The organism is Salinivibrio kushneri (assembly GCF_005280275.1).
GTDB lineage: Bacteria > Pseudomonadota > Gammaproteobacteria > Enterobacterales > Vibrionaceae > Salinivibrio > Salinivibrio kushneri.
In genome coordinates, this window is the sequence record NZ_CP040021.1 from 1460961 (window position 1) to 1691646 (window position 230686).

Below are 230686 nucleotides of genomic sequence, written 5' to 3' on the forward strand. Positions count from 1 at the left end.
CCTTTGTTGTCTCTCGCGGACGCGATACAATACGCGTTTGTTCGTTTCCGGGAAGTATGCATGTCAGATCCGAAAAGCAAAGCGCTCAAAAAAATTGCTAAATGCCTGGAGCTTAGCAATTCCGCCAATGTGAATGAGGCAGCGCAGGCGATCAAAATGGCCGAGCGGCTGATGCGTAAGCATGGTCTCGATCAGGACGACATTGACTTCATCAGCATGGGTAAAACGCGCTCAGAAAAACTGTTACCTGCTTCGATTAGCCAATCGATCTTAAAAATTATTCGCGGTATTAATAGCCGGTTTGGGGTGGAGTGTGTGCTCGTCAATCACAAGGGGTTAAAACAGGCTGAGTTTATCGGTGATGCAGACCGCGCTATCTTTGCCGCTTTTGCTTTCGATGTGGTCTATCGTGATATGAATGAGCATATCGGCCAGTTTCGCAATAGCTTTGCAGGCACCGGCACCAGTACGCAAGAGGTAACGCGACGCGTACAGTCATTTACCACGGGCTGGCTTGAGGGCGCGCTCGATAAGCTCCCACAGCTTGACGCACGTGATAGCGACGACAAAATCAAAAACTATATTGATAAAGAGTTCGCCAATATTGACCGCGAGACCTTTAAGCAACAATTGAAAGAAGCCATGGCGGCGATGACAGATGATTACGAGCGGGGGATGAAAAAGGGCCGCGAAATCTCAGTCAGCCGCCCTGTGAATGGGCAAGGCCCACAAAAGCGCCTGACGGGGACCCGAAAGTCATAACCTTGATGAATCACAGGCCGGCTTATGTCCGGCCTTTGTCAGCACTTTCCCATCAATAAGACACCTGTGTTAAACACGTCAAATCATGGTCAAATCGCTTCTCGCCTATTGTGTTACACGCCTCTCAGGTCTAGCCTAGGATCCACGTCACGTTATCCATGTTCAGCCTGCTCTACTCACTGGCAGTTGCAACCCCATGGTCTAAGGTGACTGAATAACAAGCATTCACAATGCGTAAAATAAGATACTTCATATCCTTGAATAGGAGAGTGGCATGAAAAAAGTCGTGACAGGTCTCGGCCTCTTACTCGCCGTCGCACCAGCAGCTTATGCACAGCAAGACAGCGGTCTATACATGGGTGGCCGCATTGGCCCTTCGTTTTTAGAAGATAGCTGTGTGACTGACACCGATTGCGGAGATTCAGAGCTCGGCGCGGGTATTATTACCGGCTATGATTTCAACAATTGGTTTGCGCTCGAGGGAACCTATGATTATTTAGGCCGCTTTGATACCGCATTTGACCAATCAGGTACCACTGTTGGCGCCTCGGGCGATCTGACTGCGTTGACACTTGCGCCCAAGTTTTCTTATCACTTCAAACCTGATACGGCCCTTTACGGTAAGCTTGGTGCCGCCATGTGGGACTTTAATAGCAACGCCGGCGATCGTGACGATGTATCACTGATGGGAGCACTCGGTATCGATCACCAAGCGACGGAAAAACTCAACGTTCGCCTGGAATATCAGCACATCAACGATATGGATGATGGCTACTTCTCAAGCGTCGATAACAACTTCGTGACTGTCGGCATGACGTATCACTTCGGACGCACTGACAACCAGCCAATGCCAGAGCCGATGGTTGAAGAGCCAGTCATGGCAGAGCCTGAGCCCGTTCAAGAACCAGAGCCGGTTGCCGAACCGCAATCGATTGTGCTCTCTGAGGCCGGCGAAACTGAAATGTTTGGTTTTGATAAAGCCAGTCTCTCTGAGCAAGCGATCGCCTCCTTGCAACCCTTGGTCGACCGCTTGCTGAAGTATGACGAAGCGACGGCAACGATCGTGGGTCATACCGACAGCCAAGGGCCAGCCGCTTATAACCAAACACTCTCTGAAGAGCGTGCACAAGTCGTTGCGGATGTCTTCTTAGACGCGGGCATTGCGGCTGAGCGCTTAACCGTGATGGGCAAAGGCGAATCCGCCCCGACGGCCAGTAACGATACTGCCGATGGTCGCGCGAAAAACCGCCGCGTAGAAGTTACCTCGCCAGAGTTTGTTTATGTGGAAATGAATTAATCACATCGACGATCGCATCATGTAAACACGCAAAAGGCCACCGCATTGTCGGTGGCCTTTTCTTGTCATGAACAATCAATGAATGATTAGCCGCGCGCCGCAAAACCCGTCAAGTGCATCTGCATCAAACGATCAATGTCGATTCTATCTTGATCGCTGACTCCCGCCACCCGTGGGTATCTGGGCTCGGCGCGATCATTATGATAAGCACCTTTCCATCCCTGAGTGGTGGTTAAAAACGCGCGAGCAAAGTCGGTCGAATAGCGCAAACACCCTGCCATAACCGTATCGACATAGGATTGGGCAATCGGCTTGTCTGCATCTGGGGGACGCCGTGTATCGGCAACATACACGTACACGGGGCCATCAAGCGTCACGTCTTCGGGCAGCGCGATGTTTGATTCAGCTAACTGTAAACGCTGATAGCCTGCCTCACGCCGATCAAAGTCGGGCAGTGACTCGGGGTCGATATTGACCAATACTCCGTTGCATTCACCCTCCCCTTCAAGCACTACCAGCGGTGAGATAAGCGCCTCACTCACATTGCTCCAATGGCGGCTTAGTCCACTGACAGTCACCGGACACGCCCACCCTGAATCGCCTGTCAGCGCCCGTGAGGCTGGATTCATCAAACTCCCGTACCCAAATAGATACATGACGTTGCAAACTCCTTTATTGCATTTACTGGCAGAACCAGAGGCGCTGCCTTGCTTTTCTCTCTGAAATTGCCAGAATATCCGGCAACGTTGTAAACAAGGAAAGTGATTATGGAACAACTAGATAAGCTGGAAGCTCACTTCAAACGTCTATCGCATTTTCAGCACCTTGCCGCAATCTGCGGTTGGGATCAAGCCACCATGATGCCAGATGGCGGCAATCACGCCCGGGCCGACGCCATGGCAGAACTCGCCCTCTACTGTCATCAACAAATGACCCAGCCAGAGCTGGGTGACTGGTTCGCGGACGTGGATGAAAAATCCCGCCACCTAAGCGCCACGCAAAAAGCAAGCGTGGCAGAGATGAAGCGCCAATGGCAGCAGGCCAGCGTACTTCCCGACACCTTGGTCAAAGCCAAATCTTTAGCGGGCGCTAAATGCGAGCATGCTTGGCGTCAGCAACGCCAAGATAATGACTGGGACGGGTTTGCCAAAAATTTAAAAGAAGTGGTCGCCCTAGCGCGTGAAGAAGCCCATATCCGCGCTGACCAGAAGCTGTGTGCCCCTTATGATGCGCTCCTTGATTTGTACGAGCCCGGGATGACGGCCGAGCGTATTGATGAAGTGTTTGGTGCCCTCAAACAATGGCTACCAGAGACCATCCAAGCCGTGGTCGACAAGCAAGCACAACAGCCGGTGATCACGCCTAAAGGCCCTTTCCCACAAGCGCAACAAAAAGCCTTGGGTGAACACGTGATGAAGCAGCTTGGGTTTAGCTTTGAGTATGGTCGACTCGATATCAGCACGCATCCATTTTGTGGTGGTGTGCCCACCGATGTGCGCATCACCACCCGCTATGATGAGCAAGATTTCACCTCGGCATTAATGGGCGTGATCCACGAAACCGGCCATGCGCGCTATGAACAAGGGTTACCTCAAGACTTAGCAGGCTTGCCGGTGGGCCAAGCGCGCTCGATGGGCGTACATGAAAGCCAAAGCCTATTTTTTGAAATGCAGCTCGCCCGCAGCGCCCCCTTCGCGACTTTAATCTGCCAACAAGCCAAACAGGCCTTTAACCGCCAGGATGATCCCGCGTTTCAGGTCGAAAACCTCCACCGCGTGCTCACTGAGGTATCACCTGGCTATATCCGTGTCGATGCCGACGAGGTCACCTATCCTGCCCATATCATGCTGCGCTACGACATTGAACGCGATCTGATCAGCGGCAAAATGGAGGTGGATCATATTCCTGAGCGTTGGGACACCGCGATGCAGCAATACCTTGGCCTGAGCACCGCCGGCAACTACAAAAACGGCTGTATGCAAGACATTCACTGGACCGATGGCAGCTTTGGTTACTTCCCCACCTACACCTTGGGTGCCCTGTATGCCGCGCAATTGATGCAAGCGATGCGCCAGCAACTGGATGTCGACGGTATAATCGCCAGCGGCAACCTCTCGCCTATTTTTGACTGGTTGTCCCAACATATCTGGCAACGCGCCAGCACCACTTCAACCGACAACCTACTTAAAGACGCCACCGGCGAAACCCTCAACCCCGCCCACTTCCGCGAGTATATTCAAGGGCGGTATTTGTAAACTCACAGCATCTCCATGGCTAGCCCAGCTGGTCATGGAGCCTCTTATTAATGACGGGAGGCACTATGCCCAACTATGAATCCCTTAAAGCGCGGCAGCGCCAAGAGCGCGAGCATTATCCTGAAAATTTGTCTATTCGTGTACACAGAGCTCTCAGCTGGCTAAAGCAAGCCGAGCAAACGGATGATACAGACAGCCAGTTTATTTTCTTATGGATTGCATTTAACGCCGCTTATGCGCAAGAGTTTGCGCAAAAACGACAGTTTACCGAGAAAAACCTCTATCAAAGCTTTCTAGAAAAACTGATTTACCTCGATAAAGAAGCGCGTTTAACTCATTTGGTGTGGCAAGAGTTCTCAGGCCCGATCCGGGTGATTCTCGATAATGATTATATCCTGCAAGCCTATTGGGAATATCAAGCCGGTCATATCACTGAAGACAGTTGGCAAGCTTCACGCAAAAGCGCCAAAGCCCGCGCGCACAAAGCCTTGGCAAACAGTGATACCGCAACCGTATTAGCCGCTGTTTTTAGCCGTTTGTATACGTTACGTAATCAACTACTCCACGGCGGCGCCACCCACGGCAGCCAAGCCAACCGCGCCCAGCTAAAAGACTGCGTATGCATGATGCAAAAAATCGTACCTTTAACCATTGAATTGATGATGGACGGCAACACCGCCACCTGGGGCGACCCTGTGTATCCGTTGGTGTGAGTGTGGACACTGACTGGTTGCAATACGTTGCTCCAGTTTAGCAAGGTATATACGCTAAGATATGTACCTTGCATCAGCGTTAAACACGGGGCTAGGTGCAAAATGCATTTGCAAATGCCTCGAACTAGGACCATCAGTGCGCTTAATGAAACGTCTTTTTAGTTAGTACATAATGAGCGTAATCTTGTCCGACCGACATTTAGGACATACAAACTTCTTTAAGCGCATCTTGATTAAAAATGCTTGTCTATCGGATAGAATATAACCACACTCTTTACACGCTATATTTGATTTTCCAGGTGGTTTTATTGGCATATCTTTCCCGACTTTTAATATTAAAAACTCTCATGAATAACTATTTTCATTAGACAATTTCTCATAAGAATTGGTTATATTTAACCTTATAGTTCACAAAAAAACGACTGATGGCTTGATTACTTTATTGGTGTTGGTGTTTACATAACCTCTGAGCAATACGTGTTGAATAGGACCGCTGGTATTCTTACTCGTATTGTGTTTGATGTGCTGTTGAGTATCGAATTCTATACCTTTAGTTACTTCCTGAAACGCGAACATCGGATAAGCCAAAATAAAGCGTTCGAATAGAGCATCAAACATCTTAATAACCCTATCTATATCGGCATTATCACCGTTAACCACTTCGTTTTTTATATAATCCCAAAGATTAGAAATATTCTTTTCTTGGATACCACAAGCTACTAGCCCCTGCATGCTGGTATCCTTAAAAATGCCTCGTAACGACCCCTGAGTTTTTTCGCTTAACTCGTGATACAGCTGGCTGAGTAATATATCGCTTTCAAAGGTATGCTTATACTTATCTAACGCTGCGTTCACTTCACTCACTTGTTCTTGCTTGCTTTTTAGCTCACCTTTCTTGTCACCCAACGCCTCGATCAGTTTTTTGTTATCTTCTTTAAAAGCATTAATATCCTCCTCTGTATTTTTCTTTTTTTGCGCTAGATCTTCATAAGCTTTAACCAGATCGGAAAGCTCCTTTCTTAACACTTCAACCTTCTCTTTTTGTTCAGTCAGTGCCAGCTCTAGCTCTTCATTCCTCTCCTTGATAAGATCATACTCTTCAACTCTAACGGTGTTTTCTCTTTCGCTCAACTGCTTAGCATTTATCTGCTTAGCGCTCTCAACAATAGCAATAATTTTGTTTTTTACCGTTTCATTTTCCAGTGCAGATAATAAATCATTTTCGGAAATAGCCATTATTGTTGCCTTTTGTAGCTGCGCGTTTTTTTAAGATAAAATGACTGAATACTGATTTCATCGGAAGAAGAGCTATCGGAATCAGACAGGTTATCATCAACTATCGGCGCTTCGTTATAGGGCCGCTCTTGACTCACGCGCCGATAATCCACTTTATCGATCGAATTTGGGAAGCACAAAGCTTCACGGTTCCGTAAGCAAAATTCATCGATCACACCCCGGACATCTTCTAAGTCATTATTAAAGCGATCAGCGATGGTCACATCAGGGTCGATACTGAATTCTGGATCATCCCTAATCATGACAATCGCGATTTTTTCTCCCTCGACATACTCAATTTTTTTCTTAAAGGTGTGCCAAAAATCAGCCTTCGAAAGATACTCTTCTCCCTCAAACCGAATAATTTCTCTCTGGCCCCAAATTAGTCGATAGGCTTGCGCTTGGTCACCTTTTACAGAAACGATATAATCTGTCATTTAAGACTTTAACCTCATCACTTTTTCTTCTATTTGTTCCACCGATAGATCGGGCTCAACCCTTTGGTAGGCTGCAACCAATGCATCCGCGTGTTTTCCACTTTCACTAACACTTAACTCATCCTTGATGTAAAGACCATAGTCACCCGTTTCTAACTGCTTTTCTTTATATACTTTTATGGTTTCGATAATTTCTTTTGATTCGACACCCTGTTGCGCAACTACCGCCAGAAAATCAGGCGTAACAACAGTATCTAGCTTTTCATTAATGCCTTTTAATGTAATCGATGCACCAATCGACGAGCGAGCCAATAGATCTTTCTCGTCCAAATTATCAAACTTTTCCCGATCAATGGTCACGTCATCTTGAAGATAGTTAATGTATTCATTAATGGTATCAAAGTCATCTGGCTTCATATCAGCCATCATGGCTTTTTCGCCAAGCTCTGCCATATCGGAGTTAGGGTTAATAATACCTAGACTAATACCAATCGCCTTGATCGTATCACCGACTTTTGCTGCCAGTTCCACTCCCATTTCAGCGATCTTCGTAGCGGTCGTACTTACCGCATCTGTAATTTTACTCGCCACACTACTGATTACGTTGCATGCGCTAGACGCTATGCTAGATAACGCTGAACCCAAGCTACTGAAAAAACCCATAACGCCTCCTAAACTTTAACTTTTAGATCTTTTCTAAAAGTATCATGATGTCGCAATGTAATGCGCACATCATGATCGATATATAAACTGTGTAAAAAATCATTTAGCAATGATTGTCTTTCCTGTTCATCCGCGTTATCACCCGTATTGTAACAGTTTTCATTAATAAAATGACACATAAACTCCCATCCAAAACGGTCGATATAATATACTAAATCATCCTTTTTCTTGTCTTGACCTACGGCCTGGTACCACGCCATTGCCACCTTACCATGTAAAAAATCAATAATATCGTCCTCGTTGGGTGGTACATTGAGAAATTCTAGGCCAGGAATTAATCCTGAACGATAGTTATTGATATAAAAGTTAAGTGCTAACTTTCTAATTTCATCTTCATCAATCTCTTCTTCATTAGTAGTACTGATATACTCTTTTATTTGTACTTGCAGTGGTTTACTCATCCCAGAGCTCGATAGTAACACCCGCCCCGGTTCTAAGTTAGATAAGAAATCTTTTTGTTCATCCGTAAGCGCCATAGTGTTCCCTACGGCCTCTTTATCGTCTTTAGCAAATAGCTTATGGATAATTTTTGTGTTGGTATTTTTAAGTACTTCGGGAGTGAGTTTATTAGGAATCTGATCGACAATAATCAAAGATTCGCCGTACTTTCTCACTTCAGCTAACATATCCGCAAAGGTTTCAACACCCTGCTTTTTATTCTGACTATCACCAACTTCAAACTTAGACAACAAACGGTGCGCTTCTTCAATTAAGGTGATATGGCGAAATTTTTTCCCTTGTTTTTGATAGGCTCGATGATTAGCTCTAATCGCTTCATTTAGATTCGATAAAACGAAGCCCATGATCAATGATTTTTCACTCGGATTGCGTATTTCTTCCAACTCAATAATGACATTTCTTTTTGCCAGATCATTAAAGTTAATCGAGCGTGGGGTATCGAGCATGATGCCTTTCGCCCCAATCAATAAGCCTTGTAATCTGGCTTTAATGGATCCAATATAATCTTGCTTAAGTCGGTCATCAAAACCTTGGCTAGCGACCACTTCTTCGGTCTTCAAGACCAAGTCACTTAAAGTAGGAAACGCATAGACGCCATCAGAAAAAGGATCATCATAAAATCGGTTCGTTGAGGTAGCAATATCCCAACCTTTATCTTCATAGCACTGATAAATTGCCGCTTCAATTAATTGAGGGATCGCTGCTTCCATATCGAATGAGGATTCAATACTGGCTTTTATCATATCAACACGAGAGGTGATATTCTCATGTGGGAAGAACTCAAATGGATTGAGTTTAAATGGAGCGATATTATTATTCCCTAAGGTGAAAATAAGAATATCGTCATTGTTCTTAGCAAGCACCCTGTATTCAGTTTTTGCCGGTTCAATCACCAAAAAAGGCATATCCGCAGAGTCCAGTAATCGCTGACAGGTGGTGGTTTTTCCGCTACCTGTTACCCCCGCGATAAAGATATGTTTATCTAACTCATTTTTATCTAAATGAACATCAACACCTTGAATTAAGCCACTTTTAACCAAATTACCAAGATAAAGCTGGTTAGGTTCCCTAATCGCTTTCGCTATATTCAAACCAAACTCAACTTCTTCTTTTAGGGTTAACCCAACGACTTCCTTTTGTGGTAGACCTGCCACCACACTTAACTCATTAGTTGAAAGCCAATTGCAATCGTAACTGTTTAATGGGTTTTTAGCATGTAACAGATTTAACTGCCTATAAGTTTCGGGGTTTTCTCTGTTATTATTTCTCTTTAATATCGGCAGTTGTAAGTTTCTAAAAGCATAAACCTCTTTTTTGTTTGTCACACGCGTTACTGTGAGCGGTGACTTATTTGCTTCTTCGCCAGAAAATATCGACCGAGCCGTGTTCCCTAATTTAATCGCACTGGCCTTGTTTTTGGCCAGCATATAGATATTCGACAGATAAAGCCCTTTGTTTTTGCCAACTTGCACGCGATGCAATAGCACATCATCAATGTAATTAAGCCATTCTTGAATGGCTTTATCGGTAAACTCTCGAGACTCACTCGATGAGGTCCCTTTTTGTTCTGATGTATTACTACCTATGTTTTTAGCCACAGATGTCGAAGTCGTCGTGCCTTTATTTTTAGCTTCTGAACCACTTTTGTATTTATCATGATCGTTTGTGGTATAGCTATTGGAGGACTGCTTTTCTCCGCCTGTTGTTGATGTGCCTTCTGTTATAGAGTGAGTCTTTCCTGTGTTTTGAGTAATGGTGATTCCATCATTTTTCCCGGTTGATGTTGTCTCCGAACTTCCCTCAGTTTCACCGGTTGTCCTTGCCTCGTTTTTTCCATCTTGAACTGTTTTTTTCGCTAGGGGTAACAGCTTGTTATAAATGGTATAAAGCTCTGACTCAATCGTATTAATCTCTAATAATGACAAGGGATCAGCTAATACTGCAAAGCAGAACTCATCCCCAGACATGATGTCAACGAGTCGGTCTACACCTTGGAACTCCTCATTATCCTCATGCACACTGGGGACCCCTTGCAGTCGATACATATGAGGAAAATCTTCCAATGCTTCTTTCACTGCTGTTCGTTGATTTTTATCTAGTTTTTCTACAACACTGCCTCTAAAATTACCTTCGATGGAGGGCTTGAGTATTTTTTCACCAATATCATCAACATCTAAGACAGTATCATCTTGATACTGTTTGTTTTTAGCAATACCAAAATAAAAATAAACACTGTCTTTGGTACCCAGCAATAGATAGGTAAAAACAATACCTTGAACCGTTAATGCATTTAATACATTTTCGAACGCTTCTTTTCGTGGTGAGTCTTCATCAAATGTCACTTCTTTGATGTGATAGAGCGAAAACTCATGCTCAAGAATATGAATGGGTTTTTCAAGCCCAAACTGTTTTTGTGTAATACCTGCATGCTCTTCAAGCAGCTCAATTAGTGACTTTTTCATTGTTGATCCTATCGTAAATTCATGACCGCATTTTCAGCTTGTGTCGTGTCCATGTCGGGATTGGCGATCTGGTGTGCTCTTACTAACACATCACTGTGTTGATGCGCTTCTTGTAGACTTAATTTATCCGCCAAGTATTTCTCAAGATGAGCAGGCTCTAATTCAGTTTGCGCATAAGCCGTCATGATTGCGAGTGTCAATTTTGGTTCTACATCTAGTCTACTTACGGTATTCAACAATGGCAGTGATATGTTTGACATCTTCATGTCCATATTTTCTGCAATGGCTTTAATGGCAATCGTTGTTCCAACAACATCGCGAACGGCAGTATCAACTGACGATGTATTCAACCCATGCTCTTCAACCTGAACATCATGTTTAAGATAGTCAATATAATCATTGATTTTATCGAAATCTTCAGGCTTTTTATCTGCGGCCAGTGCTTTTTCACCCAGGTTACTGACACTATCACCGGGGTTAAATACCCCAGTGACGACGTTGATTGCCTCGACAGTATTCATTACTTTCGGTAAATTTTCTCCCACGGTTTTAATCACCATAGGTCCGTATTTAGCAACCATAGGCCCGACCGTTGCCGCGACTTTTGCTATGGCACTCACAATTGGTGAGATAAGCGTAGGTAATAAAGCAATCATCGTCGTTCTCCTTAAAGTTCGATACGATTGATTTCATTGAGGTATATGTCATTGTGAATATCGTCTTCGTTCGCAATGACGTACTCGATGGCAGTGGGAGAGACAACGCGAATGAACACCAAAGCGTCATCATCCGTCGTGTCTAGCTTTATCACTTTCTTTTTGATACTCGTGTCGGAAATTGCCACTTGCCCAGTGCTGGTGCTGGGTTGGTCAGTATAAAAAATCTCGAACGTTTGGTAATCCGCGTAGGTAAAGTCAATCCACTCATTAAAGCTGACGTCGCGTTCGATAAGCGGCTTAAATTTTTTCTTTCTATTCTCGCCAAGATAATATTTAAAGCGAATATCATCGTCATTCACATTGTGATCAATTACTTTAATTCGGCCACCTTCACGTGATTCGATCAACCCAAAAGCCACCCCAGTTTTACCGGTTGGCTTCTCAAGATCCTGGCTATCAACGCCCAGTGGCTGAAAAAGCTCAAACCGGCTTTCACCTTCAACTAGCCCCATTTCTTGATGTTGCAACGCAATATGTTTATCAAAAAGTGCCCTTACGAAGCTCGACTGACTCGCATTACCGGCCAGGAATATCTTCACATTAGAAATATCCGATAGCATATGTTGGCGATTACTAAATGCTAGCCGCAGTGCATCGAAAAAGTTTTCGACACCACGCTCGATACGGTTTGATAAAATGACGTTTAATTCTTGTTCATCGATTTGTAATCCAAAAGCAGAGTGCTGTACACCATTGACATCTGTGAGTGTCACTTGCAATTCACCTGATGCATCAAACGAAAAGTCGTCATGCTCTTCCCAGTAGGGCCGCAAGGCAATGCACAGCTGTTTGGTATTTGTACGTGCCTCTTGCGAACGGCTTAACAGTTGCTCACTACCCGCAAATGCATCTCGTTCTGGATGTTTCTCAAATTGAATCCCCTGCTCTAATAAGCTATTTTTGTTTTTCTTAAACACTTCAAAGGCAAGAAGCTCGAGTAAATTCTCACCGCCTAAAAACTTATCACCGCCGGCGCCAAAGTGCTCAATCACATAGTCAAAGCGACGCCGGTCCTTCTTATCTGTTGGCTCACGATAAATGCCAAAGTCAAAATCTGTTGTACCGCCACCAAAATCGAACACGCTATAAAAAATACGTTCATCGCCTTCTGGCTCGATATGGTAAGCTTGTAATGCTGTCAGTGCATAAGCCGCTGGCTCGCTGGCACCTTTCTTCACCGATATAGTATCGATTGTCTCTTTACCCAGCTCGGCCGGCAGCGATTTTTTAAGTCCATTTCTAAAGCTATGGATAATTTTGTCGCGAATGGCCACTTCATAGGTGACAGGGAAAGACAAAATGTAGTCCATAAAAATACCGTTATTCAGGTTATTGATATATAACCCTAAGTAATAGGCATAAATTTCAATGGGATTAAAATCTCCATCCTCAAGAGATAGGAAAGGCGGAAGATCGATGATCTTGCCATGCTGGCCGACAACCTTTAAGTTTCGGTTTTTATCCCCAGCCCATTGCTTTAACGCATCAAGAAAGGTATTAAACTTGCTAGATTCACTGCCTTGTAATGAATTTTGCGCTGTGTGAGAAATCGTCAGATCACACCAACGCGTATCGGGCTTGTTCTCTTTTTGATGGTAAGCGGTTAAAAATGCGTTGAGATTAACAAACTCCATAATGGTTGGGTTTTCATAGTGATGCGCTGCAATATCTTTGCTGAGATCCCCGGTACCAATCCGCATCGGATGAATGTTAACGTTATCTTTTTGATACGCCACAACTGTGCTTTTAGTACCAAAGTCAATCGCTACAACCCCTTCATTAATGCTGCTTTTAGGATCACGCGCGACCAGTTTTTTAGCTAATGGCACTGCCTCCATTTCACTGGTATCGAGCTCATCTTGCCATAAACTCCAATGCCCTAAATCAGTATCTTCGATGATTTTTTGATGATAAGGGCTAAGATCAGCACGTTGTTTATCCTCATTTAGCAGTTTTTTAATGATTATATTTTTTTTCATTATTTTTAGTAAGCCATCGCCACCCTCTCTATTAACATATATATTAATTAGACTTTTATAATACTCATCATCAATAAGGGCGTTAGGCGTAAAACCACAAAGTAAAGCCTGAATAAAAATTTTCCTGCCGGCTTTCCCGTCTGAAAATCGAGAAAAATCTACGGGTAAGGAAAGCAAGGATTTTTTATATTTTTTTGTATTTGATGAGACAGCGTGAGCGTACAATTCTGAATAACGAGAAGGTTTAGTTGAAGCTGAAAATGATATGCTAGAAGCTAGTTTAGCTTTATCAGAACGGCATGGTAAATCTGAGATATTCTCTAAAAAGTTATTTAGTTTTTTGGGCCGGACTGTTGAAGACAAAAGGCTCTGCAGGTTACTTTTTTCAGGGATATTCCACCAATTTATCGGGTCATTGATTTTTTTATTCAGTTTCTGCTCAAGATGATCTTGATCATCTGAACTATCTACCAAATCCTTACATAACCAAAAAACCTTTCTTTTTTTATCAAAATAAATATTGTCTTGGAAGCAAAGCCATCTTACACTTCCTGAATCATAGGTATCATTCGGCATTAAAGATTCATAACATTTATTTAGTGCATAGCCAATTTCACTGTCATCATTTCGAGAGCGAATAAACGAATCGATGTGATAATTGAGCTTTTTTTCTAACTTTTCATTTAACTCTGATCCTAACCCAATCTGCTCAATGATCTCTTTTGACAGCTTCCATTCCGATACTAGTTTTGTATTCATCATTTCCTCGATTCTGTTAATACTGAGAAATGTCTTCTCCAATAAAATTCAATGCAAGGCTTATCCTTCACAGACAGCGATCGCGTCTTTCATCTCGACGCCCCACACCAACTCCCCAAATCCATCAAGCCAGTGGGTAAGTTGTTGTGAGCGGATGACCGTGGCGGTGACTTGATAATGATCGTCCTGCTCGGTCATGGTTTGATCGGAAGACAGTGGCGTTTCTTGTAAATAGTGGCCGGCGCTTTTTTTAATGTTAAAGGTCAGTGAGCAGCGCTCGCCTTCTCCAAAACCAAACCGGCCGTCGTCATCGTATTTTTTTAGATCAAAATCTGATGGCGGCGTAAATGGGAATTTAGACACATTGGCACGGTTAATGCGGTGAACCGCTATGCTGCGTTCGTTGTCGTAGCCCTCGAACCGGCATACTAAATATAAGCGTGGGCCTTGTTGCGCTAGGCCGAGTGGGTAAACCCGTTGGCCAGTTTTTTGTTGCTGTTTGGCGTTGTAGTAATCGAGGATCAGCGGATAGTCGTTGTAGAGCGCGTCAGTAACATTTTTGAAAACCTCATCACTCATCTTGGGGGGGAGCAACGGCTGGGTCTCGCTGACCACACGCACTTTCTTGGTCCAGGCGCGCGCTTTTTCGGCATCACCCGTCGGGTTTAATTCATAGCGCGCCGCCGCAAACATAGCACTGAGTGATTCGGTCACATTAGCCGGCAGCAAGTTAGTGAGGTAGTTTTCAGCCAGCGACAACAATAACGCCTCTTGCGTGGATAACTTGCCGTTGCTCAGCTCTGGGGCATAGCGCGATAACCGATAGCCATAAGGCTTGCTCGTATCATCACACTCGGCAAACCCTTCCTCGCAAAGCATCTCTAAGTTACGTTGAATAGTACGGATATTGCGGTCTATCCCATCGCTGGCAACGGCTTTTTGTAGATCGCCTGCGGTTTGTTTGATCCGGTGTGAAAGGTGGCGCAATAACAAGAATGCGAGCCTTAGCGAGTCACTTTTAGGCGGACGGGTTGTCATAAATGTTTCGATGTCTAATGATTGTTTCACTATTATTTACCTGCCTACTTTCACAAACAAGCCGCGATCGCGGTTCCATTTCATAACCGAGCCTACCATCACAAAAAGGCAAAATGCGTCGCATATAAAACAATCAGTTAAACCGATTTAATCAGACACATTCTGTCGCACCGTACCGATAAAGTGGCCTCATACTTGGTTAGGGTGCGTAAAGGAATATAGTCATGAACGATGTGCTAGAACAAGTCAAAACGCTGATAAACGATGACACCAAAACCATTAAACAACTGCGTTATCAGGTGGGTCAGTGTGAGCAATTGATTGCCGCATTAGAAACGGAAAACCAACGCTTGGTCGATCAGTTGGGGCATTTGGTACAAAAGCTCAATGCCGATGACATGACAGGCCTTGCCAATCGGTATCATCTCGAAACCAGCTTCAATACACTGCTAAGTCAACCTCAATGCCACCAGTTGGCACTGGTGTTTATCGATATGAATAAGTTGAAGACGGTGAATGATCAATACGGCCACCTGGTGGGCGACCAGGCGATTTGTCACCTGGCTACACTGCTCGCCAACAATACGCACGAGGGGATCGCGGCGCGCTTTGGCGGGGATGAATTTGCGGTGTTATTGCCCAACACCACACACGCGGCTGCCACTGATTGGGCCCAGTCACTGGTAATGCAACTGGCTCATTCACCAATCCTGATTGATCAACGCCCGCATTATTTAAGCTTTAGTTTCGGTGTGAGCGACATGCGCGCGGATAATTCCCCTCAGTTAACCAGCAGCAAAACCGCGTTGGATCAGTTAATTCGTCAAGCCGATACACGTATGCTCAGTCGCAAGGCCTAACACCATATACGTACCTAAGTAAAAGCCATGACATCACAAGGTGGTAACCATCAGCACCTTGTGATTCTTCACCATTAATCTGTTAATTCCATCACATTTCTGTACAATGCGCGCTCAGTCATATTTATCTTTACACCCTCCTCGCTGGGCCGTGGATTTATCCCTGGTGATAAACGACACGGACCTTGGTTGAGACAGTCGCTAGGAACCTCTTTTGATTTCAATCGCCAATATCACCATGCAGTTTGGTGCCGAGCCGCTATTCGAAAACATCTCTGCCAAATTTGGTAACGGTAACCGCTACGGGTTAATCGGTGCTAATGGTTGTGGCAAATCGACCTTGATGAAGATTATGAGCGGCGCCCTCAACCCGACTGCAGGCAATGTGTCCATCACCCCAGGACAAACCTTGGGCGAGCTTAGCCAAGACCAATTTGCCTATGAGCAGTATTCAGTGATTGATACGGTGATGATGGGTGACCGCAAACTGTGGGAAATCAAACAAGAGCGTGAGCGCATTTATTCTCTGCCGGAAATGAGCGAAGAGGACGGCATGGCCGTGGCAGAGCTAGAAAGCCAGTTCGCCGAAATGGACGGTTACACCGCCGAAAGCCGTGCCGGCGATATTCTGCTACAAGCGGGCATTGCCGAGGAACTCCACTTTGGCTTGATGTCGCAAGTCGCGCCGGGCTGGAAATTACGAGTGCTACTTGCTCAAGCCCTGTTCGCCAATCCTGACATTTTGCTGCTGGACGAGCCAACCAACAACTTGGATATTCATACCATCAATTGGTTGGCCGGTGAGCTGCAACAGCGCCAGTGCACCATGATTATTATTTCCCACGATCGCCACTTCTTGAACGCCACCTGCACCCATATGGCGGATATTGATTTTGGTGAGCTTCGTGTTTATCCCGGTAACTATGATGATTTCGTCGCTGCATCTAGCTTGGCACGTGAACAATTGCTCGCCAGCAACGCTAAAAAAGAAGCTGAACTTAGTGAGCTGCAAGACTTTGTGAACCGTTTTGGTGCCAACGCCTCTAAGGCCAAACAAGCCAGCTCACGCGCCAAACGCATGGAAAAGATCCAGCTTGATGAAGTCAAAGCCTCCAGTCGCGTGCACCCTTACATCCAATTCACTGAAAGCAAAAAGCTCCATCGCCAAGCGGTTGAATTGCGTGAGGTGGGCCATGCATTTGACGATACGCCCCTATTCCGCGGTGGCCATTTCTTACTCGAAGCCGGCTCGCGCCTCGCGATTATTGGCGAAAATGGTGTCGGTAAATCGACGTTACTGCGCTGTTTGGTCGGTGAACTTGCGCAAAGCGAAGGCACAATCAAATGGTCAGAAAACGCATCCATTGGTTACTGTGCGCAAGATAACAGTGCCGAGTTTGATAACGATCTCACCGTGTTTGAGTGGATGTCGCAATGGCGCACCGCTAAGCATGATGATTTGATGGTTCGTGGCATTTTGGGTCGCTTGTTGTTCTCAGCCGATGATGTGAACAAAAAAGCCAAAAGCTGCTCAGGGGGCGAGAAAAACCGCCTGATGTTCGGCAAGCTGATGATGCAAGATATCAATGTGATTGTGATGGATGAACCCACCAACCACATGGATATGGAAGCCATCGAGTCACTCAACAAAGGCTTGGAGCAATTCCCCGGTACTTTGATTTTTGTCAGCCACGACCGTGAGTTTGTTTCCTCACTGGCGACCGACATTATTGAGATAAAAGATCAGCAATTGATCCACTTTAACGGCAGCTACGATGAGTACCTCGCCCACTTAGAAAAAGTGCGGGCCGTAGCTTAATCACCTCGATTATCGATCACCAATAACGATTCACTCGCCCCAGCCACATTCCATGCCGCCGGGGCGAGTTTTTGTTACTGGTCTGTCACTAGCAGTACGCTGCCCTCAAGCTGCGTCGGCCCGTAAGCAAAGATCTCAGCGTTACGCACGTCAAACATCAAAATCGTATTATCCGCTTGCACATGGCTATTGCTCCACACGTAAGCGCGCACATCACCACTGCCATAGCCTTCTTCTGACGTAGAGTATGGGAATCCGGCGGCAAATGCCTTTGGATTAAGCGCGGGTTTCATACAGGCATGTTCAGCCAAGGACGCTAGCTCTTTGATATTGGGCATGCGCCACTGCGTGTGACCGGCAAATTGATGCAGTGGGTGCGCCTGGCTTTGATTGATCGCTTGCACTTCATTGAGTGCGGCTTGCCAATACATTCCTGTGCCCTCGCCACGACACGCCTGCTGTTCGGCTTGCCAGGTTTTACCCAGAGGGCAACGCATCCAAGTTAATCCGGTAAAGGTGTCCGTTACCGTGCCATTATCCTCAAAGCTGTAACGGACATTCGGTGCCGTTTTGGTTAAATCAATCGAGCATTCTTGGCCCGCCCATGCGGTTGCAGATGCGAAGATACTGGCGGCAATGATCAGCTTGTTCATTATTTTTCTCCTTGGGCGACAAGACGAATAGGCAGTTGCCATGAGGTGTAATCAGAATCGACCTGATCGCTATAGATCTCTAGCGATACCGTCGTGCCACGATCACTGCCTCGTGTTTGCGGCAGCTGGATATAGCGCGCGCCCGGTGTTGTAAATGCGGAATATTCGGTTAAGAAAGAGGTGGAAGACCACAGCAAGCCAGCATCATATTCACTGGCGGAGGATTGATGAGGGAAATACCCGGTATCGAGCCCATAAACACGTCCATCGCTGTCGGTTTGTGTCTCACCAAAATCGATAAGACTGTACAGCTCAATAAAGGTGGGCAAGCGCCATTGATCAATCCCACAGATCTGTTGCTGATTTAGGTACGCTTGGTATTGGGCCGTGGTGCAAATACCCTCAGCGTCTTTGCAGCCTGTCGCCTCAATGTCTTTGTCAAACGGTTCGAACTGCCCGGGCACTTGATAGGCAAAAAGGCGATCAACATATCGGGGGGATTGAGGATCCGTGTGTTTGCTCTCCCATACCAGTCCGCTGCGATTATCTTGCACACAATCCCACGTGGTAGCGCTATCGGGCAAAGGCTGACCCTTGCCATCCAGTTTGGTGAAGCTAAACCCACCTTCCGTTGCATCAAACCCATAGTCAGCATCTTGACCGGGGTAATCGACAGGCGCGGTGGTAACATTCCCGCTGTCGGAATAATAGCTAACAATGCCGGTATCGTTCACAGGGCGCATTTGAGTCCGTTCATCCAACTCAACCAAAATCGCGTTCAGCTCAGCCTCGCTCGGGACACCTTTTAGCAAGACATCCGAATAACGCGCCAGTTCACCGCTTAGTAGCCCCAGCATGCGATTCGCCCGCGTGGGCGTCATACCCGATATTAGCGACAAAACGTTATTTTCAAGCTGTACAAAGCGGTTATCCGCCCCGTTGGTAAGCAAGTCCGCTTGCGTCGTGACGCCCATCGCCTCCAATTGCTCACGTAAATTCGCAACCGCATCTTGATAGGCATCCCCTGCCGCCATGTTGCTAGCGACCAATGTGCTGATCACATTGATCTCATTGCCGGTAGTCTTACGCACGCCGGGGGCAACAAGGAATGCATTCGCTTGGCGAGGCGCGTCAGCCTGCGCATCCATACGTTGCGACGATAACGTGGTCACGCCGGTGTCGATTTGCGCGACAATCGGTGAGGACAAGATCGCTTTATCGGCGCTGGTGAGGGTAAATGCCCCCTGCTCCGCTTGTGTGGTGGGTTCGTTGGCGTTACAGGCAAAGTCACCATTTAAATCAGCACACACGGTTTCATTACCGGTGGCATTGGTGGCGCTAATGGTACCAGAGACGCTGTAGGTCGGCGCGATCGAGTCGCTTGCACTCGTTTCTGATCCAGAACCATTACAGCCTGCCAGTAGCAATGCACTGGCGAGTAGAGAGTAGTTAAATTTCATCATATCTGTCTTTTTAATAAGGGTGTTAAGGTGATTGAATAACGCGCTATCAGGACTCGCCCTTTCGTGCTCGCCAGCCGCCCCAAAGCAAGCCCACCAGAAGCAGTGGCCATGACAACGCGCCGCCTCCCGAGCTAGCGGTGTCGAGCGCATCCTTGGTGCTAAGGTCGGTATCTTGGCAATCGAATCCCGTCACGCGTCCCACTTGCCATGCCACCAGCTCACCACTGCTGCCCTGGGCATAGTCCGTCACTTCAAGACGCCAACTCCCCGCTAGGGGGTCGCCATCAAAGGCTTGCAAAAGATCGTCGTGCTGGCTGGTCCAATATCGCACCAAGTCATCGCTCTGATGGGCGGTATTGGCATGTAACGTGACCCGTGAGCCTGCGGGGGAGACAAGAACAACGCGTAAATCTGATGGGCTGGCATGGTTGATATGGACATACACGCCAAGATCGGCACGAATGGCATTCGCGTCATCATTAATAATGAAGTTAAAACTCTTGAAACCATTGTTTTGAGCGCCATTACTGGCCACCGATGCATCTGGCAAGGTCGCATTCAGGGTTTGGCGCGATTGGGTGAGTTGAGGCAAGCCTTTAATCACCGTCAAACTGTCTTGCCATTGATGGGTTTGCAGCGTGTCATTAAATTGATAGTCAATTTGCGCCTCAAGAGTTAGTGGCTGACCGCATTGCGCCGCAGGCGGTAGAGAGATAGAAAACGACTGAGCCTGATCGAGTGATTGATTAATGGACGTGGGCGCTCCACCCTCCACTTGAATATCACCACGCACTGAGGCTGTGCGCCCTTGTGGTGTTAAGCGTGTGTGGATCGCCGCCGTATCGGCAACATAACGCTGGCTCGTTTCAAAGCGAAACGGTGCTTTGAGCAAACCGTGTTTTTCAAAGTTCGCTTTCAACAAGGCTGCATAGTCGCGTGATGGATAATAGGTTTTAGCCACATAGAGCATGCTTTCTGCCAGATCGTGCATTTTCATGCCCCGGCCTAGCCCAAACATCGACTCCAGCACCAAGGTATCTATCTCTTTAAAAGCGGGTTCACCATACAGCGCGACGGCTTGCTTGAGGGTTTGGAACAAAGGCGTCGACCAAAGCTCATCCCCTAATTCACCACCGACGTTTTCATGCGCACGGTATTCACTGCTCTCAAAATAGCGCGCTTTTTGATTCCACAAACTGCGCGTGCCTTGCTTAAAACCGAAATAACCATCCCAGTTAAAGACGGTATCAATCTCGAAGTCATCACCTTGTTGATACAAGGTGCGATAGCTGGCAGAGCCCGCCCAATAATCAGCAAATCCCTCACCCAAAGCGCCCGTATGGCCGTACGCCCAGTCGGGCAAAATATGGTAGTGAATCCCATGGGCCAACTCATGAACCACCACATCGGCATCGAGCGTATCAGGCGAGCCAGATACCCCAAACATCAGGGCGTTAGGACCCGCATAGTAAGACGAGTTGTTCGAGCTGAAGGCGCGCGCATCAAAGCGTACTGGGCCGTCAAATAATGAGTACCCTAACGAAGACACATATTGCAGTGACTTATCCAAATGATAAAACGCCATCATTTGTGCAAAATCTTGACTGTCAAAAGGCAACGCTGTGAGCGAAGCATGGCTCGCAAACTGTGTGACACCATCCGGATTTAAAAACGAGACACTGTCACTTTTCTGCCATTGTCCAGACTCAGGGTTTTTGTCTTCAAAGGCGATAGCATCAACGGCTTGGACTCTGGGATTATTCAGGTAGAGCGTACCGCCCACATCCAATAAAGAGACATCACGCATAACAAAGCGTGGCGCGTGGGGATAATCCGCCAGCGTTGTCCAGAGCGTTTCGGGGGCGGGCTGTTTATCCATACTACGCAGATCCGGATCAACCACATTGACGGTGCGCGTCACTAATTCTCCGTCTGATAGCGCTGGCGGCGCATCCGCGATCAGGCGACGCGGGATCTCAATCGCCGCCTCTTTCACTGCCTCACCCTGTCGGATCATGGTGTCGGTTAGACTTTTATACACCCGAGTCACCAAACCGTGTTTGTCGGTATGTAGCACCAACGTACGCTGCGGCTGATACTCGCCACCGCGATAAATATCAAAGTTGTATTGACGACCAAGCAAACTGCTGGTTTGGTAGCGTAACGACAACTCCCCCACTGACGGATAGTGCTCGCGCAAATACTGCTGTGCTTGAGTGGCATCACTTGCTTGATAATTGCCCGCAGGGTAATCCCATTCCCCTGCCATGACATTGGCACTGGCAAGTACCAACGCCACAAGACTGATCGCTGATTTCATGGTTCTTCCTTAAAACGCATAACGTGCATTGAGGGTGAAGTAACGACCGGGCTCGGTCGAAAAACGGGTTTGTGACTCAGAAATACCGGCAACGTCTTGATAACGAATGTATTCGCGGTCTAACACGTTATAGACATTGAGATTGATAGAAGCATGAGACGAGAACTGATAGCCCAAACCAAGGTCAACGCTCGCCCAGCCAGACGTCTGAGCACACTCAGTGCGGGTGCCTAACTCGGTGTAACACATGGGCGTGCGGGTCATCTGATCTGCCCAGTTCAAACGGGTATAACCGTTAAACGATTGGTTATCGAAGTGAAGCGACAGACTGCCTTCGAGGGGGGCTAAATTGCGAACGTACTCGTCATTGTCGTCTTTGCCGGAGATCCAGCCGATCTGACTTTTCGCTTGCCATTGATCGGTCAATGCATAGGCCGCTGATGCCTCAACGCCATACGTTTTTACACCATCAAGGTTTTCATAGCGTTTCTCAAACAGGCCGGTTTCCGCATTAAAACCCTGATCGGCAATATCAATAAACTGGCTAAACCGGTTGTAATATGCCGCGGTATATAAGCGGAGCTTGCCGTCATCATATTTGGCCCCGAGCTCAAAACTATCGCTGGTTTCCGCGTCAAGCGACGGATTGGGCAGCACCACAAATGGCGTCACCGGCACAGAGGCGTGATTAGAGTAGCCATAGCTTTTGTCGTATTCAGGCGCTCGATAACCATGCTTATAACTGAGGTAGGTATTGAACGCGGGCGTCCAGTGATAAGCCACCGAAGCACTGGGCGATAACGCTGCACTGTTATTGTCCGCCACACTCGCCATGCCAATGGCTTGGGGATCGTCTGCGCTTAATCGGTACGCATCAGCACGTAGACCCAGCATTACACGCCACTGCCCGATACTCATTGCATCTTGCGCATAAACACCTAACGCATAACTCCGTGCTGGCGCGAACGGTTGCGTATCACTCACCGTTTCGCCGTTCCAATCGAGAGTCGTTTTCGTCACAGGGCGTTCATGGTAAGCCGTTTCTAACACACCACCGTAAACCAGCGTATGCACCACGTCTCCGCTGATTTGCTCAGCGTTGGCATCTACCGACCAACCGATTGACTGATCTTGAAAACGGCGATCATCCAGCACCCGACGTTGCTCATTGATCCCCATGTTCCAGCGAGTCATCAAGCGGTTCGTGTTCTGGGTAAAATCGGTATTTCGGTAATAGAGCTTGGTATTGAGAGTTTCTAACCAAGGCTGCTGGGCGTGATATTCACTGCCAAGCCAAAATTGCGTGGTTTCGATTTGTTCGGCTTGATCAAACGTTTTGATATCCCACTTACCTTCAGGTTGAATCGATGCTGTTCCTTCTCGTCGCAATGCCTCTTCACGGTAGAGCTTGGCTCGGGCACTTAGCTTCCAGCGATCGGAAACATAATGATCCAGACGCAACGACGCACTGCCACCATCCAAAGTGCGGTTATACAAATCTTGCTGGTAATTACGGGTTTCTTCCCCTTCCCAATAGCTCACATCGAGCAATGCACTGGTATCACCATGACGGAGCGCGAGACGGCTGCCGACTCGGCCTTTATCACTGAGCTCGCTATAGGTAACTTGCGCGTCGGCGTACCAATCCTTGTTGCGGAGGAGATCGTCCGCGGACAGCGATGTCACGATCACGGCACCGCCCAATGCGCCTGATCCATGACTGGTTGAGCTAGCGCCCTTCACCACTTGGATTTGCTTGGCGCTTGCGATATCAAAGGAATTACGCCCTGCTTTATCATTCAAATCAGCGGCACCGAACCCATCCGCGACGGGGACGCCATCTTCCACAATCAAGATACGGTTACCGGACATGCCGCGAATAGTGATGTTTTGAGGGCGACCCGCTCCGCCTGTCACACTGACACCCGGTTCGTTTGTGAGTGCATCATAGAGCTCGGTGGCGCCTTTTTTTTGGATATCTTCGCCACGATAAATGGCTACCGAGCCCGCTGTATCTGACGGCAATTCAGCAAATTTATTGGCCGTAACGACCACCGTCTCGACGTGGCGATTGGTCGCGTCACCAGAGGTGTTCTCCTCGGTGTTGGCAGAATTGGCGTGCACGATGCCAGTAGCCAGTGCCGTCAGCACTGCCACAGAGACAGAAGACAATTTCATTTAATACTCCGGTTAGTTCACACGCTTCAGTTGGTGTAAGAGAAAGGCATAGTCGGTCGCTTGTTGCGTCAGCCCATGACGCGCATCGGCTTGGTGGCCACGGGAAAAATCCGTCAACAACAAATAAGGGCCCGATCGAGTACTCGTTTCGGCTAAATGCGAAAGGTATTGCGCCCCTTCCCAAAACGGCACACGCTGGTCGTCCCAGCCGACGCGCACCAGCATAGGGGGATAAGGTTTTGGCTGGATGTTGCGCAAAGGATCATAACCTTGCATGACCTCGCGCTGATCGCTTTTCGCGGGGTTGCCCCATTCTTGGTATTGCTGTGCCGTTAACGGCAATTCTGGGTCAGACATACTGCCAAGCACATCGACAAACGGAACATTAAGACTAGCGGCTGCAAACGCGGCGGGCGCTTGGTTAAGTGCCGCGGCAACCAAGGTACCGCCAGCGCTGGATCCCACAGCCGCGACTGCGCGCTGTCCATCTTGATAACGGCCCATCGCTTTGGCGACATCAATAAAATCTTGGATGCCATGCTTTTTATTCATTCCGCTGCCGGCTTGGTGCCATGTTGCACCGTAATAGCCGCCGCCACGCACATGTGCAATTGCATAGATGACGCCTCGGTCCATTAGCGAGACGGTTTGCGACATAAAATACGGCTTCATGGTAAAGCCATACGCGCCATAGCCATACAGCACGACTGGCGATGACGGGGTCAGCGCATCTTTACGATACGCCAACGTGACAGGAATACGATGCGGTCCGACGTACAGGCGTTCAGAGTGATAACGAGATGCATCAAAGTCGGGGTAATAATCGGCACTGACTTCACGACGCGTGCCGGATTTAAGATCCAGCGCTTCCCATCGTGGTGGCTGTACGAGCGACATGCTGCGAATAAACAACTGATTGCTGGCATAGTCCCCTCCGCGCGCAAACCAAGCGACCTGCCCTTGTGCCGCCAAAAGCTGCTTAACCACGCGCTCACCGTCCGCATTGAGTAAGACAAACCACTGCTCACCCTCGTGCTGTTGGGTGAGGACAATGCCATCTTCGAAAAGGTAAAACGTGTTTAATTCAGCGCCCGACTCGGCAGCATAAACCACGTGCCAATCATTCGGCGTCCCAACGGCAGCGCGATAAAGCTGTTTAGCTCCTTGGTGGTTGCTCAGCATCCATAACGTATCATCCGTCTTATCGAGGTAGTATTCGACATCCGGTTGACGCGCTTTGAGCGGTGCAGACAGGCTGCCATTATTCAGACGGAGCAGACGTTGTTCGGTCGACGATTCATTGTTGACTTGCACAATGGCCGTATCTGTATGGCTAGCACGGTATACCGACAACAACCAAGCTGGATCGACTTCTTCATACACCAAGCTATCGCCACCGGTGGTACCTATTTCATGGCGGAACAACTGGTAGGGACGCGCGGTTTTCGCCTCTTTGCCGACATAGTAGAGCTGCTGATTATCCGGCGACCAGATGACAGACGCGTCTGCCTCGGTGGCAATAATATCGGTTTGCCCAGACTGGCGGTTGATCAGCACGATGCGGTAGTCTTCCTCACCGTGAATATCCTCGGCAATGGCGAGCCATTGTCCATTGGGACTTAACGACCAACTCCCCAGATGATAATACGCATGCTCAGCGGCTCGCGCCTCAATGTTGAGCAACGTCGATGCTTTTTCGCGAACTGCTTCTTGTTCGCTGACGGCTTTGCGCATACGCAGCACGCGCTCACCATTAACCCGTGTTTGCAAAAATTCACGACCATCCCGCGCTAACCAAGGTTTGGAACCGGTTTGCGGTGTGCGCTGCCACTCATTCAAAAGCTCATCGCGAAGCGATTGACTCGCCATCAGCGACTGCTGCGCATGCTGATTTTGGCGCTCCAGATATGCCCGAATTTTATCCTGTTGTTGCGTCACATCTTGCAGCCAAGAAAATGACGACAACGTATCCGTTTCATCATCGCTATGGCTCAATGGCGACACAAACAAAAGTCCGACTAACAGCGCATTCAATAACTTCATGTTATACAAACATTAAATTGGGGGTAAGTTCAGGGCGCGCATCATAGATGCAAATACGATTGAGATCAATTATCATTTGTAATGTTTTTTGAGGGAGATCTCATTCAGTCATATTGACTGCAATAAAGCGTTGTTATTCAAGCTATAACGAGATAAAAGGCGCTCATGAAGCGAAAACGACCTATCACCCCACACGCGCCAACTCAGACACTTGGATTGCTGACAGTCGTCGCGTTAGTGTGCGTGGGTGTCCATTATTCGTCGCTCGCGGAGACGTGGATGTGGCAGCGAAGTGCGCTGATATCCGGTCAATGGTGGCGATTCGTTACAGGCAACCTGGTTCATCAAAACCTATTTCATTTGTTGGTCAATATGGCGGGATTAGGCGTATTCGGCCTTGTTTTTTATCGCCATATCAGCGCCGGCACGCTGGTGTCGCTGATCTTGTGGCTTGCGTGTGTGGTTGGTCTGGTAATGTGGTGGGGCCCCTACCAGCAATATATGGGGCTGTCTGGGGTGTTATACGGGTTGTTTATGTTTGGGGGGTTAAGCACGATTCACACCCCTAGCGGAAAATGCATCGCTTTAGTCACGGGTATAAAATGTGTGGCTGATGCCTTGTTGGGTCAAGCTCTGCCCATGCGTGCCGCATTGGGTATCGACATTGCTCACCTCGCTCATGGTGGGGGTATCCTCGGGGCGCTGGTCTTTTTTTTGCCATCAAACAGCGGGGCTAACGTCGTTTCTTAACGTTTAAAAAGCCAAACTTTCACTATCTTGATGCTTGGTGGCTTTCATTCAACGCCATTTGCCGCTATACCTAGAGCACGGTGCATTTTTCTGTTTAACGGATAATCGATGATGAAATACGTAGCGACTTTGCTCACGCTCTCAAGCCTTGTGTTCGCAACACCAAGCTACGCTCTGTTCGGCCAAGGTGATAAAACCACTGATGTGATGACGCAAATGGCGACCCAATTCGCGGATGAGCAAGCCAGTCAATCTCCCCTTGTCCAATCCATTACCGAGCAAGTGGATGTGAGTTCAACACAAGCCGCCGGTGGTGCCAGCGCATTATTAGCGATGGCAGCCAATAACCTCACCGGTAACAACCAACAAGAGCTTACGAGTCTCCGCCCTGATTTAGGCTCGCTGTCTTCGTTACTCGGTGATAGTGGTGCTAGTAACAACATCAGCTCACTCAATAGCCTGTACAGCGTGGCAGAAAAGCTAGGGATTAATGCGGCAACCTTGCAGCAATTTGTTCCGGTTATTCTTAAGTACCTCGGGCAAGAGGGCGCTAGCCAGGAATTACTCGGCTCACTCACCCAGCTTTGGCCTTAACCTTCTAACCTTGTAATCACACGCGGCTATCAAAGCCGCGTATTTATTTGCCCTATCCTCAAGCAAAAAATAGCGAGACGCGTTATCATGTTCGCCTTGTTGTTCAACGCCGTGTGATTATGCCTGCCTTATCTTTCTCTGCGATCCCCATCGGGATCCGCTATATGCTGCTCTCTGCATTCGGGTTCGCGCTAATGTCGGCCTGTGTAAAATATGTGAGCCTCAAGGGTATCCCAGTGTTTGAGATCGTGGCATCGCGGGCCTTGGTCTCACTCATCATCAGCTACACCGATGTCAGGCGCAAAGGTCTATCGCCTTTGGGCAACAACAAACCGCTACTTTTATTGCGCGGCGTATTGGGAACCATGGCATTAATGTGTGTGTACTATGCAGTTACGACGCTGCCGCTCGCCGAAGCCACAGTGCTGCAATACACCCACCCGGTATTTACCGCTATCCTTGGGCTCGTGCTGCTTAAAGAGCGCTTACAAGGGGCAACGTTAGTGTGTATCGCCCTCTGTTTAACTGGGCTCTATATCATGGTTCAACCTAACCTTAATGCCTCTATTGACGATGCCCTCCCCACCTTTAGCGTGGTGGTTGCGTTAATGGGCGCCTTAGGCAGCTCGATTGCCTATGTGATTGTCCGCAAGCTCAGTCGCACCGAAGACAGCTCAGTAATTATTTTGTACTTTCCCATGGTTGCCCTGCCCGTCGCGACCGTGCTGATGTGGCCGTCTTTTGTACTGCCCAGCCTGTCACTGACCTTGCTGTTGGTGTTAGTGGGCGTCTTTACCCAAGTTGGCCAATACGGCTTAACTAAAGCGATGCAAACCCAACAAGCGGGACAAGCCTCCGCCTACGCGTATATTCAAATCGTGTTCTCGACATTAATTGGGGTATGGATATTTAACGAAGTCCCGTCTATCTGGACCTATACCGGTGGCGGGTTAATTGTCGCTGGCGCTGTGTTCAATGCCATGGGGCATCGTCTCTTTAGAGGACGCGCGAGTGCTTAGTCTCGAGCCTGCTTTTAAACTGGATGGCGGTGGAAGGTCACGCTGAAAGCACATGCACTGGCCTAGCGTGAATTGCTGCTTGCCTATCCCTGGCAAGCAGCTCAACGGGCGGCTATTCTGTGCGAATATGTCGAATAGCGCCACTAAGCGAGTCAACATTCTCTTTCAAATTAGAGACAATCGGACCTAATTGCTCAATTGCCTCGTTCATATCACTCGACAAGTGCTTTATACTCGACAAGTGCTTTATATTCGATAAGTTGCCAGAAATCTCGTCACTGACAGATAACTGCTCTTCGGTCGCGGAGGCAATCGAGGTATTGAGGCGATGTATTTCCACCGCCGACTCTTTGATTGTCCCCAGGGCATCATTCGCTGTGGTCATATTATCCCGTGTGGATGAGATCTTTTCTGCATTAACGCGGATGGTTTGTGTCGACTGCTCGGCTTTCCCTTGTAAACCACCAATCATTTCCTCTATCTCGCCAGCCGACTTTTGCGTGCGCTGTGCAAGTGACCTAACTTCATCCGCTACCACAGCAAAGCCGCGGCCTTGGTCACCTGCACGTGCTGCCTCAATAGCCGCATTAAGGGCCAACAAGTTTGTTTGCTCAGCGATGTCTTTAATCACGTCCAACACATTACCAACATTGGTCGATTCATCAGCCAATTCTTGAATGACTTCCGAGGTTTTCTTGAACTCCGTTTCCAAGCTACCGAATTCTAGCATTGTCTTGTCAAACACCTCTTTACTCGAACCAGTTTCTTGCTCGGTATTGCCCGCATATTTTTCCGCCATCGACGTGTTTTCCGCAACCGTTGATAATGCAGACGTCATTTCTTCCATCGCGGTCGCAGCCATTTCCAATTCCTGATTTTGCTGGCTCGATACTTTGGCGTTTTTATCCGTGATGTTCACTAAGCTCTCTGTGATCTGAGAAATCATATGGTTGACGGCGTTGATTTTTTCAATAGTCGACGAATAGCTACTGATTACTTTATTTACCGTGCTACCAATCGTGCCGATTTCATTATTTTTGCTATCATCAACACGCAACGTTAGATCTGAGTTATCATCAACGCTTTTGAGGGTAGATGCCATTCTATCAATGGGGTTAACAACATTACGTTTGGTGATTACATAACCCAGCACAGCAATCACAACCACAACGGCTAACGAAATATTGCCAATGAGAACGGTTTTCTTCACGCTAGCCGCCGCCTGATTAAATTGCGCATTGGTTCGTTTTTCCAATGCCACAAAAAAACGCTCGATAGGCTTCATGATCTTTGCTTTTTCTTGGTGATATTGTGGGCTATGTAACAAGTCGATCGCCATTTGCCGATCTGGCTCGCCACGGACGGTATAGTTACCGCTACTGTCCGGATAAAGCCCTTTGACCGCATTCATGGCTTTCACTTCCATATTCACCAATCCATCAGAGTTAGCCTGGGCTTTTTTAAGAAAATCAAACTCTTTCTCCGTAAAGCCAAGTTCCCGCATACGCTGGTTTAACGCGATTGTCTCTCCATCAGGTTTTGGCTTTTGCCCATAATCTAATACTAAATCCCAATAAATAGTGTGATAATTTTCGGGGCGAGGTTTCTCTCCATTACGGATAGCGAGAATATCCATGTACATTTTTTCGTACTTTTCATCCCCCGTCACCACATACGTTCTTCCTAAGCGGGTCAAGTCATCAGAGCTTTGCCTTAATTCATCAGCCGTTTGATACGATTCATATCGCACCTGAGCCATCTCATCGACTTTATTCATTAGGCCGTTGAGTTGAATAATCGTTATAAAACTAACGACAATCCCTGCCCCAATTATAAAAAACACTAACTTCATGGTGTTATTGATATTCATACCCAACTCCTGCCAGTCAACAACAGACAACATCGACCAAAAATCGCTATCTTCTTATCGTAGAATAGATTCTTGCCACCGGTTAAAAAGAACTAGACAGGAGTAGTCTCCCCGTCGATTAGTTTTTGATTGATCGATAGAAAATATTCAACGATTAAAGTCAGGGCATAAAGCTTAATCACCTAGAGGTATTTCAAATTAGTCATTTCTATGAAAAACCCAGACAGGCATCAACAGTAAGAGAAATAGAGGTAAGGAGGAAAGCTCAAAGCAGCGGAACACCTGCAAAGCTTTTTCTAAGCTGCCTATGCGGCAGTGAACACCGCACACCAGAGCCGGCACAAACGCCAAACTTTCTAAGCTGCCTATGCGGCAGTGAACTTGATGCCGCGCCCCTGCGAATCTCTCACTGTTTTCTAAGCTGCCTGTGCGGCAGTGAACCTTTAACTGCTCGGTCGATTGCTGACTTGGTTTTTCTAAGCTGCCTGTGCGGCAGTGAACCATTGAGCACCGACTGAGCAGCGAACAAGTCATTTCTAAGCTGCCTATGCGGCAGTGAACTATAGAATAACCTAACAATCATCTGTTACAACAGGCCGTTAGGATAAAAATCGCCTTTTACCCTTGTTAAAAATCGCTTTCCGTAACGCTCTGTATTTATTGCTTATTTTTGAATAGCTAAAAAATAAGGGTAAGAAGATGCCGGCTTAGTTCTCCGTTGGGTTACGAATCGATGGTGAAGTCCTTGTGCAGGGCTTTCCAATGATTACGTAGCATCGCTTTGTGCTCCGTTAACATCGGTAATTGCACAAGTTGATTTGGCCAGATATCTCTCGCCAAGTTGATCGTATCCAACAGATGCGGTTTGATCATTTGCCACGGCACACCTACATCTTGCGACCAACATTCGAAGTGGCTCAAACTAATATCAGACCACCGCTTGCTTTTCGCCATTTTCAACGCAATGTTGTCATATTCAATATAAGGCTGCGTAAAGACCACATCATAAAGCGGTGCTAAACGCGGCAACATACGGTCGGGGTAACAGATCGTCCAGTTTTTTAAGTGCGCATCACCATTCCCGAGCAAGATATTAATCAGTAGCCTGCGTGCCATTTGCTGTATGTCTTCTCGCCCATTAGCACTCTCACAATATAACACTTTACCCAACTGCTCATAATTCACTTTTTGATATTTATCTGAAGGATATAAGCCAAACACCTGAGCAAAATCCTCCGCATGTATTCGGCCATCCGACCCGCGATCAAAGCGTTGTATGCCATACGCAAAGGGCTCGTTTGGTAGCTGAATATTGGGTAAGCCCTCTAACTCAGCCACATTGATCAAACGTATTTCAGGAACCACGGCGCCGGCCTGCGCAGCGAGCGTCATACAGGTGAGCTCGTTGAGAGGCACGCCTTTATGCACGGTTGAGGGTGTTTTTATGATCCATGAGTCTTCATTGGCGTCGTGATCAATATGGTATCGACCATCACGGTGCGATGAAGAAAATTTCATCTGTACGCCGGCTAATGAAAATTTGCTATCAGCATGCTTAACATCAATCTGCTGCGGTGCAGTTGAGAGCCTTTGCGCCAATGCCCAACGCGGTAACTCGCCCGCTTTAATCGGCGTCGCCACAATGGCACCGGGCAGGTTTTTGCCCATGTATGCCAGTATCGCGAACTCATTGTTTGTATGACACTGTAACGCCTGTGAGACGACGTCTCTCAATGCGCCTTCTGGGAGCAAGTTGGAGAGCACTGGCGGCAGTTTATCCGTGCGAATTTGTGGTATGTGTAAGTATTGCGGATCGCGACGTTGCCTTAACGAAAAGGTTAAACGCTCATGCTGAGAGGAGGCGATAAACGCCGGATTGAACGTGAGAATATTCTTCCCGCCCGCGCAGTGCGTAACAACAGCTACATCAACGCCATGCAGTTGAATGTTCAGCCCCTCAACGTCTTCACTGGTTTTGGTCATCGCTATGCTCCGTCCCTAACCAAAAGTCGAGATCGTCGTTATCATCATCTTTATAACGATCAAGGTTTACTGGCTCATCAACCATCTGAGACGTTTTGGGCTCGAGCGTTAATGTGAGGTCGAGCCCTTCGAGCACGCGCAGTAAAGTCGATAACCGAACATCACTCCCCGCTTCTACTCGCTGATACTGCTGTTGTTTCATGCCAATACGCATGTACATGTCAGACTGCTCTAGCCCGAGTGATTTGCGACGCGCTTGCAATGCGCGCGCTATATCTTTTAGTGACACCATTACACCCTCAAACAACTTTAATGTTGTATCAAAGCTTATATACAACATATTAGTTGTCATTTAAGGAATTACAACATATTCATTGTTTAATAAGTCACAATATCAAGACTAGCATGGTGCATTGACATCAGTTGGTATAAGTGCCAACTCGATCGCGCAAGCTGGGTATGATTGACACCGTGCGCAGTGCAACTGGCGCAGTGCAACTGGCAGATTACGCCAAGAATATAGCCTAAGCACATTGCAATGTGCGACATTTTGTCGCATAGTGACTTGTGAAGATTTATAAACGAGGTAAGTGAATCATGCCAACCAGCGTACGGTTAGATGATGAGTTTGTGTCAGATGTAAAAGTGCATGCAGAAGCTGAAATGCGCTCTGTGCCCAAGCAAATTGAGTACTGGGCAAAAATCGGAAAAATTATGACTGAGAACCCTGATTTACCCTACAGCTTTGTGCAAGAGGCGCTGATTGCACCTGAAGAAGTTAAGCTTGGTAAGGTAAAACGTTATGAGCGACGGACCCCACGACAATCAGATTGATGTCTTCGTCTCTCGTGTTTTTGAAAAGCAGATGAACAAGTTGTCCGAGGCGCAATGTGAAGTGGTCGAGGACGAGATAGACAGAATCATTGAAGATCCCACGCTTGGCACCCAGAAAAAAGGCGATCTGTCTTATCTTTGGGTGCACAAGTTCAAGCTCGATAGGCAAGAGGTGTTACTTGGCTACGCGTGGGTTGAAAACAAACTCGAGCTCTACCTGCTTAATATTAGCTCGCACGAGAATTTCTACGCGACGATGAAAAAGCGTAGAAAAGCGGATTTAAAAATCATTGGTGCACCGCCGAATCGACTCTAGCGACGGTAAATGAACACGTAACCCAACGAGATCTCGTTCTCTTCATAAGCTGCCTGTGCGTAGGTCGGACAAGCGCTAACTCGATCGTACAAGCTTGGTGTGATTTGCACTGCGCCATCCGACATTGAGGCCAACTATTAACCCCTGATCGTGACAGGCGCCCGTTGGCAATGTGCATCTATCCAACACCGTGCTGGGGCTTGTGTCTCGGTCGCCAATGGCACCACCGACGTTAAAGTTCGCGTAGGTCGGCATAAGCGCCAACTCGATCGTGCAAACTTGGTATTACTTTCGCCGCGCGCCATCCGACATCGGAGCCAACTATTAACCCCTGATCGTGACAGGCGCCCGTTGGCAATGTCCCCCTATCCAACATCGTGCTGGGGCTTGTGTCACCTACGCTGCCTGTGCGGCAGTGAATTTGTCGATCCGTGGTTTATGAAAACGTACGACTTTCTAAGCTGCCTGTGCGGCAGTGAACCACCGCTTCGGGCGCGAAAAAATGGCACGAACTTTCTAAGCTGCCTGTGCGGCAGTGAACGGGCACGGTTTACGGCCTGGCCCGTCCGGTATTTTCTAAGCTGCCTGTGCGGCAGTGAACCCACAACCCAGGACGCCCATGATTACCTGTGTTTTCTAAGCTGCCTGTGCGGCAGTGAACCTAGTAACAGGCCCCACCTACCAGCAAATCGATTTCTAAGCTGCCTGTGCGGCAGTGAACACACTGAAACACAGTTTACCCACAGACATGTTTCTAAGCTGCCTGTGCGGCAGTGAACCTATGTCACGGTAGACAGCGACGCCGAGGTCAATTTCTAAGCTGCCTGTGCGGCAGTGAACATAGAATAGCGTAATAATCGTCAGTAACAACAGGCCGTTAGGATAGATATCATCTTTTACCCTTGCTAAAAATGGCTTTCCGTAACTATCTGTATTTATTGTTTATTTTTAAATATCCCAAAAACAAGGGTAACAGGATTGATGGGTTAGAAGGAACACGCTGATCGGTTTTTCCGACTCTACGCGTACTATTGGCCACCAGCACAAGGAGACCGACATGGCATTGAACGAACAACCGGGAGAGATTGACCGAATTATAGAAATGGCGTGGGAAGATAGAACCCCGTTTGAGGCGATTGAAGCACTCTATGGGCTATGCCAAGACGATGTGATTGCGTTAATGCGACGTGAATTAAAACCGCGGAGCTTCAAAGTATGGCGCGAACGGACTCGCGGGCGCAAAACTAAACACACCGCCCTGCGTTCGAGGCACGTGATGCGTAGCCATTGTAAGACACAGTACAAACTTAAATCAGCCAAAAAGTGACAACAGTGACAGCATCACCGGATCAGAATATGGATGAATACAGTCTCTACGCGGTGTTAAACCAAAGTGACAGCTAATTTGTCACTTTCTCGTAACACTCACCAGAGTTATCACCGAAAGCGACAACATGTAAAATAAAACTATTTTTCATGAACTTATAAAGCTAAACACCGACTAATCCAAGCGGTTATCCACAGTTTCTGTTGATAGTAAACGCGTAACCCCTAACTTATTTTTTAGTTCATTATCAATACTTTAAAAGCAATAAACGGTTTTTTATAGAAAATTCTTGACGGCTGGGCGGATAAAGGTGCAATCCAAACGGTTAATCGAGCCAACGGCGTGCTACTTCCATCAATAACTTATCTTTGTAAGGGTGAGCCAGTAATGTTACCCCGTAAGGTGTGTTTTGATGCTCAAACAACGGGATAGTGAGCTGGGGTAAACCACAAACCTCCGCTAGCGCCATCAGTCGGCGCTGCGATAAATTAAACGCATCACTGTCTGACGCATCCGCATCACGAGGTAAAATGGCGCCCGGTGTGGATGGAAGCAGCAACACCTTATCACTTGGCCACATAGCACAAACGGTATCTCTCAACTGCTTGCGGGTTTTCTTCGCCTGATAATGCGCTTTGTAGTCGACCGCTTGTAAGCGATCTAAATACTGTTGCGTTGAGGTGGGTAAATCAAGCTTGGCCTGTTGCAACCACGTACCATACATCAGCAAAAATTCTTGGCTAGCGATCGACACCTGCGCATTTTCAAGCCGCGACAGCACAAGTTTGTTCATGGCTAGGGTCGACTCTTGCGGTAAGCTTAAACGCTCAAGATGCTGATAAACCTGCGCCATCGCTTCGTCACTGTAAAACAAGGCAAACACCGCTTCGGCGATGACTACGCCCTGGATATTCGTCACCGCAGAGGAAGGCTTGGCGACCAGCTCTTGAAACTGACTGAGCGGGCCAAGTGCCGCGCTGCACACACCCACATTATCAAAGGTTTCTGCGACAGAGATGATCCCCTGGGTATCGATCAGGTTTGGCGTGGGACGATAACCAAACAGGCCGCAGTGTGCTGCAGGGATCCGCACGCCGCCAAATGCATCATTACCCATGCCCAAATCAGCCAATTTTTTTGCCACCGCCACCGCAATACCTGCGTTTACTCCTCCCACTCGGTACTGACGAAAGTGGGGATTGCGAAGCTCCGCGTAAAAGGGATTAAAACCGGTAATACTAACGCCTAAGGGGTCCATTTGCAGTTGCCCTATCAGGCTGGCCCCTTGCGCCATCATGGTTTTAACCACCGCAGCGTCTTGGCTGGCGGCGGTGCGTCCCTCAGACCATGAGGGGATCCCGATACCAGCGACATGTTCCTCAACAGACACCGAGTGAGAGACTGCCAGTTTATAACGCCGAAACACCCCACTAAGGCTGTCTTGCCGTGGTGGATCGAATTGGTGCGCAAACATCGCTTGATCGAGCATAGTTACAGGCCTCATCAGTCACGCTTATTACTTATTGGTCAGTGTAATACATGGGCATGAAATCAGGCGCTATTTCACGGTTTATCGTACTGATATCTCGAACATGCCAGCTTGCGACCTGTAATCTTACTATCGACTCTCTTGCGACACGAGGCGATGTGAGATGTCTTGCTTCGTCACGTGACTATTTTATAAGTTTACCGCGGTTAAGCCGGGTACTTGTCGGCACGATTGTTCAAATGCGCTGAGTTTGGGCGCCAAGTCAGCACTGACAAAGGTATGCTCGAGTATTTCGACCTTACGTGCGAGCTGCCAACTATCCACCGATGCGCCCTGTCCGTAAGGAATGGCATAAACATGAAAGTGCTGACGCTGTGCCAAGTAATCCAAGTTAGGTGGCACACGAAGCGGCTGATAGCCCTGATTGAGGTAGATATAAAATTCACCCATACAATTCGCAACCACATACGATCCTTGCTCGCTGCGCAATGCTAAGTAAGGTCGTGCGGTCTCAGCATATTGATTGATATGCCACTGATTCGCGTCAGGGTTAAGCTGAATCATTGGGGCAACAGGTCTCACTGGCGCAGGCGTCGCCTGAGGCTGAGGCACATTATTCACTTGCGTGGGCTGAGGCTCTGAGGGCGCTGGATCGATAATACGTACACGTTGAGCCGTCTGATCCTGATCTTGACCCAAAACGCGATCAACCCATTGCTGCCATTGATGCAAAGGGCTAATTAGCAGTGCTATCATTGCCCAAGACGCAAGCACCCAGCGCCACGATAAGCCAGGTTTCGCTGGCTTTAATGTGACAGGGGTGGCTTTGCGGGTAAGATCGGTTTCCAGTTGCTCTGCGCGCGTTAGCGCTTCTTTTAACTCGCGGTTCACCAGCAGCAAATCTTTTTTGCGTTGGTCCTGCTCGCGCTGTAAAGCATGATGTTGAGATTCCAACGACTGGTGCTGTCGCTCGAGTTTTTGATATTGCTCACGCCATTGGCGGTTATCAAACTCAAGCTTGGCCATTTTGGCCGCCAAGTGGGCGGGGATTTGGGTATCGGCTTGGCGAGACTTCAGTGTTCGGTTTTCTTGTTGCAACGCCGACACTTCTTTTTGCAGTTGCGCGATCTGGCTGCGCAATGCCGCTTGGCTGGCGTCACTTTGTGATTGACCGAGCGCACTCCCCTCGCCCTTGCCTGACTTCACCGCTTGATAGGCCTCACTGACCAGCTGCATTAGCCCCGTACTCCCTCCTTTGTCTGGATGTACGCGGCTAGAAAGTCGCTTATAGCGTTGTTTTATTTGCTCGGCATTATCGCCAGCATTCACGCCTAAAAGTTCGTTCCACGTGGTCATGTGACTGCTCGTTATCCTAGTATACGCCTGCCTAGATTAGCCAATTTATCGGCCAATGTGGGAAAAAATTAACCCCCTTTTGTCTCATTTAGCGTTAAAAAACTCGGAGAAAGCGAGAGTTGTCGCCTCGGTTGTTAGAAAAAAACACTAGAAATTGGCATTTTTTACTCTTAAGAAAAAATTATTCCCCGTTCACTCATTTTTGCATTGCATTCAAATTTTTGTGATCTATCATACTTTCCGTCATAACGACGTTCCGATGAAGACAGCAGGAGAGAGGTGGCAAGCGCCATCCGCCGAAGAAGTAAATCTTTCAGGCACTTAATTGTATGGACTGCTGTTGGAGGAGACTCTGGAGAGACCCGTTAGTTCGGGCGCCGAAGGAGCAAGCTTGTACTCAAGTGAAACTCTCAGGCAAAAGGACAGAGGAGATACCCACCCCAATATGTAGCACTTTTGTTAATATTAGTGTGGTCTATCTCCTCCTTTGATGTTTAAAGGGGGAATTAATGCCATTTTTTTCGCAACTACCGGATATACAAACACTTCTAGGCACCATTGACGACTGGATATGGGGGCCACCGCTTCTTTTGCTACTCACCGGTACAGGGCTCTTTTTTACAGTACGGTTGGGGTTACTCCAACTCCGTCGCCTGCCGTTTGCGCTCAAGCAAATCTTTAAGTCCTCGAACGCCAAAACCCAGGGGGATGTGTCAGGGTTTGCGGCACTGTGTACAGCCTTATCCGCGACCATAGGGACGGGGAATATTATCGGCGTGGCTACAGCCATCTCTCTTGGCGGCCCTGGTGCGCTGTTTTGGATGTGGCTCGCCGCCTTTTTAGGGATGGCGACCAAGTATGCAGAGTGCTTGTTGGCGGTCAAATACCGCGAGACTGACCACAAAGGCAATATGCTCGGTGGGCCGATGATGTACCTGTCTAAAGGGGCCGGTAAACCTATTCTCGCCAAGCTCTTTGCTTTATTTGGACTGGGCGTGGCATGTTTTGGCATTGGCACCTTCCCACAAGTCAACGCCATTAGCAGCGCAGCGACCCATTTATTCAACATTCCTACTGTCGCCGTTGCTGGACTTTTGACCGTGCTTGTCGCCTTAGTGACATTAGGCGGAGTTAAATCCATTTCTGCCGTCGCCGCCAAGATTGTGCCCGTAATGGCAGTACTCTATGTAAGCGCATGCTTATGGGTACTCGTGGCAAACGCCGCGCAACTGCCACAAGCCGTCAGTTTGGTGTTTGAGTCTGCTTTCAACGGTATGGCCGCGACCGGTGGCTTTGCGGGTGCCGGCATGATGCTGGCGATTCAATCGGGTATTGCACGTGGGGTATTCTCTAACGAATCTGGCCTCGGGAGTGCGCCCATTGCCGCGGCCGCAGCAAAAACCGACTCCTGTGTCGAGCAAGGTTTGGTATCAATGACCGGCACCTTTATCGATACACTGGTGATTTGCACCATGACCGGGCTCACCTTGATCCTGACGCAATCTTGGTCGGGTGAGTTAGCGGGGGCCGCCATGACTTCACATGCCTTTGCGGTAGGGATGGAAAGCGCTGTTGGTCCGATGCTGGTGAATATTGGTCTATTGTTTTTTGCCTTTACCACCATTTTAGGTTGGCACTATTACGGTGAACGCTGTGTTGCGTACCTGTTTGGCAAAAAAGCGATTTATATCTACAAGCTATTCTTTATTGGCTTAATTGCATCTGGTGCCTTTATTCAATTAAACACCATTTGGATACTGGCCGATATCGTCAATGGCTTAATGGCTATTCCTAACTTGATTGGCTTATTGCTGCTGCGCAAGGTAGTGATAGAGGAAACTCAAGCCTACTTTGCTTCCTATGACAACCGCGCAGCCTCAAACGCTGTGCCTAACCAAGGCAACAATGCGGTGGTTGATACACAGTAAGCAAGTCATGTATTGGCGAATGCTCGTCTGATAAAAAGCCGAAGCATCGATGCTTCGGCTTTTCTTGTCTGCTCATTGTTCGCGTTCACGCATTGTATCGCGTTTACACACAAGCGATTAAGCGTATTGGCGCTGCGATTCTTCAATGCCAAGCTTACCCAAAATAGCACGTGGGTTAGTAAAATTACTTACCCTCACATCATGCTCCACTTTGTCACCGACGGCGACAAACTCATAGTTAAGAGACTGTGTGGCTTGTTTATCCCACACCCCATCACCAAAATAAATGCGACGCTCAAAATGGACACCGTAATCTTGTTTGGCACGGAAAGCAGCCAATGCCATTACCTCGCTGCGACTCATCGCATCTGAGCAAGAAGAAAAAACAATACCGTCAATATTAAAACCAGCGGCTTTAAGCTTCATCCGTGCGGTTTCTTCCCAACCGCCTGTTGCTATCGCCAAGGCAACCGTGGGCATATGACGCATCTCATCAATAAATGCCACTGCGCCTGGCAACGGCTTTAATCCTTGCTGAGCAATGGCGTCGGCCAGTTTATGGGTGAATACGCGCTTTATTTCTCGAAACAACATGATTTTTTCGCGCTGAAGCTCATGGCTATCAATCAGCTCTTCAATGATCCCCGCATCGGTGACATTGGTATAGCCTCCCCAATCATCCGGCACCGTTAAGCCGGTGACGTCATAAACCGCTTCGCTAAAACACTCGTGGTCCATTTGGCAGCTGTCGACCAGCGTGCCATCCACGTCTAACATAAATAAATTTTTCACGCGCATTTCCTCAAACCCCGTTGCGTCCCACAAGCGACCGACTTGTGATTTGATCTGGCGCTTTGCCGTTCTTTGTTCTGGGTACCTAGCCAACACAACGGGCATTATAACATTATTTTTACATTTTGAACGACTATCGGCCGCCATCATACGCTCATACTCACGTCGCGCAACTCACCACGCCACGCGTATCGACATCAACAAAAATTTTGAACAAGTTTAACGAATCTGTACGCTGGTGTTCGTTGTGAAAATCTCTAGACTACATCGAGTCAACAAAACAACATCATGTGCAATACGCCCATTAACTTTAAGGAGAGACGCATGAAAGCGCTGGTATTGAAATCAAGTATTCTTGGCCCCTACTCAAGCTCAAACGCGGTGATTAATAGTGTGGTGGATGAGCTATCTCCTGACACGCTGATTGAGCGCGATCTTGCTTCTACCCCATTGCCAGTTCTCACTGGTGACAATGTGGGCGGTTTACGCGGGGCAGACGGGCTTACTGACGCCCAGCAACAAGTACAGCAAGCCTCCGATCAGTTGATTGAAGAAATTCAGCAAAGCGATACCTTGGTGATTGCGGCACCTATGTACAACTTTACGATCCCCGTGCAACTCAAAGCCTGGATCGATCTCGTTGCCCGTGCCGGCGTGACCTTCCGTTACACCGAAAATGGCCCCGAAGGTTTATTGCAAGGCAAGCGCGCGATTGTTGTAACAACCCGTGGTGGCATGCATAAGGGCGGCGCGACGGATCATGTCACTGGCTATATGCAAACCGTACTTGGCTTTATCGGCATCACCGACGTCGAGTTTGTTTACGCCGAGGGACTGGCGATGGGCGAAGACACTGCAAGCCAAGCCATTGATGAGGCCAAGCAAACGCTTAAGCGCCTTGCCTCATAACGGAAAGCGGTGCGGTAAACCGATTTCGCAACGAGCAACACTCTGCTCGCCTATGAGAGTCTGCCGACTGGCAGGCTTTCTTTGTTTCTGGATGCGTCACGACTCCAATCACCCCAACCAAGCCAAGATTGGTGTTAAACGGTGCCAATGTTACCATGAGCCTTTATCGCAGGGTCTCAACCTGCCCCCTTTTGATTGATCAAGTTGGATTCGATTGTGACAGACGCCGACCAGCCAAGCTTTTTTTTCTACGACTTTGAAACATTCGGCACCCATCCAGGTAAAGACAGACCTTGCCAATTTGCTGGCGTGCGTACCGACAGTGACTTTAATGTCATCGGTGAACCCTTAGTCCTGTACTGCCAACCACCCAATGACTACTTACCGGCACCGGAAGCCTGTTTGGTCACCGGGATTACGCCACAGCTGGCATTGAAAAAAGGCTTACCCGAGCCGGAATTCATCGCACAAATCCATGCTGCTTTCTCGCAACCGAATACCTGTATCGTTGGGTATAACAACGTCCGTTTCGATGATGAAGTGACGCGCTACACGCTGTACCGCAACTTTTTTGACCCATACGGCTGGAGCTGGCAAAACGGTAATTCTCGCTGGGATTTGCTCGATGTGATGCGCGCCTGCTACGCACTGCGCCCCGACGGCATTGAATGGCCCTACGATGACAACGGTAAGCCCAGCTTTAAACTCGAAAACTTATCCGTCGCCAACGGTATTGAACATAGCGACGCGCACGATGCCATGGCCGATGTACACGCGACCATAGAGCTGGCGAAAAAGATCAAGGCGGCACAGCCACGGCTATTTGATTATTTGTTAAAACATCGGAATAAAAACAAAATCAAGCATCTGATTGATGTGGTCAATATGACACCATTGGTTCATGTTTCCGGTATGTTCGGCACAGAGCGCGGCAACACCAGCTGGATCGTGCCCGTCGCCTGGCATCCTGATAACCCCAACGCTGTGATTACTGTCGATCTGGCCCGTGATCCAGCCCCTTTGTTTGAATTGGATGCCGATGCGCTTCGCGAACGTTTGTATACGCCCCATCACGCACTCGCTGACAATGAGTTACCCGCACCACTCAAGCTGGTGCATATCAATAAATGTCCCGTTCTCGCCGATGCGAAAACCTTACGCCCCGACGATGCCACCCGGCTCGGTGTGGATCGCGAAGGCTGCTTACAACACCTAAAAACATTGAAAGCCGCGCCAGAATTGCGTGAAAAACTGGTTAATGTGTTTGCCGATGCCAAGCCTTTCGACGATCAGGACGTGGATACGGCCCTGTATGCGGGCTTTTTCTCGAAAAGCGATCGCAGTGCGATGGATATCATCCGTGCACGCGATCCAGAGAATCTTGCCGCCCTGGATCTCAGCGTTGACGACTGGCGTATCAAGCCACTGTTATTCCGGTATCGCGCGCGCAATTACCCGTGGACGCTGACCGAAGCCGAGCAGAAAAAGTGGTTTATGCATCGACGTGATTACTTTGAAACACACCTTCCTGCCTATATGGATAATCTGCAGCACCTCGCTGAACAGCACCAAGCGGAGGAAGATAAGGTGCGCATTTTAAAAGCGGTTTACCACTATGTGGAATCACTGGTTGGCTAACACGGGGACGGTTACGATAGACGCATCACCGATACACCGACTGGTCAATACGGCGACCCAACCTCATTCCGACGTTCGTCTACCCACCAGATGGCGAGCGTGGACTCGCTGGGTCGCCTTCTATTAATAACTTTATGTTTTTTAAGTGATTAACTAGCAATGCTGACATGCTGCCTGCTTTGCCCTACCAAAAAAAAGATAGCTTGACTAGTTGCAGTTCTGTGATTTGAGTCCACACTTTTAAAAAGGATGTTGTTTGGAGTGTGGCAATGATGACAACAAAAGTAGATACGCGCTGTTACCGCTTTCCTGAGGTTGATTTCGAGCCAGAAAGCCGTACGTTATATTGGATCGATGACACGATGACGGTCCTCTCTTACGAAGAATCTCGTTTGCTCGAGATGCTCTGCTACTATGCCGGAGAAGTACTCTCTAGCCGCACATTGTTCAAACAAGTGGCCTTACCTGATAGCTCGTTTGCTCAGCACCAAAGTGTGGTGACGTCATTAATGGCCAAATCCTACCGCAACGGCAAAAAATGCCTTCCGTTTGAGGTGGTCGGTGAGTTTGGTTTTCGTGTGTCACTGCCACAGCAAACACTGTCTAAGCGTCCAGGACGCGCTGCAAACACTGCATCGCAGACGCCCCCAGCGTCTTTAACGCATTCAGCCACCATTGAGGCGTCGTCGTTTAGTATTGCTAAACCACTCACGATCCTAGTCACGGCAGCGGCAGTCATTATTGGCATGACAGCGTTACTGACCCAAGCTTAGCGTTGATGCCCGTGCTATGCCGCGGGCATGTTGTGTCAGAGCGTCATGGTTGCTTTGGCCATTGGTCTTGATATCTGGGAGAGAGATGATGCCACGCCACTACTTATCGCTTCTGTTGTTTATCACGATGCTCATTCTCTCCGCACCGACTCGGGCGACTATTGAACAAACCTATGTGGCACACCTTGGCGCACTGCCTGGCTTGATCAATTTGGATGGTAGCGGCGCGTTTGTCGATTTTGTCCGCTATCTCGACGCGCAAGACCCAAGCACCAAGATCAATATCGAGGTTTTTCCGATCCATAGAGCGATTAATCATGTGGCCCAAGGTCAGGCTGATTTTGGTTTACCCGCCGTGCGCCCAACGCGGGAGGTATCCACCCTGCCATTCGACTTTAGCGAGGTATCATTTGGTCAGGTCACTCATGTCCTTTACACCAATAAAGCGGTCCCCCTCACAGTTAAAGAACTCTGGGCGAACCCCTCGCGCTATACCGTTGAGGCCGTCCCCTACTATATGCCTTTTAAGGTGCAACGCTCGCACAGTATTAAACAATCTTTGTTGCGTTTGGCGGCGGGAAGAATTGATGGCTTCATTTGGGCGCAAGAGGAAGCAGACATGGTACTCAAAGAGCTAGGTTTGACCACGATAAAACGCGCGCACTTTGCCGACTTGGAAGACGTCTTTTTTATCCCGAAAGGCGAAGCAGGTCGAGAAATCGATGCGTATCTCACACGCTTGATTACCCGCTTACGCGAGGAGGGGGATCTCGCGCGTGAGTATCGTAAGGTGCACCTCCCCTATGTAGATTGGCAGCCATAAATGCATTAACCGCCTTTCGGCTCACAAACGTTTCTGCCTACTCACGCCGTCATAATGGCCACTTTCATCGTCATAGAAACATTGATGTCACTCTAACTTTCAGCAACAAATATCTCTTTGCAAACCATACGTGACATTAATCACACAACTATCAGAAAGGCTTCTCTACACTATCCGCCCGTTAATGATAAAGAAGAGATGCTATGCGAACCGCACTTACTGACGCACTGACACAATTACCCGACGCCCTACAAAGCGTCGTCTCTGATTGGATAAATGACGCAAACTTTGGTGCTAGCTTCACACCAGAGCAGGTGGCGCAGATGGAATCCGCCAGTGGCCTTAGCGGCGCCGCACTGCGTCTTGCTTTATTGCCTTTGGCGGCGGCCTACGCTGTTACCCCCATTTCGCAGTTTAATGTGGGTGCGATTGTCCGTGATGAAAGCGGCACCCTGTATTTAGGCGCAAACATTGAATTCACCGGGGTGCAGCTAGGGCAAACAGTGCATGCCGAGCAATGCGCTATCAGCCATGCTTGGACAAAAGGGGCGAAACGCCTCACCGATATTACGATCAATTACAGCCCATGCGGCCACTGTCGACAGTTCATGAATGAACTCAATGGCGCTGAGTCCTTAAGCATCCAGCTGCCACAATGCGACGCGAAAGATCTGCACACTTATCTACCTGAGCCGTTTGGTCCTGCCGATTTGGGCATTGAATCTCGCTTATTGACCGACGAGTCCAATCAATTATCAACGGATGATATTGATATCCCCTTGCTAAAAGCGGCCGCTGACGCCGCTAACCGCAGTCACGCGCCCTACTCAGGTAACTATAGCGGGGCAGCGGTTGAAACCAGTGATGGCGAGTTTTTCTCTGGCATGTATGCCGAAAACGCGGCGTTTAACCCAAGCCTTCCGCCTCTTCAGGTCGCATTAATTGCGGTTAATATGGCGGGCTATCATTGGACAGACATTCGCTCTGTTGCGCTGGCCGAGATGGCTAGTAGTACAGTCAGTCACCTTGCCGATACCCAGGCAACACTGGATGCCATTGACCCGGATATTCCCTTAGTCTATTCAACCCGCTAGCGCTCTCCTGATTGATCCGGCCTTCAGGGATTTCAGGTCGCCCTGAGGCCGGATTTGCGCTACTATCCGTGCGTCTTTTCTCTGATAGTCACGGCAATGAAACAGATTCATCACCCACTCCAAGGCGCGACCTGGATGCTGACCGCAGGCTTGTGTTTTGCCCTTGTTAACAGCCTGTCTCAGTACGTTAGTTTTAAAATGGGCTTACCCTCTACCACGGTTGCCTTCATTCAATACGCTATCGCCCTGGTGGCGATGATCCCTTGGTTGAAACAACTGGGGGTCCGTCAAGCACTGAAAACTCAGCACCTTAGTCAGCATTGCCTGCGGGTGTTTATCTCTGTGATTGGTATTCAACTGTGGCTCTGGGCGCTGGCCTATCCAGTGCCCATTTGGCAAGGGATTGCGCTATTAATGACCTCACCGCTATTCGCCACGGTCGGCTCGGGGCTATTTTTGCGTGAGCGGGTCGGGATCGCACGCGGCCTTGCGACGCTCGCTGGATTTTGTGGTGCCATGATTATCCTCGAGCCTTGGTCAAGTGCGTTCACTTGGGCAACCTTGTTGCCCGTGGGGGCGGCGTTTTTCTGGGCAACTTACTCGCTGATGGTGAAACGTTTATCCGCTTACGACCCACCCACCACCATGGTGGTATACCTACTCTTGTTGATTACGCCCTTTAATTTGCTACTCGCCGTACCTGATTGGACGCTCCCCCAAACATCCACTGCTTGGTGGATGTTATTTGGCGCTGGCATACTGACTGCCCTCGCCCAGTGGGCCATTGCGAAGGCATATGCCGTTTCCGATGCCTCTTTTGTCCAGCCTTTTGATCACGCTAAACTCCCTCTTAACGTCCTCTTTGGTTGGCTGGTGTTTAGTTGGGTCCCTCCCGGCCGACTATGGTTAGGGGCGGGTATTATTATTGCAGCGGTCTTTTTTATTACTCACTGGGAATCACGCCAATACACACAGGCCAAAAACAAGCTCGCGTAACCGGTTTTCCCGCTTCTACGTTCACTTGCCCACTAAGAAAGCGCTGTCAAAGAAAAGGGGCCGTTATGGCCCCTTGACACGCTCTCATTCAAATCAGCCACTACGAAGCCGCCGCTTTGATTAACCACGCTTGTTCACCACGCTCGCCGTCTGGTTCCGTATGGGTTTCAAGCAACCGAAAGTCTAACCCTTGGAACGCCTCTTCTACCACTGACGCATCAATGGAAAATGGCGGCGTGTCATCCGCTTGCGGATAAAATAAGGTAATCAGTAGCAAACGCCCCCCAGGTGCCAGCAAGGTTCGAATATGGCTGACATACTGCGCGCGCATCGCAGGCGGCATGGCCACCAAGGCCGCGCGATCATAAATCAATGGCATAGGACTCAGGCGCGCGGTAAAGAAATCGCCATTGATCAGCTCCAGTTCATCAAAACAATAATGGGTATGCCCTGACGGTGCGCGATAAACCTGCGGGGTATATAAGTTTTCCGAGAAAAAGGCACGAACGGCGATCTCACTAAGCTCGACGCCAATCACATGCTGGTGTTTTTCCGCAAGCCAGTTGAGATCGATCGACTTTCCGCAAAGGGGCACCAAAACCGTTTCGTCACTTTGTGGTGCTAGTGACGGCCAATGGCGGATAAGCATCGGGTGTACCGTATCTCGGTGAAAGCCTATTTGATTTTCAGCCCAGCGCTGATGCCAGAACTCTTGTTCCATGCGCTCTCCAACGTGATGAAAACCGTGATTTTAGCAAGTTATTTCCCCAAACTCATTCATCGTATTAACCCGATGCCTCGCGATCTAATTCCGATCCTGATCACAAACTAACCACTGAGTGACTTGCGAGTGACGCCACAAAACATTACTGTTTAAACATACAGTAATGATGATATATACAGGTGTTTTATGTACGTGACGTCCAATGTGTCAAATCAAACGAAAGCTCAGTCTTCTGCGCGTGTCACGCCATCGTCTTGCTATCATGCTGCTTTTACCGTCACCACACAGGTAAACGCACACTGGCAGGCGGTCTTACGCGCGATTGCACTACAAGCACGCCAGCCCAAGTGGGTCACGATCATTAATCCACCTCGCGCTTTAAATGCGGCACAGCTTAGCCTCTGGGGCATCAATACCAATCAGGTGCGAGTGGTCCATCGCCAAGCGGGGTACGATGATGAAGCGCTTATTGACGCAGCGTTAGCCGCTGACACCTCATGTGCCATTATTGCCTTTACCGCAACAGACAAGCCGTTCAATTATTGTGAGCAAAACAAACAAGGGATCGCGCGCGTCGATCCCGCCTTCATCCAGCGTCACTAATTCACGCAGTATCAATAAACTGGGCTTACGGGTGGTTAGGATTGAGGGTTAAGACTTGAGGATAGCGTTAGGCGAACCCATTCACGGTTCTCGTTGCTGTACTCTATTTGCGCATCGGTTTGCTGGCTAATGGTTTCCATTTGCCGATATTCAAGGGCATAAGGCATTAAAATGGTTAGCTCTTCAATGCCTTGTTGACGTGCAATGCGTGCGAGCTGTACCAAGTTGGCTGTATCAGTGTTACGCACCGACATTACGCGAGTGGCTTGCTGGTAAAGCTGCTCTTGTGCAGAAAGCGGTGGGTTGCCATCACTGGTTTGGTGTTCAAGCACAGTCGTAAAGATGGGCAATAAACTGCGAAAAATATCGGTAAACGTCCAATTGGGTTGCTGACTCTCACACAAAAAGTGGGTGTAGTCGAAAACGACTTCTGTGGGCGCTTTCAGCTGGGTTGACAGCACATCCATGGCTTACCTCCAGACAGAAAATGAAATAGACACTCCCACTATAGGCAGTTTTAAACGTATGTCTGGAAGATCGTACAGTATTTTGCGCTTGATCATGCTTTAGATAAGGGAATACGCAATAAAGACATACTTCATTAACACCATAAAAACAACTGGTTGATAATAGAAATTTTTATTTACCCTTACATCACAATGCAGGAAAAAAATCAGACAAGCATATTAGCGAGTCGGGTGAACATCCGCTTACGCATTAAATACCGTCATCAAACACGTAAGCGGGTGCGCAAAGGGATCAGCAAGCTTTGTAAATCACCTTGTTAGCGGCGACTTGAACACGCTCAACGGCGCCTTCTTCGGTCAGCTTTTTCAATGCACCTGTCGCCCACGATGCCGCTTTGGTGTCTTCTTGACCTGCCGCAAGGCCAATCCCTTTTGGATTAATTCCTTCGGGGTTTGCTTGAACAATCTCGAGCACTTGCTGTTGCTTCGGCGTCAATGAAGAGGCTGCGCTCGCCACCGGTGCCTTGGTAGATGGTTTTGCGGCGGGTTTCGCAGCGGCAACCGGTTTTGATTTAACCGGACGCTGACGTGCTGGCGATGATGCCTTAACACGTTTGTTGAGTTTAAGTTGTACCTTACGCTTGTGAGAGATTTTCATTCAATCATCCTACTCCGACGCACTGCGTTCAGGCTTGCTGAATGCAGCGGGTGAAAAACAAAGCGCGTGTTATACCAAATTTCCCGCCACTTTTGTAGGTAACCGCCCCCTAATAGGCGCAAAGATCGTGATATTCAGCGATAAATGTTTACCAATCCAGTGATTCTTAGGCAAACTAATCAGACACTATGGGCGTATTATCAACCGATAGTTTATGAAAAATGCGGAGCGGTTCCGTCCCCCTGCGTAGAATGGATGACCATGGATGCTTTAAAAACGATCAAAATCTATCCTCCTCAATTTGAAGCGGCGCGCTGGAGCATGTTGGCCGCCATGGCGGTGGCGTTTCTTTTGATCTGCTTTTTCCTCGTCCAGCCCACGCTCTCTCTTGGCCAGGGCATATTGGGCTTGGCGGCGATGATGGCTATTTTTTATGCCGTCAACCAGTTGCTTCAACGTGCTCAGCTCTCTTTTTCCTTATCATTTATGCATTTACAGCACCACAGTTTTCGCGGTGGCTGGGTGCTTAAGTGGCGAAACATTGAAGCCATTGGCATTCCGCATCTCCATCAGCAAGGGTTAGGTGAGCCACTTCCATGGGTTGGGATTAAGATTAAGCGTTACGATGCGCTTTTAGACAGCATCAGCTTGCGCATGGTGACCCATATTATTATGACGCAACGCGCGTTGCTGATCACGGCGTATCGACGTGGAGACCATAAACCCAGCAAACCGCTGGAAGACATGATGTTTGATGACACGCCCTATCGGGGAGGTAACGGCGTGCTCTACAAAGGCTTGATGGCCATGCTGGCAAACCGTATGCGCTATACCAGAGAATTGCTGGGGTACGATTTGTTTGTCAGTGAAGACTTGCTTGACAGGCCGCTCGAAGACTTTGTTGGCGTCACTCGGCGCTACTTGGCCGCTGCCAGCGGTGATGACTAACAGCCCCAGTTCTTAGCCTGGGGCGCCAGCGAGGCCAGCTGCTTTCGACGATATGCTAGAACGCCCCGGTCAAAAAGGGATTCGTTTTCCGCTCATGTCCCAAGGTCGATGTCGGGCCATGGCCAGGGATAAAGGTCACATCATCCCCAACCGGCAGCAGGGTGTTTTTAATGGCGTTGATCAAGGTCGCATGATCCCCTTTAGGAAAATCAGTCCGCCCGATCCCCCCGTTAAACAGTACATCCCCGACCCAAGCGGTGCGCCCTTCTAAATCGACAAACACAATGTGGCCTGGGGTATGTCCTGGGGCAAACAACACTGAGAGTGTGCTATCGCCGACCGATACGGTGTCACCTTGTTGTAGCCACTGATCAGGGTCAAACGGCTCAGCGTGCGCGAAACCAAACATTTGGGCTTGTGCCGGCAACGCTTGTAACCAGAAAGCGTCTTCTTTGTGCGGTCCCACCACGGGGACATTCAACGCCCTAGCAAGCTCGACAGTGCCACCAACATGATCTAAATGGCCATGGGTTAAAAGGATTTTCGTCACTGTCACGTCTAGTGAATGAATGACCTGGCGAATTTTAGCTATATCCCCACCGGGATCCACGACAGCCGCCTGTTGCGTTTGGTCGCACCAAATAATGGAGCAATTTTGCTGAAATGCCGTGACTGGCACAATGTCATAATGCAACGCCATGGGGGTAACCTTCTCTTTGTCTGTTCAGTGGCGTAATAACACGCAATCCGTGACACGCCCTCAGGTTTTGAATCGTCAATACGCGCCTCACTATGCCACGCTGTCATCAGTTTGCAACTATGCTGCCAAGGAGGTGTCACTTTTACTATCTAGGCTAACGCCAGGATATCTGGATAAATCAGATACGCATTTTTGCATGCAGGGTTGCTTATGTTAGATGTTGATAAAGTTCTATCGTCTCATTATCCCCAACTAGAACAGCGAGACTGGCTGAAACGTCCCGTCAGTAGAACCCTTAAACGGTTACTTCATGAACAGGAGTTTCAATCCTTTGCCGAGCGGTATCCTCATCTGCAAGGGTTTGAGTTTGTTGAGCAAGTGCTCGACTACTTTAACTTTAGCTATCGGGTGAGCGATCGTGAGAAAGAGCGAATCCCCGAATCAGGGCGGGTAGTGATTATCGCCAACCACCCTATCGGCTCGTTGGATGGATTAGCGCTGTTAAAACTGGTGCGTTCTGTCCGACCGGACGTCAAAGTGATTGCCAACGATTTATTGATGCAAGTAAAACCACTCCACGGTTGCTTATTGCCCGTCAACAATATGGGAGGGTATACCCCGAAACAAAACCTACAAAATATCACTCAGTGGCTGGAAAATGACGGGGCAGTCATCATTTTTCCGGCCGGTGAAGTGTCCCGGGTGGCACCAACCGGGATCCGTGATGGTGCCTGGCATCCTGGCTTTTTACGCATGGCGACCAAATCAAAGGCACCGATTCTCCCGATTCATGTCCATGGCCGCAATTCCGCCCGTTTTTATGGCGCATCCATGGTATACAAGCCACTCTCGACCCTGCTATTGGTTGAAGAGATGTTTCGCCAAGAGAACAATACCATTGCTTTTACCGTCGGCGAATTGATCCCCCACCACAGTTACAGTGCCACCGCCTCCCTCCCCGTCAAAACACGGATTAAGCTATTCCATAAGCACTTGTATCGTATTGCCAAACGCAAACCTGGCTTGTTTCCCACAGAGACAGCAATCGCCGCTCCCGAGCCTCGTTTAGCGCTTAAACAAGCACTCAATGCCGGCCAGCAACTCGGACAAACACCTGATGGCAAACTGATTTATTTACTCGACTATCAAGCCGACTCCCCAGTCATGCGCGAGATTGGACGATTGCGTGAAGTCGCGTTTCGTGCGGTGGGAGAAGGCACAGGTCAGCGACGTGATCTTGATAAATATGATCAGCATTACTGGCATTTGGTCCTTTGGGATCCTGCCGAGCTCGATATTGTGGGTGCCTACCGCTTGTGTGACACCCAAGCGACGCTTAACACCCAAGGGCTGGATGGGATCTATAGCGCAAGCTTATTCGACTTTGAGCAAGGCATGCAGCCGTTTCTTGCGCAGGGGTTGGAGCTGGGACGTAGTTTTGTGCAACCCAAATATTGGGGAAAACGGAGTTTGGACTATTTATGGCTTGGTATTGGTGCGCTGCTCGCCCAGAAACCTCAGTATCGTTATTTATTTGGTCCAGTCACCATCAGCAACGCCATGCCACAGGCGGCTAAAGAGTTACTGATTTTCTTTTACCGTACCTACTTTACAGGCGAGAGCGAGTACGCACGCTCTAAACGCCCCTTTGAACTGGCAGACAGTAAAGAAAGTGAGCTTCTGGGTCACTTCTGCGGGAACGATTACGCCAAAGACCTTAAACAACTTAAAATGCTACTCGATCACTTGGGCGTTGGGATCCCCACCTTGTATAAACAATACAGTGAGTTATGCGAGCCCGGAGGGGTCCAATTCTTGGACTTTGGTGTGGATCCTGACTTTGCCGATTGTATTGATGGCCTTGTGTTGGTCGACCTTAAACGCTTAAAACCCAAACGCTATCAACGCTACATTGCCCCTCACTTCAGCCACCAGCCTAACGCTGATACTTCTCATTGAGATAACGACAATGGCGTGGCTCGCTGACACCGACATGAAGAGGGAGCCACGGTTGTACGCGGCTTCCTGATGACTATTGCGCTTGCATCTCCACGGAATGACGCTGCTGGGTTAAATAACTGGGCTTTTGTGTGGTGATCGTCCGTTTTGCGGGGACATCGTAAGCGTACACGTCATCGCGAAAGGTCACCTCCCCGTCATCCGTGACCCAAGCCGTCTGATAAATAGTCTGCACCGCCAAACGTCTTTTGAGTGGTACCCACTTGGTCTGGGTTTTATCAATATAGTGCTGATAATCGGTCAGCTGCTTACCCGATAAATCCAGTAATAAGTCCGCCAGTTGCTCCGCTTGCTCGACACGGATACAGCCGGAACTAAATGCACGCCGTGATCGGCTGAATAAACTTTGCGCTGGCGTATCATGCAGGTAAATCGCGTTACGATTGGGCGTGTTAAACTTGTATTTTCCGAGGGCGTTGCCACGACCTGGTGCCTGCTGAAGTCGGTAGGGAAATCCGTCGACTGACACTTTTTGCCAATCAATCGAGCTAGGATCTATTTGGGTATCACTTTGCCAGTTGGGCAGAATGCGGTACTGATGCTGAGAGAGGTAGTCGTGCCCATCAACCAGCTTGGGTAGAATATCTTTTTGCACGATGCTCCGGGGCACATTCCAGCTCGGATTGAGTACCACAGAGTCGAGTCGTGACGAGAACAGGGGCGTACGTCTCGATTGGCGACCGACCACCACCTTGCTTTCGAACACATTCTGATCGTTAGCCCACAGACGCATACGATAATCAGGGATATTAACCACAATGCGATCCGGTTGTTGCGCTGACCACAAGCGTAACCGCTCTGCGTTGAGAGCAAGCAGCCGGATCCGCGCCGACGCATCTAAATTAAGCCATTTCAAGGTTGATGGGCCAATGATGCCATCCACACTCAGCCCATGTTGTGACTGAAATCGTTTGACAGCATCGAGTAAATCGCCGCCATATCGCACCGTTTTACCATCCAGTGCCTCCAACCGCTGACTGTCCCCCCAATAACCCTGCATACTTAGGTTATCGACGAGATTGAGCGCCAGAGATATCGTGACTGCTTGGTCAGGGTAAATTAATCCATCGCTGTTCACGCTGGGCCACATTGAGCGGGCTTGCCGTTGTAAACGAACAATCTGCTTAATAAGCGCGGTATATTGTGGATGCTGTGGCCGAAGCTTACGCAGAAAAGCAGGCAAAGACGGCCCCAAACCGGCTTTAAAAACCGCCTTTCGCTGAGACACGGAGGGCGCAGGCAATGGCGAGTGATGCAGCGAGCCAAAAAACCAGCGCATACCTTTATCGGGCACCGCGTTCAGGTAACTCATCAAGGCATACGCCGTGTCAGTAGCGAAAATATCATACGCGGTATCGCTACCCTGTTGGCGGAGTTGGCGAAGTTGCCAGGCACGCCACTCAAATTCAGGACTGAAGCTGGCCAATGAAATCACATTAACTTGCGTTGCCAGCTCATCCCGCGCCGCATCCTGGGTCCAAAGCAGAGAAAACCCATTATCGAGATAGTCTTGCGTCAGCGCTGAGGGATAGGCTAAGACAGTGGCATCGGGGGCGGCCGACTCCAACCAGTCGCGCGCATACTGATAGGCGCGTTGACGATGATCGTCAGCCGACAGAGTTTGCTCAACCGACGTCGCCTGATCGGAGGCCGAGTGCGCCGAGGTGGATGGTGCCGCTAGCAGTCGCATGCCACCGGCCTCGATCGCCTCATTTGCCATACCGGGGTTTACCCAAAAACAACATCCTATCAGAAGGTTAGCCAACCAGGCATCGTGCCTTCTCACCATACGCCCCTCCTCATCCATGCTTTAATTATGGCAAATTTTGCCCCCGTCTCGACAAAATCATCGTCTGATTTTTTCTCTCTCCCCCAACCCGCAATAAAACAAAAAGCGGCAGCCTGTTCAGACTACCGCTTTTCACGCTACCACGCGTTCATTACACCAGCGTTATCCAATGATTATCCCATCGCACTGGCGTCATCTGATAATCGGGATGGTGTGCGCTATCAAGTGTCACCATTTTGCCGCCCCCCGAACTCAAGTTGATCACATCACCGTCACGACTGGCACCAGAGGCATCCACCAATGGATGCAAACCTATCATATTTTGGCTGTCTAATGACCAGATACCATAGCAATTGCCTCTGGGTGAGGTTGCCACCACCCAGCCATTGAGTGTCGCGATACTCGCTACATAGTTGTTAAATCGAGCCCATTGTTCAGGGGTGGCATTAAGCATTTTCATCGGCTCCCCTCGTCGATGGATCGCAACCAAGGGGGCATTATCCGAGCCATGATATTGCTGCCCCGTCACCACATAGCCATCCTCAGACACCATCAAATGACGAATACTCAGCTTTTTATTGGCTAATTCAGCACGCTCAACCACCTCCCCCGACTCGATGTCGATGTACACCAACGCCGGTGACATTGAATCGATATTGAGCACGGTGCGGCCATCGGTATGCATGCCACCGACCCCGACCACTAGCGTATTGGCATCCGCCAGTGCAATCTCATGAGGGCCAATCCCAAAGCCACTGATCTCACGTACTTTTTCCACCTGGCCACGGGCGCTTAGCCGATAAACGCCAATTACGCCCTCACTGGTTTGACGTTTGCCTTCAGTGGTATATAACCATTGACCCTCATCAGAAATCGCGCCATGCCCATAAAAGTAGCGGTCTGAACTGGCTGTTACCTGTGACAGCGTCACGCCACGTTGATAGTCAAACACCTGCATAAAATCACCGGGTCGACGCGCAAATGCCACACCCAGTGTCCCGACCGCTCGACGTTGAGCGGCGACACCATGACCGCGCGCGGGCAACGGAAGACGGAATACGGGCTGTCCGGTACGATCCGCGCCGACAACCGCGAACGTTCCATCACTGCTTAGCGCGCAGCCGAGTAACTCGCAACGGTCGGCAGTAGGATTGCCGCGACAACCACTCAACGCATTGACCACTGTAGGCAACGCCGCTCCCATCAGTGCCGCTTTTAATAAGCGGCGTCGCTTTAAACTAGTCTCCATCTGATGCATTAAACCCAACGATAATCCCTAAATCTTGCGCGACCTGACCGCCAAGCACCAATTTGAGATATTCAAGATTATTGTAAACTGTCAGCATGTCTCTATATCCCGCCACACTATTTAGCCTGTCAAATAAGGGCTCACCATCTTGCGGCACGCTGTTATACGCTAATTGCCAATGCTCACTGACACGATCCGCAACCTCCTCATAGCCTCGCTCACGGAGCGCTTGCTCAATGCCACCCTCAGCGTGATATTGAGTCTGCATCGCTTTGATGCTTTGGCGTAACAGTGTGAGAGAGTGTCGTGAGCGCCACGCTTCCCCTTGGTAAGGATTAGGAAAGCCCGGTTTACCCAGAGGGCCGGAGAGTTTTTTCAGCACATAATCCAGCTGATGGGTCAGCGCACCGAGCTTTTCTGACACCGCCATCGAAGGCGGCATGCCACGCCAAGGGTTGTGCTGCCAAGCCGTATTGAGCGCAGATGCCGTTTGTTGCAAGCGAGCACTGACCGCCATCGCCACTTCACAGTGTTTCGGTTGGCTCAAATCAGCTTGCTGGTCATAGAGCAACCACTCCATCGCACCGACGCCTTGCACGGCCACACTTTGCTCGGCCAATGCCTCCGCGGTCCACTGTGTATCACTGGCCAGCAAGGCGTTAATTTTTCGCCCTGTGGTATTCTTTTTGTCCGGATAAAACTGAATACGCCAACTTTGCGCCAAGGCGTCCTCAGACCCTTTTTCTACCCCTTGTAATGGCATCCAATTGGCCATCACCGTCTTCCACGCTTGGCGCGCATCATCAATGGGCGTGCCCTGAGTACAGACCGATTGCGTGGTCTTAGCCAGATCCGTGGTCGCAGAAAGAAACTGCTCACTTCGCTGCTTTTGTAGTTGCCAAAGGCCGTGGTTAGGCCCGGTCTCGGTTTGAGATAAACACCCACCGAGTAATACCGTGGCGCTCAGAGAGAACGCGGCGATAGGATTGAGTCGAAAACGCATGCGACAAGACTCCAGCATATTGTTGTTATAAGGAACGTAAAAACGCGATTAAGGCGTCACGCTCCGCTTTCGGCATCGCCAGCACCCGCTGTTTCGCACTGGCGGCTTCGCCATCATGCCATAAAATGGCTTCCATGAGGGTACGCGCGCGACCATCGTGCAGATAGGTGGCATCCGCATTCACTTCTTTGGTGTACCCAATCCCCCACAAAGGTGGTGTGCGCCACTCTCTACCGTTGGCGATAAACTCTCCTCGATGATCCGCTAGCCCCGCTCCCATGTCATGCAACAACAAATCCGTATAGGGGTGAATACGCTGCTCGCTCAGTGCGCTAAGTTCGGGGCGTTTTGCGGTAGTAAATGACGCCACATGGCAGGCATTGCAGCCCGTTTGCACGAAGATATCTTGCCCCTGTTTCACGGCAGGATCCTGCATATTGCGACGCGCTGGAACCGCCAAATGACGGGCGTAAAATTCGACAAACCCGAGGATATTATCGCTGACTTCTGGATCGCCACCATTAGGCATCTCGTCGCACACAGACTGTGACGGCATACAATTGTGGTGCGGAAACATGGAAGTGGTTAATCCCACATCGCCATTGAAGGCCGCGGCGTTTTGTTGGTTAACCGTGGGTAGTCCCGCCTTCCAACCAAACCGGCCAAGCGCAGTGCGTTGCTTGTCGATATCCCACACTTGATTGGGACGACCTGAGATCCCATCACCATTGGCATCTTCAGGATCAGCCAATGCGTAAATGTCTTCCGCTGGAATAGATTCCAACAACCCCAATCCAATCATTGGGGGCGCAATCCGCGCCGACATCTGAACATTCTCTGCCATCGGCCCATAGTTAAGCTCGGTGACGGTTAAATGTGGCTGACGCAGAGTGACGGTCTCACCATCGGCAAAAGTCACAGGAACGTCTGAATAGGTTAAGGCAACTTTTCCTTCTGGCTTGGCACCTGGCAGGGCAAAATCTTGTAATTGTCCCCCGTAATTTGGCTCGGGAATATTGCCATATTGGATCAATTTCTGCCGTTCTGCTTCGGTCATTGCCGGCACACTCAATCGCACCAACATCGACACGGCATTAGTATCACCAGGAGAAGGCGGATGCCCACGGCCATCTTTAATATGACAATTCTGACAGCCATTGGTATTGAATAAAGGGCCAAGCCCATCACGCGCATCGGTTGAAGCCGGCGAGCTGACCCAAGGATTACGAAAAAAACTGTTCCCGACACTGAAGTCGATGCGCTCGCTCATGGGTAAGTTAGCGGCAGGCTGGGAAAAAGCGTTGGCCCCTTCTTTAATCACCGTGGTACTGCCACCCGAGGTGCGTTCGAAAGCAACCGCTGACGCGCTCACCAAGGCACTGACGCCGATTGCACCAAGGTAAACAATGACTTTGGACTTCATGTTGTATCCTGACAAAGCAAAAAGCCCCGCGGCACGGGGCTTGACATCATTAGCGGACAATTAGAATTGATGATCCGCGGTATCTGGGTTGAGATTATCAATGCCGATGATCTGAGCGGCTTTCTCAATGTGTTTGGTTTGGTCAACCAGTGCGGTGATGGATGCATTGACGAGTTGGTTACCCTCATTGTTGCCCGCCGCGATTAATTGATCAAAATGCACATTGTCTTTTTCCGCTGACACAACAAGTGTTTTTACTTGCTCACGCGCTTGCTCAAAGCTTGTCTTGATCGCGTTGGCCGCGTCAGTATCTTTGTCTTTGACTAAGTCAAGCACGGATGGCCCTGTCAGTTTGCTACCGTCAACACGCTGATAAGCGCCCATCATGACGTTGTAAATACCCTGCTCATTGTAAAAGTGCGAGTTGTGGGTATTATCAGAGAAACAATCGTGTTCGTCTTCGGTCGAGTTGGCTTCCAATGCGACTTTCATGCGCTCACCCGCCAATTCACCCAACGAGAGAGACCCCATACCAAACAGCATCTTACGTAAGCCGTTCTCGCTAGAATCCGCTAACAGACTCGCGCGGTAGTTGTCTTTATTACCGTCCGCCCACTGGTCGCGCATCCAGGCTAAATCATCCACCAAGAGATCGGCGGCCGCTTTCAAGTACTCGCGGCGACGGTCGCAGTGGCCGTTCGTGCAATCTTCCCCGTAAGCAAAGTCTGAGTATGGGCGCTCGCCAGCCCCTGGATGAGTGCCATTTAAGTCTTGCCCCCAAAGCAAAAACTCAATCGCATGATAACCGGAAGCCACGTTCGCTTCTGACCCGCCTACCTCATTGAGACTGGCCAACAGTTTTGGCGTAATGTCAGCGACATCGAGATCCGTCGCACCAATTTGAATGCTTTGGTTAGCAATAATGTTTGCTGTCGCACCGGCGTTACCCAGCTCGGCTTGATAACCGTCCGCCACATAATCAATCAAACCTTCATCCAGTGGCCATGCGTTCAGCTGCCCTTCCCAGTCATCAACAATCGCATTGCCAAAACGGAACACTTCTGACTGCTGATAAGGCACTCGTGCGTCTAACCATGCTTTTTTTGCTGCCTGAAAGGTTTTTTGAGAGGGGCTGGCAGTAAAAGCCTCAATGGCTTCATCAAGCGCGACCGCCGTCGTGTGGGAGTCTGCGAATACCGCATGCGCGATATCGGCGTAATGTTCAACAACGTCTTCTTGCGTCGCCGCATTAACGCCCAGAGGCGCGGCAAATAAGGAAAGCGCAATAAGGTTACGCTTAAAAGGGGTCATTTCCATAGTGCTTTGTCCTTCGCTTTAGTATGAACAGTTATGAGAACTATTATCGTTTGTATGCGAGAGATTCTAAGCATTATGTTACTAAATGCAACAAGGAATTGAGGCTATTATCAAAGCTGTGATCTCCACACTACAAGCAGGGTTTAGTGCAACTTGTTGCAATGCTGATCCGACCTCTTGACCACTTAAACTAATGACTATGTAGCACTTTTTGCGTCCGCTCACTGAAACAGTTAAAAATAACAATAAATTAGATTTAATTTACACGCTAAGGGTTATAATAGACTGAAAGCACATTGATTATTTGATAGTGAAAAAACCATAAAAAATCGATTTTTCTCTCGATGCCTTTGCACTCCAACCGCGGGTATTGTAAGTTTCGTTGGCGATTTTTTCTGGTGGAGGTGAATAAATGGAAAAACACGAAGAAGTACTGGTTGCGCTGCGGCAAATCATCCGCGCAATAGACTTGCATTCACGAAAACTTAACAAAGTCTCTGGGATCACGGGCCCACAGCTGGTGTTGATGCGTGCGATCAAAGAGTTGGGTCAAGTGACTATTCGTAAGCTCTCTACTCACACCAACATGAGCCAGGCAACGGCAACGACGATTCTTGATCGTCTTGAGAAGCGCGGATTAATTTTGCGTGTTCGTAGTGAGCTTGATAAACGTAAAGTGCATGCCCACTTGACCGAGCAAGGGGAAGCGGCGTTAGAACAAGCACCCAAACCCCTACAAGAAAACTTTATTTCACGCTTTCAAAGTTTAGATGAGTGGGAGCAATCGTTATTACTGTCTTCGGTACAGCGTATCTCTTCGATGATGAACGCCGATGATATTGATGCGGCACCGATGTTAGAAGTGTCTGCCCTCACCTCACATAATTCGCAACTCCAAGCAAAAAAATAATGGTCTCCGGCGGGTAAACAGGATGTCTCCACCGGTCTCACCTGCCTACTACGGCGTAATAAAAGAAAGTGGCGTATTAAAAGCAAGGGACGTTCGCTTTTTGTCGCCATCAGTCATGCGCTGGCTCTGCATGCTACTTTCATTCGCACCGTTTAGCGTTTTCCACTCATTCGTCAGACATATCACCTAGTGACCCTTTCCGTCACTGAACAATCAACAAAAAGACGGCTAATAGCCGCCTTATTAATTGAGAGTCAGTCGGTTACACGCTGTTATTTAAGGGACATTGTGGCCTTTTGACGCCACCCATATCCGATACCATTGCTCACGCGTAAGGTTGAGGTCATAAGCCGCTTTGGCAGCTTTAACGCGCTCAATATTCCCCGAGCCAATAATCGGCAAAGGTTGAGACGGATGACGCATCACCCAGGCATAAATCACCTGATCGATCGTCGCACCACCTAGCTCTTCGCCAATAGCATGCAAGGTATCACGTACCCGTACAGCCTGCTCAGACTCACCGTTAAACATCTCGCCGCCTGCAAGGCAAGACCACGCCATCGGTTTAATACGCAACCGCTGTAACTGATCCAGCGTACCGTCATGCACCACATCAAACCGTAGCGGGTTGATTTCTACTTGGTTGGTCACCAAGGATTCATCCCAACGAGACTGAAGCAGGTCGAACTGTGAAGGCGTGAAGTTAGAGACACCAAAGTGCGCCACCTTGCCGTGGTGGCGCAACGTCGTGAAGGCTTCAGCCACTTCATCTGCATCCATTAACGCATCAGGACGGTGGAGCAGTAACACATCCAGTTTTTCTACGCCCAAGCGTGACAAGGAATTATCCACCGACGCCAAAATATGCCGGTAACTGGTATCGTAATGGTTAATTTTACGGTTTGGGGCCGCCTCACTGACCAAATTGATATCGCATTTCGACACCACTTGGATATCGTCTCTGACGCTGGGGTCAAGGTTCAGCGCTTGGCCAAACAGTGTCTCACAGCGATAATCGCCGTAAATATCCGCATGGTCGACCGTGGTAATACCTAAGTCGATGTGCGCCTTAAGAAAGCTTAAGCGCTGCTGCGGCGTCATTTGCCAATCATCCAGCCGCCAGTAACCTTGCACCATGGGCGAGAAAAACGGACCGACTGGAGAAATAGATGTCGCTTTAAACTCTGACAAAACGGATCCTTTATGCCGAGAACTAGAAACCTCATGCTAATCCGATCTTCCGCCACCCTCAATGCCTTATCGAGCATTTTGTTAGCCTAACAGTGCGTGCGTTTGTTTTCGCGCAAAAGACAGCAACATTTGGGCATTAAATGCACGACAAGTGTTTCATTTATCACCAACACTTGGCGAATGCGTTGAACTTCGTTATCTTATATCGCGCAAAAAAAGCGAAAAGGAAGCGAAAATGCTTATTCGACGCATGGAATTGCGTGATTGTGACGCGATCAATACGATTTATAATTATTACATTACACACACTGCCATTACGTTTGACTTGTGCCCATGGCCATTAGCTGAACGTGAACAATGGTTCGCTCAGTTTGATCCGTCCTCCTGCTATCAAGCCTGGGTGGCAGAGCAAGACCAACAAATCCTTGGCTTTGCTTACAATACGCCTTTCAATCCCAAGCAGGCTTTCCACATCGCCTCAGAAATCACCATTTATGCGGCCCCCGATGCCGGTGGCCGTGGGGTTGGCTCGGCATTAATGCAAACCTTGCTCGACGGAATGCGCGATAAGGCCCTACGCCGCGCCTATTCTCTCGTCACGCTACCTAACCCAGCGTCATTAGCATTGCATCGTCGCTTTGGCTTCCAACAAGTTGGACAGCTAAATGATGTCGGTGAAAAGTTTGGCCAATACCACAGTGTGGCCATGCTAGAGTGCGACCTGACGGTTTGAGCATGTTATTTCCCTATCGAATAAGCCCCCACCTCCACTTTACGCCAGTAAGGTGCCTTGATTTGATGCCGTCATAACGACGTTTCAGGAGTTTAGTAGTATGAAAGTTCGCACCAAGGTTTCTGCGGCGATCATCTCCGCCTGTGTTATTTGTATTGTCGCCACCGCCGCGGTGTTGGCAAACCGAACCACCACACTGTTTGGCGATGAAATGCGAGAGCAGGCCATTAGCCAGCTCAAAGCCGTACGCGAAGCCAAGCACTCTGAATTAACCAGTTATTTTTCATTTATCGGCCAACAATTAACCTCAATGGCCGACTCCACCATGACCGAAAACGCGGTAACGTCTTTTAGCCAAGCTTATCGACGCTACAGCCGTGAAGTCCGCACTGATAGAGCGGCCCGGCGCGCGCTGCAAGACTACTACACCGACACCTTCGGCGATGTTTACAAAGCGCGCAACGATACCAACGCCAATGCACGCTCCAATCTCGCTGCGCTCGCCCCTGCCACGCGGACACTGCAGCAATTTTATATCAGCGGCAGCCCCCATCCTTTGGGCGAGAAAGACAAGTTGGTGACCACCAATGATGGCTCCACGTATGACAAGGTGCACACTCAATATCACCCTAACTATCATCGCTTTGCCGAAACGTTTGGCTACCAAGATATCGTGTTAGCCGACGCCAATGGCCGTATTGTCTACTCGGTGGCCAAAGAGATTGACTTTGGAACCAGCTTATTTGCGGGCCCCTACGCTACTAGCGGCATGGGTGATGCCTTTTTAGAGGCGATTGATGCAAAAGCCGGCGCCATCAGTTTTGTGGATTATCGCCCTTACTTTCCCAGCTACGATGAACCGGCCTCATTTATCGCCACCCCTATCGTCGAGAACGGCGAAACGCAGGGTGTACTCATCTTTAAATTGCCGATTCAGCGTTTAAGTGGCGTGATCAGCAGTCAAGGCCAATGGCAGTCAGCAGGCTTTGGACAAAGCGGCGAAATGTTTATGGTCGGGCCTGATAACGTCCTTCGCACCGAAGCGCGCGCTTTACAAGAGGATAAATCTGAGTATCTACACTTGCTGCGCACCAATGGCGTCAAACCCGATTTGGTTCGCCGCATTGATTTCACCGATACCGCCGCGGGTCAAATGCCCATGGCATCCCAAAGCATTGCTCAAGCGCTGGCGGGAAAAACGGGCACTGGCAAAGAGCAGAGTTATCGCAACCAAACCGTCTATACCGCTTACTCACCGATTGATGTCTTCGGCAAACGCTGGGCGCTGGTCAATCAAATCAGTCAACAGGAAGCGCTATCACAAGTGGCGACCATGCAGGGTACCATTCTCAAAGCGACGGTGATTACCTCATTGGTGTTAGTGGTTGTCGCGATCGTGATTGCCTATATTCTCGGTGGCAATATTGCCAAACCCATGATTGCGGTCACTACACGTATTAAATCCATTGCAGAAGATAAAGACTTAACCCAACGTTTACCCGATAGCGGTAAAGACGAAATGGCGCTGCTTGGTCGCTCGCTCAATGATATGTTCGCGAGCTTCCAACAAGTGATCCAAGAGGCGCACCAAGCATCTGGGCTACTCGGCCAAGCCTCCAGCGACATCAATCAAGATGTGGTAACCATGCGCGATCGCGTGACCGATCAGGTCAAGCATACCCATCAAGTTGCCTCAGCAGCGACAGAAATGGCTACCTCCGTCACAGATGTTGCCCAGTATGCAGATCAAGCCTCCACCGCGTCTGATGACATCACCCAAGCCGTCAACAAAGGCTCACGAATTGGTGACGACCTGGTTGCGCAAATCCGTACCTTGTCATCGAGTATGGACGCTGCAACAGCGACCATGGGGCGTTTATCGCAACAGAGCGAAGAAATCGGCACCGTACTGGATGTAATTCAAGCCATTGCCGAGCAAACCAACTTATTGGCACTGAATGCGGCGATTGAAGCGGCGCGCGCGGGCGAGCAAGGCCGAGGATTCAGCGTGGTTGCCGAAGAGGTACGCACCCTCGCCTCACGTACCCAAGACTCGACCGAAAGTATCCGCGATAAAATTGCCGCATTACGTCAAGAGACGCAGTCAGCGGTGGCAGATATGGATACCACCAGCCAAACCGTTGAAACCTGTGTGGACTATTGTCAGCAAAATAACGCTGCGCTAGTTGATATTGCCAACATGGTCACCGAAATCAATCAGATGACCTCACACATTGCCAATGCCACCCAGCAGCAAACACAAGTAACGACAGAAATCAGCGAAAGCATCACAGACATTGCACAATCAGCTGAAACTGTCTCGCAGCGTACACATGACACCGCCGAAACCGTCACTGGCTTAAGCCAACGATCATCACGCTTGGCTGACACTATCGGTCATTTTAAAACCGACTAAAACGCAAAGGGGTCAGCCTTAAGGCCGACCCCTTCGTTTTCACCTTGACTGACGATTACTCCATCACCGGCTCACGCTCTAGCTCCCGACGCTTCTCTTCACCAAAGCCGCGTAAGCCCACGACATGGACGTGTTCGCGATCGTTGAAGATTTTACGCACCAGTTTATACGTCGTCCCTTGCTCTGGGCTGATGTTTTCCGGTGCCGCAATCAACAGCTGCATATCCAAGCGATGACACAATTCAAACAAGGTCGAGATCGATTTAGCATCCAAACGCGCGGCCTCATCCAGGAAGAGTAAGCGACAAGGGATCACATCTTTGCCTCGCAGTCGGCGTGATTCTTCTTCCCAGCTTTGGATCACCATCAGCAAGATTGCCTGCCCAGTACCAATCGCTTCGCCAGTCGACAACGCGCCGGATTCCGCTTTCAACCAGCCGTCGGTGCCGCGATTCACCTCAATGTCTAATTCGAGGAAGTTTCGATAATCTAACAACTCTTCCCCTAAGGTCTGTGGCGCACGTTGCCCCATTTCAATATGCGGGTTTAAGCGCTGGAACAGTTTAGCCATCGCTTCCGAAAACGTCAGGTTTGGATTACCGAATAAATCTTGGTGCTGGTCAGCATGTTCAGCCAAGCCCATCAGCAACTGAGCATGGGTTTCACGGATAGACACATTCAGGCGCACGCCTTGCACTTGACCAAAGCCTACGTTCTGTAGCCCTTGGTTAAGCATGCGGATCCGGTTTTGTTCGCGCTGAATCGTCTTGCGAATAATATTAGCTACCGACTCGGAGCTGATCGCCAAGCGTTGTTCACGCTGCGTAAGCTCTTCAGTAAGACGGGCCAGTTCGACTTCCATTTCCTCAATCGCTTCGACCGGATCATCGGTGCGAATGATATCGTGACGGATACGTTCGCGCAGATGCTGATACACAGCCACGTAGAACAAGACTTTACGCTCTGGTCGTCCAACATCTTCAGACGCCCGCAAGGCATCGCGCAAGGTTTCGTTGTCAGCAACCGCAAGGCGCAATGCCCCTAACGATTTATCTGATAACGAACGTAACTCGTCAGCAGACATATACGCCATTTCTCGACGATGCAGTTGTTTTTCTACCCCATTGTCGCGCGCGATGCGCAGGACGCTACACCAGCCCGCTTTGGCGTTGACCACAAACTGACGTAGCTCTTTGTACTGCTTAAGCAGTTTACGCAGCTCTTTGGTCAGTGATTTGGTCTCCATCTCCAGCGATGTGATACCGCGAGAAAGCTCGCTATGGCGCTGCCGTGCCTGATGCATTTGCTCGTACAAAGCATCACGACGACTTTGCGCACGCATCAGGGCGTCTTCATCCGCTTGCACACCTAACTCACTAAGCTCACGCTTAAACTCGTTCAATGTCTCTTGCTTAGATTGATGGGCGCTTTTGAGCGATGCGAGCACCTGATGATATTGGCTATTCTGCGACTGAATTTGCTTGAGCGATTCACGCTCACGTTGGCGCACCTGCTCGGCGTCTTTGAGTTTGGCTTTAAGCTGTTCGTTAAGCTCACTGCTTTGCGTCAGCATGTCTGACGCATCTTGATAGGCAAAATGCGGACGACGCTCCGCTAAATCGGCAACAGCAAACACTTGCTGCTTAATCGCCTGTAAGGTGTCATCCGCCTCTTGGTAGGCCTGTTCTAGTTTATCAAATTGCTCAGGGTCACTGTCGAGTGTTGCCAGGCTACTTTCCAATGCGGCCAAGGTTTCACCATGTTGTTGGATAAAGCCTTGTGCTTCTTTGGCGGCCTCTACGCGCTCAACCGCTGCTTGCACGCGCGCGTCGAGATTCTCCTCTGTGAGCGCGTCGGCACAGTAGCGAAGCTTATCGAGAATTTGTAGCGCTTGCTGACAACGCGCCACCGCCGCCTCGTGTTGTGCCAATACCTGCTTGGCTTCGGTTATTGCCCGCTGAGTCTGCGCACGTTTCTCGCGGCAAGCGGCGATCGCCTGTTCAGGATCGGGCTCAAACGCCACCGTGAGATGCTCAGCAATAAACTGGCTAAATGCGTGTGACAAGCGTTGCCACTTTTGTACATCAAAAGAGGCTTTGGCATGATCTTCCACCAAGGCCTCTCGTTGTTCACGTAGCTGCTCAAGGCGGTGCTCACGGGCAGCTCGACCAAACAAAGGCGTAGTCGGGAAGCGCGAATAGCGCATTTGCCGATCGTTTAGGTGTACACACACGGCACCCGACAGCTCTTGAGCATCAAACACGCTATCATCAAACGCGTCGGCATCCCCCTCAATGATGTATAGATCATCGGGGCAAGCGTCCAAATCAGTGAGTTTGTCTTTAACGCCTTTAAGATCAGGCACCACGATGGCATGCCGCGCCGGGCCATAGAGTGCGCTGAAATAAGGGGCGTCATCGAGCGTGATATCATCATAAATTTCAGAGAGTAAAGTTCCACCCAGGGTGTCGGCGAGGCCTTGCAATTGCGCATCGTCGCTGCCACCTGGCTGCGCTAATTGCTCAATCGCTTGTTCAATCTCTGTTTTTTGTTTACTCAACTGATCTTGGTGCTGCGTGCGCGTGCGTACCGTCTCATGCGTGGCATGCATCGCCTCCATCACCGCTTGACTGTCCACCAAAGTTTTTTCAGTTTGGCTTTCCAGTTTGGTCAAGGCGTCATTGGCCGCAAACCAAGTCGGTGCTTTTAGCTCAAGATCTTGGATTTGCGCGTCAACCACATCCTGTGTCCGCGCAAGCTCACGCAGTTGCTCAGCTTGGGTGTCTTTTTCCTCTTGTAGCGCGTCGCGTCGTGCTTGCTGCAGCGCTGCGGCTTGCTCGACCGCGTCACTGTCAGCCAGCGACTCGCCTGTTAGGTCCTGATATTCCGACACGAACTGGCTCGCTTGCTGATATTGCTCAGCCCGTTGGCTCAGTTCACGCTGCTCATACTGGCGCTGCGTTAGACTGTCGGCTAGATAGCGACGCTCTCTGCCCAGCTCAACCCAGCGTTTGGCGGCCTTGCCAGCCTCAGCACGGGGCACAGAGGGATCAAGACGGTGCAAAAGATGCAAGCCCTGTTCAAACTGATTGGCCGTCGCTGACGCCAAATCGCGTTTATGCTTGAGTGACAGTACGCGATCGGTTTGTTCAGACTCTTGTGCTTTTAACGCGTGTAATCGTGTCGTGGCCTCGTCGGCACTGAGGGTCTCATCGCCAGTGAGGCGACGCGCGGTTTCCAAGGCATTGACGGCTTGTTGGTACTGCAGAGAACGCGTTTGTTGCGTGTTGAGCGCTTGTTGGTAGTCAGCAAGCTGAGTCTTGAGACTATCCACTTCCTCTTCACTTTGTGCCGCACGCAATTCAGCTTCAGCAAGCTGCTCTGTGGCCTCTTCCACCACCATGATTTGCTCTTCCAGCTTTTCAGAAAGATCGAGTAAATCTTCCTCGTAACGCTGAATCTTTTCTTGTTGGCGCATCGCCGATTGCACCAACTGCAGATGATCAGCCGCCGCTTGGTGATCTTGTTCGAGGTGATCTTGTCCCGCCTCTAACTCGGCTAATTCTGCGCGCATGGTTTCCGCATGCTGCTGCTTTTGCTGCAACGCCTGCTGGGCAGCGTTCAGCTCCGCCCGCAACGATAGCGCTTGCTCAAGCTTACTACGACGCTCATTGGCATGGCGCATATAGTCTGAGGCCACGTAATGGGTCGCTTCGGTGATCAAATGCTTAAACAAGTCACGATCGCGCTGCGTCAGCTTGATCGCCTCTAGCGTCATACGGTTTTCTTTCAGCGCCACTTCCATATCTTGGAAGGCTTTTTTCACGCCGCCATTTTGTGGCAACAAATACTCGCGCAACGACTTAGTGATCGCGCTGGAAATACCGCCGTAGAGTGACGCCTCAATTAATCGATAAAACTTGCCTCTGTCTTGCTGGGTGCGCAGCTTTTTCGGTAGCACGCCAAATTCAAACATTTGCGCGTGATAGTCGGTGACCGAGTTAAAGGCTTTAAAGTGCGCGGTTTCATACTCGCCTGCCGCCTCTTTTACCTCGTTAAGCTGGCGTACACGCGCTTGACCGTTATTTAAGGTCTCGACCAACACATCGGTCGGCGCCACAGAAGAAGGCAAGCCTTGTAAAACGAACGGCTTGATATCCACCTTCTTATCACGCCCCGCCACTTGTTGAAGACGCACCCCAAACAACACCCGCTGTTGGCGTGAATTCACCACATCCAAGGCGGCATAGCAGGCACCTGGCTGCAATTTACCGTGCAAGCCCTTATCACGAGACGCACTTGAGCTGCCTGCCTCTGTGGTGTTACGGAAGTGCAACAGGGTTTGGTCAGGGATCAATGAGGTGATAAACGCTGCCATAGTGGTCGACTTACCCGCGCCATTCCCGCCTGATAAGGTGGTGACAAGGGAGTCAATATCAAAGGTTCGGGCAAAAAAGCCGTTCCAGTTCACCATGGTGAGTGAGTGATACTTACCGCGCTGACTCATACTGTCGGCTCCTCCGTTGTCTCTGTATCGGCATTGTCTGCGTCTTCATCCGAGTGATCATCGAGCAAGCTTGATTGAATATGCGCTTGGCTATGCACCACGGCTTCCCCGTCACGAATCAGACGCAACTGGGCTTCTTGTGGATCGTCCCCGGCTCGTACATCGGCGCCAAAGCGGAAAGTCGCTTCACTGACGCGGAATTTACTGCCTTCACCGATAGGTAAAATCATCCCAAGACGACGCAAACGTCGCAGCGAGGTTTTCACTTTGTCGAAAAGCTTTTCACGGTCAAGATCTGAGCCGGTGGCACGATGCGTGACCAACTTCATCAGTTTTTTCTCATCCGCCAACGCCAGCAGCTCATCAAACAGCTCTTGGGTGGTAAAGATCCCTTCTTGTGCCAAGCGCTCTGGGCTTAAGTAAAGAAAACACAGGACTTTGCCAACCAGCATATCCAGTTCAGACAACACGCTGCGCCTAATTAAACTGGTTGAACGCGGGCGAAGATAGAAAAAGCCCTCTGGCGCGCGCACCAATTCAGCGTTATAACGCTGGTAGAAAATATTCAGCGCTTGCTCGTATTCCATCAGCAAGGCGTGGTTATCCAGATCGTCGCTGGCAATATGGCGGCCAGCACGCAATGCACTGTCCAACGCCGGGAACAAAGGGTTAGCAATGGCTTTGGCCAGCCCTTCTGGCATTGGCTGTTCAGTATTTATCGATGACATTCGCTTGTACCTTAGCTCCGAAGTCGTTAATCGCCTGCCAATCAGGCTGAATCGCGTTAAGATCAGATTGGGAGTAGCCCATGCGGACCGCTTGGTTGATCACTAAGCGCGCGAGATCAAAATGACGAGCTTGTGGATGCTCGGCTAAGTAATCTTTCAGAACACGACCCAAGTCGATCGCTTGTCCGGTTTCTCGATGGCGGTTGAGCATCTGTGACACTGCCTGTGAAAGGCCATCGTCAACCACACTTAATTGTTCAAACGCCACCTCTTCTGGCATCTCGCCCGTGACTTCATCGTCACGTAACACCAACGCTTCATCGCGCGTATCACGCAGTCGCTCCGCATCGGCGTAAGTCAAAAACCAAGGGCTATCAAAATAGTCGGAGACCGACTGGCGCAAACGCTGACTGAATGCACGGTTTTTATCCATATCAATCGCGGTACGAATAAATTTATGCACATGGCGGTCGTAACCTATCCATAAATCGATGGCTTGCTGCCCCCAGTTCACGATACGGTCCAGCTTCATTTGCAAGCTGTATACCATGCTATCGACGAAATCGAGGTCATCGCGGCCGCGAACCACTTCTTGGATCTCCAGCAGCTGGCTTTGAAGCTCATCCCCCGCCGCCTGCAGTGTTTCTTGCAACTCTTGCAAGGTGCTCGAGGTTTCGTTGAGCAAGTATTCGCAGTTAGCGATTGCGGCTTGCCAGTCCTGGGTGAGGAGCGCGGCAATGTCTTCTTTGACCTGTTGCTGCTGCTCATCCATTACCCGCTGGTTAAGATCGATGCGGTCAAAAATCTCGGCGACCGAGTACTTCAACACGCCATAAACGTTATGGCGCCAAAAAGTGGCATCCCCATCTTCTTCCGCCGCTCGGCGCGCCTTGGCAATTTCATCGGCCACCATGGATAGCTGTACTGAAAGCTTTAAGGTCGAATACTCACGATGACGGGCGTAATAATCGGCAATACCGAGCGCCAATGGCGTGAGGCGGTAAATGCTGTCGCCATCAGTCATTTCACTGGTAAACCGACTTAGCAGTCTCGCTTGTACCATTTCGTTGATGGCATTGTTGGCGCGGAAGGCAACATTACCAAGACTGCCTCCTTCATCATTGGTAAACTGCTCGCTTACCAACCGAAAGACGTCCACGAGTTCGTGTTCACTCAACTCATCTTCTAATCGTTCCTGGCTCATCACCGCCATTGCCAGCAAGAATGCCAAGCGCTCCGGCGGCAGGTTTAACCCCAAGCCACTTTGTTTTACCCAACTGACCAACTCAGGTACTGTCTGAGCGTCGTCTGCCCAATGCTGGGAAGACTGAGCCTGATCACTCATCCGTTGTCCTTGTTTTCATCTTGATTGCTTGGGGCATGATGTTGGCCCCAGACATGAATATATCGCCCAAGAGACACAAACGGCTCTTGGCGGCAAAGCTGTTGCTCTAATGCAATAACTTGCTCAAAGGTAAAATCACCAATGTTGGTATCACGCATATAATCGTGAAAGGTGCGTACGCCTGTTTTACCTTTGAGGGTAATGTCACTGTCTTGCATCCATTGATAGACACTCTCGGGGTGCAAACCTTTGGGTGGCTGAAGTTTAAACCGCTTGCGATGCGGCATGCCTTCCTCAACATGGGTGAGATTACCGCACACAAGATTCTTGAAGAGCAACCCGGTTTGGTTATAGAACATCACTGACGCCACCCCACCCGGTCGCAAGTGCTTGAGCAAGTCTTTCAACACATGCTCCGGTTCAGCAGTCCACTCCAATACCGCATGGAATAAAATCACATCCGGTGGCTCGCTCAAATATTCGCCAATCGTCTGCGCCGAAGAATGAATCAGCTGATACTGCGCAAGTAAGCCCTGTTGTTCAATCTCCTGACGGGCTAAGTCGAGCATTTGCGAAGAAAGATCACATAAAGTGACCCTGTGACCACGCGCCGCCAAGTGCCGAGACATAGGGGCAACCCCACCACCAGCATCTAAAATATGCAGGGTCTGCTCAGGCGGGAAACAGTGCAGTATCTGCTCTATGTCCTGCCAAACCACCGCTTGGCGGATTTCGCCTTTGCCCGATCCATAAATGTTTTTAACAAATTTGTGGGCAATGTCGTCGAAATTTTTATCCTCAGTCACAATGGCATTCGTTATCATTGAGTGGTAGAAAGGCATATTCTGTCACAAGCCTTACGTTAATAAAGGTTTATGGCACTATTTGTGCCTCGTTTGACTATATTTCGGGCGACATTGCATGTTTGAATTAAAAAAACTTATCTCAACCTTGATAATGCCCTTGCCCGCGCTGCTGTTGTTGGGTCTTTTCGGGCTATGCCTGCTTTGGTTCTCTCAGCGTAAAAGGCTGGCATCTTTTGTTATCTTCGTTGCGTTTGCTGGGATTTTTCTCACTTCGTTTCAACCGGTCGCCTCGGGGCTCCTTCGTCCACTTGAGCGTCAATACACCGCGTTTCTCCCTACGGAAAAACCGGTAGACTTTGTAATGGTACTGGGCAACAGTCATGTGGTCGATGACGCTATCCCCCCAACCTCTGAGCTTTCTCGTGCGGCGTTAATGCGTCTGGCAGAAGGCATCCGTATTCACCGAATGTACCCCACTTCCAAGCTGATTTTGTCAGGCTATGACCATGGTTATGAAGTCAGCCATGCGCGTATGTTGGCACGAGTCGCAATGGCATTGGGGGTCAATAAAAACAGTATCCTGTTGCTTGAAACCGCCAAGGATACATGGGAGGAAGCCTACCAAGCCGCGTCGGTGGTTGGGAGTAGTAATCTAGTTCTTGTCACATCCGCGGCACACATGGATCGTGCCGTCTATGAGTTTCAAAGCGCTGGCCTCGATCCCATCCCCGCACCGACTAACTTCATGGCGCAAAAGCAAATTAAGCAGCCATGGATAAAATACGGTCCACGTGCGCAATACCTCGAGCAGTTCGAACGCTATTGGCACGAGCGATTGGGACAAGCATGGCAACGGCTCCGTGACTTTATCGCTCAGCCGACCAATTAAACTCGCCAACGCGTATCACCCACCAAAAAAGCCGCGATTAATTCGCGGCTTTGTTATTTTCATTCGCAGCAGGCGTAAAACTGCGCCTATGCGTTGCTATCGGCGGCTAAATAGGCGCGCACTGCCTCTAAGTCAGCTTGGGTATCAACGCCATGCGGCGGCGTCTGTGTGGCAACGGCTACATGGATCTTCTCGCCATGCCATAGCACACGCAGTTGCTCCAATGACTCAATCTTCTCCAACGGGCTCGGTGTCCAGTGGATGTAACGGCTGATAAATCCTGCACGATAGCCATAAATACCAATGTGCCGCAGCAATGCTTGCGGGATCTCAGGTGATTCAGCCTCGAAGTGGGTGCGATCCCACGGAATCGTGGCGCGGCTAAAATACAGGGCAAACCCTTTTTGATCCGTCACGACTTTGACCACATTGGGATTGAACACTTGCTCTTGGTCATCAATCGCAACCGCCAAGGTGGCCATCGGTGCCTGATCATTCTGACTGAGGTTCTCCGCCACTTGACCGATTACCGCAGCGGGGATCAAGGGTTCATCGCCTTGCACATTAACGATAATATCATCATCAGCAAAGCCATAGCGTTCAACAACCTCGGCCAAGCGCTCAGTGCCAGACTCATGGTCGTCACGTGTTAAACACACTTCTCCCCCAAAGGCTCTGACCGCCGCCTCAATACGCTGGTCGTCGGTGGCAACAATCACCTGAGTGGCACCCGCCGCTTGGGCGCGCTCATAAACGTGTTGGATCATTGGCTTACCGGCGATATCAGCCAACGGTTTACCCGGCAAGCGGCTCGAGCCAAACCGCGCTGGGATCACCACATAAAACGGGCTCATCCCTGGACCTCTTCCAATGACATATCACGAGCTTCTGATTCAAGCAGCACGGGGATACCATCAATAATGGGATAAGCGACACGATCAAACTTACAAACTAACTCATTGTTATCGCGTTGATAATAGAGTTTGCCCTGGCATGATGGGCAGGCCACAATTTCAAGCAGACGGTGATCCATAGCGTTCCTTTATTTTTTATTCGCGTTTGTTTGCAAACGTTCTATCTTGGCGAGTACGGCCTGAGCTGCCTCGTCAGGCAGCCGCGCCTCTACCGGTAAATACCACCAGTTATCTTGGGCGATCCCTTGGTATTTTACCGCATCTTTTTCTGTCATCAGTAAATGTTGCCCCTTCTTGCTCAAGCTGTCCAGCTCGTCGGCGTTGAGGGTTTGATGATCGTTAATCCCTTGGCTATAAACAGGTGTCACGCCCATTTGCTGCAAGGTGTTAAAAAAGCGGGGTGGATGGCCAATCCCAGCAACTGCCACCACTTGCGGTAGCATTGAGGCTTGACAGCGTTGTCCCGTACGTAGGTTAACCGCCAAGCCAGGGACCAGATGCATCCCCCATTCTTGGCCTTGTGGCGTGCCGCCATTAGTGACCAACATATCGACACTCTCAAGCCTATCGAGTGATTCGCGCAAGGGTCCCAGGGGCAGATAGTGACCGTTACCAAACCGACGCTGACCATCGATGATCACGATCTCTATGTCTCTTTCAAGCTGGTAGTGCTGTAAACCATCATCTGTGATCACGATATCGACACCTTCTTGCAGGATACGTTTAACCGCTTCGCTGCGGTTGGGGTCAACACAAACCGGCACCTGAGTGCGGCGCGCAATTAATACTGGCTCGTCTCCCGCCGTACGCGGTGGCGTGGTTTGGCTGAGTAATAGTGGATACTGCTCAGATTTGCCGCCATACCCGCGTGACACTACCCCTGGTCGGTAGCCATGCGCTTTTAGTTGTTCCACCAACCAAATCACAAACGGGGTTTTGCCATTGCCGCCAATCATGATGTTCCCCACCACGATTACCGGCACTGGTGACGAATAGCGCCGTGTTTTGCCGCGTAAATATTGACGACGGCGATGGCGTGCCACGAGGCCAAATAAGGCGCTAAGCGGCCTTAATAATATCGACCATAGTGGGCGTTGATGACCAAACCACAGTTGCTCTAGCATACTCAGTCACCAAACTGAATACGGTGAAGTTGTGCATAAGCACCGTCACGCTCAAGGAGTGCTTGATGACTGCCTCGTTCGACGATCTCACCTTCATCCACAACCAGTATCTGATCGGCATCTTCAATGGTCGACAGTCGGTGTGCTATCACCAACACAGTACGATCTTTTTGCAGCTCATCCAATGCCGCCTGAATCGCACGTTCAGACTCGGTATCCAGTGCCGACGTTGCTTCATCCAGGATCAAAACGGGCGCATTACGTAGCAAGGCACGCGCAATAGCCAAGCGTTGGCGCTGTCCGCCAGACAAGCTCACCCCGTTTTCACCAATCATGGTGTCATAACCGTGGTCAAGCTCTCGAATAAAGTCATCCGCGTAGGCAAGTTTCGCGGCGTGCTCGACTTGTTCCCGGCTGTATTTGTCTTCTGCGGCATACGCGATGTTATTCGCCACTGTGTCATTAAACAGGTGAACATTTTGCGACACCACTGCGACATGCTGACGCAAATTACCCAGGGTATAGTCCTCAATCGGGACGCCATCGAGCGTAATCGCACCACTGTCTAGTTCATAAAAACGGGTTAACAAGTTGGCAATGGTACTTTTTCCTGACCCTGAGCGCCCCACCAGGGCTAGGGTCTGACCCGCTGGCAGCTCGAAGCTGACATGATTTAGCGCGGGTGCGTCGCGTGTCGGATAGGTGAAGACCACATCCTCGACCTTAATGTCGCCACTCACTTGCTCCACCGCGTGTGTCCCGGTGTCTTTTTCCGTTTCCAGCTCCATCAGGTTAAATAAACTGTGGCAGGCCGCCATCCCGCGTTGGAACTGAGAGGTCACGTTGGTCAAGGATTTAAGTGGGCGCATCAGACCAAACATGGCACCAAATACTACTGCAAAGGTACCTGCGGTCAGCTCAGAGCGGATCGCCTCGGTGTTGGCCAAAATCAGTACCACTACCAATGCCATGGAGGCAATCAACTGGATCACCGGGTTGGCAATCGCTTGTGCGGACACCAGCTTCATGGTCTGCTGACGCATACGATTACTGACTTTCTCAAAACGCGTCTTTTCAACGTCTTGGCCACCGTAACTTAACACTACTTTGTGCCCTTTAAGCATTTGCTCGGCGGAGCTAGTCACCGACCCCATGGCATCTTGCATATTGGAAGAAATGCGACGGAAGCGCTTAGAGACGATGCGGATAGAAATCGCCACCACTGGCGCAATCACCAGAAGAATGGCGGAGAGCTGCCAGCTTGACCAAAACATCAACGCCATCAAACCGATAATGGATGCCCCTTCGCGCACCAAACTGACCAAGGCGCTACTGGTCGCTGACGCGACTTGTTCTGAGTCATAGGTAATCCGAGAAAGCAGAGCCCCGGACGACTCTTGGTCAAAAAAGCTGACGGGCATTTTCATAAAGTGATTGAACATCCGGCGGCGCATGGTCATCACCACATGACCCGACACCCAAGATAAGCAATAAGCGGACACAAAGCTCGACAAGCCACGTATCACCATGAGTGCGACCAAATAGACAGGCATCCATTTGAGGAAATCGCCTTTGACATCGTCATAAGTAAAGCCTTGGTCAAGCAGAGGCTTTAGCATTGAGAGCATCAGGGTGTCACTGGCGGCATTAATCACCAAGGCGATAATGGCAACAATCAGCCCTACTTTATAGTTGGCAATGTAGGGCCACAGCTGCTTAAACGTCTGCCAGGTCGTTTTATCTTGATATTCGCTCATTAAAATCGTTTAGATGTGTTAAACAGACGGGCATTCTACTCTTTTACAAGTCCGCGTCCAAATATACTGGCCGACGTTTAAACATCTGACGATACCAATAATCGCTGCGGTCCTGCCGCCAACGTGTTAACTGCCAACCCGAGTCGACACCCTGCCAACGCACTTGGCCATTTGCCGCCGTATCAAGCCAAGTGATACCGGCGTTTTGATAGGCCAATTTCACCTCTGGTGACGGAAGCTGCCATGGGTTGAGAAGCCCAGTTGACGCGACTGCCCAAACCGGATCAACGGTGCGAATAAACGCTGAGGAAGACGAAGACGCACTACCATGGTGGGGCACCAAAATGATGTCACTATTAAGCGCCCGTTTATCGGTCAGAGACGCCAACAAATCAGCCTCTCCACTGGCTTCTATATCGCCTGTGAGCAGCAGGCTACGTCCATCGCCAGACACTCGGATTACACAGGAATCATCATTATCAGCACGCGCCTTTTGTGCTGGGGGCCAGAGTACCGAAAAGGTGAGTCCTTGCCAGCGCCAACGCTCGCCGGCCACACAGGCTTGATACCCAGCACGACGCTCACTGGCACGGCGCCACTGCGGTGAATAGGTATCAGACATAAACGTCGCCCCACCATCATGATCACTGTCGCCATGACTGAGAATGAGGCCATCTAACTGCCTGATTTGACGATGGGTCAGAATCGGCGCGATAACCGCTTGCGCAATGCCTCCCACCTGCCAGCGGTTGCCCGTGTCATAGAGCACCGCGCGGTGATTCTTACTGATCAATACCGCCAACCCATGCCCGACGTCCAACACATCAATTTGCCAGTTGACCGGTTTAGGGTCTCGCCAAGCTACCACGGCTGCGACCAGGACCAGCATCACCGCCTTTAAACGATGCCAGCGCCACCCGTAGAGTCCCCAAGCGAGCACCATCGCCGATATTGCCCAGCCTGCCGATGTGACTGGGGCGGGTAACCAGGTATCAGCCGCCAGATCGGCGAGTGCCATCACTGGTTGCAGGCTGGCATTTGCCCCACCCCATACCCAATCCGCAACCCAGGAAAGCGATAGACTCTCACTCAGCAGGCCAACAAAGACCAGTGGAACGGTCACCATACCCACCCAAGGCACCGCCACGAGGTTAATGGGCGTGGCAGCGGCGCTGATCCCGGCAAATAACCCTAATTGCAAAGGAAGCATTCCTACCAATAGAATCAATTGTATGCCGATAAGCTGCTTGATAGGACGAAGCCAAGGCCGTGTTTGTATTCGACCATCAGAGGGGGCATGGGTCAGCGAGTAATGCGCCATGCATAAGGCCCCTACAGCAGCAAACGAGAGCCAAAAACTCATTGAGAAACCGGCAAAAGGGTCGCGGAGCAATACCAATAATAAGGTTAACTGCAGCAAATTGAGCGGGGAAATCCGCGCTCCCAAGCGTTTACTGATTGAGACCAGCATCAAGGCAATGAGCGCGCGTTGAGTGGGCAGTGCAAACCCGGCCAATGCCGCATAGAGCGAGGCCACCCCCATCGCCACGTACAAAGGCAGCCATAAAAACAGGCGTCGTTCCGGGAGAAAGACGCGCGCCCAACGGCCGATTTGCCACCCTATCCCGTAGGCCAAACCAATATGCAATCCTGAAATAGCCATCAAATGGGCTAAACCACTGTGCGTCAGGGTGTCCCAGTGCGCTGGAGTTAACCATTCCCGCTCGCCAAGGCTCAATGCTAATAAATGCGGCCCAAAGGCAAGCGGCGACAAAGCTGGGCTGAGTGTATCAAGTAACTGCTGACGCCAACTCACCTGCTCGGTTAGCCGCGTTGCTTCTTTGAGTCGGGCCTTGGCATGCACTCGCCGTGCAACGTAGTATTTTTCCGCATCAAATCCCGCCTCGTTTAACCGTCCGTAAGGGGGCTTAAACGTCACCACCAATTGCCAACGTTCACCTTGCTTGGGATAAGGGGGAGATTGCCAATAAACGCGCACTCTGGCTGAGCGAAAAGGCGGCAATCTTGTCTGATTAATTTTATCAACGTCAAAAATAATCGCTTGCGCCCCCGTTTTTGCGCTGAAAAGGGTGCCCACTGTCCCACTGATTGTAGTATCCTCTTGGTGTGAAATGACGTGGATCACGTCGGCTTGATACAAGTTTGCGGACAATACAGCCCAAGTGAGCCCTAGCGCGCTTCCAGCAAGCCACCACCAACGTCTTTTCCACCCAACAACGAAGACGATAACTGTCATGATGCAGACCCAAATTGGCGGTAACATTGGCCACCAAGGTAGCGACAGCACAGCCAGTGCGGCAGTCAATGTAAAGGTCAGCGTCATTGCGTAATTTCCAGGTAATGTAAACAGGTATGCCTAAGAAGTTTTTCCAACGCTATATGCCCAAGCGCGAAACATTGCGCGACAATAAGGCACTCAAGGTGTTTGGTAGCCTGTTGCATGACCCCAACTTATGGTGCCTTAACCGCCGGTCGGCTTCCGGTGCCTTTGCCGTCGGCCTGTTTATGGCATTTGTCCCCTTGCCCAGCCAAATGATCATGGCCGCCGGGCTCGCGATCTTATTTGGGGTTAACCTGCCGCTCGCCGTTGCGCTAGTATGGGTAAGCAACCCCATCACCATGCCTGTGCTTTTTTATCTCGCTTATAAGCTCGGCACCTGGATGATGAATAGTCCGCCGTACCCGTTCCACTTTGAACTATCGTGGCATTACTTGGCGGAGCAAATGAGCCACATCGGCCCCCCGTTTTTATTAGGCTGCGCCACCAGCGGACTGGTGATGGCTGTCATCGGCTATTTCGCTGTACGTGGCATATGGCGCTATTCTGTGGTCAGAAGCTGGGAAAAACGTAAATTACGTTTGCCCAAGAAAATAAAAGAAGTGTTGCCTAACCCAAACAAGCCCTCTTAAATCGTCCTGATTTAATCTACGCGAGGCATCAAACGCGACCAACCGTCGTCAGGCAAAAGTGCGATGCAATCGTCAGCCCCGCGTCTGCACATGGTATTCCCTTTAGGGGTCAGCAAAGCAGATCAAAAAGAGCCCGTTGTCGGGCTCTTGGTGTTAATACAATAAAGCGTATCAGTGATCACAGCATGCCAAGCGGCATAGCCACTATTTGGCACTCAACACCGCGGCAGGCTCGAGCTGACAAGCTCTTCGGGCGGGATACCAAGCGGCAAGCAAACTAAGCAGTATGGCAGTGATACTCACAAGTGCCACGTCCGCAGCATGCAGTTCACTGGGCAAGAAATTAATAAAGTATACATCCCCTGATAAAAAGCGATGCCCGAGCCACTGTTCGACCTGAGACAATATCGCCGTAAGATGAGTGGCGAGAGTGACGCCCAAGATACTGCCCAACACACTGCCTAAGGCACCAGAAAAGAGCCCATACCAAATAAAGATGCGACGAATCAGCCGATCTTCTGCCCCCATGGTACGCAAAATCGCGATGTCCGCGGCTCTATCTTTTACCGACATCATCAAAGTTGACACCACGTTGAAGCAGGCCACGCCAATCACCAGCACCATGACCAAATACATGATGGTTCTCACCAATTGGATATCTCGATATAAATAACCGAACTCACTGGTCCAGTCTTTTAGATACACATAGGTGGTTAGCGTTTGGCCGACTTCATGTACAATCTGACGAGCCTGCAACACCGGAGACACCTTTAGAGACACACCGGTCACTGACTGTCCCATTTGCATAATAGATTGCGCGTCCTGAAGTCGCATCAGGGCCAATGAATGGTCAATTTGGCCACCAAGGCGTAATAGGCCTGCCACTTGCATTCTCACTCGCTTTGGGGCGCGCAATGCAAGTTGGCTGTCCGTCGCAGGGACCATGACCGTCAACCAATCCCCTTGACTAACGCCCAGCTTCGCCGCCACACCTTGTCCCAACACAATCTGCGACTGCCCGACTGGCAAGCTCTCCCAGCCACCTTCAATATAATCACCAATGCGACTCACGGTTTGTTCATCACTCGGATCAACCGCGCGAATTTTCGCAGGCTGTAACGCCGAGCCATGCTCCATCAACACCGTCAGCTCAACATAGGGAGCCGCAGCCTCGACATTGGGATGCTGCTCAGTCTGACGTTTGACCTGTTGCCAGTTATCGATAGGGCCATTGACACCAAACACTTGTGCATGCGGCACCACAGACAGCACACGTTGATTCAGTTCGCGCTCAAAGCCATTCATCGCAGACAGACCCACAATGATCACCATCACCCCCACCGCAATCCCGATCACTGACGATAAGGAAATAAAAGAGACCAAGCGATTGCGTTGTCTGGCGCGACTAAAACGACGACCGATGGCCAACGATAAAGGCTTCATGCTCCCTCCTGCCCCAGCAACTGGCCGTCTTGCATGGTCAGTTGACGATCCAATTTTGCTGCCAGCTCACCGTCATGGGTTACCACTAAAAAGGCCGTGCCATGCTGCGCGTTGAGCTGGCGCATCAAATCGTAGATTTCCAGCGCGGTGGTATGATCAAGGTTCCCCGTAGGCTCATCGGCTAACACTAATTTAGGTTCATTGACTAACGCACGCGCAATGGCCACACGCTGGCGCTCGCCACCTGAGAGTTCCGATGGACGGTGACTGAGTCGGTGCCCGACCCCGACCGCATTGAGCATAGCCGTTGCTCGTTCAGACGCGGCGCTGTGGCGCATTTTGTTAATCAACAGCGGCATCATCACATTTTCCAGCGCGGTGAAATCGGCGAGTAAGTGGTGAAACTGATACACAAACCCCAATGTCTGATTGCGCCGTTTCGCTTGCTGCGTGGCCGTCATCGCATTGACCGCCTCACCCTCAATCCACACGTCACCTTCCGAAGGCAAGTCTAGGGTTCCCAGGGTATGCAGTAAGGTGCTTTTCCCCGAGCCTGAGGAGCCCACTATCGCCACCAGCTCTCCCGGAGCGATGGTCAAGGAAACATCATTTAATACGCAGGTCGGCTGTCCGCCCTCTTGATAGGTTTTACTGACGCGGTGACAGGACAACAAAGATTTACTCATAACGCAGTGCCTCAGCAGGGTGAACAGATGCCGCTTTAAATGCAGGAAATAGCGTGGCTAGCACACTTAGCACGACCGCTAAGCCTAATACCATCGCCACATGAAAAGGATTAATAACCACAGGTAACGCTAGGCCGTTACCCAGTAGACTCACGCCAAAAATAGACATGATTTCATTGATGTATGCCGATAGGAGCACACCGAGCACGCCGCCTACCGCCGCGCCCAGCACACCACTCAAGCTGCCTTGAGCAACGAAGACAGCCACAATGTCTTTATCTTGCATCCCAAGGGTTTTTAGAATCGCGACCTCAGATTGCTTCTCCATGACCACCATGATCAGCGCGGAAATAATGTTAAAGGCGGCGACAATCACAATCAGGCTGAGCATCAAGCTCATCATGTTCTTTTCCATTTTTACCGCTTGAAACAGCTCGCCACGCCAAACGCGCCAATCCGTCCAGGTATCGGGATCTGCATGTGTCTTTAATTGGGTAATGGCAAATGGATCATCTAAAAACAGGCGTAAGTCGTTGGCTTGAGACGGCGGCTCCCCACTGAGTCTCGCCACATCCTCAATGTTAGCCAGCATTAACTGCCCATCGACATCCGTGCCGGTATGAAAGATCCCCGCCACTGTAAAGAGACGCTGTGCGGGGATCCGACCTATCGGTGTAAAGCGGCTGGCACTGGTTACCATCACGCGCACGGCATCCCCGACGCGGAGTTGTAACTCAGAGGCCATGCTACGCCCAATGATCACTTGATAGCGCCCGGCGGCCAGTGCCGATAATTCACCTTGCAATAAGTGGGCAGCCAAGGGCTCATGCGCACTGGGGTCGATACCCTCTAACAAGCCGGCGCTTAAGCCTTTACGGCTTTGAATCACGGCATCCGTGGTTTGTATCGGCGCCGTATCAATCACATGAGGCCAACGCTCAATCACGGTTTGATCTGGATTTGCTTGCCCGTTAGCAATAATCGCATGAGGCAACACGCCAAGGATTCGGCCTTTCAGCTGAGCTTCAAAGCCATTCATCACCGACGAGACGGTGATTAACGCCATCACGCCAATAGCAATGCCTGCCGTCGACATCGACGAGACAAATCGGCCAAAACGGTCGGCTGAACGGCCGCGTAAATATCGCAAGCCAATAAACACCGACAAGGGTTGAAACATAGCGCACCTAGCTTATTGTTTTGATTCGTTGCAAGCATACCTGTCCCACACTAGGACGCCAAGCCAACCTTGCGTTAAAGCCAGGATTCACAGCATAAACACCGTCTCCTTTACCAAGAAAAAGCCACTAACCTTTACCTCTTGCCAAGGGTGCGTGATAATCATTAATACAACTGCAACCTAAGGCACAGTGATGAGCCAAGACGAATATTTTTCTGTGCGAGCGGCGATTCGCATTAATGTTGAGCCTCTTGCCGACAATCAAGTCCAGCCGGATGCGCAGGCTTTTACCGCCGAAATCCCGGCACCTTTTCGCCTAGCAAGTCAATGCGGCCAGCTCGATAGCGACGTAGAAAAAGATTTAAAGGCTATCGATCCAGAAGATGCCTCTGCGTTATTCCGGGTGCTGCAGGCTCAGAACGAAAAAATGACACTGATGATGGGCTATATGCTCAGTCACGAAGATCAGCCCAATCATCGCTTTGTGACACACGCCTTTGGGGCGAGCAGTTTTTCTTATCATAGTCATTCACCGCTTAAAAAAGGCGTGCATGCGCGCGTGAAGTTATTTCTCGATTATCCGCCGACGGCCATCTATTGCTACGGCGTCGTCACCGGGTGCGAGCCTGATGCCGACAGTGAGCAAGAAAATCCTGACTATGTGATCCAAATCCAGTACACGCGTTTATTGGAAGAAGACCGCGACACGCTCATTCGTGCGGCGCTGCATCATCAGCAGAAACTACTAAAAAAACGTGCACGAAACCGCAAACAATCAAGCAGTTAAAATCATGACCCAACAACCGCTCTATGCTTTTACGCTGCCCTCAGGGCCAGGCGATGTTAAACATCTCGGTAATCTATCAGGGGCTGCATTACCGCTAGCCATTGCCACGCTCACGCAGCAACACGCCGGCCCGGTGTTTCTTTTGGTGCCCGACAACCAAACCGCCGTGCGTTTGCAGCCCGCCATTCGCCAATTTACTCAAGGCCATTGCGACCTCTTTCCTGACTGGGAAACCCTGCCCTACGACAGTTTCTCCCCCCATCAGGATATTATTTCCGCGCGTTTGTCGTGCTTGTATCAGCTCCCTCATCAACAAGACGGGGTACTCATTGCGCCAGCGAGCACCGCATTACAGCGCGTGACACCGCGACATTTTCTCCATCAACATGCCTTAATGGTGAAAAAAGGCGATATCTTATCGCTAGAAAAACTGCGCGATCAGCTCACCGATGCGGGCTACCGTCATGTTGATCAAGTGATGGAGCATGGCGAGTTTGCCAGCCGAGGTTCGATCCTCGACCTGTTCCCAATGGGCAGTGACGAACCTTATCGTATTGATTTTTTCGACGATGAAGTCGACACCATTCGTCAATTTGACCCGGAAAACCAACGCTCAACCGGAGAGCTGGAACACATCCAGCTGTTGCCGGCGCATGAATTCCCCACCGATGACGCCGCGGTGGAGTACTTTCGTGGCCGGTTTCGCGAGCATTTTGAAGCGCGCCGAGAGCCAGAATCCATTTACCAGCAGGTAAGTAAAAAAACCTGGCCGGCCGGGATTGAATACTGGCTGCCGCTGTTTTTTGAACAAACAGAAACCTTGTTTGATTATTTGCCTGACAATACATTGGTGTTATCGGTCGGCGATATGGAAAGCGCTATTGATCATTTCCAAGCCGATGTGGCAAACCGTTATGATCAGCGTCGCGTCGATCCGCTTCGACCGCTGCTCCCCCCCGATGCGCTCTGGTTAAGCAAAGAGTCCCTGTTTACTACGCTTAAGCACTACCCACGCTTAAAGCTAGAAAGTGACACTGTCACTGAAAAAACAGGACGAGAAAACCTCGATATTACGTCGCTACCAACGTTGACGGTCAATCATCAAGCCAAAGAGCCCCTTGCGGCGCTGCGCCAGTTCAGCGAGCAATTTGACGGCGACATCATTTTCTCAGTTGAGTCTGAAGGGCGACGCGAAGCGCTACTCGATCTCCTCGCCCAAGCCAAAATCCGCCCGATGGTAGCTAATGGCCTGCCCGAAGCCTTGTCGCAACCCGGTCGATTTGGCCTAATCATTGGGCCCGTTGACCAAGGCTTTATTGACAACAGCCGCCAGTTTGCGCTGATTTGTGAAAGCGATATGTTTGGCGAGCGCGCGGTACAGCAACGCCGCCGCGACAAACGAAAGCAGAGTGTCAGTACAGATGCGGTGATCAGAAGCTTGGCCGAACTAAAACCTGGCCAACCCGTTGTACATCTCGAGCATGGTATTGGACGCTACCAAGGCTTACAAACCCTGGAAGCTGGCGGGCTCAAAACCGAATATATGACGCTGGAATACCAACAGGGCGCTAAGTTATATGTGCCGGTGGGCGCACTACACTTGATTAGCCGCTACTCTGGTGGCGCGGAAGAAAGCGCGCCTGTGCATAAACTTGGCGGCGAGGCGTGGGAAAAAGCACGCCGCCGCGCCGCAGAAAAGGTGCGCGATGTCGCCGCCGAGCTGCTTGATGTTTATGCCAAGCGAGAAACCAAACCTGGCTTTGCCTTTAGCCATGACAAAGACGCCTATCGCGCCTTCCGGGCGACTTTCCCGTTTGAAGAAACCAGTGATCAATCACAAGCTATCAACGCGGTGCTGTCGGATATGTGTCGTCCCATTGCCATGGATCGCTTGGTGTGTGGCGATGTTGGCTTTGGTAAAACCGAAGTGGCCATGCGTGCCGCCTTCTTGGCGGTTAATAACAGCAAGCAAGTTGCCGTATTAGTCCCCACCACCCTGCTGGCGCAACAGCATTTCGAGAATTTCCGTGACCGCTTCGCTAACCTTCCTGTCCGTGTGGAGGTGTTGTCACGCTTTAAGTCAGCAAAAGAGCAAAAAGCGATTTTGGCCGATTGTGAAGCGGGTAAAGTGGACATTCTCATCGGCACCCATAAGTTACTGCAATCGGATGTGAAGCTGCGCGACCTCGGTTTATTGATTGTTGATGAGGAGCACCGCTTTGGGGTTCGCCAGAAAGAGAAAATTAAGGCGATGCGCGCCAATGTGGATATTCTCACCTTAACCGCCACGCCGATCCCCAGAACACTGAATATGGCGATGAGCGGCATGCGCGATCTTTCGATTATCGCCACCCCACCGTCGCGCCGCCTCGCGGTGAAAACCTTTGTCCGTGAACGCGAAGACAGCCTGATTAAAGAGTCACTTCTGCGTGAAATCATGCGCGGTGGCCAAGTGTACTTTTTACACAATGACATCGAAACCATAGAAAAAACGGCCAATGAAATCAGTGAAATGATCCCAGAAGCTCGCGTGACCGTGGCCCATGGCCAAATGCGCGAACGTGAGCTAGAAAAGATCATGAGCGATTTCTACCATCAACGATACAACGTGCTGGTATGTACCACCATTATCGAAACCGGTATCGATATTCCCTCAGCCAACACCATTATTATTGATCGCGCCGACCACTTTGGTCTTGCGCAACTCCACCAGCTGCGCGGTCGAGTGGGTCGTTCGCACCATCAAGCCTATGCGTATCTGTTGACCCCCCATCCTAAACGGATGACCAAAGATGCGGCAAAACGGCTGGACGCCATTGCCTCGCTCGAAGATCTCGGTGCCGGCTTTACCCTTGCGACTCAAGACTTGGAGATACGCGGCGCCGGCGAGCTACTCGGTGACGAGCAAAGTGGTCAAATCCAATCGGTTGGTTTCACCCTATACATGGACATGCTTGAGCAGGCCGTCGAGGCATTGAAAGAAGGAAAAGAGCCGAGCTTAGATGTATTGCTGAATGAACAAACCGACATTGAGCTACGCCTGCCTGCGCTGTTACCAGATGACTACATTCCCGATATCAATATGCGTTTATCGATGTATAAACGCATTGCCAGCGCCAAGTCCAATGATGATATCAATGAGCTGCAAGTTGAGCTAATAGACCGCTTTGGCCTGCTGCCTGACGCTACCAAGAATCTGCTTCATATCCAGCAATTAAAAATACGTGCTGCCGCATTAGGGGTGAAAAAGATCGAAGCCAGTGATCGTGGCGGCATGGTCGAGTTTCACGAGGACGCGCAAATTGATCCCGGATTCTTGGTCGGGCTGTTACAATCGCGGCCAGACAAGTATAAATTTGACGGGCCAACCAAAATTAAGTTTATCGAAAGTCTCACCGATCGACGGGAGCGGATGAACTTTATTGATGAGCTGTTGACTCAATTTGCAAGTCACCAACTGGTCGCATAATGGCTTGCCAAAGAAAACGGAGTAACCTGTGAAAAATCATTCATGTCACCCACCAGGCTGGCTAGCACGCTATACCAAGCAGAGCCTTTGGGCGTTGCTACTGATCTCACTTAGCCAACCGGTTTTAGCTAAGCGACTTTATGATGTGGAATTGATTGTGTTTAAACGCAATCAAAACCCGGCCAGTGTCGAAGAAAGCTGGCCCACTCAAGCGGATGCCACGTCGGTCAGCCGTGCTATTCCCGTCACTAACAATAGCGCGCTACAAAATGCGGGACTCACCCCGCTGCCACCCAGCCAATGGCAGCTGACCAATGCTTACAACAAACTCTCTAACCATGCGGGCTTTACGCCCATGGTGCATGTTGCATGGCGTCAAGATGACAGTGGCCGAGCTGCTCTGCCTTTGCTGCGTGTCAGTGCCGGAAAAGACTACCGCGACCGTTTTAACCCAGACGGCACGCCGGTGACAGCGCAACCCACCTCGTCAAGCAACACGGCGTCAGATAGCGAACAAGCGTGGGACGAGCAGGCACTGGAAACGACGCCTCCTCGCCAACCCCTCTATGAGCTAGATGGCACACTGCGCGTCTACGTCCAGCATTACTTGTTCGTCGAAGCCAACATGGTGCTACGAGAGCCAAGCGAGCGGCGCGCACTGGTTGAGGACGTGATCAATATGCCACTGCAAACCACAGATGCGCAGCAAGGTGCCTCATCACAGACAGATAACGTGCAAGTTGCAGGCCTAGAAAAGGTCGAGAAGCAGTACCACATTGAGCGCTTTTTGCAGCCTTACGCGTTCACGCACAAACGACGGATGCGCAGTGGCGAAACCCACTATTTGGATAATCCCATGATGGGCATGATTATTCAGGTGCGTAAAGTTCAGGATCAATAAGTCCCCGACTACTGGTGCGACCGATAAGCGTTAAAACAAGAAAGCCGGTGTGACCACACCGGCTTTTTACTACACCATCGAAGGCACGCAATCAGCATGCCGATCCTACCCTTACGCCCCACTTATGATGGCGTTTTACTCTGTGAACGAGATGAGTTGGGCTTACCGCCACTTGGTTTGTGGGTATGGCGACGGTTTTTTCCCACCGGTTTGTGACCACGTGCATTGTCACCAGAGCGTTGACCATCCTGACGCGGTTTGTTCTTTTTCGGTTTCTTGGGCTTAATTGGGCGCGTATCAAGCTTAGACTCTGGCACTGGGTTCGCCACCGGAAAGTCCGCCAAGCTATGGCGCGGGAGGACCTTTTTAATCAAGCGCTCAATGGCAAACAAATCTTTGGCTTCATCCGCACAAACTAAAGAGACCGCATTACCCACCGCCCCCGCACGACCGGTACGACCAATACGGTGAACATAATCTTCCGCCACATGAGGTAAATCGAAGTTCACCACTTGTGGCAGTTGGGCAATATCAATACCCCGCGCCGCGATATCGGTTGCTACCAACACTCGCACGTCACCGGTTTTGAATTGTTCAAGTGCTTTGGTGCGCGCGCCTTGGCTCTTGTTACCATGAATGGCGGCGGCACTGACGCCGTACTCATCCAAATAACGTGACAAGCGGTTGGCACCGTGCTTGGTTTTGCTAAACACCAACACCTGTTGCCAGTTATTGTCAGCAATCAAAGAAAGCAGCATCGCGGGCTTTTTCTTTTTATCAACCGGATAAATGCACTGCTCCACCCCTGTCGCGGTTTGGTTCGCAGGGCTCACCGAGATCTCAACCGGATTATTCACCAGCTCTTTCGCTAGCTGGCGGATGTCAGCCGAGAAGGTGGCAGAGAACAGCAAGTTTTGACGCTTGGCTGGCAACAATCCCAAGATCTTGCGGATATCACGAATAAACCCCATGTCTAGCATGCGATCAGCTTCATCCAATACCAGCACTTCCAGCTGAGAAAAACGCACCGCATTTTGCTGATACAAATCCAATAAACGCCCCGGCGTCGCCACCAGCACATCAGCCCCTTTGCGAAGCTTCATCATTTGCGGGTTTATCTTCACCCCGCCAAATACCACCATAGAGCTCAGCGATGTATGCTGGCTGTACTGCTCAACATTTTTATGTACTTGGGCGGCAAGCTCACGCGTTGGAGTCAGAATCAGGGTGCGCACGTGGTTAGGACGCGCGCGTTTACCTGCTTGTAAACGCTCTAAAATCGGCAAAGTAAAGCCTGCGGTTTTGCCCGTGCCGGTTTGCGCGGCCGCCATCACGTCTTGCCCTTCAATCACCGCTGGAATCGCTTTTTCCTGAATCGGTGAGGGTGTGGTATAGCCTTGCTCTTGTACGGCTTTTAATAGGGGTGCAGATAGTCCTAAAGAGGAGAAACTCATCAATTGATCTCAATAAATAAAAAATGTCGTCACAGGCCGCATGGCCCGTCACTTAGGGTCATGAATATCAATATCGTGGTGTGAGAAAAACTCGGCGTCAGGAGGGTTGCTCTAGAAGTGATATCAATAATCTTGATTGCGACGCTATTGTGACGCCTTTCATGTCAGGCGGCAACCACTATTGGTCGCTCATAGTAATAAAAAGACCGAGGCATCCTCGGTCTTATTATTTAAGTTCGCGGTGCCTGATTCAGGCGCAACGTTTAGTGCAACTTTAGACTTGGACGCAACACGCGGTTAATCCGCCCAACCAGCATCATCAAACCGGTTTTGACATAACCGTGCAAGGCAATTTGGTGCATCCGGTATAGGGAGATATAAACCATGCGAGCAATCCGGCCCTCAATCATCATCGAGCCTTTAGTCAGGTTGCCCATCAAGCTACCCACGGTAGAAAAGCGGCTGAGTGAGACTAAAGAACCGTGATCTTTAAACACATATGGTTTGAGTTCACGCCCATTCAACTTCGCCACAATGTTACTAAAACAGCGACTGGCCATCTGATGCGCAGATTGTGCACGCGGCGGTACTTTGCTGCCGTCTTCTTGCGTGCACGCCGCGCAGTCACCGATCACAAAGATGTTCTCGTCACGGGTGGTCTGCAGAGTGTTGTTTACTTCGAGCTGATTGATACGGTTGGTTTCTAAACCGGCAATATCTTTCAAAAAGTCAGGGGCTTTAATGCCTGCCGCCCACACCATAATATCAGCATGGATTCGCTCGCCTTCTTTGGTTTCCAACCCTTCCTCATCGGCCTTGGTGACAAAGGTATTGGTTTTTACCTTCACACCCAGCTTCAATAACTCCTGGTGTGCGGCACTGGAAATACGTGGCGGCAGCGCAGGCAAGATCCGCTCACCGGCTTCAACCAAGGTCACGTTCAGTTTTGAGTTCTCTAAGTCACGGAAACCATAATTACGCAACTCTTTAATCGCATTGTGTAGTTCGGCAGACAGCTCCACCCCTGTCGCGCCCGCACCGACAATGGCAATATCCACACTGCCGTCACCGTGTTTCGCGTGTAGGCGCATAAACTCGTTATTCATCTCACGACGGAAACGATGCGCCTGCTTGGGGTTGTCGAGGAAAATACAATTATCCCGTACCCCTGGCGTGTTGAAATCGTTCGACGTTGAGCCAATCGCCATCACTAGGATGTCGTATTCCAGCTCACGCTCAGGCATCAACAGCTCATTGTTTTCATCATACATGGGCGCGAGCGTGATCACTTTCTGGTCACGGTCAATGTCCCATAGCGTGCCCATTTGGAAATCAAAGCCATGGTTTTTAGCGTGGGCACGATAGCTCAGTGCATCGACACCCTCGTCCATTGAACCGGTTGCCACTTCATGCAGCAATGGCTTCCACAAATGGCTACTGTTTTTATCCACCAAGGTGATCTCTGCACGACGTTTGCGGCCTAACGTGCGGCCCAGCTTGGTTGCAAGCTCAAGCCCGCCTGCACCGCCACCGACAACGATAATTTTGGTCACTTCTACATCCTTACCTAACTAAAAAAATACACGCTAGCCGCCCACCGGCGACTGGCTAAAACTGGCACTCATTGGCATTTTGTCAGTAACTAACAACATCTATTGCGTATTTTGCGTTCTTTTTTGTTGTGTTGTTCGTCAACGCGCGTCTCTATTTTGCCGTAAAACGACAATTACTTCGAGCCTTGTCTGCGCTTAATCAATGGATAACATGTAGGAAAATTACACCAAATGCTCGCAACACTAGGGTTACGAGCATGGCATTAGGCCGATTGTTTAAACTGGGCAATGGCTTGTAGGTGGGCGGAGAGATTTTTAAATTTGTGGCTTTGTTTTTCATCCCAGCGTACGGGATAAAACGGAGAGAGCAAATGGTAGCTACGTTGGCTATCTAACACTTCATCTTCTCGCGACAAGATAACTAATGCACGCTGCTGATTACGTTGGCGAAAGTCAGTCACGCATTTAGTGGCGATGTCTTCATACTCTTCTGGGCGGTCGATTTTGCCCTGCATATTTTCATAAGGATGGAGGTTGGGGTTAATGATCACCTGCTTGATACCACACAGAAAGCCAATGCGCTCAGACCAATAAGCCCCCAAGCCGACACCGCAGATCAAAGGGTCTGGATCGCTACTGGCGTCAATTTGAGTCTGAACCTGTTTCAACAGATGTTGCATATCGTGCTTGGGGTGCATGGTGCTGTAGTTGATGGTGCGCACATCATCATCGACAAATTGAAGCTGCAGCACTTTTTCATGGTTGCCGGGGCTGGTGGCATCGAAACCGTGAAGATATATGATCATGTAAATCCATCCTTGGTTGTCGCAAAGCTGTGACCCTTATCAATAGCATAGCCCTCCGGACAGAAAAATGAGCAAGATCACCCTAAAAATAATCAGGGTATTGACCCGCCACGATGTCGGCACCTCGTCGCGATAATAAGACAACGCGACCCGCTCCAGCAGACATTGCGAGAGGCAAGGATCAACGGCTCATGTCGCGAAGACGCGTTTGCCACTCATTGAGGCTCTCGACTAAGCGGTTGCGTTGCGCGTCATCTAAACTGCGATCCAGGCGCAACAGCCAATCAAGCCGCCGCGAACGATATATCGCCATTTCGGTTTCGGTCTCTGGTCCGGCTCGCCACGCCACCACATCGTCTACCCATTGCGACAACGCCGCTTCGGTATCAATCGATTGTCTGTTATTGATAATGTTGAACAGACGGCTGACTAACTGCTCGCGTACATGACGGAATGTCGGCATCGCCGCTTGTTGGTATTGCGCCATTTCGGCGAACAGCGGCTGCTGATCGCGGTCGGTATCACCCACCCACTCTTCGGTATCTTCCTCTAAGTCATCCCGCTGATAGGCAAACTGTTCATCTTCCGAACGCTTGGCACGACGCTGGGTGGCTTGTTCAATTTCCTCTTCCATCCACTGCGTCAGTGCTTGCGCTTGCTCATCGTCAAAGCTATCCAGTAAACGTGCGGTGGCGGGTATAAACGCCTTTAGCGTTGTACGAATTCTCTCTTTCACCGCCTCTTGATGGTCGCGCAACTGCGCCATCGTCTGCCGCTCGGTACTTTGTGTGGCGATCAGTCCTAAGCGCTCGGCAATCGCCGGTAATTCGTGAGTGCGGTGCCATTGTTGAATCTTATCGAGATCGGCTTTGACTTGGCGGGACTGCTCGGGGCGCAAATTAACAATATCGTCAATGTAGTAATGAATCCAAAACGGCAAGGTGTTATAGGCCAGCTCTGTGGTACAGCCCACCAGCAAGAGCAAACAGCCAGCTAACCACCCTGTTCGACAACCTTGTTTGACCATCCCTTCCTCCGTGTTCAATTAGCCTCGCCTTTGCGCCGCCAGCTGTTCAAAAAGCTGATTAGCCGCCTCTTTATAGGCCGGTAGCCGATACAACTTAGCACCTACCTCATACCAGCATAGCGCCAAATAGTCGGCAAACGGCAACCAAGCCAACACGCGCCTGCGCACCGCCTCCGTCGCTTTTATCTGTTGCTGCGCACAGTAGGTTTCAATCACCGCATCAGGCTGTAGGGCATTGGCACGACAAAAAAGCGCAATATCAAGGTGCGCATCGGCCGTACGTGCATATTCCCAATCGAGCACGACAGCGCCACGATGGGGCGTCATCACAACGTTGTAAGCGCCCAGATCCATGTGACATACCACCGGAATATCGCCCTCCGTGGCAGGTCGCTGCGCGATTGCCCAGGCTTTAATATCTGCTAGACGATGCACGTTCGCGGCTGATAGCTGCTGCTCGTAATGCTGGCACTGTGCATCCACCGATGCGGTTTCAAGCTCAACCGGTAACTGGTGTATACGAACCAACAGGTCAATTAAGATCGCTGTTGGATCATCGTCGCGCTGATCAAGTGGTTGACCGCTCACCCAGGGCACCAGCAAGCCTTCTGCTAACGACGCAATCGGCTGAGGTGCCAATCCATGATTGGCGGCCAAAGATTGTGCGCTAGCTTCACGCGCCCGATCGATGTCAAACGCTCTGACGGCTTGGCTATTAGGACGCCATACACTCTGTCCACCCTGTGAATCAGTGATGCGCCAACAACGATTGGTCAAACCGGCGGCCAGTGGCTCAGCATGGATTATCTCTGTCGGCTTGGCGTAAAAGCGGCTCAGGGCCGTGTTAATTGGCGCGTCAAACGCCGGTAACTCATCACTCACTGACAAACGTCTCAACCCCTTGCCACGCAATCACACCTGAGTGTAAGTCCATCAGTTGCAAGCGCAGATGATAGGGGCTCCCAGCCGTTATTTTGCCACTTAGCTGGTACTCAGCCCCCAGCATTCGACCATATTGAACAATGGTAGAGGGATCCACCAATGCTTGATTTTGCGCCAGCCCAAGGGATTGACGCACCGCTTGCACTCTCGTCTCAGGCACTGGCGTAATGCGACCAGCACTCACTAACCCGGCTTTAAGTTGCTCGGAGTACGTCTGTGTCGGAAAGTAGGTGTTACTCAGGTTTTGAATGGGCTGCACCAGGGTGACGGGTGACGATTGCAACGGCTGGCTGTCAAGTAGTCCACTTACCGCCGCGTGCATTGCCTGATCCAAGCTCGGATGAGGCCGACGAGAGGGGGTGGTTGTCGATGGGCTCTGCGCACCCGGTTGATAAACCGGTTGTGTGCGTGGCGCACAGCCAACCACGCTCAGTAAAAAAAACGTCACGACCAGTGTGGTGAACAGTGAATGGTGTCGCAGTGAATACTGTCGCAGCGAACGCTGTCGCAGCGAACGCTGTCGCAGTGAAGACTGTCGCAGCGAAGGCTGGCGCCCCGCCGACGGCATGGGTAAACAAGCAAAGCGGACAAGTGCCATTGTTATTTCCTCAACAATAAGTAAGAGCCTGGCTGATGATCTCGGCGTAAGGAGGCACGCTAGTGAACAATCACCATGCGGTACTGGGTCGCGCTCGCGGTCGGCACCCGAGTATTGATACGTTTAGAGGCCTTCGCAGGCAACGAAATACGCTGCCACTCAGACGGCGAGGCCTCCACTTGCAGCCCTTGTTTGTCGTACCAATAAAAGCGGTAACGCATCCACTGGGAATGCTGGCTACGGTTGATCAGCGTTAAACAGGTTTGTTGTATGGTCTTCGCACCGGCACACGCCCGCCGTTTAACGTCGAGTACCTGCGCCAGTGTATTATCCGAATAAACCACAGATTGTCCTGGCGTGATAGAAAGCGATGGCTGGCCGGTGGCACATCCAGCCAACAGGCTAAGGGTTGCCAGCAAACACAGCCATTTACCCATATATCACCCTCTTAACGCTTATCGCGACTAGCCGACCACCATCGGCCCCAACGCCCGGCCACCAACTAGATGCATATGAATGTGGTAAACCTCTTGCCCACCATGCTGGTTGCAATTCATGATCAAGCGGTAACCGTCTTCGGCAATCCCTTCGTCAGCGGCTAATTTTTTCGCCACCGTAATCATACGTCCCAGCGCAAGCTCATCATCGGTATCCACATCGTTAGTGGTCGGAATCAACTTATTGGGCACCACCAAGATATGCACAGGGGCACGCGGGTTGATATCGCGAAAGGCGGTCACGAGTTCATCCTGATACAAAACATCCGCGGGGATTTCTTTACGAATGATTTTGCTAAAAATTGTTTCTTCCGCCATGGTTCACTCCCTTTTATTGTTGTTTACCGCGCCAAGTATGCGGCAGCCCTACTTGAAGGGCAATATGCTGACAATGCTAATGTACAATAATTGCGTCAACATCCGGTTAAGACTTGATTAATCTCCCTAAACAATCAGGGGCTGAATCAAGTAATCGATTGCGTTACTATAACGCCAATGCCTTGACATGTAAGGATCACAGCATGACCACCCTATTATTTAAGAATGTCTCCGTTGTCAACGAAGGACAGATTGTTGAAACGGATGTCCTGGTTGAAAATGGCCGAATTAGTCAAATCGCCCAAGATATCAGTACCCCCGCCGCGGCCGATTGCCGCGTAATCGATGCCACCGGCAAGCATCTCATCCCAGGAATGATTGACGACCAAGTGCACTTTCGTGAGCCAGGCTTCCCGAAAAAAGGCACCATCGCCACCGAATCCAAAGCCGCGGTCGCGGGGGGCATTACCACCTACATGGAAATGCCCAACGTCAACCCGCCCACCACGACGCTAGAGGCACTGGAAGAAAAATACCAACGCGCCGCGCAATCCAGCCATGCTAACTACGCGTTTTATCTGGGCGCGACCAACGACAACATTGACGAAATTCGTCGTTTAGACCCAAATAGCGCCTGCGGGGTAAAAGTGTTTATGGGCGCCTCCACCGGCAATATGCTGGTCAATGACCCAGAGACACTCAACGCCATTTTTGCTGACTGTCCCACGCTCATCGCCACCCATTGCGAAGACACCCCCATGATCAGCGAGCTCGAGAGCATCTATCGCGAAAAATATGGTGAAGACGTGCCGATTGACGCCCATTCCCATATTCGCTCTAAAGAAGCGTGCCTTAAATCATCCCAGCTGGCAGTCAATCTCGCTAAAAAGCACGGCACACGCCTGCATGTGCTGCACTTAACCACGGAAGATGAGCTGTATCAGTTTGAGCCAGCCAAAACGCTCGAAGCTCTGCAGCAAAAGCAGATCACTGCGGAAGCCTGTGTCCATCACCTGTTTTTCAACCGGGATGATTACGCGACCAAAGGCACTTTGATCAAATGTAACCCAGCGATCAAAGAAGCTCACCATCAGCAAGCGCTGATTCAAGCGGTCAAAGACGGGGTAATTGATGTGATTGCCACCGATCATGCGCCTCACACCTATGAAGAAAAACAAAACAGCTATTTCAACGCGCCGGCTGGCCTGCCACTTGTGCAACACGCGTTGCAGGTGGCCTTAGAGTTTTATCATCGTGGTATCTTCGATTTGCCTTTGGTGGTGCAAAAAGTCGCACACGCCCCTGCAGTTCGCTATCAGGTGAAAGATCGTGGCTTTATCCGTGAAGGCTATTGGGCCGATTTGGTGCTGGTGGATCTCAACCAAACCCAGACGGCTGGTCAAGATAACCTCTTCTACCAGTGCCAATGGTCACCGTTTGACGGCCACACTTTCGGCTCTAGCATTGATATGACCATCGTCAATGGCCAAATCGCCTTTGAGCACGGTCAACACAGCGACGAACGCTATTCAACGCGCCTTGAGTTCGACCGTCAGTAAGTCATTGAACATGCGCGTCTAGCAGGCATGCGCGTGACCGTGTGTCGCGCGCATCTTGTCTCCCCTTCCCTTTGCAAGCCACATACGTTAACCGCACTGCTCGGCTCACTCAGCGTCTTCAGCGAGAATCAGCCATAGCCCCCCCCCATGAAAAGACAGATATTTCACTGTCTAATGCGTCAACAAGGGTGTTTTTGTCTGACAGCTCAAACTCTGGCATCACAAACCTTGCACGCAATAACGATTTGCTTTTATATCCGAATCGTATATTGTGTGGGTGATATATGGATATTCACGCTGCTTGGTTTCAACACTGGATGATGTTGAAAAGCTGTGTTCGCAAGGAGAGGTAACCTTAAGCGTCTTTCGGTTATCGCGACACTCGTATCCTACCTCTTCCACTGGCGCAAGCTGTTCATCATGCCCGTTTTGGCCTTTGATGAAACGCCCCAGCTGGCTGATATCCGCATCAGGGCGTGCATTGTGGCTGCGGCCAACAATGACCAACCCAACACGAATGACGGGCGTTTGCGTATCAATCGCAGGCGACCATCCAAATCATCGAGTCTCTACCGCGCCAACGATACTGAGCGCATTCAGCGTCGAAGGCTGTCGGTGAACTCGTGACGTCGAATAATCAACCAGTGAGGTGATGATGTCTTCATCTGCTTCTAAGCCACTTCTCAGTGTCGAAAACCTGAGTGTGTCATTTACCACCAACGACGGCATGGTCGATGCCGTTAAAAATGTTAGCTTTGACATCATGCCCGGTGAAACCGTGGCAATCGTTGGTGAATCAGGGTCGGGAAAATCGGTTTCTAGTAGCGCCGTGATGGGGCTGCTCCCCAATAACGCACTGGTAAAACCGGCCTCTAAAGTGACCTTTAACGACACCAATGTGTTGACGCTGTCCACCAAGCAAATTCAGAAGATGCGCGGCGATCGTGTTGCCATGATCTTCCAAGAGCCGATGACCTCGCTTAACCCGTACATGCGCGTTGGTGAGCAGTTGACCGAAGCGATTCAATGTCACCATCGCACCACAGGTGAGAAGGCAAAACAGCGCATCATCGACTTGTTAAACCTGGTTCACTTGCCTAATCCAACCAGCGCGTTAGAAAAGTATCCGCACGAGTTTTCTGGCGGTCAGCTTCAGCGCATCATGATTGCCATGGCACTGGTTAACGAACCGGATTTGTTGATTGCCGACGAGCCAACCACCGCCCTTGACGTCACGGTACAAGCGGAAGTGCTTAATCTGATTGGCGAGCTTCAGCAAAAAATGGGCATGGCCATCATGTTTATTTCGCATGATCTCGGCGTGGTTAAACACCTGGCCGATCGTGTGGTAGTCATGTGTAAAGGCGAAGTGGTCGAGACCAACGACACCCAAGCCCTGTTCGAAAATCCACAAAAAGATTACACCAAGATGCTGATCGACGCGGTGCCACGTGGCCGTAAAGAAGCCCCGCAGGACGATGCAGAAAACTTACTGACCGTGGATAACGTCACCATCAAGTACTTCTTGGGGGCAGACTTCTTTGGTGGCAACAAACGCTATTTCGAGGCGGTCAGCGATATCAGCTTATCACTGCGCCGCGGCGAAACCTTGGGTATTGTCGGTGAGTCTGGCTCAGGTAAATCAACCCTAGGCCGCGCCATTATGCGCCTGTTGCCCGTCGCTGAAGGTCGCGTTTGCTTTAAAGGCCAAGATATTCACGGGATCAAAAACAGCGAGAACAAAGGACTCTGCCGCGACATGCAGATGGTTTTCCAAGACCCATTTGGCTCTTTGTCGCCACGCATGACAGTCGGTGAAATCGTTGCCGAAGGCTTGCGCACGCATTTCCCCGAGTTGAGCAAAAAAGAGCGTCTCGAGCGGGTGAAAGATGCACTGTATGAGGTACGTCTAGATACCTCAGCGATCAACCGTTATCCGCACGAGTTCTCCGGCGGTCAGCGTCAGCGTATCGCGATAGCACGTGCGTTGATTTTGAACCCTGCGTTTATCTTGCTGGATGAGCCCACCTCGGCACTGGACCGCTCCGTACAGCTGACGGTCATCGACTTGCTGAAAGATATTCAAAAACGCCATAACATCGGTTATCTGTTTATCAGCCACGATTTGAGTGTGGTTCGTGCCCTCTCCGATCGCGTGATGGTGATGCAAAAAGGGAAAGTCATGGAAGCCGGTACCCCAGAGGAAATCTTCCATCACCCACAAAACGAGTACACGCGTAACCTGATTGCTGCCTCGTTCGACCTGGCAGAAGAGGAAGTGGCCTAGCCCACGCTGTAACGTCTTTACGCGTTACTCCATCTGATAGACAAAAAATGCGCCAAATTGGCGCATTTTTTTATGGTTTCTATCCACTTAAACGCTGCCCGACGCAACGCCCTCTCGCTAACGCAAGCAGACGTTGGACCGAACAAACCAAGTTAGTGGATTAATCATCCATTTCGGCGATCTTCACCTTCCAGGTGTCTGGGCCAATCTGATGCGCATTTTGTCCTTGTGAGTCGACGGCCACCGTGACTGGCATGTCTTCGACGTCAAATTCGTAGATGGCTTCCATTCCCAAATCTTCAAACGCCACCACGCGTGCATGCTTGATCGCTTTCGAGACCAAATAGGCTGCGCCGCCAACCGCCATCAAGTACACGGCTTTGTGGTTCTTGATTGACTCAACCGCCGCCGAGCCACGCTCAGCTTTACCAATCATGCCCATCAAGCCGGTTTCGGCGAGCATCATGTCAGTGAACTTATCCATACGGGTCGACGTGGTAGGGCCTGCTGGGCCAACCACTTCATCACCCACCGCATCAACGGGGCCCACGTAATAGATAAAGCGACCATTAAAATCAACGCCCTCAGGAAGGCCTTCGCCATTGCGTAGCATTTCTTGCAAGCGTTTGTGTGCAGCGTCGCGTCCGGTCAGAATTTTGCCTGATAACAGCACGGTTTCACCGGTTTGCCAGCTTTGCACGTCTTCTTTGGTGACCGTGTCGAGGTTGACACGACGTACATTATCCCCCACTTCCCAAGTCACTTGCGGCCAGTCGTCCAATTTGGGTGGCGCCAATTCTGCTGGCCCGGTGCCATCAAGTGTAAAATGCACATGGCGGGTGGCGGCACAGTTCGGAATCAAGCACACAGGTTTAGACGCAGCGTGCGTTGGGGCGGTTTTCACTTTTACATCCACCACCGTGGTTAAACCGCCTAGCCCTTGGGCACCGATGCCCAGCTTGTTCACACGATTGAAAATATCGAGGCGCAGCGCTTCATCGGCATTGCTTGGACCACGCTCGATAAGCGCTTGAATATCAATGTGCTCCATCAGTGACTCTTTGGCTAACACCGCGGCTTTTTCTGCCGTGCCGCCAATGCCGATACCCAGCATGCCCGGTGGACACCAACCCGCGCCCATTGCAGGCAAGGTTTTTTCTACCCACTCGGCAACATCATCCGATGGGTTAAGCATCACCATTTTGGTTTTGTTTTCAGAACCACCGCCCTTCGCGGCAATTTGAATATCCACGGTGTCGCCTGGCACCATATCAATGTGCACCACTGCCGGGCTGTTATCACGAGTGTTTTGGCGTTTACCTGCCGGATCAGCCACCACAGAGGCACGCAACGGGTTGTCAGGATTGGTGTACGCACGTCGCACCCCTTCATCCACCATTTGCTGCACCGTCATATCGTGGCGGTCCCACTGCACCGCCATCCCCACTTTGACAAAACAGGTCACAATGCCCGTGTCCTGGCAGATCGGGCGCTTGCCCTCGGCCGACATTCGCGAGTTAATCAAAATTTGCGCGATAGCATCTTTCGCCGCTTGGCTTTGCTCCTTGTCGTAGGCTTTTTCAAGGGCTTGAACAAAATCAAGAGGATGGTAGTAAGAGATATATTGCAGGGCATCTGCAACGCTTTCGATCACGTCTTGCTGTTTAATAGTGGTCATCATTGCCTCTGGTGTCATTTGCAGGACCCAAAGCGGGTATCCAGTGTTGGGGAGGCCTTCCCCTCGTTATTATCGTTTGGCTAGGCAGTTTTACTGCTCTGTGATAGAGAAGTCGATGGTTGACAGCAACCTCGCTTCGTCTTTTATTGTTGCTTGTGCCGGAAAAGGCCTAGCTATGATACGCTTAGCGCTATCTGCGCGCCACACGGCGTCTCAACCGTGATCACAAAAAGAAGAATGCAACCACAGAACGCCATGAAGCTCACTACCACGCCAATCGACTACGCCCCGGATCTTGCGTTGACCCTGTTTGATAAGGTCGTTCATCAGCCCTGGGCGATGTTGCTCCACTCGGCCACACGGACGCATCCAGATAGTCGCTTCGATATCCTGGTCGCCGATCCCATCGCCACGGTGACCGCGCGCCACAATCAAGTGACCACGCGCTACCCCGATGGGCACACCACCACTGACGATCACGACCCCTTTCACTGGGTCGCGCAATTACAAGCACAGCTATTACCAGCGGTTTCTGAAATCGCCCCCTGGCCCTTTACCGGCGGCGCCCTCGGGTATTTTGGTTATGACTTAGGGCGCTGTGTTGAAACCCTACCCACGCGGGCTAAAGACGAGCTCAATGTCCCCGACATGGCGGTTGGTCTCTACGACTGGGCAGTGGTGATTGATCATCACCAGCATCAAGCGGTGGTGATTGCACCGGACAGCGATCAGCGCTGGCAATGGCTCACTCATCAGGCTGCACCGTCCCGCCCATCGTTTGCACTCACCGAACGCTGGCGCGCGAACATGACCGAGACGCAATACCAGCAAAAATTTGCCCAAGTGCAAGCGTATTTACATGCCGGTGATTGCTACCAAATCAACTTGGCTCAACGCTTTTCCGCCTCCTATCAAGGTGACGAGTGGCAAGCCTATCGGAAATTAGCGACCCGTAATGGTGCGCCCTTCTCTGGCTTTATCCGCTTAGCGGACAGTGCCATATTATCCGTGTCACCGGAGCGGTTTCTTTCCGTACATAATCAACAGATTGAAACCAAGCCTATCAAGGGTACGCGCCCTCGCTATACCGACCCGCAACAAGATGCCGACAGCGCTCAAGCACTGAAATCGGCGGAAAAAGATCGTGCTGAAAATTTGATGATTGTCGATTTGCTCAGGAACGATATTGGCCGAGTTGCCTCGCCAGGCTCGGTTTCTGTGCCTAAACTCTTTGATATAGAGAGCTTTCCCGCCGTCCACCATATGGTGAGCACGGTAACAGGTAGGCTCCCTGATGAAAAAACAGGCCTCGATCTGCTTCGCGCGGCGTTTCCCGGTGGCTCAATTACCGGTGCTCCCAAAGTACGCGCCATGGAAATTATTGAAGAGCTTGAGCCACACCGTCGCCATATTTATTGCGGCAGTTTTGCCTACCTCAGTCGCTGTGGCCGGATGGATTCGAGTATTACCATTCGTACCCTGGTCGGCCACCAAGGCCAACTGCATGTGTGGGCCGGTGGCGGTTTGGTCGCTGATAGCGAGGCAGACGCGGAGTATCAAGAAACGCTCGACAAAGTCAGCCGCATCCTCCCCGTGCTGGCAGACGATGATAGCTTGGCTGCCCCTTTAACTGATTTAACGGAGTCACGATGACGCTAATCGCCGAGGAACATGATTATTTCACGCCAATCCGCTGTACGTTGGGCGCGAAAGCAGCTTCTTGGTCTGCATCCCTGACGCATCCTCAATCCATTTGTGACGAGCCAGGCCGCCCCTTATCGCCTGCGGATGTAACCCGGGCTTTTTCGTTAACCCCGCTAGCGCGCCACGACAGCCGCATTTTGAATCGCGTTCGCCTCTCCCCCAGAATTTTGGGTGGCGCTGACTTTCAACCCGCGGCGGTGCTAATCGGCCTGGTGCCGCGCGAAAACGGGATCCAACTGGTATTAACCCAGCGCGCGAGTCACTTAAAACATCATCCTGGCCAAGTCAGTTTCCCAGGCGGCAAGCGGGAGCCTTCTGACAGAGATAACACCGCCACCGCCACACGGGAAATGTGGGAAGAAACCGGGATTCGTGTTGCCCCTGAGGCGATTATTGGCCACTTATGCCCACTTCCCACCGTTACTGGCTATTACATTCACCCTGTCCTGGCGTGGGTCGATCCCGAGTACCAGCCTTGTCTGGATGACAACGAAGTCGCCGCCTGCTTTGAAGTACCGTTGGATACTCTTTGTCGTCCGGGGCATATTCGCGAGCAGTCTTTCCTACTGTATGGCCAGTGGCACCCTGTGTGTGCGTTTTATCACCAAGACCGGCTGATTTGGGGCGCCACTGCGCAATTGCTTCGTGCGTTAATCAGCCAACTAACATTGTTTTCCCCCTCGGGTCACCACTCGTCAACCTGCCCATAACCACTCAAAGGGTATGGCTTTAGACGCACATTGATGCATATTTATCCAACAAATATCTATACATCTATGCCTGCATAGTAGAGCAATCGACCTTTCGTTATTGATAGTCATCACATTTTGGTGCAATAGTCTGCGCACCACTTTTCATATAGCGATCTAGCTCTTGGTTTTCTCTGTGGAAATCGCCAGAATTCGCCTTCCCTGATTTCTGTTCCCGACAATGTGAGTAGTATTGTTATGCAAACCACCTCGACGACTGGTACCCGCGCAACGTCGCGCCCGCGCTGGACCAAACAAGATACAACCTGGGCGCTTTCCCTTTTTGGCACCGCGGTTGGCGCGGGTATTCTTTTCCTTCCTATCAACGCAGGCATGAGTGGATTCTGGCCATTAGTGGTCATGACCCTGCTTGTCGGCCCAATGACCTTCTTTGCCCACCGCGGCCTCTCTCGTTTTGTTTTATCTTCTAAAAATGCGGGCAGCGACATTACCGAAGTGGTTGAAGAACACTTTGGTGTTGGCGCGGGTAAATTGATCACCTTGCTGTACTTCTTTGCCATTTATCCGATTGTGCTGATTTATGGCGTGGGGATCACCAACACCGTTGACTCCTTCTTGGTCAACCAGCTTGGCATGGCGTCACCGCCACGTGCGATCCTCTCGCTAGCACTGATCCTCGGCATGATGTCGGTGATGCTACTGGGCGAGAAAATGATGCTGCGCGTCACCCAGTTTTTGGTCTACCCGCTGGTTGGGATCTTGGTCTTTATGTCCATCTACCTGATCCCAGAGTGGAACACAGCGGCGCTATCGCAAGTGCCGTCCGCGGGTGACTTTACTATTACCCTTTGGATCTCGATTCCAGTGCTGGTTTTCGCCTTTAACCACAGCCCGGCGATTTCGTCTTTTTCCTTGGCACAGCGCCGTGATCACGGCGACGACGCGGAATACAAGTCTGGCCAGATCCTGATGCGCTCAGCGGCCATGTTGGTCGGTTTCGTGATGCTGTTTGTGTTCTCTTGCGTGCTGTCACTGACGCCAGCGGATTTAGAAGCGGCGAAAGCGGAAAACATTGCGATTCTTTCTTACTTGGCCAACAAACATGAAAGCCCGTTCATTTCCTTCTTGGGTCCATTGGTGGCCTTTGTTGCCATTGTGTCCTCGTTCTTTGGTCACTACCTGGGCGCACGTGAAGGCCTGAACGGGATTGCCACCAAAGCGCTACGCAGCATGGGTAAGCCGGTTGATCGCAAAAAAATCAACGTGTTTACCGTGGTATTCATGATCCTAACCATTTGGCTCGTCGCCACCCTCAATCCAAGCATTTTGGGGATGATTGAATCACTTGGCGGCCCAATCATTGCCTCCATCCTGTTTATTATGCCAATGTATGCCGTGAAAAACGTGCCAGCAATGCAGAAATATTCAGGTACAATCAGTAACGCTTTTGTTCTGATTATGGGGCTGGTAGCCATTTCAGCGATTACGTACAGCATGATCTCTTAATCTCCAACGATTCTGAATCAGCCGTCTTGCTTAATCGGACACAGCGCGCGCAGCAGGCGCTATAGGACTGCTGCATTGGGCGCTATGCCCTCCGCATCCATCGATGTTTGCGGCTAACAAGGAGCAGTGAAGGCTGCTCCTTTTCATTATGGCGAGCCTGTGCTTGCCATCACAGTCAATACCATGGACGGATGGCGTAAACACTAAATCCATTGCCCTTAGGGCATTGACTGAGGTAGACACATGATCAGTGTTTTTGACATTTTTAAGATTGGCGTTGGCCCATCCAGTTCTCATACGGTTGGCCCAATGAAAGCGGGCAAGTGCTTTGTTGATGAGCTAACCGCCAGTCAGCGTTTAACCGACATCGATCGGGTCACGGTTGACGTATACGGCTCATTGTCACTCACCGGTAAAGGCCACCACACCGACATCGCTACCATTATGGGCTTAGCGGGCAACACCCCTGAAACCGTTGATATCGATTCGATCCCCCGCTTTATTAAACGGGTTGAAGAGACAGAGCAATTGCCACTGGGTGAGCAGCAACACGCGGTGGCCTTTCCACGCGACGGAGGGATGAACTTTCATACCTCTAACCTCTCACTGCACGAGAACGGCATGCGCATTCATGCTTGGCAAGGCGATGAGTGTGTACTGAGTAAAACCTATTACTCGATTGGCGGTGGCTTTATTGTTGAAGAAGCCGAGTTTGGTCAGCCTGCCATGCAAGCGGTGCAAGTCCCTTACGACTTCAATAGCGCTGACGGCTTACTGGCACTCACCCAGGAAACTGGCTTTTCCATCAGTGGCTTGGTGATGGCCAACATGCGTAGCATGCACAGCCAAGAAGAAATCGACACCTATTTCGCCAATATTTGGCAAACCATGCAGGCGTGTATGGACCGCGGGATGGAAAACGAAGGCGTGTTACCTGGCCCGCTGCGCGTACCGCGCCGTGCGGCCGCCTTACGTCACCAGTTAAAAACCAGCGAAAAATACAACATTGACCCCATGACAGTGGTCGATTGGGTGAACATGTTTGCCTTTGCCGTTAACGAAGAAAACGCCGCCGGTGGCCGCGTGGTCACTGCCCCGACCAACGGCGCATGTGGCATTATTCCTGCGGTGCTAGCTTACTACGATAAGTTTATCGAGCCGGTTGATAAGCCAACCTACACCCGCTTTTTTGCCGCCTCTGGCGCAATTGGTGGTTTATACAAACAAAACGCCTCCATCTCTGGGGCAGAAGTGGGTTGCCAAGGTGAAGTCGGCGTTGCCTGCTCCATGGCCGCAGCCGGCCTCGCTGAACTGATGGGCGGTAGCCCGCACCAAGTGTGCATGGCGGCTGAAATCGCCATGGAACACAACTTAGGCCTCACTTGCGACCCGGTTGCCGGGCAAGTACAAGTGCCTTGCATTGAGCGTAACGGCATTGCCGCGGTGAAATCCATTAATGCTTCACGCATGGCACTTCAACGTTCGTCCGAGCCGCGTGTATCACTAGATAAAGTGATTGAAACCATGATGGAAACTGGCAAAGACATGAACGCCAAATACCGCGAAACCTCACAAGGCGGATTGGCCGTTAAAGTGATGTGTTAACTCTTCACTATCACGCTTAATCACGTATAAAAAAGCTCGGCCATGTGAGTGGCCGAGCTTTTTTGATCTAAACAATCTATCAAGCGTTTACGCGGTTTGCGGTGCTAGCGTTGCTTTTTGCTCGCCAACGGGCAACACGGTACGGCCATATTCTTCGTTAAGCACCTGCGCCATCGCGAAGTAAATCGCACTCAAGCCACACACAATGCCCTCAAAGCCTGCAATGGTGCCAATCAGCGCATTGCCAGTAAAATCGCGTGCCGCCAGCAAGAAGAAAAGTACGGTCAAGCTAGCAAAGACAAACTGCTTCGCCAGGCAGTAACGACGTGAACCGATGTACATAAAGCCGGTAAACACACCCCACATCACCAAGTACCAACCCATAAAGCCGGCTGGGCTCGGTTGAGCAATGCCCATTTCTGGCATGACAATTAGCCCTACCAGCGTCAGCCAAAACAGGCCATAAGAGGTAAATGCCGTGGTACCAAAGGTATTGCCCTTTTTGAATTCCATGATGCCGACAATCACTTGTGCCAAGCCACCATAAAAAATGCCCATCGCCAAAATCATGCTATCAATGGGGAAAAAACCCGCATTATGAATGTTCAATAATACCGTGGTCATGCCGAAACCCATCAACCCCAAAGGGGCAGGATTTGCCAGTTTGTTTTCCATCAGAGCCCTACTTCGTATAAAAACAATTTAATATTAAAAATGAGCGCGGATAACGTCAGATAAAAGTGATTATCACGCGCAAAAACGCGGCAATATTACGGTTTACAGGGCAGATGTAAATAGATTTTAGGGCTTAGCGGCAGGATTAGACAATAAATCCAACAAATCGGATAGCAAACTGGACAAAACGAGGTGATAAATAATAAAAAAGCAGCAAAACGCTGCTTTTTTATCCATCACGTTTAGACACTCTCTTAACGGGTGCTAAACCCTTTGCTGTGCAGAAAGTCCTTCATAAACGGACGCGCTTCTTTTTCTAGCGTGGCGGAGATCTGCTCGCTCCAGCTCATGTCTTTATTGCCACCCGTACGGGTTTGATAATACTCGCGCACTTGGTTGTCATAGTCGCTTAGCGCCGCCTCATCAATGGCTTGATAGCTGTTTTCGTGCACCAAAAGCTGTGCGGGTAATTTAGGCTTGGTTTCGGGGTCTTGCGCCGGCACACCCAAGCACATACCAAACAAAGGCATCACGTGATTCGGCATCGCCAACAACTCGGCCACCTTTTCCGGCTGGTTGCGCAAGCCGCCGATATATACGCCGCCAAAGCCCATCGACTCCGCGGCCACCATGGCATTTTGCGCCATGATGGCACCATCAATCGCACCGATCAGCGTCTGTTCGGTAAAGCCTAACTTGGCGTTAGGGTTAATTTGCTCATGACGATGAAAGTCCGCACACCACACCAAAAACTCAGCACAGTCGGCCACATACGCTTGGTTGCCCGCGTATTCCGCCAGCAAACGTCGTTTTTCTTTATCCGTGACACGGATAATGCTGGTGCACTGTAAAAAGCTTGAGCTGGATACCGAGCGCGCCGCATCGATAATCTGGGTTAATTGCTCGGGAGAAATAGCGTCTTGGGTGAATTTACGAATAGAGCGGTGAGAAAGAAGTGTCTCAATCGTTGGATTCATTGTGCTTCCTTATTTGACGTTGAGCCGTTAAAGAGGGATTGAGAGGTTGTACACCTTTCTACACATGGAAGCAATCACCCTGCTCTGGCGCTTTACTCCCCACCAACCCCAAAAACTCGCCACCGCACGCGTTGGCACATCTTGGCGCTTATCATCGGTTTTTCCTATTGGTGCGAGAGGGAAATTCATCTTTTCTAACGTTCGCCCATCAGGCATAGTAATGGCATTAACGCTAAAGGAGATGACTATGTTCGTCGTGATTTTTGGCCGCCCTGGCTGCCCATTCTGTGTTCGCGCTAAAGACCTCGCGGAAGAGCTAAAAACAAGCCGTGAAGATTTCAACTACCGCTATGTCGATATCCACGCAGAAGGTATTAGCAAAGCTGACCTAGAAAAAACCGTCGGCAAGCCGGTTGAAACCGTGCCACAAATCTTTGTTGACCAAGCGCACGTTGGCGGCTTTACCGAATTTGAAGCCTACGCCAAAGAAAACCTCGGCCTGTATCAAGAATAAGGCGCCGATAACCTTGCTAAAAAAGCCAGCTTCTCGCTGGCTTTTTTAATACTCAAGGATATCAACGCATTTACACGTCTGAACGCTCCTTCACGTCTTTTAAACTTTGAAGATTTTCGTTGATTTTAAAGATCACAATCATCAACTCACACCAAATCCTTGCCCCTACTGCACCGGCAACAATAGTAAACAGGCCAACAGCAACGTTTTCCAACCGCATCCCGCCGTAGCTACCAAACATAGTGCCCAGCCCAGAGAACAACGCAATCAGCAACAACAGCCAATACAGTCCGGTGACCAGTTTTGGCGTCAACATCGAATTAAAAAAGAAGATAGATTTCACACTTTGTTCCTTAAAAAATGAGAAAAAGGGATTCGAATCAGCCACTATTCATAATGGCTCCAGAGCCTGAGCACTTTCACCACTTGTTCATCCTCGAGGATTTGATAGACCAAGCGATGTTGAATATTAATACGGCGTGAATAGGCACCAGTGAGATCACCGACAAGCTTTTCAAATGGAGGAGGTTTACGGTAGGGATCGTCTTCAATCAGTGCTAACAGTTCTTGCGCTTTTGGTTTGAGGCCACTGGAAGCCAGCTTTTTTGCGTCTTTCTGGGCTTGTTTGGTGTAAACCAACTTCCATGTCACCAGTCCAACTCCTCATCGCATTCATCCGTCGGCGTGGCGATGCCTTCGCGAATTGACTCACGCATCCCTGGTACAGAAAGCAAATAGAGTGTTTCCTGAATCGCTGACCAGTCTTCTTCTGAAATTAGCACCGCTTTGTTACGTTTGCCCGCAATAACAATGGGCTGATGTGATTCGGCGGTTTCATCAATGAGCCGATACAATTTGCTACGCGCTTCAGTGGCAGTGATCCCCGTCATAGCGCCTCTCCGGTGATTACATTTTAAACAATTGTACGGCATCGAGTACGTACGTCAAGACGAACGTACTCGTTAATATCCGCTCACTCAAGCCGCCGAGTTGGCCGCTACCTGTGCAAATGCGGTTTCCAACACCGCTTTGGGCGGTTGCAATAAAAACACCTCATGAACCAACTGGGTTAATGCCTCGACGCTATCGATGCTTTTATCGGTGACAAGTTGCCCCTCCACATCCCAGATCAAAAACTGCTGATTACGGATCAAATAGCGGTGTGACGCGGTGATCAAAGACACCACGAGATTATTGACGAAAATGGCTTCGGGGTGTTGATGAGAATAGAAGTGCGCCACTTCAAAATCGGCTTCTACCACGTCGTAGAGCTCAACCTCGTACAGCGTTAATGGTGGTTGGCCGGGCTCGTGTAATACCACGGTCACCACATCGCCATTACGCGTGATTTGATAGGTATCGTGCCCGATGGTGCAGGTGCGCTGGTTGATATTGAGTAACCCGCGCGGTGTTTTGTCGCCAAAACCAACGTCCACTAGATAGGTTTCGCCATCGAGCTCAAGCACATTCATGCGGTGGGTGCGTGGATTGGTGGGCTTACCATTGAGCATCACCCGCGCTAGCACACTGCGCACTTCAAACCCCAAATGTTTCAGGGCAAGGTAGGCAATCTTATTATGCTCAAAGCAATAGCCGCCTTGCTGGTTCACCACCAACCGCTCAAACAAGGCATCCTTCTGTAAAGAAAGCGGCTGCCCTGCCATGGCATTCAGGCTAGAAAACGCATACCGCGCCAAGTGCTTTTCAATAAGCTCAGTGACCAGTGCCGCGCCCTTCGCCTCACTCAATCCGAGGCGATGTAAATACTCTTCAATCATGGGTGCTGATGTCATCGTCGGCTCCTTATGTGAATGGCACCAGGTTAATCCCTCAAGTTAGGTTGAGGTAAAGCGTTAACTCGTTCCCACGCTCCTGCGTGGGAATGTATATGGATTTTGAATCATAGGCAGAGTTCGCCACAAAATCACCGAACTACACTTGACCTCTGTTCTAACACTATCGGACAGCGTCAGTACCTTTAGCAAGCAAGCCACTGTAATGCCCTAGGAAGAATAATATAACACTGGTTATGGTGCTGTTTGTGTTTGAATAATAGCAAGAGCTAGATATGCATTCCCACGCAGGAGCGTGGGAACGAGAAAAATATAGTGGATATTACGCTCTCTTTTCACCCGCTTTATATGCTGGCATACTGACCTCTTAAGGTCGTCATGCATGTCCAGTAAAACGGATGAAGTCCAATGTCACTTTAGAGTTATCTCTTATCTAGTGTTCTCATTGGCCACCATCTTACATGATCAATAATGAATCAAAATTCCTAGGATTATTCACCATGTTAGATAAAAAACTGTTTCTTAGCCCGACTTTTTTTATTGGGGCTTTAATTGCTTTTGGAGCTACACAAGGTATCAAGTCATTTATAAATATTGATTCTGGCAATGCTAATCAGTTCATGCTTGAACTAACGCTATGCTGGATGTTATTCACAATAGGAGCGGCCGGCTGCACAGCATGTGTAGCAAAGCGTAACAAACTAAACACTTTGTCATTTGAGCTTATGGATACTAACCTAGCAGCATACCTTGGTAGTGTTAGCTCTATTCTGGCTACAACTGTAGGGTTGATAGTTAGTGCAACAATTAGTCAAGAGTGGGAAGCTGTAAAAGTTGGCACTCTAATTTTTTCTCATATATTTTTACTTTTCGCTATCCAACCTGTGATATGGACGAAAATCACAAAAAGATTTATCCATCAACGTACTACTGCAATGTTTAATCAACCTAAAATGATGCTCGCTCACTTTACATTTTTTTCTGGTTTGATATGTTTGGGATCACTTGGTTTCCACGAGATTATTCTCGCCAGATAACGTCGCACTCTCACGATAATTTTTCCAGCAGTAGCGCTTTGTTAGCCATTTTCTGCCAGCCATGCTTCAAATGTCTCGGTTGATTGATTGTTCAGAATTTTGGAAAACGCTTCCCTATTGCCGTTATATAGACAGTGCCTAATAATCGTATAAGGGTTCAATTTATCATTTGGATACTCATTTTCGAAAAATTTCTTATATCGTTTTACTAGCGTGATATTCTCTCGCATATAGAAATTGAATTTTCCTCGAGTTATATCCGGTTTCAGAGACACTATTTCTTCGGTGAACCCGTCCACCTTATGGGGCTCGAAATCAAACTCTTTAAAAAAGTGCTGTGCGATCTTCAAAAAGCTGAACGCGTTTAAAGGGGAGGTTGTAAACCTTGGCGCTTCTTCACCCGATTCAACTTGATCGGTTTCCTGAGTGATTTGTTCTTGAGTGACGTCTTCCGCCCTTATACTTTCTTCTGTGGCATTTCGGATTTCTCTGAACTCCCTATCCGCCACTTCAAATAGCGCTGCTAAAGAGTTAATTCGTCTCTTAAGGTGATTAGGTATAGATTTTTTGTATTTAATCTTGTGATCAAGAACGCTCCATGAGTCCTGTATTATGGTTCGTATTTGAACCTCAAACTGAAAACCTGTGAACTTCGAATATTCAGGAAGCTCTCTTCTTTGCTCATTTAATTTTAAGTCCAAATGGAGACCTTTATAGCCGAAAGAGTTTTCGGTATTTTCAATTTTTGAAATCTTGTCAGTTATCTCAATAACATCAAAATGCTCGCACAGAAGGTCTCTAATTATGACTATATCATCCTCATAGAGGCAAACGATCCGCAAGCCTACTAGGTCGGTGATGTGATCTATAATCTGATACTCTTCGCCTTCTGATTCAAGATATGTTCGATATTTTCTGCTGAATTTTTTTACACATTCGTCCCGATCTTTTACCCGGCCTTCTACTTTTGGCAAAGCAATATCGCTGGAGCTTCTGATTAGGGAGTTCAATAGAGTGATAAATGAACTCTTTGCTCCATCCAGTAGCCCACTATTTTCGTTGTAATAATCTCGGAAAATTGTCTTTTCCTTCTCAAAATCCAAAGATGGCATGTATTCTCCCTGGAGGATGGCTAACGTCCAACTAAGTTGTGAGCACGCTACCATATTACCTAAGCACTGCGCAGTAACCACTAAAAATTTTAAACCAAAAGAGCCGAGAATTGCGAATCAGCTTGATTTTTTTATACATTGGTTCTCGGGATATCAGGCAGTTCTGCACCGAGGTTTACTACTAGACTTCCAGACATTTTCTCATATTCTAAAAAAGTTGGATTCGGATAAATATCCCCAGAATAGAGCTCTTCTTGATACAGATAGAGCAACATAGTGAACAAACCACAAAGAGCGTTTTTTACATTTTCCTGATTGGCTTTTTTTGCATGGGTAGAGCGATTATGCTTTACATTATTATAATCAACCCACCATTGAGAGTTTCTATTATCATTCCACCTTAACCAAGGTTTAATCGTTAGATCATATCGTGGGATCAAACACTCAACCGCATACAAGTTGGGATATGCTTCTCTAAGCTCATTTCTATAATTATCCATATTTCTAGCTGAACTTGAGTTATTGATTTTTTTTACAAACAAGCTTAGCGATGACATCTGTTTCAGAGCATATAGCCAAATATAGCTTTGTATAGGCAATAGAATAAGTTAGAGCATTTTCATCACTCAACTCTACGTATTCAACTGTTTCCACGAAGTCTTTCTCCAATGAAAGAAAATGTTGCCAATGTGGCAATTTCATACGCACTCCTCAAAATGTATAACAGAAAGCTAACCGGCGCGAGGAACGAGCGTCCGTTTGAGCGGTTTGTTGGAAGCTCTCAATAAAACACTGAGCCAAGATTGACGATTCCGCGTACTTGCCCAAGAAGGTCTTCGTCCTCGTACTCTCGGCAAAGCTTGAGAAGCCTGTCGTACCCATATTTATTTGGGACTAGGATAGTTGTTTGTTCTAACTCGAATTCAAACCCGCCGGGAACCCGCCATTCTCGTTCGTGCGTCCAGTCGACGAAGTTATCGTCGTCGGATAGATCAAAGCGGACGATGCGCCACCACTCGTCTTCGCGAAGGATGGTCTTGGCCTTGTCTGTGTCCTCATAGACGACCGGCCGACCCCCGACTGCATAGACATAGGGTTTCGGGAACATAAGCCCGACTCCGTGATACCGGACTTTGGCTCCCTCAACAGCTGATCGATATTGCTCCTCGGCGTGGATATTCTGAGACAACGAGTAAACTGGGACGTCTTGGAAGCAGGTTGCGGGGATACCACCACAGACAAATCCGTTGTCAGTTGTAGAGCCCGCTATCCTCCGCTCCTTCAATATGCTAACGAGCACATCAACTGGCCCTACCTTCTTCCCGTCTGATTCGCTCCCTCTTGTCAGGTGCACCAACTGGGAGGAAAGATCGGATCGTCCCGCTATCCTCTTGTTCCATATGTCTCGAGTATATCCCATGCGTACGCTACTCCTTCCAACATTGTTTTAGCGCGCACACTCACTGCCCCAAAACCGTTACACGCGCCTTTTTCTTACTGACTGTTATTAAAATACTTACAGCTCTTTATTTTTGTCTCATTATCGAGAAAGTGGGCAAAAAAGACTATTTTTAAGGGCACACCCACGCTACCGCCCATCGATTGTCCGCATCCGGTAAGCGATCTGCCTCTTTGTTTACTTTTTAGCCTACCAAATGTCTAAATACCTTTTCATGCGCTAGTGTCCAAAATGTTAGCTATCGCTTATTCTGTGATATTCGCTCCAAAAAATTACTTTGCGGTGGGGTTACAGGAGTCGCGTTTGGCGGGTGTAGGCTGGGAAAATAGCAGGCGTAAAAGTGTCGCCTTGGCGGTGTTTGGGGAGGCAGACAGCCGCCGTGGCTGGGTGTTGGCGAGGCTGGCAGCTGGCGTCTAGAAACTCGGCGGTGGTGAATTCTTTGGTTTAATTTGACCAAACGCGGTCAACTGGTCTTTTTTTACGCAAAATTAATCTTTATTTCACTAAATTTGTACAACAAAGTGTGATTAAGGTTGGTATAATTTTCACCACATTAACCCCCTGCACGCTCTGTCGGACATTTGTGCTGTGAATATAGACGTCAATAACCTCCTGCTCCAAAACGATATTTTACTCCTTTTTGTGGTTCTCGCCCTCGGCCTCGCAGTCGGAAAGATCAAAATTGGTAGTGTGCAACTCGGCGGATCCATCGGCGTGTTGTTCACCGCGATCATTTTTGGCAACGCGGGGTTCACCTTCTCGCCTGATACCCTCAGTATCGGCTTTATGCTGTTTATCTATTGCGTGGGCATTGAGGCGGGGCCTAACTTTTTTGGCGTCTTTTTCCGTGACGGAAAATCATACCTATTGCTTGCCTTGGCGGTGTTACTCAGCGCCATTGGCTTAACCCTGTTCTTTCAAAACCATTTGGGGCTAGATATCAGTATTGCCACCGGCATGATGGCTGGGGCACTCACCGCCACTCCGGTATTGGTGGGCGCGAAAGATGCGCTTAACTCCGGCTTAACCGGTGCAGAAGGCGAACAGTTGGGGATGATGATTGATAACCTGAGCGTCGGCTATGCCATGGCCTACCTCACCGGCCTGGTGAGCTTGATTGTGCTGGCGAAATTGATGCCGAAGTTGCAGCGCCATAACCTTGAGCACTCCGCCCAACAGATTGCGATTGAGCGCGGCTTGGGCAGTGAATCACAGCGTAAAGTCTATTTACCCATTATTCGTGCGTATCGGGTCGGGCCTGAATTGATCGATTGGATTGATGGCCGCAACCTGCGTGAGTTGGGTATTTATCGCCAAACCGGCTGTTATATCGAGCGCATTCGCCGTAACGGCATTTTGGCTAACCCCGATGGGGACGCCATTTTGCAGCAAGGCGACGAGATTGCCTTAGTGGGCTATCCCGACAGCCACGCGCGGCTGGACCCCAGCTTCCGTAACGGTAAAGAAGTGTTTGACCGCGACCTGCTCGACTTACGCATTGTCGAAGAAGAAATCGTAGTAAAAAATGACTGCGTGGCGCAGAAAAAGCTGTCGGATTTAAACCTGTCGGAATACGGCTGCTTTTTAAACCGTGTGGTGCGCGCTCAGGTTGAGATGCCGATGGATCAAGGGATTATCCTTAACAAAGGCGATGTGCTGCAAATCAGTGGTGAGAAAAGCCGGGTAAAAGGCTTGGCCGACCGCATCGGCTTTATCTCGATTCATAGCCAGATGTCGGATTTGCTCGCCTTTTGCTGCTTCTTTATTTTGGGGCTGGGCTTAGGGATGATCACCCTCACTTTCGGTCAAGTGACCTTCGGCCTAGGTAATGCCGCTGGCTTGCTGTTGGCGGGGATCAGCCTCGGCTTTTTACGTGCCAACCACCCCACTTTCGGCTATGTGCCCCAAGGGGCGCTGAATATGGTGAAAGATCTCGGCCTGATGACCTTTATGGCTGGCATTGGACTGAGTGCCGGTAGTCGGCTGTTTGATTACATCGCGGACATGGGCTTTTCGGTGATCCTGGCCAGCATTGTGATCAGTGTTATCCCAGTGATTGTCGCCTATTTGATTGGCGCGTATGTGCTGAAGATGAACCGCGCGCTCTTGTTTGGCGCGATCATCGGGGCAAGAACCTGTGCGCCGGCGATGGATATGATCAACGAGCATGCTCGCAGCACCATTCCTGCCTTGGGCTATGCGGGCACTTATGCGATTGCCAACGTTATTTTGACCTTGGCCGGCACCTTGATGATTATTTTGGTGTAACGTCACGCTGGAGACGGTCGCTGAGTCAGCCAAAATTCAGTTTATTAAACCTATAATAAAGGCGTCCACCTCGGGCGCTTTTTTGTTTTACAGGGGCTTTTATGCAGGTTCTTATTATTGAAGATGACTCGATTTTAAGTCATCACCTGAACACCGAACTCAGTGAACTCGGCCACCATGTTCGCTGTGCCAGCACTGCCAGCGAAGGGCTTTATTACGCTGACCAATACCCCAATGATATTGCCATTGTTGACCTTGGTTTGCCCGATCAAGATGGTATTAGCCTAATTCGTGATATTCGCGCCAAAGGGCTGCGCCTGCCGATTTTGGTGCTCACGGCGCGCGCCAATTGGCAAGATAAAGTCACGGGCTTAGATGCCGGTGCCGATGACTACCTGGTAAAGCCGTTTCAAAAGCCGGAACTAGTCGCACGACTAAACGCATTAGTACGCCGCAGTGCGGGTTTTGTGAAGCCCACCATTACCGCTGGCGATATCGAGTTAGATTTGTTGGCGAAGTCAGTTACTGTCAATGGCCAAGCGCTAGAGCTGACCGCCTTTGAATATGATTTGTTTGAGTACCTTATTCGTCACAGTCGCGAAGTGATCTCCAAGCAACGCTTGCTCGATGTGCTGTATCATGACCAAGATGGCGACCCTAACACCATTGAGGTGATGATCAGTCGTCTGCGTAAAAAGCTGATCCAAACCGGACACGACAACCCCATCTCGACTGTGCGTGGCCAAGGCTACCTGTTCGAGATCCAAGCTGAGTAAACCATGAAACTAGGCCAATTTACCCTTTGCCAATGTCGCCCTCGACTGCGCACCCGCGTGCTCGCTACCTCGATTGGCATTATTCTGCTTTTCTCGATTGCGCTCGCGGCCTTGATTAATAAGCTGTATCAGCAAAATTCAATGGCGGCTTACTCGCGCGATCTGGCCTCACAAATTCCGATGGTGATGGCGCAGCTCAGTAAAGACGGGCTGATCCGCGCTGACCAGCTGACCGCTTGGATCCAATCGCTTGACCCGTCCAGCAGCGATTATATGTCGGTGCTATGTACGCCCGATAATCACACGCTGTGGACCTCGCGCGATGTGCAAGCGTTTAATATCGACGATATCTGCACGCTGATCCCTAACGAAGCGAAAAAGCCGCAGTATCTTTCCATTGCTGGCTTTAACGTGGTGGCGCAGCGACTTTCATCAGAAAAACAACCCGGTGAAAGCGAAAACCGGCTGTTTGTGCTGCGCAACGTCGACAAACAAAAACAGCAGTTAGCCGATCTAGAAGCGGAGACGTGGTTTTACATCAGCTTACTGTTTGTCTCGGCGTCGGCACTCGTGGTTGCTGCGTGTCATTGGAGCTTTTCCCCACTGCGACGCTTAGCGAGAGAGCTGATCGCGATTACTGAATCACGCCAGCAAACACTGGATAACGATTACCCTGACGAGCTGCAAGATGTCACCCAAGCGCTTAACCGGATGATCACCCAGCGGGAAAAGCAAAAATCCCGTTATCGCCACGCCATGGACGATTTGGCGCACAGCTTAAAAACCCGTTTATCCGCCACCAATGCCCTACTCGATGATAATCATCTGTCGCGCGAGCAGTTGAATAAACGGATTTTGGAGCAGGTCAGCCAGATGGATGACATGGTGCAATATCAGCTCAAACGCGCATTGGTGGGGCAATGTGGACTGAAACGCGAAGATAGCCCACTGACCGCACCGATTGATAGCCTGACGGGCATGTTAGATAAGGCCTATCGCGATAAACCGGTGAAAGTGGTGCGAGCGTTTGATGAAAGCGCCTCTTTACCGGTGCACCGCAGTGATTTGATGGAGTTACTCGGTAACTTGCTGGAAAACGCCTATCGGTTTTGCCTTGAAACCGTGCAAATCCGGCTCGACGATCACGGCGATGTGTGGCAACTGGCGATTGAAGACGATGGCCCCGGGGTACCAGCGCAATATCGGGAAAGCATATTCCAACGTGGCGTACGTGCCGATCAGCTCAACCCTGGCACCGGCATTGGGTTAGCAGTGTGCGATGAAATCATTGCCAGTTACGATGGCAACATCCACGCCAGCGACTCTACGCTGCAAGGCGCGGCCTTTGTTCTGACCATTCCCAAGCGCTAGGCTAGCCGCGCTAAGCTAGCCGCGCTAATCCTAAAGCGCGAAGTCCAGCGATTCGCTTAAGCGCGACGTCAAACAGGCATTTTCTCTTGTTCTGCCACCAGCAGCAAACAAAAACGCAGCCCAATCGTGGCTGCGTTTTTATTGATAGGTCACGGACGCGAATGCGTTTGCTCAGTGCTCGGTTTATTCATCGTCCGGGTCGGCGAGCAAGTCGTCTTTGGCCGCCATCATATATTGATACATCGACCAATAGGTTAAGCCGGTTGCGGCATAGAGCGCGACATAGCCTAACCATTCAATCCACGGCGCGCCATGCCAAAGCAGCATGGTCAGGGCGAACATTTGTGAGCCGGTTTTAAATTTCCCCACCCAAGAGACCGCGACGCTGGCACGTTTGCCGATTTCAGCCATCCACTCGCGCAGAGCTGAAATAATCACCTCACGCGCAATCATGGTTGCCGCGGGAATGGTAATCCAAATAGAGGCGTAGTGCTCGACAATCAGCACCATGGCAATCGCCACCATCACTTTGTCGGCGACGGGATCTAAAAACGCGCCAAAACGGGTCGATTGCTTTAAGCGACGCGCTAAATAACCATCTAACCAATCGGTGGCACCGGCAATCACAAAAATGAGTGCCGCCGCAAATGGTGCCCAGGCATAAGGCAAATAGTAGGCAATAACAAAGACCGGAATAAGCGCAATGCGCAAAAAGGTCAAAATGGTAGGTATATTTAGACGCATGCTCAGCTTTTTATTTTAGGATTAACTGGGTTATGGTGCCCCATTGCCACTAACCTTGCAATGAGGAATGAATTTTCTCTGCCAATGTGGCGCTGATCCCGGGCACCTTGGCGATTTCTTCAACACTGGCGTTTTTCAGCTCTTGAATACCGCCCAAGTATTTCAGTAAGGCCTGGCGACGTTTGGGACCCACGCCATCAATTTGAGTGAGCACACTTTGCTTGCGCGCTTTACCCCGTGCCGCGCGGTGTCCGGCAATCGCATGGTCGTGGCTCTCATCACGAATATGTTGGATAAGGTGCAACGCCGGCGAGTCTGCAGGCAGCGAAAACTCTTCGCCCGAGACCTTAATCAAGGTTTCAAGCCCCGGTTTACGGCTAGTGCCTTTAGCTACACCTAAAATAAGCGGGTTAACCGGCCAGTCGGCGATCAGCGGCTCGAGCACCTCCCAAGCACGGCTGAGCTGGCCTTTACCCCCATCAATCACAATGATATCGGGGATTTTTTCTGGCTCGACTTGCTTGCTATAACGGCGCGTCAGTACCTGCGCCATCGCGGCATAATCATCGCCACCAGTGATCCCCTCAATGTTGTAACGGCGATACTCTTTTTTCAGCGGCCCGTCTTGGTTGAACACCACGCAAGAGGCGACCGTTTTCTCGCCCATGGTGTGGCTGATATCAAAGCACTCCATGCGCTTAACCGGCTCTAAGCCTAAGGTTTCTTGCAGCGCTTGATAGCGATTCTGGATGGTCATCCGATGATTGATTTTGCTGGTCAGGGCGGTGCGCGCATTGGTGTTGGCCAGCTTCAAAAAGCGGGCTCTGGCCCCGCGCGGACGGCTTTGTAGGCGCACATTGCGACCGGCGATTTCACTCAAGGTATTCGACAGCCAGCCCAGATCATCGCCGATATCGTCAGAAATCAAAATATGGCTGGGAATGGTGCGCCCTTCCGCTTGCGCCAAGTAAAACTGGCTGACAAAGCTTGAAACCACTTCACCAGGGTCGGTTTCTGCCGGCATCTTAGGAAAGTGGCTACGACTGCCCAGCACGTTACCCTGACGCAAAAAGAGCACATGAATGCACGCTACCCCGTTTTCTAGTGCAAAGCCGATAACGTCGATGTCATCGTCACTGTCTTGCGAAACAAATTGCTGCTCTTGCACGCGGCGCAACGCTTGGATTTGGTCGCGATACTCCGCCGCCTTCTCAAATTGCAGCTCTTGGCTGGCGGTTTCCATCTTGGTCACCAAGCTGTCGATCACTTCGCGGTCTTTGCCTTGTAAAAACATACGGGCAAAATTGACTTGCTCGGCGTAGTCGTCATCACTAATCAGCCCTGGTACACAAGGGCCGGAGCAGCGACCAATTTGATACATTAAGCAAGGACGGCTGCGGTTGGCATACACCGAGTCTTCACACTGGCGAACCGGAAATATTTTCTGCAATAGGTGCAGGCTTTTGCGCACTGCATTGGCGTCGGGAAAGGGACCAAAGTATTCGCCCTTTTTCTTTTTCGCGCCGCGGTGGATCGCCAGCCGTGGATGCTCGTGAGCACTGAGGTAGATGTAAGGGTAAGACTTATCGTCTCGCAGCAATACATTGTATTTGGGGCGGTGCTGCTTGATCAGGTTGTGCTCGAGGATCAGCGCTTCGGTTTCGGTGTGGGTCACCGTCACCTCTACATCGGCGATGTTCCGCACCAAGGCTTTGGTTTTCTCACTGGAAACCTGCACCCGAAAGTAGCTGGCGAGGCGTTTACTGAGATCTTTAGCCTTACCCACATAGATAATTTCACCCGCGGCGTTCATCATGCGATAAACGCCAGGCTGGTGAGGGACGGTTTTTAGAAAGCTTTTCGCGTCGAAGGTGTTCGGCACTGCGCGGTCTCGTCCTGGATTACTTCGCGTTACAGGGTTTCGGTGTCGAGCATGCCGTGCCTGATAGCAAGGTGGGTCAATTCCACATCGCCATTAATGCCCAACTTGCTGAATAAGCGATAACGGTAACTGTTCACCGTTTTCGGGCTCAGGCTAAGTTGCTCGGAAATGTCGGTAACCTTTTGCCCTTTGGTGATCATTAGCATGATCTGCAATTCACGCTCTGACAGTTCTTTGAAAGGATTATCTGAAGAGGCAGAGAACTGACTGAGTGCCATTTGCTGGGCAATGTCCGGTGAAATATAACGCTGGCCACTATTGACCATGCGGATCGCGTTCACCACTTCATCGGCACCGGCGCCTTTGGTCAAATAACCCGCAGCGCCCGCTTGCATTACCTTAGTCGGGAACGGGTTTTCTGTATGGATCGTGAGCACGATAATCTTGGCGTCCGGCGAGTAACGAAGCAACTTGCGTGTCGCCTCTAACCCACCGATACCTGGCATATTCATGTCCATTAGGACAATATCGGCGTGATTTTGCCGGCACCACTTGAGTGCAGCTTCACCGCTGTCGGCTTCCCCTACCACTTTTATGCCACGAACGTCTTCTAAAAGACGTCGAATCCCTGTGCGAACCAGCTCGTGATCATCTACAAGGAACACATTGATCAAACTTGTATCTCCACTTGGTTTGGTTCGCCAACATGCTGCACCAAGGCAACGGTTGGACTTCTCTTACGCATATTACTTGAGTTTTACCACGGATGAAAAGCCAACAACAGAGCGGATGTGGGCAAATGCAAATATTCATACACTAAGCCGCCAAAAAACAGTCAACCTGCCTGAATTATCACCAATTTGGTGGCGTTAGAGGCAAGTTGACTGCCATAAACCGCGTAAGAACCGCTTTACGTGTCAGTAATTTTTAACACTTGGCGGTACAAACCTCTCACGTTATCAAAGGCCCAAACACAAGTACTTCATTTCTAAATATTCATCGAGTCCCCAATGTGATCCCTCACGGCCAAGGCCCGATTGCTTCACCCCACCAAAGGGCGCGACCGCGGTCGAAATCAGGCCGGTGTTAATCCCCACCATGCCGTATTCCAACGCTTCAGCTACCCGATGCACGCGGCTAATGTCTTTGGCATAAAAGTAAGACGCGAGACCAAATTCGGTATCATTGGCCATGGCGATGGCATCCGCCTCTTCTTCAAAAGAAAATAGCGGGGCCACGGGGCCGAAGGTCTCTTCTTTAGCTATCTGCATCGCTGGGGTCGCGTATTTAATCACCGCCGGTTGGGTGTAGTTTTCTCCCAGCTCTGGGCACGCGCCACCCAGCTCAATCGTAGCGCCTTTTTGCTTGGCATCATCCAGATGGGCATTCACTTTTTCTATTGCCCCTTTGTTAATGAGTGGGCCAATGTCTACACCATCGTCGGTGCCTTTACCCACCTGCAATTGACTCACCGCCTGGATAAACTTTTCTGCAAAGGCTTCATACACGCCCGCTTGCACGTAAATGCGGTTAACACAGACACAGGTTTGCCCAGCATTACGAAACTTCGCCGCGATGGCACCTTCAACCGCGGCATCAATATCGGCATCATCAAACACAATGAAAGGCGCATTGCCGCCTAGCTCTAGCGATAGCTTTTTAATGGTTGGGGCACATTTTTCCATCAGCTGTGCGCCGATTTCGGTGGAGCCGGTAAACGAGAGCTTACGGACGCGTCTGTCGGCGCATAAGGTATCGCCGATGGGGCCCGACGCCCCAGTCACCACACTGATCACCCCAGCTGGCACCCCAGCTCGTAACGCTAACTCCCCTAACGCCAGCGCCGACAATGGCGTATCGCTTGCAGGCTTCACTACCATGGTACACCCTGCCGCCAGGGCGGCTGCCGCTTTACGGGTGATCATCGCCGCCGGAAAGTTCCACGGGGTAATCGCCGCAGTCACACCAATCGGCTGCTTGATCACTGAAATACGCTTGTCCGCTTGCTCCGCGGGAATGGTCGCGCCATACACGCGCTTCGCTTCTTCAGCAAACCACTGTAAAAACGACGCCGCATATTGGATCTCTCCCGACGCTTCTTTCAATGGCTTGCCTTGCTCAGCCGTCATGATCGCGGCGAGGTCGTCTTTATGCTCGAGCATCAGCTCGTACCAGCGATATAGCACGTCAGCCCGCGCTTTGGCGGTTAAATCTCGCCACTCGGGTAACGCCGCATCCGCCGCATCAATGGCGCGGCTGGTTTCCTCCGCCCCCATATTGGGTACCGTCGCCAAGTGCTCTCCGTTCGCAGGATTGGTCACTGCGCGGGTTTGTTGGCTATCGGCATCAACCCATTTGCCGTTAATTAAGGCCTGAGATTTGAGTAACGTCTGATCGTGAAGCTGCATAATGGCTCCTTTTTGTGTTCAAAAGCCTGGAGAATTGGCTGGGATCGAGATAGCACCTTGCCAGCTCACCGTTGGCACGGCAAGATAATCAAAGAGATTCAATCAGCATAAATCCGTCAACGTCCGTTGTCTGCTCAAATAGGCAACAGAAGAAGCGGAAATAACAAAAGGCTTACCCTCAGGTGCAAACACAGCTGGCCTCTCAAACCGATAAAGGATGCTCTATGCGTATTTTTAGCCAGTTCGACAGCGGGAATATTCGCGTTGTTAACGATGACGACATCAACAACATTCAACTTGCCATTCATAACGACAACCAGTCTGAATTTTATCAGTGGTTTCACTTTCGCTTAGAGGCGCAAGTCAATCAGGCTCACACATTGCATATTCAGCAACTGGCAGGCTCGGCCTACCCTGAAGGCTGGCAAGATTATCAAGCCGTCGCCTCATACGACCGTGATACCTGGTTCCGTGTCCCCACCGAATTTGACGGCGACACCCTAACCATTAAAGTCACGCCGCAACATGGTTCGATGTATTTCGCCTACTTCGCGCCGTATAGCTATGAGCGCCACCTGGATTTAATTCACCAAGCGCAGACCTATCCGCAATGTCAGCTAGAAACCCTCGGCCAGACCTTGGACGGGCGCGATATTAGCCTGCTGAAAATCCGCTCAGAGCTCAGTGAGTCTGCGCAACCGAAAACACCGATTTGGCTGATTGCCCGCCAACACCCAGGCGAAACCATGGCGGAATGGTTTATCGAGGGGTTGCTCGACCGATTGCTTGACGACACCGACACCACCGCCCGTGCGCTGTTGGCAAAGGCAGACGTTTACGTGGTGCCGAATATGAACCCCGACGGCAGTGTGCGCGGCCACTTGCGCACCAATGCGGTGGGTGCCAACTTAAACCGCGAGTGGCAAGCCCCCACGCTTGAGCGCAGCCCCGAGGTGTATCATGTTCGTGCGCGTATGGAGCAAACAGGGGTGAAAATGTGCCTCGATATCCACGGAGATGAGGCGATTCCGTATAACTTTGTTGCCGGTTGCGAGGGGATCCCTTCTTACGATGCGCGCATGGCGGATTTAGAGGACAGATTTAAGCGTGCCTTACTCACCGTGACGCCAGAGTTCCAAGACGAGCACGGCTATGACAAAGACGCCCCCGGTAAAGCCAATCTAACCGTGGGCTCGAACTGGATTGGTGAGCGTTTCAACTGCTTGTCGTACACGGTTGAAATGCCGTTTAAAGATCACAATGACCAACCGGATCCAGACTTTGGCTGGTCACCTGCGCGCAGCCAAGCCTTCGGTCGCGATATGCTCAGTGCCATCCTCAAGGTGGTGGACGCACTCTAGCGCGAAATGCATCAATAGCCTGCAATGAAAGCCGGTGCCTTGTCATCGGCTTTTTCTATTTGAGTGATTGATAAATTCAACTGGGGCGAACCGAATTATCCACTTATATTAGGCACAAATAATTCAACAAGGAAACACCATGACAATCTTGACCTCACGCTGCCCTCACTGCCAATCCATGAACCGCATTCCAAGCGAGCGGGTGAATGACGCACCCAAATGCGGCAAGTGTCAGTCTGATGTGCTGGACGGTAAGCCGATTGAAGGTACCAATGATAATTTTAATGCGCTGCTAAATAGCGATGTGCCTGTCGTGGTCGATTTTTGGGCCCCGTGGTGTGGCCCATGCCAAAGCTTCGCGCCTGCTTTTGCGGCAGTGGCCGAGCAAGAAGAAGGCCGCGCACGCTTTGTCAAAATCGATACCGAAGCCCAGCAAGCATTGGCCGCGCAGTATCGTATTCGCAGTATTCCGACCTTGATGGTGTTTAAAAACGGCGAGCGCGTTGACGTACTCAACGGTGCCCTGCCCCAAAATGCCTTTAGCGACTGGTTGAGCCAGCACCTTAGCTAATCGCTAGCCACCCTTGCATGATGATCACGCGGCGCTACACTTTTAGCGCCGCGCCTTGTTTTACCGCGCGGATCGCCACATTGGTATTGATGTCTTTGACCATCGCCAGGGTCTGTAACTGGCGCATAAAGGCTTCATAGTGCGGTAAATCGCGCGTCACCACTTCCAGTAAATAGTCATAAGTCCCTGAGATCACGTGGCCGTTGATCACTTCATCCATGTCTACCAGCGCGTGCTCAAAGGTGACAATCGCCTCTTCTCGGTGATTGCTCAAGCTCACATTGACAAAAAAGGTCATGTTAAGCCCTATCCGCTGGCGGTCGAGCGTAACCTGGTAGGACGCTATCACCCCATCGGCTTCCAACTTCTTAATCCGCCTTGCACAAGGCGAAAACGACAACCCAACGGCATCAGCGATTTCCGCCGTGGTGCGGCGCGCATCGTCTTGTAACAGCGCCAGAATGGCTTTGTCTTTACTGTCCAAATCGCTTCCTTAGTGATTTTTAACAACAAAAAGATAATTAAAGATGATAAACGCCAACATGATGGCAAATCACCCTTTAATTTGCCACCAATCCCTCCTTTGACGCTGCCACACTAACCACATCCATTAACAAGGAAGTGATCAACCATGCCTGCCACCTCTCAACGTTTACTAGGCCTCGCCGCCATGCTTGTCACCGTGACCATTTGGGCGAGCCTGTTTATATCATTACGTCAGGCCAGCCAGTCAGTGTTAACCAGTGGCGATATTGCCCTACTGCGCTTTTTGCCTGCCGCCCTCCTATTTGGTTGGTTGAGCCGTCATCGGGTACGCCATATTGTCTCCGTGCCCAAACGTTATCTGTTTGCGATTGCCTTTGGCGCAGGCTTACCGTTTTATCTGCTCGCCGCCACAGGTATGCAGTTTGCCCCTGTCGCCGATGGCGCCTCGTTAATTCCCGGGATCTTGCCACTGTTTGTCTCTGCGATTGCTTGGGGCGTTTATGGCGAGTCGCTGTCGGTGGGACGGCGGTTAGGCATCGGGCTGATCGTGATCGGCATAGGTGCGTTTTTATGGCATTCGCTGTTCTTCTCACCGTGGAGCGTCACGCAAGGCCATTTTATTTTGCTCGCAGCCAGTATCAGCTGGGCATGGTTTACCATTGGCGTACGTGTGACAGGATTGAATGCCGCAGAAGCCGGCGCGGTATTAGCGATTTCGGCTGTCTTGCTGCTGCCGGTGGGCGCAATCAGTGGCCTTATCTCGTTTAACCTGCTCCAAGCACCTCTTGGCGAGCTGGGCTATCATGTGCTGGCGCAAGGCTTGGGCGTGGGGATCATCGCCAACTACAGCTATGCTTTTGCCATTCGCCGTTTAGGTGCAGAAATGAGTGCCGCAATAGGCGCATTCACGCCTGTGGTGGCCGCGCTGATCGCCATCCCCGTGTTCTCGGAAACCGTCAGTACACTTACCGTCGTGGCGATGGCGTTGATTGTATTCGGTGCGGTGCTCGCCAGTGAGGGAATAAAGTGGCGACGCACGCAAACAAAAAGCGGCCCGCAGGCCGCTTAATCTGTGATTTTACGTCAAGGCTATCTAGTTAGAGATAGTCGCCACGACGCAAAGCATCGATACGTTTTTCTAGCGGTGGGTGAGTCATAAACAACTCACTCAGCGTTTTCTTACCGTTAATACCAAATGCCATCATTGAGCCTTCCAGCTTCGGCTCATGGCTGACTTTCAAACGCTCCAGCGCGGCAATCATTTTCTGTTTGCCCACCAGCTGCGCCGAGCCTGCATCGGCGTGGAATTCGCGGTGACGACTAAACCACATGGTGAGAATACTCGCCAGAATACCAAACACGATCTCTAGCACGGAGGAGATCAGGAAGTACATCATCCAGTTGCCGCCACCTTCGCCTTCTTCGTCACTGTTCATACCACTGACCGCACCGGCGATGACACGAGCAATAAAGATCACGAAGGTGTTCACCACCCCTTGCATCAAGGTCATGGTGACCATGTCGCCATTAGCAATGTGGCTGATTTCGTGCGCCAGCACGGCTTCGGCTTCATCACGAGTCATGTTTTGTAGTAACCCGCTTGAGACCGCGACTACAGAATCATTGCGTTTTGCCCCAGTGGCAAAGGCGTTGATGTCGGGTGAGTTGTATACCGCCACGGTTGGCATACCAATGCCAGCACGTTGAGCTTGCTGACTGACCGTATTCATTAGCCAGTGCTCGGTTTCGTTGCGTGGGTGCTCAATCACTTGCGCCCCCACCGAGCGTAATGCCATGGATTTTGACATTAGCAACGATATCAACGAGCCGCCAAAACCAAATACCGCTGCCAGTACCAGCAATCCAGATAAGCTGCCTGGTTGCATGCCTGTCACGGCATAAATGATATTCAGCACAATGCTAAATACGACCAGTACCGCAAGGTTGGTAGCAAGAAATAATCCTAAGCGTTTCATGGTGTGTCTCCGTCGCTTAAACCCAGTGTTTAGCGCTTATTTGTTGTAATGATAAAAATAGTATGGGCATTAATGATAAAAACAATCCTTTGATGCAATTTGTTACGAATAAATCCCAGTCGTCGCTTATGGCGCCCGCCCCATCCACTCTCTGCGCCGACCAGTTAGTGTGGCACGTTATTTCGATCTGATCTAAACAAATTGTGATACCGCGCAACCTTGTATTTTTAACAATCTATTCAAACACTTAATAATTAACGAGGCAGAAAAGCCCAACAAAAAAGACAAAAACCTACCAATATAGACTTTGGTCGAGTTGTCATCGCGGTTTACTCAGGCTAATTTATGCGCAGCTGTTTAAAACTATGACGCTGATGCACTGCTTAAACCAATAAAGTAATGGGCAGTCAGCGGTCATATCAAGCATTAAGTGTACAACCACCGCGTGTGGACAACCTAACCTTAACAACGCAACGCGTTATCAATGGAGTGAGACCATGGCAGAGCAAGAAAACTACCGAGTCGCTATCGACATCTTAACCTGTCATCTCGGCATGAGCTTCGATGAGGCCTGCTCAGAGCTTGGGTTAGCGTCGGATGACGCGTCAGCTGCACACCAGATGGCCGAGGTTCAGCAAAGCCTAATGGGTGTGCAAGACGACCAAAAGTAATTGTCTACCCGAACTGCCTACCTAAATAGACAAAAGCCAGCACAGCGCTGGCTTTTTTGATCGCTAGATTTCCGCAACAACTTTACAACGGCGTAATATCTAAGTGGATCGCGCATTGTGCTGGCGAGGCATCGGCAGCAAACGGCAAGTGCCCGAGACAAGGCGCATCTAAATGCGCGTCAAGATAGCGCATCATTTCGTCACTGTGCTGCGCCTTGGGATCAACGGCGTTTGCCACCCATCCAGCTAACGTAAGCCCGCGTGCACGTATGGCCTCTGCGGTGAGTAAAGCATGGTTTAAGCAGCCAAGTTTAATCCCCACTACCATGATCACTGGCAGTTGGTGGGCAACCACCCAATCGGCCAGCGTTTCAGTCTCACTCAGTGGCACTTGCCAGCCTCCAGCCCCTTCTACCAATACCGGGCCAGCCTGCTGTTTTAAATGCGCGAGCCCATCGCTCAACATCTGGGTATCGATGGGCTTGTTGGCTAACACGGCCGCCCAGTGCGGCGAACACGGCGTTTCTAACAACACTGGGTTGATCGCGGCATACGGCAATGCAATCGCACTGGCGCGCTGTAAAGTGACAGCGTCACTATTTAGTTGGTAATCAGGCGCTAAATCGGCACCAGCGGCAACAGGCTTATAACCCACCGCTTGATGGCCCTTTGCGATAAAAGCGTGCAACAGCGCCGCCGTGGTATAGGTTTTTCCCACTTCGGTGTCGGTGCCGGTAATAAAGTAACTGTCATGCATGATGGTGAATCACTATGTAGCCAATTTGATAGGTCGCCGGTAAGGTGTTGGCGGCGAGAGCAAAACGCTGATACGCCTTTTCTACCGCGCTAAACTGCGCTCTTGTCGCCAGCCCTTGCGGCCCCGCCCCTTGCGGGCGATAGGTGGCGCCAATGCCTTTTAAACTTTTCATCACCGCATGGGCATTGGCAAAGGTCAGCTGTTCGCTTTCTTGCAACACGGTTGCGTGCATCAGTCCGGCGCGTTGGGTCGCCTGCTGTAATCCAGATAACGTGATAAAGCGGTTCACCCGTGACGTGCCGCATGCTTGTTGCCACGCGCTATCGAGTTCACACAAGGATCCGTTGAGCAGTGTTGAAACAAGGATTTGCCCGCCGGGTTTAACGACCCGACTCAGCTCCGCCAATGGCACATGCAAATCGTCGCACCATTGCAGTGCTAACGAGCTAAACGCCAGATCGACACTGTTATCAGCCAGCGGCAAATGCTCCGCATCAGCTTGTACGCCTAGCATGGCATCGCCGCAGCGCGCTTTTGCCGTTGCAAGCATAGGAGCGCTGAGATCCAGTCCAACCACTGTCTTAGCGTGAGTCATCCACTGCTGGGTGAAATAGCCGGTGCCACAGCCGACATCTAAGACGGTACTGAGATGGATAGCCTTTTGCTCTGACTCAGCCAATGCCATTAACCGATGGCCGACACGGCGCTGCAGCGTCGCACTGTCGTCATAATGGGGTGCGGCTCGGCCAAACGCTCTGGCAATCGCTTGTTTATCGGCGACGGTCATGGCGTCACCTCGCACGCTTTGTCACATGCTAATACCGGCTTCAGCGCCTCAATCAGTGCGGTGATATCTGTTTTTTGATGCTGTGCCGACAAGCTGATCCGCAGACGTGCAGTGTTGGCAGGTACAGTCGGTGGCCGAATCGCTCCTACTCGAATGTGCGCCTTCATCAAGGCGTGATTCACCTGCTGTAACGCTGCCAAATCACCGATAATCAGCGGCTTGATAGGGCTAGGCGTCGCGAGCAATTGCGGCAAGGATTGAGTATTTATAGCGTGCGGTTCGCAAGCAGACGTCGTCTCTAACCAGTCGTGGAGGCCTTGCGCTAGCTGTTCGGCATGGGCGCTGAGTGTTTCTCGCCGCCAGTGCTCTGTTCGTGCCAGCCTAATCGTATCTTCAATGAGTGCCGCTTGCGCGGGTGGCATAGCCGTCGAGTACACATAATGGCGAGCGAACTGGCGTAAATAGTCAATGATGGTGGGAGAAGCCAACACTGCCGCGCCGGCGACGCCCAAGGCTTTTCCAAACGTCACGATTAAAATATCCGGCCGCGCGCCACGACTGATACTGCCCTCGCCTTCTTGCCCTAACACACCAATCCCATGCGCGTCATCCAGAGCCCAGAGCGCCCCCGATTGGTTAGCAATCGTGGCAAGACTTTCGGTTGGCGACACATCGCCATCCATGCTAAATACCCCTTCCGAGACAATCAGCGATGCGGAAGGCTGGGTTTGCTTCGCGAGCAATTGGCGAAGGTGTGCCATGTCGTTATGACGAAACCGCCGCTGCGTGGCAGGGCTCAATACGCCGGCCTCAATCAAGGAGGCGTGGTTGAGTTTGTCTTGAAACAAGGCATCGTCTTTACCTAACAGTGTAAACAGCAACGCCTGATTGGCAGCAAAACCACTGTTAAACAGTATCGCTTGCGGGTAACCGAGCCAGTCACACAGCTGATCACAAAGGGATTGATGCGCGGCGGTAAAACCAGATACCACCGGTGAAGCCGTTGCGCCCACGCCCCAGCGTTCGAGGTGCTGCTGCGCCTTTTTGACCAATCGCGGATCTTGCGCGAGGCCTAAGTAATCATTACCGGCAAAGTTGCGCCATGACTCGGCGACGGCATTGTCACCACTTTGTCGCCACAGGCCTTGTTGCTGGCGTACGGTCAGCTCGTCCTGATAACGACGGGTCAGCGCTGATCTTGTATCAGTCATCGTGCTTAGACACTGGCATCGTAGAACAAATCGCCCTCTTGCGGGCGCGATGCCACTCGCTCAGCCACTTGCTCAAGTAAGTCGTGCTCAGTGACTTGATCGGGCTTTTGGCTGACCGCTTCGCGATTAATACCCAGCTTTTTAAATAGCTGCATGTCCGCGTCTTCGTCAGGGTTTGGTGTGGTCAACAGCTTGCAGCCATAGAATATCGAGTTCGCGCCCGCCATAAAGCACAAGGTTTGCATTTGCTCGTTCATGTCTTCGCGTCCGGCAGACAGCCGCACTGCCGATTTGGGCATCATGATCCGCGCCACCGCGATAATGCGGACAAAATCGAACGGGTCGACGTCATCAACGTTCTCAAGCGGTGTGCCTTTCACTTTAACCAGCATATTGATCGGCACGCTTTCTGGGTGAGCAGGCATATTGGCCAGTTCAACCAGCAAACCCGCGCGATCGCGAGCACTTTCGCCCAGGCCAATAATGCCGCCAGAACACACCTTCATTCCCGCGTCTCGCACATTAGATAAGGTATCGAGGCGTTCTTGATATGTCCGCGTGGTAATAATGTTGCCGTAAAACTCGGGCGAGGTATCGAGATTGTGGTTGTAGTAATCCAAACCCGCCTCCGACAAGGTTTTGGCTTGCTCGGCATCCAACATGCCCAATGTCATGCAGGTTTCCAACCCTAATCCTTTGACGCCTTGGATCATACCGAGCAAATACGGCATATCGCGTTGCTTGGGGTTTTTCCACGCCGCCCCCATGCAAAAGCGCGTCGCGCCTGAGGCTTTGGCTTTTTCTGCCGCTTCGAGCACGCGTTCCACTTCCATTAAGCGCTCTTTCTCAACATCGGTGCGATACCGCGCACTTTGCGGACAATACTTGCAGTCTTCTGGACACGCGCCAGTTTTGATCGATAACAGCGTGCTGACTTGCACTTGATTGGCAGGATGATATTCACGATGCACTTGCTGCGCGTCAAACAGCAAATCCATGAAGGGTTTATCGAACAATGCTTGCACTTCCTGTGCGGTCCAGTTGTGTCTTATTTCCACGCGGTTTTCCCCGTTGTTGTCGTTTTAATGCTTGGCTAGTCTACCCACAGACGTTAACCTGTCAACACAACAAAATCACACTGGTTTACATCTGATTTATTTATGAGCACAAACACCCATTTTGACCGTGAACATATCTGGCACCCCTACACCTCAACGCTCGACCCTTTGCCTTGCTTACCTGTCTCACACGCAAGCGGCGCCGAGCTACATCTTGAAGATGGCACCGTTCTGATTGATGGCATGTCATCATGGTGGGCAGCCATTCACGGCTACAACCACCCTGCTTTAAACGCCGCAGCGCATCAGCAAATCGATAACATGTCGCATGTGATGTTTGGCGGTCTCACCCACCAGCCCGCGGTATCGCTTTGCGAGCGCTTGGTCGCGCATTCACCTGCGCCGCTCACGCAAGTGTTTTTGGCCGATTCAGGATCGGTATCAGTCGAAGTGGCGCTTAAAATGGCGATGCAATATTGGCAGGGACGCGGCGAGTCGCGCGCACAGTTTTTGACCTTGCGTCATGGCTATCATGGCGACACGTTCGCCGCCATGTCGGTGACGGATCCTGATAATTCGATGCACAAACTCTACAAAGGGTTTCTGCCCCAGCATTATTTTGTGCCGTCGCCACAAAGCCGCTTTGACGGTGAGTGGAACCCTAACGACATACAGCCTATGCGCGACGCACTCGCCGCCCATCACGGCCAACTGGCCGCGGTGATCTTAGAGCCCATCGTGCAAGGGGCAGGTGGAATGCGCTTTTATCATCCCGAATACCTGCGTCAAGTGCGCGCTCTGTGCGATGAATTTGACGTACTGTTAATAGTGGATGAAATCGCGACTGGCTTTGGCCGAACAGGGAAACTATTTGCCTGCGACCACGCGGGGATCAGCCCTGATATACTCTGCGTCGGTAAAGCACTGACCGGTGGCTACATGACCTTGGCCGCCACGCTAACCACCCGTCATGTGGCCGATACCGTCTGCAGCGGTGATGCAGGCTGTTTTATGCACGGTCCCACCTTTATGGGCAATCCACTCGCGTGTGCCGTGGCCTGCGCCAGCATTGATACCTTGCTAGAAAGTGACTGGCCGCAGACGGTTGCGCACATCGAGCAACAGCTGAAAACTGGCTTAGCGCCTGCTCGCGCATTGGAATCTGTGGCGGACGTGCGTGTGCTTGGCGCAATTGGCGTGATAGAACTGACCGATCCGGTGAATCTGGCCGATATCCAGCCCTTGATGACCGCCCAAGGCATTTGGGTTCGCCCGTTCGGCAAACTGGTATATGTGATGCCACCTTATTGCATCCGCGACGACCAACTCCACCAACTCACCCAAGGCATGATCACCGCAATTAAGCAGTTTTTTGGTGAGTAGAGAGCCGATAACGCACACACCGCCCCGTTGAAGATGGGGCGGTTTTTTTCTTTCTGGGAAAGCGAGCGGTGCGGCTTTGTGCGTTACTCGTAGAGGTATCTTTCTTCAGTTTTGTCGGATGAGTAAGCGACCAATTCCCACTCAAAACCGGCTTTATCATAGAAGTACATCCGCTTGCGGTGGGTTTCGTGCGCCATTGAGCCATTGGGTTGATAACCTTGTTCAAGCAGGCGTTCGCGGATGGTATCGATGTCATCAATGATCAGACCAATATGATTCACGCCTTGAGATTTATAGGTACTGCGTGGCTGTATGCTGGGCTCTGAACTTGGGTTGGGCTCTTGCAGTGCAAAGTAGCAGTGCTCATTGCCCACATGCACCCAACGATATCCTTTTGGCGATTGGGCATCTTGGCGAATTTTAAAATCGGGGACAGCCACCGCCAAAAACGCTAACGCCGCATCCATGTCTACCACAGTCATATTTACGTGTTCGATTGTTGTCATCATTCATTCCCTTTATCCGTGCTATCGAAAACTGAGCTTGGAAAGCTAACATCGAGAGCAAGGATAAAACCTCAATATAACTTGAGGTCAACGAACAAAAACAAAATCAGTAGTCTGGGGAAACACTTAAATCATGCTGCGGTATAGGTGTAGATCCAGTCGTCGTAACAAACACCGCCAATTGCAAAGGCATCGGGGTCAATACGACTGAGTTGAAACCATACCTTTTCTAGCACACGCGCAGAGGCAAGATTGCCAGCGGTCACCGTCGCATTGATGATTCGCGCACCAACACGATGGATGGCAAAATCGGTGACGGCCTGCAAAGACTCAGTCCCATAACCACGCCCGTGATAAGGCGGCAACAGTAAATAGCCGACTTCAGCAACATCCTGCTCAAGCAAAAAGCCGGTGACGCCGATTGGCGTTTGCGTCGCCGTCTCTACGATTACCAAACACAACCAATGCTTAGCGTCAGGAGACCAGGGCGTAAGCCGTTGCTCAAATCGGGTTTCAATCTCATCCAGTGGCATAGGATCAAAACATTGCGCAATCACGGCATTGTCTGTGTGTAGGCGGTGGAACAACGGCCAGTCCGCTTTGATCATTGGCCGCATGCTCAGGCGTGGGGTTGTCAACGGAAACAGGCCCGCTTCCAGTGTTGTATTTGTCATGATGCCTCACTCGGGGTACTGGCCACGTTGACTTTCGGTGCCGCAAAACCGCGGAAGATATTGTGTACGGAAAGCAGCGCGCACACACCCACTACCACACCAAGGTGCCATGCTTCGCTAACGCCCAAGCTCAATAGCGCCATGCTCATCAACGCAGAAATAATCATCTGTCCGCCACCGGAGAGCGCAGCGACGGTACCGGCTTGGTTAGAGTAAGGCTGCATCACCTGCGACTGGGCGCACGGCAACGCAATCCCGTTGCCAAATACCATAAAGAACTGCCCGATCATCAGCAATAAAGGGTCCATCGGAGTCAGCCATAACCAAACCGCAGAGGTGAGCTGCATCATCGGTGCCATCAGTAGCATGCGCTTAGTACCCAAACGCGGGCGAATGCGCGACACTAGCGTACTACCTAGCAATAAGCCACACGTGGGAATAAGCGCCCACAGCGCATATTGATCCGAGGTCATCCCGATGCGCTCTTGCATTAAAAACGGCATCAGCGACACCGTGGTGATCACCAAGGTAAAGTTCAGCCAGCTAATACTGGCGAAATAGAGAAAGTATGGTGTTTTTAGCAGTGCGCCATAGCGGCCAAGTATCACCTTCACATTGGGCAAGGGTGAACGGGCGTGCATGCTCTCTTTGAACAGAAAAAACAGCACGCACCACACCAAGCTGGTGTACACCATCAGCAAAATAAAGATCGCCAGCCAGCCTAGATTATGGTTAACGAACCCGCCAATAACGGGCGCCACGATGGGCGTGAACGACGCCACCATAATCAAATACGACATCGCTTGCGGCAGTTGATCCCCCGAATACGAGTCACGCGTAAAGGCGCGTGAGAGCACGGCACAGCAGCCGGTTCCCATTCCTTGAATACAGCGGCCAATGACCAACCCCGTGAAACTGGCGCTAAAGCTCACCATCACGGTTAAGCCAATCAAAGAGAGTAATACACCGGCTAACAATACACGGCGACGACCAAGCGCATCTGAGATAGGCCCATAAATAAACTGTGATGGCCCGAACCCGAGTAGATAGGCAGAGATCAGTAGCTGGACATTGTCCATACTGAGGTTGAAATCACGAGCTATCCAGGGCAAAGACGGGAATACTAAGCCCATGCTGAATTGCCCAATACTGACGGTCAGGCATGCCAGCAATACGGGCGACCAATTAAATGGGCGACTAGCCGATTGCATCCAGTTTCCTATGCGTTTTAGTGATGTGGGGAGGTAGACGTCGCGATCCTAGCACATCGTGGATCACCGATAGATCACTATGGTAACAGTAATAACTGTATGAGTGGTAAACAAATAGTGACGTTTGGCTATCGGCCAGCATTGCACTGACCGATTATATGGGGTGACGGTGATTTAGAATGCTGGCTCTATGGTGCCATTGAAGGTGTCTTGCAAAAATTGACGTGTTTTGTCGGACTGGAATAACGCGAGTAATCGCTGATACGTCGGGTTATCTTGGTCATCTTTGCGCGCGGCCACTACCATCACCGCGAGAGGCGCATTTTTGGATTCCAAGAAAATGCCCTGCTCGCTCGGATCAAGCCCGGATGACATCACATAGTTCATAGTGATCGCCGCGGCATCGACATCTTGTAAGCTGCGCGGTAGTTGTGCGGCCTCGACTTCAACAAATTCGAGCTGTTTAGGGTTGGATTGAACGTCCTGAAGCGTGGCTTTAAAGCCAACATTGTCAGCCAACGTAATCAACCCTGCGTCTTCCAGCAATAACAGCGCGCGACCGGCATTAGTCGGATCATTGGGGATCGCAATTTGTGCGCCATTTGCTAACGCCTCAATATCGTCGACTTTGTCAGAATAAATCCCCATTCGCATTAAAATTGAACGACCAATCGATACCAACTCGCTATCGTGGTTTTGGTTGAAATTGTCGAGAAACGGCTGATGCTGATAACTATTTAAATCCAAGCTGCCATCCGCTAAGCCTGCATTAGGCGAGATATAGTCGGAGAACTCCACGACCTCAACATCAATTCCCTCCTCTTTCGCTTGCTTAGCCACCGACTCAACCACTTGCGCGTGGGGACCTACCGTCGCGCCAATTTTAATCGTTTCATTCTCCTCAGCGCATCCTGAGAGCAATACCGCGACGAGCAGTGACGCGAGACTGACACCAAGTTGTTTTATCTTCATTCCCTTTACCTTTTTTGACCGGCCATTTAGACGTCCAGAATGCCACAGCAGCAATCAATGTCAATATGATTAGCGCCATCCAAAGCCTATCTTGATCGCATGCGCCCCACGACGCGTAGTGGGGAGCATGTTGAATCAATAGAAGGAGGCATAAGTATGACTAAGCTGTTTCCTTTGCCCCTGTTTTTGCTACCGGGTGGCAGGGCAAAACTGCGCATTTTTGAACCCCGTTATTTACGCCTCGTCCGAGAGTGCTCTGCAAACCAAGAGGGGTTCGTGCTGGCAATGATGCAGGGAAAACGCCTGTACAAATACGGCACACTGGTCGACATTGTCGATTTTGAAACACTCTCTGACGGTTTATTGGGGATTACGATCGCCGGCCGTCAACGTGTGGAAATTCTATCGACCGATCAAGAAGCCGATAAGTTGTGGGTGGGTGACATACGGGCTCTCAATGATTGGCCTCATGACGAGTATTTGGATGATGACCAAGCCGACGATAAAGCGCATATTGCTGCCGGGCTAAAACATGTCTTTGCGGCCCATCCTGAGCACGCAGAGCAATATGAGGCGGCCCCTTTCGACGACTTAACTTGGAGCTGTCAGCGTTGGCTGGAGATATTGCCGCTTTCTAATGCGCAAAAACAATGGTTTATAGCGCAAGAATCGGCAGAAGAAGCGAAACAATTCATCAGTCAGCTGCTCGAAGAGGAAGTCGAGTGATCCAATCACTGCTACTCACGTACTGGTAGCCAAATGGACGGCTACGACAGATAGGACTCAACTATGACTGCGCCACAAACCATGTATACTGAGACCACCATTTCCAGACGGGACACGCGTGCCAACATGACTGACGTGACGAAGGAAGAGTTGTCTGCATTATTATTAAAAGTCTCGGAGAAGCGCGACCGCGCCGCTTTTGAACGTCTTTTCCGGTTTTTTGGTCCCAAGATCCGCTCGTACGGTGCCAAGCACCTTCGTGCTGACGGCCAGGCGATGGAATTGGTACAAGAAACCATGTTAGTGGTGTGGCGCAAAGCCCACTTGTATAACTCGGACAAAGGCGCAGCGACCACGTGGGTGTTCACCATTATGCGTAATATTAGCTTTGATATGTTGCGTAAGGTGCAATCGAACCGGGAAGACAATTTCAGTGATGATATTTGGCCCGTGCTCGAATCCGGCCAGCAGGACAATGAATCGGATGCGGGTGCGCAATATATGATGGATCAAGAGTTGCTGTCGTTCATTGATGAGTTACCCGACGTGCAACAACAAGTGGTAAGAGGCGTTTATCTGAAACAGCTTACCCATCAAGAGTTGTCAGAACAGTTGAACGTGCCGCTGGGCACCGTAAAATCCCGATTGCGTTTAGGTCTGGAAAAGCTCCGCAATCACCTGGAGGTAAAACAATGATTAAATATCACCCATCGACCGATTTACTTGATGCGTTTGCAGCTGGCAAACTGCCCACCTCGATGGCGATTGCGTTGTCAGCGCATGTTGAGCTTTGCCAGGAATGCCAAGCATATGTCGCCGCTGCAGAAGCTTCGCTTGCACAGACCGTGTTCGACGAGGAAGAAACGGCCGCTACTGATTGGGATTATGCGGCTGAAGACGAAATGCTTGCTGCCATTTTCGAAGATACGGCCGCCAATGATGGTGCCGTCGATGCACAAGCACCCGTCCGTTCAACACAAATAAGTGTCAGTGACAAAACCTACACACTGCCACGCGCGCTACAACGCTTTAGTGATTCCAACTGGTCATCATTTGGCAAAGTGCAGCGCGCCCGGTTGAACCTTGATGAAGGGGCAACACGTGCCAGTTTCCTTCATATTGATGAAGGCGGCTCGGTGCCAGCGCACACCCACAAAGGTTATGAATTAACACTGCTGCTTGACGGTACCTTCGAAGATGAAAGCGGTGAATACGTGCCGGGCGATTTTATCTTGCTCGATAGTCGTCATCACCATACGCCATTCACCCAACAAGGCTGCCTATGCTACACGGTTGCGAATGCGCCGCTCTATTTCACTAAAGGCGTAAGCAAACTACTCAATACCGTGGGACATGCGATTTACTAAAAATTTCTGTGTTAGTTGTTATCCTTCTGGCGGCTGCGAAGCCGCCTTTTTTTATGCTAAAGAGGCAAGAGAATGCATGCATTTACTCGGCGAAGCTCCCCGTTATCATCATTAATCTCGCAGCGATAACAGAATAATTACACCTGGTAAACCTTTACTTAATGACAACTCTCCGCCTCAACCCTACATAACTAGTGCAAAGTAGTAATTTTCCCTTTACATCAGGTGAATCAAACTGGTTTAATTCGTCACTTCTAACGATTCATTAACAGCCATTGATAATAAACACAGTGAAGTGAGAGTCACATGAGTCAAACACAACTCGCCAGTGTCAGCCGAGGCAACTCGTTGGTACTTCAAATCCTTGTCGGTATTCTTGCCGGCGGTGTCCTTGCATACCTGTCTCCTGAGTGGGCAGCGAATGCAGGGCTGTTCGGACAACTCTTTGTCAGCGCGTTGAAAGCCGTCGCCCCCATTTTGGTCTTCGTTTTAGTGGCAGCTTCCATTGCTAACCAAAAGCAAGGACAGCGCGCCAACATGCGTCCCATTATTGGTCTATATCTTGTCGGTACGCTGGCTGCCTCACTGACGGCAGTCACCATGAGTTTCTTATTCCCAACAACCTTGGAATTTGCCACCACAGATGCCAGCATCACCCCACCAGAAGGGATTGGCCAGGTATTAAGCACCTTGCTTTTCAATATCGTGGACAATCCAGTCAGTGCATTGATGAACGGTAACTACATCGGGATCCTCGCTTGGGCGATCGGTTTGGGGATTGCTTTGCACCACGCATCAAATGAAACCAAGCGCGTATTTTCCGACGTGTCAGAAGGCGTGTCGATGATCGTGCGCTTTGTGATCCGTTTTGCGCCTTTGGGTATCTTCGGTTTGGTCGCCAGCACACTGGCTAAAAGTGGCTTTGATGCCCTAGCAGGTTATATGCACCTTCTCGGTGTGCTATTGGGTAGCATGTTCACCATCGCATTGGTGGTTAACCCAGCGATTGTGTACTTCAAAACAGGTCAAAACCCCTACCCACTGGTTTTAAAATGCCTACGTGAAAGTGGCATAACCGCCTTCTTTACCCGTAGTTCAGCCGCTAACATCCCGGTGAATATGCAACTGTGCCGCCGTCTTGAGTTGGATGAAGACACCTACTCGGTTTCGATTCCACTGGGTGCAACCATTAACATGGGCGGTGCGGCGATCACCATTACCGTATTGACGTTGGCAGCAGTTCACACTTTGGGTATTGAGGTGGATATCGCCACCGCGGTGCTACTGAGTATTGTCGCGGCAGTATCAGCCTGTGGTGCATCTGGTGTGGCCGGCGGCTCATTGCTGTTGATCCCACTGGCCTGTAACTTGTTCGGGATCCCACAAGAGATTGCTATGCAGGTGGTAGGGATTGGCTTTACCATTGGCGTCTTGCAAGATTCCGCGGAAACCGGCCTCAATAGCTCAACCGATGTGGTATTTACCGCAGCCGCTTGCATGGCTGAAGAAAGAAAAAATAGTTAACATCGCTATTTAAAGAAATACTTTCACAAAAGCAGGTGCGAATCACCTGCTTTTTTTATCTCTGATAGACAGGACAAAGCCATCATTCAGGTTAGTTTTTCAGCGTTACCACGCGTCATAGCACTGAAACGACGACGCCTATCCTTCCAGCACTTTCATCAGCAAATTGCCATCGTACATGGCTTGTTTGACCATCGCTGCGCCAGGCATGGTGGCTTGGGTATAAAAATAGCTCTCTTCCAACACCAGGTGCTTACTATATAATGGGATGGTTTGGGTCTTTAAACACTCCATAATCGCGGGATAAAGCACGCTCTTGGCACGATTAAACTCTCCGCCAAAGAGTATTTTTTCTGGATTGAATAAATTCACTACAATCGCGATAGCCGTACCCAGGTGATGCCCCAACTCAGTGATCACCTGATGCGCGAGCCCATCGCCTGCCACCGCCGCGTCGCAAATGCCGTCTATGGTTAATGGTTGACCCTGTAACTGGCTCGCGTGCCCCTCATCCAGTAGCGTCTGTACCTGTTCATACACGGCAGAGAGACTGGCGACCGTCTCAAGGCAACCATAATTACCGCAAAAACAGCGTTTGCCGAAAGGCTTAATCTGGATGTGGCCCAACTCGCCCACATTGCCAATACGCCCTTGAAGGACTTTACCCTCGAGTATGATGCCGGCACCGACCCCATTATGAACAGCCACCAACACTGCACTATCGGATTCTTTCGCGTTGCCAAATAACTTCTCTGCCAACGCCCACGAGCGCGTATCGTTACCGACAAATACTGGCAGCCCCGTCTCACGGTGTAACACCGGCCCCAGCGGCATATGATCAACCTCAAAGTATGGCATCTGGATCACTGTGCCTTGCGCGCTGTTCACCAATCCAGGGAGCGATACCGCAATACTGGTCACGCGATCGACCGTCTCTTGGTGGCGTGAGAAAAAGGCTTTTACGTATTCAACCACCGTGGAAAGCAAGGCATCCTGCGCCATGACATCAATTTCATGGCGTTCTTGAATAAGGATTTCACTACTCAGTGAGTGCAGTGCCATGGTGAGATAACCACGCCCTAGTCGCATGGATAAGAATTGCCAGCCCTCATTGTCCAGCACCAAGCCGACAGCGGGCCGACCACGCATGCTGGTACCCTGTATTTGTGTTTCTTTGACCAAGTGCGCGTCCATCAACTCTCGAACAATTTTGGTAATACTGGCGGGTGCTAATTGACTGCGTTTCGACAGTTCGATCCGAGAAATCGGGGCAAAACGGTCGATTAAATTATAAATCGTCCCCGCATTTTTACGCTTGATGTGATCAATATGTCCCGGCTGCCCAATAATCATGCCTTGTCCTATAACTGCTTGGCTATGGTGATACCCCTGATACCACCTGTCTTCGTGAATTTTTTTACTTCGCGAACTAATTGTGAAGCAGTAAGCCACTAGCCCGTGATGTGGGTCACTTTAGATCGCTGAAATCGCGCACAAACTCACAAAACCCGCTTAAACAGTAACGCTGTTCAACGGCTAATCACGCGTGAAAAAACAAGATCTCAGCCGTATTCATTGGCATAATGTGGCGCTTTACATCGACCGCTACCAACCATATGTACCGAGTTAACGAAATATTTGAAACCATTCAGGGCGAAGGCACGTTTACAGGGGTTCCCTCTGTGTTTGTCCGATTACAAGGCTGCCCTGTTGGTTGTGCCTGGTGCGATACCAAACAAACTTGGGAAACCGATGAAAAAGATCGGAAAGACAAGATTTTCATCATTGATAAGTCTGAAGACTCTCCCGCTTGGTGCTGGCTCAGCGCTGATGCGATTACCGCCGATATTCTAAGCCGCTATCACGCGCGTCATATTGTGATTACCGGTGGTGAGCCTTGCCTTTACGATTTAAAACCGTTAACCCATGCGCTAGAAGCCGCTGGCTGCCAATGCCAAATAGAAACGAGTGGTACTTATCCGATTGAAGCGTCGGCTAATACCTGGGTCACTGTGTCTCCGAAAATCAATATGCGAGGGAAGTTGCCAGTGCTCAAAGAGGCAATGGCGCGGGCAAATGAAGTGAAACACCCGGTCGGAACAGAGAAAGATATTGATCAGCTTGATGCGCTACTCACCACCTGCCCGCCGCCTGATACGGCGACCATTGCGTTACAGCCCGTGAGTCAAAAAGCGCGCGCGACCCAGCTGTGCATTGATACCTGCATTCAGCGAGGCTGGCGGCTATCGATACAAACACATAAGTATCTGGCGATTGCCTGAGCATCGATGGTAAACACCCCTCTCATCCTGACCGCACCGGACGCGCTATACGGCGTTCTAGCGCGACCAAGGTGCCGCACGCTAGCCAAGTATCACACTTGATATGGAGAGCAACGGCCTAGGTCGCCGCCGCTCAGATCCGTGACTCGTGCAACGCCACGCGCCTTAGTCACCGTAATAGGTACAGCCGGCTGTGCAGGTCTCTTTGACCATGACTTTACTGAGTAACGGTAAATCTGGCTTAACCTGTTGCCAAATCCACTGTGCGAGTACTTCGCTGGTCGGATTCTCCAGCCCTTCAATCTCATTGAGATAATAATGGTCAAGGCGGTTATAGATAGGCTTAAACGCCGCTTTGATTTCCGCGAAATCAATTACCCAGCCTGTGTGAGGATCCACCTCACCTTCTACGTACAAACGCACGATAAAAGAGTGTCCATGTAGACGACCACACTTGTGTCCCTCAGGGACATTAGGAAGGTGGTGTGCCGCTTCAAAGGTGAACTCTTTAAACAACTCGGTGGTCATTTTATCTCTTCCAACAACAATAAGAGGCCGCATGCTACTCAAATTAGCCGGATGACTCAATCGCTTCCTCGCCAGCTAAGCGCAGCTAACATTCCAATCTGGCATTCAGTCGACAATGCGGACTCGTGTCTCAATAACAGGACGATTTACGTCGATGAAATCACACATTTTATATGGGGACTCCCCCACTCGCGCACTCTGGGTTTAACATAGTGGCTACAGGCTATAACTGATAAATCTATAACTTAATAACAAATGGTTGACTCATGCGCATGACCCTTGCGAGCAAAATTCTTCTTGCTCTTTTTCTTGTTTTCGCTCTGGTGCTCGTCACGTCTTTGGCCTACCAATCTCATCAGCAAAAGGCACTGATGACATCGATTGTTAGTCAGCAAACGCTCGATAAAGCCTCTAACTATTTTGATAGCCTTAACATGTTGATGTTGACGGGCACCATTAGCCAACGAAATACCTTACGCGAAAAAATGCTTTCTCATGAAGGCATTGAAGAGGCGCGAGTGATCCGTTCCGACGCGATTACTCGCTTTTTCGGCCCTGGCAATCCCGAGCAGTCACCACAGGATGCGATTGATCAGCGCGCACTAGACGGTGAAACCATTGTTGAAACCGTCGACAGCAACGGTGAAAAAGGACTCGTGGTTGCTCTGCCAATGAAAGCCAGTAGCGATTATCGCGGGACTAACTGTCTGCAGTGCCACGTCGCCGAAGAAGGGACGGTGCTTGGGGTGATTCGCCTGGAATACGATCTCGAGCCGCTTTACGGCACCATAGATAAAGAAATGCTCATTACTGCCGGGATCATGGGCAGTATTGCCGTGTTGGGTTTTCTGATCTCATTAACTGTGATCCGCCGTTGGGTGGTGTCTCCGTTGAAGCGGGTCTCTGCGTTTATGAAACGTACCAGCCATGATAAAAACCTCGCGGAGCGTCTCAATGATACCCGAGGCGATGAAATTGGCGAGCTATGTGATAGCTGTGATCAGTTGCTTGATAACTTCTCTGCCAGCTTGCAACAAGTTCAGCGCACCTCCGAGACACTGTCAGCCGAGGCCATGAACTTGATTCGCGTCTCTAGCCATACCGACCAATTAGCGGATAGCCAGCGTCATGAAACCAATGATATGTCATCGGCGATCGATAATGTTCAACAGCATCAACATGATATTCAAAACCGCACCCAAGAGGCGGCGCAACTGAGTGAGTCAGCCGCCACCAGCGCCAATCAAGGCAGTGACCTTGCCAATGTTGCCGCCAATGATATTCGCAAATTAGTCGAAGATATTAGCCAGGTACGCAGCCAAATTTTGGATGTGAACCAGCAAAGCCAGCAAGTGACCACCATTTTGGGCGTGATTCGTGAAATTGCCGAACAAACCAACTTGCTCGCGTTAAATGCCGCTATCGAAGCGGCACGTGCTGGCGAACAAGGCCGAGGTTTTGCGGTCGTCGCCGAAGAAGTGCGTAACCTTGCTAGCCGCAGTCATGATGCCACTGGAGAAATCCAGACTATTATCGAGAACCTGTGTGCAGGTAGCGAAGCCTCGGCACAAGCGGTGGAAGCGACCAGTGACAGTGCGAATCAGCGCGGAGAAACCGTCATGGCGCTCTCTGAGGCGCTAGGCAACATCGCCGATCAAGTCACTACGGTGAATAACAACGCGGACGACATTAGCCAGCAAAGCGAGCACCAAGCGCAAATGACCGATGCCCTCCTCTCTCAAGTGGGTCGAATCCAAAGCCACGCGAATGACACCGCCAGCAATGCGAATGAAGTCAAAGCGATTAGCGCGAATCTTGAGCAACTGGTTGAGCAGTTAGAAGGATTAATTGGCCAATTTAAGCTCTCAGACTCGCCTAAGTCTTGAAGCTATACAGGATACAGGTAAACTTGCTAGCCTAACTTGCAAAATCAATGATGCGGTCATCACTGAATGGCCGTATTACCCTAAACGGAGATAGAAGCGAATTATGACATACGCGCCTGTAGTAGACGTCCTGCGCGGCAAGGCGGCAGTCGACACTGAAGTGACTGTGCGTGGATGGGTCCGGTCACGCCGAGATTCCAAAGCCGGTATTTCTTTCCTTGCCATTTACGATGGTTCTTGTTTTGACCCTATTCAGGCCGTGGTCCCTAATGAGCTGGATAATTATCAGCAAGACGTTCTTCGCTTGACCGCTGGTTGCTCGGTCGAAGTCACGGGTAACGTGGTCGAGTCGCCAGGAAAAGGCCAAGCCTATGAGCTGCAAGCCACAGCCGTGAAAGTCGTCGGTTGGGTAGACGACCCTGATACCTATCCGATGGCGAAAACACGTCATTCTATCGAATACTTGCGTGAAGTGGCCCATTTGCGCCCACGCTCAAACGTGATTGGTGCGGTGGCGCGCGTTCGCCACACCTTGTCACAAGCGATCCATCGCTTTTTCCATGAGCAAGGCTACTACTGGATGTCTGCGCCATTGATCACCGCCTCAGACTGTGAAGGTGCTGGCGAGATGTTCCGCGTCTCTAGCTTGGACTTGGCGAATGTGCCCAAAACCGAACAAGGCGACGTCGACTTTGACCAAGACTTTTTCGGCAAAGAAGCCTTCTTGACTGTATCCGGCCAGCTAAACGCCGAAACCTATGCCTGTGCGTTGAGCAAAGTCTACACCTTCGGCCCAACCTTCCGTGCTGAAAACTCAAACACCAGCCGTCACTTGGCGGAGTTTTGGATGGTCGAGCCGGAAGTGGCGTTTGCCGATCTGGATGATTCAGCGGCCCTCGCAGAAGCCATGCTCAAGTACGTGTTCAAAGCGGTGCTTGAAGAGCGCCAAGACGACATGAAATTCTTTGAGCAACGCATCAACAAAGACGTACTCACACGTCTAGAAAAGTTCGTTAATGCAGATTTTGCCCAGGTGGATTACACCGATGCGGTCACCATCTTGCAAAACAGCGGCCAAACTTTTGAGTTCCCAGTAGAATGGGGAATCGATTTAGCCTCTGAGCACGAGCGCTATCTTGCAGAAGAGCACTTTAATGCCCCGGTGGTCGTTAAAAACTACCCGAAAGATATTAAAGCCTTCTACATGCGCATGAACGATGACGGCAAAACCGTTGCCGCGATGGACGTGCTAGCACCAGGCATTGGCGAAATTATCGGTGGTTCTCAGCGTGAAGAGCGTCTTGATGTGCTTGACCAACGCCTAGAAGAAATGGGTCTTGAGAAAGAAGATTTCTGGTGGTACCGCGATCTTCGTCGCTACGGCACTGTCCCTCATTCAGGCTTTGGCTTGGGCTTTGAGCGTCTCGTTTCCTACGTGACAGGAATGAGCAATATTCGCGATGTGATCCCGTTCCCTCGCTCACCACGCAATGCCAACTTCTAAATAAACTCGCGATTCAAAAGGCTGCATATTGCAGCCTTTTTCTTGTGTTTTGACTACGTAAGTCGCGCTTTTACAGCATAAACCGATACCGAACGCACAACTGGCCGCTTGTCCTCCGGTTTCTATTGTTCTCGACAAGTGTTATAAAAAAGCCAGTTTGACTTTCATTCATCATAACCATGGACGACACCAATGTTTGAGAAAATCTCTGCCGCTCCCGCTGATCCTATTCTAGGACTGACTGAAGAATATAAAGCTGACCCACGTGAAGACAAAATCAATCTCGGGGTGGGCGTCTACAAAAACGAGCACGGTGAGACACCGGTACTCCCTTCTGTTAAAAAAGCCGAAGCACTACTTCTCGACAGAGAAAACACCAAGTCTTACTTAAGCATTCCCGGCACGGCCGAATATGGCCTCGCGGTGCAACAACTGCTGTTTGGTGAGCAAGCTGACGTGATCAACGACAAACGCGCACATACCGCACACTCTCCAGGTGGCACCGGCGCCCTTCGTTTGGCTGGTGAGTTTATTAAACGTCACCTTGGCGAAGTGACGGTATGGATAAGCAACCCAACCTGGGCCAACCACAAAGGCGTGTTTACGGCCGCTGGCCTCCCTCTTGCTGAGTACAGCTATTATGACGCGGCCAAGAATGATAAAGATTTCGAGGCAATGGTCGCTGATCTTGAAAAGGCAAACGCAGGTGATGTTGTGCTGCTCCACGGTTGCTGCCATAACCCGACTGGCATCGATCCTACCGAGCAAGAGTGGCAAGCCCTCGCTGAGCTATGTCAGCGTAAAGGCCTATTGCCGATGTTCGACTTTGCCTATCAAGGTTTCGCCACTGGTGTCGAAGAAGATGCCGCCGGCTTACGCATTTTTACCAAGGTGTGTCCCGAGCTGCTTATCGCCAGTTCGTTCTCGAAAAACTTTGGCTTGTACAACGAACGAGTGGGTGCATTCACGCTCGTTGGCCGTAACCAAGAAGAAGCCACCAAGGCCTTTAGTCAGGTGAAAACCATCGCTCGCGTTATCTACTCTAATCCACCTGCTCATGGTGCCGCCGTCGTCACCACCATCTTGAATGACGCGACGCTCAAAGCGCAGTGGTTGCAAGAGCTGGCGGACATGCGCGATCGCATCAAAACCATGCGTACCGAGTTTGTCAAAACATTGAAAGCGCAAGGCGTGTCGCGTGACTTTAGCTTTATCGAGCAGCAAAACGGCATGTTCTCGTTCTCTGGGCTCAATAAAGACCAAGTCAATGCATTAAAAGCTGATCATGGCGTGTATATCGTCGGCTCAGGCCGTTTAAATGTGGCAGGCATGACGCACACTAACATGGTGCCACTTTGCACTGCCATCGCAAAGGTTTTAGACTAGGCACCGCTGTCTTAAAACTGAAACAAAGGGCCGCAAGGCCCTTTTTTTATGGGCTCCGCCCAGAAAGAAACAATTTATTAACACAATTATTAATAAAAATCTCCAGCCACTACACTAATACCAATAAGGCTTTTAATTGACTGTGACCAAAAAAGATAAAGACTATGAGCAATAATGAAGTTGTATTTGGTGACGATGAGCGCCTCGTCTCGACCACTGATAAGCGCGGGGTGATTACCTACTGTAATCCTGAGTTTATTCGCATCGCTGGCTACGATGAAGAAGAACTCACAGGTGCGCCTCACAATATTATTCGTCACGCCGATATGCCCAAAGCGGCATTTGCAGATATGTGGCGCGCCTTAAAAGCCAACCAACCTTGGCGCGGCATAGTTAAAAACCGTTGTAAAAACGGCGATTACTATTGGGTAGACGCCTATGTCACTCCCATTTATGAGCACGGCCAAGTCACTGGCTATCAGTCCGTCAGGGTGAAGCCTGATCCGGCCGTCAAACATCGCGCCGCACAAGCTTACCAAGCTCTGTGCCGGGCAGAGAAAAATGGTAAATCGATGAAGCAGTTATCGGTTGCCGATATTCCTGCGGCGTTGAAGTACACATTCATGGGGTTGGGATTGGTCGCCGCCCCTGTGTCGCTTATTTTCGATAGCGCCATATCGGGCTGGGATATTGCAGGTGCCATTGCGATGCCTTTAGTGCTCGGTACCCTCTTTCGTGATGAGCTGTTCACCTTGCCTACTCTCGCGCGTGGCATACAGGACAATTACGACAGTATCAGCCGTTATATCTACTCGGGGACCGGGCTTAGCTCTGTGGTTGATTATAAAGTGAAAATGCTCAACGCCCGCATTCGCACCATTCTTGGGCGCATGCTCGATGCTTCACTGTCACTGAATCAATTTTCAGATGAGTTGAGCGCATTATCAACACGCGTGTCCGATGCCATCAATAAACAAAGCCATCAGATTTCCTCGATTGCCGGTAACATTGATCATGCCTCTGAATCGGCGAACAAGGTATCTGATAACGCCCAGCAAAGTGTTGAGCGACTGCAATCAGTCCAGCAGCAAAGCAAAGAAACCGAGGCCTTGTTACAACAAACGGGCGAGCAGCTAAAAACGCTCTCTCAACAATCGGAAAATTCGCTCACCGCGACGCAACAGCTGTCTGCCACCGCCGAGCGTGTGACCGAGTCAATGAGTGAGATCAGTGGCATTGCCGAGCAGACGAATTTGCTGGCGCTGAATGCGGCGATTGAAGCGGCACGCGCCGGAGAACAGGGCCGAGGCTTTGCGGTTGTTGCCGATGAAGTGCGGGCGCTTTCCAGTCGGACGCAAACGGCCACAGAGCAAATTCAGTCATCGATTCAAGAAATGCACGACACCATTTCGCATTGGCAAACCCAAATTCACGAAAGCCACGAACAAACGCAAGCGTGTGTTGATACCACGGATCACAGCATTGCGAGCCTACACTCGGTCAGAAATGCCATCGCAGATGTGGTGGGCCGTACGAATGAAACGCATCACTCTGCCCAAGCGCAATTAGAGAGCTTCACAGCCATTAGCCAAGAGATCCATGATATCGAATCGGTTTCTCAGCAAAACCTCAACGAGGTTAACGACGTTTCCGAGGCAAGTAGCCAGCTGCGAGATAAAGTGCGCCAGTTCCACGATATTGCTCGGCAATTCGAGTAAACTACCAGCGTCTCCACGTTAGCTGTACTAAAAAAGCCCCAACCTGTTTCCAGATCGGGGCTTTTCATCTCTATGCTGGCCGTTATTGAATGCCGTGCAAAAACTCCGCCCGTGTTGCGGCGTTCTTTTTGAACAACCCACCCAGTGCGGTGGTGGTTGTCTCACTGTTGGCATCCATCACACCGCGAGATTTGACGCAATAATGTGTCGCTTCGATACGTACCGCGACGTCCTCGGTTTCTAGTAATGTTTGCAATGCCACCAGTACCTGACGGGTCAGTCGCTCTTGCACTTGTGGCCGTTGGGAGAAGAAACGTACGATCCGGTTGATCTTCGACAGGCCGAGTACCTTATTATTGGGGAGATACGCCACCGTCGCTCGGCCATCAATGGTGACCAAATGGTGCTCACAAGTGCTGGTGACCGAGATGTCTTTGACGCGCACCATCTCGTCGCAACCCATCTTGTTATCAATCATGGTGACTTTGGGAAATTGCGAATAATCCAAGCCTGAGAAAATCTCATCAACATACATCTTGGCAATGCGAGCCGGTGTCTCGGCCAAGCTATCATCGGTGAGGTCTAAATCGATCGACTGCAGGATTTCACGCATGTGAAACTCAATTTTTTCTTTTCGTTCTTCAGAAGACATCGCGGATTTAGCCGTCATTGGGGTTTCAATACCGCGAGCAATCAACGCTTCCTGAACTTTTTTTGCAGCATCGCTCAATGCCATGATGGATTCCTTTTTGGGTCTGCCTAGCCGTTCTTTTACTTACACACTGTGGCCAGTGTCGGATCAGTGCTGTCACTAAATAGAAGCATAACGTTAATATCTAAAAAATACACCTCGTGGATGCTGTGGTTTTACTGTCTGGCGTCTAAGTGGACAAGTGCGCGAGCGAAATTGTCAAGGAAAGTGAACACATTCGCTAAAAAGTCATATCATTACCTGTCGCGGATCACCTCTCGATGGTGTCGCTTTTTTTCTTATCCCATTCTCTCAGTGAAACTCAATTGTCATTTTTTCTTGATAATCTACCCCTACAACTTGCCTCAGTCTTGGATCGCAGGCGAGCCATAATCAGACAGACAAAAATGTGGCTGTCATGCGCCAGCGATAAAACGAGATTTCAATAATAATAAGACACGCGATGGTATATCTTGCCCCCTCTACCGGGGGCTTTTTTTATCGCCTAGCAAAAAAGACACTGGCTTGACATAAACTCACACTTTTATTGGCATACTTGTTACTAACTTGGCTACGCTTGAATTGAAACCCACTGTTAGTGACTAAGGAGTCATTATGAAAAAACACGTGTTGATGGCAGTCATGCTCGCTGCCGGGGTGACCGCTTGTAGTAACGGTCAGTATGCCGGAGGCGATAATGGCAGCGTGACAAGCTCTGGTGTTGCACAGCAATGGCAACTGACCATGGTCGATCAACAAGCTATCAGTGCGGAAGGAACCCCAACGCTTACCATTAATAAGGATATGGGCGTAAGCGGCTTTAGTGGCTGCAATCGCTATTTTGGTAACGCTGAACTGAAGAGTCATCGCTTTAAAGTGGCGCCAATGGCAAGTACCAAAATGGCTTGCTCATCGAGTGCGATGGAGCTCGAACAAACCATGAGTCAGGTGCTAAGCCAATGGAGTGAGGCAACCATGCGAGGTAACAGTCTCATGCTTAGCAACGAGGCCCATACCTTAATGTTCACCGCAGTTAACACACAAAAACCAGACGACGATCCCTTGCTCAAAAGCCCGGCCGTTAGCGACCGTTTCAATAAGGGTGAAGAGTACTAACGCCGAATCAGTGTATAAAAACTTAACAGACGTAAGAGCGGTGCATGTGTACCGCTCTGATTTTTATGGATCAATACTTTTTTTATCCTGAACGGGCGCGCTGATTTCCATCCAGTGCCACCCAGTATCATTATCCGCTTTTGCACGGGTCAAGCCAATTTCCCCATACGCATGTAATCGCGAAGCCGTCATCTCTTTTTGATCGCTCACCGTTACCCCGCCAACAAACACCCTGACACGATCTTCCGGCTCTCCTTCAAACGCCACCTGTAATCGGTTAACGGCCGCGACACATTCTTCCGCCAACCGCTCTGCGCCCTCCGTCCGCGGTAAAATGGCCACAAACTGGCTACCGGTAAACCGGCACACCAGATCACCAGGCCGCTTTAGCATCTCATCCAGTACTTGTGCAATTTGTCGAATCAATTGATCTCCGGCCATTCGGCCATATTGTTTGTTGTAATTAGAAAGATGCTGAACCTCTACCACCATCAGGCTCAGCGACGTATCATCGCGAAGCGCACGTTGTATTTCACGCTCTAGCTCTTGCTCAAACTGGGTACGGTTGTATAGTCCGGTGAGGCCATCACACTTAGTCATTGATTCGAGTCGACTATTGGCTTCTTTCAATGCGTGCGTTTTTTGATCAACTTGTACCTGAACACTGTAGGCGCGAGACTGCAGGCGATAAAGCAGGTAGCAAATGAGCAAAAATATGCCACTGCCAATGAGAAACGTCCAAAGCGGCACCCAACTTTGTCTTTCCTGCATATACCTAACGGTCGGGTAGCCAATCAGCTCCCATTCGCGTCCCGCAAAGAAGATAGGATTCGCGGGCTGTTGCGCGAGTGAATCTTTCATCTGTGCTAATTCTACTCGCTGCGTATGAAGCACTTGGCGATGATTCGGATCGGTGGAATCAATCAAGGTATAATTAATCCCGTCATTAATGACCGTATCTATCGCCAAGTTGACCAAGGTATTGACATCAATCACCGCCACCAGAAAGCCGCGCAAATCTCGCGTGTCTTCCCCACCTAACTGTTCTGGATCCAATAAAATCGGCATGATCAATAAAAAGCCGCGCACATTGCCGTAGGCGCGCTCAATAGTGGTCGCTGGCGTGGCGACAGGAACGCCGGTATTAAAACTGGTTTTGAGCGCCTGACGAGTCACCGGCGTGGAGCCAAGATCGAAACCGATCACCGCGGCCTCATTATTCTCACCGGAGGTGAACCTGAGCGGGAAGTACATATCACGCCGTTGCGCGGGTATCAGTTGGTTGTTTTCATCCAACTCGACAATATTAAACTGTGAAGACGTGGCACCTCTTTCTTCCATTCCTTGAACGTAATGGCGGCGCTGGTGGTGCATCACAATGTCCACCCACTCTATCGATTTAAAGCTGGGGTGGCGTGTCAGTACACCGGACGTGAGCGGTTGAAAATTACGCGCATCTAATCGATGCCCCGCGTCAAAATGATTCTTGACGGCATAGAGCAATTCAAGGCCAAGATTCACCTCTCGCGCTAACGCCATTGCGGCGTTGTTCACGTCTTTATGCAGCTCTTTGCGAATCGCCTCTTGCTCTTTTTGATACAGCAAGTGAGCGGTTAAGGCTGCAAACCCCACGCCAATCAGTGCGGTTAATACAATTACGCTCCATGCTCGTCGCGGCATCAGGGTCGTCCTTATAGCGTGTATTCCACGTGATAAAACAGAGAGTTCACTGACTCTCTCCCTCAATAAGCGTAGTGGGCAGAACAATAAACGATCAAATTTTTAACAAAACAACGGGGTCTGTCTACGAAGGGATGAAAGAAGAGTTAGAGTGCGACTCACCGTCTATGCAGTGAGCCGCAGGTTAGACGCTATTTAAGCCTTAATTGATTGGTAAGCGGGTCGTACTCACAACCAATATCATTAAACTTATTTTGCAATTGATCGTGGTCGAGATCTAAATGCGCCATCAGTGCTTCTAAGCTATCACACTCAAGACGCAGTCTTTCGTTGACAATGCCATAGAAGATAGCACCATCTAATCGGCTGATGTTGTGGATATCCATACCCTCTCCTTGCACTGAAGACCGCACCTTGAGTATAGATCCGAGGCGAAAAAGTGCCTAATTAAGCCATGACGAGTCGCGTCAGACTGATATTCGCCAATAGCATAAATCCAAAGCCCACGCTCACGCGCCAAAACACAGGCGATGTTTGCTTCAGTAGGTGCCAAATCTGTGCCGCCACCCCAAGCAAACCTAGGCCGGCACCCGCCATAATGGCGTTGATGTCAGTTGTTGCCGATGGGCTGAGTGCAGACAACAGCGCGGCCAATACCATCACCCCCATAAAGGCCACTACACTGATTAGAGGGAGCAAACGATCAAAAGCTTGCAGTCGCGAGCGCGCACGCACTAACAAACTGTGGCCAAGGCTCGACCCGAGAATCACCAGTTGCAAGGCTCCCATCATTAACATTCCGCCACCGTGCGCGGCGAGTATGACAATCCATGCAACAAAACCCAATAAATTTGCGACATGAAGCAAAGGAATGGGACCGGAGTGACGCGTTTTACCTGTTTTTGATCGAAACGCAAAAATCCCTAACAACAAAAAGGGTAAACTGGCGAACAACGTAAATGGAACTAATATCAACCACGCAAAAACAGGCACCCAGAAAGCGTGATGGAACCGACCCCGTTGGCCTGGGCATATTTCCCCTTTTAATAACGCCAGCGAGAGCACCAGCTGTGCCCCTAGAACTGCCGAGGCAACCGCAGGAGCGAGTAACGTATACATAATGAAGAGCACCTTACGTATCTCAATAAAAAATGGTCAATTATTCGTTTTATTGCATTAAAAAGTTGGCTAGATCACATTGAATGCAAGAAACACAGTCAAAATAAACAACAAACTGGCATGTTTACACGCTTATACCAACCTTTATGACAGAAAAAAATAACATGACCGCGCAGCATGATAGTACCAAAGCGGCGGACGCAACTGGAACCTTTGCACAGGCGGGAATCACAATGGGTGCAATGATGAGTGAAACCTTAGGCCATATTGTCTACAAGCTGCAAATATCATTCCTTGAACTGTGGAGTGCTAAAAAGCACGCAAACAGCTTTAATAATACACGCAGCACTTATCTGCGCAGCCGGTTGTGCGTGTTGTGTTACGTATGGGCCGCCCTGACCATTGCGTGGTCACCCGCTGATTTTTTATTTCTCGCTGACAAAATGGCCGCGGCGCAGCTCTCGCTGCAACGCCTTTTGTTAGCGGGTATGCTGATTACCATTGGTTACGCGGTCAATCGCGCTAATAATCTCAAATCAGCAAAACTTGGCTTGATCGCCATGGTACTCGCTACCAACGCCTTTTATTTTTCTGCCAGCCACACTTTAGGCTTTCCCACTGACAACGCGGCATTCTCTTACAGCTACACCTTGCTGCCCATTATTCAGATTGTCATGCTGACCATCTTCCCGCTCACAATGCGGGAAAGCCTACTCTTGATGTCGATTACCCTGATTTGCCACTTATGGGTTGATTCGTTCAGTGCCACCATGACCAGTCCAGATAATATTGCTTCGTATTGGCTACAAACCGTTATTGCCTTCATGGTGGTATGGTCACAGCTTTCTCAACTCCACATGATTTTGCGCCTATACCGGCAAGCGACGCTCGACCCGTTAACAGGCATTTATAATCGCCGGATGCTATTACAGCTGGCTATGCGCGCGCTGGCCGTGAGTGAAGAAAGGCACTCGCCATTCTCCGTCTTACTGCTCGATTTAGATAAGTTCAAGCGGATTAATGACAAGTGGGGGCACTACGCGGGCGATGTGGTATTGCAATCATTTACCCGCACCGTACAGGAGCGTTTGAGAAAGGCCGATATTTTCGGTCGATTCGGTGGCGAGGAATTTATTGTCTTCCTACCTAAATGTAATGGTGAGGTCACCGCGCAAATCGCCGAACGTTTGCTGGGGGAAATTCGAGAAATGGATGTCTATATTGATGAAAGCCATACCCCGTTGAAAGTCACCGCGTCTATAGGCCTCTCCACGCTGCAACCGGGCGACACGCTTTCATCCTTGATAGAGCGCGCCGACAGTGCTCTCTACCAAGCAAAAGCCGAAGGGAGAGACTGTATACGTACCTATCAGCCAGGCAAACAAACGGGGTTTGACGCCAGAAACTCTGTCAGCCGTGACAATATCGACATGCCGACCGAGACATCGCTGTAGCGAAGCAATCGGTCGCAAAGGAGCTAATATTGGCTGCCAAGAGGCAACGCAGTTATCGCAATCCGCTCTCTGAGAACGGCGTCGGTTGACGCCCTGTTCGCTGCATCGAGTTAAAGCTCAGGGTGCCACAACGTGCGCGTGGCGCTGGCTTTCTCGACGACGGCGCATAACACGGGAAAGGCCAAATACCAGTCCCAATAAAACCGTGATAAGCACTAAGGCCGCAATCACCACACCTGGCCACGCATAGTGTTGCCAAGCCGCGATGAGATAAAACCCACCAAGGCTGCCACCAACATAATAATGCACTAAATACAAAGCCGTTGCCGTTGCTTTACCCTGCGCGGCTTGGCGACTGACCCACCCATAAGCGAGTGAGTGAGTAAAGAACGCGCCACCACTCACAATCAATAGCCCCACCACCATCCAAAGCACCTGACTGCTCAAGGTCACTAACACCCCCAGCATAGCGACACAAGTACCAAAAGCCATGCCTTTGATGGCGCCGAAGTGCAGCACCCAACGCCCACTCAAACGCGATGTCACTGTACCGGCGAGGTAACAAACAAACACTGAAGACACGAGACTGACGGGTAACTGGTAAGGCGCAGCCACTAAACGAAACGCTATCACCGAAAACAAATTCACGAATAACGCAAAGTTCACCCCACCTATCAGCATCGCCAGCCACAACTTGGGTGTGCGAAGATGCGTGAGCACCCCGCGAGAATGGACAAGTAAAGAGGTATTACCAGGCGAAAAATAACGCTGACGCGGTAAAAGTTTACTCACGATGGCCACGCCTACCAAGGAGAAAACGGTCATCGCCATCACCGCGCCATGCCATCCCCACCAATCTGTCATCATCCCACCGAACACTCGACCCGAGATCCCGCCTAGAGAGTTCGCACTGATATAGCTGCCCACGGCAATCGCGAGCGCCTCCGGTGAGAACTCTTCCGCCATATACGCCACGGCGACCGCGGCAAACCCACCCAGGGCAATACCAACCAACGCGCGTAAACCGACGATGATCCAAAAAGAAGAACTGGTGGCGATAATAAGGCCAATCACAGGAAGCATCCAAAGGCTCACCAGCATCACGGGGCGCCGACCGACTCGCTCCGACAGCACGGCCCAAGGCACCAGTGAAAAAGAAAGGCCCAACGTGGTAGCCGCAAGTAGCCAATTCGCCCGTGTTTCGCTGATCCCATCAGTCGCGGCAAAGACAGGTAGCATAGGTTGAAACAGATAAAGATTACAAAAAATCAAAAAGGAGCCGAATGCGAGTGCAAACGCGGTCAATCGATAACGTGGTGAGCCAAGCTCTATCATGAAAACCTCACCGTCAGGCTAAGATGTGATCATGCTAACAACGGCCCTATGATTAATAAAATATATTAAATATATCTTCTCTATATATTTTATTTATGATTATGGACATCAAACAGCTCCGCCACGTGATTGCTATCGCTGAGACTAAAAGCTTTACTCTCGCCGCCCAGCGTCTGCATATCGCGCAACCTGCGCTCAGCATTGCGATCAAAAAGCTTGAGAATCAACTGGGTATGCCGATTTTTATTCGCAATGAAAAGCACATTCAACTGACGCAAGAAGGGCAAGTATTACTCCAGCACGCCTATCGCGTCGTACAACAAATGCAAGATGCGGCCACAGCCATGGATGAGCTGAAAGGATTGCAAAAAGGCGAGGTGCGTATCGGTGTGCCGGGTATGCTGGGATCGTATTTTTTTCCTGAGTTGCTGATGGGATTTCGCCGTCGTTATCCCACGCTAAAGCTCACGGTGGTAGAGGCTGGCACTCACTCTCTGCGGCAAATGCTGCTCGACGGTGAGTTGGATCTCGCCGTGATCAATGATAGAGAGGTGCCCGATTCGTTAGACACCACGCATTTGATCTCCTCGCAGATGGTTGCTGTTGTCGCGACCGATCATCCGCTCGCCACGCATTCTACCCTCGACTATCACACCTTTTTCGCCCATGAGCTAATTATGTTCCGTCCTGGGTACTTCCACCGTGATTATCTCGATCAAGTCTGCGATACCCATGCGATGACCCCCAAACTGTCATTAGAAACCAATTTGCTGGCGATGATTTTGAATATCGTCCGTCATGGATTTGCGATCAGCGCACTGCTCGATATGGTCACTGAACACGAAAGCGGGATTGTCGGGATACCGTTCACACAGCCGATCAAGCTCGATATTTCCATTGCTTGGCGTAAAGAGGGTTACTTATCCCTCGCCGATCGTGCCTTTATTGATTATGTGCAACAACACAACCCGTCCGCCCAGCCTTCTATGACATCCTGAGTCATCTCCCCAGATTTATCCCTATACTCGGTGCAGGATTGTCGCTAAAATCGCTGGCTAATTTATCGCCCGCCCTGGCGCACGATGCGCGTATCGATGGAGCGCACATCCTCATTGCAATGGGCTGACCAAGAGACCATAACGTGACACCGACTGCTATATACGATTACACCCCTTACTGGGCGGCTTGCTTTGGCCCTGCGCCTTTTTTGCCCACCAGCCGTGAAGAGATGGATATCCTAGGTTGGGATAGCTGCGATATCATCATCGTGACCGGTGATGCCTATGTCGATCATCCTAGCTTTGGCATGGCGGTAATTGGCCGCACATTGGAAGCACAAGGGTTTCGTGTTGGCATCATCTCGCAGCCTAACTGGCACAATAAAGATGATTTTATGGCATTAGGCGAACCAAACCTGTTCTTTGGTGTAACCGCCGGCAACATGGACTCGATGATCAACCGTTACACCGCAGACCGAAAGCTGCGCCATGATGATGCCTACACGCCTAATAACGAGGGCGGGAAACGCCCTGATCGCGCGGTTTTAGTCTATTCTCAGCGCTGCCGAGAGGCCTATAAGCAGACGCCGATTGTGCTAGGCGGCATAGAAGCCAGCTTGCGCCGTTTAGCACACTACGACTATTGGTCAGACAAAGTCCGTCGCTCAGTGTTATGTGACGCCAAAGCTGACATATTGCTATTTGGCAACGCCGAGCGCGCCTTAATAGAAGTGGCGCATCGTTTATCTCGCGGTGACACCTTAGCCGCTATGACTCGCATCGCTGGCACCGCCGTGATGATGAAAACACTGCCCGAAGGTATGGCAGAAGTCGATTCCACCCGCATTGATAAACCGGGAAAGAGCATGACTATGCCTAACCCCTACGCAACAGAAACCCAGTGCGAGACCAGCAAAAAAGCAGAGCCAGACGCGGCGAAACCCATTACTATCCGTCCGTCTCGACACGATGCCAAAAACACCTTTGTTCGCCTGCCCTCGTTTGAAAAACTCAAAAACGATCGCATTTTGTACGCGCATGCTAGCCGAGTGATGCACTTAGAAGCTAACCCCTATTCTGCGCGCGCCTTGGTGCAGCAACATGGCGATCAACTGCTTTGGATTAATCCACCACCGGTGCCCCTCACCACCGAAGAAATGGACTATGTGTTTGGGTTGCCCTATGCACGTGTGCCTCACCCAAAGTACGGCAACGCCAAGATCCCCGCCTACGATATGATTAAAACCTCGGTGAACATTATGCGTGGCTGTTTTGGCGGCTGTTCATTTTGTTCGATTACCGAGCACGAAGGACGGATCATTCAAAACCGCTCACAAGCGTCGATCATTGAAGAGCTCAATGATATCCGCGATAAAGTGCCTGGTTTTACTGGCACCATTTCAGACTTGGGTGGCCCAACCGCTAACATGTATCGACTCGGCTGCGCCGATCCCAAGGCGGAGCGTAACTGTCGTCGCCCCTCGTGTGTATTTCCAAAGATTTGCGACAAGCTCAATACCGATCACCGTCATACCATTGATCTCTACCGCAAAGCACGTCAGGTGGAGGGCATCAAAAAAGTCTTGATTGCCTCGGGAGTGCGGTATGACCTGGCGATTGAGTCGCCAGAATATGTCAAAGAATTGGTGACTCACCATGTCGGTGGTTATTTGAAAATCGCCCCTGAGCATACCGAAAAGAACACGCTGGACTTGATGATGAAGCCCGGCATGGGCGCGTATGATCGCTTCAAAGCACTGTTTGAAAAATACAGTAAAGAAGCGGGTAAAAAGCAGTATTTGATCCCCTACTTTATTGCCGCGCACCCAGGATGTACGGATGAAGATATGGTGCATTTGGCATGCTGGCTAAAAGAGAATGAGTTTGAGTGCGACCAAGTGCAAAACTTTTACCCATCACCTATGTGTAATGCCACCGCCATGTATCACTCGGAAACCAATCCACTGAAGCGGGTGCGTTACAAAAAACGCGAAGCACTGACAGTGGCAAAAGGCGAGCGCCAGCGACGCTTACACAAGGCACTACTGCGTTACCACGATCCCGCCAACTGGCCACTGATCCGTGAAGCCTTGGTACGTATGGGTAAACAGCATTTGATTGGTAACGGACCAAAGTGCCTGATCCCGAGAGAAGATGCCCCCGAAAAAACAGGCCGGCAGCGTCGCTCAGGCCGCCATGGCACCCAACGTTTTGCCACTAAACATCCCAAGCAACCCGATATACGTCGGCCAAATCACAAAGGGCCAGGTAATAAGCAGCGTGGAAAACGCGCATAAGCACCGTCTTTAAAAGAATGAAATAAAAACGCCCGTCGTGATACACCTCATTACGGGCTTCTCACTACGAGCGTTTCATTCCGAACGTTGCGTGTTTTTAGTATCGTCGGCGTCACGCTATCCGGCTAATGAAACGTGAGTCAACTCGCCAACACTAACGAAAAAGCTCTACACCAATCACAACCAACGCCAGCACACCAGCGATGGCGCCGACCACCCACGCAATTTTCTTTTGCGTCCCCTCGTCCAAGTACTGGGCCGCCGTAATCCCGAGTAAAACCAGCAAGATGATAACAACCGTTTTAAGCATTTGTTTTACCTTAGCTTTCAGCTCTTTATTTTACTGTATGACAAAGCCACCCAGATGCAAGCTTTATAGTGATACGTTATCGACACGCGCACGATCAATTCGCGTACATGCTAGCCGCAACAAGATTTGCAAAGGGTGTTGCAACTGCGTCTCACTGAACCGCTTTACTTGGCTGCGGCACGAGTAACCGGTTGCGAGCACTCTCTCGCTAGGCAGGTTTGCCAACTGTGGCGACCAACTTAAATCATAGATCGCGGCTGACGTTTCGCGCTTGTCTGCTTCATGGCCATAAGTGCCCGCCATACCACAGCAACCGACAGAAATCGGTTTAAGCTCTGCCCCAAAATGGGCAAATAAAGCCACCCATTGTTGCTCAGCATGAGGTAACTGTGTTTTCTCGGTGCAGTGGCCAAACAGATACCAAGGGTCGGCATCACTGCTCGTCACAACCGGCATACTAGGCACAACACTGGTCAGCCACTCATGACTCAGCATCACATTAAAGTTACCCCGGTGCTTACCTAACGCTTCTTGATACTCATCGCGATAACAAAGCACCAGCGCTGGGTCGACGCCCACCATGGGAATATTTAACGCCGCCAGCTGATTCAAAAAGCCAGCGGTGTTACGCGCCGTCTGGGCGAAGCGGCGAAGAAACCCTTTTACATGCTGCGCTTTCCCATTAGGTTTGAACGGCACCAACATGGGCACCTTACCCAACTGCCGCGCCAGTTTGATCAAATCGTGAATCAGAGGCGCTTCATAAAAGCTGGTAAATGGGTCTTGTACGATCAATACATAGTTTTCACGCTCTTGCGCAGATAACGCCTGTAACCAGGATAAATCAAACTTCAGCGCATGATCGCCCGCCAGTGACTGAGCCAGCGTCGGTACCGACAACGCCGGTGTGTCTGTGTAGCCAATCAACTTCGCAGTGAGCCCTTGGGCCCATTGAGGCTGAGTCGCCGCATTCACCAATTTTGGGGCTTTAGCCATCAGTGGTAGCAAGGTTTCAATGTTCGCCACTAAGTGGTCTTTCATCGGGCGCGGATAGCGGCTGTAATAGAGCTGCATAAAACGCGATCGAAAACTCGGCACATCCACTTTGATCGGGCACTGACTGGCACAAGCTTTACACGCCAAGCAACCGCTCATGGCTTCCATGACCTCATGGCTAAAATCATCCGCTTCTTTACGGCGGGTAAAATAGCGCCCGAATTTGGCCATCACTTCACGGACTGAGGGTGACTGAGTCATCAATGCCTGCTCAACCGCCAACGGGTCGACACCCTGCTCAGACAGTAAACGCAACCATTCTCGCACAATTCCAGCGCGGCCTTTTGGCGAATGACGACGGTCATAACTGACCTTCATAGAAGGACACATGGGTGAGGCGGTGTCATAGTTAAAGCACAGCCCGTTGCCATTACACTCCATTGCCCCTTTAAAGCTATCACGCACTTCTACCGGAATTTGGCGGTCATAAAAGCCACGCTTAGTGTCATCAACCTTCACCAGTGAATCCTGGCTGTTAATCGGTGTGCAGATTTTTCCTGGATTCATCCGGTTTTGCGGATCAAATGCCGCTTTAATATGGCGAAGCTGCGCAAACAAGGTCTCACCAAAAAACTCGGGGCCGTATTCCGAACGATACCCTTTGCCATGCTCACCCCACATCAAGCCACCATACTTGGCGACCAAGGCGACCACTTGGTCAGAGAGGGTTTTCATCACCCGTTCTTGGTCAGGATCACACAAATCCAGAGCTGGACGCACATGTAGTACCCCCGCATCAACATGACCGAACATGCCATAGTGCAAATGGTGGCTGTCGAGCAATGCGCGGAACTCACTGATAAAATCAGCCAGGTTTTCGGGCGGCACACAGGTATCTTCGGCAAAGGCGACAGGTTTGGCTTTGCCTTTCGTGGCGCCAAGCAGCCCGACCGCTTTTTTACGCATCGCATAGATTTTGTTGATTGATGCGAGATCCCGACAAATCTGATAACCAATCACACCTTGTTGCTTTTGTGCTATCAGGCTATCCAATTGCTGGCACAATGCCGAAATCTGTTGTTCGATCTCACCAGCCTCGTTCCCGGCAAACTCCACCATATTAATGCCGTGCATGGTTTTGCCGGGCACGTCTTGCAGCAGATCACTCACCGTATGCCAAACAATGTCGTTTCTTGCGAGATCAAGCACCTTGGCATCAATGGTTTCAACCGATAGCGCGTTCGCCTCAACCATCGTCGGCGCATTACGCAGTGCCGAATCAAAACTGTCGTATTTAATATTTACCAAGGTACGCACGGTCGGGATCGGCGTGATGTTGAGCCTAGCTTCGGCAATAAACGCTAAAGAGCCTTCAGCGCCACATAGCACACGGCCAATGTCGAAGGCAGTGAGTGTGTCATCATAAACATGTTTAAGGTCATAGCCGGTTAAAAAGCGATTCAACGGCGGGAAGGTGTCGGTAATCAGATCACGATGCTCACGACAGACTGAGGACACCGTTTGCAGCGCCCGGCCACTAAGATCATCGCGCGACATCGCTTGCTGAAGCTGATCCGCATTGAGAGGCTGTGTATCGAGAACGCTACCATCCACGAGCACCGCTTTTAAACCCAGCACATGATCGGAGGTCTTGCCGTAACGTAGCGAGCCTTGGCCCGAGGCATCGGTGTTGATCATCCCGCCAATGGTGGCGCGATTACTGGTTGATAAGTCAGGTGAGAAAAAGTATCCATACGGGCGCAATACATCATTGAGCTGATCTTTAATAACGCCTGCTTGAACGCGCACCCAGCCTTGCTCAGGGTTCACTTCCAGCACCTGGTTCATATGACGAGACACGTCCACCACCACATGCTTGGTCAACGACTGACCGTTGGTGCCGGTACCGCCCCCACGAGGAGAAAACTTAATCTCACTAAATGCTGGGGCTTGGACGCTCTGACCAATAAGCTGAAGATCATCAACCGAGGCGGGGAAGAGGACGGCTTGCGGTAAGGCTTGATAAACACTGTTATCAGTGGCCACCGCAAGGCGGCTCGCATAGGTCGATTCAATATCGCCTTGAAAACCTGCTGTTTGTAAAGCAGTGATTAAATCAACGACGGCGGACGACAGGCCCGCCTCTGGATGGATTGCCGGTATCATTGCTGTTCCTGTGCGCTATCTCACCATGCCTGGTGCAATTTTTGTTGTGCTGTCACTTTACCTTAACTCTTGGCACAGCCAAAGCGATCACCTAGCAAATCCTTGTCACCACTCGCGCCAACCCAACCGCTTACCCGACCATTTAGCAAGCTCTGGGCTGGCAATCAGTACCCAAGGGCCCAAACTCCATGCCGCCATTGACACGACAATAAGCACAATCCAGCTTAACCCTGTCAGCTGTGCCACTCCCCAAGCTGCGCCAACAATGGCGGCGATACCGAAAAAGATCCACGCCAGCGTTAACAGTTTGCCATTGAGCCGGCTGGCCGGTTTATGACTAGGAAAGAGCTTATGCCAAACCTGACCGGTATAAACACCCGCCGCCAACGCTGACAGATAAACCATATTGGGGATCTTTAATGCCAGTGCCAGCAACGCCATGATGAGACACGCTAAGAACCAGATTCTGCCGGTGGTCAGCACGGGTCGTTCATTCCCCACCGTTACCGCATCCAGCTTGACAGTCGCCCAGGCGACACTGCTCCCGACCAGGGCCCCGATCACCACATCACTGGCAAAATGCACCCCGAGATACATGCGGTTCAGTCCCATAAGCACTATCACCACCAGTGTCATCGCCAGCGCACCAAAAGCAGGCGGGTGTGTGACTCGGCGCTTTAGATACCAAGCGGTCATCACAGCGGCCGCGAGTAAAGTGTGGCCACTCGGTACCGTAAAGCCGCTTGCTTGGCCTATTTGCAAGTCAGGCCATAGGTAAAACGGCCGTGGCATGGCAAAGCCACTTTTTAGGGTGGTAGACACAGCCGCTGCGCTGATCAGCAAAAAAAGCAGCGACAGTGCCGATTTATGGCCGCGAAAAACAAGAAACAAAGGCACCAGTGCAATATAAAAGGCGATCTCTCCTAACGTATTGACCAGTTTGAATACGGCGGTGACGGTTGCATTCCCCGCGTCACCCAGTTGTTGTACGGTGTCTTGTACGCCTGAGACCAATCCATATTGACTGACATAAAACACAGGTGCCAAGGCACTAAAGTCGGCCAAGGCACTGACATCACTGCTCGGGGTTTTCGCCGCTAGCGACCACAAGTGATCGCGACGATCATTAAACCGATAGCGATAGTCTTGCGCATGGGCGCGCGGTACCAGCCGTGCTTGCTCAATTTCAGAGGCAAAATGGGGGGCGCGCCACGCCGGCAAAAGCCCCACCCCCTCAGCGGTGGAGACAACAGGCAACGGCGCCTGGCTTTGGCAGGCAAACAAGACGCCGCGCGCATCCTGATGATACACATCACCGACCGTTACCCGAATCGCTGTTTCTTCGAACACTTCACGGGCGAGCGCTCTGCTCGGTGATTCGGCCAAGTTAACCCGGCCACCAGGCAAACCATACCGTCCAGTTACTGTGTCTTTGACTAGCAAGAGCCGTCCAGCAGGATCCGAGATAATGCAAGCGACCCCAGCGATCCCTTGCTCGTTAGAGAACGTCGTTTCATTGTCAGCCAAGGCATCGCTCGACACTAACCCGCTAAAGACTGACAATAGTACAGCGATAATCCGTTTCATGCGGCGGCTCCTGAATGCACGTGTCCTGATGAAAGAAAAGGAAAAGAATGACACAGCCCGATCCTCTTAGCCCCTATTATTACCATCATAACTTTCAAAACTTGATGGATTTAGTCTGCGAACGTGACTGGGATCTGCTCACAAGCAACGAGCGCCATTGGCTAACGACCTTTCAACAGCTTAGCTTCAAAGCACAGTGCCTGCTGGTGCGTTTACTGATGCGCCGTCACGACTGGTTTTTAGCCGATTCGCTACATTACCATGAGCTGGGTGAGACACCGCCGTTACTCGACACCCTGGCTGAGCATCAGTTTATTCGTTTTACCTATACAGCCCCGTCAGAGGTGTTATTTAAATTACTCACTAAAGCACAACTGATTGAAGCCTTTCCAGATACAGAACTCCCTAAGAGTGCGTCTAAAAGCCAGTGGCAGCAGGCGATAGAAGCGACCTATGGCAACACACTCGACAGCCCTTATACGTTGGTGGTTTGTCACCAGCCAGACATCTTACCGGTATTAAACCTGCTGTACTTTGGCAATTCGCGCCAGGATTTAAGCCAGTTCGTGGTGGCGGAGCTGGGTATCCAACACTTTGAGCCCTATCCCATTCGGCAAGCCGATCGCTTATTTAACGACCGAAGTCAGATTGATGATTGGCTTCACTTATCCGGGTTAAACGAAACCGCATGGCAAGCACGCAAAAACAAGCAACCTAAAGACGTCTTGGCGTTAGCACCCTGGTTGCCAGCCCCTTTTGACTGGGCACCGCTCGAGCGCAAGCGGCAGCGCTTGGTGAATAGTATTGCCCGCGAATTTGAGCGCCAAGATGATTTATCGAGCGCCTTGTCGCTGTATCAAACCACCACTCAGCCACCCAGCCAAGAGCGACGTGCACGTATCTTGATAAAGCAAGGTGACATTAAAGCGGCTGCAACCATCATCGCCACCATGCTCCAAGCCCCACACGATGAGGAAGAGCTTGACGTCGCTTATCGCTTGGCGAAACAAAAACCGGTTCGCGCACTCGGCAGCTTGGTTCCCTCAGCGCGTGCTAAACCGGCTACATTACCCACAGAGACGTTAGCTTTACCGCTGAATCAGCGCGTCGAAAATGAGGTTGCTGATTATTATCGTCAGCAAGGCTGGCAGGTATGGTTTAGCGAAAACAGCTTGCTTAACGCACTGTTTGGGCTGTTTTTTTGGGATGTTTTGTTTTTGCCGGTCCGTGGCGCCTTTCTTAACCCTTTTCAACGTGGGCCGCGCGATCTCCACAGCGACGACTTTGTCGCTAAACGGCAGACACTGATTGATCAGCGCCTCGCCGAGATTAATCGAGCACGCGATTGGGTAGCGCAACACTATCAGCAAAAGCACGGCATCACTAACGAGTGGGTAAATTGGTCGGTGATAGAGTGGCCGCTGCTTGAGGCTGCGTTAGTCATGCTTACAGACACACAGCTTCGCGCCTGTTTTCAACGCATCTTGTTCGACCGCCGCCATAACCGCCGCGGCCATCCAGACTTGTTCATGTGCCGAGGTACGTCATACCAATGGGTGGAGGTGAAGGGGCCAGGCGATACACTGCAGCCCCACCAAACACGCTGGCTACAGTTTTTTCAACAGTATGCGATCCCAGCGAAGGTGGCGTATATCACGCCGGATGAGTGATGCACCCAGGGGCACCCTACATGGGATAGGCCTATCACTGGCTCTCATCCTCTGACGCGACATGCCTCAAGCCCCTGAAGTGACCTTGTCATTCACTCGCTTCAGCATTGGGGTTAAAAATGTAATGAGAGCCATCGTAAACCAGCCGTTTGATCAACGCCTCGCAGTGTTTGAGACCGCTGCGGTCAAACGACACGCCATAGCGCTGCATGCCCCATTTTTGTTGCCGGTTCTCTATTTGCCCACTTAAGATAAAACACTCGTCACTGTCTGGTGCTTGGATTTGAATCGCCATTTGGTGGTGTTTTTCAAACACGGGCGCAATAGCATCAAAACTAAACCCACAGCCACCTGCAGAAATATCGGTAAGGTTGACGGGCAAACGACGATGATCGAGCGGGATTTCCCCTTTGACGTTTAACTCATAACGATTGTCTTTGCGCTGTTGTATCAGCTTGGCTTGTTGCGGTAACTCGACCATGACCAAATTGATTGGCGTTTTGAGCACGGTTGAGATCTTAGACGCAAACCGCACTTTGGCCCCCTCACCCTCGTCAGAGACGGCATCGACTGCCAGGCGATATCCCTCAATAAAAAATTGATTAACTTGATTAAGGTTTTCCGTCGGTAACGAAAAGAACAAGCGCTTTTCACCATCAAAACCGATAAAGGTACATTCACACCGGTACGTTTGTCCCACTGGTGTCTTGATTTGCACTTGCGTCGTGGTGCCATGCTTCATAAATGCCACAGCACGTAACCCCATGACGGTCTCTTCTCTCACCGTTTTGTATTTTTTGGCCTTAAGTTCAGGCAAAGACTGCATCATCGTTCGCTTTTATTGTTATGGATAACTACGGGCACTGGTGTCTTAACTCAGTGCCCAAGGCGCGTTTACATCAACATAAACATCACAAATTGCACCAGCGGTACAGCAGTACCATTAGAGGTGACGACTTGGTTTCCCTCGATTTTGGCAGTTAGCACGGTATTTTTATCGGTTTGTGTGACAAAGCCCGCTTTGGTCAGATCTTGTATTTTTGCTTGCCATGGTGACTGTGTCAGCACCCCGTTGGGTACCGAGATATCCAGATCACCACTGACCTGATTGACCAGTTGTTGGAGATTGAATACGCCAGTTGGATCACTCTCTTTCACATCGACGTGCATGTCGACACTGATATCCCCTTCTGGCACGGTTAAGTTGGCAGGCGACAAGTCAATCGATAACCCCGACTGCAACAATTGCACCAAAGCTTGATCAAAAGCCTCCATACTCACTGGCGCACCACCTTCTTGCCACTGCGACGAGAGTAACGCGATTTGGGACATGGCACTGTAATCAAGATGATTGGCATCGAGTGCCACCACCAAGTTCTGCCACTGCGTGTTGTTCGGTAACGCCATCGTCCCTACTGTCAATTGGTTGGTATTGTTTAGCTGACGGGTTGACGTTGACTCAGACGCAACCAACTGATTCCCTATCTCAAGCTCTACGTTATCCAACTTTAAGGATTGACCACTGACATCACTGAAGTGTGCTTGCTCGAGCGATAAAGATTGTTCACCAATCCACAGACCATCTTGCAAATAGCCACTTCCTGACCCCGACACGCTATCCACTTTGAGTTGCTGCCCACTATCGTCATTGAAGGCCAGTGCGGGTAAAGAAAAGGTGGCTTTAACATGCCCTTTGCGGTCAATCTCGCCTTGTAGACTTAGCTCGCTCGCGGTCAGATTGCTGCTCGCCTCTGATAACGAGAAAGGCGCGACGGTAAGGTGATAATCGGATGCCCCTGTCATCAAGGTATCCAGCTCTAAACGAATTGGGGTTGGGTTACCGGGCCACGCTTTTTGCGTGATCGCTTGTAGCTCAGGCGTCATCACTAACGTGTTGCTTGACGACACGCCAAATACACCGTGCGAGATCTCTGAGGCGATTTCGTAGCTAACGGGTAAGCCCGACTGCGCAAGCATCGCTTTGGTTTCACCCTGAAATGCGACGCGCGTGACCGCCTGCGAGGTTAAATACCCGCGCTCATACGTCTGCTGCTCGAGGGTAAATTCTGGGGTTGAACGCTGGTCGACTTCTCGCTCATACATCGAGTGTGCAATCTGGCCAGTCGCAAACGGCCAACACGCCACAATCGCTAGGCCACCAGCGATGGCACCATACTTTCCTAAAAACATGTTTTCTTTGCCTCAAGCATGCGAAAAGCCATAGTGTAACTAAAATTAGGCGCTGAAGATAACGCCCTGTAATAGCGCAGCATAATATACCGAGGGTATCGTCATGAATGTCGACCATTTCGCATCATTGTGATGGATAAATGCATACAATAAACGCATCGTCGTGGTAAATCAGCAGAGTCTATGAATCCTTTCGTTATATTGTGCATTGACCAAGACCCTTTCGTGGTAGAGCAGTTGTCTCACGACCTCGCGCCGTTTCGTGATGTGTTTGATCTTTGCAGTGCAGAGACCCCAGACGACGCCTATACCATGCTCGACGACTTTGAGGCTAACGAGCAACAGGTGGCATTACTGATCTGCCATAACCTTGCTGGCGATCACCAAGGCATCGATTTATTGGTCAATGTCGACAATCACGCGGCTAGCCAAGGCGCACGAACTGTTTTGCTCAGTGAAGCACCGCAATACGATATTATTTTGCAGGCGGTGAATGAGGGCCGACTCAATTATTGTATGCACAAGCCTTGGCGAGCCGAGGAGATGCAGCGTGTCGCCGAAAAAGAACTGACTACCTACGTGTTGCGCTATTGCCAACATGATTTACTGCGCTACGCTGAAGTGTTAGACCACCGCACCTTGTTAGATGCCCAAGTTGAGCGCGAGATAAGCCAGTTTCAAGCGCAATTGTTAGCGCCAGGCGAGACCGACAAAGCGGCCATTGCTGATCGCGTGATCGCCGGTTTATATGCGTTTTTTGAAGGCAACGATGAGAGTCGCGCGTGCCGCACCTACAGTGCCAACCATGTGTTGACCAAAGAAAATCAAGACAATGCATTTTTGTGGTTTATCACCGATGGCGACGTTGGGCTGTATAAAACGGATGACGAAGGGCAAGAGCATCATGTCTCCACCCTGTCTTCCGGCAGCTTGATTGGCAGTATGTCGTTTGTGACCGGAGACGTTTCTTTCTCCACGGGTCGCACTCTCACTCGGACGCAGGTGATCAAAATCGATCATGCATTATTTAGTAAAATAATGACCAGTCGCTCTGAGCTGCTGCCCTTGTTTATTCAATACCTGTTGCTGCACTTTAACCAACGCTTAAAGCGCAGTATCGATACCGAAATCCAGCTGCAGCAAACGCTCGCCTCACTGGACGAGGCCAACCGCCAGTTATTAGAAAAAGAAAAGATGGCACTACTGGGGCAACTCGTGGCGGGCGTCGCTCACGAACTCAATAACCCAGTGTCAGCGATTTTACGCAACAGTGATGCACTCGCAGACGCTCTAGAGGAAGTGGCAAAAACGCCGTTGGCCTCAGCCAGCCGCGAGCAAGCCCTGTCGCTTTTACAAACAAACCGCGAGAGTACCCCTTTATCAACGGCGACGGCGCGAACCTATACCCGCACCTTAAGCGACGTCACCGGGGATAAACGTATCGCGCGCGATTTAGTCAACATCGGACTATATCAACCTGAAGATATCCAAGCCTGGCAACAACATCTGGGTAAGGACTTTAGTCGCGAACTCACTACCTGGAAGCAATACGCCCGCTGTGGGCGGTTATTACGCTCTAATCATGTGTGCGCGGCGCGTATTGCCGATCTCGTCAAAAGCTTACGCACCTACGCCCGTCAAGACAGTGAACAGCGCCAACGCACCCGTATTATTGAAAACATTGACGATACCCTCACCTTATTTGAGCATCGACTCAAGCCTCACCAATTGGAAAAGCGCTATGACTGGGTGCCCGATATTATAGCTCAGCCTTCTGCCTTGGCGCAGGTGTGGACAAACCTCATTGCCAATGCCTTAGATGCGATGCAAACACCAGGCACCCTGACCGTGACAGTAAAAACACTCAATGACCAAGCCTCTGGCACGATAGAAGTATCGATCAGTGATACCGGCACCGGTATGACGCCTGAGCAGCAAGAAAAAATGTTTGCGTTAAATTACACCACCAAACGCGAAGGCCACTTTGGTTTAGGCATTGGCCTGACCATGTGTCAAACCATTATCCATGAGCAAGGCGGGGATATTCAGGTTCGCTCCCAGCCAGGTATCGGTACCACAATGGCCGTCACCTTACCCATTGAACTTCCCGCCTCTGTCAGTAAGGAGCCCCAACGATGAGCCAATATTTAGTCCTATGTGTCGATGATGAGCGTGACGTGCTCGATAGCGTGGTCGATGACTTGCAAGGGTTTACCGACCACTTTGAGATAGAAGCGGCAGAATCAGTCGCAGAAGCACGAGAAGTCATTGCGGACATGGCCGCAGAAGGCACCAAGCTGGCACTGATTCTGTGTGATCATATTATGCCCGGCGAGCTAGGCGTAGAGTTTTTGATTGAGTTAGCCCATCAGCCAGAGACCGCATCGACGCGCAAAGTGTTACTGACCGGCCAGGCAGGGTTGGAAGACACAGTCTCTGCGGTTAATCACGCCAGTTTGCACTATTACCTCGCTAAACCTTGGCAAAAAGAGACCTTGGTCAGTGTGGTGACCGACCAGCTCACCAGCTATGTGATCGCGCATGAAGCCAATTTATTGCCATGGACCAGCGTACTGGACACGCCTCGGATTGTAGAGGCCATCAATCGCAATAAATGGGATATGGGCGCAGAGTAGTCGCCAAGCTAGCTCGTACCACCCGGTAGGTCAAAAATCGGTAAAAAAGCCTGACTCACGGGCGGATGTGCTTGTTTCTGCGCGCAATCGTCTTATAGAATGATTTGAACACCAATAACAAGTGGAATTGATAATGCGTAAATCTCTTTTAGCCAGCGCGATTGTCGCTTTGGCTTCGTTCAGCGCCGTGGCCAATGAAGAAGACGCCAACCTCACCACCATGAGTAACTTCAGTTACGACTATCTGGAAGGACGCATCGGTGTTAGCCCACTCACCTATGGTGCAGGATTTAGCATGTCGATCCATCCCAACGCGCACGTACGCGTCGAAGCGGATACCGAATTTGATTCCGATTGGGACACAGCGGCTGGGATTGGCTTTCATGCGCCCATTAACAACTGGGCAGACTTAACCGGTGAGCTACTCGCGCGTGGCGTGAACAAAGATAACTTTGACAGCGATGTCGGCTTGGAAGTTAACCTAGGCATACGCCAGTGGCTTGGGCCACAAGTTGAAGTAGGCGGTGAAATTGGCCTGCTTACCGTTGATGACGAAGAAGATACCTTTGGCTCTGCCTACGGGCGCTTCCATGCCACTGAACTCTTCTCACTGGGGGCAGCCTACCGGGTTAACGAGTGGTACGGTGACCAATTTATGTTTACCACACGCTTTAAATACTGATAACGCCACTCGGTAGTGCATTGCCTTCAAGCAATAGCGCATTGCCGCCAGACAGTGACAGTCAGATCAAAAAAAACCCGCATCGCTGCGGGTTTTTTATTGCTATCGTTGTCCGCTCGCGATTAACGGATCAATAACATGGGTACTGTCGACTCGACCAGCAATTTAGTGGTATTGCTCCCCACAAAGAACTGACGTAATTTTGAGTGACCGTAGGCTCCCATCACGATTAATCCAACTTGATTGGACGCTTGGTAATCTAAAATCGCACGATGAACGTCGCCGGTTAGCTGAGCCTCAACCACATCGACGCCCGCCGTTTTCAAGCGCTCGGCTGCGCGTTTAAACGCTGCCAGCTTTTCTTGCGAATCTTCTACCATCACCAAGTGACAAGTCATTCCTGCCAACAGCGGTGTGCTCAATGCTTTTTCCACTAGCTTTTCGCTGATATCGCTGCCATCGAACGCTAATAAGTAGCTTTCAGGTGTTGAAAACTCGCCGTTAGCCACCAAGGTATGCGCTTTAATCGAGCGCACCACGCTTTCAAGCTGTGAGCCGATTGCCTTGGTATCGTTTTGGTGCAACTCACCGGATTTACCCAAGACTAACACTCGCGTCTGTGGCTCGATATCAAGCAGGGTTTCCACCAAGTTGCCATGGCGCTGCAATTTGCGCACGTCTTCCAGCCCTTTGGCTTTAGCGTCTTCTTCCAACTCAGACAGCAAGGCTTTGCCGTGCTTCATTTCCAGCTTGGCACGCTGCTCATCCAGCTCCACCAGCTCTTGTAGCAGTTGTTCACGGCTGCCCACTCCCAAGTTGCCTGATAGTTCAGGCTCCGCTTGGTGTGAGGATTTATCCAGCACATGCAAAAGTGTCAAAGGCACAGACAAGCGCTTGGCGGCCCAAACGCTTAAATCTGCGACTTGCTTTGAATAATGCGGGCCATCTACGCACGCGGTAATTTGTTCCATGGTCGGTCTCCTTAGTGGCCACCCATCATTTTTTCTACTTCTTCGGGCTTATCGTGCACGCCGAACTTATCGACGATGGTCGCAGTCGCATCATTCATGCCGACGATATTCACCTCGGTACCCTCACGGCGGAATTTAATAACCACCTTATCAAGGACAGACACGGAGGTAATATCCCAAAAGTGCGCTGCCGAGAGATCGATGGTGACACGCTCCAACGCTTCTTTGAAGTCAAACGACGACAAAAATTGATCTGACGAGGCAAAAAAGACTTGACCCACAACACGATAGGTACGTGCATCGCCGTTGTCCTCCGGCTCGCTTTTCACCACCATAAAGCGACCAATCTTATTGGCAAAGAACAAGGCCGCGAGTAACACCCCAACTAGCACGCCGATCGCAAGGTTGTGGGTGAGCACCACGACCACCACGGTCGAGACCATGACGATATTGGTTGATAGCGGGTGTGACTTCAGGTTAACGATCGACTCCCAAGAGAAGGTACCGATAGACACCATGATCATTACCGCCACCAGTGCGGCCATCGGGATTTGGCTGATCCAATCGCTTAAGAACACCACCATAATCAGCAGTAGCACACCGGCGAACAAGGTAGAAAGACGACCACGTCCACCGGATTTAATGTTAATGACCGACTGACCAATCATCGCACAACCGGCCATACCGCCTAAGAAACCGGTGGCGATATTGGCAACACCTTGACCTTTACACTCACGGTTTTTCTCACTGTCTGTGTCGGTCAGATCGTCGACGATAGTGGCGGTCATCATCGACTCCAGCAAGCCCACCACGGCCAGTGCCGCTGAGTATGGGAAGATAATCGCCAAGGTTTCAACGTTTAGCGGCACATCCGGCCATAGGAATACCGGTAAGGTATCAGGCAAATCACCCATGTCACCCACGGTACGCAAGTCCAGGTTATACGCCATGGCAATACCGGTCAGAATGAGAATGCACATCAACGGAGAAGGAAGGACTTTGCCAATACGCGGAACGTAAGGGAAAAGATAGATAATCGCTAAGCCTGCGGCCGTCATCGGATACACATGCCACATGATTTCGGTCTCGCGGATGATTTCCGGACCAATAAGCTCTGGTAACTGCGCCATAAAGATCAGGATCGCGAGCGCGTTGACAAACCCGGTTACCACTGAGCGAGAAACAAAACGCATCAGGTTTCCGAGTTTTAAATAACCGGCCGCAATTTGAAGTATCCCGGTTAGCACAGTCGCCGCCAATAGGTACTCAAGCCCATGCTCTTTTACCAAGGTCACCATCAACAGCGCCATCGCACCGGTTGCGGCGGAAATCATGCCCGGGCGTCCGCCCACAAAGGCAATAATCACGGCGATACTAAAGGAGGCGTAAAGGCCGACTTTCGGATCCACACCGGCAATAATCGAGAAGGCAATCGCTTCTGGGATCAAAGCCAATGCCACAACGATACCCGCAAGCATATCGCCGCGTACATTGGAGAACCAATCACGCTGAATTCTATCTATCATGAACGTCTCTACAAAATTGGGTTAAAAAAGGTGTCGCGCGCATTTCAGGCCTGATTTCACCTGAAAATCAAAACGCGTGATCCTAGTCACTTATTGACCAAGCGTCAACTCCCCTTTTTTAGCCCTATAAAGACTTATTTTATACAAATCATATAGTTAATCTATGATTGTGATATTTTTGACGCAGATTTATTTCATTCTTTTCGCCAGCCCTCTTTTTCGCTTACTTTGGCCATCAGGCAAAGATCGCTTTCGCACACGACGTTCAGCGCTGCCGTTTATAGTCGTGGATAAACAGGCACTAGCAATACGGTAAAGGAGAGAATCAACCCAATCAGGGCATAAATCAGTTGGTTAAGCGTCCAACCGATATCGATAACCATACCGAACACCCAAGGTGCCAAGGCGGTGGACAGGATCATCATCCCCGTCACCAGAGAACGAATGGCACCAATATGCGAGACCCCGTACATTTCTGCCCATAAGGTATTAATCACCGGATTGGTTGCGCCAATCGCTAAACCGAAAAGGCACATGAAAAGCGGTGCGGCAAGGGTGTGATTAACATTGGCAATCACCATTAGGCCGAGAACAAGTGGAATGGGGATTAAGATAAGCACATTTCGCGACCGGTATTTATCAATCAGGCTGCCGGAGATAACAGAACTCAACCAATGTACGGCCCCGTAAAAGACGAAACTGCCCGCTAATACACCTGGCGTCCACTGTTTGGCTGCCAGAATAAAGTCCTGTTGGATAAATACGCCGGTCACCAAAAACGGCGTCACCAAGGCAATGGGTATGATCATCCAAAAGCGCCAGTCGCGAATCACTTGTCGTCGGCTGGCATCACTGGCTTGGTTTTGATGGTCTGCTTCGATGCGCGTCCGTTTAAGATCGGCTTTTCGGACCAGAAATAGCACCAGTGGTAAAAACACCACTAACAGGGTGGCTCCAATGAATAACCAGCTTTCTCGCCAGCCTAAAAACGCGATCAAGCCAATGACGATTGAGGGTAAAACTACCTCGCCAATGGCGACCCCACTGCCGACTAAGCTAATGGCTTTGCCTTTGTCTTGCTGGGCACGCTTAATCACAGTGGCCTGTGCGATGTGAGGCAAAAAGCCTTGTCCGCAAAACCGCAATAGAAAGAACCCCACCAACAGCCCTATCACACTGTCAACGGAGTACATCAGCGCACACGCGATCATCAGTAACATGGCGAAAAAGATCAGGAGTTTGTCGACCCGTATACGATCCACCACACCACCAAAGCTAATCACCAACACACTACTGGTCATAGTGGCAATGGCGTAGATCCCGCCGTAGGTGGCATCACTTAATAGCAGCGCCTCTTTAAGACTGCTGCCATACCAGCTGATGAAAAACGATTGGCCAATGTTGCCAAAAAAGATCGACAGAAAGCCAAAAGCAATTAACGGCCATTGGTTTTTTATCAAAATCGCATAAGATCGCGCGAACATATATTCCCATTAATAACTGATATAACCTGGTGGTGGCTCAACGAGTCGTTCTTCTCGAAGGCGCTAATACTCATGCCTGTTTCTCCTCACAGGCCACACAACGTTGTGCGCAAGGATCAATTTCAAGGCGCTTCGGGTTGATCGGTTCGTCACAATCAAGACAAAACCCATAATCCTCATCTTCAATGCGCTTAATGGCTGCTCTAACCTGTAATAAGCGTTCTTTTCGACGCCTCTTTTGTTCAAGCGCCATTTGTTGGCCCTGCATCGCATCCATTCGCGACAAGCGGCCGACACTTTGTTGGTCTAGTGTAACCGTACTATCCGCCCCATTTTGTTCTCCTACCTCTAGTTCAGCCAACAGCTCGGCTTCTAGCGCGGATAACTGAGCATGAAAGTTATTAAGATCCATACTTGAATTCCTTAGCTATCAGTATTTGCCTTAACCAGAGGCTTACTATGACATTTTCCTCTATAGAGAGGAAATCATGCGGCTCGATACTCTCTGATAGTGATTAATAGGCAAATCCTAACTGAGTTGACGATGCTTTTTAGCGCAGGTTGGTGAGGAAGCAGGCATTCATTGGAATTTTCACACCTGCCTAACACACAAATCGGCTGAGATGCGCTAGGCTTTGCGCCCTCTCAATATCACAGACAATAACAACAATATGAATCCAGTCATGTCAGCGCCAACCAAGATGGCGTTACGCTTCCCCAAAGGGCGATTCGCCATGTTAAGTGTGTACAGCTTTACCGGCGCCGCCATTGTGGCTTCTACCATTTTTTCCCTACTGCTTTTTTTATCCCTTGACGATAACCCGCTGATGCAGTGGTTGTTCGGGGCACTGGCAGTGATTTTTGAAGCGGGTAAGTTTTATGCATGGTACGAGTTTGGTGAGCGCCGGGCGCACGGCAACTATGTGGGTGCCTTATCAGCCCTGGCTTTTTATCTCATTTTGGCCTTAATCTCGATTGGCGGCAGTATTGGCGGCATCAATAGTGCCACCAATGCCGCGCAAAGTGAGCAGCGCCAAGCCCAAGCGCAGATTGACGCTTATAACCGGCAAATCAACGCCATCGAGCAACAAATCACGTTGAACAATCAAGCCGCCGAGCGTTATATCGAATTGGATAGAATTGCGACGGGTGTGGCGCGATTACAAAAAGAAAACAACCAATTACGCAAAGAGCAACAGCAGCTCGCGTTAGAGCGCGATAGCTTACCCGCGGTGGCACAGGGATCCATCTTGGGGTTGATTAGCAATCTTGCGAACACCTTGGGCGTCAGTGCCGATCAGGCCCAATCTTGGCTGGTGATTTTTCTCTCTGTGTTGCTCGATGTATTCGCCGCTTTCTTTGTCGGCGTGATTGGTGAAGAGCAGCGTTTCCGCCATTGGTATCGTCACCCACATGCCACACCCCCTACGCCTCTGAACACCAAGGAGTCTTCTCGTGTTAATGAGATAGACACGGAATCCACAACGCCTTCAGAGGTTCCTAACGAGGATGTAGATTCGCCTTATGCCGATATCAAAGCCGCGTTAGCCGCCAAAACGTTACGTTGTAGCAAGAAAGCCGTGATGGCGGAGTATGCACTGAGCCAAGAGGCCGTCGATACCCTATTTACCCACTTACAACAACAGGGATTGGTCGCCAAAAAGCCGAACCACCATTATCACTGGGTGGGTTAAGCCAACAGCATCAATAGACCGCTGAGTATCATGGCGGGAAGCCCACTTAAAAACAGCCACAGTCCGAGCTTGTCATCGGGCTGTGACGATGAATCGAGCACCATCGCGTGCTGTTGAGCCGTGAGCGCCCGCTGGGTCACTGAATCACGGCACCAATAGCGGCTTTTGTAACGACTGTACGTCACAAGCCCCGCAGCCGACCAAACGAGCCCCCCGACGTAAAATGCACCATCCCCAAACGTCGTCAATGTGACCCATCCCACCTGCCATGCGCCAACCACAGCGGCACTGGCTATTGCCGTTGACACTAACCAAACATAGAGAAAATGCACGCTTGGCGATGTTGATCCCTTCAGGCGATGCGGTGCTTTCATCGTGTTTCCTTTCTGTGTCTTAGTGAGCCACTCTGGCTGTTGATAATCCCATCTCTTTGCGGCATGGCGGTGATGTGATACAAACATCTTGTAAGTTTGTTAATCAGTACGTTACCTGACCTTTTAGCACCTTACCGATAAAAACAATTTATAACTAAGCAAATACAACAAAAAGGTGATCTATGCATAAGGCTGCACAAGAGGTGCATGCGCCTGAGGCATCACTATGGCGCGCATTGGGCGATGTTAGTCCGCTGTGCCTCGCCGTCCTGCCTTGGGGGATACTCTGCGGTTCATTAGGGCTGCAAATGGGATTCAGTGCGCTGCAAACACAAGCCATGTCATTACTGGTTTTTGCAGGGGCGGTGCAGTTGTCTGGCACCATGATGGTGGGCAGTGCGGCGGGCTTACCAGCGGTGCTCGGTTCCACACTGGTGATTAGCGCACGGCACCTTCTCTATGGTGCCCACTTTCGTCAGTACATTACGCCGTTGCCGCTTAAATGGCGTCTCGGCCTCGGCTTTTTACTGACCGATGAAATGTATGCGCTTTCAACCGCACACACCAGCAAACATGGTAGATTTTCTAAACACTACGCCCTGTATACGGGCGCCGCGTTTTATATCGGTTGGAACCTTGCCACCTTGGCGGGGATTCTAGCGGGCTCTCAGCTGAAAGCTTTGGAAGCCATCGGGCTCGACTTTGCCATTGCGGCCACCTTTATCGCCCTGACCGTACCCAGTATAAAAACCCGTCCCGTGCTACTTTGTGCCTTGGCAAGCGGTATCAGTATGCTGCTGTTCACCTATTACCACATCCCTAACGCATTAATCATTGCAACTGGCGTAGGTATGGTCGCAGGGCTAATGGCTGAGTCGCTAACGACACGGAGGGCATCAACATGAGTTACTGGTTAATCATCGTCGCCATGGCGCTGATCACCTTCTCAGTGCGTTATCTGCTACTGGCGCGTAGCATCCCTGTGCGCATTGGTCCGCGGTTGCAACGACTCCTTACCTACTCGGCCCCGGCGGTTCTAACCGCGTTATGGGTACCGATTGTCTTCTTTCCCGAGGATAAGCTGGCTATTTCGACCACCAATCCTTATTTACTGGGTGCTTTAGTCGCGATCGGTTTAGCCTGTACCCGCCTGTCGACCTTATTAGTGGTCGGACTATCGATTGGCTTTTTTGTTGCTCTTCAGCTGTGGGTTCTGGGATAAATAGCGATAATAAACCAACCAGTGCGATGCCACCATAGCAAGAGGCAGGGTCATCAGCCTGCCTCTTGGGTTTATTCGCCTCTCGGCTCAGAGGCTAATGAATTTATAATTGATTGAGTAACCGTTGGTTATGCTGTGTTCTGCGCCCGTTGTTGCACGCGCGAGACATGGACTAGGCCCATCAATTTGATACTCGGCTTCAGTAACAATTGCGCGCTACCCACAATAAACAACCATGTTCCGCTTTCTATTAACGCATCATTGAGAAAAAAGAAGCTCCCGATCAAAAACCAAATCGCAATTAGCAAATCGTTAAATGCCCCCAACGCTTCATAGCGACGCTGGATCACCAAATGCTTATTACCAATATCAATATCCAGTTCTGGGCCATTGCGCTGTATCATCTTGCCTCCTCTGGACCTTGGTATTAACAATCAGGCGTTAAATGGTTTGTGGCATTAACAATCAAGGTGTTGCCGTTTAATGCCTAGCATGGTTATCACCATGTTGACAACAAACATGACTGCACTCAATCCTAAAAACAACCAGGCTAGCGGGATGAATGCGAACGGTTCGTTTGGACTGCCGTTGGCAGCAATGTGTGGCGTGGAAAGGTTGAAGGCGAGCAGGCAACCCGTGCCGATGAGGAAGAGGATAAACGAGGTACGAAAGTGTCGCAGTAGGGTTAACATAAAACCTTTTTCTGTTGCTTCAGTATCCTTTAGGACTGAGTACCACAGCAAAAGTTCCATTCCTCTCACATTTTTTTTCAAAAAAACCGCTACCTTGCATGATGCGTGGGTAGCGGCTGATTCATTTAGCGTCTTGGTCGACGGTGCATCAAAGCTTGTACGTCGATACCTTGTCGCTCAGCTGTGTTGCCTGACTACGCAGATTATCCGCCTCTTGCGAGGTATCGTTAGCACTGCTTACCAGGTGCTCAGACACATCTTTGATAGAGGTGATGTTTTGTGTGATTTCACTTGTCACATGGGTTTGCTCTTCTGCCGCGGTCGCGATCTGCGTCGCCATATCACTGATCTGATTGACCGCTGCATCAATCTCACTCAGAGCTGCCGTTGCTTTATCCACATCAGACACAGAATCGCCCGCCAACACTGAGCTGCTTTCCATGGTCGATACCGCGCTTGCCGTCGTGGTTTGCAACGTCTCAATCGTGGATTTAATTTCTTCGGTCGAAGCATGGGTACGCTGCGACAGAATACGCACCTCGTCAGCGACGACGGCAAAGCCTCGCCCTTGCTCACCCGCACGCGCTGCCTCAATGGCCGCGTTGAGTGCAAGCAAGTTGGTTTGCTCCGCAATCCCTTGAATGGTCGACAGTACCGTCGAAATCTCCTGCGAGTGTTTATCTAGTTCGGCAACAATAGTGCTGGCTTGTTTCAACTCATCTGACAACCGAGTGATCGATGTTTTGGTATTTTCAACCACCGCACGCCCATTATCAGTACTCGCGGTCGATTCTTGCGCCGTATTCGCGGTGTGTTCAGCATGCGAGGCGATCTCTTGTGTCGCAGAGGCCAACTCGGTGACGGCGGTGGCCACCATGGTCACTTCTTGCTGCTGCTGATTAATGTCATCCACGTTGCGGCGTGCCCGTTCCGTACTGCTGTCCGACTGCGACGTGAGTTGGTCGGCTTGCTCGCGAATATGGCTAATCAACTGATGCATACTCCCCACAAAGGTGTTGAAGTTTTTCGCCAGTTGCCCCACTTCATCTTCACTTTCAACGTCAATGCGTTGAGTCAGATCACCGCTACCATGGGCAATTTGCTCGAGGGCATTAGAGACATTGGTCAACGGTCTAAATAGAATATTCACCAGCAGATTGAACAGCAGCGTACAGGCAATAACCACTGCAATTGTCACCGCAATTTGCCCCCAGACTGCATCAAACAGTGGCGCGACTAAGGAGTCATAGTTAATCACGGTGACAGTGATTAACCCGGTCTCTTTGATGGGTTTGGCATATACCACACTTTCTTCCCCACCCACGTCGGCCATCACACTTTCACCGGAATTCATGGCGGACTTCACCGTACTAAAAGACAAGCCTAGCTGGTTAATTGGCTCCTTGAGTAAGTCGGTGTTCGCGTGGGTAAAAATATTGCCTTCGCTGTTGGCGATAAACATATAGCCATTACCCGGCAAGATCACCTTCTCGAGACCTTCGATAATGTCACCAATTTCAACATCCGCCCCGAGTACCAAGGTGTCGCCGTTGAACTGGAGCGCTTTACCTAACGACACCACATTGGCGCCGGTTGCCGCTGCAACCGTCGGATTATCCATAAACACACTCGACGGGTCCGCTTTGGCGTTGATATACCAACCCCACTTACGCGGATCGTCATTACCCGGCGGTAGTACAACGCCATTCGCGTTATCCTGGCTGCCATCTGGGTAGGCGAGGAAGACGTTGTCAAAGCCACCCGCATCGCGCACTTGCTTAAGGTGGGTGACCATATTGTTCTCATCGGCCTCGCTGGTCAGTGAGGTCATCGCACGCTCTTTTGAAGCAACCCAGTCAGACACATATTGATTGTATGATGCCGTGGTACTTTCCAGCCGCTGTGCCACTTCGGTGTCCAACCGGGCAAGTGATGCACGAAACGATAACGCTTCAACGAGCAAACCACCGATAATGATGGCCATACTCGCCGACAGCGCGAGCTTGTGTTTGAGGGAGAGTTTTTTAAACATAACTGCCTTGTTTGTGTGTCATAGTGTTTTAATAATGATTTTAGTAAAACAGCGTTATTTGCCACCCGCAAAATAAGCGCCATACAACTGATAGGTATATCACAACAATTGTGTAAGAGAATTACTCAAGCTGTTGTCAACAGGCGATAAAATAACCAAGGTTATGCAACGCCTCTGGCGTTAAGCCTCTAGGCAACGGCTTGTCAATGCCAAGGCTAGCAGCCCAGTTAGCTCAGATACTGCGCCAGATCAGAGAACGGTAACAAACCCAAGGAAAGTCACTTAACTATCAATCACTCCCTCCTCGCAACTTTGAAAGTCCTAAACTACGCTTTAACTAACTGAGATAAACGCGAATAGGGGCGAAGTGAATGGACTTGTTTGCAGATCAACGTGACGGCGCATCTCCCAAGTCTCATGAGACCAATTCAGCATCTGGTGCAGCGCCATGGCGTATACTGCTGATTGATGACGATGATCTGATGCATGAAGTCACACGGCTTGCGCTAACGGGGTTCACGTTTCAAGGACGTCCTCTAGAAATTCTATCGGCTCTGTCTGGGCAGGAAGCTAGAGAGATTCTCGAAAAAGAAGCTGATATTGCGCTCGCATTGGTTGATGTAGTCATGGAAACCGAACATGCGGGCTTAGACTTAGTTCGCTACATACGCGACGAGAAAAATGACCACGTGATCCGCTTGGTATTGCGCACCGGACAAGCCGGCCAAGCACCAGAAGATCGGGTGATCCGCGAATACGACATTGATGATTACAAAGAAAAAACGGAGCTGACAACCCAGAAGCTCAAAACCCTGCTTTATTCGATGCTCCGCTCTTATCGTGACTTGTGCATGATTGAGGAGCAAAAACAGGGGCTCAAACGGGTGATTGAGGCCTCTGCAAACGTTCAGAACACCACCAATTTGCAACACTATGCCACCGCGGTGTTGGAGCAATTAACCTCTCTCCTTCACATTCATGACTCCGCGTTTTATTGCGTGGTACAACCGCGACCCGGTGCTGAAGAGTCACGTGCGCTGACGTTGGCGGCGACGGGAGAATACGTCGACTGTTACAGTGAATGTGCGTTTGAGAAGTTACCTAAAATCGTCTCAGAGCGATGCCAGCAAGCACTCGATGAACAACAAAGCATTCAGTTTGAGAATGGCTTTGTCCTTTTTCATCGCGACGATGAAGATGTCGAGTTTTTATTGTACGTCAATCATGCCACAACGCTCTCTGAGCTGGACCAACAGCTGCTTAAGATCTATATGCAGAATATAGGCCTGACATTCGAAAACTTAAGCCTTATGGTCGATTTGCGTGAGACCTCGAAAGAATTGGTCTACAACCTAGCCAATGCAGTCGAAGCGCGCAGTAAAGAAACCGGTGCCCATGTGCAACGGGTGTCTTTGTTCTGTGAAAAGTTAGGGCAACTCTATGGTCTGGACGAGCACAAAACCATGCTGCTCAAACACGGCTCCCCACTTCATGATGTCGGTAAAGTCGCTATCCCAGACGCGATTTTACACAAGCCGGGAAAACTCGATGCGGATGAATGGGAAACGATGAAAAAGCATGTCGAATACGGCGTCGAAATTCTCAGCCACTCCAAACGGCGCTTGATCGTCGAAGCCAAAGAGATTGCTGCCACCCACCACGAGAAATGGGATGGAACGGGTTACCCCAATCACCTCGAAGGCGAATCCATCCCAATTAGTGGCCGAATTTCAGCACTGGCCGATGTATTCGATGCCCTTGGCTCAAAGCGGTCGTACAAGGAAGCATGGACGGATGATGATATTCGCCAAGAGCTGATCGCCCAGCGCGGCAAGCATTTTGAGCCCAAACTGGTCGATTTACTCCTTGAGCATTGGGACGACTTTGTCGCTATTCGTGCTGAATACCCAGATTAGCCATGGCCCTTAACGGGCCTTTTTATGACCACACTTTTTATTTCAGAGGCGTTTCGCGACGCGACGTCAGTTATTCGTCTGCCTACGCCATCACGGTGTACAACCATGGTGACATTTCATCCATGCTATAAATCACGCGCCCTAGTCACCACTCCTTACGGTGAGGGCCGTTTTTTCTTCTACACTTACCGTATCCGTCCCGACTTACGCGCTTAACACGTATGAGCCGAAACCAAAAGTTTGATGACAGCATTCGTAATCCGTTCTTCAGTTTAGTGGGAAGACGCATTTTGCTGATCATGATTTTGCTCAGTGGCTTTTTCACCATTTTTACCACCTTGCTGCAAACTTATTGGGACTACGATGAGGCTTTTGACCGAGTGGATAGCCGACACTATGAAATTGAGCACGTTCATGCCGAATTACTCGCCAGCTCGCTTTGGATTTATGACTTAACCAGTGTTCAAGAGCGCATTGATGGGTTAATCAACCTACCACACATTGATTATCTGGCGCTGCGGTCGGAAAACTATCTTTTCGAGGCGGGGTCACCATTAGATGTGAGTAAAGTGATCAACGAGTATCCGCTGCAGTATGACGACCCAGATACAGGAAACACCCAGCGGATTGGCACCATCTATGTCGAGTCCAACACCAATGCCATCTATAACGATCTGTTGCAACGCTTTTTTATCACACTGCTATTGAACGCGATAAAAACACTTATGGTGTGTTACCTCATTTTATTGGTGTTCCACCATACTGTCAGTCAACGCGTGTTTAAAGTGGCGCAGTTTTTACGTCAGTACAATCCACTTGACCCTAAAGAAGAGACGCTGACCCTCCCCCGTAAGCGCTATATCATGGAAAAAGAAGACGAACTCGACTGGCTGGCGGCCGAAACCAATAAAATCACCCAAAATATGTCAACGCTCTACCGCAATATTATGCTCGAGCGCGAGCGCTTAGCAGACTTTACCCATGTTTCTTCAGATTGGCTGTGGGAAACCGACGCCGACCTCAAGTTGACCTTTTGCTCTGAGCCGATGCGATTGGCGTTTGATCTTAATCCCAAACAATATCCGCACCTTGACAAGTTACTTTCTACTGTCGGTTGTCATCAATTTATAGCCAATCTTCACCGACAACAGGACTTTTCGATGTGTGAGGAGATCGTACCCGTTGAGGGTGAAAGCCGTTATTTTGTCTTTCAAGCGCTTGCCCATCACGGTATTGATGGCTTTCGCGGGTTTAGAGGCACGGGCATCGATATCACCGCGCTCAAAACGGCCCAGTTTGAACTGGAAACATTGAACCATAACTTGGAAGAAACCGTTGATGAGCGAACCCGTGAACTTCAAGAGAGTATGGAACACTTAAAAGCGGCGCAAGAACAACTGGTCGAGTCGGAAAAGCTTGCGGCACTCGGGAGCTTAGTGGCAGGGGTGGCGCATGAAGTCAACACACCTTTAGGCATTGCGGTCACCGCCTCGTCAGTGATTAAAGATATCACCCACACGCTCAACCAGGCCTTTGAGGAACAAACGTTAACCAGCACACAGTTTGCTTCTTTGATCAAACAAGTGAACGACAGCGTAGTCATGCTGGAACATAACCTCAAGCGTGCGACCCATCTTATTCGTGACTTTAAACAAACCGCCGTCGATCAAGTGTCAGAAACGCTCACCGAATTTGATGTCAAACAAACACTAGACGCACTGGTTGCGAGCTTACATCCAGAAACCCGTAAAATTCCGGTGGCTCCCGAGGTCAGCGGAGAGCGTGGCATACTCATGTATAGCTTACCCGGCGTCGTTACCCAAGTGATCTCTAACCTCGTCATGAATAGCATCAACCATGCCTTTGACGAGACGGATAACCCGACAATCACGATCGAATTTGAAAGGCAAGAAGACCACCTCTACCTTTGCTATCAAGACAATGGCTGCGGTATCGAGCCATCCCTTCACCACCGAATTTTTGAACCCTTTTATACCAGTAAACGGGGACGTGGTGGCTCAGGGCTCGGCCTCAATTTGGTCTTTAATCTCGTCAAGCAAAAGCTAGGCGGCGAACTGCAATTTGAATCAGCGCCCGGGCAAGGCGTCAAGTTTATGTTTTTGATCCCATTAAGTTTATCCAGCGAAGCAACACAGTACGCCAGTGAGAGTAAAGATTAAGGTAATGGATATCGAATGGAAAAACTAGAAAGGTTTGAACAGGGGCTCAAGCACCCGCTTTTCAGTATTGTTGGCCGCCGAATCATTCTGCTGATGGTCTTACTCAGCAGTTTTTTTACCATATTGACCACGCTACTGCAGCTATCATGGGATTATGAGGAAGCTTTTGACCATGTTGACCGCCGCCATGCGGAAATTCAAAATGTCCATGCCGACTTAATCGCATCGTCTTTGTGGGTGTTCGACCTTGTTAGCGCACAAAATCGACTCAATGGCCTCGTCAATCTCCCCTATATCGATTACCTCTCGATTGAATTTGACGGTGTCGTGCTCGATGCGGGTAAGCCACTCACCACCACCAGCGTGGACAGTCAAGCGGAACTCAGTTATTTCCATCCCGACACTGATCGCCGGATTCATCTCGGCACCCTACGCGTAAAATCTGACGCGCAAAAAATCTATGATCTCTTACTGCAACAGTTTGTTGTCACCCTCCTACTCAACGGGGTCAAAACCCTGATTGTTTGCTCGCTGATTTTATGGGTTTTCCATCAAAGCGTCAGCCAACGCGTGTTTGCGATTGCCAAACACTTGTCTCATTTTGACCCTGTGGAGCCCATCCACGAGCCATTGCAGTTGACACATCGAAAGTTGATTATGGAAAAAAGCGATGAACTCGACTGGCTGGCGGACGAAACCAATAAAATCACTTTACGCATGACCAACCTCTATAAGAATATCGCGTTAGAACAGGCGCGATTGTCGGATTTCACTAACGCCGCTTCAGATTGGTTGTGGGAAACCGATGCCACGCAGCGACTGACATTTTGCTCTGAAGCGATGCAAGTCGCGCTCGCGATCTCGGTCGAAAACCACCCTAAGGTAAAGTCAGTTCCCGTACTGAGCCACTGCACATCACTGATACACTGTTTGGACACATGCGATGATTTCACCATGTGCGAAGAAAAAATCACCTTGGGAAAACACACCTACTATTTTGTGTTCCAAGGGATAGCTCATTTCACCGGTCAAGGCTTCACGGGTTTTCGCGGCACCGCGATTGATATCACTGAGCTTAAAACGACCCAGTTGGAACTCGAACAACTGAATCAGAGTTTAGAAGCGACCGTTGACGCACGAACCCAGGATCTCGCGCAGAGTATGGAGAACCTTAAAGCTGCGCAAACTCAACTGGTAGAATCCGAAAAACTCGCCGCGCTGGGGAGCTTAGTCGCCGGCGTCGCGCACGAAGTAAACACCCCCCTGGGGATCGCGGTGACGGCTAATTCAGTGATCAAAGACGCGGTTTCCACACTAAACAGCGCATTCGAGCAAAAAACCTTGACCAGTGAGCAGTATTCGGCCGTGATGAAGCAGGTCACGGATGGCACGAATATGCTGGAAACCAACCTCAATCGTGCGGCACGATTAGTGCGTGATTTCAAGCAAACAGCGGTCGACCAAGTGTCTGAAAGTCGAAGTCAGTTCCGTCCCGTGCAAACGCTTGAAGCATTAATGGGGAGCTTGCGCCCCGAAACGAAAAAAGTGCCGGTGGCACCGATTATCGAAGGTGACCCTCATCTTGCCATGAGTAGCCTGCCTGGGGTGCTGACCCAAGTTATCTCCAACTTAGTGATGAACAGTGTCCGCCATGCCTTTGAAGGTATTCCCGAGCCGGACATAAAGATTCATATCGCCGATAAAGGCGAGACCGTAGAAATCCGCTATACCGATAATGGCGTCGGGGTTGCGCCCGAACTTCACCAACGTATTTTTGAGCCCTTCTATACCAGTTCACGCGGTAAAGGCGGTTCAGGGCTCGGCCTTAATCTCGTGTTCAATCTGGTACACCAAAAACTGCAGGGAAAACTTCATTTCGATTCTAATATCAATCAAGGGGTTACCGTGGTGCTCAGCCTGCCTAAGTTTTTGACAGAAACATCCGCGCCGCAAACTGAAAGTTCTACCGGGTAGTCCCTGTCTACTCATAAAGGCGCACAACAAAGGATATAACGATGCAATGGTTAACAAAGTGGTTTCGTTCCGATGTGGATAGTGTTCAAACACAGCGCTTGTTTCAAAGCCTATTAACACTGGCGTGGACCGTTGAGGCAAAAGACCCCTACACAGGCGGCCACCTTTGGCGGGTATCTCAGTTTGCATCAGCGGTCGCAAAAGCAGAACGGTGGTCGAAAGAAGAGCAGGCCATCGCGACCCTAGGTGGCTTTTTGCACGACTTAGGCAAAATCAGTGTGCCTGATGCCATCTTAAAGAAAACAGATAAGCTGACCGATGACGAATTTGCCATCATCCAGAGTCACCCCAATGAGGGGATGTATATCTTGGAAGGCCATCCATTAGGGCCCATTGTGCGCAACGCCGTCGGGTTACACCACGAACGGGTCGATGGCCGAGGATACCCCAACAAATTATCCGGTGATGCCATTCCTGCAGAGGCCAAGCTTATCGCGATTTGTGATGCCTTTGATGCCATGACCAGCCACCGTCCGTATCGACAAGCCATGCCCAAACAAAAAGCGATTGACATTGTCGAAGAGAATCTTGGCAGCCAGTTTGATACATCAGTCGGGCAACGGTTTGTCAACCTCGCCAAAGCGGGCGAATTTGACGCCATCATTGCGCATACCGATGAAGGGATCCCCCTGCATCACTGCCCGACATGCGGCCCGACGATCACTCGTTATCGTGATGATGCGCCAGGGCAACTTCTTCATTGCCCACTTTGCTTACAGCAAGCAAAACTGGTCATCACAGACAACACATACGACTTAGAACCCACTGGTGTCCAGATTCCCGCCTCACAACAACGACGAAGACCTGATACAGGCCTGATTAAACGCGTTATCCAACAGACAATTTCCACCCTCCCCACGCAGGCACTGCTTGAACGTGCTGAGGGTGGACGTTAAATGAAACAACTCTTTAGGACGTTAATTCAACCCAGCGTAGCGCTCAATGCACTCAAAATCGCATTGGTAGTCGGCACTGTACTCAATGTGATTAATCAGGGGGAGGCTATTTGGGGCGAGGCAGACTTACGTATAGGTCACGCACTACTCAACTATCTAGTGCCTTATTGCGTTGCCAGCTATAGTGCGGCTAAACACCAGCTAGATAAACAAAAATAATAAAGAGCCAGCACGAGACTGGCTCTTGTCGTTAACGCGTACACGGGGAATTAGGCCAGCGCCACGTCCTCTTCCGGTACCGGCGCATGGTCTGGAAGGTAGCGGTAGTATTCCGCATCTTTCGCCGGCGAAAGGGTATGCCCCATGATCATATCAGCCGCTTTCTCTGCCACCATAATGGTCGGTGCGTACAAGTTGCCATTGGTGATTGCAGGGAACACGGAGGCATCCACCACACGCAAGTTATTCACGCCATGGACGTTCAGCGATTCATCCACCACGGCCATCTCGTCACTCGCCAAGCCCATTTTACAGGTACAGCTTGGGTGGTAAGCACTTTCCCCTTCTCGAGCCACAAAATCGAGGATTTCCTGATCCGTCTGTGCCTCGCTGCCCGGCGAAAGCTCTTTACCCCGCAGATGATCAAAGGCCGGCTGGGCAATGATATCGCGAGAGACACGGATCGCTTCAACCCACTCTTTACGCTCTTGTGGCGTAGAGAGATAGTTAAAGAAGATTTCTGGCTTCTCATCTGGGTTGGTGCTACGAATTTTCACGTGGCCACGCACATCGGTATTCATAGGCCCCACATGCAATTGGAAACCATGTCCTTTGTTCGGTGCCGAGCCATCATAACGGATCGCCAGTGGCAAAAAGTGGAACTGCAGGTTCGGATACGCCACCTCATCATTACCACGTACAAAACCACCCGCTTCAAAATGATTGGTGGCGGCGGCCCCTTTACGACGGAACAGCCAATCAAAACCAATTTTCGGTTGATTGTGGAACTTAAGCGCGGGATACATGCTAACCGGCTCTTTACATTCATACTGCACGTAAAGCTCCAGGTGATCTTGCAAGTTTTCCCCCACCCCAGGCAGGTGATGAACAGGCTTGATCCCTAAATTTTTCAACATGGTTTCGTCACCTACACCAGAAAGTTGCAGTAGTTTGGGCGAGTTAATCGCGCCACCACAGCTGATGACTTCTGCGCCATAGGCGGTTTTCTTCCGTCCCCACTTGCGGTATTCCACACCAATCGCCGTTTTGCCCTCAAACAAAACCTTATCAGTGGTCGCGCCGGTGATCACTGTCAGGTTCTTACGGTTCATCACTGGGTGTAAGTACGCCCGCGCCGCACTATGACGACGACCTTGGTAGATATTTTGGTCGAAAATACCAAAGCCTTCTTGCTGATAACCATTCACGTCATCGGTCAATGGATAACCCGCTTGTTGCGTCGCGTCAAAGAACGCACTAAATAGAGGGTTATCACATTGTGCAGTTTCAATTGCCAGCGGCCCATTGTTGCCATGATAGTCATCTTGGCCTTTTAATCGCGTTTCACACTTGCGGAAATACGGCAGGCAATGGGCATAATCCCATTTTTTTAACCCGTGCTCGTTGGCCCATTTTTCATAGTCCAACGCGTTGCCGCGGATATAAATCATGCCGTTGATGCTACTGCTGCCCCCAAGCACTTTACCACGCGGTTGCGCGATACGGCGGTTATGCATATTCGGCTCAGGCTCGGATTCATACAACCAGTTATAGGTGCTGTCTGTGAGCAAATAAGTTAATGCGGCAGGCATGTGGATCCGAAAGTCCAGCCGATAATCTGGTCGTCCTGCCTCGAGTAGCAATACCTTGTTATCTGGGTTAGCACTTAAACGGTTCGCCAGAACACAGCCTGCCGAGCCCGCGCCGACAATGATATAGTCGTAATTTTGTTGCTGTCCCATAAAACCTCCAAATTTTGTCCTTCCCGTGTGCAGGGCGTCAGCCCGGAACAGTCGCAACACAGGTAATGGGTATGATTGTGTAGAGGTTTCCTTTTTGAAATTTTTATAATTAGCTTGATGCTTGTGCATCAATGCATTGTTGTAGCAACCGGTAGTGGTGGCTAATCGTTGCTTGCGCCTTAAACGGCTCGGCAGCGATAATGTGGTTAACGGTCTGTTGCCAGTTTTCCACGGTTTGGCGACGATAATCCGCCACCTGATAAAGGGCGTAATCGTGCGAACTAAACCCTTGCTGGATAGCATGCATCACCCATTCAAAAATCGGGTTGCCTGACATTGCAGCAATCAATAGGTTGAGTGCGCGATCCAGCTCGCCCAAGCGATCCAAATCCGGATTCTCTTCAGCGGCAAGAGCCGCAAGCTCTGTGACATATTCACCAAGCTGTTTTTTCTGCGACTCGGAACCACGACTAATGGCAAGTAACACCAGGCTTTGATCGACCGTTTCACGAAACTCTGCGACCTTATCCGCTTGTACATGGCTTTGTTTTAAAAACAGCGCCAATGATTCACTGATGTTATGCACATCAACCTGACGGACGACCGCCCCACCTTTTTGCCCCTTACGGATTTCAATTAAGCCTTTTTGCTTGAGTGATTGAATGGCCTCGCGCACCACGCCACGCCCTGTTCCAAACTGTTGCTGAAGCTCTCGCTCACTGGGCAGTTTGTCGCCAGGTTTTACCGCCTCGGACAGAATCGCCGATTCGATTTGCAATGCCACATCTTCACTCGCTCGGCCCATTTGCACCGGATGAAAAAGGCTACTGGTGGATGTCGTCATGGTTACCTCTCCGCATTTGGTAGTACCAAACTAGCAATTTTTGCATTATGAAGTCAAATTTCGTCTTTAACCCTTCTTTTGGTACGACCATTATATACCATCGGTAAGACTAATATCTGATTGATATGATTGCTAAAAATAAAAATCCCACCCTGCATGCGCTAGAGCGGGATTATTTATTGCAAGCTTCAGGCGGGTTGGCTTTGGTAAACCAGCCTAACTGAGTAGGTGATAACGTCCCAATCCAAAGGGAGCCTGTTACTTCGTCTATCTATCGCTTACTCGACTTTAAAATGTCCAATAACCTTAGTTAAAGCATTCGCTCGCTCCGTCAATTGTGCGGCACTCTGTTCACTGCTTTGCGTATGCGCTGAGATATCATTCGCTAACTGTGCAACATCATTAACCCTTTGGCTGATCTCGTTTGTCACTTGCTTTTGTTGATTTGTCGCCGTGGCGATTTGAGTGTTCATGTCATTAATTTCTCGCACCATTTTGTTAATAACTTCAAGTTTTTCGTTATTTTTCACGCCACCTTGAACACTTTGAGCCACAGAACCATTGGCTTGCTCGATCCCTTGCGAAGCCGTGACCGTTCCTTTTTGCAATGTATCTACTTTGGCTTTGATGTCTTCTGTGGAACCATGCGTTCTAGTTGCGAGCGCGCGCACTTCATCCGCAACAACGGCAAACCCTCGGCCTTGCTCACCCGCTCTAGCGGCCTCTATAGCAGCATTAAGTGCCAATAAATTCGTTTGTTCGGAAATGGTCAAAATCACGTCGAGAACCGTTTCAATCGCCTGACTCTCGTGGGCTAATTGCTGCATCGCTTCAGTGCTTGCTTCCATTCGTTCTTGCAGTTGATGCATCGTATCAATCAAACTTTGGCCCACTTGACTCCCCTCTTCAGTGAGCCCTGAGATCGTGTCCGATGATGAAGAAGCCTGTTCAGCGTACTTTGCGACCTCACCAACTGATGTCGACATTTGCGTTGCAGCAGTCGCGACTTGAGCGGCTCGTTCAGCTTGTTCATCAACTTGATCGCGAATATTATTAATATCTCTATCAATGGTTGAACTGGTTTGATGAAGCGTTGTTGCCACTTGATTCGCTTGTTGAATCACCGACTTAAAACCGCTAAACATATCATTCAATCGATAACTGAGCTGAGTCAGCTCGTAAGATCCCCGCCCATGTACGCGAAAGCTTAGGTTTTTTGTTGTGGCAATGGTTTGTATTTGTTCCGTTAGGCTCACGATGGGGCGTCCAATACTGTTACCTAACCAGTAAGCAATGAGTGATACGATGAGTGCCAGGATAAGCGCAGTCACCAAGGTGATATTGATGATATCCCGCTGAAGCGCTGATATAGCAGATAACGCTTCATTTTTACCCATTTGGCTGACAATCGCCCACTGCTTTCCGAAAACATCTAACGGCCCATAAGCAGCAATCACAGCACGTCCCGCGTAGCTTTTTCCATTCATCACACCTGTTTGACCATTCAGGGCTGAATTAATGCTAGCGTCACTGATAGGCTGAACGCCCGCAGCGACACCTTGATATCGTATTTTATCTCTTATCGGTTGAGTGAGTTGTGGTAGTACCTGGGAAAAATAACCTGTCGGGTTCTCGTCTAGTAACCGAGGTTCACTACGCAAAATAGCATCCGGCCCCACTAAGAATACTTCACCCGTGCGCCCTAAGCCTGATGAAGCCCATTGACGATCATTACTCAAAATATCTGTCAAGCGCTGTATCGATAACCTAAAAATTAGCACGCCAATTGGCTCACTGTTTTTATAGACAGGCGCACTCACAAAAGCTGTGGGCCGATCAAAGGCGGGTTCATACGCTGAAAAATCAACAAAACTGATGGTGCCAGCAGGCGACTGCTTTGCCATGTCGTAGGCACGGGCCACGCCACCTGCAACGGCGTTATCGTCGAGATGCGTAGCAAAGTCTATATCTTTATTGACAGTGTAGACAATATCGCCAGCGTTATTAATTAATACTATATCTTCATAACGAAAAGTCGTTTTATAGTCACGAAAGCTTGGGTGGAATACGGCATGGATCTCACTATAGATGGACCCATCAGGCGCTTTATCGAAAGCTTGTTTCTTATCAATGGGGTATTGGTTGTTGACGAGATATCGGAGTTGCAATTGCTTGGCAACAGGGCGCAATCGAGAATATACACGCTTGGACAAGTCCGTTCCATTAACCTCACGATAACGCTGTTTAAAGGCGTTATCATAGTAGGACGCAAGCCCTTTCTCACCATCAGCCGATAGCGCCTCATTGGATATTTGTTGATAGGCCATATCAAATTGTGCAAGCGCATCACTGGTCATCGTGGAGGTGGATAATGTTTTGATTTGATCTTGAATCGATGAGAAGTAACGAGATACCTCAGATTGCTTAGCTGCCTTTAACGACAATAGTTGCGCATTGACTTTTTCGTCTAACGCTTGGGTCGATAAATCAATGGCGCGGTAAGATAAGATAGCGGCGATGGTTAATACGCAAGCCACTGCGGCGACTACAATCGCAATCGTGATTTTATTCCGAATTTTCATCATAATGAATGAGCTCTCTAATCAATCCCTGATGGAGATAAAATTCTATCGCTAAGCGTCGCTTGTAGATGTTGACGAATCATACATAGACGTTGTCTCGTGCTATCTTCTGGCTGCGAACAAATCATTGCAATATCGCAAAAGGGAAGCTGAAATAAATAAGCGAGGGCTATAACCTCTCGATCATGGGCGCGAAGCCGTGAGATAGACTGGCGTAATGTCTCGTCCCCATCAGGTGAATAGGCGTTTTGGCAATACTGCAGCAGTGAACGGCGCAACGCTATGATAAGACTCACTGTGTCACGACCATCCTTTTGAGAACCGAGTTTAATTAGGTGTTTTTCAACATCCTCACACGCGTAGCCAAGCCATCGACCATAACGATAGAGTGCAGAAATAGTATGTGTTGTTAGCATAGGCGACCGAATCTGGTTAACACTGACTACAATTGTAGACACTGTTAATGATTAAGCTATACTAAGGTTATAGATAATAGAGAGAAAAGGGGGAAGCCCCCTTAGTGCTAGTCTCTGTTAATAGCAATAAAGCGTGTCGCTTCCACTTGGGTGTTTTTGGCATTTACCGTGTAAGTGATCGAGCTACTCGCATTATTGGCGGTTGGAATGAATACGCGCCCGCTCTCTGATGTTAAAAGTGATTCATTTAACGATGAACTTTTCACGGCAGCACCGCTTACTGGCTCACCATTGTACTCAACTTCAACCCAAGCACCTTGCTGTGCTGGTGTCACATCAACATTCAAACTTGCCAGTGCAGGTGTGGCGGTGATCGTCAGGACTGCGGCTAGTGTCATTGCTTTCATCATATTGTCTCCCTAGAGATTGTTTCGTTTCAGCGCAAATCGACTCAATCTCATTCACGCTTGATTGCTACATTAGGTCAACAGTGTGATGTAAGCCACATAATATATCGAAAGTCATGGTCGAATTATTCGATGAAAGTTTTTCTGCTTTATCCGGTCGACTCATGGGGTTATATATGTTGCCGCGAAACTGTATAACGCATATCGCCAGATAAGCGCTACCGTAAAACGACTTTTGCTCGCCTGATTTATTGAATCTGCGATGATTTTCCTACCACTGGCATGACCAATAAGACAATCGTGGCCGTTAGGCGTAAGCGGCCCTTTTTTCCCGCATTCAGATAACCAGGATGAAAAAGGCTATGAGTAGATGACGTCATGGTAAACTCTTCGCATTTGGTAGCACCAAACTGGCAAAACAATACGATAATAGTCAAATTTAGGGCTTTTATTCAATTTTGGTAGGGCCATGATCCCCTTACTGCTGCTGCAGCAAGGGGAAGATAAAACAGCTATCGGAACGAGCGTCCTTTAAGCGGTAAATGAGTGTGGTTTTTTGGTAAGTCTCGACTTGGTGTGTCTATCTGCATTTTAACGTCACTCAAAGGCTTTAACGCATTCGGCGACATCAAATCGTTACACAACGCATCAATACGCGCTTCGCTGACATCCCACATCGTGAATAGATGCACGTATTGCCTCCGAAAATTATTGTCATTAGGGTCTGTGATCGTCTCTTTCGCCAACGAATATTTAGCGATAATTTCGTCACTCGGTTGCGAGAAGATTAGTGATAACGATAATGGCGTGTGCTGCAACCACAGCCCATCAGGCGGGCACTCCTCCTCGGGGCGACCTAGAGACTTTTCACGCCAATAGGCTGCTACCTCCTCTAGCTTCTCAACGGCATAATATGCGAGTTCGATGGCATAAAGCGCTTTTTCTCGTTGTTGTTGATAGCTATTGGTGGCGAAGAAGTGCCATAAAATCAATGGTGATAAACCGCTTCGTGACCCCGCGAAGGTAGTATCTGGCGAACCAATATACTCAGGATCGTCTGGCGGTGAGACCATGTATTTTTGTTTGGTCATGTACACGCCTGTTGGCCAAGGACTTCCCGGCCATTTATGACCACTCGCAACCATTGAATGTACCATTGGCAAACTGAAATCAAATGCTGGCATCGCCGCAATGTCTTCCTTTGGAATGTTCTTGCCTAGATTGTTCGGAAGCGGCATATCGTGTGGTGACGCCATTTGAATAAATGGCGCATAATTCGCGCCCAGCGCACCATCTATATGAATCCAATAGCCACTGCGCATTTCCTCATGGGTTTTCCCCGTGTCCGTTTTCACCGTGACTTTTCGCTCGTATAGCCCGGCCTCTTTGAGCACTTGCTCAAGTTCTGCCAAAGCCTTGGGAACATCATCGTATGCCCCTTTAAATGTGGTGCCAAAATTCAGCACAACCAAAATCGGGTGCCCCTTTTGGGCAAAAAAGCGCACAAGTGTAATGAGACTATCAATATCAACAGCCCCAGACCCGACTGGAAGCGCTTCCGTTGGCCCTTGAGATGGCACGGCATCAGGCCAAGGTTCTCCTTGGTTAAGTGGGTTTTGCTCGGGGTATAACCGACGACCTAAAGTGGCGAACGTATCAATCTTCTCTACTTCCATCGCTTTTACGATGGAGTAATGCGTATCTTCTGAGAAGAATGCAACGGGATGATACTTAGCCTCGCCGGTGTCCGGATACACAGAAAAGTACTCACTTTGCTCATCAATACGCGAGTTTTTCTGGGCACACTGTGCTTGCTCTGCCAGTTGATCACGTAACAACATTCGCCCTGACAGATAGTCACGTGCATTTAGCATCGCATACAAGTTCCCTTCGGTACTGCCCATCGTCAGCACATATCCCCAGTAACTTTCATTCTGCTGCGCAGGTGTTACATGCTCATTATGTGGTTGATAACCCAGTGATGGCCATTGCGCTCGCCACAAACAGGCATAATAATCTAACACCATACGCTCGATATTTTTTGAGTTGAGCGTGAAGTCACCATCGACAAACGGATCCCCTACATTGTTGAGGCTCATCGTTAAAAACGGTGCGATACGTGATGGGTAATCGACTTGGCGCCAATTACCTTGTTCTAAGTCTGACTGCACCGGGGCATAGTCACGGAGGCTTGGTTCTGCCTGCGTAAACCTCGATTCGACTTGATACCCTAAAAATCGATCTGCTTGTTGCGCGCTATAGACAAAAAATGTCTTCATCGCTTGATATTGCTCTGCATCCGATAAGCCATGTGGAGGGATCTCAAAGTCTTGACTGCAAAGCGACGTTTGCTGCAGGACAAAGGACTGGTTTCGCTGCTGGTAGACAACCAGAGGGTCATGAGTGGGGGCCGACACATAGTCTTTGGCAAAGTCAGGCACCTGTTCATACCAAGGGCGCTGCGAAGGCCCGTAGTGGATATTTGTCTTTTTCATTAGACACTCCATATGAAGAGAAAGTGATGTTTGGCCAGCGCAGGCTGACCCTGGGGACAACTAACCAACTTTCTGACTATAGACCGTATTACTTACTGCACTGGCATACAGAGTGTCTTATTTTTTGAACACGAATCACATTAGTGACTCAAATATCATTAACTACCAGAATAAACCATTCGCCACTCACGCTCTCCGGTATGTGGATCCGTTTGCTCTCTATCAACCACAAAACCGTGACGTAGATAAAAAGCGTAACTGGCGGTATTTTTCTGATAAACTGTGAGGTCGATAGTGGGCTTTTGCAGTTTGGCATGATCGAGCAATTGACTCCCCACACCAGCCCCCTGATGGGCAGGATCGACAAAAATCGCCGCCAGCGTATTGCCATGCAATGCATAAAAGCCAAGGATGACCTCTTGATAAGTGCCTACCCATACGTCAGCCATCGGTAAGTAAGAAGCACGCATGGCATCACGTTGCTGATGCCAGAACGCCTCATCAATGAAATCATGCGCCTGCAGTGAGGCATTTAACCAGATATCTAGCACCGGCTCCGTATCGTCCGGCCGCATACGACGAATGGTTAATCGATTGGACGCCGTCGTTGCCATACTGTTCCCTTTTTATTGCTCGGAGAGTAATGCAGGCTGAACCACTAAGTTTCGCACACCGTGGGCATGATGCTCTTCAAATACGTTCGCCTGACACCAGCGTTGAATACTTGCGATGTTGACCTTTTTGACCTTGGGGCGGACCCGCCACGTCACTTGATACGGCGATCCTTAAAACTTGCGAGTCTAGTCCTGTTACTCGCAAGTATATTGATCTCAACCGTAGCCGTTGACAAACCACCCAACGCGAACCATTTTTTGGAATCCTAATCACGATTTTATTGCTATAAATCAGTGATTTGCTTATCGTAATGGGAATTTAACCCGCTCAACGTTCGACTTAGTCAGCGAGCTTTTTGGTCATAAAGTGCAGTGCATGATCGACAGGATAGTCCGACAATGTCATCTGGCATTGATAGCCATGCTTTTCATAGAAAGGTTTGGCTTGAAAGCTTAAGGTATCAACGAACGCCATTTTACAACCCATCTCCTTGGCGTACTCTTCCAAGTTACTCAATAAGTGGCTCCCCACGTGGCGATGGCGGAAGGCATCATCGACCCAAAGGTATTTAATCAATAGCCATTGCCCCCAAGTGTTGGCCACCACGCCACCGATACGTTCATCATTATCGTTATAGGCGTAGCCGGCAAGAGAGCCTTCAGGAAGGCCAGCTAAAAACGGGGCATTGCTTTGCTGCAGCTGTTGGCGAATGGCGGTAATATCATCGTTACTCGGGCTCGCGTCCATGCGGTATTTCATCGGCTTAGCTATCCAGGCTGTTCAACACAGCAACGAGTATGCCTTGGGTGACATGGACTGTCTGTGCCCATGCGCACCCTATTAACGATTACTCGTGATGGATCGGCTTTGCCGCCACAGAGCACTGCGTGGTGACAATGAGTTTGGGCCAATGTGTCAGCCACTGCTTATCATCAAGGCGCTGCTGAAAAACGTGCCATGGGCGGGCAGGATTATGGCTAAGCTTAAGTTCAAATAAAGATTGAACCCCAAAGGCGGCGATGACTTCGCAGCGTTGGTTCATATCAAGGCGCACCGCAATCGCAGTTTCTTTCTCCGGCCAAAAGCGCATTGCATCTAGCGTACTCGCGTAAGGAGGATCTTGGTGCTTCTCGTGCATTCGCGCCTGGTTACGTACCTGCCAAGTCATTTCTGGCATGGTTTTTTGCAGTAGCTGCTCTAAATATTGTTCGCGCTCTGCACTGGTATCTTCAGGATCGTAGAAGACAACATCGATATCATTGAGCGCACTCGGGGCATATTTGTGCAACGCATCCCAAACCAGATTCCGGATAAATCCGGCAGCAATATAGCACTGAGGGAGGTTTAAAGCTTGAACACAGCGAAGCGCACGCATTCTTGCCGGATCAGCCTCAATCAAATCAATTAAGGCACGCCGATAGGTTTTCTGACATAAAAAGAACTGGTGCTGATGACGTTTACGGATCCGACGACGCTTCATGGGTTAATCACCGTGGCGGACGTGTTCATAAATTGAGCGTGATACATGGTAGTTGTACTGCCTGGCAATTTTTTGGGCCAAAAAAAGCTGTGGTAATTCAAATAGCACTAAACCAACCAAAATCAGAGCGAAATACGGCTGACTCATCACTAAGCCGATAACGGCGATCACCAATAACGTACATTCTACGATAAACAACCGGTACTTTCGCAAGTAAAGATGATGGAACCCCCCTAAGAAAGCCCAATTGAGTGCCGCATAAGTGTCTGGATCTTTCAGCTGTCTTGATTGCTCGGCAAAATAGCGTTTTTTCTGGCTTTGGGTCAAGCCGTTCACCTGCTTCCTCAGTACTTCTTCTTGCGCCTCCAGCGCTTCAATCGGTTGGGTAAAACGCATTAAGGCACCTCATCGTGAATTTTTTCAATCGCATCGGGATTATTACAGCGGCGAATGCGCGCCAATCCGAGTTGCCAGCCTCGGAGTGCGCCGTATCTTTCGATCGCTTGGCGCGTATACTCCGAGCAGCTCGGCTCGAAATTACACTCAATATTGAACCGTTTTTTTGATCCACCTTTAGCTTGGTAACGATGGATCAACGTAAGCGACAAATACTTGAGCATTAGCGACCTAGGGTGACAATCACGGCTTCACGCTGCCAAAACAGCATGTAACGTTTCTTTTCGATCACTTGAAAAACAACCTGCCAGCCATCTTGCGCGTATTGATTGAGCTCGGCTTCGAGGCGTTGCAACGGCAAGCCACTTGAGCCCAGCAATAAGGTGCCGCAACCACCTTCAACAATATGAACGACTTTGTACTCGGTAAACTGACTCATTTTTTCTCCTGACAGTTAAATGGATAAAAGGGAATGTCCGGCTGGATATTAAACGACTCACTCTTCCAATAAAGGGTTGAGTTTGGCGGTGAGCACATGATCTTGCCAACGGCCATTAATTTTGAGGTAACGGCGTGCATAGCCTTCGCGTTCAAACCCCAGCTTGGTAAGTAGCCGCTCACTGCGCGTATTGTCGGGCAGATAGTTGGCCATCACGCGATGCAACCCAACCTGCTCAAAGACAAAACGGATACCTGCTTGGGTGGCTTCGTGCATGTAGCCTTGCCCTTGATAATGCTCGTCAGCGGCATAACCTAGCAGGCACGCTTTAAAGGCGCCGTGAATGACATTGGTAAAATTGCACACCCCTATCACATCGTCCCGTTCATGATGCAAAATCACAAACTTGAAGGCCTGCTGCTGTTGAAACAAATCGTTCGCTTCTTGCAGCGCGCGATGCCAATAGTCTTCGCGATAAAATGCGGCAGGACGTATGGGTTCCCATGGGGACAGGTGAGCACGATTTCGCTGATAAAACTGCGCGACCATGTCGGCTTTTTCTGGGGGAAGCAAAACTAATCTCGTCCTTGGCGTGCTTAGCACTTGGGCCTCCTTGCATCGATTCGCGTGACGGACAGTACCAAAATCTATAAAAATGCCGCCTTGGAGGCGGCATCAGAGGTTACCAGATATTCACCCGCTGATCTTCGGGTAAATACATGCCGTCACCTTCTTTTATATCAAAGGCTTCATAGAACGCAGGGACATTGCGGGGCGCACCAAGCACGCGATATTGTGGTGGCGCATGCGGCCCCAGCGATACGCGCTCACGCAGGGCATCTTCACGCATCTTCATTTTCCAGATCTGCCCCCAGCTGAGGAAGAATCGCTGCTCGCCGGTATAACCGTCCATCACAGGAGACGGTTCACCGTGCAACGATTTTTGATAGGCGCGGAAGGCGGTGGTCAAGCCGACTAAATCACCAATGTTCTCCCCCAAGGACACCTTGCCGTCAATGAACAAGCCCGGCAACGGTTCAAACTGGCTAAATTGCTCGGCCAGCTTTTGGGTGCGTGCATCAAAGCGCGCGCGATCCTCATCCGTCCACCAATTGGATAGGTTGCCATCACTATCATAACGCGAGCCCTGATCATCAAAACCGTGCCCCATTTCATGACCAATCACCGCGCCGATACCGCCATAGTTCACGGCATCATCCGCATTCATATCAAAAAACGGCGGTTGTAAGATCCCGGCGGGGAACACAATCTCGTTAGCGGTTGGGCTGTAATAGGCGTTAACCGTTTGTGGCGTCATGCCCCACTCTTTGCGATCAACTGGCGCACCAATCCGCGACAACATATCTTGATAGCCCCAGCGAGCAGCACGTTTGCTGTTGCCAATCAAGTCATCGGCGTTGATGGTCAGCGCACTGTAATCTTCCCATTGCTCTGGATAGCCGATTTTGGGCGTGAATTTACTCAACTTATCCAATGCTTTCGCTTTGGTTTCATCGCTCATCCACGCTAATGATTCGATCGAGTCTTTAAACGCGGCACGCAGGTTATCAATCATGGTTTCCATACGCGCTTTGGCTTGCGGTGGGAAGTAGCGGGCGACATATTCTTGGCCAAGCGCTTCACCCAGCACCCCTTCGGTGGCTTGCACGCCCCGCTTCCAGCGGTCACGCTGCTCAGGAATGCCGTTGAGGGTTTTGGAATAGAACGCAAATTGACGTTCAACCAACTCATGGTTAAGGCGCGGCGCAAAGGCATTGAGCGTGCGAATGGTGAGATAATCTTGCCACGCTTGCAGGCTGGTTTGCTCAAACACCTGCCCTAATGCCTCAAAATAAGACGGCATGCGCACCACTACTTCATCGGCTTTGTCGATACCCGCGCGCTTGGCAAAGCGAGCATAATCAAACCCGCCCATGGCTTGATTAAGCGATCCAAGACTCATTTTGTTATAGGTTGCTTGGGCATCACGGCGTTTAGCGCGTGTCCAATGATGCTCTGCCAGTGTTTTTTCCAGCTGATAAATCCGATCTGCGCGTTGTTTGGCCTGATCATAGCCCGCTAAGCGCATCATATCTTCGAGATAACTTTTATACGCGGTGCGGATACGCTCAGCGTCCTCGGTGTCTCGGAAATAATAGTCTCTATCCGGCAGGCCCAACCCACTTTGGCTCAGATATAGAGCGTTATAGTCAGGGTTTTTCGCATCGGCCCATGCATAAAAACTGAACGGGATCCCAACGCCAACTCGTCGCAAGTCGGCCATCGCGTAAATCAACGCAGGCTTCGAGGAAATCGCCGCAATGCGCTCGAGCTCAGGTTTGATTGGTGTCACCCCCAAGGCATCAATTTTGTCTTTGTCCATATAGCTAAGATAAAAATCACGCAGCTTTTGCTCATTGGAGCCAGGCTTGAGATCATCACGCGCCACCAGCTCATCAATGATGCCTTTCAGACGCTTTTCATTCTCTTCAGCTAAAATACGGAACGCACCATAGCTGGACATATCACTGGGGATTTGGGTTTGGTCGTACCAAGTGCCATTGACGTGACGGAACAAGTCATCCTGTGGGCGAACCGATCGATCAAAATCTTGCAGATGCAGACCTGATTCGCGCTGCACCTGAACCTGTGCGGCCTCAGCCGCCTGCACCGTAGTTGATGAAACGCTAAGCCCCATGCCGAGTACAACACTCAGTGCGACACGCGTCAGTAACAGACGTTTTTTCGGTGTTTTTATCATTTTCCTTTCCTATATGACTCAGTCACTTTCCCTGTTCACTACCGTGGTGATGCCCTCACGTCTAAATCGCGATAGAGCACCAAGCAGTGGTAATCTCGTCCTTCATCTTGCTCGGGTTCAAAATGGGAAATACGACAGAACCCTTGCTGATACCAGAATCGAAACGCGCGAATGTTTTCGGCGTAAACATTCACACCCATGCGTCGATAATCCCCATAAGCTTGCACGGTGTCAATCACGCTCGCAACCGCTTCGCTGCCATAGCCATGCTTTTGATATCGTGGAGAAATAGTGAGCATGGGCAGCCAAACACTCTGTGCATCGGGCGCATTGAGCGAGATTTGTAAGTAGCCAATATCTTTACCGTCATGAGTCTGAATGCGACGAAGATAAAAGGCGTCTTCCACATCAGGGGCCTTTTTCTCCGCACTATCCGCTATCAGTGCTTGATAGGTCGACAACGACCAAGGTTTAAACGTGGGATCTTGATATTGCAGATGCTGATTTTGCTCAAACAGCGCTTTAACGCGCTTTGCATCACTGTATTCAAACGCACTAAAACACAAACGCTTGGAGCGCCATGTGGCTGGGAACATGTTCAATTCCTCTCAATTCAATCCTATGACTGCCATTAATCATGAGCCGATAGCGCCTATTTATGATTGGTATCAGCGCAATTAATCATACACATCCTAACTCGCATCGCACATATTGAGATCGTGTTAAAAAAGCAACCTCACATGATTCACTAAACCATCGTTCTCATTGTCCGTTGGTAGACGCCAGAACAAGCGACGCGAAACAGCCAATATCACGCATGCGATACACAAGCGATAAACCAACGCATCGTAAAAAACAATGCGTCACAAAAATTGCGAACGAGATAGGCAGTCAAAGCTAAACTCGCTACGCTATTAAATCTCAGGGGGTAGGGTTCGCTCAGGCGTTAGGTTGCCGCCATCGATGCCCATCACAATCGCCAACAGGCAAGAGGCAGAGGAAAAAAAACGTGAATTGGATAAAAACTTTATCGCATCGCCGTCAACGCGTGAATACGGTTATGTTAGTGATGGTAACTACCCTTCTGTTTCTTCCGTTGACCTATGCCGACCAAGCGCCGGCGCCTGCCGAGTCAAACGTCACGTCGAGTGAAAAAACATCATTGGCGCATCAAATAAAGCGCACCAAACAATACATTCAGACCCTTGTAGAAAGCCTTGAACAGGCAAAAGGCGATGACAAAGACGCGATTCAATTGCAGCTATTTTCCAAAAATCAAGAGCTAAGAGAGCTGCTCGCCAACGCCATTAATCAACAAAGCTTAGATAACCCGCAGTTGGTTCAACTGGTCACGGCGCAACGGCGGTATACCCAAGATGCGTATCAGTACATCACGGCTCGTCTCAATACCCTCAATGAGAAAATCACGCAAGCCAGCCCAGAGCAACGCTTACCACTCATTAATGAGTATGCGGAGTTACAGCAATACCTCAGTACGGTCTTTGAGGCGAGTTGGGAAAATATACGCTGGCTCGAGCAGCTCGACCAGCCTTCTCAGGAACCACGAAACACCTTAGAGCAACGTCTTAACCAACGTTTACGGCTCCTTTCTGCATCTATAGAATATTTGCGCCAGCAAGACACGGCGCAAGAAAAACAAATCAAATCGAGTCCTGACTCCGAAAAACCCGCGTTACAGCTGACACAGTTAAACACCCAACAACGACTGACTATCGCCACTGATGGCTTAAAGCGCACCTATCAACTCGCCGATGAATTGGGGATAGAAACCGCAGAATACAAACGCCAGCTATTTGGCGTCACCGGCAACATCACCCAAGATATTCTGGATGTGGATGTTGCGTATTCGATCCTCTCTCATTGGTCGGAAAATGCCCTGAACTGGGCAGAAGACAATGCGCCACAGTTGGTTTTTCAGCTCATTATTTTTGTGCTGATTTTGTTGGTAGCAAAACTGTTGGCGAGACTCACCCGTTCCGTAGTGAAATCCGCGGTCGCCAATAAAAACTTTAAGTTCTCGCAGTTGATGCAAGACTTTTTCGTCTCGATGTCTGGCAAAGCCGTGTGGGTAATTGGGATCTTGGTCGGTCTCTCGCAGATCGGGGTCAATCTTACTCCGGTACTCACTGGCTTTGGTATCGCTGGGGTCATTATCGGCTTTGCGCTGCAAGATACGCTATCAAACTTTGCTGCGGGGATGATGCTACTGATCTATCGTCCCTTCGATGTGGGTGATTTTGTCTACGCCGGTGGCGTGGATGGCAAAGTAGGCAATATGAGCTTGGTGAATACCACGATTCGCACGTTTGATAATCAAATTATCATTGTGCCGAACAGCAAAATTTGGGGCGACGTGATTAAAAACGTCACCCGAGAGCGGATTCGGCGGGTGGATATGGTGTTCAGTATTGGCTACAAAGATGACCTTCTCAGAGCAGAAGCCGTGCTCACCGAAATTGTCCAATCACATCCTGCGGTACTTCGTACACCAGAGCCCATGATCAAAGTACATGTTCTGAATACCTCCTCGGTGGACTTTATTGTTCGACCATGGGTAAAAACCGATGATTATTGGGACGTCTACTGGGATGTCACCAAAACGGTCAAATTGCGCTTTGATGAAGAAGGCATCTCAATTCCATTCCCGCAACAAGACGTCCATCTGAATTGGGTCTCGACAGCGCCAGAGGCTCGGTCAGATTGAGCCACCTCTCTAACAATCATGACGGTTCCGTCATTCAAACGAGCCGTCATTCGTTCGTGATTTTCATCACATAAATAACGTACGTTTTTGATAAATATAACTTATACTGACATCGCGGCGCTGATGCTGTTTCATACCACTACAACCAGTCAATTACCTTCGAGGAGTCCCTGCGTCATGCTAGATTCAAAGCTTGGGTTTACCCTGCGAAACGTCCTCACCGTGGCGGCCTGTGTCGCTATGCTCAATTCACTTACTGCGTGTAGTGAAGCGCCGCAACAACAAGACACAAAAACTGCGCCGCGTCCAGCACTCGTCGAAATCACACAAGCGCAGTCAAGTGCAAACCTTAGCTTTAATGGTATCGTCAGAGCATCAGAGCGCGCAGAACTTGCTTTTGAGGTCGGTGGACGTTTAACGTCGCTTCAAGTGGAAGAAGGAGACGCTATCACTCAAGGACAGCTGCTTGCCTCATTAGATCAGGAGGATGCGCAAACCGCGCTCGATTCCGCAAACATCGAGCTTAACGATGCCAATATCGAGTACAAGCGCGCCAAAGCGATTTTTGAGAAGAGCCAAGCCATCTCCCAAGCGGATCTCGAGAAAATCAAATCACGGCGTGACCTCGCGCAAAACCGTGTCGACGAAGCAAAGCGCGCCCTAGCGAATACGCAGCTGCGCTCACCGTTTGATGGCATCGTCGCGCGACAACATGTCGACAATTTCAGCCAGCTGCAAGCGAATGAACCTGTCCTCACCGTTCAAAATATCGATAACTTAGAAGCGGAAATTCACGTGCCACACCGCGTAGTAATTTCTGGTGATCAGCGCACCCGCGCCATTGGCATTCTCTCGGCTATTCCTAATAAACAATTCCCTTTGGTGTTAAAAACGTTCGCCTCCGAGCCTGATCCCGTGTCACAAACGTATCCAGTGGTCTTATCGTTTACCGATTTGAAGGGTGAGCGCATTCTGCCAGGCATGTCACTAAAAGTGATGCCTGCAATACCAACCAGTAGTAAGGATGCAAACCCATTAATCACATTACCGCTTACTGCAGTGGTGCCTGATAATCAGGGAGGACAGTTCGTTTGGGTGGTAAACAAAGACAACATCACCGAGAAACGCGCCATCAATATCGGCGAACTAAATAAAAGTCGCATCGTGGTCACTGGTAATCTATCTGTGGGTGAAAAAGTCATTATTGCAGGAGTATCCAGTGTGAAACCAGGCATGGAAGTCCGTCCCTATACGGAAGAGAATCACGGAGCGTTATAATGGATATTGCACGCTATACGATCGCTAAGCGCTTCAGTGTTTGGGTACTCATTGCGCTTGTTTTGCTGGGCGGTTATATCAGCTACCTGAAATTAGGGCGGTTTGAGGACCCAGAATTTGTTATTCGCCAAGCGGTCATTATTACCCCCTACCCTGGCGCTACCGCGCAAGAAGTGTCCGATGAGGTGACAGACGTCATCGAGGGCGCGGTTCAGTCGATGCAGGAACTGAAGCAGGTCAAGTCTGTCTCGCTTCAAGGACGCTCCGAAGTCACCGTCGAAATTAAGCTTTCTTTCTCAAAGACCGCCGCAGAGTTACAACAAGTCTGGGACAAAATGCGCCGCAAAGTTGTGGATGCTCAACGTCAACTTCCGCCCGGAGCCGGCTCGTCCATCGTTAATGACGACTTTTCTGACGTCTACTCATTATTTTTTGCCGTCACTGGCGAAGGCTTTAGTGATAAACAACTTCAAGATTATGTCGACACCTTAAAACGAAACCTCGTGCTCGTGCCTGGCGTGGCGAAAACGGCGACCTTAGCCGACAAGGATGAAACCATCTTTATCGAGATAGCGGGCGATAGCCTATCGAAATTTGGTGTATCCGCTCAAAATGTTTTCCAAACACTGCAAAAGCAAAACTTGGTCACCGTTGCCGGAAACATCGACGCCCAAGACATGCGAGTGCCGGTGATCCCTCGCGCAGATATTGGTTCCGTCCAAGATCTTAAAAACGTGCAAGTGTCCGTAGGTGACAATAATACCGTATTAACGCTCGGTGATATTGCAACGATTACACGCGGCTATCAAACACCGCCGTCCATGCTAATGCGCTATAACGGTCAGCGCGCCATTGGCTTTGGTATTTCAAACGTCAGCGGTGGTAATGTTGTCGAGATGGGAGATGCGGTTAAAGCCCGCTTAGCGGAGTTAGATAGCCAGCGCCCCCTAGGGATGGAGCTGCATACCATTTCGATGCAATCAGACTCAGTACGTGATTCCGTCGCCAACTTTATCGATAATTTAATTGCCGCTGTCGCGATCGTTTTTATCGTGCTTTTGCTGTTTATGGGGATCCGCTCCGGCATCATTATCGGTTTTGTCTTGTTGCTAACGGTTGCCGGTACGCTCTGCATTATGTATATCGACGATATTGCCATGCAACGCATCTCACTCGGGGCGCTGATTATTGCGTTAGGCATGCTGGTTGATAATGCCATTGTCGTGACCGATGGTGTCCTCGTCCGATTGCAACAAGACACAGAAACTGACAAGAAAACCATTGTGTCAGACGTCGTCAATAGCACGAAGTGGCCACTTCTCGGTGGCACGGTTGTGGGTATATTCGCGTTTAGCGCAATCGGCCTATCTCCGTCTGATATGGGAGAATACGCCGGCTCTCTGTTCTGGGTTATCTTGTATTCAATGTTACTCAGCTGGCTATTTGCGGTTACAATCACGCCACTACTCTGTCACGACTTCCTGAAAACCAAGCCTGTTGCTCCCTCGCAAGCACCCGGACGCATTGTAACCGCTTACAAAGCGCTGCTCGCTTGGGTTCTCGCGCATCGCGCCCTGACCAGTGTGATTTTAGCCGGAACCTTAGCCCTCGCCCTGTGGGGAACTCAGTTTATTCCCCCTGGCTTCATGCCAGAGTCACAACGCCCGCAATTTGTGGTAGATGTCTATCTTCCGCAAGGCTCAGACATTCGGCGGACAGAATCGGTTGTTGCGAGTATTGAGCAAGATGTCCAAGCCAAACCCGGCGTAACCAATATCACCAGCTTTATTGGCGGTGGCGGACTCCGGTTTATGCTGACCTACTCGCCGGAGCCCCGCAACCCGAGTTATGGACAACTGCTGATTGATATTGATGACTACACCAAGATTGCCCCGCTACTCAGCGAGCTTCAAACTGAGCTTGATAGTAAATATCCAGACGCATCCATCAAGGTGTGGAAGTTTATGTTGGGCCGTGGTGGCGGTAAAAAAATTGAAGCCGGATTTAGTGGTCCTGACAGTGCCGTATTACGCCAGTTAGCAGAACAAGCAAAAGCCATTATGCTGAATGATGCGGATTTAATCGCAGTCCAAGATGACTGGCGCCAGCAAGTGCCCGTTTTACGTCCCCAGTATGCGACAACACAAGCGCAACGCTACGGGCTAACCGTACAAGAGATCAGTGAGGCCATTGCGCAAACATTGACGGGACAACGCGTCGGCGTTTATCGAGAGGGGAATGATTTAATTCCTATCGTCGTGCGTGCGCCAGAAAGCGAACGCCAACAGATCCGCGCCATCGAAAACACCGAGGTGTATAGCCGCCAAGCTGGAGAATATGTGCCTGTCAGCCAGCTCATCACCTCGATTGATGTGGAGTATCAAGATGCATTGTTGCGTCGGATTGACCGTATGCCAACCATTCTTGTGCAAGCAGACCCTGCCCCTGGTGTCCTCACCGCTGACGCATTTGACACGCTTCGCGGCAAAATCGAAGACATTAAGTTACCTGCAGGTTACAACCTGACCTGGTACGGTGAATATAAGGCCTCCAACGATGCCAATGAGGGGCTTGCAGTGTCTGCGCCTTATGGGTTTGCCGCCATGATTCTCGCCGTGGTGTTTATGTTTAATGCATTGCGCCAGCCTCTGGTGATTTGGATGACGGCGCCGTTGGCGATTATCGGCGTCACAGTCGGGCTGATTGTCTTTCAAACACCATTTGAGTTTATGGCAATACTCGGCTTCTTAAGTTTGATTGGGATGATGGTTAAAAATGCCATCGTACTCGTCGATCAAGCCGATTTAGAGCGACAGAATGGTAAAGCGCCCTACGAAGCGATCATTGAAGCAGCATTAAGTCGAGCCCGCCCTGTGCTGCTCGGAGCCCTGACTACGATTCTCGGGGTCGCCCCATTATTGATTGATCCCTTCTTCAAAAGCATGGCGGTGACCATTATGTTTGGTCTCTTATTCGCCACCATTTTGACACTGGTCGTGGTGCCTTTATTTTATGCCATATTATTCCGTGTTCGTCTTCCTGACACGGTAACTCGCTAGTAAAAAGCCGCCCGCCTTACATCAAGGCGGGCGGCTGAATCCACTTTACATTGGAACCCTTTAGGTTCAACTATAACCAACCTTCAATCGGCAACCAGCCACTCAGCCAAGCGCCCATTGATCGCATCTTTCCAACATCAGGATCACTCTGGAAGCGCTCTCCGGTTTGATGGTCAATCCAGATCAAATCTTCGTCCTCGAGTCTCAGCTCATAAGCACTCACCATAAGCCCTGTGCGAAGCTCTCTTAATGCTTGCCTGACATAATCAGGATGCGTTACCACCACACCCATTTCCGTGTTTAAGTCCGCAGAGCGCGGATCGAGGTTCATCGATCCGACAAAGAGTTTCTGGTGGTCTAGAAGCATTAACTTGGCATGCAAGCTTGCGCGGCTACTCCCTGCGACGCTCCATTGCGATTTTTGTTTGATAAACGGCTGGCTTTTCATTTCCCAAAGGTGCACGCCACCTTTAACCAACGCATGGCGATATTTGGCATACCAGCCATGCACCGCAAAAACATCATTAGACGCTAAGGAGTTGGTTAAAATCGTAATGTCTTTGCCTTTTTTAACCGCATTGATCAACGCTTGCGTTCCCGTATCTGTCGGCACGAAGTAAGGTGACACCAGAACCATATCGCTTTCGACACCTTGAAGTAGCTCAACGATTCCCGTGGTCATATCACTTTCATTCAACGTGATTTTTTCCGGTTTATCGTACATCAGCCTAATTGGCCCCCACCTCATCGGCAGTTGATGATTTTTTAACGACTCATAGAGTGCCAGCGAGTGAAAATTATAGTTTTCGCGTGTAAATTGGTGCTCAATATTGGCTTCTTTACGCCACTGTTCTATATCCTCACGACTCGGTGACCTGTCACTGCGCAAGATGTCTGACATCGGGTGAGCATAATCACTGTTCCAGTAATCATCGAATTGCTTTTGCGTTTGAGACACTACATCGCCATAAAGCATAAGGTCAAAGTCGCTGAACTCCACCGATGATTGATAAGAAAAGTACTCATTGCCGATATTACGCCCACCGACAATCGAAAAAACACCATCAGCAGAGAGAGACTTGTTATGCATGCGCCGATTTAACCGCTTTCCATCGGTTAACCATGAAAGCACACGCGAGATACGATACTGATGTGGATTAAAAAGTCTCACTTCAATATTCGGATGCGCGTCAAGGTAGGCCAAACTGCTATCGTCACGACTTTGCATATCGTCAAGCAATACTCGAACTCTTACACCGCGCTCTGCCGCCTCATAAAGTCGCCATATAATCAGTTGACTCGTTTCGTCACTGCGAAAAATATAGTACTGAACATCCAAGGATTGAGATGCCGACTCTATCATTGCTAAGCGAGCTAACAACGCATCACGACCGGTTTTTAAAGGGAGAAAGCCAGCATAGTCAGGAGGGATATTTGTTGGGCGAGCCACATAGTCGCGAAGGGAAGACTCCGAATAAAACCCCAAGAAATGTGAAGGCAGTTTATTATCCGAATTCGCAATCGACTGGCACCCTGTCAATAGAAGCAAGAGACCAATAAGGATAGTTAGCTGTTTCATTCTCTCCTCAACGGTTATCAACAAATAACATCACAGCGATGCATTTATTTTCCTTTCGCTTCAAGCTTAGAACACTGGCCTCGTTTATGTAGATATTGCTCAAGGGAAAAGGCAATAGACTCTTTTGCTATCGATCGTTTATCGAATAATCCATTTGCTTGGCCACGCGCTGGGCTAAGTCTTCGCTGTGCAGATCAGCCACCAGCTGCAAACTCATATCAATACCCGCAGATATGCCCGCGGAGGTAAGATATTTTCCATCCCTCACCCAGCGCTTACCTGATACCACGCTTAATGGCGGATAAGCACGGCTGAGGTCGTCCATATCTTCCCAATGTGTGATCACTTTTCGACCATCGAGTAATCCAGCCTCTGCCAGTATGAACGCCCCCGTACAGACAGAAGCCGTGCATTGGGTGATCGCATCTTGTTGCTTCACCCAATCGATCACCGACGGGTTAGTGACTTGCTCATGGTGAACGCCGCCGACAACCAGCAGCACATCCAGTGTGGGATGATTGGCGAGATGATAATCCGGCACGATACGCAAACCGCCGCGCGCGAGCAAAGGTGAGTCTTGTTCAGCAATCAGTCCAACCTGCCAACTGTCCGCGCCCAAACGTTTTGCGGTGCTAAACACTTCAAAAGGTCCGGCAAAATCGAGCACCTCTGCGTGCTCATACACATAAATACCAATATTCATCGTTTGTCCTTACATCCATGTAAGTTTAAGATTTTACTAAGCGTTCTGTTTTAAATACTTCTTCACCTTTTTTAACGCCATTTGTCGTTTTAATGGCGAGAGATAATCGATAAAAAGGTTTCCAGATAAGTGGTCGATTTCATGCTGCATAACAATGGCAAGAAAATCATCGCGCTCTATCGTGATCGATTGACCATTGCGATCAAGGGCCGACACCACAACAGACGAGTATCGCTCGACATCTGCATAATAGCCGGGCACGGATAAACAACCCTCCTGCCCCATGGCTTTGTCAACGCCAGATACAACCACCGGATTAATGAGCACTAAAGGGTCATCCCGGCGTTCAGAAATATCGATGACGACAATCGCCTCTTTACGACCCACTTGCGTGGCAGCCAATCCAATACCGTTGTCAGTGGTATATAACGTCTCAAGCATATCATCAATCAACGTCTGTACGGCGGTAATATCCGTGACTGGCTCTGCTTTTATGGCCAGCCTTGGATCTGGCGCGGTAATGATTTCTAACATACGGGCTATCTATTTCCCAGGTTAAGGGTGATGAGGAATAAACTTATCAAAGCGGCTCTCCATATTAACCTACCTTTAACCGCATGGATGATGAGTCAGCGTGAGTCACAAAGCCACCAATCTTATGACGACGTGGCTGCGAGGCGTGTTTTCTCTCGCACCGATAAAAAAAGCATACCGATGCTGGCACACATCGCCATAGCGATAACAAGCGACCAAGTCACCGAATAACCGAACGTGTCGATGACATAGCCAATCAATACAAAGCTTGGCATCAGCAACAAACTACGCAACGTGATCAATACCCCTTGAATACGACCGCGATGGCTCGCCGGTGAGTTGTTGGCAAGATATACGCCTTCTTTGGTCAGGACCAACACCTCACCAGCGGAAAGAAAAAACCACGCTAAAAAGTGAACGGGGATCGTGGGTGCCAACATCACAAGACCATACCCCAGCACAAATAAGAGTCCTGCATAGGCCAACCCCATCGTCTCAGTATGTCCAGACGTGACGCGGAGCAATAGCGGCGTGATGATCACCACCAACACGCACGCATATGTCATCAATTGACCAAAACGCACGGGCCCTTCTTGGCCAAATAAATGACTCAAATAAAGCGGGCTGGCCATTGTCATTTGGTTCAAAGCAAACCAAAGCATGCCGCAAAGTAAAGTGAACGCAATGAGATAAGGACGTGATTTAAGCACCGACCAGACACTGCCTTCTACCGCACGCTCAAGGTCCGAGTCAGACTCGGGGACGGCTTGCTCGGTCACATTAACCAAAAAGGCCACCACAAGAATACCCACCAAGACGGCGAGTCCGTTACCAAAGAAAATCCATTCAGTGTGCTGCCAAAACAAATAGCCCGCTAAGATGGGGCCAATCGCTGAACCTAAGTTATAGGCAAGGTAACTAAGCGACATCACCGCATCGCGATTGCCTGCGTGAGATAAATCGGCCACCAATGCATTACTGGCCGGCAACGCCACACCAATAAAAAAGTACGCAGCGAATAATAACACCGGCACCATCACCGGGGCATCGGGGGCAAACCCACATATCAGCAGCAAGATAGCACCGACACATTCCCCCGCCACCATAGTGTTTTTATGGCCTACCCAATCAGAAAGCTTGCCACCAATAAAACTCCCCAGCAGGTACAAGCCAGTAATACTCATCGCCAATGAACCCGCCAGCGACGCGGAGTAGCCGAGCTTATCGGTAAACAACAACACGAGGAAAGGAATAATAAAGTTGCCCATCCCTAGGATCATGCGGGCCAGTGCAACGTAGTAAATATTGCGGTGCAATCCTTTATACATCGCCACCGCAGAAAGAATCTTGTTGATTGTCGTAATAATTAAACGTCCATGTTAAAAAATCAGCACATAATGTACATGATTGATCAATTTATAAAAACTCGTCATTCACTAACGACCAATGGTGCGGCATGAGCTCGCGCACAGTTTTAAAAACTAGCTGGTTATCTGGCGTAGAAGTCGCGGCTTTTGCGCGATTATCGTGCCCAAAAGAGGTAAATACGTGGCTTGGACCTTTCTGTTTTTCGAAAAAATAAAATCCCTAATATGGTGGCTACGTTTCGACCTCTCCAGAGACACTTCGATGGATGATAACGCTCGGCAACTGCTTAACCACCTATGCCACGGCTATGACCAATTAGCCCAACGTCACCAGACGCGCGCTTTTCCAGAGCTCTCCACCGCGATCAAGCACCCACTCGGCTATTGTCTGATTCACTGTCCGATCGGTAGTCAGCGATTATCGATTGTTTCGCTACAATTTACCCCCAGCGTTCGCGGCCAAGGGGTGCTGACGGCGTTTATCGACTACATTCAAGCGCATCCGCATCACTACCGCGGCATTGAAGTTGCCACCATTCAAAATCAAAGCTTAGCGAAACGGCTACTGGCTCTGGGTTGGCGATATAAGTCTGCCCTAACCAAGCTATTTCGCGCCAACACCCCCACCTTGGTGCATGATTTCTAATCAAAATACGGAAGTTTTCGCTAAGGTGGGTTCCTATTATTAGCAACGTCTTATCATTCCCAATGTATTACAAGTAAGCGTCAAACCCGGGTCGTAAAGCGACGGTTACTTAAAGCAGACTTCCGCCCAACGCGCTAAGCCCGCGGTGACTGAGCCAAAGTAGTCGCCACTCACCACAGGAATGTTCGGCAACTCTGCTTGTACAGCTTCACGTAAAAAGGGCGAGCGTGCCGAGCCACCTGTCATAAAAATCACGTCAGGCTTTACACCGGCCTGAGCGACCACATCGTGCACTAAGGTGATCATCTTACGTTTGGGCGCTTCAATCGCATCAATCATGTTATCGCGCGATACATCAAGGTCCACGCGCTCGGAGAAGAGTTGAATACCCGCTCGGTAAGCGGCTTGATCTGACAACGCAATCTTTGCCTCTTCCGCACGACGGACAATGTTGTGACCCAGTGATTCGTGATACACCTCAAGCAAACGGGCCAGTTTATGTGGCTCTTGCGCTTGCTTGTGCAGCCCTTTGAGCACCGCCAAATTTTCAAATGCATAGAAATCGTTTTGCGCTTGTACGTTGTTAATCGCGATAGGGTTAGAAAACTGCGTAATCGGCATCTCAATGCCAGATTCCATCTTGCTCCCCATCCCAAACGGGAACATCATTTGTTTGAATGCCAATGCAATATCTAGATCATTGCCGCCAATACGCTGGCCTTTGTGCGCTAACAAACTTGCACTGCGATCGCTATTACCGCGCCATGATGGCCCCATCTCAATCAACGAACAGTCTGTGGTCCCCCCACCGATATCGACCACGAGAACGATTTGGTCTTCGCTCAATGTGGCTTCATAGTCCAGGCCGGCAGCGACTGGCTCAAACTGAAATTCAACCTGTTTAAAGCCCGCCCGCTTAGCCGCATTGAGCAAAATACCCTCGGCTTGGCGGTTTGCCGTCTCGCCTCCACGGCCTTGAAAATTGATCGGTCGACCAATCACCGCATCATGAATACTCTGTTGAGTTTGGTGTTCGGCTTGCGTTTTGATGTTATCCATCATTGCGCATACGAGGTCTTCAAAAAAGCGAAGCTGAGCATCACGCAAACCTGACGCACCAAGGAAAGATTTAGGCGATTTCACGTAGTACATATCGCGCGGATCATCGAGATACCGGTCGAGCGCCGCTTGACCAAACGCCATGTCCTCCGCCTCAAGTTCAATGCTTTCCTCTCGGTTTACATGGATGGTGCGGCGCAACATCTGCTCGCCAATCGTATCTAGCGGCTTGATGCCCCGATGACGAAACAGATACTCAGACACAGATTCGCGCGTAGGTGCGGCAAGGGAGGAAGGAATAAACGTGCTGTCCCCTTCTAGACGTAACAGCGTCGGCTGACCGTTTTCAATCTTCGCCACCGAACAATTGGCTGTACCATAGTCAAAGCCGATATACATAAATGCCTCTCACCGCAGAAAAAGTCGGCAATGCTACCTCAACCGTCGCGGGATTTCTAACATCAGTACGACCAAGCCAGTCCGGCTATCTGGGCCAGTGCCCCGCTACCCTCCTTGTAAATCTGAATTACACCTTGTCGGCAAAATAGGCCATGATTTCTGCAGTAGTCATTTCCTTCGTTTGGTTGGAAAAGCAATAGTAACTGGGGCGCATGTCACTGAAATACTGCATCTCCATTTCTAGGCCTTCAAGATCAGGGAACAAGCCTACCGGCATATTGTACTCACCAGTTTCTTTAAATTTATAAAACAAATGTGTGCCACACTCAGTACAAAAACCACGTGACGCCCACGACGATGATGGGTACATTTTTATCTTGTCATTACCCTCAAAGGTGACTTGTGTTCCACACTTCACCGCAAAAAATGGCGCACCACCCCAGCCGCGACATGATTGGCAGTGACAAACTGTGAAGTTGGGGTTTACATTTTCAGCGGTGATTTTTACTGCACCACATAGGCAGCTTGCTTCAGAATAAGCCATTGACATATTTCCTTAATCATTGATTTTGATCACATACCGCCAGGATTTTCGCTCTCAGCTCCGCTCTCATACGCCCCTACTCTATCCTTAAATGAATAAGTTCTGCTCTAATTCTAAAAGGCGCTTTTTCAGTGACAAGCCGCCACCGTAGCCAATAAGCTCCCCTTGGGTGCCGATAACCCTATGACAAGGAATGATAATCGCCAAGGCATTTGCCCCGTTAGCATTGCCAACCGCGCGTACTGCGGCTTCATTACCAATCGATACTGCCAGCTCTTGGTACGTCACCCTGTCACCATATTGAATGTTGCTTAATGCACTCCATACCGACCGTTGAAAATCGGTACCCGCCAAAAGTAAAGGCAAATCGAAAACTTGTCGCTCACCCAAAAAATATTCCTCGAGTTGAGCTTGAGTAGCCTCTAAAACATCGTCGCTCTTTTCTACAAACTCAGCGTTAAGAATCCGTTTAATGCGCTCATCAACGGCACTTCTCATTTTGCGATACCGGAAGTCACACAAGCAAAGCTTACCTTGATACGAACCAAGGATAAATTCGGCATAAGGATGTTTATAATACTGGATATTTATTGTGTTCATTGTGTCTCTTATAAATTATTTATCCATACCAATATGGATACTTGTCTTATCTGTTTTAACTTATAGGTTAATTACCCCTAAGCACTTCCAAAAGTCTCATACCATCGCTTTTACAGCCACTGTAATCACCAAAACTCACTGCAAACCAAAGATGCCATACGGCACCCCTCTTTTTACTGCCTTTGTTATTTACGTTTTACAGCAACCACTGAAAAAACATGCCAATGCTTAGGGGTTCCGACCATTGTCGCGCCAGGTTCATCACGCTCTTTGAAACTGACTATTTCAAACTCTTCAAATAAGATCTCAACTTGTTTTTTACTCAACGGTGCCGTCGGTAACCGAAAATTCGTTGCCCAAGTATCTCTAGGCCCCATAAAATCACCTACAAAAACACCACCAACCGCGATAGAAGAAGCAATTTTTTGCCATGTATTTTTAAACTCTATCGGATCAGCAAAGAACAAACTTGAGTTTGCTATCACTATGCCAGTAGAAGGATAATTGAAAGACTCAAATGAGCACTCTGAAAGTTTAACCAGCGGCTTTGAACTAAACCTTTCTGAACATATTGCAATAGAGTCTGGATTAATATCAAAGCCATACACCTGATAGCCTTGCTGCTCTAGATGCGCTATTTCACTTCCGGTTCCACAACCGCAATCGACAGCGGTTTTCAGTCCAGACTGATCCAACTCAATGGCGAGTTCAGTGCGTGAATTGTGGTGGCGTAACAATGATTTTTCGTAGTACTGACGCCAAGTTGCTAAAGTATCATCCATAACGTTCAATATTCCAATAAAGTGAACCGAATTAAGGTGTGAACAACGCTTATCCCTTAGCTAATCCATTGTGCGTAAGTACCAAAGCTGATTAAAACTGAAAATGCCAAGCGCTGAAAAGTTCTCTTAAATACCTTGCCTGTTGCGTTCTAACCACTCCGAACGCAGCATCCCATATTTAACTGAATCGTAGTACTTGCCCTCGTAGTAACGAACTTTTCGCAATCTAGCTTCTTGTTGAAAGCCTAATTTCAATGCTAGCGACATCATGCGAGGATTACCCGACCAAGTTGTCATACCAACGCGCTCAATTTCTTTAGTATTAAATAAGTACGTAACCCAGAGAGGAATGGCTCGTGCTGCGATACCCTTCCCCCAATATGTAGAATCATAAATTATAATACCAGCTTCAAGCCAGCGAGTTTCTTCACATTCCCAGTAGCAATTTACTGTCCCAACAGGTACATCATCTACAGTGACTAACTGTAAGTCTGAACCATTCAATAATCTTTTAAATGAAGATTTCTCAAATTGTTCTAGTGATGGATGTGAGTAAGGAAAGTAAGGGCCATTAAACTTTGTCCATTCATCATTTGAAATAACCAAAGAATGGAGAGGTTCCAGTTCGCCTTCCTTGGCTGGTCTTATATCTACTTTCATATATTCCTTAACACTTCTCGATTCTTCCTAGCTAACCAACGAATGACATAATTCTCTCTTGATGCTCTTCCACAGGCCTTTACCACCGCAAGTAACCATGTCTACTCAGTTCTTTTTCAGAGTTTTTCTCGCCAAGTATCACTTTTTCTCTTCACGCGGTAGGTGATCGCGGAAAAGTCATTCTCCATAACTCGTTCTCATGCTTCTGAGTGGGAACGGGAAGTAATGTCTAATTGCCATGTCACATGATTGGCAGGCAGCGGTAAGACCGCAGTAAGAGACCTTCTATATGTGTTTGCCGTAAGCAATGACTTAATGGCAGGAATGACAGAACGAAGTAGACGACTTTGTTGTTCGAGAGCATTGGCTGCTGACGCTGCCAAAAAATGCTATTGCCTATTGACCGGAGAAGGGCTCATATGTGTTATGTGAACTGCTAGTTCTCTGGAGTAAGCTTTTCTAAGCACTCGGTTACTAAGTCAGCTTGCCCATGAGAACCGCACTTTTCAGCTGCACCTTTGGTCTCATTATATGAATCAATAATTACGTAACCACTGATTAGAAGGCAAATTAACCCTACTGTACTGCTAAAAATCTTTAGCTTGCCTGATTTAACAGCAAAAGCACATACTGCACCATACACAAAGCCAAAATAGTAGTAGCCAGCCTCGAAGTACATATCTTTCGAGATTATGTCATCAAATGTTGTCGTCCCTAAAAGAGCTGACTGAAAATCAACAACACCTTTACCTAAAATACCAAGACCAATTAAAAAGAGTACTACGTTCACTATTTTTCCTACAAAGTTTTACTATGATTACAAAATTTTGAGCATACTTGAATAACTGCCATGAATTAGAACACTGTCTATCATACTGCCCAAAGCGAGTAACCAATTGTAATACATAGAAAAACAAACACCACCTATAATTAAAAACAAACCATTCAATAGGTCAATAGGAAATCAAACATCCCACACAGTCACATAACGCAGAGCGCACCGGTGACCTTTACAGAGCGAAGCGGCGTAAAGGGCATCCATGTGGCGCGAATTGTTATGCATTAGAGCAACCCGAGAAGTGTGGTTGCCCCTGCGCCGACCATGCTGGCCACTGTACCATTTTCGAGCAATGCTTTAAGTTTTGATTTTGCTTCCTTGTCGTCACTTTTAGCCACATGCTCGACAAGCTGCTTAATACTGACATTAGCGACCTGAACGTTTTGATCGCCGATCTGTACCATTTCGCCGGAAACAGAGCCGATATTTATCGTCGAGGACGCTCTGTTCGTTAGGTGTGGCTCCGCTGTTGTGTTCTGAACATTCAGCGTGAGCATATGGGGGTGATTGGTGCCGACGTTCAGGCTACCGCCTTCGAGAAACTGAACATCAGTTACCTTGAGGTGTATCTCTCTTTTACCTGCCTTTTGAACTATCACGTCCCCAATTCCTACATCGGGTTCCTCTGAATATGGGACATTCATTTTTCCCTTAGAGGTATCCCTTTTCGCTTTGTACTCGGCACCATCAATAACGACCGTTTCTGGATAGGCTAGTTTGTCAAAATCGAAATCCATGCAACCTCCTTATTGTGTATGCATAACGAATGACATGGATTCCCCCTCTTGAAGATCTGCCACACTTAGGTGCGGCCTTTAATACCGGAGGTAACCATGTCTACTCAATTCTTTTTTGGCGTTGATCTCGCCAAGCACCACTTTTCTCTTCACGCGGTGGATGACGAAAAAAAAGTCGCCATTATTGCCTGTATGCGTAAGATGTTGGTGATCTTAGATTCGATGCTCAGAGTGGGGATAAAAATCTCGCCAAAATTTAGGATTGACGACATACTCTTTTGCTATATTCGTACTCAATACATTGAATTACTGTATAAAAACGACGTCTCTATGGTATGCCAAATACGCCTTTTTACGCTTTGATAAGCCACTAATTTTGACATTAAGGTCGACTCTCCACTGCTCCAATTGCGTTTCAATTTCAGCACTGGAGATCATTAGATATCCAGTATCGGAGACAGAGATATAACCTTTATCAAAGAGAGCATCAATATGAGGAGCGAGTAGAAATCCGTTTTCTGAGTCTAATCTCTCTTGGTTAGTCGACACTCTCCACGGTTTAATATGGCCAGCGATAAGAAATCGCGGATCAGTCGTGCCAGTAATCGGACAACTTGAAGAGATTTTGAATAGGTTTTGTCTATATCGCCCCTGACCTATACGTGAAGAAGCTAAGGCTACTCTTTCTGTTGATTCAGTTACCGAAGCTTGAGCTTCAGCATCTAGGCTTAACTCATGTGCTTTTAGTAGTTGGACAGTACACAGACCATCTTCGTGGGATACAACAAACTCCCACGTAACTCAAGACTATTGAGGTAGGATGCAAGAGCCTTAATTCTTGACGGAAAGCGAGTAATATCTGAGCCTGAAAACTCACATAGAAACCAACTGTTTTCAATTACGATAACACTTTCTTTTAGTGCATAACCACGTTCATTAAACTTCACTTTGAGAAGATCACCAATTAGCAGAGCACTTAAATCTATCTGGGACTTTAAAGCATCATATAACTTTGACCTTCGTTTGTTGTAGTTGATTTTTTTCATATTTTCCTCAAAGAATATAACACTTGCAACAGAAGAAAACTAACAGCCTACGCGATTAATTTGTCTGTTGGTTGCTCTTGTTAGGCGGAATTACATGCCCATGACTATCAAATAAGATTGACAACGTGCCAGCTCTTAGTTTTTCACGAAAATCATCTTCGTTAACTTTTCCATCGAGAACATCGCCAACCAACATATCCATTAACGCTCCAAAAACATTGGGATCATAAGTATCAAACTCAGGCTCTGAATCAGTCAATTTACAAACTATTTGTGGAGGATTAACACCAGACACGTCAGTCAACGTTGAATATATCGGGCTATTTTTTAAATGTAGATGACAACAAGCGAAATTAGCTACTAATTCACGAAATTGTATACTAGTAACTGGACCAATTAATTTTTCTATTACAGTTTTATTAAGTTGATTAATTACTGCACCAGCGTCGCCAAACACTGCGATAATACCAATACCATTTATAATTATTCCTGATGTGTTAGCAAAGGATATATCCATATAGTCGTACTGTTGTACAGTATCTCGACTATCAACAGGAATTACAAAAAAAGAACCAATGCAAAACTCGTCAAGAGATGCCTGAGTATAAGGAATACGACTTAAGCAATACACATGGTGGAAGCTTTCCCAATTATATCCGACTCCATCAGCAATGGATGAATACTCAATCCTACGATCCAAGTGCATTCGTAAAGATTGGTCCATTATGTGAGTTTTTGTAAAAATCAAAGCTAACCATATATATATCTTTAAACAAATATCGTCATTTAATAAGCTAGTAAATTGTTCAAAATCATCTGAAAAAACCCGGCTCAATGGTGTTTCCAATACTGAACTAAGCAAACTATTACACTCTATGCAACAAGGAATAACATACTGATTATATTTAAATTTACTACCATTGGGTAAATTAACAGTTTCATTATAAAGGTCAAACCGTTTTAAGAGCCATTTAGGAATTACATGCTCATCATTCTGGTTGTTAGCATCTAATCTTTTGGTACATAAAAAGCATACATCTAAGTTGCATACCTCTGATGCAAAAGCGGAAATACTTACAAATGTAGTTTTACCGTTGGAATCTATAATATTTCCATTATTTAGTTTCACTGCATTCTCCTCTCCGCCTAACGAATGACATGGATTCCCCCTCTTGAAGATCTGCCACACTTAGGTGCGGTCTTTAATAACGGAGGTAACCATGTCTACTCAATTCTTTTGTGGCGTTGATCTCGCCAAGCACCACTTTTCTCTTCACGCGGTGGATGACCACGGAAAAGTCATTCTCCATAAATCTGTTTCACGCGCTAAATTACTGGCTACATTAGCAAATATGCCTACGATGTGTATAGGTATTGAGGCCTGCAGTGGGGCACATTATTGGGCCAGAGAATTCAACAAGCTCGGCCACGATACCCGCATCATGGCCGCAAAGTACGTCGGTCCTTATCGCACAAAAGGAAAAAATGACCTGAACGATGCCGTTGCCATTTGTGACGCGGTTCAGCGTCCAAATAGCCGGTTTATTCCTGTTAAGTCACCCGAACGCCAAGCGATTCTCGCGACTCATCGTGTACGTGAGCATTGGGTCAATGAACGTACTGCCCTCATTAATCGTATTCGTGCATTACTGGCAGAGTTCGGCATTATTATTCCAACAGGACGAGCCGCCATTCACAGAGAAGTACCTCTCATTCTCGAGGCAGTAGAAAATGGCCTACCTGATATTGCTCGTGCCGTCGTGGCAGATTGCTTTGACCACCTACAAACACTTAATCAGCGTATCGCCGATACCGAGCAGTGTTTCGATATGGTTACCAAGGCCAGTCCTAATGCTCAGCGTATTCTTAACGTTCGCGGCATTGGCCCACAAACAGCAACGGCGATTATCGCCACTATCGGAAAAGGCGAGCAGTTTGATTCCGGCAGAGACTTTGCTGCTTGGCTTGGATTAGTGCCCAAACAGTACTCAACCGGAGGAAAACCGCGATTGGGTCGTATTAGTAAACGAGGAGATAAATACCTCAGAACGCTCTTAGTGCATGGTGCGAGAGCCGTCATCACGAACCTAGGCGATAAGCAAGATAGGCTCAGTGTCTGGGGGCGAAATGTCCTTGAGCGACGTGGCATGAATCGCGCCATTGTCGCTCTCGCGGCCAAAAATGCACGCATTGTGTGGGCGTTATTGCACCATCAAACGGATTATCAAGACTACGCGGCCTAACTCGTCGCTGTCGTAAGGAGAATACACCAACCGGGTCATTGCACACGCAAGTTGATGAGTATCGGTGAAGACCATTTGCAGAGAGCCTGTTAATGCGGCGGGCACCTTGATGCCTTCTAACGAATTAGGCACTGCAACCGCGCAATGTCATCAGGGCCATGACGTGAGTCAGTAAAAGGCCGAATGTAGAGCGGCAGTCCAAACCAAACTCAATACGCTTCGCGGATGCTTGACGAACGGGGGAATCCATGTAGCCAAATTAAGGTGTGAAGCACATTACCAAAACACTTAATATGAGCGCCTTAACCACTAAACTTAACCCAAACCAAAAGTGCCAAGCGTGCTGAATCACTCTTAAATTTTTTGTTAGCAACTATTTACAACGGTTCACTTAATACCGATGTCAGAACCGTATGACTTGTCCGACGCATAGTAAAACAACGAAATAGTCCTGTTTGCTTTATTGCATTGAACAGGTCTTGATCGTTAATTGAAAAGACATGCTGAATACTTCTTTCGCTGTCATCCTGATGAAAACCTCGATTAAAAGATTCAACAATTATATCTTTAATTGCCTGGTCTAAATGCTTAGGTGAACCATATTTATATATTTCGAGCGCCCCTCCGATGTGCTTCAAAATCGGGCTTTTCCCGATCCCATTTTCACCGAAAAGAACTAAGGGCTTCATATCACTGCTTCGAATTGCTTTTGCTAATACTGCTATATCTTTTCGAAACTCAGATTCACTTACAAACTCAACTGATTTTGTCATCTTATTACTTCCTCACACATAGGTGTAGAGTCGTGGTTGCTAACGCCAAATTAAGGTGTGAACAACGCTAACCACCTACCTAATGCATTGTGCCATAAACACTAAACTTGCTTGAAGTGAGAGCGATTAGCGTTGTGAATCACCCTTAAATTTTATTGTTAGGGCGCAGAACCTATTGGTATACGCTGACTTCGATTAAATTCTTATCAAGATCCAAAAAATAGACCGATTGGATTGAACCAACAGCTCCTGATTTTTCTACGGGACCCTCAATGATCTTCACATTTTCTTTGACCAAATGCTCTATCACTGACGCCAACGACCAATCAGTAATTAAGCAAATATCACCTGAACCCACATTGGCTATATTTCGCGGTTCTTGACCCAGAAGCTGAAAGTTAATTTTCTGATTTCCAAACGTTACAGCTTTCCGACCGTTGGAAAAAGTGACTTCATCCATGCACAATACCCGTTTGTAAAAATCTACTGATTTTTCTATGTCGGAAACTGTAAGGACAATATGATCTATGTGACTAATCATCACTTTACTCCTTGCGCCCTAACGCCTCGCTTAACCGGCGCAAAATAGCAGGCTAAAATTAGCGACGAAGGAGCGAAATCCTGCTGTTTTGCGTCCCTTGGTTAAAGCGTTTGTTATGAGCCTGCTGCATCAAGTAGCGACTTAACTTTCTGTTTTGCATAACCTTTCGCAAGATCTTTTGCTACAGAAATTGTTGTATCTAAACTTGCATCTTTAAAGTTTTTTTGTATTTCTTTCCAAACATTCGGTTCATTTAATGACTCAATAAAGTCATGACCAAAAGCAGTTAACCTCAGCGGAACAACCGACCAAAACCTTTCACCACTCCCCATAAGCCTATAGCCCGCACCGCGTGATTGCTGGGTAGCAAACGACTCGATATATCCTTTATCAACTAGGAGGTCAGTGTGAAAAACAAACTTATCATCGTCATAATGAAAGCCTTTCGCTTCCAATTCTCTTATATCGGTCAGCGGTCCTTCCGCACTTTCAAATGCCTCAAGCAAAGACTTTAGATACTCTTTATCGATCTTCATTAAAATTCCTCGTTGGCTCATAACGCCGCCATAAACGGCGCGAGCTTGCGAGCGTCCGGCGACCAATGGGAGCGAATTTGATGGCTTTGTTAGAAGTCTTATTCACTGACATATATAGCTTTACCTGCAACAGTCTTAGCTGTAACTGGTATCGCATACATATAACCCGTTCCATAACCACCTACAACTGTAGATGTGCTCTCACCAGTAGCGCCCAATAACACTCCATTTGCACCAAGCTTTGCCGCTTGATTTTTGAGTTCTTGTACGGCGTAATCCACTGAACCTTGTTCGGTCCATCCAGCATCGCTTGACGCATTTACAATGCCTATGACCTCAAACTTAGCAGGTGTCTCTAAGTACAGTTTAACCTGATTTGGTTCCACGGGCGTTCTTTTAGTTCCAGTTACGATTGCCGATCCAGATGCGCACGCAACCAATGATATAGCCAGCAGTGAGACAACTATGGTTTTTATATTGGAAAATCCCATTTACGGCTCCTTTGACTTCTAACGCCGCCAGCACGCGCGGCTTTGTAGTGAAGGCGAAGCCGCAACGAAAAAGACGTCGCCGTGCCTGGCCTTGTTAAATTTTTATAGCACCATATGCAACAGCGGATAAGGCTTACCCTGACCATCGACTGGTGACCGATCTATCACTTTAAAGCCAATATGCTGATAAAAACCTACCGCCTGTTCATTCTGCTCGTTTACATCGACCTTTGATGCTCCCTGCTCTTTGATAGCATGGGCCGCTAACATGGCACCAATGCCTTTTCCGCGAGCATCAGGTGAGATGAACAACATCTCAATATTACCGTCATGTACTCCACAGAATCCCTGAATTTCACCGTTACCGTTTTTAGCGCACCTTAAATCAACTGCGTCAAAATACTGCCCCAGGATTAACGGCTTTAACTCCTGTAGATCATCTTCAGACAGAAAATCATGCGTTGCCCTGACCGACGCTTCCCAGACTTCTATCAGCTTAAGGTGATCTGCTTTTTCTACGACCTCAATACTCATCACTAAACCCGATTGAAAATTTAACATTGTATTAGTGTGCGTGCTCGATTTGTCAAAACCGTTATACGCCCTGTCTTTTTCATAACCTCATGATAATAATGTCGTTTTTCCATCTTTCTCATCAAATCCTCATTGGTGATAATGTGCATGCCGCCTATCCCGGTTGAGGTGTTCACATTATCCCCGCGCTTGTACTTTTAACCGATTGATTATTAGTGTTTTTTATTTTTTCGCCCCGAGAAAGTGTGAATCCGTCATGAGAAAGCGTGCATCTATGTAGGCGTTTTGTTGCATTGCACGCTACCGCCGTTGGTTGTCGGCGTCCAAAAGGCCATGTAAGAGACATAAATATAAACGGTTAGCGTACCAGAGTGCAGAAAAGCTGTTTAGACAGAATCGCCTAAAATGTTGGTGAGGTCAGAGTTTGGGAGTTTGCGGGACAATAAATGCAAAAAAGCCGCTGACTGAGCAGCGGCTTTCGGTATGTGGCGGAGAGATAGGGATTTGAACCCTAGAAGGGCTATTAACCCTTGCCGGTTTTCAAGACCGGTGCTTTCAACCACTCAGCCATCTCTCCGGAACGGGGCGTATACTAGAGGCTGCTCAGAGCGATGTAAAGTCCATTCTTACTTTTTCGCACTTAAGTGCTGATTTTATCAGCAAAAGCCTATTTTCAGCGCTTTTCTCTCCTTTGCCCCGCCGTTTATTTAGCCAAATCGACCGTTGATGTAATCAGAGGTCAGTTTGTGCTCAGGGTCATTAAAGACTTTTTGTGTGCTGTTGACTTCAACCAAGTCACCAAGGTGGAAGTAGGCGGTGCGGTCAGACACTCGTGCCGCTTGCTGCATCGAGTGCGTGACGATCACGATGCTGAAGTTTTTCTTCAGATCGGCAATCAGCTCTTCAATGATACCGGTGGCAATCGGGTCTAGCGCCGAACAAGGCTCATCCATCAAGATCACTTCCGGCGCGACCGCAATGGTACGTGCGATACACAGACGCTGCTGCTGGCCGCCTGATAGACCTGTTGCTGGTTGATCGAGGCGATCTTTCACTTCGTTCCAAAGCCCTGCGCGCGTGAGTGATTGCTCAACCAATGCATCCAGCTCGTCTTTGCCGTCAATCAAGCCATGGATACGTGGGCCATATGCCACATTATCGTAAACCGATTTAGGGAACGGGTTGGGACGCTGGAATACCATGCCCACTTGCGAGCGAAGCTCCACAATTTCGGTGTCGCGATGATAGATATCTTCGCCATCCAAAATAATATCACCCGACACTTGGCAGCCAGGAATGGTGTCGTTCATGCGGTTGAGACAGCGCAAGAAGGTAGACTTACCACAGCCTGATGGACCAATCATCGCCAAGACTTCTTTTTCACCAATATCCAAGCTGACATCGGTGATCGCTGATTTTGAGCCGTTTTCGTAATTCACAAAGACATTACGAGCCGTCATACGTGGGCTCTCTACAAAAGGCACACCACACGTTTCAGTCGGTGCCGCCGTATTTTGCGGCGTGGTTTCTGCTACTTCTTCAGTCATGGCTAGGTTGTTCATTGTTGTCGTCGTCATGGTTGTTTCTCCCGACTTACCAGCGTCGTTCAAGACGCTTACGCAGAATCACGGCACAGGCATTCATAAGGGCAAGGAATGCCAGCAATACCATGATTGCGCCAGAGGTGTTTTCGACAAAGCCCTTTTCAGGATTCTCTGCCCATAAATAAATTTGAACGGGTAACGCAGTGGCGGCATCTAGGGGCCCTGAGGGGATATCCACGATAAAGGCCACCATACCAATCATCAGCAGCGGCGCGGTTTCGCCCAGCGCTTGCGCCATGCCGATAATGGTGCCGGTGAGCATGCCAGGCATGGCAAGTGGCAATACATGGTGAATCACCATTTGCATTTTTGATGCGCCGACACCCAAGGCGGCATCACGTACCGATGGCGGTACCGCTTTAATAGATGCGCGGCTCGAGATAATGATGGTTGGCAGTGTCATCAGTGTCAGGACCAAGCCGCCCACAACCGGCGCAGAACGCGGCAGGTCGGCAAAGTTGAGGAACACGGCTAAGCCCAGCAAACCAAACACGATCGACGGTACCGCTGCCAGGTTATTGATGTTAATTTCAATAATCTCAGTAATGCGATTACGTGGTGCGAACTCTTCCAAGTAAATCGCGGCCGCCACCCCAATGGGGAAGCTTAATGCCAGTGTCACCAGCAGCGTATAGAAAGAGCCCACGGTCGCGCCCCAGATCCCGGCAAGCTCAGCATCACGGCTGTCACCATTGGTGAAAAAGCGCGAGTTAAACACGGTGCGAACACGATCGTCCTCTTTTAGCTGGTTGAACCAACCAATGTGTTTGTCTTTAAACTGGCGATAAGACTCCGGCAAGCTGCCATCGATATTGCCTTTATTAAATTGGTTGACGTTATCGCCAGCGAGTGCCCAAATTTCAACCTCTTGCCCCACCAAGTCAGGATTGGCTGCCACGCGGTCGCGCAAGTCGTACTCGGCACCGTTAGACAGAAA

Annotated in this window: 205 protein-coding genes, 1 tRNA gene, 3 pseudogenes, 2 CRISPR repeat arrays and 2 riboswitches (1 of these 213 running past the window's edge); of the genes and pseudogenes, 77 read left to right on the forward strand and 132 right to left on the reverse strand. The window is 49.7% G+C overall.

Features of this window, described 5'->3' with window-relative positions; all coding sequences use genetic code 11:
* The first annotated feature begins 60 nt into the window (after positions 1–60).
* Together FCN78_RS06950 and FCN78_RS06955 are read left to right on the forward strand one after the other, a co-directional pair.
* Positions 61–762 carry a DUF2786 domain-containing protein gene (locus FCN78_RS06950; RefSeq protein ID WP_069362462.1) on the forward strand — a complete coding sequence of 234 codons (702 nt, stop codon included), beginning with the start codon at positions 61–63 and terminating at the stop codon, positions 760–762.
* Positions 763–1036: 274 nt separating this feature from the next.
* Entirely contained in the window at positions 1037–2059 is a 1023-nt protein-coding gene (locus FCN78_RS06955; protein ID WP_077459518.1) for an outer membrane beta-barrel protein, read from the forward strand.
* A gap of 86 nt (positions 2060–2145) precedes the next feature.
* Here the strand turns inward: FCN78_RS06955 and FCN78_RS06960 are convergent, their stop codons facing one another.
* Complete coding sequence (locus tag FCN78_RS06960) at positions 2146–2715, reverse strand: gamma-glutamylcyclotransferase family protein (RefSeq protein ID WP_077658660.1); 570 nt, start codon at positions 2713–2715, stop codon at positions 2146–2148.
* Positions 2716–2826: 111 nt separating this feature from the next.
* Here FCN78_RS06960 and FCN78_RS06965 point away from each other — a divergent pair, with 111 nt between their 5' ends.
* Complete coding sequence (locus tag FCN78_RS06965) at positions 2827–4314, forward strand: carboxypeptidase M32 (protein ID WP_069362465.1); 1488 nt, start codon at positions 2827–2829, stop codon at positions 4312–4314.
* A gap of 65 nt (positions 4315–4379) precedes the next feature.
* Positions 4380–5027 carry a HEPN domain-containing protein gene (locus tag FCN78_RS06970; protein WP_077658661.1) on the forward strand — a complete coding sequence of 216 codons (648 nt, stop codon included), beginning with the start codon at positions 4380–4382 and terminating at the stop codon, positions 5025–5027.
* A 408-nt stretch (positions 5028–5435) separates the two neighbouring features.
* On the opposite strand, the gene FCN78_RS06975 is transcribed toward FCN78_RS06970, so the two are convergent.
* From FCN78_RS06975 to FCN78_RS07005, 7 genes are read right to left on the reverse strand one after another with little or no spacing between them, the layout of a single operon-like run.
* Positions 5436–6263, reverse strand: coding sequence for a hypothetical protein (locus FCN78_RS06975; protein ID WP_077658662.1), 828 nt, complete (start codon positions 6261–6263; stop codon positions 5436–5438).
* A complete protein-coding gene (locus tag FCN78_RS06980; protein ID WP_077658663.1) occupies positions 6263–6739 on the reverse strand; it encodes a hypothetical protein in 477 nt (158 codons plus the stop codon). Before FCN78_RS06980 ends, FCN78_RS06975 begins: the two co-directional genes overlap by 1 nt.
* The gene (locus FCN78_RS06985) at positions 6740–7402 is read right to left on the reverse strand and encodes a hypothetical protein (RefSeq protein ID WP_235607520.1); all 663 of its coding nucleotides are present in this window, start codon (positions 7400–7402) and stop codon (positions 6740–6742) included.
* An 8-nt stretch (positions 7403–7410) separates the two neighbouring features.
* On the reverse strand, positions 7411–10383 hold the full coding sequence (locus FCN78_RS06990) for an ATP-binding protein (protein WP_077658664.1): 2973 nt from the start codon (positions 10381–10383) through the stop codon (positions 7411–7413).
* Between the two features lie 8 nt (positions 10384–10391).
* Positions 10392–11039: a hypothetical protein gene (locus FCN78_RS16005; RefSeq protein ID WP_235607521.1), complete on the reverse strand. Its 648-nt coding sequence runs from the start codon at positions 11037–11039 to the stop codon at positions 10392–10394.
* Positions 11040–11050: 11 nt separating this feature from the next.
* Positions 11051–13843, reverse strand: a complete 2793-nt coding sequence (locus FCN78_RS07000) for an acetate and sugar kinases/Hsc70/actin family protein (RefSeq protein ID WP_235607522.1) — start codon at positions 13841–13843, stop codon at positions 11051–11053.
* A 57-nt stretch (positions 13844–13900) separates the two neighbouring features.
* Entirely contained in the window at positions 13901–14878 is a 978-nt protein-coding gene (locus FCN78_RS07005) for a helix-turn-helix transcriptional regulator (protein WP_077658666.1), read from the reverse strand.
* Between the two features lie 224 nt (positions 14879–15102).
* Between FCN78_RS07005 and FCN78_RS07010 the strand changes: the two genes are divergently transcribed.
* Together FCN78_RS07010 and FCN78_RS07015 are read left to right on the forward strand one after the other, a co-directional pair.
* Positions 15103–15738, forward strand: a complete 636-nt coding sequence (locus FCN78_RS07010; RefSeq protein ID WP_077658667.1) for a GGDEF domain-containing protein — start codon at positions 15103–15105, stop codon at positions 15736–15738.
* Positions 15739–15952: 214 nt separating this feature from the next.
* Positions 15953–17557 carry an ABC-F family ATPase gene (locus FCN78_RS07015; protein WP_077658668.1) on the forward strand — a complete coding sequence of 535 codons (1605 nt, stop codon included), beginning with the start codon at positions 15953–15955 and terminating at the stop codon, positions 17555–17557.
* Positions 17558–17631: 74 nt separating this feature from the next.
* On the opposite strand, the gene FCN78_RS07020 is transcribed toward FCN78_RS07015, so the two are convergent.
* The 5 genes from FCN78_RS07020 to FCN78_RS07040 are packed head-to-tail and all read right to left on the reverse strand — an operon-like array spanning position 17632 to position 26214.
* Complete coding sequence (locus FCN78_RS07020) at positions 17632–18210, reverse strand: Lcl C-terminal domain-containing protein (RefSeq protein ID WP_077658669.1); 579 nt, start codon at positions 18208–18210, stop codon at positions 17632–17634.
* Positions 18210–19673 carry an Lcl domain-containing protein gene (locus tag FCN78_RS07025; protein ID WP_158014666.1) on the reverse strand — a complete coding sequence of 488 codons (1464 nt, stop codon included), beginning with the start codon at positions 19671–19673 and terminating at the stop codon, positions 18210–18212. Before FCN78_RS07025 ends, FCN78_RS07020 begins: the two co-directional genes overlap by 1 nt.
* 46 nt (positions 19674–19719) lie before the next feature.
* Entirely contained in the window at positions 19720–21993 is a 2274-nt protein-coding gene (locus FCN78_RS07030) for a proprotein convertase P-domain-containing protein (RefSeq protein ID WP_077658671.1), read from the reverse strand.
* 9 nt (positions 21994–22002) lie between these two features.
* Positions 22003–24171, reverse strand: a complete 2169-nt coding sequence (locus FCN78_RS07035) for a TonB-dependent hemoglobin/transferrin/lactoferrin family receptor (RefSeq protein ID WP_077658672.1) — start codon at positions 24169–24171, stop codon at positions 22003–22005.
* Between the two features lie 12 nt (positions 24172–24183).
* Complete coding sequence (locus FCN78_RS07040) at positions 24184–26214, reverse strand: prolyl oligopeptidase family serine peptidase (protein ID WP_077658673.1); 2031 nt, start codon at positions 26212–26214, stop codon at positions 24184–24186.
* Positions 26215–26379: 165 nt separating this feature from the next.
* Here FCN78_RS07040 and rrtA point away from each other — a divergent pair, with 165 nt between their 5' ends.
* The 3 genes from rrtA (at position 26380) to FCN78_RS07055 (ending at position 28577) form a co-directional block, all read left to right on the forward strand.
* Positions 26380–26964: a rhombosortase gene (gene rrtA / locus FCN78_RS07045; RefSeq protein ID WP_077658674.1), complete on the forward strand. Its 585-nt coding sequence runs from the start codon at positions 26380–26382 to the stop codon at positions 26962–26964.
* Positions 26965–27072: 108 nt separating this feature from the next.
* A complete protein-coding gene (locus tag FCN78_RS07050; RefSeq protein ID WP_235607523.1) occupies positions 27073–27558 on the forward strand; it encodes a DUF2780 domain-containing protein in 486 nt (161 codons plus the stop codon).
* A gap of 119 nt (positions 27559–27677) precedes the next feature.
* Complete coding sequence (locus FCN78_RS07055) at positions 27678–28577, forward strand: DMT family transporter (protein WP_077658778.1); 900 nt, start codon at positions 27678–27680, stop codon at positions 28575–28577.
* Positions 28578–28689: 112 nt separating this feature from the next.
* Here FCN78_RS07055 and FCN78_RS07060 read toward each other — a convergent pair whose 3' ends face one another.
* From FCN78_RS07060 to FCN78_RS07070, 3 genes are all read right to left on the reverse strand, one after another.
* Positions 28690–30447 (reverse strand): methyl-accepting chemotaxis protein, encoded by a 1758-nt coding sequence (locus FCN78_RS07060; protein WP_077658675.1) that lies wholly within the window; start codon positions 30445–30447, stop codon positions 28690–28692.
* Positions 30448–30739: 292 nt separating this feature from the next.
* A CRISPR array of direct repeats spans positions 30740–31009; the repeat unit is 30 nt; unit sequence TTTTCTAAGCTGCCTGTGCGGCAGTGAACC.
* Positions 31010–31170: 161 nt separating this feature from the next.
* Positions 31171–32430 carry a type II toxin-antitoxin system HipA family toxin gene (locus FCN78_RS07065; protein WP_077658676.1) on the reverse strand — a complete coding sequence of 420 codons (1260 nt, stop codon included), beginning with the start codon at positions 32428–32430 and terminating at the stop codon, positions 31171–31173.
* Positions 32414–32722 (reverse strand): helix-turn-helix domain-containing protein, encoded by a 309-nt coding sequence (locus FCN78_RS07070; RefSeq protein WP_077658779.1) that lies wholly within the window; start codon positions 32720–32722, stop codon positions 32414–32416. Before FCN78_RS07070 ends, FCN78_RS07065 begins: the two co-directional genes overlap by 17 nt.
* A 305-nt stretch (positions 32723–33027) precedes the next feature.
* On the opposite strand from FCN78_RS07070, the gene FCN78_RS07075 reads away from it, so the two are divergent.
* From FCN78_RS07075 to FCN78_RS07085, 3 genes are all read left to right on the forward strand, one after another.
* Entirely contained in the window at positions 33028–33264 is a 237-nt protein-coding gene (locus FCN78_RS07075) for a TA system antitoxin ParD family protein (protein WP_077658677.1), read from the forward strand.
* Positions 33233–33580, forward strand: coding sequence for a type II toxin-antitoxin system RelE/ParE family toxin (locus FCN78_RS07080; RefSeq protein ID WP_077658678.1), 348 nt, complete (start codon positions 33233–33235; stop codon positions 33578–33580). Before FCN78_RS07075 ends, FCN78_RS07080 begins: the two co-directional genes overlap by 32 nt.
* A gap of 393 nt (positions 33581–33973) precedes the next feature.
* A CRISPR array of direct repeats spans positions 33974–34420; the repeat unit is 28 nt; unit sequence TTTCTAAGCTGCCTGTGCGGCAGTGAAC.
* A gap of 217 nt (positions 34421–34637) precedes the next feature.
* Positions 34638–34907 (forward strand): TIGR03643 family protein, encoded by a 270-nt coding sequence (locus FCN78_RS07085; protein ID WP_077658679.1) that lies wholly within the window; start codon positions 34638–34640, stop codon positions 34905–34907.
* A gap of 325 nt (positions 34908–35232) precedes the next feature.
* On the opposite strand, the gene FCN78_RS07090 is transcribed toward FCN78_RS07085, so the two are convergent.
* Together FCN78_RS07090 and FCN78_RS07095 are read right to left on the reverse strand one after the other, a co-directional pair.
* Positions 35233–36411 (reverse strand): amidase family protein, encoded by a 1179-nt coding sequence (locus FCN78_RS07090; RefSeq protein WP_077521397.1) that lies wholly within the window; start codon positions 36409–36411, stop codon positions 35233–35235.
* A 174-nt stretch (positions 36412–36585) separates the two neighbouring features.
* Positions 36586–37752, reverse strand: a complete 1167-nt coding sequence (locus tag FCN78_RS07095) for a J domain-containing protein (protein ID WP_077658680.1) — start codon at positions 37750–37752, stop codon at positions 36586–36588.
* A 259-nt stretch (positions 37753–38011) separates the two neighbouring features.
* A riboswitch (glycine riboswitch) is annotated at positions 38012–38099 on the forward strand.
* Positions 38100–38102: 3 nt separating this feature from the next.
* Positions 38103–38180, forward strand: a riboswitch (glycine riboswitch).
* 81 nt (positions 38181–38261) lie between these two features.
* On the opposite strand from FCN78_RS07095, the gene FCN78_RS07100 reads away from it, so the two are divergent.
* Complete coding sequence (locus FCN78_RS07100) at positions 38262–39680, forward strand: alanine/glycine:cation symporter family protein (protein ID WP_077658681.1); 1419 nt, start codon at positions 38262–38264, stop codon at positions 39678–39680.
* Positions 39681–39797: 117 nt separating this feature from the next.
* On the opposite strand, the gene FCN78_RS07105 is transcribed toward FCN78_RS07100, so the two are convergent.
* Complete coding sequence (locus FCN78_RS07105; RefSeq protein ID WP_235607524.1) at positions 39798–40472, reverse strand: HAD family hydrolase; 675 nt, start codon at positions 40470–40472, stop codon at positions 39798–39800.
* Positions 40473–40796: 324 nt separating this feature from the next.
* Here FCN78_RS07105 and FCN78_RS07110 point away from each other — a divergent pair, with 324 nt between their 5' ends.
* The 6 genes from FCN78_RS07110 (at position 40797) to FCN78_RS07135 (ending at position 46705) form a co-directional block, all read left to right on the forward strand.
* Positions 40797–41381: an FMN-dependent NADH-azoreductase gene (locus FCN78_RS07110; protein ID WP_069362494.1), complete on the forward strand. Its 585-nt coding sequence runs from the start codon at positions 40797–40799 to the stop codon at positions 41379–41381.
* Between the two features lie 216 nt (positions 41382–41597).
* Positions 41598–43019: an exodeoxyribonuclease I gene (sbcB, locus tag FCN78_RS07115; protein WP_077658682.1), complete on the forward strand. Its 1422-nt coding sequence runs from the start codon at positions 41598–41600 to the stop codon at positions 43017–43019.
* A gap of 269 nt (positions 43020–43288) precedes the next feature.
* A complete protein-coding gene (locus FCN78_RS07120) occupies positions 43289–43792 on the forward strand; it encodes a hypothetical protein (protein ID WP_077458199.1) in 504 nt (167 codons plus the stop codon).
* An 85-nt stretch (positions 43793–43877) separates the two neighbouring features.
* On the forward strand, positions 43878–44615 hold the full coding sequence (locus FCN78_RS07125) for a transporter substrate-binding domain-containing protein (RefSeq protein WP_201258638.1): 738 nt from the start codon (positions 43878–43880) through the stop codon (positions 44613–44615).
* 203 nt (positions 44616–44818) lie between these two features.
* Complete coding sequence (gene cdd / locus FCN78_RS07130; protein ID WP_077658684.1) at positions 44819–45709, forward strand: cytidine deaminase; 891 nt, start codon at positions 44819–44821, stop codon at positions 45707–45709.
* Positions 45710–45805: 96 nt separating this feature from the next.
* On the forward strand, positions 45806–46705 hold the full coding sequence (locus FCN78_RS07135; RefSeq protein ID WP_176719651.1) for a DMT family transporter: 900 nt from the start codon (positions 45806–45808) through the stop codon (positions 46703–46705).
* Between the two features lie 100 nt (positions 46706–46805).
* Here FCN78_RS07135 and FCN78_RS07140 read toward each other — a convergent pair whose 3' ends face one another.
* A complete protein-coding gene (locus tag FCN78_RS07140; protein WP_077658685.1) occupies positions 46806–47426 on the reverse strand; it encodes a thiopurine S-methyltransferase in 621 nt (206 codons plus the stop codon).
* Positions 47427–47633: 207 nt separating this feature from the next.
* Here FCN78_RS07140 and FCN78_RS07145 point away from each other — a divergent pair, with 207 nt between their 5' ends.
* Positions 47634–48032 carry a hypothetical protein gene (locus FCN78_RS07145; RefSeq protein ID WP_131825557.1) on the forward strand — a complete coding sequence of 133 codons (399 nt, stop codon included), beginning with the start codon at positions 47634–47636 and terminating at the stop codon, positions 48030–48032.
* Positions 48033–48067: 35 nt separating this feature from the next.
* Here the strand turns inward: FCN78_RS07145 and FCN78_RS07150 are convergent, their stop codons facing one another.
* Positions 48068–48499, reverse strand: coding sequence for a hypothetical protein (locus FCN78_RS07150; protein WP_077600559.1), 432 nt, complete (start codon positions 48497–48499; stop codon positions 48068–48070).
* A gap of 292 nt (positions 48500–48791) precedes the next feature.
* Positions 48792–49157: a MarR family transcriptional regulator gene (locus FCN78_RS07155; protein WP_069362503.1), complete on the reverse strand. Its 366-nt coding sequence runs from the start codon at positions 49155–49157 to the stop codon at positions 48792–48794.
* Between the two features lie 261 nt (positions 49158–49418).
* Between FCN78_RS07155 and FCN78_RS07160 the strand changes: the two genes are divergently transcribed.
* Positions 49419–50105 (forward strand): DUF2982 domain-containing protein, encoded by a 687-nt coding sequence (locus FCN78_RS07160; RefSeq protein WP_077600560.1) that lies wholly within the window; start codon positions 49419–49421, stop codon positions 50103–50105.
* Positions 50106–50160: 55 nt separating this feature from the next.
* Here the strand turns inward: FCN78_RS07160 and FCN78_RS07165 are convergent, their stop codons facing one another.
* The gene (locus FCN78_RS07165) at positions 50161–50805 is read right to left on the reverse strand and encodes an MBL fold metallo-hydrolase (protein ID WP_069362505.1); all 645 of its coding nucleotides are present in this window, start codon (positions 50803–50805) and stop codon (positions 50161–50163) included.
* A gap of 210 nt (positions 50806–51015) precedes the next feature.
* Here FCN78_RS07165 and olsF point away from each other — a divergent pair, with 210 nt between their 5' ends.
* Positions 51016–52764, forward strand: a complete 1749-nt coding sequence (gene olsF, locus FCN78_RS07170; protein WP_077658687.1) for a bifunctional ornithine lipid synthase OlsF — start codon at positions 51016–51018, stop codon at positions 52762–52764.
* Between the two features lie 73 nt (positions 52765–52837).
* Here the strand turns inward: olsF and FCN78_RS07175 are convergent, their stop codons facing one another.
* The 5 genes from FCN78_RS07175 to FCN78_RS07195 all read right to left on the reverse strand — a co-directional run bounded on the left by FCN78_RS07175 (position 52838) and on the right by FCN78_RS07195 (position 59599).
* Complete coding sequence (locus tag FCN78_RS07175) at positions 52838–54544, reverse strand: L,D-transpeptidase family protein (RefSeq protein ID WP_205912062.1); 1707 nt, start codon at positions 54542–54544, stop codon at positions 52838–52840.
* 220 nt (positions 54545–54764) lie between these two features.
* On the reverse strand, positions 54765–55862 hold the full coding sequence (locus tag FCN78_RS07180; protein ID WP_077658689.1) for a DUF1513 domain-containing protein: 1098 nt from the start codon (positions 55860–55862) through the stop codon (positions 54765–54767).
* On the reverse strand, positions 55852–56865 hold the full coding sequence (locus FCN78_RS07185; protein ID WP_158014668.1) for an imelysin family protein: 1014 nt from the start codon (positions 56863–56865) through the stop codon (positions 55852–55854). Before FCN78_RS07185 ends, FCN78_RS07180 begins: the two co-directional genes overlap by 11 nt.
* Before the next feature lie 25 nt (positions 56866–56890).
* Positions 56891–58288: a di-heme oxidoreductase family protein gene (locus tag FCN78_RS07190; protein WP_077458225.1), complete on the reverse strand. Its 1398-nt coding sequence runs from the start codon at positions 58286–58288 to the stop codon at positions 56891–56893.
* Between the two features lie 60 nt (positions 58289–58348).
* Positions 58349–59599, reverse strand: coding sequence for an imelysin family protein (locus tag FCN78_RS07195; RefSeq protein WP_100298020.1), 1251 nt, complete (start codon positions 59597–59599; stop codon positions 58349–58351).
* 418 nt (positions 59600–60017) lie between these two features.
* Between FCN78_RS07195 and FCN78_RS07200 the strand changes: the two genes are divergently transcribed.
* Positions 60018–60515, forward strand: coding sequence for a MarR family winged helix-turn-helix transcriptional regulator (locus FCN78_RS07200; protein WP_069362512.1), 498 nt, complete (start codon positions 60018–60020; stop codon positions 60513–60515).
* A gap of 276 nt (positions 60516–60791) precedes the next feature.
* Here the strand turns inward: FCN78_RS07200 and FCN78_RS07205 are convergent, their stop codons facing one another.
* On the reverse strand, positions 60792–61652 hold the full coding sequence (locus tag FCN78_RS07205; RefSeq protein WP_077658780.1) for an aldo/keto reductase: 861 nt from the start codon (positions 61650–61652) through the stop codon (positions 60792–60794).
* Between the two features lie 289 nt (positions 61653–61941).
* Here FCN78_RS07205 and FCN78_RS07210 point away from each other — a divergent pair, with 289 nt between their 5' ends.
* On the forward strand, positions 61942–62439 hold the full coding sequence (locus FCN78_RS07210; RefSeq protein ID WP_077458229.1) for a GNAT family N-acetyltransferase: 498 nt from the start codon (positions 61942–61944) through the stop codon (positions 62437–62439).
* Between the two features lie 100 nt (positions 62440–62539).
* Positions 62540–64855 carry a methyl-accepting chemotaxis protein gene (locus FCN78_RS07215; RefSeq protein ID WP_077658690.1) on the forward strand — a complete coding sequence of 772 codons (2316 nt, stop codon included), beginning with the start codon at positions 62540–62542 and terminating at the stop codon, positions 64853–64855.
* A gap of 55 nt (positions 64856–64910) precedes the next feature.
* Here the strand turns inward: FCN78_RS07215 and mukB are convergent, their stop codons facing one another.
* Genes mukB through cmoM form a run of 4 tightly spaced genes read right to left on the reverse strand, consistent with a single transcriptional unit; the run spans position 64911 to position 72241 of the window.
* Positions 64911–69362 carry a chromosome partition protein MukB gene (mukB, locus tag FCN78_RS07220; RefSeq protein ID WP_077658691.1) on the reverse strand — a complete coding sequence of 1484 codons (4452 nt, stop codon included), beginning with the start codon at positions 69360–69362 and terminating at the stop codon, positions 64911–64913.
* Positions 69359–70090, reverse strand: a complete 732-nt coding sequence (gene mukE / locus FCN78_RS07225; RefSeq protein WP_069362517.1) for a chromosome partition protein MukE — start codon at positions 70088–70090, stop codon at positions 69359–69361. The genes mukB and mukE overlap by 4 nt, the downstream gene beginning before the upstream one ends.
* Positions 70071–71435, reverse strand: a complete 1365-nt coding sequence (mukF, locus tag FCN78_RS07230) for a chromosome partition protein MukF (protein WP_069362518.1) — start codon at positions 71433–71435, stop codon at positions 70071–70073. The genes mukE and mukF overlap by 20 nt, the downstream gene beginning before the upstream one ends.
* Positions 71432–72241, reverse strand: a complete 810-nt coding sequence (gene cmoM / locus FCN78_RS07235) for a tRNA uridine 5-oxyacetic acid(34) methyltransferase CmoM (RefSeq protein ID WP_235607525.1) — start codon at positions 72239–72241, stop codon at positions 71432–71434. The genes mukF and cmoM overlap by 4 nt, the downstream gene beginning before the upstream one ends.
* Before the next feature lie 115 nt (positions 72242–72356).
* Here cmoM and elyC point away from each other — a divergent pair, with 115 nt between their 5' ends.
* Positions 72357–73130: an envelope biogenesis factor ElyC gene (elyC, locus tag FCN78_RS07240; protein WP_077486085.1), complete on the forward strand. Its 774-nt coding sequence runs from the start codon at positions 72357–72359 to the stop codon at positions 73128–73130.
* An 86-nt stretch (positions 73131–73216) separates the two neighbouring features.
* Here elyC and kdsB read toward each other — a convergent pair whose 3' ends face one another.
* The 5 genes and pseudogenes from kdsB to FCN78_RS07265 form a co-directional block, all read right to left on the reverse strand.
* Positions 73217–73984 (reverse strand): 3-deoxy-manno-octulosonate cytidylyltransferase, encoded by a 768-nt coding sequence (gene kdsB, locus FCN78_RS07245; RefSeq protein WP_077458243.1) that lies wholly within the window; start codon positions 73982–73984, stop codon positions 73217–73219.
* Complete coding sequence (locus FCN78_RS07250; RefSeq protein WP_046073143.1) at positions 73981–74163, reverse strand: Trm112 family protein; 183 nt, start codon at positions 74161–74163, stop codon at positions 73981–73983. The genes kdsB and FCN78_RS07250 overlap by 4 nt, the downstream gene beginning before the upstream one ends.
* Positions 74144–75168, reverse strand: a pseudogene (lpxK, locus tag FCN78_RS07255) (tetraacyldisaccharide 4'-kinase). Before lpxK ends, FCN78_RS07250 begins: the two are co-directional and overlap by 20 nt.
* Positions 75169–75170: 2 nt before the next feature.
* Positions 75171–76925, reverse strand: coding sequence for a lipid A ABC transporter ATP-binding protein/permease MsbA (gene msbA / locus FCN78_RS07260; protein ID WP_077521429.1), 1755 nt, complete (start codon positions 76923–76925; stop codon positions 75171–75173).
* Between the two features lie 43 nt (positions 76926–76968).
* The gene (locus tag FCN78_RS07265) at positions 76969–79182 is read right to left on the reverse strand and encodes a DNA internalization-related competence protein ComEC/Rec2 (RefSeq protein ID WP_158075236.1); all 2214 of its coding nucleotides are present in this window, start codon (positions 79180–79182) and stop codon (positions 76969–76971) included.
* A gap of 116 nt (positions 79183–79298) precedes the next feature.
* Between FCN78_RS07265 and FCN78_RS07270 the strand changes: the two genes are divergently transcribed.
* On the forward strand, positions 79299–79856 hold the full coding sequence (locus FCN78_RS07270) for a DUF2062 domain-containing protein (protein WP_077458247.1): 558 nt from the start codon (positions 79299–79301) through the stop codon (positions 79854–79856).
* Positions 79857–80060: 204 nt separating this feature from the next.
* Here FCN78_RS07270 and lolE read toward each other — a convergent pair whose 3' ends face one another.
* The 3 genes from lolE to lolC are packed head-to-tail and all read right to left on the reverse strand — an operon-like array spanning position 80061 to position 83165.
* A complete protein-coding gene (lolE, locus tag FCN78_RS07275; protein ID WP_077458249.1) occupies positions 80061–81299 on the reverse strand; it encodes a lipoprotein-releasing ABC transporter permease subunit LolE in 1239 nt (412 codons plus the stop codon).
* The gene (lolD, locus tag FCN78_RS07280) at positions 81296–81985 is read right to left on the reverse strand and encodes a lipoprotein-releasing ABC transporter ATP-binding protein LolD (protein WP_077600195.1); all 690 of its coding nucleotides are present in this window, start codon (positions 81983–81985) and stop codon (positions 81296–81298) included. The genes lolE and lolD overlap by 4 nt, the downstream gene beginning before the upstream one ends.
* Positions 81978–83165, reverse strand: a complete 1188-nt coding sequence (lolC, locus tag FCN78_RS07285) for a lipoprotein-releasing ABC transporter permease subunit LolC (RefSeq protein WP_077658693.1) — start codon at positions 83163–83165, stop codon at positions 81978–81980. Before lolC ends, lolD begins: the two co-directional genes overlap by 8 nt.
* Positions 83166–83358: 193 nt before the next feature.
* Between lolC and FCN78_RS07290 the strand changes: the two genes are divergently transcribed.
* The 3 genes from FCN78_RS07290 to FCN78_RS07300 are packed head-to-tail and all read left to right on the forward strand — an operon-like array spanning position 83359 to position 88322.
* Positions 83359–83952: a hypothetical protein gene (locus FCN78_RS07290; protein ID WP_069362528.1), complete on the forward strand. Its 594-nt coding sequence runs from the start codon at positions 83359–83361 to the stop codon at positions 83950–83952.
* Between the two features lie 4 nt (positions 83953–83956).
* Positions 83957–87421: a transcription-repair coupling factor gene (gene mfd / locus FCN78_RS07295; RefSeq protein WP_077658694.1), complete on the forward strand. Its 3465-nt coding sequence runs from the start codon at positions 83957–83959 to the stop codon at positions 87419–87421.
* 28 nt (positions 87422–87449) lie between these two features.
* On the forward strand, positions 87450–88322 hold the full coding sequence (locus FCN78_RS07300) for a peptidoglycan binding protein CsiV (RefSeq protein WP_077521437.1): 873 nt from the start codon (positions 87450–87452) through the stop codon (positions 88320–88322).
* Positions 88323–88444: 122 nt separating this feature from the next.
* Here FCN78_RS07300 and FCN78_RS07305 read toward each other — a convergent pair whose 3' ends face one another.
* From FCN78_RS07305 to hinT, 8 genes are all read right to left on the reverse strand, one after another.
* Entirely contained in the window at positions 88445–89776 is a 1332-nt protein-coding gene (locus FCN78_RS07305; RefSeq protein WP_069362531.1) for a DEAD/DEAH box helicase, read from the reverse strand.
* A 263-nt stretch (positions 89777–90039) separates the two neighbouring features.
* Entirely contained in the window at positions 90040–91329 is a 1290-nt protein-coding gene (locus FCN78_RS07310; RefSeq protein ID WP_069362532.1) for an NAD(P)/FAD-dependent oxidoreductase, read from the reverse strand.
* Positions 91330–91592: 263 nt separating this feature from the next.
* On the reverse strand, positions 91593–92135 hold the full coding sequence (ycfP, locus tag FCN78_RS07315; protein WP_069362533.1) for an alpha/beta hydrolase YcfP: 543 nt from the start codon (positions 92133–92135) through the stop codon (positions 91593–91595).
* Between the two features lie 181 nt (positions 92136–92316).
* Positions 92317–93162, reverse strand: a complete 846-nt coding sequence (locus FCN78_RS07320) for a DUF6279 family lipoprotein (protein WP_069362534.1) — start codon at positions 93160–93162, stop codon at positions 92317–92319.
* A gap of 18 nt (positions 93163–93180) precedes the next feature.
* Complete coding sequence (locus FCN78_RS07325; protein ID WP_069362535.1) at positions 93181–94044, reverse strand: phosphotransferase; 864 nt, start codon at positions 94042–94044, stop codon at positions 93181–93183.
* The gene (locus FCN78_RS07330) at positions 94037–94702 is read right to left on the reverse strand and encodes a hypothetical protein (RefSeq protein WP_077658696.1); all 666 of its coding nucleotides are present in this window, start codon (positions 94700–94702) and stop codon (positions 94037–94039) included. The genes FCN78_RS07325 and FCN78_RS07330 overlap by 8 nt, the downstream gene beginning before the upstream one ends.
* A 59-nt stretch (positions 94703–94761) precedes the next feature.
* Positions 94762–95139, reverse strand: coding sequence for a DUF1425 domain-containing protein (locus FCN78_RS07335; RefSeq protein ID WP_077658697.1), 378 nt, complete (start codon positions 95137–95139; stop codon positions 94762–94764).
* Positions 95140–95166: 27 nt separating this feature from the next.
* Positions 95167–95517, reverse strand: a complete 351-nt coding sequence (hinT, locus tag FCN78_RS07340; RefSeq protein WP_046073123.1) for a purine nucleoside phosphoramidase — start codon at positions 95515–95517, stop codon at positions 95167–95169.
* Positions 95518–95720: 203 nt separating this feature from the next.
* On the opposite strand from hinT, the gene FCN78_RS07345 reads away from it, so the two are divergent.
* Together FCN78_RS07345 and FCN78_RS07350 are read left to right on the forward strand one after the other, a co-directional pair.
* Positions 95721–97076, forward strand: a complete 1356-nt coding sequence (locus FCN78_RS07345; RefSeq protein ID WP_077658698.1) for a dihydroorotase — start codon at positions 95721–95723, stop codon at positions 97074–97076.
* Positions 97077–97731: 655 nt separating this feature from the next.
* Positions 97732–99363, forward strand: coding sequence for an ABC transporter ATP-binding protein (locus tag FCN78_RS07350; protein ID WP_077658700.1), 1632 nt, complete (start codon positions 97732–97734; stop codon positions 99361–99363).
* Positions 99364–99523: 160 nt separating this feature from the next.
* Here FCN78_RS07350 and FCN78_RS07355 read toward each other — a convergent pair whose 3' ends face one another.
* Positions 99524–101041 (reverse strand): fumarate hydratase, encoded by a 1518-nt coding sequence (locus FCN78_RS07355; protein ID WP_069362562.1) that lies wholly within the window; start codon positions 101039–101041, stop codon positions 99524–99526.
* A 255-nt stretch (positions 101042–101296) separates the two neighbouring features.
* Between FCN78_RS07355 and pabB the strand changes: the two genes are divergently transcribed.
* The 4 genes from pabB to FCN78_RS07375 all read left to right on the forward strand — a co-directional run bounded on the left by pabB (position 101297) and on the right by FCN78_RS07375 (position 106566).
* A complete protein-coding gene (gene pabB, locus FCN78_RS07360; protein WP_077658781.1) occupies positions 101297–102694 on the forward strand; it encodes an aminodeoxychorismate synthase component 1 in 1398 nt (465 codons plus the stop codon).
* Entirely contained in the window at positions 102691–103455 is a 765-nt protein-coding gene (locus FCN78_RS07365; protein WP_077658701.1) for an NUDIX hydrolase, read from the forward strand. Before pabB ends, FCN78_RS07365 begins: the two co-directional genes overlap by 4 nt.
* A gap of 237 nt (positions 103456–103692) precedes the next feature.
* Positions 103693–104961 (forward strand): HAAAP family serine/threonine permease, encoded by a 1269-nt coding sequence (locus FCN78_RS07370; RefSeq protein ID WP_077658702.1) that lies wholly within the window; start codon positions 103693–103695, stop codon positions 104959–104961.
* Positions 104962–105204: 243 nt separating this feature from the next.
* Positions 105205–106566, forward strand: coding sequence for an L-serine ammonia-lyase (locus FCN78_RS07375; protein WP_077658703.1), 1362 nt, complete (start codon positions 105205–105207; stop codon positions 106564–106566).
* 87 nt (positions 106567–106653) lie between these two features.
* Here the strand turns inward: FCN78_RS07375 and FCN78_RS07380 are convergent, their stop codons facing one another.
* Together FCN78_RS07380 and nfsA are read right to left on the reverse strand one after the other, a co-directional pair.
* On the reverse strand, positions 106654–107241 hold the full coding sequence (locus tag FCN78_RS07380; RefSeq protein ID WP_077486127.1) for an acetate uptake transporter: 588 nt from the start codon (positions 107239–107241) through the stop codon (positions 106654–106656).
* Between the two features lie 254 nt (positions 107242–107495).
* A complete protein-coding gene (gene nfsA, locus FCN78_RS07385) occupies positions 107496–108218 on the reverse strand; it encodes an oxygen-insensitive NADPH nitroreductase (RefSeq protein WP_077658704.1) in 723 nt (240 codons plus the stop codon).
* A 247-nt stretch (positions 108219–108465) separates the two neighbouring features.
* Between nfsA and FCN78_RS07390 the strand changes: the two genes are divergently transcribed.
* On the forward strand, positions 108466–108732 hold the full coding sequence (locus FCN78_RS07390) for a GrxA family glutaredoxin (RefSeq protein ID WP_077458277.1): 267 nt from the start codon (positions 108466–108468) through the stop codon (positions 108730–108732).
* A gap of 70 nt (positions 108733–108802) precedes the next feature.
* Here the strand turns inward: FCN78_RS07390 and FCN78_RS07395 are convergent, their stop codons facing one another.
* From FCN78_RS07395 to FCN78_RS07410, 4 genes are all read right to left on the reverse strand, one after another.
* Entirely contained in the window at positions 108803–109075 is a 273-nt protein-coding gene (locus tag FCN78_RS07395) for a DUF4282 domain-containing protein (protein WP_077658705.1), read from the reverse strand.
* Between the two features lie 44 nt (positions 109076–109119).
* Complete coding sequence (locus FCN78_RS07400; protein WP_069362546.1) at positions 109120–109383, reverse strand: Txe/YoeB family addiction module toxin; 264 nt, start codon at positions 109381–109383, stop codon at positions 109120–109122.
* A complete protein-coding gene (locus FCN78_RS07405) occupies positions 109380–109622 on the reverse strand; it encodes a type II toxin-antitoxin system Phd/YefM family antitoxin (protein WP_021022842.1) in 243 nt (80 codons plus the stop codon). Before FCN78_RS07405 ends, FCN78_RS07400 begins: the two co-directional genes overlap by 4 nt.
* An 87-nt stretch (positions 109623–109709) precedes the next feature.
* The gene (locus FCN78_RS07410; protein ID WP_077658706.1) at positions 109710–110525 is read right to left on the reverse strand and encodes an arylamine N-acetyltransferase family protein; all 816 of its coding nucleotides are present in this window, start codon (positions 110523–110525) and stop codon (positions 109710–109712) included.
* A 500-nt stretch (positions 110526–111025) separates the two neighbouring features.
* Here FCN78_RS07410 and FCN78_RS07415 point away from each other — a divergent pair, with 500 nt between their 5' ends.
* Entirely contained in the window at positions 111026–111562 is a 537-nt protein-coding gene (locus tag FCN78_RS07415) for a hypothetical protein (RefSeq protein WP_077658707.1), read from the forward strand.
* Between the two features lie 41 nt (positions 111563–111603).
* Here FCN78_RS07415 and FCN78_RS07420 read toward each other — a convergent pair whose 3' ends face one another.
* From FCN78_RS07420 to FCN78_RS07435, 4 genes are all read right to left on the reverse strand, one after another.
* On the reverse strand, positions 111604–112674 hold the full coding sequence (locus FCN78_RS07420) for a GTP pyrophosphokinase (RefSeq protein WP_077658708.1): 1071 nt from the start codon (positions 112672–112674) through the stop codon (positions 111604–111606).
* A 131-nt stretch (positions 112675–112805) separates the two neighbouring features.
* Positions 112806–113216, reverse strand: a complete 411-nt coding sequence (locus tag FCN78_RS07425) for a hypothetical protein (RefSeq protein WP_167483328.1) — start codon at positions 113214–113216, stop codon at positions 112806–112808.
* Positions 113194–113376, reverse strand: a complete 183-nt coding sequence (locus FCN78_RS07430) for a hypothetical protein (RefSeq protein ID WP_077658710.1) — start codon at positions 113374–113376, stop codon at positions 113194–113196. Before FCN78_RS07430 ends, FCN78_RS07425 begins: the two co-directional genes overlap by 23 nt.
* A 79-nt stretch (positions 113377–113455) precedes the next feature.
* On the reverse strand, positions 113456–114094 hold the full coding sequence (locus FCN78_RS07435) for a hypothetical protein (protein ID WP_077658711.1): 639 nt from the start codon (positions 114092–114094) through the stop codon (positions 113456–113458).
* Between the two features lie 627 nt (positions 114095–114721).
* On the opposite strand from FCN78_RS07435, the gene FCN78_RS07440 reads away from it, so the two are divergent.
* The 3 genes from FCN78_RS07440 (at position 114722) to FCN78_RS07450 (ending at position 118548) form a co-directional block, all read left to right on the forward strand.
* Complete coding sequence (locus FCN78_RS07440; protein WP_077658713.1) at positions 114722–116401, forward strand: aspartate:alanine antiporter; 1680 nt, start codon at positions 114722–114724, stop codon at positions 116399–116401.
* Positions 116402–116502: 101 nt separating this feature from the next.
* Positions 116503–117177: a response regulator gene (locus FCN78_RS07445; RefSeq protein WP_046073104.1), complete on the forward strand. Its 675-nt coding sequence runs from the start codon at positions 116503–116505 to the stop codon at positions 117175–117177.
* 3 nt (positions 117178–117180) lie between these two features.
* Positions 117181–118548: an ATP-binding protein gene (locus FCN78_RS07450; RefSeq protein WP_077658714.1), complete on the forward strand. Its 1368-nt coding sequence runs from the start codon at positions 117181–117183 to the stop codon at positions 118546–118548.
* Positions 118549–118731: 183 nt separating this feature from the next.
* Here the strand turns inward: FCN78_RS07450 and pgsA are convergent, their stop codons facing one another.
* From pgsA to FCN78_RS07470, 4 genes are all read right to left on the reverse strand, one after another.
* A complete protein-coding gene (pgsA, locus tag FCN78_RS07455; protein ID WP_069362736.1) occupies positions 118732–119292 on the reverse strand; it encodes a CDP-diacylglycerol--glycerol-3-phosphate 3-phosphatidyltransferase in 561 nt (186 codons plus the stop codon).
* Between the two features lie 49 nt (positions 119293–119341).
* Positions 119342–121174 (reverse strand): excinuclease ABC subunit UvrC, encoded by a 1833-nt coding sequence (gene uvrC / locus FCN78_RS07460; RefSeq protein ID WP_077658715.1) that lies wholly within the window; start codon positions 121172–121174, stop codon positions 119342–119344.
* A gap of 29 nt (positions 121175–121203) precedes the next feature.
* Positions 121204–121848 (reverse strand): UvrY/SirA/GacA family response regulator transcription factor, encoded by a 645-nt coding sequence (uvrY, locus tag FCN78_RS07465; protein WP_046073101.1) that lies wholly within the window; start codon positions 121846–121848, stop codon positions 121204–121206.
* A gap of 285 nt (positions 121849–122133) precedes the next feature.
* A complete protein-coding gene (locus FCN78_RS07470) occupies positions 122134–123582 on the reverse strand; it encodes an NAD-dependent succinate-semialdehyde dehydrogenase (RefSeq protein ID WP_077658716.1) in 1449 nt (482 codons plus the stop codon).
* Positions 123583–123806: 224 nt separating this feature from the next.
* Between FCN78_RS07470 and FCN78_RS07475 the strand changes: the two genes are divergently transcribed.
* Both FCN78_RS07475 and trxC read left to right on the forward strand, forming a co-directional pair.
* Positions 123807–124943, forward strand: a complete 1137-nt coding sequence (locus FCN78_RS07475) for a M14 family metallopeptidase (protein ID WP_077658717.1) — start codon at positions 123807–123809, stop codon at positions 124941–124943.
* Positions 124944–125082: 139 nt separating this feature from the next.
* Positions 125083–125514 carry a thioredoxin TrxC gene (gene trxC / locus FCN78_RS07480; protein ID WP_069362733.1) on the forward strand — a complete coding sequence of 144 codons (432 nt, stop codon included), beginning with the start codon at positions 125083–125085 and terminating at the stop codon, positions 125512–125514.
* 34 nt (positions 125515–125548) lie between these two features.
* Here the strand turns inward: trxC and FCN78_RS07485 are convergent, their stop codons facing one another.
* On the reverse strand, positions 125549–125998 hold the full coding sequence (locus FCN78_RS07485; RefSeq protein ID WP_077658718.1) for an Lrp/AsnC family transcriptional regulator: 450 nt from the start codon (positions 125996–125998) through the stop codon (positions 125549–125551).
* A 147-nt stretch (positions 125999–126145) separates the two neighbouring features.
* Between FCN78_RS07485 and FCN78_RS07490 the strand changes: the two genes are divergently transcribed.
* A complete protein-coding gene (locus FCN78_RS07490; RefSeq protein ID WP_077658719.1) occupies positions 126146–127069 on the forward strand; it encodes a DMT family transporter in 924 nt (307 codons plus the stop codon).
* Between the two features lie 28 nt (positions 127070–127097).
* On the opposite strand, the gene htpX is transcribed toward FCN78_RS07490, so the two are convergent.
* Entirely contained in the window at positions 127098–127976 is an 879-nt protein-coding gene (htpX, locus tag FCN78_RS07495) for a protease HtpX (protein WP_069362730.1), read from the reverse strand.
* Positions 127977–128473: 497 nt separating this feature from the next.
* Between htpX and FCN78_RS15840 the strand changes: the two genes are divergently transcribed.
* Positions 128474–128647: a hypothetical protein gene (locus FCN78_RS15840; RefSeq protein WP_167483329.1), complete on the forward strand. Its 174-nt coding sequence runs from the start codon at positions 128474–128476 to the stop codon at positions 128645–128647.
* Positions 128648–128729: 82 nt separating this feature from the next.
* Here the strand turns inward: FCN78_RS15840 and bioD are convergent, their stop codons facing one another.
* The 4 genes from bioD to bioB are packed head-to-tail and all read right to left on the reverse strand — an operon-like array spanning position 128730 to position 132460.
* The gene (gene bioD / locus FCN78_RS07500) at positions 128730–129404 is read right to left on the reverse strand and encodes a dethiobiotin synthase (RefSeq protein WP_077648925.1); all 675 of its coding nucleotides are present in this window, start codon (positions 129402–129404) and stop codon (positions 128730–128732) included.
* Positions 129397–130191, reverse strand: coding sequence for a malonyl-ACP O-methyltransferase BioC (gene bioC / locus FCN78_RS07505; RefSeq protein WP_077658720.1), 795 nt, complete (start codon positions 130189–130191; stop codon positions 129397–129399). Before bioC ends, bioD begins: the two co-directional genes overlap by 8 nt.
* Positions 130188–131402: an aminotransferase class I/II-fold pyridoxal phosphate-dependent enzyme gene (locus FCN78_RS07510; RefSeq protein WP_077658721.1), complete on the reverse strand. Its 1215-nt coding sequence runs from the start codon at positions 131400–131402 to the stop codon at positions 130188–130190. Before FCN78_RS07510 ends, bioC begins: the two co-directional genes overlap by 4 nt.
* A gap of 5 nt (positions 131403–131407) precedes the next feature.
* Positions 131408–132460 (reverse strand): biotin synthase BioB, encoded by a 1053-nt coding sequence (gene bioB, locus FCN78_RS07515; RefSeq protein ID WP_077658722.1) that lies wholly within the window; start codon positions 132458–132460, stop codon positions 131408–131410.
* Between the two features lie 102 nt (positions 132461–132562).
* On the opposite strand from bioB, the gene bioA reads away from it, so the two are divergent.
* The gene (bioA, locus tag FCN78_RS07520) at positions 132563–133843 is read left to right on the forward strand and encodes an adenosylmethionine--8-amino-7-oxononanoate transaminase (RefSeq protein WP_077658723.1); all 1281 of its coding nucleotides are present in this window, start codon (positions 132563–132565) and stop codon (positions 133841–133843) included.
* Between the two features lie 83 nt (positions 133844–133926).
* On the opposite strand, the gene FCN78_RS07525 is transcribed toward bioA, so the two are convergent.
* From FCN78_RS07525 to FCN78_RS07540, 4 genes are all read right to left on the reverse strand, one after another.
* The gene (locus FCN78_RS07525) at positions 133927–134352 is read right to left on the reverse strand and encodes a VOC family protein (protein ID WP_235607527.1); all 426 of its coding nucleotides are present in this window, start codon (positions 134350–134352) and stop codon (positions 133927–133929) included.
* A gap of 128 nt (positions 134353–134480) precedes the next feature.
* Positions 134481–135023 (reverse strand): GNAT family N-acetyltransferase, encoded by a 543-nt coding sequence (locus tag FCN78_RS07530; protein ID WP_077658725.1) that lies wholly within the window; start codon positions 135021–135023, stop codon positions 134481–134483.
* Positions 135020–136234, reverse strand: a complete 1215-nt coding sequence (locus FCN78_RS07535; RefSeq protein ID WP_077658726.1) for a multidrug effflux MFS transporter — start codon at positions 136232–136234, stop codon at positions 135020–135022. The genes FCN78_RS07530 and FCN78_RS07535 overlap by 4 nt, the downstream gene beginning before the upstream one ends.
* 174 nt (positions 136235–136408) lie before the next feature.
* Positions 136409–137206: a MetQ/NlpA family ABC transporter substrate-binding protein gene (locus FCN78_RS07540; protein ID WP_077658727.1), complete on the reverse strand. Its 798-nt coding sequence runs from the start codon at positions 137204–137206 to the stop codon at positions 136409–136411.
* A 156-nt stretch (positions 137207–137362) separates the two neighbouring features.
* Here FCN78_RS07540 and FCN78_RS07545 point away from each other — a divergent pair, with 156 nt between their 5' ends.
* From FCN78_RS07545 to sstT, 4 genes are all read left to right on the forward strand, one after another.
* Positions 137363–137932 (forward strand): LON peptidase substrate-binding domain-containing protein, encoded by a 570-nt coding sequence (locus FCN78_RS07545; protein WP_069362721.1) that lies wholly within the window; start codon positions 137363–137365, stop codon positions 137930–137932.
* 63 nt (positions 137933–137995) lie between these two features.
* Positions 137996–138628: a sigma-70 family RNA polymerase sigma factor gene (locus FCN78_RS07550; RefSeq protein ID WP_069362720.1), complete on the forward strand. Its 633-nt coding sequence runs from the start codon at positions 137996–137998 to the stop codon at positions 138626–138628.
* Positions 138625–139299 carry a ChrR family anti-sigma-E factor gene (locus FCN78_RS07555; protein WP_077658728.1) on the forward strand — a complete coding sequence of 225 codons (675 nt, stop codon included), beginning with the start codon at positions 138625–138627 and terminating at the stop codon, positions 139297–139299. The genes FCN78_RS07550 and FCN78_RS07555 overlap by 4 nt, the downstream gene beginning before the upstream one ends.
* Positions 139300–139605: 306 nt before the next feature.
* Entirely contained in the window at positions 139606–140823 is a 1218-nt protein-coding gene (gene sstT, locus FCN78_RS07560; protein ID WP_069362718.1) for a serine/threonine transporter SstT, read from the forward strand.
* A gap of 138 nt (positions 140824–140961) precedes the next feature.
* On the opposite strand, the gene mlc is transcribed toward sstT, so the two are convergent.
* The gene (gene mlc / locus FCN78_RS07565; RefSeq protein WP_077653429.1) at positions 140962–142176 is read right to left on the reverse strand and encodes a sugar metabolism global transcriptional regulator Mlc; all 1215 of its coding nucleotides are present in this window, start codon (positions 142174–142176) and stop codon (positions 140962–140964) included.
* A 263-nt stretch (positions 142177–142439) separates the two neighbouring features.
* On the opposite strand from mlc, the gene queE reads away from it, so the two are divergent.
* Positions 142440–143105: a 7-carboxy-7-deazaguanine synthase QueE gene (queE, locus tag FCN78_RS07570; RefSeq protein WP_077521503.1), complete on the forward strand. Its 666-nt coding sequence runs from the start codon at positions 142440–142442 to the stop codon at positions 143103–143105.
* Between the two features lie 165 nt (positions 143106–143270).
* Here the strand turns inward: queE and queD are convergent, their stop codons facing one another.
* Entirely contained in the window at positions 143271–143633 is a 363-nt protein-coding gene (gene queD / locus FCN78_RS07575; protein WP_069362715.1) for a 6-carboxytetrahydropterin synthase QueD, read from the reverse strand.
* A 266-nt stretch (positions 143634–143899) separates the two neighbouring features.
* Between queD and FCN78_RS07580 the strand changes: the two genes are divergently transcribed.
* The 4 genes from FCN78_RS07580 (at position 143900) to FCN78_RS07595 (ending at position 150127) form a co-directional block, all read left to right on the forward strand.
* Positions 143900–145519 carry a methyl-accepting chemotaxis protein gene (locus tag FCN78_RS07580; protein ID WP_077658729.1) on the forward strand — a complete coding sequence of 540 codons (1620 nt, stop codon included), beginning with the start codon at positions 143900–143902 and terminating at the stop codon, positions 145517–145519.
* A gap of 103 nt (positions 145520–145622) precedes the next feature.
* Positions 145623–147023, forward strand: a complete 1401-nt coding sequence (gene asnS / locus FCN78_RS07585) for an asparagine--tRNA ligase (RefSeq protein WP_069362713.1) — start codon at positions 145623–145625, stop codon at positions 147021–147023.
* A gap of 192 nt (positions 147024–147215) precedes the next feature.
* Complete coding sequence (locus FCN78_RS07590; RefSeq protein ID WP_077521505.1) at positions 147216–148409, forward strand: amino acid aminotransferase; 1194 nt, start codon at positions 147216–147218, stop codon at positions 148407–148409.
* A gap of 164 nt (positions 148410–148573) precedes the next feature.
* Positions 148574–150127, forward strand: coding sequence for a methyl-accepting chemotaxis protein (locus FCN78_RS07595; RefSeq protein WP_077521507.1), 1554 nt, complete (start codon positions 148574–148576; stop codon positions 150125–150127).
* Between the two features lie 82 nt (positions 150128–150209).
* Here the strand turns inward: FCN78_RS07595 and folE are convergent, their stop codons facing one another.
* Entirely contained in the window at positions 150210–150866 is a 657-nt protein-coding gene (gene folE / locus FCN78_RS07600; protein ID WP_069362710.1) for a GTP cyclohydrolase I FolE, read from the reverse strand.
* 567 nt (positions 150867–151433) lie between these two features.
* On the opposite strand from folE, the gene FCN78_RS07605 reads away from it, so the two are divergent.
* Positions 151434–151934, forward strand: a complete 501-nt coding sequence (locus tag FCN78_RS07605) for an META domain-containing protein (RefSeq protein ID WP_077653344.1) — start codon at positions 151434–151436, stop codon at positions 151932–151934.
* Positions 151935–151997: 63 nt separating this feature from the next.
* Here the strand turns inward: FCN78_RS07605 and FCN78_RS07610 are convergent, their stop codons facing one another.
* From FCN78_RS07610 to FCN78_RS07620, 3 genes are all read right to left on the reverse strand, one after another.
* Complete coding sequence (locus tag FCN78_RS07610) at positions 151998–153614, reverse strand: CHASE domain-containing protein (protein ID WP_077658730.1); 1617 nt, start codon at positions 153612–153614, stop codon at positions 151998–152000.
* 191 nt (positions 153615–153805) lie between these two features.
* Positions 153806–154000 carry a DUF4250 domain-containing protein gene (locus FCN78_RS07615; protein ID WP_077658731.1) on the reverse strand — a complete coding sequence of 65 codons (195 nt, stop codon included), beginning with the start codon at positions 153998–154000 and terminating at the stop codon, positions 153806–153808.
* 61 nt (positions 154001–154061) lie between these two features.
* Positions 154062–154733: a hypothetical protein gene (locus tag FCN78_RS07620; RefSeq protein WP_077608439.1), complete on the reverse strand. Its 672-nt coding sequence runs from the start codon at positions 154731–154733 to the stop codon at positions 154062–154064.
* 146 nt (positions 154734–154879) lie between these two features.
* On the opposite strand from FCN78_RS07620, the gene FCN78_RS07625 reads away from it, so the two are divergent.
* A complete protein-coding gene (locus tag FCN78_RS07625) occupies positions 154880–156187 on the forward strand; it encodes a GGDEF domain-containing protein (protein ID WP_077658732.1) in 1308 nt (435 codons plus the stop codon).
* 117 nt (positions 156188–156304) lie between these two features.
* Here the strand turns inward: FCN78_RS07625 and FCN78_RS07630 are convergent, their stop codons facing one another.
* Complete coding sequence (locus FCN78_RS07630) at positions 156305–157522, reverse strand: MFS transporter (RefSeq protein ID WP_069362705.1); 1218 nt, start codon at positions 157520–157522, stop codon at positions 156305–156307.
* A 101-nt stretch (positions 157523–157623) separates the two neighbouring features.
* Here FCN78_RS07630 and FCN78_RS07635 point away from each other — a divergent pair, with 101 nt between their 5' ends.
* Positions 157624–158520 carry a LysR family transcriptional regulator gene (locus tag FCN78_RS07635; protein ID WP_077658733.1) on the forward strand — a complete coding sequence of 299 codons (897 nt, stop codon included), beginning with the start codon at positions 157624–157626 and terminating at the stop codon, positions 158518–158520.
* A gap of 143 nt (positions 158521–158663) precedes the next feature.
* Positions 158664–160817, forward strand: coding sequence for a YgiQ family radical SAM protein (locus FCN78_RS07640; RefSeq protein ID WP_077658734.1), 2154 nt, complete (start codon positions 158664–158666; stop codon positions 160815–160817).
* Positions 160818–160971: 154 nt separating this feature from the next.
* On the opposite strand, the gene FCN78_RS15845 is transcribed toward FCN78_RS07640, so the two are convergent.
* The 3 genes from FCN78_RS15845 to FCN78_RS07650 all read right to left on the reverse strand — a co-directional run bounded on the left by FCN78_RS15845 (position 160972) and on the right by FCN78_RS07650 (position 165876).
* Positions 160972–161127, reverse strand: a complete 156-nt coding sequence (locus FCN78_RS15845; RefSeq protein WP_155522579.1) for a hypothetical protein — start codon at positions 161125–161127, stop codon at positions 160972–160974.
* A 63-nt stretch (positions 161128–161190) separates the two neighbouring features.
* Positions 161191–164289 carry a D-2-hydroxyglutarate dehydrogenase YdiJ gene (ydiJ, locus tag FCN78_RS07645; RefSeq protein ID WP_077658735.1) on the reverse strand — a complete coding sequence of 1033 codons (3099 nt, stop codon included), beginning with the start codon at positions 164287–164289 and terminating at the stop codon, positions 161191–161193.
* Positions 164290–164394: 105 nt separating this feature from the next.
* A complete protein-coding gene (locus FCN78_RS07650) occupies positions 164395–165876 on the reverse strand; it encodes a bifunctional NUDIX hydrolase/phosphatase PAP2 family protein (protein WP_077658736.1) in 1482 nt (493 codons plus the stop codon).
* A gap of 47 nt (positions 165877–165923) precedes the next feature.
* Between FCN78_RS07650 and FCN78_RS07655 the strand changes: the two genes are divergently transcribed.
* A complete protein-coding gene (locus FCN78_RS07655; protein WP_077658737.1) occupies positions 165924–167546 on the forward strand; it encodes a VRR-NUC domain-containing protein in 1623 nt (540 codons plus the stop codon).
* 88 nt (positions 167547–167634) lie between these two features.
* On the opposite strand, the gene FCN78_RS07660 is transcribed toward FCN78_RS07655, so the two are convergent.
* Together FCN78_RS07660 and FCN78_RS07665 are read right to left on the reverse strand one after the other, a co-directional pair.
* A complete protein-coding gene (locus tag FCN78_RS07660) occupies positions 167635–168375 on the reverse strand; it encodes a flagellar brake protein (protein WP_077459248.1) in 741 nt (246 codons plus the stop codon).
* Positions 168376–168440: 65 nt separating this feature from the next.
* The gene (locus FCN78_RS07665) at positions 168441–169736 is read right to left on the reverse strand and encodes a DUF945 family protein (protein ID WP_077658738.1); all 1296 of its coding nucleotides are present in this window, start codon (positions 169734–169736) and stop codon (positions 168441–168443) included.
* 183 nt (positions 169737–169919) lie between these two features.
* Between FCN78_RS07665 and FCN78_RS07670 the strand changes: the two genes are divergently transcribed.
* The 3 genes from FCN78_RS07670 (at position 169920) to FCN78_RS07680 (ending at position 173054) form a co-directional block, all read left to right on the forward strand.
* A complete protein-coding gene (locus FCN78_RS07670) occupies positions 169920–171875 on the forward strand; it encodes an ATP-binding protein (RefSeq protein WP_077658739.1) in 1956 nt (651 codons plus the stop codon).
* Entirely contained in the window at positions 171872–172372 is a 501-nt protein-coding gene (locus FCN78_RS07675; RefSeq protein WP_069362697.1) for a response regulator, read from the forward strand. The genes FCN78_RS07670 and FCN78_RS07675 overlap by 4 nt, the downstream gene beginning before the upstream one ends.
* A 133-nt stretch (positions 172373–172505) precedes the next feature.
* A complete protein-coding gene (locus FCN78_RS07680; protein WP_069362696.1) occupies positions 172506–173054 on the forward strand; it encodes a hypothetical protein in 549 nt (182 codons plus the stop codon).
* Between the two features lie 122 nt (positions 173055–173176).
* Here FCN78_RS07680 and FCN78_RS07685 read toward each other — a convergent pair whose 3' ends face one another.
* From FCN78_RS07685 to FCN78_RS07700, 4 genes are all read right to left on the reverse strand, one after another.
* Positions 173177–174025 (reverse strand): universal stress protein, encoded by an 849-nt coding sequence (locus tag FCN78_RS07685; protein WP_077459251.1) that lies wholly within the window; start codon positions 174023–174025, stop codon positions 173177–173179.
* Positions 174026–174036: 11 nt separating this feature from the next.
* Positions 174037–175551: a SulP family inorganic anion transporter gene (locus FCN78_RS07690; protein ID WP_069362694.1), complete on the reverse strand. Its 1515-nt coding sequence runs from the start codon at positions 175549–175551 to the stop codon at positions 174037–174039.
* A gap of 278 nt (positions 175552–175829) precedes the next feature.
* Entirely contained in the window at positions 175830–177035 is a 1206-nt protein-coding gene (locus tag FCN78_RS07695) for an MFS transporter (protein ID WP_077487108.1), read from the reverse strand.
* Positions 177036–177105: 70 nt separating this feature from the next.
* Positions 177106–177447 carry a TraR/DksA family transcriptional regulator gene (locus tag FCN78_RS07700; RefSeq protein ID WP_077459254.1) on the reverse strand — a complete coding sequence of 114 codons (342 nt, stop codon included), beginning with the start codon at positions 177445–177447 and terminating at the stop codon, positions 177106–177108.
* A gap of 271 nt (positions 177448–177718) precedes the next feature.
* Between FCN78_RS07700 and FCN78_RS07705 the strand changes: the two genes are divergently transcribed.
* Positions 177719–178729, forward strand: coding sequence for a Preprotein translocase subunit SecY (locus FCN78_RS07705; protein WP_077658740.1), 1011 nt, complete (start codon positions 177719–177721; stop codon positions 178727–178729).
* Here the strand turns inward: FCN78_RS07705 and FCN78_RS07710 are convergent.
* Complete coding sequence (locus tag FCN78_RS07710) at positions 178726–179103, reverse strand: hypothetical protein (RefSeq protein WP_077658741.1); 378 nt, start codon at positions 179101–179103, stop codon at positions 178726–178728. The genes FCN78_RS07705 and FCN78_RS07710 overlap by 4 nt on opposite strands.
* Positions 179104–179285: 182 nt before the next feature.
* On the opposite strand from FCN78_RS07710, the gene FCN78_RS07715 reads away from it, so the two are divergent.
* The gene (locus FCN78_RS07715) at positions 179286–180008 is read left to right on the forward strand and encodes an AzlC family ABC transporter permease (RefSeq protein WP_077658742.1); all 723 of its coding nucleotides are present in this window, start codon (positions 179286–179288) and stop codon (positions 180006–180008) included.
* Positions 180005–180325, forward strand: coding sequence for an AzlD domain-containing protein (locus FCN78_RS07720; protein WP_077521533.1), 321 nt, complete (start codon positions 180005–180007; stop codon positions 180323–180325). Before FCN78_RS07715 ends, FCN78_RS07720 begins: the two co-directional genes overlap by 4 nt.
* Before the next feature lie 128 nt (positions 180326–180453).
* Here the strand turns inward: FCN78_RS07720 and FCN78_RS07725 are convergent, their stop codons facing one another.
* From FCN78_RS07725 to FCN78_RS07735, 3 genes are all read right to left on the reverse strand, one after another.
* Entirely contained in the window at positions 180454–180729 is a 276-nt protein-coding gene (locus FCN78_RS07725; RefSeq protein ID WP_069362687.1) for a YrhK family protein, read from the reverse strand.
* Positions 180730–180783: 54 nt separating this feature from the next.
* Positions 180784–181077, reverse strand: a complete 294-nt coding sequence (locus FCN78_RS07730; RefSeq protein WP_077459259.1) for a DUF3955 domain-containing protein — start codon at positions 181075–181077, stop codon at positions 180784–180786.
* A gap of 88 nt (positions 181078–181165) precedes the next feature.
* Entirely contained in the window at positions 181166–183049 is a 1884-nt protein-coding gene (locus FCN78_RS07735; protein WP_077658743.1) for a methyl-accepting chemotaxis protein, read from the reverse strand.
* A 371-nt stretch (positions 183050–183420) separates the two neighbouring features.
* On the opposite strand from FCN78_RS07735, the gene FCN78_RS07740 reads away from it, so the two are divergent.
* From FCN78_RS07740 to nrtS, 5 genes are all read left to right on the forward strand, one after another.
* The gene (locus tag FCN78_RS07740) at positions 183421–184965 is read left to right on the forward strand and encodes a DUF3369 domain-containing protein (protein WP_077658744.1); all 1545 of its coding nucleotides are present in this window, start codon (positions 183421–183423) and stop codon (positions 184963–184965) included.
* A 221-nt stretch (positions 184966–185186) separates the two neighbouring features.
* Positions 185187–187145 (forward strand): sensor histidine kinase, encoded by a 1959-nt coding sequence (locus FCN78_RS07745; RefSeq protein ID WP_077658745.1) that lies wholly within the window; start codon positions 185187–185189, stop codon positions 187143–187145.
* A 15-nt stretch (positions 187146–187160) separates the two neighbouring features.
* A complete protein-coding gene (locus tag FCN78_RS07750; protein ID WP_077658746.1) occupies positions 187161–189119 on the forward strand; it encodes a PAS domain-containing sensor histidine kinase in 1959 nt (652 codons plus the stop codon).
* Positions 189120–189160: 41 nt separating this feature from the next.
* Entirely contained in the window at positions 189161–190075 is a 915-nt protein-coding gene (locus FCN78_RS07755; protein WP_077658747.1) for an HD-GYP domain-containing protein, read from the forward strand.
* Positions 190076–190294, forward strand: coding sequence for a nitrate/nitrite transporter NrtS (gene nrtS / locus FCN78_RS07760; protein WP_069362682.1), 219 nt, complete (start codon positions 190076–190078; stop codon positions 190292–190294).
* A 50-nt stretch (positions 190295–190344) separates the two neighbouring features.
* Here nrtS and betA read toward each other — a convergent pair whose 3' ends face one another.
* The 16 genes and pseudogenes from betA to FCN78_RS07830 all read right to left on the reverse strand — a co-directional run bounded on the left by betA (position 190345) and on the right by FCN78_RS07830 (position 205067).
* The gene (gene betA, locus FCN78_RS07765) at positions 190345–192036 is read right to left on the reverse strand and encodes a choline dehydrogenase (protein ID WP_077521543.1); all 1692 of its coding nucleotides are present in this window, start codon (positions 192034–192036) and stop codon (positions 190345–190347) included.
* A 109-nt stretch (positions 192037–192145) separates the two neighbouring features.
* A complete protein-coding gene (locus FCN78_RS07770) occupies positions 192146–192880 on the reverse strand; it encodes a FadR/GntR family transcriptional regulator (RefSeq protein ID WP_077658748.1) in 735 nt (244 codons plus the stop codon).
* A gap of 278 nt (positions 192881–193158) precedes the next feature.
* The gene (locus FCN78_RS07775) at positions 193159–195465 is read right to left on the reverse strand and encodes a methyl-accepting chemotaxis protein (protein WP_077658749.1); all 2307 of its coding nucleotides are present in this window, start codon (positions 195463–195465) and stop codon (positions 193159–193161) included.
* 520 nt (positions 195466–195985) lie between these two features.
* A complete protein-coding gene (locus tag FCN78_RS07780) occupies positions 195986–196288 on the reverse strand; it encodes a hypothetical protein (RefSeq protein WP_077459336.1) in 303 nt (100 codons plus the stop codon).
* 245 nt (positions 196289–196533) lie between these two features.
* On the reverse strand, positions 196534–196665 hold the full coding sequence (locus FCN78_RS16095) for a hypothetical protein (RefSeq protein ID WP_268794351.1): 132 nt from the start codon (positions 196663–196665) through the stop codon (positions 196534–196536).
* Between the two features lie 132 nt (positions 196666–196797).
* Positions 196798–198780 (reverse strand): PLP-dependent aminotransferase family protein, encoded by a 1983-nt coding sequence (locus FCN78_RS07785; protein ID WP_077658750.1) that lies wholly within the window; start codon positions 198778–198780, stop codon positions 196798–196800.
* A gap of 158 nt (positions 198781–198938) precedes the next feature.
* Entirely contained in the window at positions 198939–199394 is a 456-nt protein-coding gene (locus FCN78_RS07790; RefSeq protein WP_077658751.1) for a GNAT family N-acetyltransferase, read from the reverse strand.
* A 12-nt stretch (positions 199395–199406) separates the two neighbouring features.
* Positions 199407–199565: pseudogene (locus FCN78_RS15850) on the reverse strand (delta-class carbonic anhydrase); the annotation flags it as partial.
* Positions 199566–199734: 169 nt separating this feature from the next.
* Positions 199735–200154, reverse strand: coding sequence for a GNAT family N-acetyltransferase (locus FCN78_RS07795; protein WP_077658752.1), 420 nt, complete (start codon positions 200152–200154; stop codon positions 199735–199737).
* Between the two features lie 88 nt (positions 200155–200242).
* Positions 200243–200770 carry a nucleotidyltransferase family protein gene (locus FCN78_RS07800; protein WP_077658782.1) on the reverse strand — a complete coding sequence of 176 codons (528 nt, stop codon included), beginning with the start codon at positions 200768–200770 and terminating at the stop codon, positions 200243–200245.
* Between the two features lie 108 nt (positions 200771–200878).
* On the reverse strand, positions 200879–201271 hold the full coding sequence (locus tag FCN78_RS07805; RefSeq protein ID WP_077658753.1) for a hypothetical protein: 393 nt from the start codon (positions 201269–201271) through the stop codon (positions 200879–200881).
* Entirely contained in the window at positions 201271–201495 is a 225-nt protein-coding gene (gene yidD / locus FCN78_RS07810) for a membrane protein insertion efficiency factor YidD (protein WP_077658754.1), read from the reverse strand. Before yidD ends, FCN78_RS07805 begins: the two co-directional genes overlap by 1 nt.
* Entirely contained in the window at positions 201495–201710 is a 216-nt protein-coding gene (locus FCN78_RS07815) for a DUF4177 domain-containing protein (RefSeq protein ID WP_069362674.1), read from the reverse strand. Before FCN78_RS07815 ends, yidD begins: the two co-directional genes overlap by 1 nt.
* 57 nt (positions 201711–201767) lie before the next feature.
* Positions 201768–202313 (reverse strand): ribosomal protein S5-alanine N-acetyltransferase, encoded by a 546-nt coding sequence (rimJ, locus tag FCN78_RS07820; protein ID WP_077658755.1) that lies wholly within the window; start codon positions 202311–202313, stop codon positions 201768–201770.
* A gap of 79 nt (positions 202314–202392) precedes the next feature.
* Positions 202393–204471: a M13 family metallopeptidase gene (locus FCN78_RS07825; protein ID WP_077658756.1), complete on the reverse strand. Its 2079-nt coding sequence runs from the start codon at positions 204469–204471 to the stop codon at positions 202393–202395.
* 38 nt (positions 204472–204509) lie between these two features.
* Positions 204510–205067 carry a GNAT family N-acetyltransferase gene (locus FCN78_RS07830; RefSeq protein ID WP_077599959.1) on the reverse strand — a complete coding sequence of 186 codons (558 nt, stop codon included), beginning with the start codon at positions 205065–205067 and terminating at the stop codon, positions 204510–204512.
* Between the two features lie 464 nt (positions 205068–205531).
* Between FCN78_RS07830 and FCN78_RS07835 the strand changes: the two genes are divergently transcribed.
* The 3 genes from FCN78_RS07835 (at position 205532) to FCN78_RS07845 (ending at position 211533) form a co-directional block, all read left to right on the forward strand.
* Positions 205532–207196 (forward strand): mechanosensitive ion channel domain-containing protein, encoded by a 1665-nt coding sequence (locus tag FCN78_RS07835; protein ID WP_077658783.1) that lies wholly within the window; start codon positions 205532–205534, stop codon positions 207194–207196.
* A 177-nt stretch (positions 207197–207373) separates the two neighbouring features.
* Complete coding sequence (locus tag FCN78_RS07840) at positions 207374–208474, forward strand: efflux RND transporter periplasmic adaptor subunit (protein ID WP_077521558.1); 1101 nt, start codon at positions 207374–207376, stop codon at positions 208472–208474.
* On the forward strand, positions 208474–211533 hold the full coding sequence (locus FCN78_RS07845; protein WP_077658757.1) for an efflux RND transporter permease subunit: 3060 nt from the start codon (positions 208474–208476) through the stop codon (positions 211531–211533). Before FCN78_RS07840 ends, FCN78_RS07845 begins: the two co-directional genes overlap by 1 nt.
* Positions 211534–211603: 70 nt before the next feature.
* Here FCN78_RS07845 and FCN78_RS07850 read toward each other — a convergent pair whose 3' ends face one another.
* The 5 genes and pseudogenes from FCN78_RS07850 to FCN78_RS16010 all read right to left on the reverse strand — a co-directional run.
* Positions 211604–213112 (reverse strand): phospholipase D family protein, encoded by a 1509-nt coding sequence (locus FCN78_RS07850; protein WP_077658758.1) that lies wholly within the window; start codon positions 213110–213112, stop codon positions 211604–211606.
* 127 nt (positions 213113–213239) lie between these two features.
* Positions 213240–213815: a DJ-1/PfpI family protein gene (locus FCN78_RS07855; RefSeq protein WP_077658759.1), complete on the reverse strand. Its 576-nt coding sequence runs from the start codon at positions 213813–213815 to the stop codon at positions 213240–213242.
* Between the two features lie 36 nt (positions 213816–213851).
* Positions 213852–214349 (reverse strand): peptide deformylase, encoded by a 498-nt coding sequence (gene def / locus FCN78_RS07860; protein ID WP_077658760.1) that lies wholly within the window; start codon positions 214347–214349, stop codon positions 213852–213854.
* A gap of 122 nt (positions 214350–214471) precedes the next feature.
* Positions 214472–215677 carry an MFS transporter gene (locus tag FCN78_RS07865; RefSeq protein WP_077658761.1) on the reverse strand — a complete coding sequence of 402 codons (1206 nt, stop codon included), beginning with the start codon at positions 215675–215677 and terminating at the stop codon, positions 214472–214474.
* A gap of 88 nt (positions 215678–215765) precedes the next feature.
* Positions 215766–215864 (reverse strand): annotated as a pseudogene (locus FCN78_RS16010) (cytidine deaminase); the annotation flags it as partial.
* Between the two features lie 114 nt (positions 215865–215978).
* Here FCN78_RS16010 and FCN78_RS07875 point away from each other — a divergent pair.
* A complete protein-coding gene (locus tag FCN78_RS07875; protein WP_077487148.1) occupies positions 215979–216362 on the forward strand; it encodes a hypothetical protein in 384 nt (127 codons plus the stop codon).
* A 105-nt stretch (positions 216363–216467) separates the two neighbouring features.
* On the opposite strand, the gene yegD is transcribed toward FCN78_RS07875, so the two are convergent.
* The 7 genes from yegD to FCN78_RS07910 form a co-directional block, all read right to left on the reverse strand.
* Positions 216468–217820: a molecular chaperone gene (gene yegD, locus FCN78_RS07880; protein WP_077658762.1), complete on the reverse strand. Its 1353-nt coding sequence runs from the start codon at positions 217818–217820 to the stop codon at positions 216468–216470.
* A 127-nt stretch (positions 217821–217947) separates the two neighbouring features.
* Positions 217948–218364 (reverse strand): GFA family protein, encoded by a 417-nt coding sequence (locus FCN78_RS07885; protein WP_077658763.1) that lies wholly within the window; start codon positions 218362–218364, stop codon positions 217948–217950.
* 87 nt (positions 218365–218451) lie between these two features.
* Positions 218452–218964 carry a methylated-DNA--[protein]-cysteine S-methyltransferase gene (locus FCN78_RS07890; RefSeq protein ID WP_077658764.1) on the reverse strand — a complete coding sequence of 171 codons (513 nt, stop codon included), beginning with the start codon at positions 218962–218964 and terminating at the stop codon, positions 218452–218454.
* Between the two features lie 185 nt (positions 218965–219149).
* Positions 219150–219746: a class I SAM-dependent methyltransferase gene (locus FCN78_RS07895; RefSeq protein ID WP_077658765.1), complete on the reverse strand. Its 597-nt coding sequence runs from the start codon at positions 219744–219746 to the stop codon at positions 219150–219152.
* 126 nt (positions 219747–219872) lie between these two features.
* Positions 219873–220406: a GNAT family N-acetyltransferase gene (locus FCN78_RS07900; RefSeq protein ID WP_077658766.1), complete on the reverse strand. Its 534-nt coding sequence runs from the start codon at positions 220404–220406 to the stop codon at positions 219873–219875.
* Positions 220407–220842: 436 nt separating this feature from the next.
* The gene (locus FCN78_RS07905) at positions 220843–221196 is read right to left on the reverse strand and encodes a hypothetical protein (RefSeq protein ID WP_077658767.1); all 354 of its coding nucleotides are present in this window, start codon (positions 221194–221196) and stop codon (positions 220843–220845) included.
* A 272-nt stretch (positions 221197–221468) separates the two neighbouring features.
* Positions 221469–221981: a hypothetical protein gene (locus FCN78_RS07910; RefSeq protein ID WP_077658768.1), complete on the reverse strand. Its 513-nt coding sequence runs from the start codon at positions 221979–221981 to the stop codon at positions 221469–221471.
* Between the two features lie 96 nt (positions 221982–222077).
* Here FCN78_RS07910 and FCN78_RS15855 point away from each other — a divergent pair, with 96 nt between their 5' ends.
* A complete protein-coding gene (locus tag FCN78_RS15855; protein WP_162274059.1) occupies positions 222078–222344 on the forward strand; it encodes a hypothetical protein in 267 nt (88 codons plus the stop codon).
* On the opposite strand, the gene FCN78_RS16115 is transcribed toward FCN78_RS15855, so the two are convergent.
* Both FCN78_RS16115 and FCN78_RS07920 read right to left on the reverse strand, forming a co-directional pair.
* On the reverse strand, positions 222288–222746 hold the full coding sequence (locus tag FCN78_RS16115) for an HNH endonuclease (RefSeq protein WP_327292078.1): 459 nt from the start codon (positions 222744–222746) through the stop codon (positions 222288–222290). The genes FCN78_RS15855 and FCN78_RS16115 overlap by 57 nt on opposite strands.
* 336 nt (positions 222747–223082) lie before the next feature.
* Positions 223083–224156 (reverse strand): hypothetical protein, encoded by a 1074-nt coding sequence (locus FCN78_RS07920; protein WP_077658769.1) that lies wholly within the window; start codon positions 224154–224156, stop codon positions 223083–223085.
* Positions 224157–224247: 91 nt separating this feature from the next.
* Here FCN78_RS07920 and FCN78_RS07925 point away from each other — a divergent pair, with 91 nt between their 5' ends.
* Complete coding sequence (locus tag FCN78_RS07925; RefSeq protein WP_077605760.1) at positions 224248–225270, forward strand: IS110 family RNA-guided transposase; 1023 nt, start codon at positions 224248–224250, stop codon at positions 225268–225270.
* A 377-nt stretch (positions 225271–225647) separates the two neighbouring features.
* Here FCN78_RS07925 and FCN78_RS07930 read toward each other — a convergent pair whose 3' ends face one another.
* The 8 genes from FCN78_RS07930 to pstA form a co-directional block, all read right to left on the reverse strand.
* The gene (locus FCN78_RS07930; RefSeq protein ID WP_077659823.1) at positions 225648–226043 is read right to left on the reverse strand and encodes a hypothetical protein; all 396 of its coding nucleotides are present in this window, start codon (positions 226041–226043) and stop codon (positions 225648–225650) included.
* 172 nt (positions 226044–226215) lie between these two features.
* The gene (locus FCN78_RS07935) at positions 226216–226584 is read right to left on the reverse strand and encodes a VOC family protein (RefSeq protein WP_069362635.1); all 369 of its coding nucleotides are present in this window, start codon (positions 226582–226584) and stop codon (positions 226216–226218) included.
* A gap of 113 nt (positions 226585–226697) precedes the next feature.
* Positions 226698–227120, reverse strand: a complete 423-nt coding sequence (locus tag FCN78_RS07940; RefSeq protein ID WP_077659807.1) for a DUF2513 domain-containing protein — start codon at positions 227118–227120, stop codon at positions 226698–226700.
* A gap of 98 nt (positions 227121–227218) precedes the next feature.
* A complete protein-coding gene (locus FCN78_RS07945) occupies positions 227219–227611 on the reverse strand; it encodes a hypothetical protein (RefSeq protein ID WP_077659808.1) in 393 nt (130 codons plus the stop codon).
* A gap of 102 nt (positions 227612–227713) precedes the next feature.
* Positions 227714–228145: an acetyltransferase gene (locus FCN78_RS07950; protein ID WP_069589978.1), complete on the reverse strand. Its 432-nt coding sequence runs from the start codon at positions 228143–228145 to the stop codon at positions 227714–227716.
* Between the two features lie 486 nt (positions 228146–228631).
* Positions 228632–228722: transfer RNA gene (locus FCN78_RS07955), tRNA-Ser, on the reverse strand.
* Between the two features lie 130 nt (positions 228723–228852).
* On the reverse strand, positions 228853–229605 hold the full coding sequence (gene pstB, locus FCN78_RS07960) for a phosphate ABC transporter ATP-binding protein PstB (protein ID WP_218089801.1): 753 nt from the start codon (positions 229603–229605) through the stop codon (positions 228853–228855).
* 133 nt (positions 229606–229738) lie between these two features.
* Positions 229739–230686, reverse strand: partial view of a phosphate ABC transporter permease PstA gene (gene pstA / locus FCN78_RS07965; RefSeq protein WP_077486915.1) — the 3' portion only. The gene runs 357 nt beyond the window's last position; 948 of the gene's 1305 nt are visible here — the last part of the coding sequence; its start codon lies beyond the right edge, outside the window — the gene reads right to left on this strand; it ends in the stop codon at positions 229739–229741.

What these genes read in the sequence shown, in the direction of transcription:
- FCN78_RS07355 (WP_069362562.1), bottom strand. Translation starts at nt 101,041, where the DNA reads ATGACCACTATTAAACAGCAAGACGTGATCGAAAGCGTTGCAGATGCC.
- FCN78_RS07705 (WP_077658740.1), top strand. Translation starts at nt 177,719, where the DNA reads ATGTCAGCGCCAACCAAGATGGCGTTACGCTTCCCCAAAGGGCGATTC.
- FCN78_RS07200 (WP_069362512.1), top strand. Translation starts at nt 60,018, where the DNA reads ATGGAAAAACACGAAGAAGTACTGGTTGCGCTGCGGCAAATCATCCGC.
- FCN78_RS07695 (WP_077487108.1), bottom strand. Translation starts at nt 177,035, where the DNA reads ATGTTCGCGCGATCTTATGCGATTTTGATAAAAAACCAATGGCCGTTA.
- FCN78_RS07830 (WP_077599959.1), bottom strand. Translation starts at nt 205,067, where the DNA reads ATGTTCCCAGCCACATGGCGCTCCAAGCGTTTGTGTTTTAGTGCGTTT.
- FCN78_RS07090 (WP_077521397.1), bottom strand. Translation starts at nt 36,411, where the DNA reads ATGAGGCCTGTAACTATGCTCGATCAAGCGATGTTTGCGCACCAATTC.
- FCN78_RS07800 (WP_077658782.1), bottom strand. Translation starts at nt 200,770, where the DNA reads ATGCGTGCGCTTCGCTGTGTTCAAGCTTTAAACCTCCCTCAGTGCTAT.
- pstB (WP_218089801.1), bottom strand. Translation starts at nt 229,605, where the DNA reads ATGACGGCTCGTAATGTCTTTGTGAATTACGAAAACGGCTCAAAATCA.
- FCN78_RS07700 (WP_077459254.1), bottom strand. Translation starts at nt 177,447, where the DNA reads ATGGATCTTAATAACTTTCATGCTCAGTTATCCGCGCTAGAAGCCGAG.
- FCN78_RS07655 (WP_077658737.1), top strand. Translation starts at nt 165,924, where the DNA reads ATGACACAGCCCGATCCTCTTAGCCCCTATTATTACCATCATAACTTT.
- FCN78_RS06970 (WP_077658661.1), top strand. Translation starts at nt 4,380, where the DNA reads ATGCCCAACTATGAATCCCTTAAAGCGCGGCAGCGCCAAGAGCGCGAG.
- FCN78_RS07885 (WP_077658763.1), bottom strand. Translation starts at nt 218,364, where the DNA reads ATGGCTTATTCTGAAGCAAGCTGCCTATGTGGTGCAGTAAAAATCACC.
- FCN78_RS07715 (WP_077658742.1), top strand. Translation starts at nt 179,286, where the DNA reads ATGCATAAGGCTGCACAAGAGGTGCATGCGCCTGAGGCATCACTATGG.
- FCN78_RS07040 (WP_077658673.1), bottom strand. Translation starts at nt 26,214, where the DNA reads ATGAAGTTATTGAATGCGCTGTTAGTCGGACTTTTGTTTGTGTCGCCA.
- FCN78_RS07875 (WP_077487148.1), top strand. Translation starts at nt 215,979, where the DNA reads ATGGATGATAACGCTCGGCAACTGCTTAACCACCTATGCCACGGCTAT.
- FCN78_RS07730 (WP_077459259.1), bottom strand. Translation starts at nt 181,077, where the DNA reads ATGGAACTTTTGCTGTGGTACTCAGTCCTAAAGGATACTGAAGCAACA.
- nrtS (WP_069362682.1), top strand. Translation starts at nt 190,076, where the DNA reads ATGAAACAACTCTTTAGGACGTTAATTCAACCCAGCGTAGCGCTCAAT.
- FCN78_RS07650 (WP_077658736.1), bottom strand. Translation starts at nt 165,876, where the DNA reads ATGAAACGGATTATCGCTGTACTATTGTCAGTCTTTAGCGGGTTAGTG.
- FCN78_RS07110 (WP_069362494.1), top strand. Translation starts at nt 40,797, where the DNA reads ATGAAAGCGCTGGTATTGAAATCAAGTATTCTTGGCCCCTACTCAAGC.
- FCN78_RS07165 (WP_069362505.1), bottom strand. Translation starts at nt 50,805, where the DNA reads ATGGCGTTGCATTATGACATTGTGCCAGTCACGGCATTTCAGCAAAAT.
- FCN78_RS07155 (WP_069362503.1), bottom strand. Translation starts at nt 49,157, where the DNA reads ATGAAAATCTCTCACAAGCGTAAGGTACAACTTAAACTCAACAAACGT.
- FCN78_RS07745 (WP_077658745.1), top strand. Translation starts at nt 185,187, where the DNA reads ATGAGCCGAAACCAAAAGTTTGATGACAGCATTCGTAATCCGTTCTTC.
- FCN78_RS07690 (WP_069362694.1), bottom strand. Translation starts at nt 175,551, where the DNA reads ATGATAGATAGAATTCAGCGTGATTGGTTCTCCAATGTACGCGGCGAT.
- FCN78_RS07525 (WP_235607527.1), bottom strand. Translation starts at nt 134,352, where the DNA reads ATGATGACAACAATCGAACACGTAAATATGACTGTGGTAGACATGGAT.
- FCN78_RS07345 (WP_077658698.1), top strand. Translation starts at nt 95,721, where the DNA reads ATGACCACCCTATTATTTAAGAATGTCTCCGTTGTCAACGAAGGACAG.
- FCN78_RS07150 (WP_077600559.1), bottom strand. Translation starts at nt 48,499, where the DNA reads ATGGATGTGCTGTCAACCCAGCTGAAAGCGCCCACAGAAGTCGTTTTC.
- FCN78_RS07510 (WP_077658721.1), bottom strand. Translation starts at nt 131,402, where the DNA reads ATGACTGATACAAGATCAGCGCTGACCCGTCGTTATCAGGACGAGCTG.
- FCN78_RS07020 (WP_077658669.1), bottom strand. Translation starts at nt 18,210, where the DNA reads ATGAACAAGCTGATCATTGCCGCCAGTATCTTCGCATCTGCAACCGCA.
- FCN78_RS07555 (WP_077658728.1), top strand. Translation starts at nt 138,625, where the DNA reads ATGATTAAATATCACCCATCGACCGATTTACTTGATGCGTTTGCAGCT.
- FCN78_RS07790 (WP_077658751.1), bottom strand. Translation starts at nt 199,394, where the DNA reads ATGGCAACGACGGCGTCCAATCGATTAACCATTCGTCGTATGCGGCCG.
- FCN78_RS07060 (WP_077658675.1), bottom strand. Translation starts at nt 30,447, where the DNA reads ATGAATATCAATAACACCATGAAGTTAGTGTTTTTTATAATTGGGGCA.
- FCN78_RS07530 (WP_077658725.1), bottom strand. Translation starts at nt 135,023, where the DNA reads ATGACAAATACAACACTGGAAGCGGGCCTGTTTCCGTTGACAACCCCA.
- FCN78_RS07935 (WP_069362635.1), bottom strand. Translation starts at nt 226,584, where the DNA reads ATGATTAGTCACATAGATCATATTGTCCTTACAGTTTCCGACATAGAA.
- FCN78_RS06980 (WP_077658663.1), bottom strand. Translation starts at nt 6,739, where the DNA reads ATGACAGATTATATCGTTTCTGTAAAAGGTGACCAAGCGCAAGCCTAT.
- FCN78_RS06955 (WP_077459518.1), top strand. Translation starts at nt 1,037, where the DNA reads ATGAAAAAAGTCGTGACAGGTCTCGGCCTCTTACTCGCCGTCGCACCA.
- FCN78_RS07865 (WP_077658761.1), bottom strand. Translation starts at nt 215,677, where the DNA reads ATGTATAAAGGATTGCACCGCAATATTTACTACGTTGCACTGGCCCGC.
- FCN78_RS15855 (WP_162274059.1), top strand. Translation starts at nt 222,078, where the DNA reads ATGTCTACTCAATTCTTTTTTGGCGTTGATCTCGCCAAGCACCACTTT.
- FCN78_RS07680 (WP_069362696.1), top strand. Translation starts at nt 172,506, where the DNA reads ATGCGTAAATCTCTTTTAGCCAGCGCGATTGTCGCTTTGGCTTCGTTC.
- FCN78_RS06990 (WP_077658664.1), bottom strand. Translation starts at nt 10,383, where the DNA reads ATGAAAAAGTCACTAATTGAGCTGCTTGAAGAGCATGCAGGTATTACA.
- FCN78_RS07685 (WP_077459251.1), bottom strand. Translation starts at nt 174,025, where the DNA reads ATGGAACAAATTACCGCGTGCGTAGATGGCCCGCATTATTCAAAGCAA.
- trxC (WP_069362733.1), top strand. Translation starts at nt 125,083, where the DNA reads ATGACAATCTTGACCTCACGCTGCCCTCACTGCCAATCCATGAACCGC.
- FCN78_RS07795 (WP_077658752.1), bottom strand. Translation starts at nt 200,154, where the DNA reads ATGAAATACCGCATGGACGCGAGCCCGAGTAACGATGATATTACCGCC.
- mlc (WP_077653429.1), bottom strand. Translation starts at nt 142,176, where the DNA reads ATGATTATTGGGCAGCCGGGACATATTGATCACATCAAGCGTAAAAAT.
- FCN78_RS07840 (WP_077521558.1), top strand. Translation starts at nt 207,374, where the DNA reads ATGCTAGATTCAAAGCTTGGGTTTACCCTGCGAAACGTCCTCACCGTG.
- FCN78_RS07335 (WP_077658697.1), bottom strand. Translation starts at nt 95,139, where the DNA reads ATGGGTAAATGGCTGTGTTTGCTGGCAACCCTTAGCCTGTTGGCTGGA.
- FCN78_RS07190 (WP_077458225.1), bottom strand. Translation starts at nt 58,288, where the DNA reads ATGAAGTCCAAAGTCATTGTTTACCTTGGTGCAATCGGCGTCAGTGCC.
- nfsA (WP_077658704.1), bottom strand. Translation starts at nt 108,218, where the DNA reads ATGAATCCAACGATTGAGACACTTCTTTCTCACCGCTCTATTCGTAAA.
- lolE (WP_077458249.1), bottom strand. Translation starts at nt 81,299, where the DNA reads ATGAAGCCTTTATCGTTGGCCATCGGTCGTCGTTTTAGTCGCGCCAGA.
- FCN78_RS07900 (WP_077658766.1), bottom strand. Translation starts at nt 220,406, where the DNA reads ATGAAAGTAGATATAAGACCAGCCAAGGAAGGCGAACTGGAACCTCTC.
- FCN78_RS07330 (WP_077658696.1), bottom strand. Translation starts at nt 94,702, where the DNA reads ATGGCACTTGTCCGCTTTGCTTGTTTACCCATGCCGTCGGCGGGGCGC.
- FCN78_RS16095 (WP_268794351.1), bottom strand. Translation starts at nt 196,665, where the DNA reads ATGACGTCATCTACTCATAGCCTTTTTCATCCTGGTTATCTGAATGCG.
- FCN78_RS07805 (WP_077658753.1), bottom strand. Translation starts at nt 201,271, where the DNA reads ATGCGTTTTACCCAACCGATTGAAGCGCTGGAGGCGCAAGAAGAAGTA.
- pgsA (WP_069362736.1), bottom strand. Translation starts at nt 119,292, where the DNA reads ATGCGTCTAAATATACCTACCATTTTGACCTTTTTGCGCATTGCGCTT.
- msbA (WP_077521429.1), bottom strand. Translation starts at nt 76,925, where the DNA reads ATGAGCGAATATCAAGATAAAACGACCTGGCAGACGTTTAAGCAGCTG.
- FCN78_RS07930 (WP_077659823.1), bottom strand. Translation starts at nt 226,043, where the DNA reads ATGACAAAATCAGTTGAGTTTGTAAGTGAATCTGAGTTTCGAAAAGAT.
- FCN78_RS07490 (WP_077658719.1), top strand. Translation starts at nt 126,146, where the DNA reads ATGCCTGCCACCTCTCAACGTTTACTAGGCCTCGCCGCCATGCTTGTC.
- FCN78_RS07405 (WP_021022842.1), bottom strand. Translation starts at nt 109,622, where the DNA reads ATGACGGGGATCACTGCCACTGAAGCGCGTAGCAAATTGTATCGGCTC.
- FCN78_RS07375 (WP_077658703.1), top strand. Translation starts at nt 105,205, where the DNA reads ATGATCAGTGTTTTTGACATTTTTAAGATTGGCGTTGGCCCATCCAGT.
- FCN78_RS07780 (WP_077459336.1), bottom strand. Translation starts at nt 196,288, where the DNA reads ATGATGAAAGCAATGACACTAGCCGCAGTCCTGACGATCACCGCCACA.
- FCN78_RS07630 (WP_069362705.1), bottom strand. Translation starts at nt 157,522, where the DNA reads ATGATAGAGCTTGGCTCACCACGTTATCGATTGACCGCGTTTGCACTC.
- FCN78_RS07030 (WP_077658671.1), bottom strand. Translation starts at nt 21,993, where the DNA reads ATGAAATCAGCGATCAGTCTTGTGGCGTTGGTACTTGCCAGTGCCAAT.
- FCN78_RS07205 (WP_077658780.1), bottom strand. Translation starts at nt 61,652, where the DNA reads ATGGTGCAAGGTTACTGGCGGCTGGATGATTGGCAAATGACGCCGCAG.
- FCN78_RS06960 (WP_077658660.1), bottom strand. Translation starts at nt 2,715, where the DNA reads ATGTATCTATTTGGGTACGGGAGTTTGATGAATCCAGCCTCACGGGCG.
- bioD (WP_077648925.1), bottom strand. Translation starts at nt 129,404, where the DNA reads ATGCATGACAGTTACTTTATTACCGGCACCGACACCGAAGTGGGAAAA.
- FCN78_RS07470 (WP_077658716.1), bottom strand. Translation starts at nt 123,582, where the DNA reads ATGCAGCTTCACGATCAGACGTTACTCAAATCTCAGGCCTTAATTAAC.
- FCN78_RS07670 (WP_077658739.1), top strand. Translation starts at nt 169,920, where the DNA reads ATGAATCCTTTCGTTATATTGTGCATTGACCAAGACCCTTTCGTGGTA.
- FCN78_RS07125 (WP_201258638.1), top strand. Translation starts at nt 43,878, where the DNA reads ATGATGCCACGCCACTACTTATCGCTTCTGTTGTTTATCACGATGCTC.
- FCN78_RS07075 (WP_077658677.1), top strand. Translation starts at nt 33,028, where the DNA reads ATGCCAACCAGCGTACGGTTAGATGATGAGTTTGTGTCAGATGTAAAA.
- bioC (WP_077658720.1), bottom strand. Translation starts at nt 130,191, where the DNA reads ATGACCGTCGCCGATAAACAAGCGATTGCCAGAGCGTTTGGCCGAGCC.
- FCN78_RS07855 (WP_077658759.1), bottom strand. Translation starts at nt 213,815, where the DNA reads ATGAATATTGGTATTTATGTGTATGAGCACGCAGAGGTGCTCGATTTT.
- yegD (WP_077658762.1), bottom strand. Translation starts at nt 217,820, where the DNA reads ATGTATATCGGCTTTGACTATGGTACAGCCAATTGTTCGGTGGCGAAG.
- FCN78_RS07595 (WP_077521507.1), top strand. Translation starts at nt 148,574, where the DNA reads ATGAGCAATAATGAAGTTGTATTTGGTGACGATGAGCGCCTCGTCTCG.
- FCN78_RS07665 (WP_077658738.1), bottom strand. Translation starts at nt 169,736, where the DNA reads ATGTTTTTAGGAAAGTATGGTGCCATCGCTGGTGGCCTAGCGATTGTG.
- FCN78_RS07890 (WP_077658764.1), bottom strand. Translation starts at nt 218,964, where the DNA reads ATGAACACAATAAATATCCAGTATTATAAACATCCTTATGCCGAATTT.
- FCN78_RS07065 (WP_077658676.1), bottom strand. Translation starts at nt 32,430, where the DNA reads ATGACCAAAACCAGTGAAGACGTTGAGGGGCTGAACATTCAACTGCAT.
- FCN78_RS07100 (WP_077658681.1), top strand. Translation starts at nt 38,262, where the DNA reads ATGCCATTTTTTTCGCAACTACCGGATATACAAACACTTCTAGGCACC.
- FCN78_RS07430 (WP_077658710.1), bottom strand. Translation starts at nt 113,376, where the DNA reads ATGAAATTGCCACATTGGCAACATTTTCTTTCATTGGAGAAAGACTTC.
- FCN78_RS07750 (WP_077658746.1), top strand. Translation starts at nt 187,161, where the DNA reads ATGGAAAAACTAGAAAGGTTTGAACAGGGGCTCAAGCACCCGCTTTTC.
- FCN78_RS07175 (WP_205912062.1), bottom strand. Translation starts at nt 54,544, where the DNA reads ATGGCAAATGAGGCGATCGAGGCCGGTGGCATGCGACTGCTAGCGGCA.
- FCN78_RS07320 (WP_069362534.1), bottom strand. Translation starts at nt 93,162, where the DNA reads ATGGTCAAACAAGGTTGTCGAACAGGGTGGTTAGCTGGCTGTTTGCTC.
- FCN78_RS07185 (WP_158014668.1), bottom strand. Translation starts at nt 56,865, where the DNA reads ATGCGTTTTCGACTCAATCCTATCGCCGCGTTCTCTCTGAGCGCCACG.
- FCN78_RS07000 (WP_235607522.1), bottom strand. Translation starts at nt 13,843, where the DNA reads ATGATGAATACAAAACTAGTATCGGAATGGAAGCTGTCAAAAGAGATC.
- FCN78_RS16005 (WP_235607521.1), bottom strand. Translation starts at nt 11,039, where the DNA reads ATGATTGCTTTATTACCTACGCTTATCTCACCAATTGTGAGTGCCATA.
- FCN78_RS07380 (WP_077486127.1), bottom strand. Translation starts at nt 107,241, where the DNA reads ATGGAAAACAAACTGGCAAATCCTGCCCCTTTGGGGTTGATGGGTTTC.
- kdsB (WP_077458243.1), bottom strand. Translation starts at nt 73,984, where the DNA reads ATGAGCCCGTTTTATGTGGTGATCCCAGCGCGGTTTGGCTCGAGCCGC.
- FCN78_RS07580 (WP_077658729.1), top strand. Translation starts at nt 143,900, where the DNA reads ATGCGCATGACCCTTGCGAGCAAAATTCTTCTTGCTCTTTTTCTTGTT.
- FCN78_RS06965 (WP_069362465.1), top strand. Translation starts at nt 2,827, where the DNA reads ATGGAACAACTAGATAAGCTGGAAGCTCACTTCAAACGTCTATCGCAT.
- FCN78_RS07720 (WP_077521533.1), top strand. Translation starts at nt 180,005, where the DNA reads ATGAGTTACTGGTTAATCATCGTCGCCATGGCGCTGATCACCTTCTCA.
- FCN78_RS06985 (WP_235607520.1), bottom strand. Translation starts at nt 7,402, where the DNA reads ATGGGTTTTTTCAGTAGCTTGGGTTCAGCGTTATCTAGCATAGCGTCT.
- FCN78_RS07365 (WP_077658701.1), top strand. Translation starts at nt 102,691, where the DNA reads ATGACGCTAATCGCCGAGGAACATGATTATTTCACGCCAATCCGCTGT.
- FCN78_RS07420 (WP_077658708.1), bottom strand. Translation starts at nt 112,674, where the DNA reads ATGCCATCTTTGGATTTTGAGAAGGAAAAGACAATTTTCCGAGATTAT.
- mukE (WP_069362517.1), bottom strand. Translation starts at nt 70,090, where the DNA reads ATGTCATCGATAAATACTGAACAGCCAATGCCAGAAGGGCTGGCCAAA.
- FCN78_RS07070 (WP_077658779.1), bottom strand. Translation starts at nt 32,722, where the DNA reads ATGGTGTCACTAAAAGATATAGCGCGCGCATTGCAAGCGCGTCGCAAA.
- FCN78_RS07290 (WP_069362528.1), top strand. Translation starts at nt 83,359, where the DNA reads ATGAGCCAAGACGAATATTTTTCTGTGCGAGCGGCGATTCGCATTAAT.
- FCN78_RS07270 (WP_077458247.1), top strand. Translation starts at nt 79,299, where the DNA reads ATGCCTAAGAAGTTTTTCCAACGCTATATGCCCAAGCGCGAAACATTG.
- FCN78_RS07660 (WP_077459248.1), bottom strand. Translation starts at nt 168,375, where the DNA reads ATGATGCAGTCTTTGCCTGAACTTAAGGCCAAAAAATACAAAACGGTG.
- pabB (WP_077658781.1), top strand. Translation starts at nt 101,297, where the DNA reads ATGAAGCTCACTACCACGCCAATCGACTACGCCCCGGATCTTGCGTTG.
- FCN78_RS07135 (WP_176719651.1), top strand. Translation starts at nt 45,806, where the DNA reads ATGAAACAGATTCATCACCCACTCCAAGGCGCGACCTGGATGCTGACC.
- ycfP (WP_069362533.1), bottom strand. Translation starts at nt 92,135, where the DNA reads ATGATCATATATCTTCACGGTTTCGATGCCACCAGCCCCGGCAACCAT.
- FCN78_RS07140 (WP_077658685.1), bottom strand. Translation starts at nt 47,426, where the DNA reads ATGGAACAAGAGTTCTGGCATCAGCGCTGGGCTGAAAATCAAATAGGC.
- FCN78_RS07160 (WP_077600560.1), top strand. Translation starts at nt 49,419, where the DNA reads ATGGATGCTTTAAAAACGATCAAAATCTATCCTCCTCAATTTGAAGCG.
- FCN78_RS15840 (WP_167483329.1), top strand. Translation starts at nt 128,474, where the DNA reads ATGGCAGAGCAAGAAAACTACCGAGTCGCTATCGACATCTTAACCTGT.
- FCN78_RS07265 (WP_158075236.1), bottom strand. Translation starts at nt 79,182, where the DNA reads ATGACAGTTATCGTCTTCGTTGTTGGGTGGAAAAGACGTTGGTGGTGG.
- FCN78_RS07350 (WP_077658700.1), top strand. Translation starts at nt 97,732, where the DNA reads ATGTCTTCATCTGCTTCTAAGCCACTTCTCAGTGTCGAAAACCTGAGT.
- FCN78_RS07445 (WP_046073104.1), top strand. Translation starts at nt 116,503, where the DNA reads ATGCAGGTTCTTATTATTGAAGATGACTCGATTTTAAGTCATCACCTG.
- FCN78_RS07740 (WP_077658744.1), top strand. Translation starts at nt 183,421, where the DNA reads ATGGACTTGTTTGCAGATCAACGTGACGGCGCATCTCCCAAGTCTCAT.
- FCN78_RS07010 (WP_077658667.1), top strand. Translation starts at nt 15,103, where the DNA reads ATGAACGATGTGCTAGAACAAGTCAAAACGCTGATAAACGATGACACC.
- FCN78_RS07370 (WP_077658702.1), top strand. Translation starts at nt 103,693, where the DNA reads ATGCAAACCACCTCGACGACTGGTACCCGCGCAACGTCGCGCCCGCGC.
- mfd (WP_077658694.1), top strand. Translation starts at nt 83,957, where the DNA reads ATGACCCAACAACCGCTCTATGCTTTTACGCTGCCCTCAGGGCCAGGC.
- FCN78_RS07545 (WP_069362721.1), top strand. Translation starts at nt 137,363, where the DNA reads ATGACTAAGCTGTTTCCTTTGCCCCTGTTTTTGCTACCGGGTGGCAGG.
- FCN78_RS07770 (WP_077658748.1), bottom strand. Translation starts at nt 192,880, where the DNA reads ATGACGACATCCACCAGTAGCCTTTTTCATCCGGTGCAAATGGGCCGA.
- cdd (WP_077658684.1), top strand. Translation starts at nt 44,819, where the DNA reads ATGCGAACCGCACTTACTGACGCACTGACACAATTACCCGACGCCCTA.
- FCN78_RS07845 (WP_077658757.1), top strand. Translation starts at nt 208,474, where the DNA reads ATGGATATTGCACGCTATACGATCGCTAAGCGCTTCAGTGTTTGGGTA.
- FCN78_RS07215 (WP_077658690.1), top strand. Translation starts at nt 62,540, where the DNA reads ATGAAAGTTCGCACCAAGGTTTCTGCGGCGATCATCTCCGCCTGTGTT.
- FCN78_RS07835 (WP_077658783.1), top strand. Translation starts at nt 205,532, where the DNA reads ATGTTAGTGATGGTAACTACCCTTCTGTTTCTTCCGTTGACCTATGCC.
- FCN78_RS07635 (WP_077658733.1), top strand. Translation starts at nt 157,624, where the DNA reads ATGGACATCAAACAGCTCCGCCACGTGATTGCTATCGCTGAGACTAAA.
- queE (WP_077521503.1), top strand. Translation starts at nt 142,440, where the DNA reads ATGTACCGAGTTAACGAAATATTTGAAACCATTCAGGGCGAAGGCACG.
- betA (WP_077521543.1), bottom strand. Translation starts at nt 192,036, where the DNA reads ATGGGACAGCAACAAAATTACGACTATATCATTGTCGGCGCGGGCTCG.
- htpX (WP_069362730.1), bottom strand. Translation starts at nt 127,976, where the DNA reads ATGAAACGCTTAGGATTATTTCTTGCTACCAACCTTGCGGTACTGGTC.
- FCN78_RS07195 (WP_100298020.1), bottom strand. Translation starts at nt 59,599, where the DNA reads ATGACCCCTTTTAAGCGTAACCTTATTGCGCTTTCCTTATTTGCCGCG.
- FCN78_RS07035 (WP_077658672.1), bottom strand. Translation starts at nt 24,171, where the DNA reads ATGAAATTGTCTTCTGTCTCTGTGGCAGTGCTGACGGCACTGGCTACT.
- FCN78_RS07005 (WP_077658666.1), bottom strand. Translation starts at nt 14,878, where the DNA reads ATGACAACCCGTCCGCCTAAAAGTGACTCGCTAAGGCTCGCATTCTTG.
- FCN78_RS07415 (WP_077658707.1), top strand. Translation starts at nt 111,026, where the DNA reads ATGTTAGATAAAAAACTGTTTCTTAGCCCGACTTTTTTTATTGGGGCT.
- FCN78_RS07615 (WP_077658731.1), bottom strand. Translation starts at nt 154,000, where the DNA reads ATGGATATCCACAACATCAGCCGATTAGATGGTGCTATCTTCTATGGC.
- lolC (WP_077658693.1), bottom strand. Translation starts at nt 83,165, where the DNA reads ATGTTTCAACCCTTGTCGGTGTTTATTGGCTTGCGATATTTACGCGGC.
- FCN78_RS07590 (WP_077521505.1), top strand. Translation starts at nt 147,216, where the DNA reads ATGTTTGAGAAAATCTCTGCCGCTCCCGCTGATCCTATTCTAGGACTG.
- FCN78_RS07055 (WP_077658778.1), top strand. Translation starts at nt 27,678, where the DNA reads ATGCCTGCCTTATCTTTCTCTGCGATCCCCATCGGGATCCGCTATATG.
- FCN78_RS07250 (WP_046073143.1), bottom strand. Translation starts at nt 74,163, where the DNA reads ATGGATCACCGTCTGCTTGAAATTGTGGCCTGCCCATCATGCCAGGGC.
- bioA (WP_077658723.1), top strand. Translation starts at nt 132,563, where the DNA reads ATGAGCACAAACACCCATTTTGACCGTGAACATATCTGGCACCCCTAC.
- FCN78_RS07390 (WP_077458277.1), top strand. Translation starts at nt 108,466, where the DNA reads ATGTTCGTCGTGATTTTTGGCCGCCCTGGCTGCCCATTCTGTGTTCGC.
- FCN78_RS07450 (WP_077658714.1), top strand. Translation starts at nt 117,181, where the DNA reads ATGAAACTAGGCCAATTTACCCTTTGCCAATGTCGCCCTCGACTGCGC.
- FCN78_RS07050 (WP_235607523.1), top strand. Translation starts at nt 27,073, where the DNA reads ATGATGAAATACGTAGCGACTTTGCTCACGCTCTCAAGCCTTGTGTTC.
- FCN78_RS07675 (WP_069362697.1), top strand. Translation starts at nt 171,872, where the DNA reads ATGAGCCAATATTTAGTCCTATGTGTCGATGATGAGCGTGACGTGCTC.
- FCN78_RS07925 (WP_077605760.1), top strand. Translation starts at nt 224,248, where the DNA reads ATGTCTACTCAATTCTTTTGTGGCGTTGATCTCGCCAAGCACCACTTT.
- FCN78_RS07825 (WP_077658756.1), bottom strand. Translation starts at nt 204,471, where the DNA reads ATGATAAAAACACCGAAAAAACGTCTGTTACTGACGCGTGTCGCACTG.
- asnS (WP_069362713.1), top strand. Translation starts at nt 145,623, where the DNA reads ATGACATACGCGCCTGTAGTAGACGTCCTGCGCGGCAAGGCGGCAGTC.
- FCN78_RS07815 (WP_069362674.1), bottom strand. Translation starts at nt 201,710, where the DNA reads ATGAGTCAGTTTACCGAGTACAAAGTCGTTCATATTGTTGAAGGTGGT.
- mukF (WP_069362518.1), bottom strand. Translation starts at nt 71,435, where the DNA reads ATGAGTGATCAGGCTCAGTCTTCCCAGCATTGGGCAGACGACGCTCAG.
- FCN78_RS07625 (WP_077658732.1), top strand. Translation starts at nt 154,880, where the DNA reads ATGACAGAAAAAAATAACATGACCGCGCAGCATGATAGTACCAAAGCG.
- FCN78_RS07945 (WP_077659808.1), bottom strand. Translation starts at nt 227,611, where the DNA reads ATGGGATTTTCCAATATAAAAACCATAGTTGTCTCACTGCTGGCTATA.
- FCN78_RS07180 (WP_077658689.1), bottom strand. Translation starts at nt 55,862, where the DNA reads ATGGAGACTAGTTTAAAGCGACGCCGCTTATTAAAAGCGGCACTGATG.
- FCN78_RS07435 (WP_077658711.1), bottom strand. Translation starts at nt 114,094, where the DNA reads ATGGGATATACTCGAGACATATGGAACAAGAGGATAGCGGGACGATCC.
- FCN78_RS06975 (WP_077658662.1), bottom strand. Translation starts at nt 6,263, where the DNA reads ATGGCTATTTCCGAAAATGATTTATTATCTGCACTGGAAAATGAAACG.
- FCN78_RS07475 (WP_077658717.1), top strand. Translation starts at nt 123,807, where the DNA reads ATGCGTATTTTTAGCCAGTTCGACAGCGGGAATATTCGCGTTGTTAAC.
- FCN78_RS07540 (WP_077658727.1), bottom strand. Translation starts at nt 137,206, where the DNA reads ATGAAGATAAAACAACTTGGTGTCAGTCTCGCGTCACTGCTCGTCGCG.
- FCN78_RS07085 (WP_077658679.1), top strand. Translation starts at nt 34,638, where the DNA reads ATGGCATTGAACGAACAACCGGGAGAGATTGACCGAATTATAGAAATG.
- FCN78_RS07535 (WP_077658726.1), bottom strand. Translation starts at nt 136,234, where the DNA reads ATGCAATCGGCTAGTCGCCCATTTAATTGGTCGCCCGTATTGCTGGCA.
- olsF (WP_077658687.1), top strand. Translation starts at nt 51,016, where the DNA reads ATGTTAGATGTTGATAAAGTTCTATCGTCTCATTATCCCCAACTAGAA.
- FCN78_RS07950 (WP_069589978.1), bottom strand. Translation starts at nt 228,145, where the DNA reads ATGAGTATTGAGGTCGTAGAAAAAGCAGATCACCTTAAGCTGATAGAA.
- FCN78_RS07610 (WP_077658730.1), bottom strand. Translation starts at nt 153,614, where the DNA reads ATGCCGCGACGAGCATGGAGCGTAATTGTATTAACCGCACTGATTGGC.
- sstT (WP_069362718.1), top strand. Translation starts at nt 139,606, where the DNA reads ATGAGTCAAACACAACTCGCCAGTGTCAGCCGAGGCAACTCGTTGGTA.
- FCN78_RS07850 (WP_077658758.1), bottom strand. Translation starts at nt 213,112, where the DNA reads ATGAAACAGCTAACTATCCTTATTGGTCTCTTGCTTCTATTGACAGGG.
- FCN78_RS07305 (WP_069362531.1), bottom strand. Translation starts at nt 89,776, where the DNA reads ATGAGTTTCTCCTCTTTAGGACTATCTGCACCCCTATTAAAAGCCGTA.
- FCN78_RS07775 (WP_077658749.1), bottom strand. Translation starts at nt 195,465, where the DNA reads ATGATGAAAATTCGGAATAAAATCACGATTGCGATTGTAGTCGCCGCA.
- FCN78_RS07410 (WP_077658706.1), bottom strand. Translation starts at nt 110,525, where the DNA reads ATGACATCAGCACCCATGATTGAAGAGTATTTACATCGCCTCGGATTG.
- mukB (WP_077658691.1), bottom strand. Translation starts at nt 69,362, where the DNA reads ATGAGTCAGCGCGGTAAGTATCACTCACTCACCATGGTGAACTGGAAC.
- rrtA (WP_077658674.1), top strand. Translation starts at nt 26,380, where the DNA reads ATGAAGCGAAAACGACCTATCACCCCACACGCGCCAACTCAGACACTT.
- FCN78_RS07210 (WP_077458229.1), top strand. Translation starts at nt 61,942, where the DNA reads ATGCTTATTCGACGCATGGAATTGCGTGATTGTGACGCGATCAATACG.
- hinT (WP_046073123.1), bottom strand. Translation starts at nt 95,517, where the DNA reads ATGGCGGAAGAAACAATTTTTAGCAAAATCATTCGTAAAGAAATCCCC.
- FCN78_RS07120 (WP_077458199.1), top strand. Translation starts at nt 43,289, where the DNA reads ATGATGACAACAAAAGTAGATACGCGCTGTTACCGCTTTCCTGAGGTT.
- FCN78_RS07725 (WP_069362687.1), bottom strand. Translation starts at nt 180,729, where the DNA reads ATGATACAGCGCAATGGCCCAGAACTGGATATTGATATTGGTAATAAG.
- yidD (WP_077658754.1), bottom strand. Translation starts at nt 201,495, where the DNA reads ATGCTCAAGTATTTGTCGCTTACGTTGATCCATCGTTACCAAGCTAAA.
- FCN78_RS15845 (WP_155522579.1), bottom strand. Translation starts at nt 161,127, where the DNA reads ATGCTTAAAACGGTTGTTATCATCTTGCTGGTTTTACTCGGGATTACG.
- FCN78_RS07025 (WP_158014666.1), bottom strand. Translation starts at nt 19,673, where the DNA reads ATGATGAAATTTAACTACTCTCTACTCGCCAGTGCATTGCTACTGGCA.
- ydiJ (WP_077658735.1), bottom strand. Translation starts at nt 164,289, where the DNA reads ATGATACCGGCAATCCATCCAGAGGCGGGCCTGTCGTCCGCCGTCGTT.
- FCN78_RS07550 (WP_069362720.1), top strand. Translation starts at nt 137,996, where the DNA reads ATGACTGCGCCACAAACCATGTATACTGAGACCACCATTTCCAGACGG.
- FCN78_RS07080 (WP_077658678.1), top strand. Translation starts at nt 33,233, where the DNA reads ATGAGCGACGGACCCCACGACAATCAGATTGATGTCTTCGTCTCTCGT.
- FCN78_RS07785 (WP_077658750.1), bottom strand. Translation starts at nt 198,780, where the DNA reads ATGAAAAAGACAAATATCCACTACGGGCCTTCGCAGCGCCCTTGGTAT.
- FCN78_RS07710 (WP_077658741.1), bottom strand. Translation starts at nt 179,103, where the DNA reads ATGAAAGCACCGCATCGCCTGAAGGGATCAACATCGCCAAGCGTGCAT.
- FCN78_RS07940 (WP_077659807.1), bottom strand. Translation starts at nt 227,120, where the DNA reads ATGAAGATCGATAAAGAGTATCTAAAGTCTTTGCTTGAGGCATTTGAA.
- def (WP_077658760.1), bottom strand. Translation starts at nt 214,349, where the DNA reads ATGTTAGAAATCATTACCGCGCCAGATCCAAGGCTGGCCATAAAAGCA.
- FCN78_RS07620 (WP_077608439.1), bottom strand. Translation starts at nt 154,733, where the DNA reads ATGTATACGTTACTCGCTCCTGCGGTTGCCTCGGCAGTTCTAGGGGCA.
- FCN78_RS07910 (WP_077658768.1), bottom strand. Translation starts at nt 221,981, where the DNA reads ATGGATTTCGATTTTGACAAACTAGCCTATCCAGAAACGGTCGTTATT.
- lolD (WP_077600195.1), bottom strand. Translation starts at nt 81,985, where the DNA reads ATGAGTAAATCTTTGTTGTCCTGTCACCGCGTCAGTAAAACCTATCAA.
- elyC (WP_077486085.1), top strand. Translation starts at nt 72,357, where the DNA reads ATGTTTGAATTAAAAAAACTTATCTCAACCTTGATAATGCCCTTGCCC.
- FCN78_RS07755 (WP_077658747.1), top strand. Translation starts at nt 189,161, where the DNA reads ATGCAATGGTTAACAAAGTGGTTTCGTTCCGATGTGGATAGTGTTCAA.
- queD (WP_069362715.1), bottom strand. Translation starts at nt 143,633, where the DNA reads ATGACCACCGAGTTGTTTAAAGAGTTCACCTTTGAAGCGGCACACCAC.
- FCN78_RS07605 (WP_077653344.1), top strand. Translation starts at nt 151,434, where the DNA reads ATGAAAAAACACGTGTTGATGGCAGTCATGCTCGCTGCCGGGGTGACC.
- FCN78_RS07895 (WP_077658765.1), bottom strand. Translation starts at nt 219,746, where the DNA reads ATGGATGATACTTTAGCAACTTGGCGTCAGTACTACGAAAAATCATTG.
- FCN78_RS07735 (WP_077658743.1), bottom strand. Translation starts at nt 183,049, where the DNA reads ATGTTTAAAAAACTCTCCCTCAAACACAAGCTCGCGCTGTCGGCGAGT.
- FCN78_RS06950 (WP_069362462.1), top strand. Translation starts at nt 61, where the DNA reads ATGTCAGATCCGAAAAGCAAAGCGCTCAAAAAAATTGCTAAATGCCTG.
- FCN78_RS07095 (WP_077658680.1), bottom strand. Translation starts at nt 37,752, where the DNA reads ATGACCACGTGGAACGAACTTTTAGGCGTGAATGCTGGCGATAATGCC.